At 61.7% G+C, this 168275-nt stretch carries 144 protein-coding genes; 72 read left to right on the top strand and 72 right to left on the bottom strand.

Annotated elements, in window-relative coordinates; translation table 11 throughout:
- Window positions 1–499: 499 nt before the first annotated feature.
- Genes DTP52_RS26940 through DTP52_RS26930 form a run of 3 tightly spaced genes read right to left on the bottom strand, consistent with a single transcriptional unit; the run spans window position 500 to window position 2653 of the window.
- On the bottom strand, window positions 500–1441 hold the full coding sequence (locus DTP52_RS26940) for a FecR domain-containing protein (protein ID WP_109756088.1): 942 nt from the start codon (window positions 1439–1441) through the stop codon (window positions 500–502).
- A 37-nt stretch (window positions 1442–1478) separates the two neighbouring features.
- Window positions 1479–2024 (bottom strand): sigma-70 family RNA polymerase sigma factor, encoded by a 546-nt coding sequence (locus DTP52_RS26935; protein ID WP_041476024.1) that lies wholly within the window; start codon window positions 2022–2024, stop codon window positions 1479–1481.
- Window positions 2021–2653: a secretin and TonB N-terminal domain-containing protein gene (locus DTP52_RS26930; RefSeq protein WP_109756086.1), complete on the bottom strand. Its 633-nt coding sequence runs from the start codon at window positions 2651–2653 to the stop codon at window positions 2021–2023. Before DTP52_RS26930 ends, DTP52_RS26935 begins: the two co-directional genes overlap by 4 nt.
- 205 nt (window positions 2654–2858) lie before the next feature.
- On the opposite strand from DTP52_RS26930, the gene DTP52_RS26925 reads away from it, so the two are divergent.
- Entirely contained in the window at window positions 2859–3209 is a 351-nt protein-coding gene (locus tag DTP52_RS26925; protein WP_109756085.1) for a hypothetical protein, read from the top strand.
- 126 nt (window positions 3210–3335) lie between these two features.
- Here DTP52_RS26925 and DTP52_RS26920 read toward each other — a convergent pair whose 3' ends face one another.
- Window positions 3336–3776 (bottom strand): carboxymuconolactone decarboxylase family protein, encoded by a 441-nt coding sequence (locus DTP52_RS26920; protein ID WP_109756084.1) that lies wholly within the window; start codon window positions 3774–3776, stop codon window positions 3336–3338.
- Between the two features lie 194 nt (window positions 3777–3970).
- Between DTP52_RS26920 and DTP52_RS26915 the strand changes: the two genes are divergently transcribed.
- The 3 genes from DTP52_RS26915 to DTP52_RS26905 all read left to right on the top strand — a co-directional run bounded on the left by DTP52_RS26915 (window position 3971) and on the right by DTP52_RS26905 (window position 6521).
- Window positions 3971–5404, top strand: a complete 1434-nt coding sequence (locus DTP52_RS26915; RefSeq protein ID WP_109756083.1) for a PLP-dependent aminotransferase family protein — start codon at window positions 3971–3973, stop codon at window positions 5402–5404.
- Window positions 5405–5524: 120 nt separating this feature from the next.
- Entirely contained in the window at window positions 5525–5818 is a 294-nt protein-coding gene (locus DTP52_RS26910) for a putative quinol monooxygenase (protein WP_092198295.1), read from the top strand.
- Window positions 5819–6116: 298 nt separating this feature from the next.
- Complete coding sequence (locus DTP52_RS26905) at window positions 6117–6521, top strand: cupin domain-containing protein (RefSeq protein ID WP_109756082.1); 405 nt, start codon at window positions 6117–6119, stop codon at window positions 6519–6521.
- Window positions 6522–6714: 193 nt separating this feature from the next.
- On the opposite strand, the gene DTP52_RS26900 is transcribed toward DTP52_RS26905, so the two are convergent.
- Entirely contained in the window at window positions 6715–11583 is a 4869-nt protein-coding gene (locus DTP52_RS26900; RefSeq protein WP_109756081.1) for an NAD-glutamate dehydrogenase, read from the bottom strand.
- Window positions 11584–12028: 445 nt separating this feature from the next.
- Here DTP52_RS26900 and DTP52_RS26895 point away from each other — a divergent pair, with 445 nt between their 5' ends.
- On the top strand, window positions 12029–12382 hold the full coding sequence (locus DTP52_RS26895) for a hypothetical protein (protein ID WP_109756080.1): 354 nt from the start codon (window positions 12029–12031) through the stop codon (window positions 12380–12382).
- A 170-nt stretch (window positions 12383–12552) separates the two neighbouring features.
- Here DTP52_RS26895 and DTP52_RS26890 read toward each other — a convergent pair whose 3' ends face one another.
- The gene (locus DTP52_RS26890; RefSeq protein WP_109756079.1) at window positions 12553–14706 is read right to left on the bottom strand and encodes a WG repeat-containing protein; all 2154 of its coding nucleotides are present in this window, start codon (window positions 14704–14706) and stop codon (window positions 12553–12555) included.
- A gap of 232 nt (window positions 14707–14938) precedes the next feature.
- On the opposite strand from DTP52_RS26890, the gene DTP52_RS26885 reads away from it, so the two are divergent.
- From DTP52_RS26885 to DTP52_RS26810, 16 genes are all read left to right on the top strand, one after another.
- The gene (locus DTP52_RS26885) at window positions 14939–15964 is read left to right on the top strand and encodes a LacI family DNA-binding transcriptional regulator (RefSeq protein ID WP_109756078.1); all 1026 of its coding nucleotides are present in this window, start codon (window positions 14939–14941) and stop codon (window positions 15962–15964) included.
- A gap of 147 nt (window positions 15965–16111) precedes the next feature.
- Complete coding sequence (locus DTP52_RS26880; RefSeq protein ID WP_109756077.1) at window positions 16112–16894, top strand: sugar phosphate isomerase/epimerase; 783 nt, start codon at window positions 16112–16114, stop codon at window positions 16892–16894.
- Entirely contained in the window at window positions 16887–17861 is a 975-nt protein-coding gene (locus DTP52_RS26875) for a sugar kinase (RefSeq protein WP_109756076.1), read from the top strand. The genes DTP52_RS26880 and DTP52_RS26875 overlap by 8 nt, the downstream gene beginning before the upstream one ends.
- Window positions 17862–17951: 90 nt before the next feature.
- A complete protein-coding gene (locus tag DTP52_RS26870) occupies window positions 17952–19250 on the top strand; it encodes an MFS transporter (RefSeq protein ID WP_109756075.1) in 1299 nt (432 codons plus the stop codon).
- Window positions 19251–19262: 12 nt separating this feature from the next.
- On the top strand, window positions 19263–20240 hold the full coding sequence (locus tag DTP52_RS26865; RefSeq protein WP_109756074.1) for a D-glycerate dehydrogenase: 978 nt from the start codon (window positions 19263–19265) through the stop codon (window positions 20238–20240).
- 575 nt (window positions 20241–20815) lie between these two features.
- Window positions 20816–21988: a YcaO-like family protein gene (locus tag DTP52_RS26860; protein WP_256594286.1), complete on the top strand. Its 1173-nt coding sequence runs from the start codon at window positions 20816–20818 to the stop codon at window positions 21986–21988.
- A gap of 33 nt (window positions 21989–22021) precedes the next feature.
- Window positions 22022–23737 (top strand): ATP-binding cassette domain-containing protein, encoded by a 1716-nt coding sequence (locus DTP52_RS26855; RefSeq protein ID WP_109756073.1) that lies wholly within the window; start codon window positions 22022–22024, stop codon window positions 23735–23737.
- 327 nt (window positions 23738–24064) lie between these two features.
- The gene (locus DTP52_RS26850; protein WP_109756072.1) at window positions 24065–25024 is read left to right on the top strand and encodes a MoxR family ATPase; all 960 of its coding nucleotides are present in this window, start codon (window positions 24065–24067) and stop codon (window positions 25022–25024) included.
- Window positions 25025–25033: 9 nt separating this feature from the next.
- Window positions 25034–25978 carry a DUF58 domain-containing protein gene (locus DTP52_RS26845; RefSeq protein ID WP_109756071.1) on the top strand — a complete coding sequence of 315 codons (945 nt, stop codon included), beginning with the start codon at window positions 25034–25036 and terminating at the stop codon, window positions 25976–25978.
- Window positions 25975–26469 carry a DUF4381 domain-containing protein gene (locus DTP52_RS26840; protein WP_109756070.1) on the top strand — a complete coding sequence of 165 codons (495 nt, stop codon included), beginning with the start codon at window positions 25975–25977 and terminating at the stop codon, window positions 26467–26469. Before DTP52_RS26845 ends, DTP52_RS26840 begins: the two co-directional genes overlap by 4 nt.
- Window positions 26462–27541 (top strand): VWA domain-containing protein, encoded by a 1080-nt coding sequence (locus DTP52_RS26835; protein ID WP_109756069.1) that lies wholly within the window; start codon window positions 26462–26464, stop codon window positions 27539–27541. Before DTP52_RS26840 ends, DTP52_RS26835 begins: the two co-directional genes overlap by 8 nt.
- Window positions 27538–29274, top strand: a complete 1737-nt coding sequence (locus tag DTP52_RS26830) for a tetratricopeptide repeat protein (protein ID WP_109756068.1) — start codon at window positions 27538–27540, stop codon at window positions 29272–29274. The genes DTP52_RS26835 and DTP52_RS26830 overlap by 4 nt, the downstream gene beginning before the upstream one ends.
- Window positions 29271–30908, top strand: a complete 1638-nt coding sequence (locus DTP52_RS26825; RefSeq protein WP_109756067.1) for a BatD family protein — start codon at window positions 29271–29273, stop codon at window positions 30906–30908. Before DTP52_RS26830 ends, DTP52_RS26825 begins: the two co-directional genes overlap by 4 nt.
- Window positions 30909–31184: 276 nt before the next feature.
- Entirely contained in the window at window positions 31185–32429 is a 1245-nt protein-coding gene (locus tag DTP52_RS26820) for an exonuclease SbcCD subunit D C-terminal domain-containing protein (RefSeq protein ID WP_109756066.1), read from the top strand.
- A complete protein-coding gene (locus DTP52_RS26815; protein WP_109756065.1) occupies window positions 32426–36067 on the top strand; it encodes an AAA family ATPase in 3642 nt (1213 codons plus the stop codon). Before DTP52_RS26820 ends, DTP52_RS26815 begins: the two co-directional genes overlap by 4 nt.
- Window positions 36064–36666 carry a glutathione S-transferase gene (locus DTP52_RS26810; protein WP_109756064.1) on the top strand — a complete coding sequence of 201 codons (603 nt, stop codon included), beginning with the start codon at window positions 36064–36066 and terminating at the stop codon, window positions 36664–36666. The genes DTP52_RS26815 and DTP52_RS26810 overlap by 4 nt, the downstream gene beginning before the upstream one ends.
- 186 nt (window positions 36667–36852) lie before the next feature.
- Here DTP52_RS26810 and DTP52_RS31455 read toward each other — a convergent pair whose 3' ends face one another.
- From DTP52_RS31455 to DTP52_RS26780, 7 genes are all read right to left on the bottom strand, one after another.
- Window positions 36853–36978, bottom strand: coding sequence for a hypothetical protein (locus DTP52_RS31455; protein ID WP_256594285.1), 126 nt, complete (start codon window positions 36976–36978; stop codon window positions 36853–36855).
- Window positions 36979–37151: 173 nt separating this feature from the next.
- Window positions 37152–37331 (bottom strand): hypothetical protein, encoded by a 180-nt coding sequence (locus DTP52_RS26805; protein WP_109756063.1) that lies wholly within the window; start codon window positions 37329–37331, stop codon window positions 37152–37154.
- 156 nt (window positions 37332–37487) lie between these two features.
- The gene (locus DTP52_RS26800; RefSeq protein WP_109756062.1) at window positions 37488–38663 is read right to left on the bottom strand and encodes a lactonase family protein; all 1176 of its coding nucleotides are present in this window, start codon (window positions 38661–38663) and stop codon (window positions 37488–37490) included.
- Complete coding sequence (locus tag DTP52_RS26795; RefSeq protein WP_109756061.1) at window positions 38650–38988, bottom strand: DUF5629 family protein; 339 nt, start codon at window positions 38986–38988, stop codon at window positions 38650–38652. Before DTP52_RS26795 ends, DTP52_RS26800 begins: the two co-directional genes overlap by 14 nt.
- A gap of 196 nt (window positions 38989–39184) precedes the next feature.
- The gene (locus tag DTP52_RS26790; RefSeq protein WP_109756060.1) at window positions 39185–40765 is read right to left on the bottom strand and encodes an aldehyde dehydrogenase (NADP(+)); all 1581 of its coding nucleotides are present in this window, start codon (window positions 40763–40765) and stop codon (window positions 39185–39187) included.
- 12 nt (window positions 40766–40777) lie between these two features.
- Window positions 40778–41770, bottom strand: coding sequence for an AraD1 family protein (gene araD1 / locus DTP52_RS26785; protein ID WP_109756059.1), 993 nt, complete (start codon window positions 41768–41770; stop codon window positions 40778–40780).
- Window positions 41771–41928: 158 nt separating this feature from the next.
- On the bottom strand, window positions 41929–43251 hold the full coding sequence (locus DTP52_RS26780; protein WP_109756058.1) for an MFS transporter: 1323 nt from the start codon (window positions 43249–43251) through the stop codon (window positions 41929–41931).
- Between the two features lie 193 nt (window positions 43252–43444).
- On the opposite strand from DTP52_RS26780, the gene DTP52_RS26775 reads away from it, so the two are divergent.
- On the top strand, window positions 43445–45181 hold the full coding sequence (locus tag DTP52_RS26775; RefSeq protein WP_109756057.1) for an IlvD/Edd family dehydratase: 1737 nt from the start codon (window positions 43445–43447) through the stop codon (window positions 45179–45181).
- Between the two features lie 251 nt (window positions 45182–45432).
- Window positions 45433–46152, top strand: a complete 720-nt coding sequence (locus DTP52_RS26770) for a FadR/GntR family transcriptional regulator (RefSeq protein ID WP_109756056.1) — start codon at window positions 45433–45435, stop codon at window positions 46150–46152.
- 208 nt (window positions 46153–46360) lie between these two features.
- Here DTP52_RS26770 and DTP52_RS26760 read toward each other — a convergent pair whose 3' ends face one another.
- The 10 genes from DTP52_RS26760 to DTP52_RS26715 all read right to left on the bottom strand — a co-directional run bounded on the left by DTP52_RS26760 (window position 46361) and on the right by DTP52_RS26715 (window position 58692).
- On the bottom strand, window positions 46361–48736 hold the full coding sequence (locus DTP52_RS26760) for an RND family transporter (RefSeq protein ID WP_109756054.1): 2376 nt from the start codon (window positions 48734–48736) through the stop codon (window positions 46361–46363).
- A gap of 43 nt (window positions 48737–48779) precedes the next feature.
- Complete coding sequence (locus DTP52_RS26755) at window positions 48780–49832, bottom strand: YCF48-related protein (RefSeq protein ID WP_109756053.1); 1053 nt, start codon at window positions 49830–49832, stop codon at window positions 48780–48782.
- A gap of 370 nt (window positions 49833–50202) precedes the next feature.
- A complete protein-coding gene (pepN, locus tag DTP52_RS26750; protein ID WP_109756052.1) occupies window positions 50203–52860 on the bottom strand; it encodes an aminopeptidase N in 2658 nt (885 codons plus the stop codon).
- A 13-nt stretch (window positions 52861–52873) separates the two neighbouring features.
- Window positions 52874–53704, bottom strand: coding sequence for a DUF2797 domain-containing protein (locus DTP52_RS26745; protein ID WP_109756051.1), 831 nt, complete (start codon window positions 53702–53704; stop codon window positions 52874–52876).
- Window positions 53701–53961, bottom strand: a complete 261-nt coding sequence (locus tag DTP52_RS26740; protein WP_109756050.1) for a YeaC family protein — start codon at window positions 53959–53961, stop codon at window positions 53701–53703. Before DTP52_RS26740 ends, DTP52_RS26745 begins: the two co-directional genes overlap by 4 nt.
- A gap of 72 nt (window positions 53962–54033) precedes the next feature.
- Window positions 54034–54957 carry a lipopolysaccharide assembly protein LapB gene (locus DTP52_RS26735; protein WP_109756049.1) on the bottom strand — a complete coding sequence of 308 codons (924 nt, stop codon included), beginning with the start codon at window positions 54955–54957 and terminating at the stop codon, window positions 54034–54036.
- Window positions 54957–55442: a hypothetical protein gene (locus tag DTP52_RS26730; RefSeq protein ID WP_109756048.1), complete on the bottom strand. Its 486-nt coding sequence runs from the start codon at window positions 55440–55442 to the stop codon at window positions 54957–54959. Before DTP52_RS26730 ends, DTP52_RS26735 begins: the two co-directional genes overlap by 1 nt.
- On the bottom strand, window positions 55442–56791 hold the full coding sequence (locus DTP52_RS26725) for an ATP-binding protein (protein ID WP_109756047.1): 1350 nt from the start codon (window positions 56789–56791) through the stop codon (window positions 55442–55444). The genes DTP52_RS26730 and DTP52_RS26725 overlap by 1 nt, the downstream gene beginning before the upstream one ends.
- 39 nt (window positions 56792–56830) lie before the next feature.
- Window positions 56831–57805 (bottom strand): metallophosphoesterase, encoded by a 975-nt coding sequence (locus DTP52_RS26720; protein WP_176689558.1) that lies wholly within the window; start codon window positions 57803–57805, stop codon window positions 56831–56833.
- Window positions 57802–58692 (bottom strand): NAD(+) kinase, encoded by an 891-nt coding sequence (locus tag DTP52_RS26715; protein WP_003202709.1) that lies wholly within the window; start codon window positions 58690–58692, stop codon window positions 57802–57804. The genes DTP52_RS26720 and DTP52_RS26715 overlap by 4 nt, the downstream gene beginning before the upstream one ends.
- On the opposite strand from DTP52_RS26715, the gene DTP52_RS26710 reads away from it, so the two are divergent.
- Window positions 58684–59760, top strand: coding sequence for a DUF1853 family protein (locus DTP52_RS26710; protein WP_371925649.1), 1077 nt, complete (start codon window positions 58684–58686; stop codon window positions 59758–59760). The genes DTP52_RS26715 and DTP52_RS26710 overlap by 9 nt on opposite strands.
- A 130-nt stretch (window positions 59761–59890) precedes the next feature.
- On the opposite strand, the gene DTP52_RS26705 is transcribed toward DTP52_RS26710, so the two are convergent.
- From DTP52_RS26705 to DTP52_RS26695, 3 genes are all read right to left on the bottom strand, one after another.
- A complete protein-coding gene (locus DTP52_RS26705) occupies window positions 59891–61174 on the bottom strand; it encodes an arsenic transporter (protein WP_109756044.1) in 1284 nt (427 codons plus the stop codon).
- Between the two features lie 37 nt (window positions 61175–61211).
- Window positions 61212–61562: a metalloregulator ArsR/SmtB family transcription factor gene (locus DTP52_RS26700; protein ID WP_109756043.1), complete on the bottom strand. Its 351-nt coding sequence runs from the start codon at window positions 61560–61562 to the stop codon at window positions 61212–61214.
- 198 nt (window positions 61563–61760) lie between these two features.
- Window positions 61761–62318, bottom strand: coding sequence for an NADPH-dependent FMN reductase (locus tag DTP52_RS26695; RefSeq protein WP_109756042.1), 558 nt, complete (start codon window positions 62316–62318; stop codon window positions 61761–61763).
- Between the two features lie 185 nt (window positions 62319–62503).
- On the opposite strand from DTP52_RS26695, the gene DTP52_RS26690 reads away from it, so the two are divergent.
- Complete coding sequence (locus tag DTP52_RS26690; RefSeq protein WP_109756041.1) at window positions 62504–62767, top strand: hypothetical protein; 264 nt, start codon at window positions 62504–62506, stop codon at window positions 62765–62767.
- An 86-nt stretch (window positions 62768–62853) separates the two neighbouring features.
- Window positions 62854–63747, top strand: a complete 894-nt coding sequence (locus tag DTP52_RS26685; protein ID WP_109756040.1) for a LysR family transcriptional regulator — start codon at window positions 62854–62856, stop codon at window positions 63745–63747.
- Here the strand turns inward: DTP52_RS26685 and DTP52_RS26680 are convergent.
- The 4 genes from DTP52_RS26680 to DTP52_RS26665 all read right to left on the bottom strand — a co-directional run bounded on the left by DTP52_RS26680 (window position 63713) and on the right by DTP52_RS26665 (window position 66899).
- A complete protein-coding gene (locus DTP52_RS26680; RefSeq protein ID WP_109756039.1) occupies window positions 63713–64327 on the bottom strand; it encodes a GNAT family N-acetyltransferase in 615 nt (204 codons plus the stop codon). The genes DTP52_RS26685 and DTP52_RS26680 overlap by 35 nt on opposite strands.
- A 268-nt stretch (window positions 64328–64595) precedes the next feature.
- Window positions 64596–65357, bottom strand: a complete 762-nt coding sequence (dnaQ, locus tag DTP52_RS26675) for a DNA polymerase III subunit epsilon (protein ID WP_109756038.1) — start codon at window positions 65355–65357, stop codon at window positions 64596–64598.
- 241 nt (window positions 65358–65598) lie between these two features.
- Window positions 65599–66051: a ribonuclease HI gene (gene rnhA, locus DTP52_RS26670; protein ID WP_030142629.1), complete on the bottom strand. Its 453-nt coding sequence runs from the start codon at window positions 66049–66051 to the stop codon at window positions 65599–65601.
- An 89-nt stretch (window positions 66052–66140) separates the two neighbouring features.
- Window positions 66141–66899: a methyltransferase domain-containing protein gene (locus DTP52_RS26665; protein ID WP_109756037.1), complete on the bottom strand. Its 759-nt coding sequence runs from the start codon at window positions 66897–66899 to the stop codon at window positions 66141–66143.
- Between the two features lie 65 nt (window positions 66900–66964).
- Here DTP52_RS26665 and gloB point away from each other — a divergent pair, with 65 nt between their 5' ends.
- The 8 genes from gloB to fabI all read left to right on the top strand — a co-directional run bounded on the left by gloB (window position 66965) and on the right by fabI (window position 77786).
- A complete protein-coding gene (gene gloB, locus DTP52_RS26660) occupies window positions 66965–67732 on the top strand; it encodes a hydroxyacylglutathione hydrolase (RefSeq protein WP_109756036.1) in 768 nt (255 codons plus the stop codon).
- Between the two features lie 99 nt (window positions 67733–67831).
- Window positions 67832–69280 (top strand): transglycosylase SLT domain-containing protein, encoded by a 1449-nt coding sequence (locus tag DTP52_RS26655; RefSeq protein WP_109756035.1) that lies wholly within the window; start codon window positions 67832–67834, stop codon window positions 69278–69280.
- 295 nt (window positions 69281–69575) lie between these two features.
- The gene (locus DTP52_RS26645; protein WP_109756033.1) at window positions 69576–71408 is read left to right on the top strand and encodes an extracellular solute-binding protein; all 1833 of its coding nucleotides are present in this window, start codon (window positions 69576–69578) and stop codon (window positions 71406–71408) included.
- Window positions 71405–73261, top strand: coding sequence for an extracellular solute-binding protein (locus DTP52_RS26640; RefSeq protein WP_109756032.1), 1857 nt, complete (start codon window positions 71405–71407; stop codon window positions 73259–73261). The genes DTP52_RS26645 and DTP52_RS26640 overlap by 4 nt, the downstream gene beginning before the upstream one ends.
- Window positions 73262–73265: 4 nt before the next feature.
- Window positions 73266–74339, top strand: coding sequence for a microcin C ABC transporter permease YejB (locus DTP52_RS26635; RefSeq protein ID WP_092198160.1), 1074 nt, complete (start codon window positions 73266–73268; stop codon window positions 74337–74339).
- Window position 74340: 1 nt separating this feature from the next.
- Window positions 74341–75360: an ABC transporter permease gene (locus DTP52_RS26630; RefSeq protein WP_109756031.1), complete on the top strand. Its 1020-nt coding sequence runs from the start codon at window positions 74341–74343 to the stop codon at window positions 75358–75360.
- A 1-nt stretch (window position 75361) separates the two neighbouring features.
- Window positions 75362–76972 (top strand): ABC transporter ATP-binding protein, encoded by a 1611-nt coding sequence (locus DTP52_RS26625; RefSeq protein WP_109756030.1) that lies wholly within the window; start codon window positions 75362–75364, stop codon window positions 76970–76972.
- A gap of 19 nt (window positions 76973–76991) precedes the next feature.
- Window positions 76992–77786: an enoyl-ACP reductase FabI gene (gene fabI, locus DTP52_RS26620; RefSeq protein WP_053153864.1), complete on the top strand. Its 795-nt coding sequence runs from the start codon at window positions 76992–76994 to the stop codon at window positions 77784–77786.
- A gap of 93 nt (window positions 77787–77879) precedes the next feature.
- Here the strand turns inward: fabI and DTP52_RS26615 are convergent, their stop codons facing one another.
- The 3 genes from DTP52_RS26615 to DTP52_RS26605 form a co-directional block, all read right to left on the bottom strand.
- A complete protein-coding gene (locus tag DTP52_RS26615; RefSeq protein ID WP_146206888.1) occupies window positions 77880–78293 on the bottom strand; it encodes a hypothetical protein in 414 nt (137 codons plus the stop codon).
- A gap of 7 nt (window positions 78294–78300) precedes the next feature.
- Window positions 78301–79122 carry a lipid II-degrading bacteriocin gene (locus tag DTP52_RS26610; RefSeq protein ID WP_109756028.1) on the bottom strand — a complete coding sequence of 274 codons (822 nt, stop codon included), beginning with the start codon at window positions 79120–79122 and terminating at the stop codon, window positions 78301–78303.
- A gap of 204 nt (window positions 79123–79326) precedes the next feature.
- Entirely contained in the window at window positions 79327–80289 is a 963-nt protein-coding gene (locus tag DTP52_RS26605; protein WP_109756027.1) for a diguanylate cyclase, read from the bottom strand.
- A 137-nt stretch (window positions 80290–80426) separates the two neighbouring features.
- Between DTP52_RS26605 and DTP52_RS26600 the strand changes: the two genes are divergently transcribed.
- Window positions 80427–81251, top strand: coding sequence for an AraC family transcriptional regulator (locus DTP52_RS26600; RefSeq protein ID WP_109756026.1), 825 nt, complete (start codon window positions 80427–80429; stop codon window positions 81249–81251).
- A 23-nt stretch (window positions 81252–81274) separates the two neighbouring features.
- Here DTP52_RS26600 and DTP52_RS26595 read toward each other — a convergent pair whose 3' ends face one another.
- Complete coding sequence (locus tag DTP52_RS26595; protein ID WP_109756025.1) at window positions 81275–81862, bottom strand: LysE family translocator; 588 nt, start codon at window positions 81860–81862, stop codon at window positions 81275–81277.
- A 154-nt stretch (window positions 81863–82016) separates the two neighbouring features.
- On the bottom strand, window positions 82017–82529 hold the full coding sequence (locus tag DTP52_RS26590) for a hypothetical protein (RefSeq protein WP_109756024.1): 513 nt from the start codon (window positions 82527–82529) through the stop codon (window positions 82017–82019).
- 145 nt (window positions 82530–82674) lie between these two features.
- On the opposite strand from DTP52_RS26590, the gene DTP52_RS26585 reads away from it, so the two are divergent.
- From DTP52_RS26585 to DTP52_RS26575, 3 genes are all read left to right on the top strand, one after another.
- Window positions 82675–83757: a bifunctional transcriptional activator/DNA repair enzyme AdaA gene (locus tag DTP52_RS26585; protein ID WP_109756023.1), complete on the top strand. Its 1083-nt coding sequence runs from the start codon at window positions 82675–82677 to the stop codon at window positions 83755–83757.
- A gap of 23 nt (window positions 83758–83780) precedes the next feature.
- Window positions 83781–84395: a DNA-3-methyladenine glycosylase gene (locus DTP52_RS26580; protein ID WP_109756022.1), complete on the top strand. Its 615-nt coding sequence runs from the start codon at window positions 83781–83783 to the stop codon at window positions 84393–84395.
- A 201-nt stretch (window positions 84396–84596) separates the two neighbouring features.
- A complete protein-coding gene (locus DTP52_RS26575; RefSeq protein ID WP_109756021.1) occupies window positions 84597–85085 on the top strand; it encodes a GFA family protein in 489 nt (162 codons plus the stop codon).
- Window positions 85086–85225: 140 nt separating this feature from the next.
- Here the strand turns inward: DTP52_RS26575 and DTP52_RS26570 are convergent, their stop codons facing one another.
- A complete protein-coding gene (locus DTP52_RS26570; protein ID WP_109756020.1) occupies window positions 85226–85831 on the bottom strand; it encodes a tRNA-(ms[2]io[6]A)-hydroxylase in 606 nt (201 codons plus the stop codon).
- A gap of 178 nt (window positions 85832–86009) precedes the next feature.
- Between DTP52_RS26570 and DTP52_RS26565 the strand changes: the two genes are divergently transcribed.
- Complete coding sequence (locus DTP52_RS26565; protein ID WP_109756019.1) at window positions 86010–86873, top strand: universal stress protein; 864 nt, start codon at window positions 86010–86012, stop codon at window positions 86871–86873.
- 54 nt (window positions 86874–86927) lie between these two features.
- On the opposite strand, the gene DTP52_RS26560 is transcribed toward DTP52_RS26565, so the two are convergent.
- The gene (locus tag DTP52_RS26560; protein ID WP_109756018.1) at window positions 86928–87398 is read right to left on the bottom strand and encodes a DUF1289 domain-containing protein; all 471 of its coding nucleotides are present in this window, start codon (window positions 87396–87398) and stop codon (window positions 86928–86930) included.
- A gap of 408 nt (window positions 87399–87806) precedes the next feature.
- Here DTP52_RS26560 and acnB point away from each other — a divergent pair, with 408 nt between their 5' ends.
- Complete coding sequence (acnB, locus tag DTP52_RS26555; RefSeq protein ID WP_109756017.1) at window positions 87807–90416, top strand: bifunctional aconitate hydratase 2/2-methylisocitrate dehydratase; 2610 nt, start codon at window positions 87807–87809, stop codon at window positions 90414–90416.
- Window positions 90417–90667: 251 nt separating this feature from the next.
- Here the strand turns inward: acnB and DTP52_RS26550 are convergent, their stop codons facing one another.
- On the bottom strand, window positions 90668–91948 hold the full coding sequence (locus tag DTP52_RS26550) for a serine/threonine transporter (protein WP_109756016.1): 1281 nt from the start codon (window positions 91946–91948) through the stop codon (window positions 90668–90670).
- Window positions 91949–92384: 436 nt separating this feature from the next.
- Here DTP52_RS26550 and DTP52_RS26545 point away from each other — a divergent pair, with 436 nt between their 5' ends.
- Window positions 92385–93338, top strand: coding sequence for a 2-hydroxyacid dehydrogenase (locus DTP52_RS26545; RefSeq protein WP_109756015.1), 954 nt, complete (start codon window positions 92385–92387; stop codon window positions 93336–93338).
- Here the strand turns inward: DTP52_RS26545 and tssA are convergent.
- The 5 genes from tssA to DTP52_RS26520 are packed head-to-tail and all read right to left on the bottom strand — an operon-like array spanning window position 93335 to window position 100869.
- Window positions 93335–94423, bottom strand: coding sequence for a type VI secretion system protein TssA (gene tssA / locus DTP52_RS26540; protein WP_109756014.1), 1089 nt, complete (start codon window positions 94421–94423; stop codon window positions 93335–93337). The two genes, DTP52_RS26545 and tssA, sit on opposite strands and share 4 nt — an antisense overlap.
- Window positions 94420–98244 (bottom strand): type VI secretion protein IcmF/TssM N-terminal domain-containing protein, encoded by a 3825-nt coding sequence (locus DTP52_RS26535; protein ID WP_109756013.1) that lies wholly within the window; start codon window positions 98242–98244, stop codon window positions 94420–94422. Before DTP52_RS26535 ends, tssA begins: the two co-directional genes overlap by 4 nt.
- The gene (locus tag DTP52_RS26530) at window positions 98241–99002 is read right to left on the bottom strand and encodes a DotU family type IV/VI secretion system protein (RefSeq protein WP_109756012.1); all 762 of its coding nucleotides are present in this window, start codon (window positions 99000–99002) and stop codon (window positions 98241–98243) included. Before DTP52_RS26530 ends, DTP52_RS26535 begins: the two co-directional genes overlap by 4 nt.
- An 18-nt stretch (window positions 99003–99020) precedes the next feature.
- Complete coding sequence (gene tssK, locus DTP52_RS26525; RefSeq protein WP_109756011.1) at window positions 99021–100352, bottom strand: type VI secretion system baseplate subunit TssK; 1332 nt, start codon at window positions 100350–100352, stop codon at window positions 99021–99023.
- A 52-nt stretch (window positions 100353–100404) separates the two neighbouring features.
- Entirely contained in the window at window positions 100405–100869 is a 465-nt protein-coding gene (locus DTP52_RS26520; protein ID WP_109756010.1) for a type VI secretion protein, read from the bottom strand.
- A gap of 224 nt (window positions 100870–101093) precedes the next feature.
- On the opposite strand from DTP52_RS26520, the gene tssB reads away from it, so the two are divergent.
- The 11 genes from tssB to DTP52_RS26455 all read left to right on the top strand — a co-directional run bounded on the left by tssB (window position 101094) and on the right by DTP52_RS26455 (window position 113594).
- On the top strand, window positions 101094–101654 hold the full coding sequence (tssB, locus tag DTP52_RS26510) for a type VI secretion system contractile sheath small subunit (protein WP_109756008.1): 561 nt from the start codon (window positions 101094–101096) through the stop codon (window positions 101652–101654).
- A 30-nt stretch (window positions 101655–101684) separates the two neighbouring features.
- The gene (tssC, locus tag DTP52_RS26505; protein WP_109756007.1) at window positions 101685–103166 is read left to right on the top strand and encodes a type VI secretion system contractile sheath large subunit; all 1482 of its coding nucleotides are present in this window, start codon (window positions 101685–101687) and stop codon (window positions 103164–103166) included.
- A 230-nt stretch (window positions 103167–103396) separates the two neighbouring features.
- Complete coding sequence (locus DTP52_RS26495; protein ID WP_109756006.1) at window positions 103397–103894, top strand: Hcp family type VI secretion system effector; 498 nt, start codon at window positions 103397–103399, stop codon at window positions 103892–103894.
- Between the two features lie 13 nt (window positions 103895–103907).
- Entirely contained in the window at window positions 103908–104351 is a 444-nt protein-coding gene (gene tssE, locus DTP52_RS26490; RefSeq protein ID WP_109756005.1) for a type VI secretion system baseplate subunit TssE, read from the top strand.
- Window positions 104335–106125 carry a type VI secretion system baseplate subunit TssF gene (gene tssF, locus DTP52_RS26485; RefSeq protein WP_109756004.1) on the top strand — a complete coding sequence of 597 codons (1791 nt, stop codon included), beginning with the start codon at window positions 104335–104337 and terminating at the stop codon, window positions 106123–106125. The genes tssE and tssF overlap by 17 nt, the downstream gene beginning before the upstream one ends.
- A complete protein-coding gene (gene tssG / locus DTP52_RS26480; protein ID WP_109756003.1) occupies window positions 106089–107114 on the top strand; it encodes a type VI secretion system baseplate subunit TssG in 1026 nt (341 codons plus the stop codon). The genes tssF and tssG overlap by 37 nt, the downstream gene beginning before the upstream one ends.
- Window position 107115: 1 nt before the next feature.
- A complete protein-coding gene (gene tssH, locus DTP52_RS26475; RefSeq protein ID WP_109756002.1) occupies window positions 107116–109659 on the top strand; it encodes a type VI secretion system ATPase TssH in 2544 nt (847 codons plus the stop codon).
- A gap of 41 nt (window positions 109660–109700) precedes the next feature.
- A complete protein-coding gene (locus DTP52_RS31100) occupies window positions 109701–110342 on the top strand; it encodes a hypothetical protein (RefSeq protein ID WP_146206887.1) in 642 nt (213 codons plus the stop codon).
- Between the two features lie 72 nt (window positions 110343–110414).
- Window positions 110415–110996 carry a hypothetical protein gene (locus tag DTP52_RS26465; RefSeq protein ID WP_109756000.1) on the top strand — a complete coding sequence of 194 codons (582 nt, stop codon included), beginning with the start codon at window positions 110415–110417 and terminating at the stop codon, window positions 110994–110996.
- 32 nt (window positions 110997–111028) lie between these two features.
- Entirely contained in the window at window positions 111029–113038 is a 2010-nt protein-coding gene (gene tssI, locus DTP52_RS26460) for a type VI secretion system tip protein VgrG (RefSeq protein WP_109755999.1), read from the top strand.
- Window positions 113039–113051: 13 nt separating this feature from the next.
- Window positions 113052–113594 (top strand): toxin-antitoxin system YwqK family antitoxin, encoded by a 543-nt coding sequence (locus DTP52_RS26455; protein ID WP_109755998.1) that lies wholly within the window; start codon window positions 113052–113054, stop codon window positions 113592–113594.
- Between the two features lie 148 nt (window positions 113595–113742).
- Here DTP52_RS26455 and DTP52_RS26450 read toward each other — a convergent pair whose 3' ends face one another.
- Window positions 113743–114138, bottom strand: a complete 396-nt coding sequence (locus DTP52_RS26450) for a DUF4280 domain-containing protein (protein WP_109755997.1) — start codon at window positions 114136–114138, stop codon at window positions 113743–113745.
- Window positions 114139–114324: 186 nt separating this feature from the next.
- Here DTP52_RS26450 and DTP52_RS26445 point away from each other — a divergent pair, with 186 nt between their 5' ends.
- The 3 genes from DTP52_RS26445 (at window position 114325) to DTP52_RS26430 (ending at window position 117534) form a co-directional block, all read left to right on the top strand.
- Window positions 114325–115392 (top strand): phosphotransferase family protein, encoded by a 1068-nt coding sequence (locus tag DTP52_RS26445; protein WP_109755996.1) that lies wholly within the window; start codon window positions 114325–114327, stop codon window positions 115390–115392.
- 24 nt (window positions 115393–115416) lie between these two features.
- The gene (locus tag DTP52_RS26440; protein WP_003180553.1) at window positions 115417–116184 is read left to right on the top strand and encodes an SDR family oxidoreductase; all 768 of its coding nucleotides are present in this window, start codon (window positions 115417–115419) and stop codon (window positions 116182–116184) included.
- 234 nt (window positions 116185–116418) lie between these two features.
- Window positions 116419–117534 carry a Gfo/Idh/MocA family protein gene (locus tag DTP52_RS26430; protein WP_109755995.1) on the top strand — a complete coding sequence of 372 codons (1116 nt, stop codon included), beginning with the start codon at window positions 116419–116421 and terminating at the stop codon, window positions 117532–117534.
- A 45-nt stretch (window positions 117535–117579) separates the two neighbouring features.
- Here DTP52_RS26430 and DTP52_RS26425 read toward each other — a convergent pair whose 3' ends face one another.
- Together DTP52_RS26425 and DTP52_RS26420 are read right to left on the bottom strand one after the other, a co-directional pair.
- A complete protein-coding gene (locus DTP52_RS26425) occupies window positions 117580–119028 on the bottom strand; it encodes an FAD/NAD(P)-binding protein (RefSeq protein WP_109755994.1) in 1449 nt (482 codons plus the stop codon).
- A gap of 17 nt (window positions 119029–119045) precedes the next feature.
- Entirely contained in the window at window positions 119046–119609 is a 564-nt protein-coding gene (locus DTP52_RS26420) for a helix-turn-helix domain-containing protein (protein WP_109755993.1), read from the bottom strand.
- Here DTP52_RS26420 and DTP52_RS26415 point away from each other — a divergent pair.
- From DTP52_RS26415 to DTP52_RS26385, 7 genes are all read left to right on the top strand, one after another.
- Window positions 119604–120629, top strand: a complete 1026-nt coding sequence (locus tag DTP52_RS26415) for a DMT family transporter (RefSeq protein WP_109755992.1) — start codon at window positions 119604–119606, stop codon at window positions 120627–120629. The two genes, DTP52_RS26420 and DTP52_RS26415, sit on opposite strands and share 6 nt — an antisense overlap.
- A gap of 372 nt (window positions 120630–121001) precedes the next feature.
- Window positions 121002–123926, top strand: coding sequence for a monovalent cation/H+ antiporter subunit A (locus DTP52_RS26410; protein ID WP_109755991.1), 2925 nt, complete (start codon window positions 121002–121004; stop codon window positions 123924–123926).
- The gene (locus DTP52_RS26405) at window positions 123926–124270 is read left to right on the top strand and encodes a Na+/H+ antiporter subunit C (RefSeq protein ID WP_003202835.1); all 345 of its coding nucleotides are present in this window, start codon (window positions 123926–123928) and stop codon (window positions 124268–124270) included. Before DTP52_RS26410 ends, DTP52_RS26405 begins: the two co-directional genes overlap by 1 nt.
- Complete coding sequence (locus DTP52_RS26400) at window positions 124267–125952, top strand: monovalent cation/H+ antiporter subunit D (RefSeq protein ID WP_109755990.1); 1686 nt, start codon at window positions 124267–124269, stop codon at window positions 125950–125952. Before DTP52_RS26405 ends, DTP52_RS26400 begins: the two co-directional genes overlap by 4 nt.
- Complete coding sequence (locus DTP52_RS26395) at window positions 125949–126437, top strand: Na+/H+ antiporter subunit E (RefSeq protein WP_109755989.1); 489 nt, start codon at window positions 125949–125951, stop codon at window positions 126435–126437. Before DTP52_RS26400 ends, DTP52_RS26395 begins: the two co-directional genes overlap by 4 nt.
- The gene (locus tag DTP52_RS26390; protein WP_003202841.1) at window positions 126434–126712 is read left to right on the top strand and encodes a K+/H+ antiporter subunit F; all 279 of its coding nucleotides are present in this window, start codon (window positions 126434–126436) and stop codon (window positions 126710–126712) included. Before DTP52_RS26395 ends, DTP52_RS26390 begins: the two co-directional genes overlap by 4 nt.
- Complete coding sequence (locus tag DTP52_RS26385; protein ID WP_109755988.1) at window positions 126709–127071, top strand: Na+/H+ antiporter subunit G; 363 nt, start codon at window positions 126709–126711, stop codon at window positions 127069–127071. The genes DTP52_RS26390 and DTP52_RS26385 overlap by 4 nt, the downstream gene beginning before the upstream one ends.
- 184 nt (window positions 127072–127255) lie before the next feature.
- Here the strand turns inward: DTP52_RS26385 and DTP52_RS26380 are convergent, their stop codons facing one another.
- The 3 genes from DTP52_RS26380 to DTP52_RS26370 all read right to left on the bottom strand — a co-directional run bounded on the left by DTP52_RS26380 (window position 127256) and on the right by DTP52_RS26370 (window position 129479).
- Window positions 127256–127693 carry a DUF3995 domain-containing protein gene (locus tag DTP52_RS26380; protein WP_109755987.1) on the bottom strand — a complete coding sequence of 146 codons (438 nt, stop codon included), beginning with the start codon at window positions 127691–127693 and terminating at the stop codon, window positions 127256–127258.
- 139 nt (window positions 127694–127832) lie between these two features.
- On the bottom strand, window positions 127833–128843 hold the full coding sequence (locus DTP52_RS26375) for an ABC transporter substrate-binding protein (RefSeq protein WP_109755986.1): 1011 nt from the start codon (window positions 128841–128843) through the stop codon (window positions 127833–127835).
- Window positions 128844–129029: 186 nt separating this feature from the next.
- Window positions 129030–129479 carry a hypothetical protein gene (locus DTP52_RS26370; protein ID WP_109755985.1) on the bottom strand — a complete coding sequence of 150 codons (450 nt, stop codon included), beginning with the start codon at window positions 129477–129479 and terminating at the stop codon, window positions 129030–129032.
- A gap of 796 nt (window positions 129480–130275) precedes the next feature.
- Between DTP52_RS26370 and DTP52_RS26360 the strand changes: the two genes are divergently transcribed.
- Both DTP52_RS26360 and DTP52_RS26355 read left to right on the top strand, forming a co-directional pair.
- Window positions 130276–130506: a hypothetical protein gene (locus DTP52_RS26360; protein WP_109755983.1), complete on the top strand. Its 231-nt coding sequence runs from the start codon at window positions 130276–130278 to the stop codon at window positions 130504–130506.
- An 87-nt stretch (window positions 130507–130593) separates the two neighbouring features.
- Window positions 130594–130830 carry a DUF2789 family protein gene (locus tag DTP52_RS26355; RefSeq protein WP_109755982.1) on the top strand — a complete coding sequence of 79 codons (237 nt, stop codon included), beginning with the start codon at window positions 130594–130596 and terminating at the stop codon, window positions 130828–130830.
- Window positions 130831–131003: 173 nt separating this feature from the next.
- Here the strand turns inward: DTP52_RS26355 and DTP52_RS26350 are convergent, their stop codons facing one another.
- The 14 genes from DTP52_RS26350 to iolC all read right to left on the bottom strand — a co-directional run bounded on the left by DTP52_RS26350 (window position 131004) and on the right by iolC (window position 148088).
- Window positions 131004–132608 carry a methyl-accepting chemotaxis protein gene (locus tag DTP52_RS26350; RefSeq protein ID WP_109755981.1) on the bottom strand — a complete coding sequence of 535 codons (1605 nt, stop codon included), beginning with the start codon at window positions 132606–132608 and terminating at the stop codon, window positions 131004–131006.
- A gap of 179 nt (window positions 132609–132787) precedes the next feature.
- The gene (locus DTP52_RS26345; RefSeq protein WP_003202859.1) at window positions 132788–133192 is read right to left on the bottom strand and encodes a TraR/DksA C4-type zinc finger protein; all 405 of its coding nucleotides are present in this window, start codon (window positions 133190–133192) and stop codon (window positions 132788–132790) included.
- Window positions 133193–133519: 327 nt separating this feature from the next.
- Window positions 133520–134542, bottom strand: coding sequence for an ABC transporter permease (locus tag DTP52_RS26340; protein ID WP_109755980.1), 1023 nt, complete (start codon window positions 134540–134542; stop codon window positions 133520–133522).
- Between the two features lie 34 nt (window positions 134543–134576).
- Window positions 134577–136130: a sugar ABC transporter ATP-binding protein gene (locus DTP52_RS26335; RefSeq protein WP_109755979.1), complete on the bottom strand. Its 1554-nt coding sequence runs from the start codon at window positions 136128–136130 to the stop codon at window positions 134577–134579.
- Window positions 136131–136204: 74 nt separating this feature from the next.
- On the bottom strand, window positions 136205–137131 hold the full coding sequence (locus DTP52_RS26330) for a sugar ABC transporter substrate-binding protein (protein WP_109755978.1): 927 nt from the start codon (window positions 137129–137131) through the stop codon (window positions 136205–136207).
- Window positions 137132–137182: 51 nt separating this feature from the next.
- Window positions 137183–137335 carry a hypothetical protein gene (locus DTP52_RS31245; protein WP_162893821.1) on the bottom strand — a complete coding sequence of 51 codons (153 nt, stop codon included), beginning with the start codon at window positions 137333–137335 and terminating at the stop codon, window positions 137183–137185.
- Window positions 137336–137478: 143 nt separating this feature from the next.
- A complete protein-coding gene (locus DTP52_RS26325; protein WP_109755977.1) occupies window positions 137479–138531 on the bottom strand; it encodes a Gfo/Idh/MocA family oxidoreductase in 1053 nt (350 codons plus the stop codon).
- A gap of 175 nt (window positions 138532–138706) precedes the next feature.
- The gene (locus DTP52_RS26320) at window positions 138707–139717 is read right to left on the bottom strand and encodes a Gfo/Idh/MocA family protein (RefSeq protein ID WP_109755976.1); all 1011 of its coding nucleotides are present in this window, start codon (window positions 139715–139717) and stop codon (window positions 138707–138709) included.
- Between the two features lie 30 nt (window positions 139718–139747).
- Window positions 139748–141679, bottom strand: coding sequence for a 3D-(3,5/4)-trihydroxycyclohexane-1,2-dione acylhydrolase (decyclizing) (gene iolD, locus DTP52_RS26315; RefSeq protein WP_109755975.1), 1932 nt, complete (start codon window positions 141677–141679; stop codon window positions 139748–139750).
- 163 nt (window positions 141680–141842) lie between these two features.
- Entirely contained in the window at window positions 141843–142664 is an 822-nt protein-coding gene (locus tag DTP52_RS26310; protein WP_109755974.1) for a TIM barrel protein, read from the bottom strand.
- Window positions 142665–142700: 36 nt separating this feature from the next.
- Window positions 142701–144203: a CoA-acylating methylmalonate-semialdehyde dehydrogenase gene (locus DTP52_RS26305; RefSeq protein WP_109755973.1), complete on the bottom strand. Its 1503-nt coding sequence runs from the start codon at window positions 144201–144203 to the stop codon at window positions 142701–142703.
- Window positions 144204–144233: 30 nt separating this feature from the next.
- Window positions 144234–145043 carry a 5-deoxy-glucuronate isomerase gene (gene iolB / locus DTP52_RS26300; RefSeq protein ID WP_109755972.1) on the bottom strand — a complete coding sequence of 270 codons (810 nt, stop codon included), beginning with the start codon at window positions 145041–145043 and terminating at the stop codon, window positions 144234–144236.
- On the bottom strand, window positions 145040–145933 hold the full coding sequence (iolE, locus tag DTP52_RS26295; RefSeq protein WP_109755971.1) for a myo-inosose-2 dehydratase: 894 nt from the start codon (window positions 145931–145933) through the stop codon (window positions 145040–145042). Before iolE ends, iolB begins: the two co-directional genes overlap by 4 nt.
- A 217-nt stretch (window positions 145934–146150) precedes the next feature.
- Window positions 146151–148088, bottom strand: coding sequence for a 5-dehydro-2-deoxygluconokinase (iolC, locus tag DTP52_RS26290; RefSeq protein ID WP_109755970.1), 1938 nt, complete (start codon window positions 148086–148088; stop codon window positions 146151–146153).
- A 313-nt stretch (window positions 148089–148401) separates the two neighbouring features.
- On the opposite strand from iolC, the gene DTP52_RS26285 reads away from it, so the two are divergent.
- Together DTP52_RS26285 and DTP52_RS26280 are read left to right on the top strand one after the other, a co-directional pair.
- On the top strand, window positions 148402–149325 hold the full coding sequence (locus DTP52_RS26285) for a MurR/RpiR family transcriptional regulator (protein WP_109755969.1): 924 nt from the start codon (window positions 148402–148404) through the stop codon (window positions 149323–149325).
- A gap of 33 nt (window positions 149326–149358) precedes the next feature.
- A complete protein-coding gene (locus tag DTP52_RS26280; RefSeq protein WP_109755968.1) occupies window positions 149359–149970 on the top strand; it encodes a glutathione S-transferase family protein in 612 nt (203 codons plus the stop codon).
- A 149-nt stretch (window positions 149971–150119) separates the two neighbouring features.
- On the opposite strand, the gene hcnC is transcribed toward DTP52_RS26280, so the two are convergent.
- From hcnC to hcnA, 3 genes are read right to left on the bottom strand one after another with little or no spacing between them, the layout of a single operon-like run.
- On the bottom strand, window positions 150120–151382 hold the full coding sequence (gene hcnC / locus DTP52_RS26270) for a cyanide-forming glycine dehydrogenase subunit HcnC (RefSeq protein ID WP_109755966.1): 1263 nt from the start codon (window positions 151380–151382) through the stop codon (window positions 150120–150122).
- On the bottom strand, window positions 151375–152784 hold the full coding sequence (hcnB, locus tag DTP52_RS26265) for a cyanide-forming glycine dehydrogenase subunit HcnB (protein WP_109755965.1): 1410 nt from the start codon (window positions 152782–152784) through the stop codon (window positions 151375–151377). The genes hcnC and hcnB overlap by 8 nt, the downstream gene beginning before the upstream one ends.
- The gene (gene hcnA / locus DTP52_RS26260) at window positions 152781–153104 is read right to left on the bottom strand and encodes a cyanide-forming glycine dehydrogenase subunit HcnA (RefSeq protein ID WP_162893903.1); all 324 of its coding nucleotides are present in this window, start codon (window positions 153102–153104) and stop codon (window positions 152781–152783) included. The genes hcnB and hcnA overlap by 4 nt, the downstream gene beginning before the upstream one ends.
- 279 nt (window positions 153105–153383) lie before the next feature.
- On the opposite strand from hcnA, the gene DTP52_RS26255 reads away from it, so the two are divergent.
- Both DTP52_RS26255 and DTP52_RS26250 read left to right on the top strand, forming a co-directional pair.
- Window positions 153384–154067, top strand: a complete 684-nt coding sequence (locus tag DTP52_RS26255) for a response regulator transcription factor (protein WP_039592999.1) — start codon at window positions 153384–153386, stop codon at window positions 154065–154067.
- The gene (locus DTP52_RS26250; protein WP_109755963.1) at window positions 154045–155430 is read left to right on the top strand and encodes a HAMP domain-containing sensor histidine kinase; all 1386 of its coding nucleotides are present in this window, start codon (window positions 154045–154047) and stop codon (window positions 155428–155430) included. Before DTP52_RS26255 ends, DTP52_RS26250 begins: the two co-directional genes overlap by 23 nt.
- Before the next feature lie 179 nt (window positions 155431–155609).
- Here DTP52_RS26250 and DTP52_RS26245 read toward each other — a convergent pair whose 3' ends face one another.
- The 4 genes from DTP52_RS26245 to DTP52_RS26230 form a co-directional block, all read right to left on the bottom strand.
- Window positions 155610–155855: a DUF1652 domain-containing protein gene (locus DTP52_RS26245; protein ID WP_109755962.1), complete on the bottom strand. Its 246-nt coding sequence runs from the start codon at window positions 155853–155855 to the stop codon at window positions 155610–155612.
- Between the two features lie 239 nt (window positions 155856–156094).
- On the bottom strand, window positions 156095–157579 hold the full coding sequence (locus DTP52_RS26240) for a PAS domain S-box protein (RefSeq protein WP_109755961.1): 1485 nt from the start codon (window positions 157577–157579) through the stop codon (window positions 156095–156097).
- Window positions 157580–157663: 84 nt separating this feature from the next.
- Window positions 157664–158947, bottom strand: a complete 1284-nt coding sequence (locus DTP52_RS26235) for a Zn-dependent hydrolase (protein ID WP_109755960.1) — start codon at window positions 158945–158947, stop codon at window positions 157664–157666.
- 151 nt (window positions 158948–159098) lie between these two features.
- A complete protein-coding gene (locus DTP52_RS26230; RefSeq protein WP_109755959.1) occupies window positions 159099–160577 on the bottom strand; it encodes an NCS1 family nucleobase:cation symporter-1 in 1479 nt (492 codons plus the stop codon).
- Window positions 160578–161186: 609 nt separating this feature from the next.
- On the opposite strand from DTP52_RS26230, the gene hydA reads away from it, so the two are divergent.
- The 3 genes from hydA (at window position 161187) to preA (ending at window position 165449) form a co-directional block, all read left to right on the top strand.
- Entirely contained in the window at window positions 161187–162626 is a 1440-nt protein-coding gene (gene hydA, locus DTP52_RS26225) for a dihydropyrimidinase (protein ID WP_109755958.1), read from the top strand.
- 180 nt (window positions 162627–162806) lie between these two features.
- On the top strand, window positions 162807–164174 hold the full coding sequence (locus tag DTP52_RS26220; protein ID WP_109755957.1) for an NAD(P)-dependent oxidoreductase: 1368 nt from the start codon (window positions 162807–162809) through the stop codon (window positions 164172–164174).
- Window positions 164175–165449 carry an NAD-dependent dihydropyrimidine dehydrogenase subunit PreA gene (gene preA, locus DTP52_RS26215; protein ID WP_109755956.1) on the top strand — a complete coding sequence of 425 codons (1275 nt, stop codon included), beginning with the start codon at window positions 164175–164177 and terminating at the stop codon, window positions 165447–165449.
- A gap of 142 nt (window positions 165450–165591) precedes the next feature.
- On the opposite strand, the gene DTP52_RS26210 is transcribed toward preA, so the two are convergent.
- Both DTP52_RS26210 and DTP52_RS26200 read right to left on the bottom strand, forming a co-directional pair.
- Window positions 165592–166212 (bottom strand): TetR/AcrR family transcriptional regulator, encoded by a 621-nt coding sequence (locus tag DTP52_RS26210; protein ID WP_109755955.1) that lies wholly within the window; start codon window positions 166210–166212, stop codon window positions 165592–165594.
- A gap of 290 nt (window positions 166213–166502) precedes the next feature.
- Entirely contained in the window at window positions 166503–166847 is a 345-nt protein-coding gene (locus DTP52_RS26200; RefSeq protein WP_109755953.1) for a DUF6124 family protein, read from the bottom strand.
- 880 nt (window positions 166848–167727) lie between these two features.
- Here DTP52_RS26200 and DTP52_RS26195 point away from each other — a divergent pair.
- The coding region (locus tag DTP52_RS26195) for an OprD family outer membrane porin (RefSeq protein WP_256594287.1) at window positions 167728–168275 on the top strand (548 nt) is incomplete at its 3' end.

Genomic DNA, 168275 nt, shown 5'->3' with positions numbered 1-168275 from the left:
CGGCCAAGAGCTTCGCGGTGGTTGGCGATGGCTTGAGTGATTTTCAGGTCTTCGCGGTAAACGACGATTTCGGCCTTCGCTACATCGATACCAATAACCGTTGGTGAGTTAAGGATTGTCATGACGAATCCTCGGAGCTAGGGTTTAGGTGCTTGTCGGGGTCTACCTTTGCGCTGGCTTGCCTCTATCGTCGGTTTTACCGATGAATTCCTTATCGGCGCTTTAGGTAGAAAGGGCGGAACGAGAAGTCTCCCACGGTCCGTACTGGCTAGAGTCGGAATCGAGCTTTTAGTCCCGCCCACCCCTTCAAGTCTAAACATACAAGCGAGCTTGCTCGCGATAGCGGTGGGTCTGTTGCAGTGAGGTCGGATGTGCCGGCCCCATCGCGAGCAGGCTCGCTCCCACAGGGTTATGGAGTGAACTGAAGATTTGAGCACAACACAGGCCCTCTGTGGGAGCGAGCCTGCTCGCGATGAGGCCCGCCCAGGCGCCGCCGGCCTCAGCTCAGCACCACCACCCCACCTGGCAATTCCGTGCATTTGGCGCCGTAGGCATCGCGGATCAACAGCGCCACGCCCGCCAGCTGGTCGAGGCGAAACCGCGCCTGGACCTTGCGCTGGCCCAGTTCGCGATTGAGCAGCAACAACATACCGGGCCGATAGCGATTGATTTCATCGATGACGCTGGCCAGGGTCGCGTCGTTGAACACCAGCACCTGTTCGCGCCAGGCGACGGCCGCCGACACATCGGCACGCTTGGGAGCGCCCACCCGGCCAGGGTCGTAAGTCAGTTGCATGCCCGGCTCCAGGCGAAACCGCTGGCCTTGCACTTCAACCTGCACCACGCCCTCCAGGCAGGTGGCGCAAACACTCTGGTCGGTGTAGCGAATGTTGAAGCGTGCCCGGGCGGCGCTGATCCAACCGGTGCCGGCCTGGACGCTGACCACCTGCGCACTGCGTCCCTGCACTTCAATCTCACCACTGAACAATTGCAACCCTTGTCCGCCATCGGCCAGCGGGCGACGGCTGAGGCGGGTCTGGGTGTTGAGTTCCAGGCTGACGCCCTCGGCCAACTCTACCCGGCGCTGCTCACCCACCTCAGTGATGTAATCGGCCCCCAGCCCGGAAACACCGCCGGGCACCGTGGCGCGGATCAACAGGAAACCGGCCGACGCCGCGATTGCGCCGCCCAGCAACGCCCGCCGCCCGAAATGCCGGGGTGCCTGCAATGCCGCTGCGGCGGGTTGCAGCCCATGCCACAGCGCCTTGGCCTGTTCGAAAGCCTGCGCGTGTTCGGGGCTTTGCCCGCACCACAGGCGCAAGGCCCGGGCATCGGCCACTGTAGCGCGTCCCGAGGTCAGCAGGATCAGCCAGTCTCGGGCCTCGCTGGCCAATCGGGCCTGGGGCGTGGCGTCAGGGGAAGCGATGTTGAAGATGTTCAAGCGCACACACACTCACGAAAGGGTCGGGTCTCTACTCTCAAGACGGTTTTCCCGCGCCGGGACCGAACCGCTGAATGACTTTTCTTTCCAGGCGCAGGGCGCAGTGCCCCAGCGCAGCCTTGATTTCTTTCTCCACCATGCGGGTGGAGATACCAAAGCGCTGGGAGATTTCCAGGTGCGGCGCCTCTTCCAGGCGTGCGGCGATAAAGATCCTGCGACGGCGCGCCGGCAGTTCGTACAAGGCCTTGAGCAGGGTCTGCAACTCCTTCTGCCCACCCACCACCCGGGCCGGGTCCAGCGCTTCATCAGAGACCTGCAGCAGCTCCTCGATTTCATCGCCCGTGAGCAGGCGCGCATCGGCCTGTCGACGGTCGGCGGCGATGTTCAGGGCCATGCGATACAAATAGGCGTTGGGCTGGGCGATCTCCTGCGTATCGACCATGCGATCGACCCGCAGATAGGTTTCATGCAGCACATCGTTGGCCAGCTCTTCGGAGCCCAGACGCCTGCGCAGGCGCACCTTGAAATCCTCATAAGAGGTGAGGAACAACTTCACCAACGGGCTGCGACCGGAGTCTTTCATCGCCCGGACACCCCTTCCCCTGCTATGCATTCCATGCTTCTTCCTGATGAGTCGGGTAACAAAAGCAGGGTCACCGGCTGGCGCAACGAACTGGGCGCCGGGCGGTCGATCCTGAGGTTTTGCAAACTGTTGACCAGGGCCTTGTCCCGCATCAGATCGCCCGTGGAACTGACCAGGCGGCTGTGCTGGACCACACCGTCCCGGCCGATCCACACTTGCAGCACCGCCCGAAAACTGCCCGGGCGGGTCAACGGTGAACGACACAAGTTGCGCTGGATGACCGCCTGGATGGCTGCCGCGTAGTTGCTGTCACTCAAGCCCGGAGTAACACCGGGAGGCAGCGGCACCTCACGGACCCGCACCGGCTGCAACGTGAACGCATCCGCCCGGGCATAGTGCGCCGCCAGCCCAGTGCCGCTGAGCAACACCCGCAACCCTTCCGAGGGTGTGAACTGCCCCTGGACGCCCAGCGTATGACGCTGGCTCGACAACTGGTGGTCCACCAGCACCGCCATGCCCGTCGCACGGCTGAACTGCTCCAGCGCCGTGGTCAGTTCCTGGGGCGCGATGTCCAGGTCCACCAGGCCGACTGCCTGGATCGGCGCGGCCAACAGACACAACAACACCATCAGCCAACGCAAGGGCGCCCTGGTCAATCCACGCCCGCGTCCGCCCCCGGCTCTGCCCTGCTGCACGACTGACGTATCCGTTGAAAACCGTCATCCTGAGGGGTGTTTATGAATGTCGTATGACAACTGATACAAATCCTCAAGGCCACACTAGACTGATGCCCAGACAACGAACCGTCCGCTGCGGCGGGCCAGGAGGTCGGTGATGAAGCAGTGGATGACGATGACGGCAGGCCTCGGCCTGCTCATGGCCCTGCCCTGGGCCCAGGGTGAAGAGGCCCCGGCGTGTATCGAAGTGACCGTCGGTGGCTACAAGACCCCCGACTACAACTGCCTGAGCCGACAGATGGGCAACGACCCCCAGGCCGCGAAGGCGGCGCAACAGGCCCAGGAGGCCATGAACGTGCCGGTCAATGAACGCGCGCCGAACAGCATCGGCCTGGCCACCCCGGCGGCCACGGGGGTGCGCATGGGCAATACCTTTGGTACCTCGGTCAAACCCCAGCGGCCGCCGGTTCCGGCTAACAACTCGCCGTTGCCCAATGGAAATAAATAGAGGCAAACGACAGACCTGCTCTGTGGGAGCAAAGCTTGCTCGCGATCCAGGCGACACGGTCCGCCAGATTCACCTCATCATCGTTCATCGCGGGCAAGCCTTGCTCCCACAGTTGGCTCTCGCGGATCAACCACCCGGACTCTGGCGAAAACTCACCGCCAGTCGATTCCAGCTGTTGATGGTGCTGATCGCCAGGGTCAGGTCCACCAGTTCCTCCTCGCTGAAACAGGCCCGGGCCTGGGCATAGACGTCATCGGGCACCTGGCTTTCAGCCAACAGCGTCACCGCCTCGGTCCAGGCCAGGGCAGCGCGTTCGCGGGCCGTGAAAAAGCCACTGTCACGCCATACCGCCACCGCGTAGAGCCGCCGCTCGGTCTCGCCCTGGCGGCGCGCCTCCACCGAGTGCATGTCGGTGCAGAAGGCGCAGCCATTGAGTTGCGAAGCGCGGATCTTGATCAGGTGCAACAGCCCCGGTTCGATACTCAGGCGACTGGTCAGGGCTTCCAGGCCGATCATGGCTCTCATCGCCCCAGGGGACGCAGTGTAGTAATCCAGACGCGGGCTCATGGCGGGCTCCGTGGCATTCGAGACCTTCACGGTAGGCCCCGGGACCGATCAATGACAGGTCCAATTCGCCGAAAAACCCGGGGACAAGTCCAATGGGCGGGATTTTCTCCACGCAACTTCTACGCAGTCGCACAATGCGGGTAACCTTGCGCCTTTGACGCTGGCCGCCAACAATCGCCCAGGAGCTTGCGGGTATGGAACTTCATGTTGTCATCAACGGCCGCAAGGACCTCTCGGGCCAGTTGTATCAACAATTGCGCAGCGCCATCGAGAGCGGTCGCCTGGCGGCCGGCACACAACTGCCACCCAGCCGCTTGCTCGCCGAGCAACTGGGTGTCTCGCGCAAGACCGTCTCCGACACCTACGCCCAACTGACCTACGAAAACTTCCTCACCGGCATCATCGGCAAAGGCACTTACGTCAATGCGCGACCGGCCAGGATCGTGCGCAAACAGAGCCACCGCGAGCTGGCCGGTGCCGACGTTGTCGAAGCCTGGCGCACCATGCCGGACCTGATGCGCCATCCCACCCTCGAAGGTGCATTGCGCTACGATTTCATCGGTGGCGCCACCGGCAAGGGTCAGTTTCCGCTGGACGACTGGCGGCGCTGCACCGCCCACGCGCTGCGCCAGATTGCCAGTGCCAAAGGCTTCTATAGCCAGCCCGAAGGCCTGCCGTCGCTGCGCAATGCCATTGCCCGGCACATCGCATTTTCTCGCGGGGTCAATTGCCAGGACGACGACGTGGTGGTGTGCAACGGCGCGCAACAGGCCCTGGACCTGATCTCGCGGGTGTTGACCCGTCCCGGCAGCCTGGTAGCCATGGAAGATCCGGGCTATCCGCCGGCACGGTTGCTGTTCGGCTCCCAGGGCGCCACGGTGGTCGGGGTGCCGGTGGACGAGCAAGGCCTGCGCGTGGACCTGATCCCCGATGGCACGCGGCTGATTTATGTAACACCCTCGCACCAGTTTCCCTTGGGCATGCCCATGAGCCAGGCCCGCCGCGAGGCTTTGCTGGCGCGGGCCTATGAGCTGGGGGCGATCATCATCGAAGACGACTACGACAGCGAGTTTCGCTACGAAGGCCGACCCGCCGATTCGTTGCAGAGCATGGATGAACGCGGGATCGTCGCGTACGTCGGCACTTTCTCCAAGACCTTGTTGCCGGAACTGCGGCTCGGCTATGCGATCCTGCCGCCAGCGATCCTTGAAGCGGTGATCCTGGCCAAGCGCCTCACCGACCAGCACACCTCCACCCTGCCCCAGTGGGCACTGGCGAAGTTCATCGCCGAGGGGTGCCTGCTCAAGCACATTCGCCGCTGCCACACCCTGTACGCTGGCCGCCGCGAGCGAATCCTGGCACGCATGGCCGGGGACTTGTCGCCCTGGTTCGACGCCGTGCCCACCACGGCGGGCTTTCACATGGCGGTGTTGTGCAAGGTCCCGGTGGACCTGGCGCTGGTGATCGAGCTGGCGAAAAAAGCCGAAGTCGGGCTCTACAGCCTCGCTGGTTTTTTCAATGAAGCGCCCGTGCGACCGGGCCTGTTCTTCGGCTTCGGCGCTATCGAAACCCTGGACATCGATATCGCCCTGGACCGCTTGCGCGACATTCTGCAGCAGGTGGCCTGAGGATTGGACTGGGCATTTATCCGCCCATTGGCTGTTTGAGCCGTGCGCCACCGGGCCTATCCTGCACGGGTGTGATTGATGTTGAGCAAACCCCTCCGACTTGATTCAGGAGCCTGAACAATGTCTCGCCAAGTGATCAATACCGTACAGGTGCAAGCCGCCGCCGGTCGCTCGGAAGAACTGGGCCGGCAGTTGCAGCAAATCGTCGAAACCCTGCGTGCACAGCCGGGGTGCGATGCGTACATGGTCGACCGTTGCCCGGACGATGGCGACCGCTGGAACGTCAGCGCCCGCTGGCAATCGGAAGCGGCCATGCAGGCCCATTTCAACTGCCCGGAAGTGCAAGGCTTCATCAGCCTGATCGACAATCGCCTGGCCCGAAGCGTGGATTTCAATAGTTTTCCGGTTGTCTGAGACTCACAACTTCATTCCTGCCTAGCCAAGTTGTGGCGAGGGGATTTATCCCCGCTGGGCTGCGCAGCAGCCCCAAAATCTTCCTATCGGCGACGGATCTGGCGAGTGCTGCGCACTCGAACGGGGATAAATCCCCTCGCCACAAAAAGCTCGCCTGCTCACATCCATTTGTAGCCCAGCCAATTGGTCTACCCACCTTCCGAAAGATTGGACGTTTGCTCGCCCCACCTCTGGGCTTAGGGTGAATCCATCGTCGCGACAGCGCGAAATCACTCGAAACCACACAGGTCGTACCTTCATGAAAACACTTTGTCTGATCGCCATCCTCAGCCTGCTGCCCATGACCCAGACCTACGCCCACGAAGCGGCGCCTTCGGAGAAGGTCCAGGTGTTGCAGGAGCAGATGCTGAAAAACGTTCCCGGTAAAAAAGCCATGATGCTGACCGTCGACTATGCCCCCGGCCAGGCGTCCATCGCCCACAAACATGAAGGCACGGCCATGGCCTATGTGCTCGAAGGCGCTATCACCTCCCAGGTCAAGGGCGAGTCGGCGACGACCTACAAGGCCGGGGAGTTCTGGTACGAAGCGGCGGGGTCCGAGCACCTGGTTTCGAAGAATGCCAGCGCGACCGAGCCGGCGAAATTGCTGGTATTCATGGTGATGGGTGAGGATGAGGCGGTGTTGATTCCGCTGAAAAACTAACCAGCCACACCGCTGCGCCTCTGTGGGAGCAAAGCTTGCTCGCGATAGCGGTCGGTCAGTTACATCAATACTGTTGATCCAACGCTATCGCGAGCAAGCTTTGCTCCCACAGAGTATTTTTACCTAAGGAGCAACCGCACCAATAAAAAAACCCCGCATCTCTCAATGCGGGGCTTTTTCATTCAACGCCGGATCAGTTGGCCGTCAAGACCGCCTGACCACTCATCGCAACGTCCAGCAGTTCGCGGTTGGCGACCGCGTACATGGCGTAGTCAGTGGCGCTGGCGGCACGGATGTCCACCAGCATGGCACGCCAGCGCTCGACCATGTCGTGATGCTGCTCGAGCCACAGCGCCAGGCGGGTTTCCACGTCCTGGGCGCCATCCCCCTCTTGCAGGACCGAGATGGTGATCGCCCGTTGCTGCCAGTCGACGTCATCGCGGAACGCTTCGCGGGCCAGTGCCTGCCAGTTGTTTTCCACTGGCAAGGCGCTGATCTGTTGCAGGTACCAGGTAATGTCCAGGGCGCTGCCCACGGCGAAGTAGGCCTTGGCCACATCGGCGGCGTTCTGTCCAGTCACGTCGGACGCCTCGATGATCGGCAGCAAGGTGTACAGGTGCGTGGTGCCGGCGACCATGCGCGCCAGCAACTCTGGCACGCCGGCGGCGACGTAGGCCTGGTAGCGGGTCTGCCAGCCTTCGCGGGTCGGGCCTTCCAGCAATTCGTCGAGCTTGAGGCCCAACGCCGCCAGGTGCGGACCGAAGTGCGCGACGTCACGGGCAGCGTTCTGCTCGTTGCGACGGCTGCGCAGGAACCAGCGCGTCGCACGGCGACCCAGGCGCATCAGCTCGTCCATCAGCTCCAGTTGCACATCAGCGGAAACCTGGTGGTCCAGGGCTTCGATCTGGCGGAACCAGTGCGGGAGATGGAAGATATCGCGCACGATCACATAAGCACCCGCCACGTTCGCCGGGCTCATGCCCGTAGACTCCTTGAGCCGCTGAACGAAGGTGATGCCCATGTGGTTGACCAGGTCGTTGGCGATCTGGGTACTGACGATCTCGCGCTTCAGGCGGTGGCGACGCATGGCTTCGGAGAACTTGCTCACCAGCGTCGGCGGGAACGCGGTCTCCATGTCACGGGTCAGGTAATCGTCGTCCGGTACCAGGGAGTTGAGCAGCGCTTCCTTGAGGTCGATCTTGCTGTAGGAGATCAGCACCGACAGTTCGGCACGGGTCAGGCCATGGCCCGCCGCGACACGTTCGGCCAGCTGTTCTTCGGTCGGCAGGAACTCGATGGCACGGTCCAGCTTGCCGCGGGCTTCCAGGTCGTTCATCAGGCGCTTGTATTCGGCGATCCGCACGAAGGCACGGCGCGCCGCTAGGGACAGGGCCTGGGTCTGCTTGTAGTTATTGCCCAACACCAGGCCACCGACTTCGTCGGTCATGCTCGCCAGCAACTGGTTGCGTTGCTTGTCGGTCATGTCGCCGGCCTGCACCACTTCGTTGAGCAGGATCTTGATGTTCACTTCGTGGTCGGAGCAGTCCACGCCGCCCGCGTTGTCGATGAAGTCGGTGTTGGAACCGCCGCCATTGAGGCCGAATTCGACGCGACCCAGTTGGGTCATGCCCAGGTTGCCGCCCTCGCCCACGACCTTGCAGCGCAGTTCGTTGCCGTTCACCCGCAGTGCATCGTTGGCCTTGTCGCCGACATCGGCGTGGCTTTCAGTGCTGGCCTTGACGTAGGTACCGATACCGCCGTTCCACAACAGGTCCACCGGCGCCTTGAGCAAGGCGTTGAGCAGCTCGGTCGGGGTCAGCTTGTCAGCCTGGATGTCGAAGCGTTCCTTCATCTGTGGCGAGATGGCGATGCTTTTCGCGCTGCGCGAAAAGATACCGCCGCCTTCGGACATGATGCTGGTGTCGTAGTCCGTCCAGGCCGAACGCGGCAGGTCGAACAGACGCTTACGCTCGGCGAAGCTGCTGGCCGGCTCCGGGTTCGGGTCGATGAAGATGTGCAGGTGGTTGAAGGCCGCGACCAGTTGCAGCTTGTCGGACATCAACAAGCCGTTGCCGAACACGTCGCCGGCCATGTCGCCAACGCCCACCACGGTGATGCTGTCTTCCTGGACATTGATGCCACGCTCGCGGAAGTGACGTTGCACGCCCACCCACGCGCCCTTGGCGGTGATGCCCATTTTCTTGTGGTCGTAGCCGGCCGAACCGCCGGAGGCGAACGCATCGCCCAGCCAGAAGCCGTAGTCGATGGCGATGCCGTTGGCGATGTCGGAGAAGGTCGCAGTGCCCTTGTCCGCCGCCACCACCAGGTACGGGTCATCGTCGTCATGCCGCACGACGTTGGCCGGTGGTACCAGCGCGCCGTCCTTGAGGTTGTCGGTGATATCCAACAGGCCCGAGATGAAGATGCGGTAGCAGGCGATGCCCTCGGCCGCGATCTCGTCCCGGCTGCCGCCCAGCGGCAGGCGACGTGGCAGGAAACCACCCTTGGCGCCCACCGGCACGATCACCGAGTTCTTCACTTGCTGGGCTTTTACCAGGCCCAGCACCTCGGTGCGGTAGTCCTCTTCACGGTCGGACCAGCGCAGGCCACCGCGGGCAACGTTGCCAAAGCGCAGGTGCACGCCTTCGACCCGCGGCGAATAGACGAAGATCTCGAACTTGGGCACCGGCTTGGGCAGTTCCGGGATCAGGTGCGGGTTGAACTTGAAGCTGAAGTAGGACTTGTTCTGACCGTTGGCGTCGGTCTGGTAGAAGTTGGTCCGCAGGGTGGCCTTGATCAGGTCCAGGTAACGACGCAGGATGCGGTCTTCGTTGAGCACCTGGACGTCGTCCAGGGCCGAGAGGATCGCTTGTTCCAGGCGCAGTTGCTTGTCTTCCAGGTCGTCGCCGCTGAGTTTGCGCGCCAGGTAGAAGCGGGTCTTGAACAACCGGGTCAATTCGCGAGCGATGTCGGTGTGGTTGTTCAGGGTACTGGCGATGTAACCCAGGTCGAAGCCCAGGCGGATCTGCTTCAGGTAACGGGCGTAGGCACGCAGCAACGCCACGTCGCGCCATGGCAGGCCGGCGGTCAGCACCAGGCGGTTGAACGCATCGTTCTCGGCATCGCCACGCACGATGTGGACGAAGGCGTCCTGCAAGGTGTCGTTGAGTTGCTGGATGTCCAGGTCCAGACCTTCGGCGGCGGTGAACGCGAAATCATGAATCCAGAACTCGCGACCATTAGTGTGGCGCAGGCGGTACGGAAACTCGCCCAGCACACGCAGGCCGAGGTTTTCCAGGATCGGCAGCACGTCGGACAACGCCAGTGGCGTGTCGGCGTGATACAGCTTGCAGTGCAGCTCGCGCTGGCCGGATACCTGGCCCAGCGGCTGGTAGAAGCTCATCACCAGCGGATTTTTTTCGCTCAGGCTCAGCAGGTGCTGCATGTCGACCACGGCCGAGTGCGCGGCAAAACGCTCACGGTAGCCGGCCGGGAAGCCTTTCGGGAAATCCGACAGCACGTTGGTGCCCTGGGCTTCGCCGAAGCTCTCGACGACGAGGCTGGCGTAGTCGTCCTTCCAGCTGCGGCAAGCCTGCACGACTTCTTTTTCCAGCAGCAACGGGTCGATGTCGATGCGGTTCTTCGGGTCCACCCGCAGGATCAACTGCACGCGGGCCAGCACGGACTCGGAGAAGAAGGTCCAGAACTCGCAGTCCGAGGCCTTCAGGCGATCCATCAGCACTTGCTGGATCTTCTGGCGCACTTCGGTGGAATAGATGTCACGTGGCACGTAGGCCAGGCAGTAGCAGAAACGGCCATACGGGTCTTTGCGCAGGAACACGCGGATCTTGTTGCGTTCCTGGATCTGCACGATGGACATGACGGTGCTGAACAGCTCGTCCACCGGGGTCTGGAACAGGTCGTCACGGGGCAGCACTTCGACCACCTGGGCGAGTTCCTTGCCCAGGTGCGCCTTGGCCTGGAAGCCCGAACGACGCTCGATTTCCGCGACCTTGCGGCGGATGTACGGGATGACCCGCACGCTCTCGCCATACACCGAAGAGGTGTACAGGCCCATGAAGCGACATTCCTTGATGACCTTGCCGTCGGCGTCGATCTCACGGATCGACACGTAGTCCGGGTAGGCCGGACGGTGCACGCGGCTCGGGTGCGCGGCCTTGGCGAACGACAGCAGCGTCGGTTCGCGCAGGTAATTGACGGCGTAGTCTTCGATGCGCAGGTCTTCGGCAGTCAGGCCGGCGCGCAGCAATTTGGTCAGGCCCAGGAACGAATCGGGGTTGTACTCGATGTGGCCGCCGTCGGCCTCGTCGCGAACCACGAACTCTTCATAGCCCAGGAAAGTGAAGTGGTTACCCACCAGCCATTCCAGGAAGCTCTTGATCTCGCTCTTTTCCTCAGCGTCGATGGCGTAGGCGCTGCTGTCCAGGCTGTCGAGGATTTCCTGGACCTTGGCTTTCATCGGTTCGAAATCAGCCACGGCCACGCGCACTTCGCCCAGCACTTGCTCAAGTTCCTTGCTCAGGACGTTGAGTTCGGCGGCGTTGGCGCAACGGTCGATCTCCAGGTACATCAACGACTCTTGCAGGATGCCGTCGCCCTGGGTGCCTTTTGGTAGAATTTCCAGCAACTCGCCCTTGCTGCCGCGACGCACGCTCAGCACGGTGGTTTGCAGGGTGTGGATGCTGTAGCCGCGACGGTTCAACTCGGTGCGGACCGAGTCCACCAGGAACGGCAAGTCGTGGTGCAGCACTTCCACGGCCGTGTGGGTCGACTGCCAGCCATGGCGTTCGTAATCGGGGTTGTAGACGCGCACCTGCGGTTGCGTGTGATCGAAGCGCTCAAGCAGGCGCCAGGCAGACAGGGTGCAGCCGGCAAGGTCGGACAACCGGCGCTGGGTAAGTTCATCGAGGGAAATGATGCCGAAGAATTGTTCAGCGAACAGCGCCACTTGTGGCAGTGCCTGTTCACTGATGTGCTGCGCCAGTGCCGCTTGCAGTTGGTGCTGGAAGTCGGCTTTGCTGGCTGCGGTGAAGAACGCCATCTGTGGTACTCCGCTTGGGCTTGTTATTGATTGAAGCGTCGCGTGCAACCCCACCCCTGCGGGGCTGTCGGCCATCCCGTTCCTGATTCTCGGGCAGAGGAAACAGGATGACAGGTGGGTGAAGCTGGACGGGACCTGCAGGTCACATCCTTTTCCATGTAATTTCATGTCATGGACACCTGCAAAACACACCCTGAGGTGGCCTTTGCAGGTGCACATCCGTTGCGCAGCTTAACGAGTGCGACAACCTGCCTGCTTGCAGCGCTGCGACATATTCGGTCATCGGCTAGCGGTACGCCTCGAACAACCCTAGCAGCCCGAGGGACAAACGGCACCTGGCAGCGTGAAATCGTCCGGGATCCAGGTAACCCAGCAGAAATTCTTCCAGGCTGGCAAAATCCCCTTTTTCGTACCCGCAGGGCTCATCGAGCCAGGAGCCATCACCATGCAAATGACCACCACCCTTCTGATCGCCAACCCATGCGACGACGAAGAGGACAACATGGCCATGCTCTGCTGCCATAGCGCCCAGGGCGAAATGTTCCTGATGACGCGCTACCCCGATGAAGACGAACTGGAAATCGCCCTTGACGGCGAGCCTTCGACACTTGACGGCGTGAAGGTGACGCTGAGCCCGACCCTGCTGAAGATCGAAATCGCCGCGGCGGACGCCGATGCGCTGAATGGGGATGACGTGCTGGAGATCACTCACAACACCGATGTGGCGGATTTGGCGGAGGTGGAACTGACGTTGCAGAACATCCTCAAGGGAACGGGGACCTATGTAAGCCAGCTCTGACTCCCAAGGCGACCGCTCCCTGTGGCGAGGGGATTTATCCCCGCTGGGCTGCGCAGCAGCCCTAAAGCAGTGAATTCAATCTTCCTGGCACACCGAGTTGCCCGGTTCGAGGGCCGCTTCGCAGCCCAACGGGGATAAATCCCCTGGCCACAGGATCAGTGCGCCAGCTCTTATTCGTCTTTCTGCACGAGATTGCCATCGGCGTCATAGACCAGATACTCGTCACTGTTACTCGGATCCCTCACGTAGTAACGGGCCTCATTGCCGTTATCCGGCACCTTCATGCTGGTGTAGGATCCCAGTTCCTTGGTCACCTTGTTGTCCTGGCTGATCAAGACCAGCCCGGAACCACCACCGGCCGGGATGGCCGCGGCGTAACGGGTCTGGAACGCGCTGATCTGGTCGTAATCCAGCGGGACCTGCAATCTGCCCGCCAGGTCGATGGCTCCGTAGCTACCCTCGCGTCCCACCACCGCCATGCCATTGGAAAACGGCGTCACCTCGTCATACGGCAACTTGATGGGTAGCCGCTCACCCTGGCGGTCGATAAAAGCGAATTTCCTGCTTTTAGCGTCCTGCACCAACAGCGGTTGTTGCCCGACAAACCGGCCTATCACATTGTCACCCAGCAGGTTGATCCGTTTACCTTGCAGGTCGAAAACGTCCTGACGACTCCGGTCGGCGGAGCTGGCGTAGAGCAAACCCTCGCTGTGCTCGATGCCTGAGAACTGCGCCGGCAGGATTTCCTTGCCGTCCAGGGTATAGGCGCCGTAGAGGCCTTCCATGACATCGGTTCGTTTGCCGAGACGGGCGATGAATACGTTGCCAGTCACGGTGGGGTTGACGAATTTCATCGGCAATACGAAACGATGCCCCCTGGCATCGTAGAGCCCATAAGGTCCGTTGGTTTCCCGCTCCACCAACAGCAGGCCATTGCTCAACGCCTCGGTGATGTATTCGAACGGCAGGTCCACGAGCTTGTTGCTGCCGGCAGGAAAATAGGCGAGCTGGCTGCGCAACGCCTGCCACTCCGAATTCGGGTCGCTGGACTTCTCCGGGGAAAACAGCGTGTAGGTATCGGCCATCTGGCTATCTTGCACCTGCACCCAACGGGGCTTGATCAACCACTGGCCGGCCTGGTCGATGAAGCCGTAGCGCTCGGCGTTCCGGTCCAGGGCGATGTAACGCGTTTGTGCTGCAAGGACGTTGTCGACCAGGGTGAACTCCACGGAGTTGTCTTCCATCGGATCGAGCACATGGATGACGATACGTTGCGGGGTGGCCTCGAATTGATAGTCGACCTCGGTGTTTTTCAACGGCCCCACCTGAGCGGCCAGCGCGTCGGTCAGGCGCTCCAGTTGCTGCTGTACCGCCTGGCCGGTCTTGAGCTGCTCGAGATCGTCCTTGGTCTGGAGCAGCGCGTTGTAATAACCCTGCAACGCCGCGATATCGCCATCGGAGGGAAACGCCCGGGAGTTGTTACCGTGGCTGTAGAGCGCCCTGCCCGCATCATCCAGCCCCTGAACCACGAAGGTCGACAATTTCGGTGTACTCAACCGCACGGACGCGCTGTCATCACCCAGGGCAGTGAGCTGGAAGGACTGACCGTCGTCCAGGGTCACTTTCGGGTGATCCTTGTCCAAGACCACTTTCCTGAACGCCGGATAGCTGCGGTAAGCGACCGTCAGGCCGAGACTCGCCAAGGGTTTGTTGACCGAGAGCGGGAAAGTGTCATGGGACGAGATCACGTCGTCGGACTCGACCTTGGACGGCGCCTTGAGATCGGCGAAGGTTTTTTCGCTGCCATCGCGAAACCGCAGGCGCTGCGGCAGGTACTGCTCGGCCGCCGGCTCATCCGGCGTAGCGGCGCGCTTCCAGAGCGGATCAAGGCTGCTGGTGTCGAGCCTCACTTCGGAACCGTCGGCGAATAACCTCTGGGCAAAACGCAGGCCCTGGATCGTCGCCAGTTCAGCTTTCAGTTGCGCACTGGTGAATGGGACAAACAGCGGCTCGTATTGCAATGGCTGCTCGTCAGCAGGCTCAGTCGTCGACAGGGTCAGACTCAGTTGGGCGTCACTGATCAGTTCCAGGGACCTGAGGGTTTCACCGGTGTCCTGAATCAAGTAATTGAGGCGTTTTTCCACCTCGGGCGGTGCCAGCGTGCCGATGTCTTCCATACCCCCTTCGTTCAGTTGCTCGGCGGCGAAACCTTCATCTGCCGGCGCCCCGCTGTGGCGAAACAGGTAGTAGGACGCACAGCCCACCACCAACAAGGTCACACTCAGTATCGACAGCAATCGCAAACGAGGCTGGGTAAAGTTCATAGTGATTTCGGCAGTCAAGGCGCTGAGGAAGGCAGGCAGCTAACCACACAGCCTGGCCCGCTGCAAATCGCCTGGATGGCCCAGCCCTGATGGATCGTCGCCCCTGTTCGACTGAAGCGAACCACCGCCGGTCGTGCCTCTGACACGTCGCCCTTGACGACCGACCGCATTCTGATGTTTCCTGAAACCGGTTTCAGAGCCACTAATAAATCCAATAAGCAGGTTTCAATCCGTGAATTCTTTCTCCGCCGCCCAGCGCAGCCGCGTAACCATGCTTGACGTCGCCGAACGTGCCGGGGTTTCCAAGGCCAGTGTCTCGCGTTTCATCGGCGAGGACCGCGCCCTGCTCTCCGAGGCTATTGCCCGGCGTATCGAGCAGGCCATCAGCGAGCTGGGCTACCGCCCCAACCAGATGGCCCGCGGCCTCAAGCGTGGGCGCACACGCCTGATCGGCATGTTGGTGGCCGATATCCGCAACCCTTATTCGATTGCCGTGATGCATGGCGTGGAAACCGCCTGCCGGCGCCATGGCTACAGCCTGGTGGTGTGCAACACCGACCGCGATGACGAGCAGGAACGCCAGCACCTGGCGTTGCTGCGCGCCTACAACATCGAAGGGCTGATCGTGAACACCCTGGGGCATCACCGCGACGAACTGTTTGAACTGCGCAGCGAAATGCCTCTGGTGCTGGTGGATCGCAAGGTCGATCGGCTCGACAGCGATCTGGTCGGCCTCGACAACCCGGCCGCCATCGAGATGGCCCTCGATCACCTCGAACAACGGGGCTACCGTGATCTTTTGCTGGTGACCGAGCCGTTCGATGGCACCAGTTCGCGAATCGAGCGGGTCGAGAGTTTCAAGGCCGGTATCGAGCGACGCCCTGCCCTGACCGGCGCCGTGGTGGAAACCTGCAACCAATTGACCGCACGCATCAAGGCCTTCCTGGACCAGCCGAGCCAAGGCCCCAAGGCACTGTTCTGTGCCAATGGCATTGCCGCGCTGACCGCCACGACGATATTGCGCGACCTGGGTTGCCACTTGTTCGACGACGTGGGCCTGATCGCCCTCGATGACCTGGATTGGTACCCACTGGTGGGCAGCGGCATCACCGCCCTGGCCCAACCGACGGCCGAGATCGGCGCCAGCGCGTTCGAGTGTTTGCTCAAGCGTTTGCGCGGCGATAACGGGCCGGTGCGAACCCTGGATTTTGCGGCGCGGCTGATCGAGCGTGGGTCGACGCGGGGAAATGGTCGGTGATGAGCCCCTATCGCGAGCAGGCTCGCTCCCACACTGGATCTGCGCCACTGGAAGTCCCCTATGGGAGCGAGCCTGCTCGCGATAGGGCCCTCAGGCACAACCTTTTTTTTGGACAAAACTGAAACCGGTTTCAGAGGTATAAAAACAATGCACACTCCACCCGTCTCCATCAGCCTTTCCAGCTACGGCGCCGACATGGTACGGCAACACGGCCAAGGCAGCTTCATCGACCTGCTGGCCGCCGCCGGGGCCTCGCGCATTGAATGGCGCGAAGAATTGCTCACCACCGAACAACCCGCCGAGCTGGCCGCTCGCGCCCGTGCCCAGGGACTGCAGAGTATTTTCTCGTCGCCGCTGGAGCTGTGGCTCGGCGGCCAGTCCAGGCCCAACCCCGCCCTGGCCGTTGCCCTGCAACGCTGCGAAGCATTCGGCTCGGCGTGGCTGAAAGTCTCTCTCGGGCACTTCACCGACTCCAATGACCTGTCGGCACTGGCCCACGTACTTGCCACGAGCCCGGTGCAGTTGCTGGTGGAAAACGACCAGACCTTGCAAGGTGGGCGGATCGAACCGTTGCAACGTTTCTTCACCGCCGTAGAGCAGCAGACATTGCCCATCGGCATGACCTTCGACATCGGCAACTGGCAATGGCAGGACCAATCGGCTGCCGTGGCCGCCCGACAGCTCGGGCGGTATGTCGCTTATGTGCATTGCAAGGCCGTGGCCAGGCGCGCCGACGGCAAACTGGTCGCGGTGCCTCCAGCCATGACCGACCTGCACCTGTGGGAACAACTGCTCAAACACATGCCCGCCGGTGTAATGCGCGCCGCCGAATACCCGCTGCAAGGCGATGACTTGCTGCAATTGACCGCTGGCCATGTCGCCACCCTTGCCCACCTCGGGCAATCGCGCCGGGAGCCTGCCCATGCCTGAGTTCGATGTGTTGTCGTTCGGCGAAACCATGGCGATGCTGGTGGCCGACCAGTGCGGTGACCTGGCCAGTGTCGAGCAGTTCCACAAGCGCATCGCCGGGGCCGACGGCAACGTGGCCATCGGTCTGTCGCGACTGGGCTTCAAAGTGGCGTGGCTGAGCCGGGTCGGTGCTGACTCCCTGGGACGCTTCGTGGTGCAGACGCTGGAAAACGAAGGCCTGGATTGTCGCCACGTGACGGTCGATCCAGCCCACCCCACCGGGTTCCAGTTCAAATCCCGTAGCGACGATGGCAGCGACCCGCAAGTCGAGTATTTCCGTCGCGGCTCGGCGGCCAGTCATCTATCGATCGACGCCATCGCGCCCGCGCTGCTTGAAGCCCGCCACTTGCACGCCACCGGCATCGTTCCGGCGTTGTCGGTCACGGCCCGTGAGATGTCCTTTGAATTGATGATGCGGATGCGCGAAGCCGGCCGCAGCCTGTCCTTCGACCCAAACCTGCGGCCGAGCCTGTGGGCCAGCGAGTCGATGATGATTCGTGAAATCAATCGCCTCGCCGCCCTCGCCCACTGGGTCTTGCCGGGGCTCGGTGAAGGCCGCTTGCTGACCGGTTTCGACGACCCAGCCGACATTGCCGCGTTCTATCTTGGCCAAGGGGCCGAAATCGTCGTGATCAAGCTCGGCGCGGATGGTGCCTATTTCCGCACGCAGCTAGACCAGGGCGTTATCGCCGGCGTGCCGGTGGCCCAGGTGGTGGACACCGTGGGCGCTGGCGATGGCTTCGCGGTCGGCCTGATCAGTGCGCTGCTCGAAGGCCGCGCCATCACCCAAGCCGTGCAGCGCGCCAACTGGATTGGCAGCCGCGCGGTGCAGAGCCGTGGGGATATGGAGGGATTGCCTACTCGCATCGAGTTATCGACTGAATTTGAAACCGCCCATCGCGAGCAGGCTCGCTCCCACAGCGGTTGACGTTAACCCTGTGGGAGCAAGCCTGCTCGCGATAAAGCCACCACAAATACACCTGCTGCAACAAAAACAACAAGCTCAGGAGTCAAAGATATGCAAACGCCCAACCTCGCCACCCGCCGCTGGTGGTACATCATGCCCATTGTGTTCATCACTTACAGCCTGGCCTACCTGGACCGGGCCAATTATGGATTTGCCGCTGCCTCGGGCATGGCCAAGGACCTGATGATCACCCCGGGGCTGTCGTCGCTGCTGGGGGCCCTGTTTTTCCTCGGCTACTTTTTCTTTCAGGTACCGGGGGCGATCTACGCGCAGAAACACAGCGTGAAGAAACTGATCTTCGTCAGCCTGATCCTCTGGGGATCGCTGGCGACGCTGACGGGCGTGGTCTCCAACGCCTACTGGCTGATCGTGATCCGCTTCATGCTCGGCGTGGTCGAAGCTGCCGTGATGCCGGCGATGCTGGTGTATCTGTGCCACTGGTTCACCCGGGCCGAACGCTCGCGCGCCAACACCTTCCTGATCCTCGGCAACCCGGTGACCATGCTGTGGATGTCGGTGGTGTCGGGTTATCTGGTGCAGCAATTCGACTGGCGCTGGATGTTCATCATCGAAGGCCTGCCGGCGGTGCTCTGGGCCTTTGTCTGGTGGCGCCTGGCCGATGATCGTCCGGCCCAGGCCAAGTGGCTCAGCAACCAGGAAAAACAAGACCTGGAAAGCGCCCTGGCGGCCGAACAGGTCGGCATCAAGGCCGTGAAGAACTACGCCGAAGCCTTCCGCTCGCCCAAGGTCATCATCCTCGCCTTGCAGTTTTTCTGCTGGAGCATCGGGGTCTACGGGTTTGTGCTGTGGTTGCCGTCGATCCTCAAGGCTGGCCTGCAGATGAACATGGTCGAGGCCGGATGGCTGTCGTCCTTGCCTTACCTGGCGGCGGTGATCGGCATGCTGGTGGTGTCCTGGGCGTCGGACAAGGCGCAAAAGCGCAAGCGTTTTGTCTGGCCGCCGCTGCTGATCGCCTCCATCGCGTTCTACGCCTCCTACCTGCTGGGGGCCGAGCATTTCTGGTGGTCCTACGGCTTGCTGGTGGTCGCCGGCGCTTGCATGTACGCGCCATACGGTCCGTTCTTCGCCATCGTTCCGGAGATCCTCCCGGCCAATGTCGCTGGCGGCGCCATGGCGTTGATCAACAGCATGGGCGCGCTGGGTTCGTTCGGTGGCTCGTACCTGGTGGGCTACCTCAACGGCACCACCGGCTCCCCCGGCATGTCCTTCCTGCTGATGAGCGGCGCGTTGCTGCTGTCGGTGGTGCTGACCCTCGCTCTCAAGCCCGGCGCCAGTGACCGGACCGAATCGAAAACCGCGACGCCGCAATCGGCCCCCGCCCACTCCTGAATCGAGACCCCCATGAAAAAGCACGTGGTGTTGTACAAAGCGCTCTCGGCGCAACTGATGGACCGCCTGCAAGCGCAGGCCCAGGTCACCCTCATCGAGCATCTCGATGGGCAAGGCCTGGCCCAATTGCGTGACGCCTTGCCTGGTGCCCACGGCCTGCTGGGTGCCAGCCTGAAGCTGGATGCGCAACTACTGGACCTGGCGCCGAACCTGCAAGCCATCGCCAGCGTCTCGGTGGGGGTCGACAACTACGACATCGACTACCTGACCGAACGCCGGATCCTGCTCACCAATACCCCGGACGTACTGACTGAAACCACTGCGGACACCGGCTTCGCCCTGATCCTGGCAACAGCTCGACGGGTGGTGGAACTGGCCAACCTGGTTCGCGCCGGGCAGTGGCAGCAGAGTATCGGCCCCCGGCATTTCGGCACCGACGTCCATGGCAAGACCCTGGGCATCATCGGCATGGGCCGTATAGGCGAAGCGTTGGCCCAGCGCGGACATTTCGGTTTCGGCATGCCGGTGATCTACCACAGCCACTCGCCCAAGCCCGCGGTCGAGCAGCGGTTCGGCGCACTTTATTGCAGCCTCGAAACGCTGTTGCAGCAGGCGGACTTCATCTGCCTGACCTTGCCGCTCACGGCCGAAACCCAAGGAATGATAGGAACTCAAGCGTTCGCGCAGATGCGCCCCGAGAGCATCTTCATCAATATCTCCCGGGGAAAAGTGGTGGATGAAGCCGCACTGATCGACGCCCTGTGCAACAAGCAGATTCGAGGCGCGGGGCTGGATGTGTTCGAGCGCGAACCCTTGACTGCGGACTCGCCGCTATTGCAGATGGACAACGTGGTCGCGACGCCGCACATGGGCTCGGCCACCTACGAGACACGGGAGGCGATGGCGCGCTGTGCGGTGGACAACCTGTTGACGGCGTTAGCGGGGGAGCGGCCGGTGAATCTAGTAAACCCGGGGGCGTGGATAGGCTGACCTATTGCCACCTTCGAATATGCCATCGCAAGCAGGGTCGCGATGGCTACGGTGTTCATTTAGATGTGCATGCAACAAAACCTTTCCGAGCACGCCCGCCTTAGAACACCGCTGTAACCTTGCCAGATTACCCTTTTGATCCTTTCCTAAAATAATATAAACATCCCAAACGACGAAAGCAGTAGAGAGAAACCACACTTTCAACAGAGCAGCTACATTCCTACACCCCCCTCCTACTCAACGGCAAGAGCGAACCTACGTCAGCCTCGGACGTCGCGCAATAGCCTTCACCTCACCCCAATGTTATTAATTAATCACTTGCAAACACACGCAAGTTGGGCGTTCGCGTCGCGACGCCCATTAACTACATTGGAGTAAATCGACATGGGTAGGAAACGCTCTGAAATAAATCATACCTTTTTTGGCCTGCCGCAGGCATTAGGCCTTTCTAAAGACCTCCTCGCAACGGAAGCCGATTTTTTTGCGTCGCTGACCAATTAAGCCAGTGACCGATTAAATATCGGCGAACAGATGCCGAAAGGATCTCCTTTCGGCATCCTTTAACGGAGATCCATATGTCAGAACGAGAACTATCACCCACCGAAGCGCTATTCAATATCATGTCTACGCTCCATACACTGGACCTCAGTGCAGTAACACGGTATACGACACCATCCAAGCTAGTAGCGACGGCCGAACTGTTTGATGGCAACGACAATCTCGTTGAATCGGGGGCTGGCAAGGGACCAGACTCACTAATAGGCGCACTGGCAGAAAGCATTGAACACTTCAGCACGTTCCAGCCTCTTGCTGATGCTCCCATACGATACCGCTCCGACAAGATAGCTACTCAAAAAGCAGTTACAGAAGATGGAATTTTTACCAGCCTGCCTTACACCGAAAAACCAATCGAATGTTTCAGGCTTACCTCGCTCAACAATAATGAAGAGCTATTCGCGCCGTGCGTCCTTCTACGCCCTGAAACGACGCAAAACATCCACGAAGATTCGAATTCTGCACTGCGCTTTTTATCTCGCTACTCATCAAACTCAGGAATTGCTTTTGGTTGCACAGAGAACGAAGCACTGTTACATGGTGCCCACGAAACAATCGAGAGGCATATCCTCTCTCTTTTCTACATGGCTGTCTGTGGCCTCGGTCCGGCAATGGAACTATACACACCTTCTGCGGCGTTGCTTCAAACAGCGCTGAGGAACCACCCCGCTGCCTTGGCGTCAGCGAACAGACTGCAAGTGATCATTATCAAGGACGTGCTGTCAGTTTACTTTGCAGTGGCTTTTCCCAAAGCGGGCCCTGGAGCTCACCATCTTTCACCCATTGGCTCCGGATGCTCGCTTGAGATCCATACTGCAATCCAAAGGGCAGTTACTGAACAATTCCAGTCCGAGGACTTATATGATGCCGCTGAAGAATCCATAGATAGAGAAACCTTTGATCTATTATCCAAATCAAGACACTTGAAACACTTGATTGACTTCGCACCCGTCACAACAGCGACACTTCCTACAATTGACGCCCCTGCACACATCAACTCCACGACAGTTTCCGCACAACTGGAAAAACTGCAAAAAAACCTATCAAACACAGGAATGAAAATATTCCGCCGAACCGTAGCCCGCTTTTCAAGCCACAGCATCGTTACTCAAATTTATATTCCAGGACTTGAGCGCTTCAATATCATTAGAAACGGCCGCTTGGTGGTGCCACAGTACGTGTTACGCGGTTGAATTATCAAACACAAAGCAACCAGGAGCGAGTACATGAATAGCATTCGGGCAATGATAAAAAACGCCTATAAAAAACACACCAAACTTCTAGCAGCAACTATAGTCACAATCATCGCACTCAAGCTCATCACACTTGCCCCTCCACTGTTACTCGGAACCATCATCGATACTCTGCAAGGCAACAGAAACCCAGCATCCAGCACCCTGCTCGCACTGACGACAGGCCTGATTGTCGCGGGATGCATTCATGCCATCATCACTCCTCTGCAGCTCCATGCGCTGTCCAAGCTGGTACAGAGCATTATCATGAACGCTTCCATTGAGTGGATCACCGAACTCATAGGCAAAGAGTTTTCGTTATTCAACTCTTGGAGAATCGGCCATTTCATAAAATCGGTCGAGCGCGGAATTACTGCACACGAACAACTACTCACTTTCATTGTGACCATCGCACTTCCCGTACTCTTGGAATTCATAGTTGTTGGGGCTGCTTTTATTTACATAGGGGACAGTGAAATTTTTTTGAGCATGACGGCGTACGGAATTATCTATCTAGCTGTTACCCATCAAATTATCAAATGGCGGAGAAGGCACATTGATGCAGTCAATGAGCAGGAAGATGAGTTAAGTGCCCACCTCTACAACACCCTCAACGCGGGAAAAACCATAAAACTGGAAAGTGCCATACCCACTGCCCTGCACCCGTTGAACGCGGCGTTCGGACGTTATGCCGACGCTGCTGTGACTACAGCATCCTCTGGCGGCCTGCTGAGCGCCGCCAAGATACTGTTCGTAAGCCTTTCCACTGGGGGATTGCTCTATTGGGGCGTCCTGGACCAGCTTTCGGGGCATCCCAGTATCAGTGTCGGGCAGCTGGTTGCCATTTTTTCAATCGCGGGGAGTTATCTGCTCAGTATTTCAACCTTGACTGAAGGGTATCGTGCTCTTGATCAGTTCCTTGCAGACCAGCGTCAGTTTCAGGGTCTGCTATCACTTCCGGATTTCGATCGCAGCAATCGGCTGGCCTGGGTTGATTTCCAGCGGTCCTCAGTTCTGGCACTCGGCCCCTGCGAAGTCGCAGGAACGGGACCGCTTCGCCTGTCGATCAAGCGCTCCCTGGCATTTGCTCAAGGGCAGTCAGTGGCCGTTACGGGGCCTAGCGGCGCAGGCAAAACCACTTTTCTGGAAGTCCTCGCCGGGCTTGATGCATCAAAGCGAGACCAACTGAGTATCGACTCGGTACCGGTCTCACTTTTGTCCGGTCAAGCTCACTTGGACGCCTTGAGATATTGCCCCCAACAACCGCGGTTTCTGGAAGGCTCTTTTGAACAATCGGTTCTGTTCGGAGGCTGCGCATCGCCGATTTTGTCTAGAGCCATACGGCAATTGGAACTGGATGAGATCGTGACAACACGGCAGGTCAGCGAAAATGCATCGAATCTCTCCGGAGGCGAAGCCAAACGCCTATCACTGCTGCGCCTGATCAACAAGCCCGGGAAATTCAATATGTTCGACGAGCCAAGCGCATCCATCGAACCCAGGCTGACCACGCCTCTTTGGGACCTGTTATTCGACGTTTTTGCCGGGCAGGGGTTGATATGTGTCACCCATGATGTTGACCACTTGCATCGGTTTGACCGGGTCATTGTGATGCATGACGGGGCAATCGTGGAGGATGGCCCGTGGCGGGATCTGATCGACAGGCCAGCAATCAGACTGCTGGTGGATGAGATTCGGATGCAAAACTAGCGAAAATATGAAGTGCCGGATCTACTGGGGTAATCGCGAACAGGCTCGCTCCCACAATGGATCGGCGGTGTGCCTTGCCCTGCATCCACCGCCAGTCCTCTGTGGGAGCTGAGCTTGCTCGCGATAGCGGTCTGTCTGAGACGATGCTGCTGGATGTATCGACCTCTTCGCGAGCAAGCCCGCTCCCACATCGACTCCAAACCGATCACAAATCCGCACGCCAGACAAAATCCCGTTAGTCGCCACCCCCCGCCATGCATTAAAGTAACGCCCCCAGCCCCGGCGTTATCCGAACGCCTGGGCCACCCTTTCCAGGAACAGTCATCGATGGAACATCGTGAAGCGCTGCTGGCGCTGCGAACCTTTCTTTCAACGCAGATTCTCGGCCAGGAAAAACTCATTGAGCGCCTGCTCATCGCCCTGCTCGCCGACGGCCACATGCTGGTGGAAGGCGCGCCTGGGCTGGCCAAGACCAAGGCCATCAAAGAGCTGGCCGAGGGCATCGAAGCGCAATTCCATCGCATCCAGTTCACCCCCGACCTGCTGCCCGCCGACATCACCGGCACGGAAATCTATCGCCCGGAGACCGGCAGCTTCGTGTTCCAGCAAGGGCCGATCTTCCACAACCTGGTGCTGGCGGACGAAATCAACCGCGCCCCGGCCAAGGTCCAGTCGGCCTTGCTCGAAGCCATGGCCGAGCGCCAGGTCAGCGTCGGGCGCAGTACCTATGAACTGTCGCCACTGTTCCTGGTGATGGCCACGCAGAACCCGATCGAGCAGGAAGGTACCTACCCGCTGCCCGAAGCCCAGCTCGACCGCTTCCTGATGCACGTCAAGATCGGCTTTCCCGATGCCACGGTGGAACGCCGCATTCTCCAGCAGGCCCGGGGTGAAGCGCTGAACGGCGAGACCAAGCCCGAACGCCGCGTGAGCCAGCAGGCGATTTTCTCGGCGCGCAAGGAAATCCTCGGTTTGTACATGGCCGACGCCGTGGAGGAGTACCTGGTGCAACTGATCATGGCCACCCGCAATCCGGCCAAGTTCGATCCGGAAATGGCCGAGTGGATCGCCTACGGCGCCAGCCCGCGGGGCTCCATTGCCCTGGACCGCTGCGCCCGTGCCCATGCCTGGCTGGCCGGACGCGACTTTGTCAGCCCGGAAGATATCCAGGCCGTGCTGTTCGACGTGCTGCGCCATCGCATCATCCTGTCGTTCGAAGCCGAAGCCGCCGGCATCGACCAGGACCGGGTCGTGCAGCGGATTCTCGACGTCGTCGCTGTCGCTTGAGTATGAGTCATGAATAACCCACTGACGCCCGCACCGGGCATCCGCGTCAGCCTTTCGGAGCTGATCGAGATGCGCCATCGCGTGCGCGAGGTGCAGTTGTTCTCGACACCCGGCCAGCGCAGCCCGTTGATCGGCCTGCATCACTCCAAGCTGCGCGGACGCGGGGTGGACTTCGACCAGGTACGGGTCTACCAGGCCGGCGACGATGTGCGCACCATTGACTGGCGTGTCACCGCCCGGACCCAGGAGCCGCATACCAAACTGTTCCACGAAGAACGCGAGCGACCGATCTTCATCATGATCGAGCAAAGCCACCGGCTGTTCTTCGGCTCGGGGCTGATGTTCAAATCGGTGCTCGCCGCCCAGGCCGCCAGTCTGATCGGCTGGGCCGCGCTGGGACACAATGACCGGGTCGGCGGCCTGGTGTTCGGCAATAACACCCATTACGAGGTCAAACCGCGGCGCAGCAAACAGAGCCTGTTGCAATTGCTCAACCGGCTGGTGCGGGTCAATCAGTCACTGCACACCGAGGGCGAGCCGGACCGCGACTCGTTCGGCATCGCCCTGCGCCGGGCCCGGGAAGTGCTGCGGCCCGGCAGCCTGGTGATCGTGATTTGCGACGAGCGTGCGTTGTCCGACAGCGCCGAGCAGCAACTGAGCCTGCTGTCTCGCCATTGCGACCTGCTGCTGTTGCCGTTGTCGGACCCACTGGACCATGCCCTGCCCGCCGCCGGCCTGTTGCGTTTCGCCCAACGTGGTTCACAGTTGGAGCTCGACACCCTGAATTTCGAACTGCGCCAGGCCTATCGCGCCCAGGCCGAGGCGCGCCAGGAGCGCTGGGAACTGCTGACGCAGAAACTGCGGATCCTGATGATGCCCTTGAGTACCCAGGGCGACATGGTCGAACAACTGCGTGAATACCTGAACCCCAAGCGGGCCGGGAAAAGCCGATGAGCAATCTGGATCAATTGCAGCCGCTGATGGCACCGCCCCCCATTGGTTTCTGGCCGCCCGCGCCAGGCTGGTGGTTGCTGCTGGTGGTATTGCCGTTGCTGGGTCTGGGGCTGTGGCAATTGCGCCGGTTCATTCCGACCCAGCGCACCACCGTCCGTAGCGAACAACCCCTGGACCCGGTGCGCCTGGCCGCCCTGGCCGAACTCGCCCGGCTGCCCAAGCCCTACGACGGCGCACCGGCCGGTGCCTGGCTGCAACAGCTCAACGGACTGCTCAAGCGCCTGTGTCGCAACCATTATCCCTACAGCCAGAGCCACACCCTCAACGGGCGTAAATGGCTGGCCTTCCTGGATAACCGTTGCCCGGCCGCCGGCCTGACGCGCTGGATGGTACTGGTGGAAGGCGCCTACAAGCCCGAATGCAAGCTCGACGACAAAGCCATCGCCGGCCTGACCCAGGCAGTCGAAATCTGGATCCGCAAACATGTTTGAGTTCGCCTGGCCGTGGGTGTTCGCCCTGTTGCCGCTGCCCTGGCTGATGCGCCTGGTGCTGCCGGCGGCCGACAGTGGCGAGCCGGCGCTCAAGGTCAGCTTCCTTGGGGACCTGGAAGGCCTGGTGGGCCGTCGAGCCCGGGCCAATCTGCCGACCTGGCGGCAACAGGCGCCCTTTATCCTGCTTTGGCTGCTGTTGCTGATCGCCGCGGCACGACCGCAGTGGCTGGGGGAGCCGTTGCCCATTGCCGCCAGCGGCCGTGATCTGTTGGTGGCGGTGGATGTCTCGGGCTCCATGGACTTTCCCGACATGCAGTGGAAAGACGAAGAAGTCAGTCGCCTCGCGCTGGTCCAGCATATGCTCGGGGACTTTCTCGAAGGGCGCGAAGGTGACCGGGTCGGCCTGATCCTGTTCGGCAGCCAGGCCTACTTGCAGGCACCGCTGACTTTCGACCGGCGCACCGTGCGCCATTGGCTCGATGAGGCGCGCATCGGCATTGCCGGCAAGAATACCGCCATCGGCGACGCCATTGGCCTGGCCCTCAAGCGCCTGCGCCAGCGGCCGGCCCACAGTCGCGTATTGATCCTGGTCACCGACGGTGCCAACAACGGCGGCGAAATCGACCCGCTGACCGCCGCGCGCCTGGCCGCCGATGAAGGCGTGAAAATCTACCCGATCGGCATCGGTGCCGACCCGGAACAAAGCGGCACGGCAGGCTTTCTCGGTGTCAACCCGAGCCTGGACCTCGACGAAGCGACCCTCAAGGATATCGCCCAGGCCACCGGCGGCCGCTATTTTCGGGCCCAGGACGGTGAGCAATTGCTGGCGATCAAGACCACCCTCGACCAGCTCGAACCGGTGACCCAGCAACCGACCCAGGCCCGCCCTGCCCTGGCGCTGTATCACTGGCCCCTGGCCGTGGCCCTGCTGCTGAGCATGTTGCTGGTGGCCCGGGCGCGCTGGCCGGACAATCCGTTGCAGCGCCTGTTCAACCAGCCGCTGTTCCAGCCGGCCCAACACACCGAGTGGCGCCAGCGGCTCAAGCGCCTGCGCTTGCGGAGGCGTCGATGATCGCCCTCTGGCCACACTGGCTGCGCCCCTGGTTCGTGTTGCTGCTGCCGTTGCTGGGCTGGTTGCTCTGGCAACTGTGGCATCGACAGAAACGGGTGGGCCGCTGGCAGATGATCCTGCCGCCGGCCTTCCATGCCGTGCTGCTCAGTGGTGGCAGCGGCCGTGAAAGCCGGTTGCCATGGATTGCCCTGGGCCTGGGTTGGCTGTTGATCGTGCTGGCGTTGCTCGGGCCAAGTTGGGCGCGGGTCGAACAGACCAGCCAGAAACCCGCCGACCCGCTGGTGGTGGTACTGGAACTGACCCCGGAAATGCTCGCCACCGATGTCCCGCCCACGCGCCTGGAACAAGCCCGGCGCAAGGTCCTGGACCTGCTGCACAACCGCAGCGATGCCCAGACCGCGATCATCGTCTATGCCGGCAGCGCCCACACGCTGGTGCCGCTGTCCGACGACCTGTCCACCAGCGCCAACCTGCTCGAAGCCCTCGCCCCGTCGATCATGCCCCAAGGCGGTAATCGTGCCGACCTGGCGGTCCACAAGGCCATGGCCCTGCTGGATCAGGGTGAGCTCGGCCACGGCCGGATCCTGCTGATCGGTTCGTCGCTGAACGAGCAGGAACGTGCAGGCATTCGCCAGGTACTGGATGGCTCCGCCACCCAATGGCTGATGCTGGGTATCGGTACCCGGGAAGGCGCACCGGTGGCCCAGGAAGATGGCAGTTACCTCAAGGATGCCCAGGGTGCGATCCTGGTGCCACGGTTGGACAGCCCGGGCCTCAAGGCCTTCGCCAACGAGTTGGACGGCCGCTACCGGCCGGCGCGGCTGGACGATAGCGACCTGCGTGGCCTGGGCCTGCTGGACGGTCCTCGCCACCTGCGCAGCGATGGGCAAACGTTGCGCCTGGACACCTGGGCCGACCAGGGCTATTGGCTGCTCCTGCCCCTGTTGCTGCTGGCCGCCTGCGCCGGGCGGCGAGGCTGGCTGTTCTGCCTGCCGTTGCTGTTCGTGTTGCCGCAGACTGGCCACGCCTTCGAATTCCAGGACCTGTGGTTGCGCGCCGACCAACAGGGCCAGCACTTACTCAAGCAAAAACGCCCCGCCGAGGCCGCCGCGCATTTCGAGGACAGCCAGTGGCAAGGTGTTGCCCTGTACGAAGCCGGCCAATACAGCGAAGCCGCCCGGCGCTTCGCCGAAGGCAACGACGCCCGCGCGCACTACAATCGTGGCAACGCCCTGGCCCGCAGCGGTGAACTGGAAGCAGCGCTGGATGCCTATGAGCAAGCCTTGGAGTTGCAGCCCGACCTGCGCCCTGCCCAGACCAACAGGGCCCTGGTGCAGAGCCTGTTGAACGAGCAGGCACCGCCGGCGCCAGAACCCAAGCCCAACGAAAGCAAGGAACCGGGCCCCGCCGAGCAAGCGCCGGATGCCGATTCACCCAGCCAGTCTTCCGAACCGGGGCAGCCCTCCTCCGAGGCAACCGCGACGCCGGACGAATCCCAGCCCCCGCGAACGGCACAACCGCCCACCGCCCAGGATGTACCGGGCAGCGAGCTACCGGACGAGCAGACCACCACCCCGCCGCTGCGCCCCGCCGCCGGCCAGCGCAATGAAGAAGAACAACGCCAGGCCCTGGAACAATGGCTGCGCCAGATCCCGGACAATCCTGGCGAGCTGCTCAGGCGTAAATTCTGGTATGAACAGCAAAGCCATCAGGCCCAGGGAAAAACCCCATGACCCGCTTCACCGCCTACCTACTCATCTTGCTGCTCTGGGCCTCTGGAACCCAGGCTGCACAGCTGACTGCCAGTGTCGATCGCAGCCGCCTGAACTCCGGGGAAACGGTGGAACTGACCCTGGAATCCAACGATGCCACGTTGTTCGGCAAACCCGACCTCGGCCCGCTCCAGGCCCTGTTCGACGTGCGCGGCACCCGCCAGGTCAACCAGTTGACGACCCTCGACGGTGAGAACCGCGCCACCACCCGCTGGATCATTACCCTGCTGCCACGCCAGAGCGGCACCGTGATCATTCCCCCGCTGCAACTGGGCGAGGTGACCAGCCAGCCGATCACCTTGCAAGTGATCGAAAGCGAAACCCGCAACGCATCGGGGACCCTGGCGCCGGTGTTCATCGAGGCCAGTCTCGACCAGACCCACGTGTACGTGCAGGCCCAGGCGATCCTGACCCTGCGCATCTACCATTCGGTGTCGCTGTACGACGACAGCAGCCTGACGCCGTTGCACATCCCCGATGCTCGCACCGAACAACTGGGCGAATCGCGCACTTATGAAAAGGTCATCAACGATGTGCGCCACGGCGTGATCGAACTGCGCTACGGCATCTACCCGCAGCGCAGCGGTGAACTGACGATTCCGGCCCAGACCTTCAGCGCCACCCTGGTCGAGCCGGTGGCCCAGGACGCGGTGCCTTCGGGGCCGAAACCCGGCCAACTGATGCGCGTCAGTTCCGAGCAACTGCGGCTGACCGTCAACCCCAAGCCCGCCAGCTACCCAGCCGATGTGCCCTGGCTGCCAGCACGCAGTCTGTCCTTGAGCGAGAGCTGGAGCCCCGAACCGACTCACAGCCAGGTCGGCGATTCCCTGACCCGCAGCCTGACCCTGGAAGCCGAAGGCCTGGCCAGTGCCCAGTTGCCGCCCCTCCCGGCCACCGAGATCAATGGCTTGCGGCGCTATCCGGACCAGCCGGTACTCAGCAGCCGCAGCAGTGAACGCGGGCTGGTGGGCAGCCGCGAAGACCGCGAGGCGCTGGTGCCCAACCGCAGCGGCACCATCGAATTGCCACCGGTGGAAGTGGTCTGGTGGAACACCCTGGAAGACCACCTGGACCGCACCAGCCTGCCGGCGCGGACCCTGCAAGTGGCGAACAACCCAAGCCTGATGGTGGATACGCCGGCGGGTACGACGCAGATCGTGACGACGGTCGACAGCGAGACCCTGTGGTATTGGCAACTGAGCACTTTCATCCTGGCTTGCACGACACTGCTCGGCTTTGGCTTGTGGTGGCGCGCCCGTTGGCAACCGGCCATCCTGCGCTCGACCCAGGCTGGGCCGAGCCCGCGCACTCTGCTGGACGACCTCAAGCGCGCCTGCCTGGCCAACGATCCACACGCCACCCGCCAGGCCCTGGACGCCTGGGCCCGGCAGCAACCGGAAACCCTGGCCGACATGGCCGCGCGGTTCGTGCCGTTGTCCGACGCCCTCGACGGCCTCAACGGCGCGCTCTACAGCGAAACCGGCCAGCACTGGCAAGGCGAAGACCTGTGGCGCGCCATCCGCACCATCCCGCCCACCGAAGGGGCGCTGGATTCGGCCGGTGATTCGGGATTGCCGCCGCTTTATCCTAAATAAACCGCTCCTTTTTGTAGCTTTCGAGCTTTTGAGCTTTTGAGCTTTTGAGCTTTTGAGCTTTTGTGGCGAGGGAGCTTGCTCCCGCTCGATTGCGCAGCAATCGCAAAACAAGGGCCGCTGCGCAGCCCAGCGGGAGCAAGCTCCCTCGCCACAGGATTGCGCTGCAGCAGATACCTCGAAGTTGAACAAGTCCTCCCCCCAGTTTCCCAGTAAACTCTGCTTCTTTTAGCCGCCCTTCTCTTCACCGCGGCCATCATCTGTTTCCTGGAGTTTACCTTGCGTCTGTTTCACACCTCCGACTGGCACCTGGGGCAAAACCTGCACGGCCAGGAGCGCGATTTCGAACACGCCTGTTTCCTCGACTGGCTGCTGCGTCAGCTGACCCACGAAAAACCCGACGTACTGCTGATCGCCGGGGATATCTTCGACACCGTCAACCCACCGGTCAAAGCCCAGGAGCGGCTGTACGATTTCATCGTCAGCGCCCATGAACAAAACGCCAACCTGACCATCGTGATGATCGCCGGCAACCATGACTCCGGCTCGCGGATCGAGTTGCCGGCGCCGCTGATGCGCCGCTTGCGCACCCACGCCCTGGGCCGGGTCTTGTGGCTGGACGACGGTCAATTGGATGTCGAGCGCCTGCTGCTGCCATTGCCCGACGCCAAGGGCAAGGTCAAGGCGTGGTGCCTGGCCCTGCCGTTCCTGCGGCCCGCCGAAGTCACCGGCGCGCAACTGGGTGACGACTACCTGCGCGGTATCGGCCAGGTCCATGAATGGCTGATCGCCGCCGCCAACAGCAAGCGCAAGAAAGGCCAGGCCCTGATCGCCATCAGTCACGCACACATGGCCGGCGGTTCGGTGTCCGAGGATTCCGAACGCAGCCTGATCATCGGCAACGCCGAGGCCCTGCCCGCCAGCCTGTTCGGCCCCACCATCAGCTACGTCGCCCTCGGCCACTTGCACAAGCCGCAGAAGGTCAACGGTGAAGAACGGATCCGCTACAGTGGCTCGCCGATCCCGCTGTCATTCTCGGAGATCGGCTATCAGCATCAGATCCTCGACATCACCCTGGACGGCGACACCCTGGTCAAGGTCGAGCCACGCCTGATTCCCCGGGCCGTCAACCTGCAACGCCTGGGCCCGGCGCCGCTGGCCGAGATCCTGGTGCAACTCAAGGACCTGCCGGACATCGACCTGTTGGCCGATGTCCAGCGCCAACCCTGGCTAGAAGTGCGGGTGCGCCTCGACGAACCGCAGCCGGACTTGCGTCATCAGGTTGAAACCGCGCTGCAAGGCAAGGCCGTACGCCTGGTACGGATCGCTGCCGAATACGCCGGCAACGGTGGCACCGGCAGTGCTGATGACGGCGGCGCGCTGGTGGAGCTGGATCAACTCAGCCCGCAGGAGCTGTTCAGCCGCGCCTGGCTGGACACCTACGGCAACGAAGTGGACGAACAGACCCTCAAGGATTTTGCTGTGCTGTTGCAAGACGTGCAGATGGAGAGCGAGCAACCATGAAGATTCTCGCGATCCGCCTCAAGAACCTGGCGTCCCTGGCCGGGCCTTTTGAAATCGATTTCACCGCCGAACCCTTGGCCAGCGCCGGCCTGTTCGCCATCACCGGCCCCACCGGCGCCGGCAAGAGCACCCTGCTCGACGCCTTGTGCCTGGCGCTGTTCGGCGCCGTGCCACGTCTCAATAACACCGGACGCGACGCCAAGGTGCCGGACGTCGATGGCGAGATCGCCACGGGCGACCCGCGCACGCTGTTGCGCCGTGGGACCGGCGATGGCTATGCCGAAGTGGATTTTCGCGGCATCGACGGGCGCCGCTATCGCGCCCGCTGGGAAGCCAATCGCGCCCGGGAAAAGGCCGGTGGCAAGTTGCAAGCCAGCCGCCAGAGCCTGCGGAACCTGGACAACGATCAACTGCTGGCGAGCCAGAAAGGCGAATACAAGGCCCAGCTCGAAGCCGCCCTGGGCCTGAACTTCGAACAGTTCACCCGCGCCGTGCTGCTGGCCCAAAGCGAGTTCAGCGCGTTCCTCAAGGCCGATGACAACGACCGCAGCGAACTGCTGGAAAAACTCACCGACACCGCCCTGTACACCCGCCTCGGCCGCCGTGCCTTCGACAAGGCCAAGCAAGCCAAGGAAACCCACAAGCAGTTGCAGGACCAGGCTACCGGCGTGACACCGCTGGCCCCGGAGGCCCGGGCCGAGCTGGACCAGCGCTTCAACGACGCCCAGCAACAGCTCAAGGCCCAACAGGCACAACTCAAGCAGTTGGAGTTGCAACACACCTGGCTCAAGGACCTGCGCCAGTTGCAGGACGAACAGACCAGCGCCGCCGAGCAGCTGCAACAGGCCCAGGTCGATTGGGACGCGCTGGCCGACGAACGCCTGAAACTGACCCGCCTGGAACAACTGGCCCCCCAGCGACATCAGTTCATTCGCCAGACGGAACTGACCCGCCAGCTCGAACCGTTGGCGGTGCAGATCCAGCAACTCACCCAGCAGCAGATCGACTTGCAGGCACAGCAGACCACGCTGGAGAAGGACCTGGCCAATGCGCAACTGGCACTGACCACCGCTCGCCAGCACAGCAGCGACAGCGCGCCGTTGCTGCGTCAGGCCTTCGACGAGCAAAGTACCCTCGCCCGCCTCGCCAGGGACGTCAGCCAGAGCGCCGAGCGCCAGGAACAGGCGCAACAAGCTTGCAGCGAAGGCCAACGCACGATTGACAGCCTGCTCGAACAGCAAAGGCTGGTGGCCGAGCGCTTGCAGCGGATCGCCGGCGAACTTGAACAAAGCACGCACCTGGCACCGCTGAGCGATGCCTGGAACGCCTATCGCGATCGCCTCCAACAACTGATGCTGATCGGCAATCGCTTGAACAAGGGCCAGGCCGAACTCACCGCCCTGGAACAAAGCGCCGCGCGCGCCGTCGAGGCGCTGGCAAACCAGCGACAAAACCTCGAAGTGCTCTATAAAGAAGCCGGCGCTGAACCGGAAGCGGTGGCCGAACAGATCCAGTTGCTCGGCAACCTGCTGCAAGACAACCGCAAGCAACTACGCGCCTTCGAAGACCTGACCCGGTTGTGGGCCAGTCAGCAAGAGTTGGACAAACGCGGGGCCGAGCTTGAGCAGCGCCAGCAACGAGCGCTGCAGGAACGTGACCGGCTGGTGCGTGAAGGCGGCGAAGCCAAGGCCGAACTGACCATTGCCGAACAGACCCTGACCGTCACCCGGGAACTGCTGGAGCGTCAGCGCCTGGCCCGCAGTGAAAGCGTCGAGCAACTGCGCGCGCAGTTGCAGGACGAGCAACCGTGCCCGGTGTGCGGCAGCGTCGAGCATCCTTACCATCAGCCCGAAGCCCTGCTGCAAAGCCTCGGGCGCTTCGATGAAACCGAAGAGGCCAACGCCCGCAAGGCCGTCGACCTGCTCAATGAAAAAGTCATCGACCTGCGGGCCCAATACAGTGGCGTCATCGCCCAGTTCAAGGAGCTCAAGCAGCAGCAGGAACAACTCGCCGCCCAGCAACAAAGCCTGGCGCCCAGCCTTGAAGCCCACCCGCTGTCGACGCAATTGCTGGCCCAGGATTCGAACAAACGCGACGCCTGGCTGGCGCAACAGGACAGCCAGTTGCACCAGCGCATCAACCAGGACGAACAACGACAAACCGCCCTGCTGACCCTGCAACAGGACGCCGCGCGCCTGGCGCAGCAACTGCGCAATGCCGAAACGGCCAGCCAGCAGGCATCACAACAACTGAGCAACCAGCAGCAGGAACTGGCCCGTGATCGCCAGCGCCTGGACGATGAGTTGCATCACTTCAGCGCCTTGTTGCCAGCAGACACGTTGCAGGCCTTGCGCACCGAGCCCGCCGCTACCTTCATGCAGCTCGACCAGCAGATCGCCCAACGCCTGGAGCAATTGGAACAGCAGCGTGACGAACTCGGCGAACAACTCCAGCGTCAGCAAACCCTGGAGAAGGAACAGGACCGCCAGCAGACCCGCGTGCAGCAATTGGAATCGGCGCAGCAGCAATTCAAGGCCCTGACCGAACAACATCACGCTTGCCAGGAAAAACTCACACACCTGCTGGGCTCACACGCCAGCGCCGAACAGTGGCAGCAACAACTCGATCAGGCCCTGGAACAGGCTCGTCTTGGCGAAGCAGCGGCCAATCAACAGCTGCAGCAATTGCGCAACAACCTCGTGCAACTGGCCGCCGAACTCAAGGCCCGGCAGGAACAGGCCCAGTCCCTGGACAGCGAACTGCAGGCGCTGGCAACGGGCATCGCGCAATGGCGCACGACCCATCCCGAACTGGACGACGCCTCTCTCGAGGCCCTGCTCAGCCTCGACGAACAGCACGTCAGCCAGTTGCGCCAACGCTTGCTCAACAGCGAGAAAGCCATCGAACAGGCCCGCGTACTGCTCACCGAACGCGAGCAGCGCCTGCAAAACCACCAGGCCCAGCACAACGGCAACCTGGCGCCCGAACAACTCGCCCAGGCCCTCGCCGACTTGCAGGCCCAATTCGCCGTCAGCGAACAGCGTTGCGCCGAATTGCGCGCCGACCAGGCCGAGGACCAGCGCCGACAGAATGCCAACCAGGCCCTGGCCCAGCAGATCGACCAGGCCTACACCGAGTACCAACGCTGGGCACGCCTGGATGCGCTGATCGGCTCGGCCACCGGCGACCGCTTCCGCAAGCTGGCCCAGGCCTACAACCTCGATTTGCTGGTGCACCACGCCAACGCCCAACTGAGGCAGTTGGTGCGCCGCTACCGGCTCAAGCGTGGCGGCAGCATGCTCGGGCTGCTGGTGATGGACACGGAAATGGGCGATGAACTGCGCTCGGTGCATTCGTTGTCCGGCGGCGAGACTTTCCTGGTCTCCCTCGCCCTGGCGTTGGGCCTGGCCTCGATGGCGTCCAGCACCCTGAAGATCGAATCGCTGTTCATCGACGAAGGTTTTGGCAGCCTCGATCCTGAATCCCTGCAACTGGCGATGGACGCCCTCGACGGACTGCAGGCCCAAGGTCGCAAGGTCGCGGTGATTTCCCACGTGCAGGAAATGCACGAGCGGATCCCGGTACAGATCCAGGTCCGGCGTCAGGGCAACGGCTTAAGCACGGTGGAGGTGACATGAGCCACGCCACGCTCTATTCCTTCCGGCGCTGTCCCTACGCGATGCGGGCGCGCATGGCATTGCGCTATAGCGCGGTCGAGGTGGAGATTGTCGAGGTCAGCCTGAAGGCCAAGCCAGCCGAGATGCTCGCACTTTCCAGCAAAGGCACGGTGCCGGTGCTGCAGGTCGATGGTCGGGTGATCGATGAAAGCCTGGATATCATGCGCTGGGCCTTGGCGCAGCAGGACCCGGATAATTGGAGATTGTTCGGCGACCTCGAAGGCCAGGCGTTGACGGCAGCGTTGATCGAGGAAAACGACCAGGTGTTCAAGCTGCACTTGAATCGCTACAAATACCCCGAACGCCATCCCGAGTATCCGCAGGAACATTACCGCCGCGAGGGTGAAGACTTTCTGCGCCGCCTGGAGGCATTGCTTGCAACCCGGCCGTTTCTGGCGGCGGAACACCAGAGCCTGGCGGATGTGGCGCTGATGCCGTTCGTGCGCCAGTTCGCCCATGTCGACCGTGAATGGTTCGCCCAGGCGCCCTACCCGCGGCTACAGGACTGGTTGCAAAGGTTTCTGGAGTCCGAGCTGTTCATGGCGATAATGGCCAAGTAACTGCCTGCACACAGCCCTGTGGCGAGGGGCACTTCTGTGGGAGCAAGGCTTGCCCGCGATGCAGACGCCTCAGTCCCTGAAAAGAACCGCGTCATCGTTCATCGCGAGCAAGCTTTGCTCCCACAGAGAAAATCAACCTCCACTACGGGCAAGCCTTGCTCTCGCAAAATCTCTAAGCAGACCCACTCAGTCACTCAGCAAACTCAACAATCGCTCACGCGCCACTTCCAACTCAGCGGAATCCGGCTGAGCGGCTGAAACAATTGGAGTCGAGTAGAGAAACAGCAGCATCACTGCCAGACGCATCGCCATGGTGTCGATCCTTATCGGTAAAGGAGTCAATTTGTCAGCGCCAAATTTAAACACATGGCCAAGTGATATTACAGTAGGATTTCACTGGAAACGGCGAAGCCTGCGATCTTTTCTCTCCACCTGAACGTCAGGGAAGATGAAAAGATCGCAGGCTTCTGTCGTTGGGCGATATTTCAGTGTTGGGTCTTGTGGTCCAACGCGGCATAGAAGTTGGCGCTTTGTTGCAGGTATTTCTCGGTGTAGCTCTGGGTGCGGTTTCTTTTGTCGCTGATCTCGATGTTGGCACTGGCTGGCAGCGCCACGGTGGCGGAGATAGCGGAAGCGGCGATTACAGAGAAGAGATTCAGATTCATGGCGGTAGACCTCGGATTCAGTTGGCTGGCTTGCCCGGTTGGGCCGTGAAGCAAACTTACGCGCCGAGGCGTCTCGTCTTGAAATGCTTTGTAGTACTAGCGAATATCAGTCTCGTTGATACAACGGCGCAGGCCACGAAAAACGCGGCCTGCGGTCTATTGACGGACGATGAACTTCAGGTCGCTGGGGGCATCCACCGGCAATTTCTGCACGGTTTTACCCAGCAGGCCGGTCTTGGAATCGCGCTCGAGCACCACGATCTGGTTGCTCTTCTGGTTGGCGATCAGCAGGAACTTGCCACTCGGATCGAGACTGAACTCCCGAGGATGATCGCCTTCGACCGAGCGACGCTGAAGCTCTTTCAGCGTGCCGGCGACCGGGTCGATGGCGAACACCAGTATTTCATTGGTGGTGCCACGATTGCTGACGTAGAGAAACTTCCCGTCCCCGGAAGCATGCAGCGCGGCTGCCGCCCTACCCGGCTGAGGTTTGCCAGCCGCCAGGTCGACCAATTGGCGCTGGGTCAGGTGTCCGTCCTGGTAATCGAACACGGCCACTTGCGCGCTCATTTCCATGGTCAGCCAGGCATGCTTGCCATCGGCGCTGAACAGCAGGTGACGCGGGCCGCTGCCGGGTGGTAACTGCACGAAGGCAGGGTCGGCGGCAGTCAACGGTAGTTCGGGATTGGCCTTGGGGTCATAGCGGTAGATGAACACCTTGTCCGCCCCCAGGTCGTTGGCGAATACGTACTTGCCATCGGGCGAGGACACGGCGGCATGCACATGGGCCGACATCTGCCGCTCGGGATTGACCCGGCTCGGCTGATGGCTGCTCAACTGCACCGGGGGTGACAACTTGCCGTCAGCGGCCACCGGCAACACTGCCAGGGTGCCACCCGGGTCTTCCACCACCGAATAGTTGCTGACCAGCAAATGACGGCCATCGCCGCTGAGGCTGGAATGAGTCGGCTCGTTGCCCAGGGACTGCACCTGGTTGATCAGGCTCAGTTCGTGGGTCTTCGGGTCGATGGTGTAGCTACTGACCTTACCCACCGGGTCTCTCTGGCCCGGACCGTTTTCGTTGACCACGAACAGCCGGGTCATGTCCTTGGAAAGGGTCAGCCACGAAGGGTTGTCCGTCTTGATGACTTGCAAGGGATTGGCATCGAGCAGGCCGGTGCGGCTGTCGAATTGCAAGCGGTAGATGCCCTGGCTCTGGCCGGCGGTGTAGGACCCCACCAGCAGTTGATGACGCTCGTTGGTATCGGCCTGAACGCCCATGGCACCCAAGCTGCCGGCCATCAACAGCGGCCAGAAACTACGCATCTTCATGTTCCTCATCCTCATCGTCGTGGCCGCTGGTCGCTTCCACGCACTCCAAGTGGTGGTCGCCCGAATCGCTGGTGATGATCCAGTGATTCTCGGCTTTGTCGAACGTCGCGGCCTGCATTTGCGTCGGCGTGAAACGCCAGTGCTCGCGGGTGCGGCCGTTCATGCACTCGACGTGCAATTGCTCCTGCTCGTCGAGGTAAAAATCGAACGCGTGCAACCTGTCGATAATCAGCATGTCGCAGGATTCGAGGGCGAGCAGGAGGGGGGCGGTTACGGCAGTCATGGTGATCAGTCGGTCATTGGGAAAGTTGCCATGATAACCCAATGTGGGAGTGGGCCTTGGGCCATAAGGTTCGAAAGCACTTTCGCCTGCCAGATCGCCATCGCGAGCAGGCTCGCTCCCACACTTGGATTTTCAGCGAACACAAAACTTGTATTCACTAGAGATCCCCTGTGGAAGCGAGCCTGCTCGCGATAGCGGCAGCTCATTCAACCTCGATGCAACTGCCTCACCGCGAAGGTCAGAGCGCCTCGCGCCCCGGCACCCCATCCACCAACCGCAGGATCCCCAACGGGTTGGCATTCTTCAGCGGCTCGGGCAACAGGCTGTCGGGATAGTTCTGGAAGCACACCGGACGCAGGAAACGATCGATCGCCAAAGTCCCCACCGAAGTACCACGGGCATCCGACGTCGCCGGGTAAGGCCCGCCGTGAACCATCGAATCACACACTTCCACCCCGGTCGGATAACCGTTGAGCAGGATGCGACCGACCTTCTGTTCCAGCAACGGCGTCAATTCGCTGAAGCGTTCGAAATCCGCCGGTTCGCCGATCATCGTTGCGGTCAGTTGACCGTGCAGGCCGTTCAGCGCGGCGGTCAGTTGCGCCTGGTCGGCGACTTCGACAAACACCGTGGTCGGGCCGAACACTTCTTCTTGCAGCGCTTCGTCACCCTTGATCAACAGACTGGCGTCGGCCTTGAACAGCTGCGGCTGGGCCTGGTTGCCCTGCTGCTCGCGCCCGGCCAGGCGTTCGATGCCCGGGTGAGCCAGCAGTTTTTGCAGGCCCTTGCCGTAGCTTTGCAGCGTGCCGGCGTTGAGCATGGTCTGGGGCGCCTGGTCGCCGATCAGCGCGGCGACCTGCTGGGTGAAGGCCGTGAATTGCGGCGAGCGAATGCCAATCACCAGGCCCGGGTTGGTACAGAACTGACCGCAGCCCTGCACCACCGAAGCGGTCAGGTCGCGAGCGATACTTTCGGCGCGGGTCTCCAGCGCTTGCGGCAGCACGATCACTGGGTTGATGCTCGACATTTCGGCAAACACCGGAATCGGCTGTGGCCGTGCGGCCGCCATGTCGCACAGGGCACGCCCGCCCTTGAGGGAGCCGGTGAAGCCCACGGCCTGGATCGCCGGATGCTTGACCAGCCACTCGCCGACGCCACCGCCGTAGATCATGTTGAACACACCGGCCGGCATCGCGGACTTTTCAGCCGCACGGATAATTGCATCGGCCACGTACTCGGCGGTCGCCATGTGCCCGCTATGGGCCTTGAATACCACCGGGCAACCGGCGGCCAGGGCCGACGCCGTGTCGCCACCGGCCGTGGAGAACGCCAGGGGGAAGTTGCTGGCGCCGAACACCGCCACCGGGCCCAGGCCGATGCGGTACTGACGCAGGTCCGGACGGGGCAACGGCGTGCGCTCCGGCAAGGCCCGGTCGATGCGCGCACCGTAGAAATCGCCACGGCGCAAGACCTTGGCGAACAGACGCATCTGGCCGCTGGTGCGACCGCGCTCGCCCTGGATCCGCGCCGCCGGCAATGCGGTTTCACGGCAGACTACGGCGACGAACTCATCGCCCAGGGCATCCAGTTCATCGGCAATGGCTTCGAGGAACTCGGCGCGACGCACCGCGCTCAGGCTGCGATAGGCCGGATAAGCAGCAGCAGCGGCCTTGGCGGCGGCGTCGACTTCTTCTGCCGTGGCCTGGATGAAATCATGGGGCAAGGCCTCGCCGGTGCTGGCGTCGACGCTCTGCAGGCGAGTCTGGCCGGCCGCGCTGCGCGCCCCGCCGATGTAGTTGTGGCCAAGGATCTGGTTCATCGCAAGTCTCCTTTAAAGTGTGCCGATAGTACCCGGGTTGAACACCGCGTCCACCGGGGCAATGCCGTTGACCAGCGGCGCGCCGAACTCAGCCTGGCTGATTTCGAACACATCCCCCGGCTGCGTGCGGATGCCGTCGGCGAACGACAGGGTCGCGGTGCCGAAGAAGTGAACGTGGACATCCCCCGGGCGCAGGAACTGACTGTACTTGAAATGGTGGAATTCCAGGTTTTCCAGGCTGTGGCACATGTTCGCCTCGCCGCTGAGGAATTCGTTCTGCCACAGCACTTCGCCGTTGCGCAGGATACGACTGGTCCCGGACAGATGTTGAGGCAATTCACCCACGCGAAGTTCCGGGCCAAAACTGCAACTGCGCAATTTCGAATGGGCCAGGTACAGGTAATTCTTGCGCTCCATCACGTGGTCGGAAAACTCGTTGCCCACCGCAAAGCCCAGGCGATACGGCTTGCCGTCATGGCCGATGACATACAGGCCACTGATTTCCGGCTCCTCGCCCGCGTCTTCGGCGAACGGCGGCAGCGGGAACGGATGGCCCGGACGGACCACAATACTGCCGTCGCCCTTATAGAACCATTCCGGTTGCACACCGGCCTGCCCGGCCTCGGGCTTGCCGCCCTCCACACCCCACTTGAAGATGCGCATGGTGTCGGTCATGGTCGCTTCGTCGCCAGCCTGCTGGTGCATCTTGTCCCGGGCCGAGGCACTGCCCAGGTGGGTCAGGCCGGTGCCGCTGACCAGCAGGTGCGCCGGGTCCGGGTGATCCAGTGGAGGCAGGATGCGCAGCTCAGCGAGCAACCGCGCGTAGTCATGGCTGGCACCCAAGCCCAGGCTGTTGACCTGCTGCTCAAGCTTCACACCGGCCTTGATGGCCGCCAGCGCCAGGTCGCGCACGCTCCCGGCGCCCTGCACTTCCCGTACTTGCTGGCCGTCGACCACACCGACGCGGCGCTCGCCGTCAGGCAATTCGAACTGAACTAAACGCATGGATTTTCTCCCTGTAAACAAAACTTGAATTCGGTGCGGTCCCCTGTGGGAGCGGGCCTGCTCGCGATGCGATCTCACAGTCGACATCATGGGTGAATGTAAAACCGCTATCGCGAGCAGGCTCGCTCCCACAGTTTGATCGGGGTCGACCCGCAAATTTATGTACGCGTTGCCCCCCGGGCGCTGGCCGCGAATTGATCCGCCGGCAGCACATGCTTGCGCTCCAGCAACCGATACACCACGCCGGTCAACACCAGGCCAAAGACCATCACACCCGACAGGAAATACAGCCCCGAAGCCAGGTTGCCGGTGTACTCCTTCAACGCGCCGATCACGAACGGCCCGACGTAACCACCCAGGTTGCCCACCGAGTTGATCAGCGCGATACCCGCCGCCGCACTGGCGCCGGCAAAGAATCGCCCGGGCAAGGTCCAGAACACCGCCGTGCAGGAAAACAGCGCGAACGCCACCAGGCACAGCGCCGCCAATTGCAACACCGGCACCGACAACCAGGCGCTGAGGAACAGGCCGATGGCGCCCAGCACGTACAACACGGCCAGGTGACCGTAGCGATCGTTCAGGCGGTCGGAACTGCGGGGAATGATCAGCAGGCCGACGATGCCGAAGATGTACGGCACCGACGACACGAAGCCGGTCACCAAATCACTGCCGCCGAACTGTTTGATCAGCGTTGGCAGCCACAAGCCCAGGCCGTAAATGCTCAAGGTCACCGGCAGATAGAACAGTGCCAGCAGCAAGACACGCTTGTCTTTCAAGGCGTGCAGCGGGTTGCCATGGCGAGTCTGACCATATTCCTGCAAGTCTTTTTTCAGCTCACCGGTCAGCCAGTCCTTCTCGGCCTGGTCCATCCATTTCACTTGTTGCGGGCCATCCGGCAGGTAACGCAGCACCGGCCAGGTCAACAGCACCGCTGGCAGGCCGATGACGATGAACAGCCACTGCCAGCCGTGCAGGCCAAGGATGCCGTCCATGCCCAGCAAGCCACCGGACACCGGGCCGGTGATCATCATCGCGATGGGTTGGGAAAGAATGAACAGGCCCAGGATCTTGCCGCGATGGCGCACCGGAAACCATTGGGTGATGTAGTACAGCACGCCCGGGAAGAACCCGGCTTCGGCCGCGCCCAGCAAAAAGCGCATCACATAGAAGCTATGCGGGCCTTGGACGAACGCCATGCCGATGGTGATGGCGCCCCAGGTGATCATGATCCGGGCGAACCAGCGCCGGGCTCCGAAGCGTTCGAGCATCAGGTTGCTGGGGATCTCCAGCAGGAAATACCCGATGAAAAACAGCCCTGCGCCCAGGCCGTAGGCGGCATCGCCAATACCGATGTCAGCGCCCATGTGCAGCTTGGCAAAGCCCACGGCGGAGCGGTCTACATAGGCGATCAGGTACAGCAGGATCAGGAAGGGAATCAGTTTCAGCGTGATGCGACGAATAAGCCGCAATTCCTGGCTCATGGGACCGGTCTCCGATTGTTGTTGTTATGGAACCTCGGGGGATTTCTCTCGCCAATGACAGCCAGGACAATCCCTCCGTTGAATCGGACTATATAGTAATACTATTTACCCAACAACACTTCCAAACCGCGTAAATTGCGCTTATGTTACGCTTCAGCTCGAACTATATAGTCATACAATAAGAGAATCGATCATGTCTGATAAGAAACCCTCCCTGCGCTCGGCCCAATGGTTTGGCACCGCCGACAAAAACGGCTTCATGTACCGCAGCTGGATGAAAAATCAGGGCATCGCCGACCATCAGTTCCATGGCAAGCCAATCATCGGCATCTGTAACACCTGGTCGGAGCTGACGCCGTGCAACGCGCACTTCCGGCAGATCGCCGAGCACGTCAAGCGCGGCGTGATCGAGGCCGGGGGCTTCCCGGTGGAATTTCCGGTGTTCTCCAACGGCGAATCGAACCTGCGCCCCACTGCCATGCTGACCCGCAACCTGGCGAGCATGGACGTGGAAGAGGCGATTCGCGGCAACCCGATTGACGGTGTGGTGTTGCTCACCGGCTGCGACAAGACCACTCCAGCCCTGCTGATGGGCGCCGCCAGTTGCGACGTACCGGCTATCGTCGTCACCGGCGGGCCAATGCTCAATGGCAAGCACAAGGGCCAGGACATCGGTTCGGGCACGGTGGTCTGGCAATTGAGCGAACAGGTCAAGGCCGGCACCATCACCATCGACGATTTCCTCGCGGCCGAGGGCGGCATGTCCCGCTCGGCCGGCACCTGTAACACCATGGGTACCGCCTCGACCATGGCCTGCATGGCCGAAGCCCTCGGTACGTCCCTGCCCCACAACGCGGCCATTCCAGCCGTGGACGCGCGCCGTTACGTGCTGGCGCACATGTCCGGCATGCGCGCTGTAGAGATGGTCCGTGAAGACCTGAAGCTGTCGAAGATCCTGACCAAGGAAGCCTTCGAGAACGCCATCCGCGTCAACGCCGCCATCGGTGGCTCGACCAACGCGGTGATCCACCTCAAAGCCATTGCCGGGCGCATCGGCGTGCAACTGGAGTTGGATGACTGGACCCGCATCGGTCGTGGCATGCCGACCATCGTCGACCTGCAGCCGTCCGGACGCTTCCTGATGGAAGAGTTCTACTATGCCGGCGGTCTGCCCGCTGTGCTGCGCCGTCTCGGTGAAGCGAACCTGATCCCCCATCCGAACGCTTTGACCGTCAACGGCAAGAGCCTCGGCGAGAACACCAAGGAGGCACCGATCTACGGCCAGGACGAAGTCATTCGCACCCTGGACAACCCGATCCGCGCCGACGGCGGCATCTGCGTGCTGCGCGGCAACCTGGCGCCGCTGGGTGCGGTGCTCAAGCCGTCCGCCGCGACGCCGGAGCTGATGCAACATCGCGGTCGCGCAGTGGTGTTCGAGAACTTCGACGAGTACAAGGCCCGCATCAACGACCCGGAACTGGACGTGGACGCCAACTCGATCCTGGTGATGAAAAACTGTGGGCCGAAGGGTTATCCGGGCATGGCCGAAGTCGGCAACATGGGCCTGCCGGCCAAGCTGCTGGCCCAGGGCGTGACCGACATGGTTCGGATTTCCGACGCACGCATGAGCGGCACTGCCTACGGCACCGTGGTGCTGCACGTGGCACCGGAAGCCGCTGCTGGCGGACCTCTGGCCGCGGTGAAGGAAGGTGACTGGATCGAGCTCGATTGCGCCAGCGGCCGCCTGCACCTGGACATCCCGGACGCCGAACTTGCCGCGCGCCTGGCCGACCTGCCGCCACCGCAGAACCTGTTGGTGGGCGGCTACCGCCAGCTGTACATCGACCATGTGCTGCAAGCGGACCAGGGTTGTGACTTCGACTTCCTGGTGGGCTGCCGTGGCGCCGAGGTGCCTCGCCACTCCCACTGACTCCATCCATCCCCTTGTGGCATCCCCCTGTGGGATGCAAGCTTTTGTGGGAGCTGAGCTTGCTCGCGATTGCGGTGTGCCAGACAACAGAGATATTGACTGGAAGGGCCTCATCGCGAGCAAGCTCAGCTCCCACATAAGCTCCCACAATGGGGTCTGCATCCACCTCAAAAAATCGCACTAGCGACCCGCCCTCACCGCGCCTGCTATCATGCGCAGCATCCCCTTCGCACAGGATCGCGCCATCCCCCATGGATTACCGTAAACCCTCCGACCGCAAAAGCATGCACGCGCGCATCGTCCAGGAACTGGGTATGCAGATCGTCTCCGGGCGTTTCAAACCGGATGACAAACTGCCCGCCGAAGCCTTGTTGTGCGAAGAGTATGCGGTCAGCCGCCCGGTGCTGCGCGAAGCCACACGGGTGCTCGTCGCCAAGGGCCTGGTGTATTCGCGCCCGCGCGTGGGCACGGTGGTCAAGGCCCGCCGGGAATGGCACATGCTCGACCCTGACGTGCTGCACTGGCTGATGCAGAGCAGCCCGCAAAACGAATTCTTCGGTTTGCTGACCAGCGTGCGCAGTATCATCGAGCCGGCCGCTGCCGCCCTCGCTGCGCAATTCGCGACCGACAGCGACATCGCCGCCATCCGCGAAGCCTACCAGCGCATGGAAGCGGCACCGACCCCCGAGGCCGTGCTGCAACCGGACCTGGACTTCCACAGCCGCATCGCCGACGCCACCCACAACGATCTACTCGCTAACCTGTGCAACATGTTGTCGGTGGCCATCGCCGAAGCGCTCAAGCACTCCAACCAGCGGCCCAACCTGCACGAGTTGGCGATGCCGCGGCACAAGGCGATCCTCACCGCCATCGAAAACCGCGATGCCCTCGGCGCCCGCCATGCCACCCTAGTGCAGTTGGACGATGCCCGTAGCGCGCTGAATGTGGTGCTGGGCGCCGATCCTTCCTGATACCCCCCTGGCAACCATCCGACGTGGCACACCTCAGATTGGCTGGAATGATCAGTCTGTGGGTCACTAGAAAACCTGTGGGAGCGAGCTTGCTCGCGATGGCGGACGGACATTCAACACCTTCATTGACTGTCACACCGCTATCGCGAGCACGCTCGCTCCCACATGGGTTCGCCACTAGGGCTGTACTGGACAGGTTCGCCCTCGATCAATGTGCAAACAACGAATTACCCTTCTGCCCCGCCAGCTTCTCCGGCTTGATCAGGAACCGTGCCAGCGCCGGCAGCAGCCACAGCGCACCGAACATGTTCCACAGCAACATGAACGTCAGCATCAAGCCCATGTCGGCCTGGAATTTGATGGCCGAGAAGATCCAGGTGCACACGCCGATGGCCAGGCACAGGCCGGTGAACAATACGGCTTTACCGGTGGACTTCAGGGTCTGGTAGTAGGCCTCCTGCAACGGCAATCCGGCGCGCAGGAAGCTCTCCAGGCGGCTGTAGATGTAGATCCCGTAGTCCACGCCAATCCCCACGCCGAGGGCGACCACCGGCAAGGTCGCGACCTTCACGCCAATGCCCATGAAGGCCATCAGGGCGTTGCCCAGTACAGAGGTCAGTACCAGCGGCAGCACGATGCACAGCGTCGCCGCCCAGGAGCGGAAGGTGATCATGCACATGGTCGCCACGCAGATGTACACCAGGATCAGGATGGTCAGTTCCGATTCCTTGATCACTTCGTTGGTGGCCGCTTCGATGCCGGCGTTACCGGCGGCGAGGATGAACTCCAACCCGTCACGGTTGTTTTCCTTGGCGAAGTCCTGCACGGCCTTCACCGCGCGATCCAGGGTCTCGGCCTTGTGGTCGTTGAGGAACACCAGCACCGGCGCCAACGAACAGCTGTTGTTGTACAGGCCATCGGCCCGGGCGATGGAGTTGTTCAGCACGTCAGGGTTGCGCGACAGGGTTTCCCATTTCAGGTTGCCCTCGTTCATGCCCTTGATCATCTGCTTGGACACGGTCACCAGGGAAATCGCCGACTGCACGCCCTCGGTGTTCTGCATCTTCCACATCAGCTCGTCGATGGGCGCCATGGCTTCATAACGCGAGCAGCCTTCGGCCTTGGTCTTGACCATCACCACCAGCACATCGGAGCTGGTGGAGTAATTGCTGATGATGAAGTTGTTGTCCTGGTTGTAGCGCGAGTCTGGACGCAGTTCCGGCGCGCCCTGGTCGAGGTCACCGATCTTCAGGTTCTGGCTGTACCAGAGGCCACCGCCAAAGGCGATCACCGCCAGGGCAATGGACACCGGCGCGACCTTGGCGCTGGCGAAGTTCGACAGCATGCGCCAGAACGGATGTTCGCGGGTCGCGTCTTTCTTGCTGCGCTCGACCGCGCGCTTGCTGATGCCAGCGTAGGAGATCGCCACCGGCAGCAGGATCAGGTTGGTGAACACAATCACCGCCACACCGATGGAGGCGCCAATGGCCAGTTCGCGGATCACACCGATGTCGATGATCAGCAAGGTGATGAAGCCCACGGCGTCCGCCAGGATCGCAATCATCCCCGGCAGGAACAACTGCCGGAAAGTGCGCCGCGCCGCGGTCAGGGCGTTGTCCGCCTCGCTGGACTGCAAGGCGATGCCGTTGATTTTCTGCACGCCGTGGGAAATGCCGATGGCAAAGATGAGGAACGGCACCAGCATCGAGTACGGATCCAGGCCGAAACCGGCGGCGTGCATCAGCCCCAGTTGCCAGACCACCGCCACCAGGGTGGTGGTCAACACCGCCACGGTGCTGCGCATGCAGTTGGTGAACCAGTACAGCAGGATCAGGGTGATGACGAACGCCACGCCGAAGAACAGCACCACCATGACCAGGCCGTCGATCAGGTCGCCGACTTTCTTGGCGAAGCCGACGATATGGATCTGCACATTCGGGTTCTGGGCCTCGAACTTGTTGCGGATCTTGTCTTCAAGCTCGTGGGAAAATTTCCGGTAGTCGAGGGCGAGCAATTTGCCCTGGTCCTGCGGATCCGGATAGGACTCCAGCAGCGGGATGTCGATGATGCTCGACTTGAAATCGTTGGCCACCAGGCGCCCGACCTGGCCGGACTTGAGCACGTTGTTGCGCAGCAGATCGAGGCTGTCGGCCGAGCCGTTATAGCTCTGGGGGATCACCTCGCCACCGGCGAAGCCCTCCTCCGTCACTTCGGTCCAGCGCACGCTCGGGCTCCACAATGACTTGAGCCCGGAACGGTCGACGCCGGAGATATAGAAGACCTCGTCGTGGATCTGGCGCAGGGTCTCCATGTATTCCTTGGAGAAAATGTCGCCATTGGTGGCTTCCACGGAGATGCGCACCGTATTTCCCAGGTTCGCCAGGTCGTTGCGGTGTTCGAGCATCTTCTGGATGAAGGGGTGCTCGAGGGGGATCATTTTTTCGAAGCTGGTCGATGGCCGGATCAGCGTGGCCTGCCAGAACAGGAAAATGCTGACCAACAGGCAAATGACGATCACTGCCGGGCGGTTGTTGAAAATCAGGCGCTCGAGGAACGTCGCCTTGTCTTGGTGATGACTGCTCATGGGTTCCGCCTTCTTGTTTTTATGCCCTTCTTGCAGGCCTGACTCATTTGCTCAGTTCGGCGCCGGTGGACGTGGTGGCACGCACGCCGCCTTGCCCCGCCAGGATCAGGTTGCCGTTGCCTGCCGCCGTAACGGCTGCCACGGAAATCCGGTCCGGACGGTTGAACACGCTGAAGGTCACGCCGTCGTCGGTGCTGCGCACCACGCTGCCGCCGTTGCCGACAATCACGATGGAACCGTCCGCCAACAGCGTGGCGCCTGACAGACCAAACTCCAGGGCGCCCCGAGCGGCCTTGAGCTCGACCTGTTCCCAGGTACCGCCAAAGTCCGTGGAGCGATAAAGGTTGCCGCGCAAGCCGTAGGCCAGCAGCGTCGAGGGTTGGGCGGTGCCGATGACCCCGAACAGCGAGCCTTCGTAAGGGCCTTCGACCTTTTCCCAGGTCTGCCCCCAGTCGGCGGAGCGGAACATGCTGCCGGCCTCGCCGACAATGAACAGTCCGGCATCTTTCACAGCGGCGATGGCATTGAGGTGGAACTGGTCTTCGTTATCGAGGCGGTCGCTGACACTTTCCCAGTGCTGGCCGCCGTCGGTGGTTTCCAGCAGCGCACCGTAGGCACCCACGGCGAAACCGTTACTGGCATCCTTGAACCAGACATCCAGTAGCGGCGCTTCACGGGTCAGGTCTTCGAATTGCTTGATCCAGGTGCTGCCACCGTCATCGCTGGCGAGGATCTGCGCGTCGTGCCCCACGGCCCAGCCGTGTTTGTCATCGACGAAAACTACCGCGGTAAGCAATTGGCGAGTCGGCACCTTGGCCTGGGTCCAGGACTTGCCCTGATCGTCCGAATAGACAATGTGGCCCCGATCACCGACCGCCACCAGGCGCTGGCCGGCATGGACCACATCGAGCATCAGGGTTTTGCTGGCCTTGGCCGATTCGACGGAATAGATGACATCGGATGTCGACGCCGCAACAGCCATCACCGGTGCCGATAACACGGCAGAGCCCAGCAGCGAGAGCGCCGAAGCCAGCAACGCGACCCTGCGCAGCATCGGCGGCCGGCTGCGGCCCACAGCCATGACAGGCTCATTCATAGACCTTTCCCCCATTATTATTGTTATGGCTTGGTACGTTGCCAGTCTTGGAGCATAGTCCTGAAACCTGCAATCTAGAGCCACTTCGGAAGCTGACCTATCCTATCGGGCTTTCGAAAGGTCTGACAATCGACGCCACGTTATCTTTTGTTAACCGGGAGGGCTGGCGCTGGGGGTGAATGGCAGAGTATTCGGTGGAGTGATGGCTGAGTAACTAGCGGTGAAGCATCTGACGCTATCGCGAGCAGGCTCGCTCCCACAATGGATCTCTGTTGAGCACAAAATATGTGTTCACTGAAGACCTACTGTGGGAGCGAGCCTGCTCGCGATGAAGGCACCGCGGTCCGCCAGGCAGACCGCGGCATCAAGGTCACGCCAGGCTCTTGCTCACCACCTCGAACACATCGGCGGAGAGCGCGCCGGACGCCAGGATACGTTCCAGCTCGGCTTTCATCAGCGCCTGGCGGGCACTGTCGTATTTGCGCCAGCGGGTCAGCGGCGCCAGTTGCCGCGAGGCGATCTGCGGGTTGAAACCGTTGAGCTGGATCACCAGGTCCGCCAGGAAGCGATAGCCCGAACCGTCGGCGGCGTGGAAGTTGATCAGGTTCTGTCCGGCGAATGCACCGATCAGCGCCCGCACCTTGTTCGGGTTCTTGATGTTGAACGCCGAGTGCTCCATCAATGCCTTGACCCGCGCCAGGCCACCCGGCAGCGGGCTGCCGGCCTGGACGCTGAACCATTGGTCCATGACCAGCGGGTTGCCCTTGAAGTTTTCCGCGAACACTTCCAGAGCCTTGGCCTTCTCGGCTTCGAACGGCGAATTGACCAGCACTGCCAGCGCGGTCAGGCGCTCGGTCATGTTATCGGCGGTATCGAACTGCTCCAGGGTCGCGCTCAGCACCTCGGGCTTGTCGGTAAGCATCAGGTACGACAATGCGATGTTCTGCAATGCGCGACGGGCGAAATGCTCGGCCTCGGCCACATATGGCGTGCGTTTCGACAGGTCGCGGTTGGCTTCATAGCGCAGCCACAGGGCTTCGAACAGGTTATCGGCCAATTGCTGGCGGGCGAACTCGCGAGCGGCATGGATCGCCTCGACGTCGGCCACTTCGCTGATTTCCGTCAGATAGGCTTCACTCGGCAGCGAGAGCATTTCCGCGACCATGGCCTGATCCAGGGATTCGTCCGACAGTACCGTGCGCAAGGCGCTGACCAGACGCGGATCCAACGACAGGCTGGTGCCCTGCTGATGCTGGGCGATCAGTTCCTGCAACACCTGCACCGACAATTGCTGGCCGGCATCCCAGCGGTTGAAACCGTCGCTGTCGTGCTGCATCAGGAACATCAGTTGGTCGCGGTTGTACGGGAAGCTCAGTTTCACCGGTGCCGAGAAACCACGCAGCAACGATGGCAAAGGTTGTTCGGCGATGTCGACAAAGGTGAAGGTCTGCTCGGCTTCGGTCACCGAGATCACCCGGGACGTGCCGCTCGCCGCGGCTTCACCGGCCAGGCGCAACGGGATTTCGGCGCCCTTGCTGTCGAGCAGGCCCAGTTCGACGGGAATCACGAACGGCAGCTTTTCCTGCTTGTCCGGGGTCGGCGGGCAGCTCTGGCTGAAGGTCAGGCTGTAAGTCTTGGCCGTAACGTCGTAGGACTCGCTCACCGCCAGCCGTGGCGTACCGGCCTGGCTGTACCAGCGCTTGAACTGAGTCAAGTCGACGCCATTGGCATCTTCCATGGCCTTGATGAAATCATCGCAGGTCACGGCCTGGCCATCATGGCGTTCGAAATACAGATCACTGCCCTTGCGGAAACCCTCAGGCCCTAGCAGGGTGTGGATCATGCCGACCACTTCCGAGCCCTTTTCGTACACGGTCAGGGTGTAGAAGTTGGAGATCTCGATGAAGCTGTCTGGACGCACCGGGTGGGCCATGGGGCCGGCGTCCTCGGCGAACTGGTGGGTGCGCAGGTAGGCCACGTCCTGGATACGCTTGACGGTGGCGGAGTTCATGTCGGCCGAGAACCCGGCATCGCGGAACACCGTGAAACCTTCCTTGAGCGACAGCTGGAACCAGTCGCGGCAGGTCACGCGGTTGCCCGACCAGTTGTGGAAGTATTCGTGGGCGACGATCGCCTCGACCCGCTGGTGCGCGGCATCGGTGGCGGTTTCGGCGCGGGCCAGCACGGCGCTGGAGTTGAAGATATTGAGGCCCTTGTTCTCCATGGCTCCCATGTTGAAATCGTTGACCGCAACGATCATGAAGATGTCCAGGTCGTATTCACGCCCGTACACTTCCTCGTCCCAGCGCATCGACTTCTTCAGGCTGGTCATGGCGTGCTGGCATTTGTCGATGTTTTCCGGCTCGACATAGATGCGCAGGGCCACGGTGCGCTCGCTCATGGTGGTGAAGGTGTCTTCGACGCACCACAAGTCACCGGCCACCAGGGCAAACAGGTAGGCAGGCTTCTTGAACGGGTCTTCCCAGGTCGCCCAATGGCGGCCGTCTTCGCCAGGACCGCTGGCAATCGGGTTGCCGTTGGACAGCAGCACCGGATAGCTGTGCTGCTCGGCCACCACGGTGGTGGTGAACTTGCTCATCACGTCCGGGCGGTCGAGGTAATAGGTGATCTTGCGGAAACCTTCGGCCTCGCACTGGGTGCAAAACATGCTGCCGGATTTGTACAGGCCTTCCAGGGCGGTGTTGGTTTCCGGGTGAATCCTGACGGTAGTATCGACCGTGAAGGCCTGGGCCTTGGGCTGCAGGGTCAGGTGACTGTCGTCCAACTGGTAGTCGCCCTGCCCCAGGTCGGCGTCATCGAGCTTGAGCGAAACCAGTTCCAGGTGCTGGCCATCGAGCACCAGCGGTGGCAGCCCGGCCCCGCGCTCGGGGTTGCGGCGCATCACCAGTTGCGCATGGACCAAGCTGTGGTCCTCGAACAACTCGAAGGTCAGGTGCGTCTCGTCGATCAGGTATTCGGGGGCCTGATAGTCCTTCAGGTAGATCATCTTCGGTTGTTCGGTGCGCATGGGTCGAGTCCTTCTACTGATGCACGGCGAGCTGGTAGGCCGTGTATTTACGAATGTTGATCACGCCGGTGTCGAAAATCAGGTACTGGCCCTTGATCCCCAGCAGCGTGCCTTCAGCAATCGGGTTCTTGTCCAGGTTGAAACTGACGATCTTGGCCGGGTATTGCTCCACCGGATAACGGATCTCGATAGGCTCGACGTCCGCTATGGTCTGGATCGCCTGTAAGCCAAAACGTTCCTGCAAACCCTGCAATCCCTGGGCGCAGCTTTCGAACAGCGAGTCACGGATCGCCGGCAGGTCCACCGCCACGGCGTCGCCCTTGAGCAAGGCGCGCCAGTTGGTCTTGTCCGCCACCTGGCTGCGGAACAGGTCTTCGACAAACCCCGATTGCTGACGCGTGGCGACCCGCAGGATCGGCAGCGCCTGGCTGGCGCCCTGGTCCAGCCAGCGGGTCGGCAATTGCGTGGCACGGGTAATGCCGACCTTCACGCCCGAAGAATTGGCCAGGTAGACCACATGATCGGTCATGCAGAACTGCTCGCCCCAGGCCGGATCGCGACAGGTGCCCGCCTCGAAATGGCAGCGTTCGGGGCTCATGATGCACAGGTCGCACTGGGCCAGCTTGGTCATGCAAGGGTAGCAATAACCCTGGCTGAAGCTGGTTTTGGTCCGGCGTCCACAGTGGGTGCAGTGGATCGCACCGAGGTACTCCAGGCGCACCGAGGTGCCAATCAACGGGTTGACCGGCACCTCGGCATCGCCCAGGCGAAAGGCGTATTGAACAGTCGGCCCGTCAAGGCGCGCCGACATCTTGCTGATTGCACCGCGGCCAATCTCGATCAATGGATGGCGTCCGACTTGAACAGGATATTCGGGACGGTGGTCGACTTCGACTGGCACTCCTGCGGGCCCATGTAGCCGGTGCGCTCGTCTTCGGGCAGGTTCTGGATCTCCCAGGCGATCATCGCTTGCAGCGACAACTCGCGCTGCTCGGCGGTGAGCTTGTTGCCATCGGCCCATTTACCGATTTCCACCGCCAGTTTCAGGCTTTGGTAGATGTCAGGGGTGATGTTCTCGATCATTTCTGCAAAAGACGACATGTTAAGCAATCTCCAATAATGTCGCGGGTTCCAAGGCAAAGCACGACTGACCGCCGTCTGGACACCCGCTATTTAGAATTCCCTGGACAGCTTGACCTGGGCCAGCTCTTTTTCCAGGGAGTGCCTGAATATCTGTGGCGCGGCAAAGGTGTACGCGGCAAACCCCAGCCATAGCCAATCAATCACCTGGGCCACCTGCGGGTAGCCCTGGGCCGTCAGGGTGATGACCACCACCCGATAGACCACGAACATGAGCAACAACACCACGATGGCTCGACTGGCGCTGCGCTCGCTCATCCAACTGTTGAATCGCCACCATGTTCCCAGAAACAGACTGCTGCGAGCCTTGACGGCAGTCAGCAAGTGCAGCGCGGCCCGGTCATTGGCGTTTTCCTGCAAGGCCCAGATCGCGTGCTCGCGCGCGCCCTCGACGTCACCTTCGCGCAATAGCAGGTGCCCGAGTACCACCACGGCCCCGGTATGCCCTGGCTCGGCCTGCAAGGCCTGGCGGGCGAACTGATGCGCTTGCCCCCACTGGCCGCTGGCACGATAAAACTGGGCCATGGCCACCAGGTTGGACGCATCGTCGGGGGCCAGTTCCAGGGCTTTTTCCAATGGTTCGCGGCTTTGTTCCAGGCGGCCGGTCAACTGGTAAAGGTCGGCCAGCGTGCGGTAGTTGACCGGATTGAGCGGTTCCATATCCAGTAACTGGGTCAAGTGTTCCTGGGCCAGCTTGAACTTGCGCAAGGCAATGGCAACCTGGGCGGCAGCGTAATGGGCGAGCGGCAACTGTGCATCGGCCAGCAGCGCCAACTGCACCTCGCGCCTGGCGGCATGCACGCGGCGCAGATTGATCAGGCACACCGCCAGCAACGCATGGGCTTCGGCCGAGTCCGGATCGCTCGCCAGCAATTGGCGCAGCGCGTCGATGGCACCGTCGTAATGGTCGGCCTGCAAGCGTTGATACGCCAGTTGCAGCAGATAATCGGTATTCATCAGCTCACCACCAGATACCAGAGAGTGGCAGGCACCCACTTGATGACCATGCCCTTGAGCACGAACGCGCCAATCAACACCACTGGCAAACCGAAGCGGTTCAGCACGCCACCGTAGTATTGGTAGATCTCGATGGTCGCGTTCTGCTGCATGAACAGCAGATAGCCGATGGCAAGCTTCCACACCACCAAGGTCAACAAGGCGTACTGAATCTGCGCCTGGCTCTGGATGTACCCCGCCTCTACCAATTGCAGCAATCCCAAACCGATGAGCAGGCTGCCCACCAGGCAAAGGCCGGCCAGCAACCATTCACGCACCCGGGTCGGGCTGCCCACCGCGATGGCGTTGAAGACAAACCACGGCAAGCCGAGCCAGGCGCCCCCCAACATCAGCCCCAGCAGCGGCCAGAAAGGCGAGACGGCCCACTTGGCCAGGGCGCCCGGACGTGGCTCGTCCTCAATGCGATAACCACCGTACTGCGCCATCAGCGACCCTTCCCGTGTTTGTCGAGGAAGGCCAGCACTTCGTCGTACTGGTTGCCTTCATTGGCATAGCGCGCGTAGTTGCGCGCCGTGGTCAGCCATTCCAGGGTGGTTGCCCGCACTTCCTTGAGCGCCTGCTTGAAATGCCGGTCGCAGATCGGTTGCTCGCTCGCGCCGCTGATGGACTCTTCGATCGCTTCGTCAGCGGCGGTTTCCACCAACTCACCCAGGTCTGCACCGGAAAAGCCCGAGGTGTTTTTCGCCAGGAAGGCAAAGTCGATGTCCTCGGCCGTCGGACGACCTTCCATCATCAGCTTGAGCATGGCTTCCCTGGCTGGCCGGTCGGGTGGCGGCACGAACAACACCCGGTCAAAACGCCCCGGGCGCCTGAAGGCCGAGTCCACCGACCAAGGCACGTTGGTCGCGGCGAGGATCAGTACGCCGTGGTTGTCCTTGGTAAAACCGTCCATCTCGGACAGGAACTGGCTGACCAGCTTCGAAGAGGTCGAGTCCCGGGTGTTGGAACGCTTGCCGCCCAAGGCCTCGACTTCATCGAAAAACATTACCGCCGGAGCCTGGGCACGGGCCTGTTCGAACAGCGCGTGCAACTTGCGCTCGGATTCGCCGATGTACATGTCCAGGACATCGGAAATGGCCACGTTGAAGAACGTCGCCTTGCACTCCCCGGCCGTGGCCCGGGCCAGCATGGTCTTGCCACATCCCGGAGGCCCATAGAGCAACACGCCCCCGCCGACCCGCTTGCGAAAGCGCTGGAACAGGCCGGGCTTCTGGTAAGGCAGGATGATTTTCTTGTGAATGGTTTTCTTCAGCTCGTCCAGGCCACCGATGTCATCGAAGGACAGGGCTTCCTTTTCCGGCACCAACAGGCGCCGGACCTCGGTCTGGTCGGTGTTGTCATTGGAGATCACGCGCAAGCGCGGACGCCCTTGCGCAGCGGAAAAGTCGGTCACGGATACGTTCAAGCGACGCCATAGCGCCATGTCTTCCAGGGCCGGGTTGGCGTCTACCGCGGCACGGTATTCCACCTGGGCTTCCTTCATCTGCTCAAGGGCTGCGAAGGCGCGCGCCCTGAGCATCCGCGCGGCAGGCTCGTTGCCTTCAATCAGGCCGAGGGCCCGTTGCGCCTGGCTCGCGGCGATACATAACCTGGCCGCGGCCATTTTCAAGGCCTGGGCATCGCTCCATTGCTCAAGATCGGCAGGCAACAACCCAAGCCCGCGCTCGTACTCGCTGCGCTCGACACTGGCGTCGAGCAACAGTGTCAGCAGCGCGACGTTACCGGGGGCAGCCAGGAGCGCGGCCTCCAGTTGGTCGAACGTCGAATCATCCATGGCACTTCCTCAAAAAATGCGTTCGCGTGACAGACAGTCTCACTGCACCACCTCCGGCCGCTCGACATCGACCCAGACAAACTTGTGCGGGTCCAGACGGGTTTCCTGGTCCAGGCGATAAGCAACCAGTTTGCCGTAGAGCACCGCACTGTAATCCAGGCAGGCCAGGTTCGGGCGAATCGGCGCGGGTTTACCGCTGCGCCAATAGTGGCCGACGAACAGCAAGGGTTCATGGGCGCCATAGCGCAACAGGTTGTTTTTTTCATCCGGCGACAGCGGCGTACGGGCCACCGGCTCCGGCAAGGCGTCGGGCTGGAACACGATGTCGCCGTAGGTCTGCGGGTTGTCTTCCCAGAACTTGGTGCGGAAAAACGAACGGGTCAGGCCATCGCCACCGGTCAGCGTCAGGCCATGGGGCAGGCGCATGTCGGTGCCGCGCAGCAAACGATCGAACACCGTGCAGGCAAAACTGCCCGGTTGCGCCGAGGCCTGGAGGAAATGCTCGTCGACACAACCGTCCGGGAACAGCCCACGCAACGGTTCGATCAGGCCCGCATCCCAACAGGCATGCACCACCCGGAACCGACCGGCATCGACAAACAGCGGCAGGTCATAGAACCATTCGAGGAAGTCGTGCCAATCACCGGGATGCTGCTCGAACTGGGTCAGGGTCTCGTGGAGCAAGCGGGCGTGACGCGGCGTGTGTTCACGCACGTAGCGCTGGCCGCTGCCGGGCAAGGCCGGTGTGCTCCAGCCCAGGGCATTGAACTCGTGGTTACCCATGATGCACAGCGCCTGACCGGCCACGACCATGTCATGGACGATGTGCAGCGCTTCACGAATCCGCGGGCCACGGTCGATGATGTCCCCCAGGAACACGGCCATGCGCGACGGATGTCGCCAGACCCCGCCCTGCTTGTGGTAACCGAGTCGGTCCAGCAGGTGTTCCAGGGTCAGGGCGCATCCGTGCACGTCACCGATCAAATCGTAACTGCGCGCAGGATCGAGCATCAGTCGCCTCCACCCCCCAACCGACTGCCCCAGCCAAGCTTGGTCCGGCAGACTTCGTAGTAATTGTGATCCAGCGGATGGATCAGGCGCAGCTTCTGCGCTTTCTTGCTGACGGTGATGGTGTCACCCGGCGCGCAGGTGAAATGGTTCTGGCCGTCACAAGACACTTGCGGGTAGATCTGCATATCCTTGGACACGACGATTTTCAGCTCACTGTTGCCATCGACCACAATCGGTCGCCCAGACAAGGTATGGGGGTACATGGGCACGATCACAATAGCGTCGAGCTTGGGGTGCATGATCGGCCCGCCGGCTGAAAGCGCGTAAGCCGTGGAACCGGTCGGGGTCGCGACGATCAGGCCGTCGGCCTTCTGGCTGCAGACGAACTGACCGTCGATGTACAGTTCGAATTCGATCATGCGCGTGGATTTGCCGGGGTGCAGCACCACGTCATTGAGGGCATCGCCCTGGCCGATGGCCTCGGCGTGACGGCGGACCTCGGCTTGCAGCAGGAAGCGGTTTTCCACCAGGTAATGGCCGTCCAGCACCTCGGCGACCTTGGTCTCCAGCTCGTCAGGGCGGATATCGGTGAGGAACCCCAGGCTGCCGCGGTTGATCCCCAGCACCGGGATATTGTGCCGCGCCAAGGCCCGGGCGGCCCCCAGCAGGCTGCCGTCGCCGCCAACCACGATCACCATGTCGCAGACTTCGCCGAGCATCTTGCGCGACGAGGTCTGCAGGCCATGGCCCGGCAACACTTCGGCGATGGTATCTTCGAGGATCACATGCAGGTGCCGCTCCAGGAGGAAACGTTTGAGACGGCGAACGGTGTCCAACACCTGCGAACTGCCCAGGCGACCGATGATGCCGATATTGCGAAATTGCTCCATGAGGCTCCTGCGAGGGTCTGCGGCGGGCGAAAACCACGATTATGGGCGAAAGCGCTCCATAGACAAAATTCTTTAAGCCTTGCCACAGGCTATGCTCGCAAAATGATCCTGTTCCCTGAATTGCTGGACTTGCCCCGCCGCCTACGCCATCCCGAAGTGCGCGACCTCGCGTGGGCGATCATCGCCCCGCCGATGCTCATCGACACGCCCTGGCCCCAGCGCCATCCCCTGGCCGGCAGTGACTGGGTGCAGGATCCCCATCGACTGGAACACTGGCTGCGGCAATTGGACCGCGACAGCTACCCATTGCTGCACTGCCTGTCCCAAGGGCGGACACGACGCCTGGGCCTGTATTACGAAAGGCTCTGGCAGTTTGCCGTGCAGCATGCCCCGGGCATCGAATTGATCGCCGCGAATCTGCCGATCCGGCGCGAAGGCCATACGCTGGGCGAACTGGACCTGCTGCTGCGCGATCGCGACGGCATCCACCACCTGGAGCTGGCCATCAAGTTGTACCTCGGGCCGCAGGACGGCAATGGCCGGGACGCCGCGCAGTGGCTCGGGCCGGGCTGTCACGACCGGCTCGACCGTAAACTGGCGCATCTGCGCGAACACCAACTGCCGATCTCGGCGCGCCCGGAAAGCCGTGAGGCCTTGGCGACCTTGGGCATTGAACCGGCCGGCCTCGAGTCGTTTCGCTCCGAGCTCTGGCTCGGCGGCTACCTGCTTTATCCCTGGCCGGGCCGGGCCGACCCGCCAACCGGTGCGCACCCTCGGCATTTACGGGGCAGTTGGCTGCATCAGCGTGATTGGCCAGCATTCGTCGACCAACGTCCACCAGGGCGCTGGCAACCCCTGCCCCGCGCCGCCTGGCTGGCCCCGGCCCACTATCCGGCGGAGCAGACCTGGGACACCTCGCAACTGGAAGCCTGGCGAATGGCCCTCGAGCCCATGGCGCCGGCGCAGCTGATGGTGCGCCTGACTGAAAATGCCGAGGGGGAGTGGGAGGAAGCCGAGCGGGTATTCCTGGTGGCCGATCTTTGGCCGAATGTGCCGGGTACCGGATGAGTTTTGTGGCGCCTTTCAGGGCTTCATCGCGAGCAGGCTCGCTCCTACAGGGTTATGTGCAGATCATCGAAGCTGTAAACAACACAATCCACTGTGGGAGCGAGCCTGCTCGCGATGCAGCCAACTCGGTTCAGATGGACAACCGCAAAGCCAACGCCGCCAACGTCACCAGCAACACCGGCACGGTCAGCACGATCCCGACCTTGAAGTAATACCCCCAGCCGATCCGGATATTCTTGCGCTCCAGCACATGCAGCCACAGCAACGTCGCCAGGCTGCCAATCGGTGTGATTTTCGGGCCCAGGTCGCTGCCGATGACGTTGGCGTAGATCATCGCCTCCTTCACCACCCCGGTGGCCTGGCTGGCATCGATGGACAAGGCACCGATCAGCACCGTCGGCAAATTGTTCATCACCGACGAGAGCAACGCCGTCAGCACGCCGGTGCCCATCGCCGCACCCCACACGCCATATTCGGCGAAACCGTCGAGCCAGTGGGCCAGGTAGCCGGTCAGCCCGGCGTTGCGCAGGCCATAGACCACCAGGTACATACCGAGGGAGAAAATCACGATCTGCCAGGGCGCTTCCTTCATCGCCTTGCGGGTGGAAATCTTGTGACCGCGGGCCGCGACTGCCAGCAGCAACGCCGCACAGACCGCGGAGATCGCACTGATGGGAATCCCCAGCGGCTCCAGGGCAAAGCAGCCCAACAACAGGATCACCAACACCACCCAACCGGCATAAAACGTCGCCTTGTCGTGGATCGCCGTCGCCGGATCGTCCAGTTGATGCGGATCGTAGTCACGCGGGATGTCGCGACGAAACAGCCACAGCAGTATCGCCAGGCTCGCCGCGACGCTGACCAGGTTCACCGGCACCATGACCGCCGCGTAGCGGTTGAAACCGATGCCGAAGAAATCCGCCGAGACAATGTTCACCAGGTTCGACACCACCAAGGGCAGGCTCGCGGTGTCGGCAATGAAACCAGCCCCCATCACGAACGCCAGGGTCGCCGCCGGGGAAAAACGCAACGCCAGCAACATCGAAATCACGATGGGTGTCAGAATCAGCGCCGCTCCGTCATTGGCAAACAGCGCCGACACCAGCGCCCCCAGCAGCACCATGAACGCAAACAGCTTGCGCCCACTGCCCTTCCCCCAACGGGCCACATGCAAGGCCGCCCAGGCGAAGAAGCCGGCCTCGTCCAGCAGCAGGCTGATGATGATCAGCGCGACAAAGGTCCCGGTGGCGTTCCAGATAATCTGCCAGACCAGCGCAATGTCACCGACCTGCACCACCCCGCTCAACAGGGCCAGCAACGCGCCGAGCGTCGCGCTCCAGCCAACGCCAAGCCCCCTGGGCTGCCAGATCACCAGCGTAATGGTCAGCAGGAAAATCAACGACGCGATGAGCATGCGCAACAGCCTTGAAAGAAGGTTTGAAAAGAGGAAATCAGCAGCAACGCGCCACCGGACGATCAACCATGGCAACCAAACGCTCGACATCGGCCATCAGCCATGCCGTGTTGGCGGCCAACGCCTGCTCCAGCAAGGTGCTGACCCAGGACGGCAACTGCGGATGCAGACGGTAGTAGACCCATTGCCCTTGGCGCCGATCGCTGAGCAGGCCAGCGCTGCGCAGCTGCGCCAGGTGCCGGGAGATCTTCGGCTGGCTCAGGCCCAGCGCGGCGGTGAGCTCGCAGACACATAACTCGCCTTCGCGGGCCAGCAACAGCGCAATGCGCGTACGAGTGTCATCGGCCAGGGCCTTGAAGACATCGACGGGGTTATGGGAATCGGACATGGCGACGGAAAGCCTGGATGAGCGAAGGGCGAATATATGGAGATTCGAATATTCAGTAAAGCGCGGATTGAAGGGGGGCGCACTTGTGGCGAGGGAGCTTGCTCCCGCTGGACTGCGAAGCAGGCCCTGGAGCGGTTGCTGCGCAACCGAGCGGGAGCAAGCTCCCTCGCCACAGGGTTTACCTGAAATCTCGGGGCATCAAACCTTCTTGTGTTGCTCGACCCACTTGCCATAGGCATTGATGAACGTTTGCAGGAAAGGCCGTACCGACTCCGACAGCTTACCCGCCTCGTCAAACGCCGTCCCGGCACCGCTCAGGTAGGCTTCCGGCTGCTGCATGCAGGGAACGTCGAGGAATACCAGCGACTGGCGCAAATGATGGTTGGCACCGAAACCGCCGATGGCACCCGGCGAAGCACTGATCACCGCACCCGGCTTGCCACTCAGGCAACTCTGGCCGTAGGGACGCGAACCGACGTCGATGGCATTTTTCAACGGTGCCGGCACCGAGCGGTTGTACTCAGGCGTAACGAACAACAAAGCATCAGCCGCGCCCACCTGTTGACGGAATGTGGTGTAGGCTGCCGGCGGCGTTACGTCAATGTCTTCGTTATAAAGCGGCAACTCGCCGATTTCAACGATGTTCAGTTTCAGATTGGCCGGTGCCAGCTCCGCCAGCGCCAGTGCTACCTTGCGGTTGATCGATGCCTTGCGCAGGCTGCCCACTAAAACGGCCACTGTGTAGACATTACTCATGAGAGGCTTCTCGACTGTCGGCTCAAAGGAGCCTGTAGTTATAGATGATCGGCATCACAATTGGACCAGTGGAGAGACGAAAACCCGCCGGCTGGACTATTTTTTTCATGTAGGAAAACTTACCGCGCTTGACCGGGGTCTACAGAACCGCAAATCGAGTGATCTATTTCCAGAGGTTCTAAGCAATGGCAGCAGTACTTGTCGGACAATTTCATGCGCGGGACGCCGAAGGTCGCGTCTATTCGGTGCATGAGTTCCAGGAATCGACCCCGTCGCCCGACGGAAATGGCAAGGAGCCTGTCACTACCTATAAGTTGGCGATCGGTGATCGCGTCAACAAACTCGACGACGGAAAATTCGTGCTGGTGCAGTCGCAAATCGAACTGACGCGCGAGCCGGAAACGCCGCTGCAAGCTCAAACGCCCACTGAAACGCAAATCGCCTTATAAACGGTTGTTATGAGCAGAAGTCATGCCCGGACTTGGGTTAGGATTCAGCCATTCAATGGCTCACCCGCCGAACATGGACTTCTTGCATGCGTTTACGCCACATCGAAGTGATCCAGGCGCTGCTGCAGACCGGTCACCTCGGCACGGCGGCCGAATGGCTGCAACTGCCGGTGACGGAGGTCGAGGCGATCCTGCGCGACGCCGAGGCCCAACTGGGCTTCATGCTGTTTGCCAGCGTGCGCGGGCGCTTGCAGGCCACCCGGGAAACCCTTGAGCTGCGTGACGGCATCACGCGGGTGTACGACACCCTCGAGCCGGTGCTGCGGCTGGCCAGCAGCCTGAAGCACTATCAGGCACCCCCTCTGCGTATCATCTGCACCCCGCCGCTGGCCCAACAATTATTACCCCAGAGCATCGCCGCCCTGCGTCGACGTCATCCGGATGCGCCTTGCACCCTGCTCAGCCAACCGACCCGCGACATCGTCCACAGCTTGCTATTGCGTGAAGCCGACCTTGGACTGAGCCTGCACGACCCTGAACACCCCGACATCCATTGCCAGATGATCGCCCAGGGCAAACTGCAATTGCTGGCGCCCCACGGCTGGCTGCAACCGCGGCAGAAATACGTTTCGCTACAGGATCTGGCAGGCCAGTCGTTGGTGGGGCTCGATGGCCATGACCCGCTAAGCCCGGCGTTCGAGCATAAACTGGCGGCGCTACGCCCGGCACCGGTGATCCAGATTCGCGTACAGACACATCAGATGATGCGCGCCATGGTCGAGGCCGGCGAAGGCCTTGCCATCGTCGACCCTTTCACCGCCTCGGGCGCCAAGGACGGCGGCCTGGACGTCTGCCCGGTGTCGCCCGCTATCCCGATTGGTCTCTATGCCCTGAGCCTGAACGGCACGACGCCCTCGCCCGCCGTTCAATCGCTGCTGGAACGGGTTACGGAACAAGCCGAGGCGTTGCTGGGCCACTGATCGACATGCCCAACGGATCGTCGAACAGCCGATACCAGAACAACGCCACTTCAGCGGTATGTCGGTCAATGCCGCGATAGCGCAAGTGATCGATGCCGCCGAGCACATAACCGCAGCGCTCATAGAGCCGGCAGGCCCCCAGGTTGTTGTTCTGGGTTTCCAGCATGATCCCCGGCAGTTTTTTCTTGCGGCTCCAGAAGTGCGCGACATCGAGCAGCGCCTTGGCCACCCCGTGGCGACGGGCCGGAGCATGCACCGCCAGTTCGTCGATGTGGGCGAAACCGTTCCAGTTGGTACTGACCACCAGATGCCCCACCGGTTGATCGTCGAGATAGGCCATGAAGATCTCGCTGTCCGGGGCATCGCGAAAGCTGCTGAACTCTTCGGGATCGATGCCGTAGCACTTGCGATAGGGAACGATGGGCGTCACCGACCACTGGCTCACGGGCCGACCTATCTGCGCCGTACCGTAGTCGCTGACTTCGAAACTGAAATCACTGCCCCATATATAGGCGGCGAAGCCATCATCGACAACGCGCACCGACAACCCCGGGTGCTTGGGATTCATGACCGGTTGCATACTGGGGAAGGTCCTCATTCCTTGAGGCAACCAACGGCGTATTGCCATCCATTGCCCTTGCCTTTCAAGTCTTCACACATCAAGCGGGATCCATAGCCTGCCCGTTACCTCAGGTTAGAAGGTCGTGGCGATTGTGGCGAGAAATGAACAATTGGTTGGTGGCATCCTTTAGTAGGAGCGGGCTTGCTCACGAAAGCGGTGGGTCAGCTTGCATGTGTGCTGAGCGTACCGACACCTTCGCGAGCAAGCCCGCTCCCACAGGGGTTCATCAGTTCGCCGCGGCCTGCGCCTCGGCCAACTGCGTCCACAATGCCGGAGCACCTGCGGACTTGGCGATGGCTTCCAGACGCGCGGCATGTTCGGCCAGGTCGCTTTCGCTGGCACGGATGATCCGCGCTGGCTGACGGTCAGCGGGCAAACGGCGGATTTCCGTGGCCTGGTTGCCGGAGCCTTCGCCAGTACCATTGCCGTCCGAGGCGTTGCCGGCCAGGGACAGGCTGGTCTGGCCACCGGTCATGGTCAGGTAGACGTCGGCCAGGATCTCGGAGTCGAGCAAGGCGCCGTGCAGTTCACGGCCGGAGTTGTCGACACCGTAGCGCTTGCACAAGGCATCGAGGCTGTTGCGCTGCCCCGGGTGACGCTCCCGGGCCATCATCAGGGTATCGAGGATGGTGCAGTGCTGGGTAATGTCAGCCCGGTCGTGCTGGCCCATCAGGGCAAATTCGTTGTTGATGAACCCAACGTCGAACGCCGCGTTGTGGATGATCAACTGCGCGCCCTGGATGAATTCGAAGAACTCATCGGCCACTTCGGCGAAACGCGGCTTGCCCACCAGGAATTCGTTGGTAATGCCGTGCACGCCAATGGCGCCCTCGTCACTTTCACGATCCGGTTGCAGGTAAACGTGGAAATGGCGACCGGTCAGGCGCCGACCGATCAGCTCGACACAACCGATTTCAATAATCCGGTGACCATCGGTCACCGGCATGCCGGTGGTTTCGGTATCCAGTACTACAGATCTGTTGGCCATCAGTGTTCAGCTCTCAACGGGCAGTCTTGCAAAAGCGCGGATCTTAACACGCTCTTGTCGCAAGGGGATTTACCTGGGAGCCAGGCTCCTGGAAGCAAGTGATGAACGAGAGCAAACACTGTGGGAGCAAAGCTTGCTCGCGATAAAGATCATGCGGTCTTTCAGGAAAACCAGGGCGCCTGTGTCGCGAGCAAGCTTTGCTCCCACACAAGTGCCCGGGCCACAGGGGCGCAACCGAGAATCAAGCCTGCTTGTAACCCCGCACCTCATCCACCCCACGATTGGCCAACTGATCAGCCCGTTCATTGCCGTGGTGGCCGATGTGGCCGCGCACCCATTTCCAGGTGACGTTGTGGCGATTGACCTGCTCATCCAGCAATTTCCACAGGTCGGCGTTTTTCACCGGCTCCTTCGCCGCCGTCTTCCAGCCGCGTTTCTTCCAGTTGGCCATCCACTCGTTGATGCCTTTCATGACGTACTGCGAGTCGGTCACCAGCAGCACATCGCAAGGCCGCTTGAGTTCTTCCAGGCCACGGATCGCGCCCATCAGTTCCATGCGATTGTTGGTGGTATTGGCTTCGCCGCCCCAGAGTTCCTTCTCCACGCCCTTGCACACCAGCAACGCGCCCCAGCCACCCGGACCGGGGTTGCCCTTGCAGGCGCCATCAGTGAAGAGTTCTACGCTATCGCTCATGCCAATCTATCCAGAAAAAAAATGCGAAGACCCGCCGATCGGGCCCGACAACACCCGCAGCCCAATGCCGGCAAGAACCATCGAAAAGGTTACGGCTCGATGTGGCGACGATTGACCTTGGCCATCGGCAAGGGAATCAGCTTGCCCATCGGCTCGCGTCGCGCCTGGCGTACCGGGCGCAGCCCGACCGCAATCTTGCGCGCCACCAATAGATAGAAACCGCCGCCGGACAGTTGCCAGTCACCAGCCTTGCGCTCCCACCCAGCCAGGCGCGCCTGCCACTTGGGCGAGGCAAGCGGCGGACGATAGCACCCGAAGCGGCGTTTCTCCAGCGCGAAGCCCAGCAGGTTGAGCCAATCGCCGACCCTCGAGGCCGAGATGCAGCGGGCCTGGCGCAAGGCGTCGTGGGCGAACACGTGACGCAACCCCCAACTGCTCCAGGGATTGATACCGACGATCAACAGATGGCCACCAGGACGCACGCTGCTGGCGGCTTCACGCAGCAAGCCATGGGGCGACAGGCAGAAGTCCAGGCCGTGCTGCAAGACCACGACGTCGGCGGCATGTTCGCTCAAGGGCCAGGCCTGCTCCTCGCAGACGATCTCCACCCCGGGCAACGGCGCGCCCAGGCGCACGTTACGCTGGACCTGCGGTGCCGACGGCGGGGTCTGGGCCGAAGGCCCGTAATGCACCAGGTAGCCGCCGAAGAACCGACCCAACTCGTCTTCGAGCATGCGCCGTTCTTCTTCCAGCAAAAATTGCCCGACAGGGCCGGACAGCCATTCACGGGCGGCGCTGATCAACGCCAGCCAGTCAGGATCAGCCTGAGCGAACGCTTCATCGGTCATTGCATTCTCCAACGCGTCAGGAAGTTCTAAGATGCGCCTTTGTTTTCCGCTTGGCGAATTCCACGATGATACAGATCAGTGCCCTGCCCGCATTCACCGATAACTACATCTGGTTGTTACAGGATCATGCCACCCAGCGCTGCGCCGTGGTCGACCCGGGTGACGCCGCGCCAGTGCAGGCCTGGCTCGAAGCCCATCCGGGCTGGGTCCTGAGCGACATCCTGGTCACCCACCATCACCATGACCATGTCGGCGGCGTCCAGGCGCTGAAAAATGCGACGAACGCCACCGTCCATGGCCCGGCCAGCGAAAACATCCCGGCGCGGGACCAGGCCCTCAATGACAACGACACGGTCAGCGTGCTCGGCTGGGACTTCGATGTCTACGCCGTGCCCGGCCATACGCTGGGGCACATCGCCTACTACCACCATGGCCTGCTGTTCTGTGGCGACACCCTGTTCGCCGCCGGTTGCGGCCGACTCTTCGAAGGTACGCCGACGCAAATGCACCACTCGCTCAGTCGCCTCGCCGCCCTGCCTGAAGATACGCTGGTCTACTGCACCCATGAATATACCCTCGGCAACCTGAAATTCGCCGCCGCGGTGGAGCCAGGCAACCCGGACATCGCCGCCCGCCTGGAAAAAGTCAGCCGGCAACGCAGCGAAGGCATCATGACGCTGCCCTCGACCCTGGCCCTGGAAAAGCTCACCAATCCGTTCCTGCGCACGACTGAAACATCCGTTAAACAAAAAGCAGACGAACGGAGCGGCCAGCGAAACCAGACGCCGAGTGAGGTTTTTGCTGCCTTGAGGGCTTGGAAAGATACGTTCTAAGGCAGCTATCGATTGATACAAAAATTCTGAAAGGTTGACCTGTTGGGGTGCGCTTCCTAGAATCGGCCGACATTTTTGCCCGGAACTTACTTCCAGCCAATGTCGTCATCTATACGCAGGTCCGTCCAGTCAGACACATTGACCCGCTTGGCTCAAGCCATCGCGGTGGCTGTGTCCGCCACCTTGGCGGGCTGCCAGAGCACGAGCCAGCTGCCGCAGACCGACGCGGCCCACACGCCGAATATCGCCGCCCGCGCCAAACAGAAGCCGGTATGGCTCACTGAAAAACCCAGCCCCCAAGTACCCCAGGACATCTGGGAGCGCATGCGCCAGGGCTTCCAGTTGCAGGAAACCGCCGGGGTCAATCCACGTATCGAGCAACAGCGCCTGTGGTTCGCCAGCAACCCCTCCTTCCTGGAAAACGCCGGTGAGCGCGGCAGCCTGTACATCCATTACATCGTCGAACGCCTCGAAGAGCGCAACATGCCGCTGGAGCTGGCGCTGCTGCCGGTGATCGAGAGTGCCTACAACCCCATGGCCTATTCCCGGGCCAACGCAGTGGGCCTATGGCAATTCATCCCATCCACGGGGCGTTACTTCAACCTGCGCCAGACCCGCTTCTATGACGGGCGTCGCGATATCACCGCTTCCACCACGGCCGCCATGGACTACCTGACGCGCCTGCATGACATGTTCAACGGCGACTGGTTGCTGGCGCTGGCGGCCTACAACGCCGGCGAAGGCACGGTCAGCCGCGCCATCGAGCGCAACGAGAAGCTCGGCCTGCCCACCGACTACTGGAACCTGCCGCTACCCAGCGAGACCCAGGCCTATGTGCCGAAGCTGTTGGCGCTGTCCCAGGTGGTGCTGTCGCCCGATGCCTATGGCGTGAACCTCAACCCGATCGCCAACGAACCGTATTTCCAGGTCGTCGAGATCAACCAGCGCATGGACCTTTCCAAGGTCGCGGCAGTGGCCAATATCGACGAAGACGAGCTGTTCCAGCTCAACCCGGCCTTCAAGCAGCGCACCACCATCGACGGCCCGCAGCACCTGCTGGTGCCAACATCCAAGGCTCAGTTGCTGACCGCCAGCCTCTCGACCATGCGCCCGGAAGAGCTGATCAGCCAGCGCTCGCTCAAACCAGTCTTTGAAAATGTCGACGACAGCGAAGTGGAAGGCGCAAGACGCACCTACCGCGTCAAGCGCGGCGAGAACCTGGCCCAGATTGCCAAGGCCAACAACGTCCAGACCAAAGACCTGCAACGCTGGAACAAACTCAGCGGCAACAAGCTCAAGGTCGGCCAGACCCTGGTGATGCAGGACGCCAAGCCGAACAAGGCCACCGGCAAGCGCATCAGCACCGTGGTAGCCGCCAATACCAAGGACCAGAAGAAGCAGACCCAGTACAAGGTCAAGCAAGGCGACTCGCTGTATGTGGTAGCCAAGCGCTTCAACGTGGAAATGCAGCACCTCAAGCGCTGGAACCCGCGAATGGGCAAGGCACTCAAGCCTGGGCAGATGTTGACGGTCTACTCCCCGCACTAAGGTGACCGGGGAGCTTTGTGTGGTGAGGGGTTCATCCGTGGGAGCAAGACTTGCCCGCGATGGCCACACTGCGGTTTAACAGTTGAACCGCGATATCGTTCATCGCGGGCAAGCCTTGCTCCCACAGGTCAAAGCTCCCACAAAGAGGATAAATCCCCTCTCCAAAGGTTCTGCGCTCGGCCGGTATCCGCTTAGCCGACTGGCACCCCCCTCTAAACCCCGCCTTTTTCCTGCCGATACAAGCTGTTACTGTACAGGTCATAAAAGCCCAAGCCGCCTGGTTCGGATCTCAGATTTGACACGTCCCCTCCTCCTGCTCCTGATCAGCCTGGCCTTGAGCTTCCCCGCCAGCGCAACCATCAGCGAAAGCCATGGCTATGCGCAGTTCGGCACGCTCAAGTATCCGGCCAGGTTCACCCACTTCGACTGGGTCAACCCGCAAGCGCCCAAGGGCGGAGTCTTGCGGGTCATGGCATTCGGCACCTTCGATACGCTCAACCCCTATACATTCAAGGGCAGCAGCCCGGTTTCCACGCCTAATTTCCTGCAATACGGCATCAATGAGCTGAACGAACCGTTGATGGTCGGCACCGGCCAATACGCCCCGTCCGGCGATGAGCCGACGTCCAGCTATGGCCTGATCGCCCAATCGGTGGAATACAGCGAAGACCGCAGTTGGGTGGTGTTCAACCTGCGACCCGAAGCACGGTTTCACGATGGCGTGCCGATCACCGCCTATGACGTGGCGTTCTCCTACAGGACGCTGCTCAAGGAAGGCCATCCGCAATACCGCACCAACCTGCAGGAAGTGCTGCGGGTCGACATTCTCAACCCGCTGAAAATCCGCTTTGTCTTCAAGCGCGCGGGCAATCCGTTGCTGATCCTGCGCCTGGGCGAACTGCCGGTGTTGCCCCAGCACTACTGGAAAGACCGCGACTTCAAGGCGACGACCTTCGACCCGCCCCTGGGCAGCGGACCTTATCGCATCACCAAAGTACAGCCAGGCCGCCAACTGGTGTTCGAACGGGTCAAGGATTACTGGGGGAAGGACCTGCCAGTCAATCGCGGCAAATACAACGTCGACCGCATGGACGTGGAGTTCTATCGCGACAGCGAAGTGGCCTTCGAAGCCTTCAAGGCTGGCGAGTTCGATATCTACATCGAACACCAGGCCAAAAACTGGGCCAACGGCTATGACTTCCCGGCGATCAAGCGTGGCGACGTGATCAAGGCGCAGATTCCCCACCAGATCCCGACCCAGACCCAGGGCCTGTTCATGAACACTCGGCGCGCTACGTTTGCCGAGGTCAAGGTGCGTGAAGCCCTGGGGCTGATGTTCGATTTCGAGTGGACCAACCGCACCCTGTTCAGCGGCGCCTACAAGCGCACCCTCAGTTACTACCCCAACAGCGAATTCTCCGCTACCGGCCTACCGGTGGGCCATGAATGGCTGTTGCTCAAGCCCTACCGGGAACAACTGCCGGCCAAACTGCTCACCGAACCCTTCAGCTTGCCCAGGACCGATGGGCGCGGCATTCCCCGGGAAACCCTGCGCAAAGCCTTGGGGTTATTGAAGGAAGCCGGCTGGACCCTCAACGGCCAACGCCTGCTGAACGCCGACAGCCAGCCCCTGAGCTTCGAAATCCTGCTGGTGAACCCGAACCTGGAGCGCATCCTGCAACCCTACGTCGAGAACCTCGCCAGTATCGGCATCCAGGCCCGGCTGCGCACGGTGGACCGCGCCCAGTACAAGCAGCGCCTGGACCAGTTCGACTTCGACATGATCCTGCTGACCTTGAACCAGACCCTCAGCCCGGGCCTTGAGCAATGGCAGTACTTCCACTCCAGCCAGGTCGGGGTCAAGGGCAGCAAGAACTACGCCGGGATCGCCAACCCGGTGGTCGACCATCTGCTGGAAAAGCTGCTCGCCGCCCAGACCCGCGACGAACAGGTCGCCGCCGGCAAGGCCCTGGATCGCGTGCTGCTGTGGCAGCATTACTGCATCCCCAACTGGTATCTCAATTATCATCGCCTGGCGTACCGCAACCGGTTCGCCTTCGTCACCACGCCGCCCTACACCCTGGGCCTGAGCGCATGGTGGCTGAAATCTTCGGAGAAAGATCAATGAAGCCTTTGCGCGCCCTGCTCCTGCAGGCCAGCAGCCTGTTATTCGCCGGGCTGGCCTGTGCCGCGCCACAGCATGCCGTGACCTTGTACAACGAGCCACCTAAATACCCGGCCGACTTCAAGCATTTCGACTACGTCAACCCGGACGCACCCAAGGGCGGCGTGTTTCGCCAGGGCGGCTTCGGTGGCTTCGACAGCCTCAACCCGTTCATCAGCAAAGGCGTGCCCGCCGATGACATCGGCCTGATCTACGACACCCTGGCCAAGCAGGGCCTGGACGAACCGTTCACCGAATATGGCCTGATCGCCGAAAAAATCGAGAAAGCCCCGGACAATGGCTGGGTGCGCTTCTACCTGCGCCCCGAAGCTCGCTTCAACGACGGCCATCCGGTGCGCGCCGAAGACGTGGTCTTCAGCTTCCAGACCCTGACCAAGGACGGCGCACCGATGTTTCGCGGCTATTACAACGACGTCGCCGAAGTCATCGCCGAAGAACCGCTCAAGGTGCTGTTCAAATTCAAGCACACCAATAACCGCGAACTGCCGCTGATCCTCGGCCAACTGCCGGTATTGCCGAAACACTGGTGGGCCGAGCGCGACTTCAGCAAGGGCAACCTGGAGATCCCCCTGGGCAGCGGTCCCTACAAGGTCACCGAAGTGAAGGCCGGTCGCTCGATCCGCTATGAACGGGTGAAGGACTATTGGGGCAAGGACTTGCCGGTCAATCGCGGCTTCTACAATTTCGACGTGCTGGTCACCGACTACTATCGTGACAACACCGTCGCGGTCGAGGCCTTGAAAGCCGGGCAATTCGATTTCTGGCTGGAAATGACCGCCAAGAACTGGGCCAATGCCTACAACATCCCGGCCGTGACCGAAGGCCGGTTGATCAAGGAACAGATTCCCAACGGCAACCCCACTGGCATGCAGGGCTTCGTCTACAACCTGCGCCGTCCGATCTTCCAGGATGTGCGGGTGCGCAAGGCCTTGAGCCTGTTGCTGGATTTCGAGTGGACCAACAAGCAACTGTTCAACGGCGCCTATGCCCGTACCCGCAGCTACTTCGAGAATTCGGAAATGGCCGCCACCGGCCTGCCCGGCGAAGACGAGTTGAAAATTCTCGAGCCCCTGCGCGGCAAGATTCCCGAGCAGGTCTTCACCGAAGCCTTCCAGCCTTCGGTGTGCGACGGCAGCGGCATGCTCCGCGACCAGCAGCGCAAGGCTTATCAATTGCTGCAAGAAGCCGGCTGGCGCATCGTTAACGACAAAATGGTCGATGCCCAAGGCAAACCGGTGGTGCTGGAATTCCTGCTGGCCCAGACCGAGTTCGAGCGGGTGCTGCTGCCGTTCAAGCGCAACCTGAGCGACCTGGGCATCGAACTGGTCATCCGTCGGGTAGACGTGTCCCAGTACATCAACCGCGTACGCTCCAGGGATTTCGACCTGGTGGTGGGCAGCTTCCCGCAATCCAGCTCGCCGGGGAATGAACAACGCGAATTCTGGATGTCCGCCGCCGCGGACAAACCCGGCAGTCGCAACACCATGGGCCTGAAGGACCCGGCCGTGGACCAACTGGTGGAACAACTGATCAACGCCGATTCGCGCAAGAGCCTGGTGGCCCACGCCCGGGCACTGGACCGGGTTCTGCAATGGGGCTACTACGTGATCCCCAACTGGCACATCAAGACCTGGCGCGTGGCCTACTGGAATCACATCGGTCACCCGAAAATCACGCCGACCTATGACATCGGCACCACGACCTGGTGGGTCAAGCCGGACACCAAGCCTGCCATCGAAGTAGAGAAACAAGTCATGGAACAACAGATCAACGCTGCCCCCGCGAGCGTGGAGTAACCCGATGCTGGCTTATATCTTCCGGCGACTGCTGCTGATCATCCCGACGCTGTTCGGCATCCTGTTGATCAACTTCGTCATCATCCAGGCCGCGCCCGGCGGGCCGGTGGAACAGATGATCGCCAAGCTCGAAGGCTTCGAAGGCGCCACCAGCCGCATTGCCGGCGGCGGCGCCGAAGTTTCGGTGGCGGGTTCCTCCTATCGCGGCGCCCAAGGCCTGGACCCGGGACTGGTCAAGGAAATCGAGCGCATGTACGGCTTTGACAAGTCGGCGCCCGAACGCCTGTGGATCATGATCAAGAACTACGCCCACCTGGACTTCGGCGACAGTTTCTTCCGCGATGCCAAGGTCATCGACCTGATCAAGGAAAAGATGCCAGTGTCCATCTCCCTCGGGTTGTGGAGCACGCTGATCATGTACCTGGTGTCGATCCCGCTGGGGATCGCCAAGGCTACGCGACACGGTAGCCATTTCGACGTGTGGACCAGCTCGGCAATCATCGTTGGCTACGCGATCCCATCGTTCCTGTTTGCCATCCTGCTGATCGTGGTGTTTGCCGGCGGCAGTTATTTCGACTGGTTCCCGTTGCGCGGGCTGACCTCCAACAACTTCGACGAATTGAGCATGGGCGGCAAGATCCTCGACTACTTCTGGCACCTGGCCCTGCCCGTGACCGCCCTGGTGATCGGTAACTTTGCCACCATGACCCTGCTGACCAAGAACAGCTTCCTCGACGAAATCAACAAGCAATACGTAGTCACCGCCAAGGCCAAGGGCCTGACTCGCCATCGGGTGCTCTACGGCCACGTCTTCCGCAACGCCATGCTGCTGGTGATTGCCGGCTTCCCTTCGGCGTTCATCGGGATCTTCTTTACCGGCTCGCTGCTGGTGGAAGTGATCTTCTCCCTCGACGGCCTGGGCCTGATGAGTTTCGAAGCGGCGATCAACCGCGACTACCCGGTGGTATTCGGCACCCTGTTCATCTTCACCCTGCTGGGGCTGGTGGTGAAACTGATCGGCGACTTGACCTACACCTTTGTCGATCCGCGCATCGACTTCGAAAGCCGGGAGCATTGAGATGAACCTGTCTCCTCTCAATCGCCGCCGTTTCGAACTGTTCAAGGCCAACAAGCGAGGCTGGTGGTCGCTGTGGCTGTTTTTGATCCTGTTCGGGCTGAGCCTGGGCGCCGAGTTGATCGCCAACGACAAGCCACTGGTGGTGCATTACGACGACGGCTGGTACTTCCCGGCCCTCAAGCGTTACCCGGAAACCACGTTCGGCGGCGAATTCCCCCTGGAAGCCAACTACAAGAGCCCGTATATCCGTGAACTGCTGGCCGCCAAGGACGCCTGGGTACTGTGGGCGCCGATTCCGTTCAGCTACCAGAGCATCAACTACGACCTGAAGGTCCCGGCCCCGGCACCACCCTCCTCCGTAAACTGGCTGGGCACCGACGACCAGGGGCGCGATGTCCTGGCCCGGGTCATCTATGGCTTCCGCATCTCGGTGCTGTTCGCCCTGACCCTGACACTGCTCAGCTCGATCATCGGCGTGATCGCCGGTGCCTTGCAGGGCTTCTATGGCGGCTGGGTCGACTTGGCCGGCCAGCGCTTCCTGGAGATCTGGTCCGGGCTGCCGGTGCTGTACCTGCTGATCATCCTGGCCAGTTTCGTCCAGCCGAATTTCTGGTGGCTGCTGGGCATCATGCTGTTGTTCTCGTGGATGAGCCTGGTGGACGTGGTCCGCGCCGAGTTCCTGCGCGGGCGCAACCTGGAGTACGTGCGCGCCGCGCGGGCGTTGGGCATGCAGAACGGCGCCATCATGTTCCGTCACATCCTGCCCAATGCCATGGTCTCGACCATGACCTTCATGCCGTTCATCCTCACCGGTGCCATTGGCACCCTCACCGCCCTGGATTTCCTCGGTTTCGGCCTGCCGCCGGGCGCGCCGTCCCTGGGCGAGCTGGTGGCCCAGGGCAAATCCAACCTCCAGGCGCCGTGGCTGGGCATCAGCGCGTTCGCCGTGCTGGCCCTGATGCTGAGCCTGCTGGTGTTCATCGGCGAGTCCGCTCGCGATGCCTTCGATCCGAGGAAGTGATATGAACCAGGACAATCTGATCGAAGTGCGCGACCTGGCGGTGGAGTTTATTGTCGGCGAACGCCGCCAGCGCGTGGTCGAGGGGGTCAGCTTCGATATCAAGCGCGGCGAAACCCTGGCCCTGGTGGGTGAAAGCGGCTCGGGCAAATCGGTCACCGCCCACTCGATCCTGCGTTTGCTGCCCTACCCGCTGGCCCATCACCCGACCGGGACCATCCAGTACGCCGGCCAGGATTTGCTGGGGCTGAAAGAAAAAACCATCCGCCACATCCGTGGCAACCGGATCGCGATGATTTTCCAGGAGCCGATGACCTCCCTCAATCCGCTGCACTCCATTGAAAAACAGATCAATGAAGTGCTCGGCATCCACAAGGGCTTGAGCGGTAAGGTCGCGACCCGCCGGACTCTTGAGCTGCTGGAGCTGGTCGGCATTCCCGAACCGCACAAGCGCCTGAAGGCCCTGCCCCATGAATTGTCCGGTGGCCAGCGCCAGCGGGTGATGATCGCCATGGCCCTGGCCAACGAGCCGGAATTGCTGATCGCCGACGAGCCGACTACCGCCCTGGACGTCACCGTCCAGCTGAAAATCCTCCAATTGCTCAAGGAACTGCAGGCACGACTAGGCATGTCGCTGCTACTGATCAGCCACGATTTGAACCTGGTGCGCAGAATTGCCCATCGCGTATGTGTCATGCAGCGCGGTTGCATCGTCGAACAGGCGTCGTGCGAAGAGTTGTTCCGCGCGCCGCAGCATCCGTACACTCGGGAACTGCTAGGCGCCGAACCCAGCGGCACCCCGGCAACCAATGTGGTCGGCCAGCCGCTGTTGCAGGTCGAGGACTTGAAAGTCTGGTTCCCGATCAAGAAAGGTCTGTTCAAACGCACGGTAGACTACATCAAGGCCGTGGACGGGATCCGTTTCAGCCTGCCCCAGGGCCAGACCCTGGGCATCGTCGGCGAAAGCGGCTCCGGCAAGTCCACCCTGGGCCTGGCGATCTTGCGGTTGATCGGCAGCCAGGGCGGGATCCGCTTTGAAGGCAAACAGCTCGATAGCCTGACGCAGCAACAGGTCCGGCCGCTGCGGCGGGAGATGCAAGTGGTGTTTCAGGACCCGTTCGGTAGCCTGAGCCCACGGATGTGTGTAAGCCAGATCGTCGGCGAAGGCCTGCGGATCCACAAGATCGGCACCGCAGCCGAACAGGAACAAGCGATAATCGCGGCATTGAAGGAGGTAGGCCTGGATCCGGAGACCCGGAACCGCTACCCCCATGAATTTTCCGGAGGGCAGCGCCAGCGTATCGCCATTGCCCGGGCCCTGGTGCTCAAGCCGGCGTTGATTTTGCTGGATGAGCCGACGTCGGCCCTGGACCGTACCGTGCAACGCCAGGTGGTGGAGCTGTTACGGTCGCTGCAAACCAAGTACAACCTGACGTACCTGTTTATCAGCCATGACCTGGCTGTCGTCAAAGCGCTGAGCCACCAACTGATGGTGGTCAAGCATGGCCAAGTGGTCGAACAAGGTGATGCCCGCAGCATATTCGCCGCGCCGCAACATCCCTATACACAGCAGTTGCTGGAGGCCGCCTTCCTGGCCCCAACGACTGCCGAATAACCTGAAAGAGGAGCAACACATGGGTTTTCTCGCCGGTAAGCGCGTACTGATCGTCGGTGTCGCCAGCAAGCTGTCCATCGCATCCGGCATCGCCGCCGCCATGCATCGCGAGGGCGCTGAGCTTGCCTTCACTTATCAGAACGACAAACTGAAAGGTCGTGTCGAAGAGTTCGCGCAAGGCTGGGGTTCGAGCCCTGAGCTGTGCTTCCCGTGCGACGTGGCCAGCGATGAAGAAATCGCCAAGGTCTTCGAAGAACTGAGCAAGAAGTGGGACGGCCTGGACTGCATCGTGCACTCCGTGGGCTTCGCCCCGGGCGACCAACTGGACGGCGACTTCACCGAAGCCACCACCCGCGAAGGTTTCCGCATTGCCCACGACATCAGCGCCTACAGCTTCGTCGCCCTGGCCAAGGCCGGTCGCGAAATGATGAAGGGCCGCAACGGCAGCCTGCTGACCCTGTCGTACCTGGGCGCCGAGCGCACCATGCCGAACTACAACGTCATGGGCATGGCCAAGGCTTCCCTGGAAGCCGGCGTGCGTTACCTGGCCGGTTCCCTGGGCCCGGAAGGCACCCGCGTCAACGCCGTATCGGCCGGTCCGATCCGCACCCTCGCCGCTTCCGGCATCAAGAACTTCCGCAAGATGCTGGCCGCCAACGAAGCGCAAACCCCGCTGCGTCGCAACGTCACCATCGAAGAAGTCGGCAACGCCGGCGCCTTCCTGTGCTCGGACCTGGCATCGGGCATCAGCGGTGAAATCATGTACGTGGACGGCGGTTTCAACACCACCGCCATGGGCAACATCGAAGAGTAATCTTCACGGGGCGTCCCGGCAGCAATGAAATAATGGGTGCCCGGTTTTGACAAAAAGAAGCGCCGCCTGCCTGGTAAAAGGCAAGCGGCGTTTTTATTTCGACCTTTCGGGAGCGCCTAACAGCACCAAAGCAAAGGAAAGCGAAAACAACAGCGCCGCGACTACCCCAGAGACGGTGTCATAAGTGTAAATCACCGAGATTAACGCACCCATGAGTGACGTTAAAGAAAGAGGAGTATTCGTAAGTACATACAACCCCATGCGCAAACTGAAAGGTTGATGGTTCAGAAACGCCTGGATAACACTGCCCAATCCTGTTAGCGCCACTGACGTAGCCGTCAGTATGATTAATATGACAAGGTACATCGCAACAGATGAAATACCTTGGGTATCGTTGAGATCTTCAGGATTCTCCACTGCACCGTCTGTGGCAAAGAAGAATAACATTGCACACGCCACTAATACGCAAACAACAGCGACTCCCAATCCTTGCGCACTGCGTTTCATACCCTGATCACCTTGAAAAATTAATGGGTAGCTCACCCGTAATTCGAATTTCATAATCCTGCGCTCTGGCAACTCTTCCTACTTCACGCAGGGCAGTCGTCGCTCCCTCGTCAAACGCTGCACGATGGCTGCTGGCATTCGCGTCATATCGATCTGAGTAGGCCTTGACGGTACCGGCGAATTTGAGATTACCAGAGGTATACCGAATGACTTCACCCTTAATCTGAAGCGTAATGTTTCCAAGGTAAATTCTTGCGACGTTCGAATCCTGGGCCGTCGAGTAAGGGACCTTCAGATTGATGGTAGTTACCCCCACTCCCGCAGTATTGATAATCGCCATCAAATCGGGAATTTTGTTCGGTGTTGGGCTGATACCTACTCTGTCGAGCCGAACGCTGGCAGGCTTGCCCTTGCCAAGTAACCAATGGCCAAAAGCCCTGAACGGAGTAAAGACGCCGCCGGAGAACTCCTGCTCAATTGCCATGTCTTGTGTGTTGGTGATTTTGGCTCCCTCCTTTATCCCGAGCCTCCAAGCATCCGCAGTGTTGAGGTTTGGATTCTTCAGCATTAATAGATCAGCACCATGTGCAACCTTTAAATCGCCAATAATAAAGCCGTCAAGTCCGTACCGAACAGGTCGATTGTTACGCATTTCTTGTAAATGACGTTGTAGCATTTGAGGCCAGTGACCCCGCTCGTAAGCCACGTTCCGCTCTTGGATCATTTGTCCAACCATTGCCATTGAGAAAGGAGCTGGCGCACCTCCTCTTCCACGCGAAGTGCCATATTCATCGGGATAAACAAATGTCGGGGGCAGTTCAATATTCATATGAGTACCAGTCAAGTCTAGTCATTCATAACGCTGTAGTTATGAGCCTGCATCAAATGATGCAAAGTCTCATTCTGCGTACATTCCGCCCCCTCGTGCGGTACATATATATAGCGTTACGCTGGTCCACCTATGTCATTGTTTACGAAACCTATACCTATACCTCCAAGAATAGAAAAAGCCATGCTTGAGTACCAAGCAGTCCTACTGCCGTAGCGCCTGCTTGTGCACATACATCGCCGCATCGGCGTCAGCCAGCAGGTTGTCGATTGACCGATGGCGCTGGGCGTCGTACTCGATCTGGCCGACGCTGAACCGAATGTCGTATCCACGCTGCAACATCGCATTGCGCTCATCGAGGATTTCCTTGAGCCGCGCCATGATTGCCGTGGTCTCGACATGGGACGAACCGGTGAGCAACGCCACAAACTCATCACCGCCCAGGCGACCGATCACATCACTTTCGCGAAAGGCGATACGCAGCACATCGGCGAAGGTTTTCAGCGCGCTGTCACCCTCGGCATGTCCATAACGGTCGTTGATCGGCTTGAAGTCGTTGAGGTCGAAGTACAGCAGCGTCGCCGGGCGCAACAAGCGATCACACACATTCAACGCATGCTGGGCCAACGTCCTGAAGCCGCGCCGATTGGACAGCAGCGTCAGTTCGTCCATGCTCGCCATCTGCACCGCGACCATTTCCTGCTCGGCCATGCGCGCCAGGTCGCGCAATAGTTCGCGTTCCTCATCATTGAGCTTGCGCGGCCGGGTGTCGAGCAGGCACAACGTGCCGAGCTTGCTGCCATCCTCCAGCTCGAGCGGATGCCCGGCGTAGAAGCGAATGCCAGGCGCGTCCGTGACCAGTGGGTTGTCGTGGAAGCGCTCGTCCTGCTCCGCATCGCAGATTTCCAGGATACGATCCTGCAGAATCGCATGCCCACAGAAGGAAATCTCCCGCGGGGTCTCGCTAATGTCCAAGCCGGCGCTGGATTTGAACCACTGCCGGTTGGCGTCTATCAGTGACACCAGCGCGATAGGCACGTCAAACAGACGGCGGGCAAGGCGGGTCAGGCGGTCAAACCGTTCTTCGGGTGCGGTATCAAGCAGTTTGAGCGAGTGCAGATTCTTGAGGCGAGCGGCTTCGTCGTCCGGTTTGCGTGGCGCAAGCATCGGGAACTCCATTGGCGGGACTTCATGAAGTCTAGTCCAGGACCCCTGCCGTTCAAATCGAACGGCTAAATCCAACGGGCATTTGTCGGCCAGGGCTAATACACTGCCACCCAGGTTCAAGACGAGGACGCCGACCGATGAAGCACGCCCCCCACGACGCCGCCCCTCGCTTCTGGCGCGACGCGGCCCTGCCCTTCATCGAAGCCCGGGCCATCGACGACGGGCGCAAGGTCTGCTATTCGCGCCATTCCCATGACCATTTTTCCATCGGCGCGATCACCGCCGGGCGCAGCACATACATTCACGAACAGTCGAATTTCCAGGTGGAGAGCGGCACGGTGGTGCTGATGAACCCCGGCGACGTCCATGCGTGCAATCCGATCGACGATCAGCCATGGTCCTACCTGATGCTGTACGTCGACATCCAGTGGCTTCGGGACCTGCAGCGTCGTATCGGCTTTGACGAAAACCTGGATTTCCAGGGCTTCGCCACCACCCACAGTCGCGATGTGGAGCTGTTTGCCGCCTTGGGACGGCTGTATGAGCAATTGGTGGACGAGCAGCTCGACGCGACCAGCAAGCACGCCGCCGCCGAGGCGTTTTTCATTGACCTGCAACTACGGCTCAACCCTGCCGGCCGCCCAGACCGGGGCAGCCATCCCGGCCTGATGCGTGCGGCACAGTTTATCCACGACCACTGCAGCGAAGCCTTGAAACTCGAGGACATCTGCATTGCCGCGCAACTGTCGCCGTCTTACCTGAGCCGAGCCTTCAAGCGCCATTACGGGATGACGCCCCACGCCTTCCTGGTCAACCGCCGGATCCAGTTTGCCCGACGCCAGTTGCGTGAAGGCAAGCTGATCGCTGACGTGGCGCTGGACAGCGGGTTTGCCGACCAGGCGCATTTCCAGCGCGCCTTCAAGCAACACCTGGCGGCTACGCCCGGCCAGTATCGCGGCTGAATCACACTTGCGTTCGGCCCCACTCAAGGCAACAACAGATACACCGCACTGGCCACCAACAACACCGCCATCGCCCGGTTGAACAGACGCATGGTCGCCGGGTTACCCAGCCAGGTGCGCAGAAAACTCCCGGCGTAGGCCCAGCAGCCCACCGAGACGTAGCAGATCACCAGGTAGATCGCCGCAAACTGCCACACCAGCCGCGCCTCGCCATCGGCCACGAATGCCCCCATCCCCGCCACGCAGGCCAGCCACGCCTTGGGGTTGAGCCATTGCATCAGCGCGCCATAGAACATCGAAGGCGCCCGTCCATCCTCTTCGTCGCCCAGGTGCCCGTTATCCATCGCCAGTTTCCAGGCCATGAACAATAGAAACCCCACGCCGCCCAGTTGCACCACCCGCGTGAGCCCAGGCCAGCGTTGCAGCACTTCATGCAACCCCAGCCCCATCAGTACCAGCAGCAAGACAAAGCCCAGGGTCGCACCGCCCACATGGCGCAAGGTGGCGCGAAACCCGTACCGCGCCCCGGAGCTGAGGGCCACGATGTTGACCGGTCCCGGCGTGATGGAGGCGACCAGGGCAAACGCCGCCATGGAAAATATCAGACTCATCGCATACCTTCTTTCATGTCTGTGAGGTGGCGATCAGGGTAAGTGGCCCGTTACGGCGGGTATTGAAGAAAACTGCCTAATGAGGAAAAAGCAAAACCCTCGCCCACAAAAAAGCCGCGACACCTCGATCAGGCATCGCGGCTTGTTCAGGCGATCAGCGATCGTTCTTGGTCGAAGAGCTGGTCGCGTTGGTCAGGCCCTTGGTGTTATGGGTACCCGGAGTAGCGGTGGAAATCGCCGAAGCCTTGGTCAGGCCGCGCGTATCACGGTCCTTGGCGATGCTCGAGGTCAGCGAAGCCTTGCTGGTACGGTCAGTTCGGGTGGTGCCGGCGTGCTTGCCGCTCAGGCCATGATCACGGGTACGAGTGCCGGCGTGGTCGCTGGCCAAGCCTTTGCCAAGGCCGCTGGAGTCGCCGGACTTGTCGTGGCCCTGGCCACCGCCGATACCGCCGCCAATGCCACCGCCGTGGCCACCGCCGTGGCCACCGCCATTACCGCCGCCGTTTCCTCCACCATTACCGCCACCATTACCGCCACCACCACCGTTACCACCGCCTGCGGCGTAGCTCGAACCGATAGGCGACAGGTCGGCAGGCAGCAAGGCCGAGGCACCCAGCGCCAAGGCACAGACAGCAACGGCAATGAGGGATTTCTTATGTTTGGACATGATGTCTCCGAAAGACAAAAACAACGGCTGAACCCTTAAGACTCAGAGGTTCAATTTTTGTTCGTGAGCATCCGACCAAGTGCGCGGGGAATTCACTGTCGATTTTTCGGTGGAGTCATGGCGGGCACGGTTCTATGCTCGGCCCATGAACCTACAAGACTCGCTGCTCCCGCCCCATGCCGAGATGATCCGCGCCATGCTCGAACGCGACACCGCCTACGAGGGGGTGTTCTTCACCGCGGTCAAGACCACCGGTATTTTCTGTCGCCCCAGTTGCACGGCGCGCAAGCCGAAACCGGAGAACGTGGAGTTCTTCGCCCATGCCGATGAAGCCCTGTCGGCCGGCTACCGGGCCTGCCTGCGTTGCAAGCCACTGGACGCCGCGGCCATCGCGCCGGACTGGATCCAGGCCCTGCTCAAGGCTGTAGACGCCGAGCCAGACCTGCGCTGGACCGACGCCCTGCTGCTGGAGCAAGGCATTGAACCGCTGAAATTGCGCCGCTGGTTCAAGCAACATTTCGGCATGACCTTCCACGCCTACCTGCGCACCCGCCGCCTGGGCATTGCCCTGGGCGGCATCAAGGAAGGCACCTCCATCGACAATGCCGCGTTCGATTCCGGTTATGAGTCATTGAGCGGTTTTCGTGACGCCTTCGTGAAATCCTTTCATATCACACCGGGTCGCGCGGCCCTCAGCGAACCCTTGCTGTTCACCCGCCTGACCACACCGTTAGGCCCCATGCTGGCCATGGCCGAACGACGGGGCCTGGTGCTGCTGGAATTCCTCGACCGCCCGGCCCTGACCAAGGAGTTGGAAGAGCTGCAACAACGCTACGGCTACACCGTTGCGCCGGGCCACAACGCGCATTTGCAACAGATCGAAACCGAACTGGCCGAGTATTTCGCCGGCAAGCTCACGGCATTCAAGGTCCCGTTGCACATGCCCGGCAGCGCCTTCGCCGTGCGGGTCTGGGCTGAGCTGCAAAAAATCCCCTACGGCGAAACCCGCAGCTATGGCGGTATCGCCACGGCCCTGGGCAGCCCTGGCGCCAGCCGCGCCGTGGGCCTGGCCAATGGGCAGAATCGCCTGGCCATCGTCATTCCCTGTCACCGAGTGATCGGTGCCGATGGCTCGCTGACCGGCTATGGTGGCGGACAACCGCGCAAGGCATTTCTGCTGCGGCTGGAAAAAGCCGCGGTGCAGGTTTCACTGCCCCTGGCATTTTGAGCGCTCCGGAGTACGAACACCTGATGCCTGTGCCCTACCACGACGCCAGTGTCTTCCTGGCAGGCCTGGACAAAGACTGGCGACGCCATGTCGAAGCGATCGGCCCTTGCCTGCTGCTGCCCAAGCCAGCCCGCGAACCCTATGAAGCCCTGGTGCGGGCGATTGCCTACCAGCAGCTGCACGCCAAGGCCGGCGATGCGATTCTGGGGCGGTTGCTGGCGTTGTTCCCGGCGCAGACCTTCCCCAGGCCCGAGCAGATCCTGGCGACAGACACCGCGCAGCTGCGCGCCTGTGGGTTTTCCGCCAGCAAGATCGCGACGATCCAGGGCATCGCCCAAGCGGCGCTGGACGGGGTGGTGCCGGATTACGCCACCGCACGGGCGATGGAAGACGAAGCGTTGATCGAGCGCCTGGTCAGCTTGCGCGGCGTCGGGCGCTGGACCGTGGAAATGCTACTGATCTACAGCCTGGAACGACCCGACATCCTGCCGGCCGATGACTTCGGCGTACGCGAAGGTTATCGCCGACTAAAAGGGTTGGAGCAACAGCCCAGCCGCAAGCAGATGGTTGAGATCGGGCGGGCGTGGAGCCCTTATCGGACGGTGGCGGCGTGGTATTTGTGGCGAGTGCCCAGGTAATGTTGGCTGTACCGACGTCTTCGCGAGCAAGCCCGCTCCCACACTGACCGAGAGCGGGCAGAACATTTGCGACCGACACAAACTCCCTGTGGGAGCGGGCTTGCTCGCGAAGGCGGTCGCATGGTCACTCTCAATTCAACGATCAAGACACCGACCGTCTAGGCTGTCCGGAGTCATTCCAATCCCCAATTGGAGGTTCCCATGCAGCTAGAAGGTTCCTGTCACTGCGGCGCGGTGTCGTTCACCCTCGACAGCGCTCATCCCTACCCCTACCAGCGCTGCTACTGCTCGATCTGTCGCAAGACCCAGGGTGGCGGCGGTTTTGCGATCAATCTGGGGGGCGATGCCCGAAGCCTGAAGGTGCGCGGGCGCAAGCACATCTCGATCTATCATGCGCGGCTCAAGGACGAAGGCGATAAACGCGCCCACCGCAGCAGTGCCGAACGGCATTTCTGTGCCCTGTGCGGTTCGGGGCTCTGGCTATTCAGCCCTGAATGGCCGGAACTGGTTCACCCCTTTGCCTCAGCCATCGACACGCCATTGCCGGTGCCGCCGGAGCACACTCACCTGATGCTCGGCTCCAAGGCGCCATGGGTGGAAGTCGAGGCGCATCCTGGCGATCAGCGGTTCGAGGTCTACCCCAAGGAGTCGATTGCCCACTGGCATGAGCGCCTGGGACTGACCGGTTAAGAGGCAGAGCTGCAAACGGCCCTATCGCGAGCAGGCTCGCTCCCACATTTGATCTTCAGTGCTCACAAATAGTGTGTACACAGAAAATCCCCTGTGGGAGCGAGCCTGCTCGCGATGGCGTCAGCCCAGGTAACCCAGCACTACAAAGTCGGCACACCACTGTGGAACCGAAACTCCACATCCGGCGACTCGATCAGCTCCCGCTCGGCGTCGCGGACCTTGTCGATCACTTGGGCAATGTCCTTGGCGTCGCCATACTGGTAAGCCAGTTTCAGATAACCCTGGAAATGCCGGGCTTCACTTTTCAGCAAGCCGAAATAGAACTTGCCCAGTTCCTCGTCCAGGTGCGGCACCAAGGCCTCGAAACGCTCGCAGCTACGGGCCTCGATGAAAGCGCCAACCACCAGGGTGTCCACCAGCTTGACCGGTTCGTGGCTGCGTACCACCTTGCGCAGCCCCGAGGCGTAACGCCCGGCGGAGAGCTGGCGCAAGCCAATCTTGCGCTTTTTCATCAGGCGCATGACCTGCTCGTGGTGCACCAGCTCTTCCCGGGCCAGGCGCGACATCAGGTTGATCAGGTCGACATGGGAGTGGTACTTGGCGATCAGGCTCAGGGCGGTACTGGCGGCCTTGAACTCGCAGTTCTTGTGGTCGATCAGCAACGTTTCCTGGTCGGCCAGCGCGGCCTGGACCCAGGCATCGGGGGTGCGGCAGCCGAGGAATTCGTGAATTTCGGGAAGATTCATGGGGCTCACGGGAAAAGGTAGTCGAGCGAAGGGCGCCGATTATACCGGCCTGCCCCCAGACCACCAGCCACCGCCGTTGATATGCGTCAAGTCGACGACTCACCCAGAGCAACTAGACTGTTCAACAATAACTACAGTTGAGCAACGCCAGCCTTTTCATTGCAGGAGAACGCCGATCATGCAAGCCATTCGCAGCATCCTGGTGGTCATTGAGCCCGAACATTCGGAAAGCCTGGCGCTCAAGCGCGCCAAACTGATCGCCGGAGTGACCCAGGCCCACCTGCACCTGCTGGTGTGTGACAAAAAGCATGACCATGCCGGCATGCTTAGCGTGCTGAAGGCCGCGCTATTGGCGGACGGCTACAGTGTCACCACCGAACAGGCCTGGAACGAAAGTCTCTACGAAACCATCATCGACGTGCAGCAGGCCGAAGGTTGCGGGCTGGTGATCAAGCAGCACTTCCCCGACAGCCCGCTGAAAAAAGCCCTGCTGACCCCGGCAGACTGGAAGCTGCTGCGCCACTGCCCGACCCCGGTGCTACTGGTGAAAACCGCCGGCTCCTGGAAAGACAAGGTGATACTGGCGGCCGTCGATGTCGGCAATGCCGATGGCGAGCACCGCCATTTGCATAACACCATCATCGATCACGGCTATGACATTGCCCTGCTGGCCAAGGCGCACCTGCATGTGATCAGTGCCCACCCGACGCCGATGCTTTCGTCCGCCGACCCGACGTTCCAACTCAAGGAAACCATCGAGGCCAAGTACCGCGAACAATGCCGCGCGTTCCAGGCTGAGTTCGACATCGACGACCAGCATTTGCACATCGAAGAAGGCCCGGCGGACGTCTTGATTCCCTACATGGCGCGCAAGCTGCAGGCGGCGGTGACGGTGATCGGCACCGTGGCCCGCTCGGGGTTGTCCGGGGTCCTGATTGGCAACACCGCCGAAGCCGTGCTCGATACGCTGGAAAGCGATGTGCTGGTGCTCAAGCCCCAGGAAGTCGAGGATCATCTGGTGGAGTTGGCGACCAAGGATTGAGGTTTTGTATCCTCAAGATCGCCATCGCGAGCAAGCTCGCGATGCCTTTAAAGCTCAGCCGCCGATCGCATCCTTCAGGAACCCCGGTGCGATATAACGCTGGTAATGGGCTTCGGACAGGAGGAAGAATTCCCGATCAATGGCATCGCGCAGGTCCGGCAGTTCCCAGTCGCGGAACTCCGGCATCAGCACCATGCCATAGGCCTCCAGGTTGTTGATCACCCGCGCGCCCCGGGCGATCAACTGATAGGCCCAGCAATACTCCGACTGATGCGGCACGAAGCGGATCTTGCGCGATTCCAGTTGCTGGCGCAGCAATCCTGGGTCGAAAACCTCCAACTTGGCCACCATCACCTGCACCAGCAGTTGCTCCAGGCGCATCCACACCGCGCGTTTCTCCTCCTCGTTGTAGCCGTTCCAGTGAATCACTTCATGGTGGAACCGCTTGCAGCCACGGCACACCAGGTCACCGTAGACAGTGGAGCAAAGGCCGACGCAGGGGGTCTTGATGAGCTGGTTGGGCATAAGGAAAAGCACACGCAAAAGCAGGACAGGCCGGCATGTTAGCCCTTTGTCTAAGATTGATCACCCCTCAAACTTCCAGGCCCAACTTACCTTTAATTTTTTTTTCCCGTAGAATCAGCCAGCCTTTTAAGGCGCCAATGTCCGTTAGAAGCTGTTTTCAAAGCGTCACGAGCACAGTCGTTCCTTCAGAGCGGTGTTGGCGAAGGGTCTTTCCAGCGGGGAAAGCCCAACGCCAACCCTCATCAGCTCCCCGTTCTGCAGGCGTAAAACTTTGAAAGCAGCTTCTGTGAGGAACTTACGGAAACTCTGGCGTGGTGGCTCAAAAAGCCTCCGACGCGCATGAGTACCGTGGGTTTCTGGATGAGCGTCCCGGACACCCATTTGGGACCACTGATGAGGGTAATAACTGTGCTTGAAGCCTACCGCAAACATATCGAAGAGCGTGCAGCCCTGGGTATCGTTCCCCAGCCGCTCAACGCCGAACAAACCGCAGGCCTGATCGAGCTGCTGAAAAATCCTCCGGCTGGCGAAGAAGCTTTCCTCGTTGACCTGATCACCAATCGCGTTCCGCCTGGAGTCGACGAGGCTGCCTACGTCAAGGCCGGCTTCCTGTCCGCCCTGGCCAAGGGCCAGGCCCAATCCCCTCTGCTGGACAAGAAACGTGCCGTTGAACTGCTCGGCACCATGCAGGGCGGCTACAACATCGTGACCCTGGTGGAGCTGCTGGACGACGCCGAGCTGGCGCCGGTAGCCGCCGAAGAACTCAAGCACACCCTGCTGATGTTCGATGCCTTCCACGACGTGGCTGAAAAAGCCAAGAACGGCAACGTTCACGCCAAGGCCGTGCTGCAATCCTGGGCCGAAGGCGAGTGGTTCAAGAAGCGCCCGGTGCTGGCCGACAAGATCAGCCTGCGCGTATTCAAGGTGACCGGCGAAACCAACACCGACGACCTGTCCCCTGCTCCAGACGCCTGGTCGCGTCCTGACATCCCGCTGCACGCCCTGGCCATGCTGAAAATGGCCCGTGACGGCATCGTTCCGGACGAGCAAGGCAAGACCGGCCCGATGAAGCAAATCGAAGAAATGCGCGGCCAAGGCTTCCCGATCGCCTACGTCGGCGACGTGGTTGGTACCGGCTCCTCGCGTAAATCGGCGACCAACTCGGTACTGTGGTTCTTCGGCGACGACATTCCTTATGTGCCGAACAAGCGCGCTGGCGGTTTCTGCTTCGGCAGCAAAATCGCTCCGATCTTCTACAACACCATGGAAGATGCTGGCGCACTGCCTATCGAGTTCGACGTTTCGAACATGAACATGGGCGATGTGATCGACCTGTACCCGCATGCCGGCAAAGTCTGCAAGCACGGTACCGACGAAGTCATCACCACCTTCGAAATGAAGACTCCGGTGCTGCTGGACGAAGTCCGTGCCGGCGGTCGTATTCCGCTGATCATTGGCCGTGGCCTGACCGAGAAGGCTCGCGCCGAGCTGGGCCTGCCACCTTTCGACCTGTTCAAGAAGCCTGAAGCTCCCGCTCAAAGCACCAAGGGTTTCACCCTGGCGCAGAAGATGGTCGGCAAGGCTTGCGGTCTGGCAGAAGGCAAAGGCGTACGTCCTGGCACCTACTGCGAACCGAAAATGACCACCGTGGGGTCCCAGGACACCACCGGTCCAATGACCCGCGACGAACTGAAAGACCTGGCGTGCCTGGGCTTCTCGGCTGACCTGGTGATGCAGTCCTTCTGCCACACCGCGGCTTATCCAAAGCCGATCGACGTGACCACCCACCACACCCTGCCTGACTTCATCATGACCCGCGGCGGTGTTTCCCTGCGTCCGGGCGACGGCATCATCCACTCGTGGCTGAACCGCATGCTGCTGCCAGACACCGTGGGTACCGGTGGTGACTCGCACACCCGTTTCCCGATGGGCATCTCGTTCCCGGCCGGCTCCGGCCTGGTCGCGTTCGCCGCTGCCACCGGCGTCATGCCGCTGGACATGCCGGAATCGATCCTGGTGCGCTTCAAAGGCAAAATGAAACCTGGCATCACCCTGCGTGACCTGGTTCATGCCATTCCGTACTTCGCCATCCAGAAGGGTCTGTTGACCGTCGAGAAGAAAGGCAAGAAAAACGCCTTCTCCGGCCGCATCCTGGAGATCGAAGGCCTGGAAGGCTTGACCCTGGAACAGGCTTTCGAATTGTCCGACGCCTCGGCCGAACGTTCGGCTGCCGGTTGCACCATCAAGCTGTCGAAAGAGTCGATCACCGAGTACCTGCAATCGAACATCACCCTGCTGCGCTGGATGATCGGCGAAGGCTACGGTGACGCACGTACCCTGGAGCGTCGCGCCCAAGCGATGGAAGCCTGGATCGCCAACCCGCAACTGATGGAAGCCGATGCCGACGCGGAATACGCCGAAGTCATCGAAATCGATCTGGCCGACATCAGCGAGCCTGTGCTCTGTGCGCCGAACGACCCGGACGACGCCCGCCTGCTGTCCAGCGTTGCTGGCGAGAAGATCGACGAAGTGTTCATCGGTTCGTGCATGACCAACATCGGTCACTTCCGCGCTGCCGGTAAGCTGCTGGATCAGGTCAAGGGTCAGCTGCCAACCCGTCTGTGGCTGTCGCCGCCGACCAAGATGGACGCTCACCAACTGACCGAAGAAGGCTACTACGGCATCTACGGCAAGGCCGGCGCACGGATGGAAATGCCAGGCTGCTCGCTGTGCATGGGTAACCAGGCACGCGTCGAGCCGAACTCCACCGTGGTGTCGACTTCGACCCGTAACTTCCCGAACCGTCTGGGTGACGGCGCGAACGTCTACCTGGCTTCGGCCGAACTGGCGTCCGTTGCGTCCATCCTGGGTCGCCTGCCGACCGTCGAGGAGTACATGGAATACGCCGGCAAGATCGACAGCATGGCAGCGGACGTATACCGCTACCTGAGCTTCGACCAGATCGCCGAGTTCCGTGAAGCCGCTGCAAACGCCAACATCCCGGTCGTTCAAGCCTAACGCTTCAACGCCCGACTAAAAACGCCGCCCTTCTTGCGAGGGGCGGCGTTTTTTTATGCTTGGGATTTCGATGCTAGCCGGGCTACCGCTATCGCGAGCAGGCTCGCTCCCACAGGGGATATGTGGTGAATATATGAACACCCGCAACCCCATGTGGGAGCGAGCCTGCTCGCGATGACGGCAGCACATCCAACATCAATGCAAGTCGCCCCACCACTTTCGCGAGCAAGCCCGCTCCCACAAGGGTCCGGTCAGGCCAAGAGGGAGTAGACCAGCGCAGTAATCGCCACCAGGCCCACCAGCACCACGAAGACATTCGACGCCTGGCCACGATAGCGGGCCATGGCCGGAACTTTACGGATGGCATACATCGGCATCAGGAACAGGATGGCCGCGATGACCGGGCCGCCCAGGGTTTCGATCATGCCCAGGATGCTCGGGTTGAGCGTGGCGACGATCCAGCACACCACCAGCATGAACGCAGCGGTAAGGCGGTCCAGGGTCTTGGGCGCCGGGCGACGGCCGCTTTTGACGATCAGGCCCTTGAGGCCTTCGCTGGCGCCGATGTAGTGCCCCAGGAACGATTTGGAAATGGCGACAAACGCAATCAACGGCGCGGCAAAAGCGATAGTCGGGTTGCTGAAATGGTTGGCCAGGTACGACAGGATCGACAGATTCTGCGCCTTGGCCTCAGCCAGTTGTGCCGGGGACAAGGTCAACACGCAACTGAACACGAAAAACAGCACCATCACCACCATCAGCACATGGGCGCGCGACAGGATCTGCGAGCTGCGCTCCTCAGCGTTGGCACCATAGCGACGCTTCTGGTCCACCGCAAACGCCGAGATGATGGGTGAGTGGTTGAACGAGAACACCATCACCGGGATCGCCAGCCACAAGGTATGCAGCAACGCCGAAGCTTCAGGCGGCGTGGACGCCGTGGTCAGGATGCCGCCGCTCCAGTGGGGAATCAGGAACACCGCCAGGAACAACAGCGCAACGATGAACGGGTAGACCATCAGGCTCATGGCCTTGACGATCGCCTGCTCGCCGCAGCGCACCACCGCCAGCAGGCCCAGGATCAGCACCAACGACAGCACAGCCCGAGGGGGCGCCTGGATATGCAACTGATGCTCCAGGAAACTGCCCACCGTGTTGGTCAACGCCACGCTGTAGATCAGCAGGATCGGGAAAATGGCAAAGAAGTACAAAAGCGTGATCAACGCACCGGCCTTGAGGCCGAAATGTTCTTCCACCACATCGGTGATGTCCGCACCGTCGCGACCGGACAACACAAAACGGGTCAGGCCCCGGTGGGCATAGAACGTCATGGGGAACGCCAGCAACGCCAGGATCAGCAGCGGCCAAAAGCCGCCCAGGCCCGCATTGATCGGTAAAAAAAGCGTACCTGCACCAATCGCGGTGCCAAACAGACCCAGCATCCACGTGGTGTCCTGACGACTCCATTGGCTGAGGGTGGCTGGGACAGTCGTTTCAAAGCGCTCTTCGACGCTATTGGCCTGATCATTCATCCGGGCGGATCTCCGTATTCCGGTCACATGCACCCGGTCGGGACGAGTCAGAAAAACCCGACAGGCAGCGCCCCGACCGAAACAGGGGCGCGATTGTCCGGGATTAGCGAGCAGAAGCAAAGACTTAGCTGAGGAGCGGTTATGCGGATCAGATTACTGTCATAAAAGATGCCCCCGCATTCCCTGTGAGAGCGAGCGTACTCGCGAAAGCGAAGGATCAATCGACATTCATGTTGGATGTACCGTCGCGCTCCCACAGCTGGATTGCAGTACGACCGCCAGAGCCAGGTCGGCTGTCAGGCCGCCACAGCGAGCAACCCCTCGCAAGAACGACACCAAAACCGAAATGCACATAAAAAGCCGCAACCCCCCTGCCCTCTGCTCCTACAATCAGGTTGAATACTTGCAATCACCCCAGCACCCACAGGAGCCCAGCATGACTGCAACCGTTCTGGTACTGGTTGAAACCGTCAATGAGTACCTGCCGATTCTTGAGCGGCAGGGGTATCACCTGGAATTGGCGCCCACGCCTGCCGAACGCAAGACAGCGATTTTCGAACACGGTGAACGCTTCAGCGCGGTGCTGACCCGCGGCCCCCTGGGTTTGACGGCGGAAGAAATCGCCGCCCTGCCCAATTTGCAGATCATTTGCGTGATCGGCGCCGGTTACGAACAAGTGGACCTGCAGGCCGCGCGCAATCGGGGCATCGTGGTAACCAACGGCGCCGGGGTCAACGCCTCGTCGGTGGCCGACCATGCCATGGCGCTGCTGCTGGCGCTGGTGCGGGACATTCCCCGGGCCGACGCATGCGTGCGCCGTGGCGAATGGCCCAAGGTCATGCGCCCTTCCCTGGCCGGCAAGCGCCTGGGCGTGCTGGGCCTGGGCGCGGTGGGCATGGCGATCGCCAAGCGGGCCGCCCTCGGGTTCGACATGAGCGTCAGCTACCACAATCGCCAGATGCGCAACGACGTACCCTACACCTACTGCGCCACGCCCACGGAACTGGCCCGCGTCTCGGATTTCCTGATCGTCGCCACGCCCGGCGGCCTGGACACCCGGCAGTTGATCAACAAACAGGCCCTCGATGCCTTGGGACCCAATGGTTTCCTGGTGAACATCGCCCGTGCCAGCGTGGTCGCCACCGCCGACCTGATCAGCGCCCTGGAGCAACGGCGAATCGCTGGCGCGGCCCTGGATGTGTTCGATCACGAGCCCGAAGTGCCCGACGCGCTGAAACATCTGCCCAACGTCGTGCTGACGCCCCATGTGGCCGGCCTGTCGCCGGAAGCAACGCGTGGCACGGTGGAGCTGGTGGGCCAGAACCTGAACGCGTTTTTTTCCGGCAAGCCGGTGTTGACGCCAGTACCGTTACCCGACGCGCAGCCTTAAAGCACCCCCAGCAATGTCCATAACCGCCGGGATTCGGCATCGGCACTGATCAGTTCCCCCAGCAACTCGCTCAACGGCTTGTTGCCCCACTCCACGCCGCGCCGGATCAGATAGGGCACCGGGCTGTGGGGTTCTGTACGGGCCAGGTAACCGGCGATGACCAGTAGCTGTCGATAGGCCTCCTCACGATTGGCCGGCTCCTGGAAAACCTGGGCAGGTGCCACGTTCGCCTGCGCCCGGTCAGGTTCAAGCGTAACCGTGGGTGAAGTTTGCACCGGCAAGACAGTGGGTTGCTGTGGATTCATCGCGATGAACTCCTCTACCAGGGCCAGCAAGGCCTGAATCACATCCCGCAGGGATTTGTAGCCTGGGGCCAGGTTGCCCAAGTAAGCGTCGCTCCAGGCTTCGAGCCGTTGCAGGTGTTGCAGGCTCAACATCAGGCTGCCCTGGCGATGCAACCAGAATGACAAGGGTGTGCTGCGAATCAGTTCACTGAGTTTCTTCTGATCATTGCGCGCCGCTTCCGCCGACGCCTTGGCGTTCTTGCTGTCGTTGCCCAACACTTGCTGGCGCTGCAAGCGTTGCCAGTCGTCCAGACAGAAACCGGAGAACTCCTGGTCCCGGCCATCGAGCAATGGCACGCGCGTCAGCAACACCTCACTGTAGCGACGGGCCAGCCATTCCAGCGGGATCACCCGCCACGACTGGTCGCCTTCATCGGCCTGGGGGTGCAACTGCTCCGGGTAGCGCTCACACAGCCCCGCCACCAGCGCCAGGCTACCCGGCAACCCCTCCAGCCCGGCCATATGCAACCAGGCCTCCCCCAGCCAGGCGCTGATCATCAGGTCCTTGCTGCGCTCCAGCAGCAACATGGTTGCCAGTCGTTCCAGGTCTGGCCATAGGGCGCGCTTGATCGAAGACTGCCACACGCCCGTGGGCAGGCTGGTGTCGTCCTCCCGGCGCAATTCGCGCAACTGATCATATTCCGGTTCGTAGCGCAGGTCCTGGCCACAAGGCGATTCAGCGCTGATCGGCTCGAGCAATTGGCTGACCAGCTCAGGTAAAGGCGATATCGGCAAGCTCACAAGCCTTCCTCACGAGTGGCGATGGCGGGACTCGATGAGGTCGCCATGAAAGGTGAACGGGGCGCCCGCGTCGGCAGCGGTGGGATCGACAAGGGCAGCTTGGAGCCCTGGCTCATCAACGACAGGCGCACGAACATCAACGTTTGCTGCGCCGTGCGGGCCTGGGTCTGGGCGGTCACCGGCAATTGCAGGGCCAGGGGAAAATCGGTGTAGTCGACATTCGGCTGGCGCTGGCTCGTCACCAACGAGCGCATCAGGCGCAGCAATGACCATGGCCCCTGGTATTCCCAACCGGCCTCCAGGTCGCGCACCACCAGGTTCGGTTGCAACGGGTCGTTGGCCGGACGCTGGTAACCGTTGCGGGCCCAACGCAAAGTCAGGCGCACGGGCTGGCCGACCATCCAGCGCAGGTTCTGCTGGCCGCCGCCGGGGTAGCTGATCTGCTGGTTGCCGGCGTCCAGGCTCCAGGCGATCACCTGGTCGGCGCCGCGCTCTTCATCGCGATCGGTACGCCAGCGCACGTCCATTTCCACACCCAGGATGCCACTCTTGTCGCGCACGAACAGCGGCCCGAGCCAGGCCCCGGCCTGTTTCAAACGGTTGAGAAAATCCTCGGCCGCCAATCGCTCCGGCACCTGGCTCAACGTCAGCCCGGCCTGGGCCAGGGGCAGGCGTGTATCGATCAGCTCGAGCAAATGCTGGACCCGCGCCGGGTCGGCATCGCTGGCCCGCACATCCTGGGAAAACGGAAAGCGTCCGGCCAGGTATTGATTGAAATAGTTGGCCAGGTCATTCCAGGCAGTCGCGGCCTGGTTCTGTTGCAGGTACAGGCAACGTTGCAGGGCGCCCTGCTGCAACGCGACGGTGCGCAGGGCCAGGTCACCGCGCCCGCCGGGCAAACTGGAGGTCTGCAGGATCTGCGCGCAGGAGGTGGTGTCCATGGCGATAAAGTCCCGGCTCACCAATTGTTCCAGTTGGGCCGCCGAGCTGGCCGGGTTCTGGTTCTTGTACTTGAGCAATTCATCGTTGAGGGCCATGAAGCGAGCCACCTGGTCGTGCTCCAGGGCCGACAGGTTGTCCTGCTGGACGATCAGCCATTCCAGCGCGGGCATTCGCTGCTCGGCGATCTGCAGCATCGCACCGAATTGCTGGTTCAGGTTCAGCTTCAGGTCTTGTGGATCGCTGGCTCCGTAGAGCAGCAAGCCGAAGTTTTTCGAGCCGTCCCAACGCTGGATATCGGCCCGTTGACTGAACAGCGGCTGGGCATCGATCTCGTCCAGGCCACTCTTGATCTGTGCCAATGCCCGGCGATTGAGCAGACGCTGGAAACGTATCGCCAGGTCGCCACGGTGCACGTCCATGAAAGCTTTTTGCAGCGCAACCGCCTGGGCCGTTTGCACATTGAAGCCCATGCCGGGCAACGACTCGTCGCTTTCGTCCAGGCTCAACCACATGGCCCGGGCCGCGGCGCCTTCAGCGGCCTGCATCAGCGCGTCACGGTAATCCGGCGGGATGCGCGGCAGCTCCTCGTTGGCGTAACTCTTGTAGCTGGCGAAGTAGTTCAGGGCAACACTGAAATCATCGCTGCCGTCGCCCTGGCCCATCGAATCGGCATTACTGCCCGAGGGATCCTTCTGCAACGCCAACGCCACGAAATCACGCTTGAACAAGGCTTGTACCGCACCGTCCAGCGCCGTGACATGGTCTTGCAGCACCAGCAGGCCACTGCCCTGTTGCACCAGCAGATTGTCCCGGGAACCGGTCTGGACGATCCACTGGTCACGAAAGCTCTGCTGCAACTTCGCCGCCTGGCTCTCCAGGTCCTGTTCGATATCCGGGCCAAGCAAGGTGCTGTGGCTGACCTTGTCCATCATCTGGGTGTAACCGGGCACCAAATCCTGGCCCTTGCCCCGGCCCCAGGCCGAATTGGTCAGGCTGACCAGCGTCTGCAAGTCATCGATCAGCGCCATCAGGTCTTCGAGCTCATTCAAGGAGTTACCACTCCCCGCCTCCAACCGTTGCAGATGCAGCTTGAGGTAGCCGGCCTGGCGCACGAAGTTATCCGCCAGGAAATAATGATCGAGCCAGCGCTGCATCAGGCCGGTGAAATTATCGGAAATCGCCGGACGCACGGCGTTCAGGTCCAGCCCTTTCAAGTCGGTGTTTTGCGCATCGAACAGCACCCGGTTGTAGAACCGCGCCCGGCTCAAGGTTCCCGTGTTGAGGTTCAATGACAGGGCGTTGTTGCTCAGTTGCACCAGCTCATCCAGCGGCGCCTTGGGGTTGTTTATCGCCTGGCTGAACAGCTGATTGTGTTGCTCCAGGCGCACAGCCCGCTCCACCAGATCCTTGGCCTTCACGTAGCTTTGCCATTGCGCCGGGTCTTCACTTTCCACGTTGCCCCGGCGCTCGGTGTTGCGGATGGACTTGAGTTGTTCCAGGTCCCAGTTCAGCAGGTCACGCAACGGCAATACCCAATGGTGCCGGGCGGTCAGGCGCAAGCCCTGCTCCAATTGCGTGTCCACCGAGGAGAACCACGAAGTGGGAAAGACCACCGAGACGAAGCGCCAGCGCGGGGCTTTTTCCAAGACGTTCCAGTAGTTCTGTACGTTGTGCCGGGTCGGTTCCAGTTGTGGCTCGTCCGAGTCGACCACCAGATGGTTCTTATGGGCACTGAGGATCAACCGCGAGAGCTCCTCGGCCTCCTCCACCGAATCGTGCCAGACCCACAACATGCCCCCCAGCCAGACCAGGCCGACCACCAACGCGACCGCGCCGGCCAGTCGATGCCAGCGCTGGCGCAAACGCAGCAGACGCGGTACGGGTTGGGCCAGGCCACGCTCGGCCACCAAGCGACGTGACCACAGTTGCCGAGCGAAAACCGTCTGCCGCAGAACGTTGTCAGTGGCCGCGAACCCATCTCCTGTAACCGCCGGCGCTTGGCTGGCGGTGAAATAGACACCCCGAAAACGCGGTGCTTCGCCCTGGGTGTTACCTTGGAAAACCGGCTCCAGCAGAATCTGCAGGGTCCGCCGCAAACCTTCGAAACGCTCGGGCAACCCGTAAAGATCGGCGCTCAGTTGTCCCGACAACGCACCGATCTCAATGATCGATTGCGACAGCGCAGCGTTGACCTGATCCAACGCCTGGTCACTCCACTGCGATTGCCAGGCCGCATCCGGCAAGTAGGGCGAAGACCAGCCCAACGTCGATTCCCGGGCCTCGGCAGGCAACGCGCTGACCAGTTCCTGGAATCCGGGCAACTGCTCCATCCCAGTCACCACCACGTACACCGGCAGGCTGAGACCGAAGCGTTGCAGAAGGTCGATAAAACCGCGCCGGGCCTTGAGGCTCAACTCAGTGGCATGTTCGATGTCATCGAGCTTGCCGAACGGGACCGTCCAGATCACCGCGTCCAGAGGCCGTCTGCTGCGCAGTCGCAGGATCAATCCCAGCAAGCGCCACCAATTGCCCCGTTGCCGGTTCATGCCTTCATCGGGCAAGAACAACGCCTGGGGCACCACCAGCACCGCGCCTTCGGTATCCGACCACCAGCGCCCGAACCATGCGACCTTGTCGGTGGGTTGCAAACGCCATTGGGCACACAGCTGCGCGCCGTCCGCTTCGTTGCCCAGCATCATCAGCCAGGGCATCTGATAACGATCCCGGGTGCCCTGCTCCTGCTCCATGTGGCGCACCGCCCCATAGAAACTGCGGATCGCCGCTCCACCTTGGGTACGCAGCCACCAGATCCCGGCCACGACCAACAGCACCAGGACGATGGCGAGCAAGACCAGGGCGAAGACGCTCAGGGGACTCATGAATCCCGCTCCTGGACCGCCGACTCGTTCAGTTGCAGGACCGGTTCGAGGGCCGAACCAATATCGCGCCAGAACACCTGTCCCAGCCCGGTCAGCAGCAGCACCATTGCCAGGATCGCCAGCCCCAGGCGAACCCCGTCCGGCAGTGACTGTTGCCCTGGCATACGCATCGGCGCTGCCGCCGAAGGCAGCGCCAGGCGCTGGCTGACATCGACATAATCGGGGTCGTGCTGCCAGGCAAAGGTGAACAACGCCAGGCGCCATTTTTCATGCTGGACCTGACCGGGCTCACCGCGCAGCCGCCCCTGAAAGCCGAGGATCAGGCATTGCAGATAGACATTCGCCAGGTCCCGGGTACCGGGCATCTGCTCGTCGAGCAGTTTCTTGATCGCCGCAGGCAAGCGCTCGCCAGCCTGGCGACTGGCATACATACGCGATTCGAGCGGGTGCTGCTGCCAAGCCAGTTGTCCCGGCCAGGGGGTGAACAGCAAGGTTTCGTCCACCAGCGCCACGAACGCATAGACCAGCGCCTTGACCTGCTCGGTGGCGGCATCGCCGACGGTGGCGAAGGCCACCCGCCACAGACGCTGGGCGCTGCGTCCGGAAAACTCCACCACCCGATTGACCAATACCGCAGGGTCGCTGTCCTTGGGCAAGTCCTGCCACTCCTGGGACCACTTCAGCCAAGCCTGACGAAAAGCGCTGCTCAGCGGCGCCTCATGCAGACTCCGAACCGCCCCGCCACTTCCGTCAGGCATACGACTCCCCTTTTGCGATCAGGCACCTTCACCGGCTTGCGCCACGAACAACACCACTTGCCACGGGCTGCTGGCCTGGGCCGACGCCGGCGCCACGATGTGCAACGGCAACTGCCCGTCGAACCATTGCCCGCTGGCGGCCACCACGAACAACCGGGTGTCATCGCCCACGCTGTAGGCCACCTGTTCGTTGCGACTCATGGCCTGATGGGGCAAGCCACTCATGCGCTGGCGGCTCAACAACGGCACGTGCGGCGCGGACGCGATGATCGCCCCACGCAGCCACTCGGCTGCGGCCTGCTCACTGGCCCCGTTGGGCATGCGCAAACCGATCACCAGGCGTTGGTTCGGCTGATCGTCGGGCAACTGGATCGAGAACACCTGCTCATTGCGCTCGAAGGCCAGGCTGCGATAGCCGGCGCGAACCAACTCCAGGGTATCTTCCAACCAGTCGAGCAGCGGCTCGTAGCCGCGCTGCAACTCCAGAAAATCCAGGGGTGCGAAGGCCGGCACGCCCGCCAGTGGATCGAGGGCCGACCAAGCACCGGCCAACCCCAGCAGCAAGCCATAGAGCGATTGCGAGGTCGCCACCCGGGTGTTCAGTGCGCCTTCGATTTCCGGCAACCGCGCCCACAACGCGGTCAATTGCCGGCGGATTTCCATGGCATCGTCCTGGTTCCCGGCGGCCTGGGCCTGACGCAGCCGACCGGCGAGAAACAGGCACTTTTCCCGGGCCCGGGCACACAGCCCGGCGACGCGCCGACCGAGTTCCGACTCTGGCAGCAGCACGGGCGTGGGCGGCGTATAGGGCACCCGCAAAAAGCCACCACCCTCCTTGCGAATACGCAACAGCGGCAGGCAGATCGAATCGGCTTTGCTCAGTTGCGTGCACAGCCGTGGGTTCGGACGCCAGACAGTGATCGACTCAGGAAATTCGCCACTGGTGAGATCCGGCAACGCCTCGCCGACCACCGATTGCAACCGGCCCTTGAGCGGCAGCAATTGCCCGGCACGCCAGAGCGGGCTGATGGCCAGGTAGACGGTCACGGTGGCGTCGTCGGTCTTGTTGACCGCCTCGCCGATGTCCAGCTCCAGGGTCGGCCCGACGCCGGCCTGCAGGTTGACCGGCAAGCCATCCGGCAAGGTGCCTTGCAGTTGCAACAGTCGTACCTGGCCGGCGCTGAGAGCCGAAGGGTCGACTTCCAATTGGCTGACACCCCAGAACCAGGGATTGCAGGCTCCGGCGAAATGCGCGGCCAAGGCCTCGGCACGCAGCCCTTGTAATTGAAAATGCTGGGGCAGTAACTGCATGCCCTCATGCCAACACACCGCGTCAGGTAACAGACTCATACGACTCCCTTCGACATCCCAATGTCGCCGCCCGTGGCGGCCCGCGGTTTACTCAAGGCTGACTGTCACCCTGCTGGCCGTCATTCACGAGGGTCATCTCGCGACTGTCGAACTTCAGCCAGGCCTTGTGCTGATCGTCCAGCCGAAGCCGGTGGGCTCCGGGAGTGTTATAGCTGGCGAAGACCAAAAGTCCAGCGGCGCGCCGGCCCTCCAGCGGGAAGGGTTGGCGATCGATGAATTGCCCTGGAACCAGCTCCAGCCCCCATACCGACATGAGTTGACGATAGTCGCGCTGGAACTGTTCGCGCTCGGCGAACCACTGGCTGGCGGTGATACCCGATAGCTGCTTGAGCAGGTCCGGGTCGTTCACGGCGATGAAATCCACCGCGATCGGCGTGTCGTCATTGGCACGGGGCGCGACGTCCAGGGTCAGGCTGTCCAGGTCGACACTGGGGGCAAAAAGCGAGCACCCGGTGAGCGCCAGGCTCAAAAAAAATCCGCAAAAAAAACCACGCAAAATGAATCTTCCTTTTCTCGGCGGTCAAAAATTGTTTTTGCTTGCTTTTTTATAGACCTGTTCTAGCGTCTTGGATAGTTCGACCCACAGGGTTGAATGGACCAGGTTCGTCAAGGGAATGACAGGTTTTCTGCCGCCCATTTGCAACCTGCGGATCAGCAAGGGAATGCGATGAGCGGGCCTCCCGATGCATTGCTCCCCCACATGCATCGGAGTCGGCCGCCATGGCAGAAAGTACCCAGCACAAGCTCGACAGAGTCCGTCCTCCCCGCGTCCAGATCACCTATGACGTGGAAATCGGCAACGCCATTGAGAAAAAAGAATTGCCACTGGTGGTCGGCATTCTGGCCGACCTTTCGGGCAAGCCACTGGAGCCGCTGCCCAAGCTCAACGAGCGGCGCTTCACGGAAATCGATCGGGATAATTTCAACGAGGTACTCGCTTCCATCTCCCCCCGCGCCACGCTCCAGGTGAACAACACCCTCAGCGGCGACGACAGCAAGCTCAACATCGAACTCAACTTCCGTCACATCGATGACTTCGACCCGGTCAAGGTCGTGGAGCAGGTCACGCCGCTGCGCCGGCTGTTCGAAGCTCGTCAACGCCTGCGGGACCTGTTGACCAAGCTCGATGGCAACGACGACCTCGACAAGCTGCTGCGCGACGTGATCGCCAACACCGAAGGCCTGCAAGAGATCAAGTCGGCGCGGCCCCAGGATGCAGCGCAAGAGCTGCCGACGGTGGCCGCCAACGATGACCCGGCCCCGACCGAACCACAGGCCTGATCGTGCTCATCATTCAAGGGAGATAAAGCCATGCCCGCTTCATCCAGCGCTCAAACCAGCGAGAGCACGACCCAGACCCTGTCCCTGCTCGACAAGATCATCGCCGAAGGCCGCATGGCCCACGACGACAGCCAGCAGGACTACGCCCGCGACATGCTCGCTGAATTTGCTACCCAGGTCCTCGACGAAGGCATGGCCATCGACAAGGACACCGTGGCGATGATCAACGACCGCATCAGCCAGATCGATCAGTTGATCAGCGCCCAGCTCAACGAAGTGCTGCACCACCCCGACCTGCAAAAACTCGAGGCCTCCTGGCGCGGCCTGCACCTGCTGGTGCAAAACACCGAAACCAGCACCCGGCTCAAATTGCGCCTGCTCAACGTCACCCAGAAAGAACTGCAGAACGACCTGGAAAAAGCCGTCGAATTCGACCAGAGCGCGCTGTTCAAGAAAATCTACGAGGAAGAATACGGCACCTTCGGCGGACATCCGTTCAGCCTGCTGGTGGGCGACTACACCTTTGGCCGCCACCCCCAGGACATCGGCCTGCTGGAAAAACTGTCGAACGTCGCCGCGGCGGCGCACGCACCGTTCATTGCCGCCGCCAGCCCGCGCTTGTTCGACATGACCAGCTTCACCGAACTGGCGATACCCAGGGATCTGTCGAAGATTTTCGAGAGCCAGGAACTGATCAAATGGCGCGCCTTCCGTGAAAGCGAAGACTCGCGCTACGTATCCCTGGTGCTGCCACATTTCCTGCTGCGCCTGCCCTATGGTCCGGACACCTTGCCGGTGGAGGGCATCAACTACGTCGAAGACGTCAACGGTACCGACCACAGCAAATACCTGTGGGGCAACGCCGCTTGGGCGCTATCGCAACGCATCACCGAAGCCTTCGCCAAATATGGCTGGTGCGCGGCGATTCGCGGGGCCGAGGGCGGCGGCGCGGTCGAAGGCCTGCCCGCCCATACCTTCCGTACCAGTTCCGGGGACCTGTCGCTCAAGTGCCCGACCGAAGTGGCGATCACCGACCGCCGCGAAAAAGAACTCAACGACCTGGGCTTCATCGCCCTGTGCCACAAGAAAAACAGCGATGTGGCGGTGTTCTTCGGCGGCCAGACCACCAACAAGGCCAAGCTCTACAACACCAACGAGGCCAACGCCAACGCGCGGATCTCGGCGATGTTGCCGTATGTCCTCGCGGCCTCGCGTTTCGCCCATTACCTGAAGGTGATCATGCGCGACAAGGTCGGCAGCTTCATGACCCGCGATAACGTGCAGACCTACCTCAACAACTGGATCGCCGACTACGTGCTGATCAACGACAACGCGCCGCAAGAGATCAAGGCGCAATACCCGTTGCGCGAAGCGCGAGTGGACGTGACGGAAGTGGCAGGCAAACCGGGGGCCTACAAGGCCACGGTATTCCTGCGGCCGCACTTCCAGCTTGAGGAACTGACCGCCTCGATCCGCCTGGTGGCGACCCTGCCGCCACCAGTGGCTGCCTGACCACGGTGTGGCTGTGTGGCTGGAGCTTTTTGTGGCGAGGGAGCTTGCTCCCGCTGGACTGCCCGGCAGTCCCAAAAAACAGGGCCGCTTCGCGCCCCAGCGGGAGCAAGCTCCCTCGCCACAAAAGCTCCTTCGCCACAAAAAGCTCTAGCCACAGCAGTTCCCTGGCCACAGGTTAATTCATCGGTATCGGGCACTACCTCATTCGTCTTCTTCAGGAGTTCCACACAATGGATGCAATCATTCTCGACCTCGGCGGCGACATCAAGGGCGACAGCCTGCTGGAGGGTTTCACGGACAAGATCGAGGTCATGTCCTACAGCCACAACGTGGCGATGCAGGTCACCAATGACGTCAGCAACTCGGAGCGCACCTCCGGCCGGCCCCACATCGGCGAGTTCACCCTGACCAAATTCATCGACAGCTCCACCCCTTCCCTCAACGAGTATTGCTGCGCCGGCAAGCCGATCCCACAAGCTGTCATCACCATTGGCCGCAACGCCGCCGAGGGCAGCGGCAAACTCATGCCGTTCATCATCTACACCCTGACCAACGTGGTGCTGTCCAACGTCAGCGTCAGCGGCGGCACCGGCGGTAAACCGGTGGAAACCCTGTCGCTGAACTTCACCAAGATCAAATGGGAGCTCACCGCGCAGAAAGACGACGGCACCAAGGAAGGCACGGCGGGCACGACCTGGGACCTGGCCGCCAACAAAATGACCAAGTAAGGAAGCGCCGCCCATGGCTGGCTTCGGGCTACGCCCGCCCCTGTTCGAACGCCTGGCCAGCCAGGCGGATGATACCCCTCGGGCGTTCGACCGACAGGCGTTGCAAGACTCGGTTCATGCCGAATTGTCGCGCCTGTTCAACACCCGGCGCGGCCCGCGGGCGCTGACCGAACCACCGAGCATCCTCGACTACGGCATCGCCGACTGGACTGCGCTGCAACAGCAGCGCAGCGATGACAGGCGTCAACTGACCCGGGAAATCCGCCAGGCCATCACCCATTTCGAACCTCGCCTGCGCCTGGGCGAGGTCGAGGTCTGCCCGGTGCCGGGCCATCCGCAGCAATTGTGCATACGGCTGTCGGGCGAGCTGCGCGGCGACCTGCACGCCTGGCCCGTGGCATTTGTCATCGAGCACGCCGGCGACGGCCTTGAGGTACGACATGAGCGACTCGATTGACCCGCAACTGCTGGACTATTACCAGCGCGAACTGACCTGGTTGCGGCATGCCGGGAGCCTGTTCGCCGAGCGTTACCCAAAAGTCGCCCGGCGCCTGGAACTGTCTCCTGGCGAATGCCCCGACCCGCACGTCGAGCGCCTGCTGGAAGGTTTTGCGCTACTGGCCGCGCGCTTGCAACGCCGGCTCGATGACGACTACGCCGAATTCAGCGACGCCCTGCTCGAACAACTGTACCCATTGGCCATGCGCCCCTTGCCGTCGTGCGCCATCGTGCAGTTCGAACCCGACCCGAGCAAAGGCAATTTGAACGAGGGCTACCCGCTGCCCCGCGACACACCGTTGTTCGTCACCACGGACAAGGGCCAGAGCATTCATTTTCGCACCACCGCCGCCGTGCATTTGTGGCCGGTGGAAGTCAGCGAGGCGTTGTTGCTGGGCAGCGACGAGGCCCAGGCGCTGACTGGGGTGGTCCAGGCCCGCTCGGCCTTGCGCCTGGAGCTGCGGTGCCTGGGCGAAAGCCAGTGGTCGACGCTGGGAATCGACTCGCTGCGGGTGCACCTGGCGGCATCACCGATCATCAACGCCGTCCTGTACGACCTGCTTGGCGCCCATGCCATCAAAGTCCTGGCCGGCGCTCCGGGTAGCGTGCCGGAACCACTGGCCGGCTTGCCGCAGATCGTCGGCTTCGCCAGCGACCAGGTCTTGCTGCCGGACGAGGATGGCGTACATCCAGGCATGCGCCTGTTGGCCGAGTATTTTGCCTTCCCGGATAAATTCGGTTTCTTCGACCTGCCACTGGCCGGCGCCATCAGCGACAGCCCGTCCCTGTACCTGTACATCGTTTTCGACCGACCTCCCCCCAGCCGCTTGCCAATCCAGGCCAGCGACATCGCCCTGGGCTGCACGCCGGTGATCAATCTGTTTCCCCGGACTTCCGAGCCGCTGCGCCCGGATGGCACCCGCAGCGAGTACCGGCTGGTGGCCGACAGTCATCGGGAAAACAGCGTCGAGATCTACAGCATCCGTGGCATGCGCGCCATGTCCAGCCAGGGCGTGCGCAAGGTACCGGCCTACTATGGTAGCCAGCATGGCAGCGACCAGTCCCTTTACTGGCATGCGCGCCGGGTCAGCGGCATGAGCCCGAACCGACTGGGCAGCGACTTGATGGTGAGCCTGGTGGACACCCACTTCGACCCGCAAGCCGAGACACGCGACTACAGCCTCACCGCCGAACTGCTGTGCACCAACCGTCACCTGGCCCAAAGCCTTCCGGCTGGCACGCCGCTGGGTTTCGAGCGACCGGGGCCGGTGGCCTGGGCCCGCTTGCGCAACCCACCCAGCCCACAGAGCCTGCCACGCCTGGACGGTGAGTCGCGCTGGCGGCTGGTGTCGCAATTGACCCTCAACCATTTGTCACTGGTCGAAGGCCCCCAAGCACTGGATGCACTGCGCGAGATTCTCCAATTGCACAACCTGCGGGATGAAGCCAGCGCCCATCGTCAGATCGAAGGGGTATTGGGTTTGGGCTGCGACCGGGTCATCGCCCATGTCGGCGAAGACGCCTGGCGCGGCTGGCGCAATGGGCTGGAGGTGCGCCTGCAGTTGGATCCGCAACACTTTGTCGGCAGCAGCGCCGTGCTGTTCTCCGGGGTACTGGCGCAGTTCTTTTCCCTTTACGCCACCGCCAATCGCTTTGTGCGCACCGTGCTGGTCCAGTCCGACAAGGAGGTGAAGACATGGCAACCCCAAGCCGGCAAGCCCCTGGTGCTCTGAACCTGAGCCAGCGCCTGCGGCGCGACCCGCAACGCTTCGAATGGCTCCAGGCCTTGCTGTTGCTCGAACGTGAACATCCCCAGGCCGAACCCCTGGGCAGCGGCACCGCGCCCCATGCCGAGGCGTTGCGTCTGCGCGGGCCATTGACGCCGTTGTTCGCCGCCAGTGAAGTACAAAGCCTGGGCCAGGAACCGGGCCTGCCGCCAACCCTGACCACGCCGATCTTCGGCCTCGGTGGCCCGGACGGCCCGCTGCCCTACGCCTACCAGGAATGGCTGCAACAACGGGCACGGGCGAAAGATCATGCCCCGGCGGAATTCCTCGACCTGTTCCAGCATCGACTGCTCAGCCTGCTTTACAAGGTGATGCGCAAGCATCGCATCGCCCTGGGTTTCACGGCCCCCGGCGCATCCGCCGTACACGCGCAACTACGGGCGTTGACCGGCCTGCTGCCCAAGGCCTTGCAGGAGCGCCAGGCCGCACCCGACTCGGCGGTACTGGCCTGCACCGCGCTGTATGCCGATGGCCGGCGCTCACTGGCCGGGTTCGCGGCGATTGTCCGTGAGCAGTTCGCGCTACCGGTGGAACTGAGCGCCTACGAAGGTGGCTGGCGTGAAATCCCCCCGGCCAGTCGCAGCCGCTTGCAGCCAGGCGGTCGCAACCTGTGTCTGGGCCGCAACGCGGTGGCCGGCACCCGCGTCTGGGACGAGCATGCCGGCGTGCGTCTGACCCTTGGCCCGCTGAGCACGACCCAGGCCAGCGGATTGCTGCCCAACGGCGAGACTCATCCGCTACTCGCCAGCCTTTACGCCCTGTATTTCGGCCCCGACCTGGATTGCACCCTGGTGCTGCTGATCCGTGGCGCCGGCCCCCTGCAACTGGAGCGCCAGGCAGCGCCACGGCTGAACTGGAACGGTGGCCTGCAGCGCCAACCGAGCCTGGCCGTGCAACGGATCGAAACCCGCCTTCGTCAGCCGGAGATCGCCTGAAATGGAACTGGCCAGCCTGATCGGACGGCTCAACCCGGACAACCGTCGCGCCCTGGAACGGGCCGCGCAACGTTGCATGCAACGCAGCCATCATTACGTGGAAATCGAACACCTGCTGCTGGAGTTACTCGACATCGAGGGTGGCGACTTCGCCTGTCTGCTGCCGCGCTTCGGCCTGGAGCGTGATGCGGTGGCGGCGGAAACCAACAAGGCCCTGGACCTGTTCAAATCCGGCAGCACCCGTACACCCGCCCTGTCGGCACAAACCATTGGCCTGCTGGAAGACGCCGTGGTCGAGGCCAGCGTACTGGGCCTGGACAGCATCCGCTCCGGGCTGTTGCTGCTGGCGCTGCTGGACCGCGATGAGCGTCGCAGCCTGCTGCTCAACAGCGCCTCGTCGCTACTGCGTATTCCTCGGGACGCCCTGCGCGCCCATCTATTGGAATGGACCGAAAGCTCCCGCGAGCACGTCGGTGGCGTGCGCCCGGCCAAACCCGGCGAGGCACCACAGAAACAGGACCCGGTCCTCGACCAGTACACTCAGGACCTGACCGCCGACGCCCGGGCCGGACGCATCGACCCCATCGTCGGCCGCGACGGCGAGATCCGCCAGTGCATCGATATACTGCTGCGCCGTCGGCAAAACAACCCGATCCTGGTGGGCGCGCCGGGCGTGGGCAAGACCGCCGTGGTGGAAGGCCTGGCCCTGCGCATCGCCGCCGGGGATGTGCCGCCGTCGTTGCAGGAGGTCACCCTGCGCGTACTGGACCTGGGCCTGTTGCAGGCCGGCGCGGGTGTCAAAGGCGAGTTCGAACAACGCCTCAAAGGCGTGATCGACGCAGTCCGCAGCGCCGAAAAACCCATCATCCTGTTCATCGACGAAGCCCACACCCTGATCGGTGCCGGTGGTGCGGAAGGCGGCAGCGACGCGGCCAACCTGCTCAAACCGGCCCTGGCCCGGGGCGAACTGCGCACCCTGGCCGCCACTACGTGGCTGGAGTACAAAAAATACTTCGAGAAAGACCCGGCCCTCGCGCGCCGCTTCCAACTGGTGCAAGTCGAGGAACCGGACGAGCTCACCGCAGTGGAAATGCTCCGTGGCGTGGCGAGCAAACTGGAACAGCACCACGGCGTGCAGGTGCTGGACGCGGCCATCCACGAGGCGGTGAAACTGTCCCACCGCTACATCTCCGGGCGCCAGTTGCCGGACAAAGCCATCAGCGTGCTCGACACCGCCTGCGCCCGGGTCGCCCTCGGCCAGCACGACGTGCCGCCGCCCCTGGAAAGCCTGCGCCACCGGCAGAACAGCCTCAAGGATGAAGTCGAACGCCTGCGCCGGGAACAGGCCACCGGGCTGGATCACCGCGAACGCATCACGCTGCTCGAAGGTGAATCGACCAGCAATGTGCAAGCCATCCGCGAGCTGGAAACCCGTTGGGGCGAAGAGCGTGAAGCGGTGCGCGAACTGCTCGACACTCGGCGCGAATTGCTCGCCCTGAGCGAACGCGCCGACAGCGAAAACCCCGACACCGAGATCGATAATCGCATCGATCATCTGGCCGCCGAGCTGCTGCGCCTGGAAGCCGGCCTCGATGCCATTCGCCAGGACGATCCGTTGGTGCCGGAACAGGTGGACGGCAAGACAGTCGCCGCCGTGATCGCCGGTTGGACCGGCATTCCGGTGGGCAAGATGCTCGCCGACGAAGCCCACGCCGTGCGCACCCTCGGCCAGCGCATGGGCCAGCGGGTCATGGGCCAGGGCACCGCGCTGAACACCATCGCCCAACGCCTGCAAGCCTACCGCGCTGGCCTCACCGACCCGCAGAAACCGGTCGGCGTGTTCCTGCTGGTGGGCCCCACTGGCGTGGGCAAGACCGAAACCGCCTATGCCCTGGCCGACGCTTTGTATGGCGGCGAACGCAACCTGATCAGCATCAACCTCTCGGAATATCAGGAAGCCCACACCGTCAGCCAACTCAAGGGCGCCCCGCCCGGCTACGTCGGCTATGGCAGCGGTGGCGTACTCACCGAAGCGGTGCGGCGCAAACCCTATTCGGTGGTGCTGCTGGATGAAATCGAAAAGGCCCACCCGGACGTGCTCGAAGCGTTCTACAACGTCTTCGACAAAGGCCTGATGGAAGACGGCACTGGCCTGGTGGTGGACTTCAAGAACACCGTGATGCTCGCCACCAGCAACGTCGGCGCCGAACTGCTGCTGGACACACCGGCCGCGCAACTGGGCACCGACGCCTTCAACGAAGCCTTGCACAAAGTGCTGCTGCAAGCGTTTCGCCCGGCGTTCCTGGCGCGCATGACGGTGGTGGCGTATCGACCGCTGGATGAAGCGACGCTGGAGGGGATTGTCCTGGCGAAGCTGGAAAAACTGCGTGGGCGCTACAAGGCTGCGACCGGTAAGCAATTCGAGTTCGATGCCGGAATCGTCAAGGCGGTACTGGCCAAGTGCAGCGCGGCGGGCGCCAGGGATGTCGAAAATGTGCTGATGACGCAGGTAACGGGAAAGTTGGCGGAGTGGGTGTTGGAATGATGCTGCATGCCAAAAATTAACAGAGGCGACGGGAGCAGAGCGTGGGTAAATTCCTTTTTGGTGGTTCATCGGGTCAGACAAAAAAGCTGGAGCCGCGCTGGACAGACAATACCGTTCATAATGAAGTAAAAAAACTGGTTACCAACGGAGAATTTGTCGAGACGGAAGATCTCAGCACGTTTGCTTCCGACGATGGCTGGAGGACAACGGTCATGATTGATCTGGTTTCGCGACTCAATCCAATATCAGGTGGAAAATACTATCCGGGACATGCGGGCTTGATACTTTGGCATACCTCAGGGCCTATTCCACAGTTTTACTCAGTCGGAATTTTGATGGAGGGCGAACTGGATCCTGAGGGCGTATTGACGACAGAGCTAAGCACATCGAAAACGCTGGACTTGTGGTTCTTCACAAAAAAAGTCAGCAAAACAAATATCGATAAAATGATCAACAGGATCACGACTCTTTCTTCAAAGAAACTGAAATATAAAGAGTTTGATGGAAATCGCTATAACAACTCTTACAACTGCCACACCATAGTCGACGACATCTTGAATGCGGGAGGCCTGTCAGGCTGGACCGGACGACCTTGGAGCTGGCTTACGCCTTGGGCGTACAGCTTATCCTTCGGCGTCACCGGTTGGCATTCGAGTGTCATGTTCAACACAAAAAACCTTTGAATCATCAGCCCCCGCGGCTGGGGGTGCGCTTGGCCTCGGATCTCTGAAAGGGCTGTTCGAAAGGAGATTTTCATGACGGAAGTGCATAAAGTGGGTCGTTACTCTGGCGGCAATATTGCAATGACTGGGGCAAACCCTTTATATGCCTCATGGCTGGCGGCCAATCAGGCTACTAACGGCGGCACCATTCCCGACTTGGCCAGTATCTGTCACGAATCCTCCTCCAATCGCCGGGCCCTGGCTGGTTCGGGAGCATCCCATGGAACCTGCTTCGCGCTAATCGAACATTTCGATGCCGCTCGAGGTCTGCTGATCTACAAGTTCGGCGATAGCGCGTTGAAACTGGACTTGCTTGGAAACTACACCACGACAACCAAAAAAGTAGTCACGACACTGCGCGGGCACGCGGAAATCAGCGCGTTGGTCCAGGCGATAAATAGCGTCACGCTTCCCGACGGTGATTACAGTAATTTCGTTACCCGCATTTATATCGAACTGAGTCCCTGTCAGCTCTGTGGTCCGCAATTGGCGCCCTATATCGGAAATTCGGTGTTGATGTACAGCTACACCTATGGAAACGATAGCGAGATGGGCGGATGGGTCAGTGATAACCAGGCAGCGATCCATTCAAAAGGTGGAACATTCAAATGGTAAGCGTGACCTCAACTTTTATCTGAGGATATTCGATGCCCCGCTCTACCGACAGCAACACCACTCTCTCCCTCACCGCCACATCCCTGTCGGCGTTGTACCCGGATTCACTGTCCGGCGAAGAACGCCTCAACGCCCTGGGTTCGCACATCCTCAACGGCATCAACGACGGCACCTCGCTGGACCTCACCACGGCCGTCGCCAGCCACGTGACCACCACGCTGCACAAGGACGCCTTGCTGCGTCCGCTGGATTGGCTGGTGGCTGAAATCCGCCAGCTCCCCGCCGACGCCACCGCCGAGCGCTACCAACTATTGCTCCGTCCGTGGCTCTGGTGGCTGAGCCTTGCCAGCAACAACCGCGTGTTCCAGAACCTCGCCACCTCGGACATCGTCACCACGGTTTTCAAGGCCCATGGTTTCACCGACTTCCAGCTCAAACTCACCGGTAGCTACACCCCGCGCGAATATTGCGTGCAATACGGCGAAACCGATCTGGCCTTCGTCTCGCGCCTGATGGAAGAGGACGGGATCTTCTGGTTCTTCACCCATGAAGACGGCACACACACGCTAGTGCTAGCCGACAGCAACGACGCTTTCGCGCCCATTCCCAATGGACCGACGGTGAATTATCTCGGGCAAAAACTGGGTGAGCGGGAACTGCATGGCATCCGCAGCGGGCAAGTGTGCCTGCAAGCGGTGAGCGGGGTTTACCAGGCCACCGATTACGAATTCACTACGCCGACGACATCGCTATACAGCCAGGCCGAAGCCGTGGCCGGACCAAGCTCGATGTACGAACATCCGGGCGGCTATACCGCCAAGGCCCAGGGCGATGCCCTGACCAAGTTGCGGGTGGACGGTCTGCGCAGCCAGGAGAAGCGTTTTGTCGGCGAAAGCGACTGCCGCTGGCTGGTGCCGGGATATTGGTTCACCCTCGCCGGCCACGAAGACACGACGCTGAATATCGATTGGGTGGTGACCTCGGTCAGCCACGAAGCCAGCCACGACAGCTATCGCAATCGCTTCGAAGCGATCCCCAAGGCCACGGTTTATCGACCGGCCCGCATCACGCCAAAACCACGCATGCACACCCAGACGGCACTGGTGGTGGGCAAGGCCGGCGAAGAGATCTGGACCGATGAATACGGCCGGATCAAGTTGCAGTTCCCCTGGGACCGCACCGGCAAGAACGACGAAACCTCATCCTGCTGGGTACGGGTGGTGTTGCCCTGGAGCGGCAAGGGCTTCGGCATGCAGTTCGTACCGCGGATCGGCCAGGAGGTCATCGTCACGTTCATCGACGGCGATCCCGACCGTCCGCTGGTGACCGGTTGCGTCTACAACGGCGACAACGCCCTGCCCTATGCGTTGCCGGCGAACCAGACCCAGTCCGGGATCAAGACCAATTCGTCCAAGGGCGGCGGTGGTTTCAACGAGTTGCGTTTCGAAGACAAGAAGGACGCCGAGGAGGTGTTTCTCCAGGCCCAGAAAGACTTCAACATCAACGTGCTCAACGACACCACCGCCACGGTCGGCCATGACGAAACCCTCACGGTGCAGAACGCCCGCACCCGCACGGTCAAGGACGGCGACGAAACCGTTACCCTGGAAAAAGGCAAACGTAGCGTGACCATCCAGACCGGCAGCGACAGCCTCGACGTGAAAGACACCCGCACCGTCACCGTCGGCTCGGACCAGAACCACAGCACCGGCGGCAACTACACGCACAAGGTCACCGGCAACTACGACCTGACGGTGGACGGCAACCTGACCATCAAGGTCAGCGGCACCCTGACCCTGCAAAGCGGCGGCAGTTTCGCGATCAAGAGCGGCGCCGACCTGGCAGCCCAGGCCAGCACCTCCATCAGCCAGAAGGCTGGCACGGCCCTGAGCAACCAGGCCGGCACATCGTTGGAAAACAAGGCCGGCACCACCCTGACCAACGACGCTGGTATCAGCCTGGTGAACAAGGCCGCCGCCGAACAGACCGTGGATGGCGGCGGCATGCTGACGATCAAGGGTGGCTTGGTGAAGGTCAACTGACAGGAGCGCTCCAATGGCCTCGAAAAAACTCGACGTGGAGCGTGGCGACAGCCAACTGAGCGGGCAGTTGGTCGACGGCCGGCTCGACGGCTCGCTGCAGATTGAAGAGGCTCAGCGCCCCCAGGCAAAACTCAACTACAGCCAGGGTGAACTGCACGGTACCAGTACCCTGTATCACCCGAATGGAAGGGTCTCGGCGGTATTGCCGTTCGTGAAAGGTAAATTGCAGGGTGTAGCGAGCTTTTACGCCGCCGAAGGCGGGTTGCAGCGCCAGGCCACGTATCGCAATGGGTTACTGCACGGCGAGGCCAACAACTACTTCCCCGACGGGCAACTGGCCGAGGCCGAATTCTATCGCGACGGCGTACGCGACGGCCGCTATCGGCGCCTGCATCCCAACGGCAACCCGGCGGTCGAGGCCCGCTACCTCAACGGCCAACTGCTGGAACCGGCCCACGCCTACGCCGAAGACGGCCGACCGCTGGATGCCGAGGGCAAACCGATCTCCCGGGTGCGCTGGTGGTTCAGGCGCTGGAATGACCCGGCGCAGGCATAACTATTGTCTTCCCCTTTCCCCCCTGTGGGAGCGAGCCTGCTCGCGATGACGGCTTCACAGTCAATATCACCACCAACTGACCCACCGCAATCGCGAGCAGGCTCGCTCCCACAGGGGGATCGTCCATACCTTTTGGGGGGCGCACCCATCAGGGAATAAGCATCTGCACCTGCCCCGGCACGACGATCTTGATCACCCCGGCCCAGGTGCACATCAGGGTACTGTTGGCGTCGATGGCCGGCATGTTACCCAACAACAAGGTCGGTGCGCCGCCGGGGATCCACGGGGTCGCCGTGGCGGGAATGCACGGCATGGGGGTCAGCACACCCAATGCCGCAGCGGTCGCGGCAGCCACGGTCGGGTTGGCCAGGCTCTGGCACATGCCGAACGTGGTGATGTTCACCAGCGGGATGTGATCCATGATGTTCGCCGCTGGCATCCCGCCGGTCAGCAGGCGATTGACCGGCAGTACATTGAGCACCGCCGGGGCGACGCCGAAGCTGCATTGCAAGGTTGCGGTGCCACACACTTGCGGGCATCCCATCGCGATTGCTCCCTGAAAGCGACAGACCCCGTAAACCATAGCTCGCCCATCGCCCGCGTGCATCAGGCCCGCTGATTATCCTGCAACACGCTAACCTATAAGACCCTGGCGTGCTTGTGACGCCTCCCACGCGCCATTAGATTAGCCAATGATCGATGGCCTCCAAAATAAGCAGAAGGGATAAGCATGGCGTTTACTGATCAGTCCACCCGCGTGCGCGACGGTGAAGAACTCGATGCCAACCTGATCGACCCGTACCTCAAGGCCCACATTCCAGGCCTTACCGGCATGCCGCGGATCAGCCAGTTTCCCGGTGGCGCGTCGAACCTGACCTACCTGCTGGAATACCCCGAGCAGGAATTCGTCCTGCGCCGGCCGCCATTCGGCCACAAGGCCAAGTCCGCCCACGACATGGGCCGTGAGTTTCGCATCCTCAATCAGTTGCGCGAAGGCTTCCCGTACTGCCCCAAAGCCTACGTGCACTGCACCGACGAGTCGGTAATGGGCGCCGAGTTCTATGTAATGGAACGGGTCAAGGGCATCATCCTGCGCTCCGACCTGCCGCCGGAACTGGGTTTCGACGCCGCCCGCACCGAAGCGCTGTGCAAGAGCTTCATCGACCGACTCGTCGAACTGCACCGGGTCGACTACAACGCCTGCGGCCTGGCTGACCTGGGCAAGCCCGAAGGTTATGTGGCCCGGCAGATCCGTGGCTGGAGCGACCGCTACGAAAAAGCCCTGACCCCCGATGCGCCAAAGTGGGAAGCGGTCAAGACCTGGCTCAACGACAAGATGCCCGCCGACCATCCGACGTCGAGCATCGTCCACAACGACTATCGCTTCGACAACGTCATCCTCGACCCGGAAAACCCGATGCAGATCATTGGCGTGCTGGACTGGGAACTGACCACCATTGGCGATCCGTTGATGGACTTGGGCAACAGCCTCGCCTACTGGATCGAAGCCGACGACCCGGCGCCGGTGCAGTTGATGCGTCGCCAGCCCAGCCACGCCCCGGGCATGCTGACCCGCCGCGAGTTCGTCGATTACTACGCCGAGCGCGCCGGGATTCGCATCGACAACTTCGACTTCTACTACACCTACGGCCTGTTCCGCCTGGCCGGGATCGTCCAGCAGATCTACTACCGCTTCTTCCACGGCCAGACCCAGGACAAACGTTTCGCGCAGTTCGTTCAGATGAACAAGCTGCTGGAGCAGATGAGCCTGCAGGTCATCGGCAAATCCACGCTTTGAGCGCACCTATAACAAGGAAACAGCATGTCCAAGACTCAGTTGTTCGACCTCGACGGTAAAATCGCTTTCGTTTCCGGCGCCAGCCGTGGCATCGGCGAGGCCATCGCCAAACTGCTGGCCCAGCAAGGCGCCCACGTGATCGTGTCCAGCCGCAAGCTCGACGGTTGCCAGCATGTCGCCGACGCGATCATCGCCGCCGGCGGCAAGGCCACTGCCATCGCCTGCCACATCGGGGAAATGGAGCAGATCAGCCAGGTGTTCGCTGGCATCCGCGAGCAGTTCGGGCGCCTGGACATCCTGGTCAACAACGCCGCCACCAACCCGCAATTCTGCAATGTGCTGGACACCGATCTGGGGGCGTTCCAGAAAACCGTCGACGTGAACATTCGCGGCTATTTCTTCATGTCGGTGGAAGCCGGCAAGCTGATGCGCGAGAACGGTGGCGGCAGCATCATCAACGTGGCCTCGATCAACGGCATCTCGCCAGGGATTTTCCAGGGCATCTATTCAGTGACCAAGGCCGCCGTGATCAACATGACCAAGGTCTTCGCCAAGGAATGCGCGCAGTTCGGCATCCGCTGCAACGCCCTGCTGCCAGGCCTGACCGACACCAAGTTCGCCTCGGCGCTGGTGAAGAACGATGCGATCCTGAAAACCGCCCTGGCTCAAATCCCCCTCAAGCGCGTGGCCGACCCGAGCGAAATGGCCGGCGCGGTGTTGTACCTGGCCAGTGATGCGTCGAGCTACACCACGGGTGTGGCGTTGAATGTGGATGGGGGTTTCCTGTCCTGACGGCGAGCCCCATGGCAGACCTGTGAAATTCTCTGTGGGAGCGGGCTTGCTCGCGAATGCGGTGAGTCAGTCACAGTTGTATTAACTGATCCACCGCATTCGCGAGCAAGCCCGCTCCCACAAGGGAGATCTACAGCGACCACAAAATGAATATTTATTCCAAGATTTGCAATTAGAGAATATTTATTCCATAAATAGCCCTCCTGAAAACAACAATTCAAAGGGCTCTTTCTCATGCGTGAACTCGGCATCGGTCTGATTGGCACCGGCTTCATGGGCCGTGCCCATGCCTTGGCTTTCCACAATGCCAAGGCAGTCTTTAACCTCCCCCTGAACCTGACACTGGCGGCCCTGGCCGACGCCGACCCGCAGCGCGCCCGGCAATGCGCCCAAAGCTGGGGGTTTGCGACGGCCCACAGTGACTGGCAGCAACTGATCGACGACCCGAAGGTCAACCTGATCGCCATCACCACACCCAACCACCTGCACTTCCCCATGGCCATGGCGGCGCTGGCAGCGGGCAAGCCGGTCTATTGTGAGAAGCCCCTGGCAGTGTCCCTGGAGCAGGCCGAGCAGATGCAGCAGGCGGCCAAGGCCGCCGGCGTGGTGACGCGGGTCGGCTACAACTATCAGCACAACCCGATCATCCAACTGGCGCGAGACATGATCCAGCGCGGGGAACTGGGGCAGATCATCAGTTTCCAGGGCGAATTCAGCGAAGACTTCATGGCCGACCCGACCTCGCCATGGTCATGGCGCTGCGAAGCCGCCCACGCCGGTGGCGCACTGGCCGACCTGGGCAGTCATTTGCTGGCCATGGCCCGGTACCTGTTGGGCGATGTCGAAGCGGTGTGCGCCGACAGCCAGACCGTGCACAGCCAGCGTCCCGCCAGCGCCAGCAATGCCGAACAACGCGCCATCGCGGTGGACGACCAGGTCCACGCCCTGCTGCGTTTCACCAACGGCGCCCGAGGCACGGTGAGCAGCAGTTGGCTCAAGCATGGCTACAAGAACCACCTGAGCTTCGAGATCAGCGGCACCCTCGGCACGCTGGCGTTCGATCAGGAACGGCTCAATGAACTGCGCCTGTGCCGCGTCGGTCATGCAGGTTTCCAGCGGCTGCTGGCTGGTCCGGATTTACCGGGGTATGCCGCGTTCAGTCCGGCGGCCGGGCATCAGTTGGGGTACAACGAATTGAAGACGCTGGAGGTGCAGGAACTGGTCATGGCCCTCGCAGACCAGGGTGGCAGCGGCACCGACTTTGCAGAAGCCTGGGAAGTGGAGCGGCTGGCGGCGGCGATTCGTGTGGCGGCGCGGGAGCAGCGGTGGGTGAAAATCAGCGAGCTGTGACCGCTCTTTTGCCGCACCTTGTAACCCTCGCCACAGGAGAGCTGTTCAGTTTCGATGTTGGGTTTGCAATTCAGCCAAGCGCGCGGCCAGCGCCTTGGCCTGGCTCGCCACGTCGGTCACCGCGGTGCTTTCCCACCACATCCCGCGCAACGGCGGCCCCATGGCGAACAGGCGCTCGGCAGGCTCGCCTTGGGCGTCCAGCACCGTCCCGTCAGGCCGGGCGGCGATACCCAGGGCCAATGGGCCCGGCTGGATCAGGCCTCGGGCCAGCAACTGCTGCGGCAACGGTCGCGCCACCCGGCGCCAGTCATATTCGATACCACTGGAATTGATCAGCGCCGCGCCCTGCACCACCGTCAGCCCAACCTCACCCCGCCGACGGATGTGAATAGCCAGCGCCCCCTCGGCAGTGGAAGCCAAGCCCTTGAACGACGCCGCGTGGATCCGCAACCGCCCTTCTTCGTGCAGACGGGCCACCAGCTCGGCGCTCAACGGTGGCGAACGATGGTGATGGCTCTCCCACCAGGGCCGTACATGCCGGACGAACTGCCGGCGCTGCACATCGCTGGCCTGGTTCCACAATCGCCCGATGTGCGCGCGCACCGTATCCAGCGGCGCCTGCCAATCGATGCCTTGGGCCCGGGCTTGACGGCATTGCTCGCGCAGTGCCCGCATCAGTTGGCGTGGCGAACGCAGGCTGTGATCCTCGGCGAGGAAATCCACCCAGGCCGGCGGTTGGCGGCGTACATGGGGCAGCAGGCCATGGCGGGAAAACACTTCGATCGGGCCACGATGGCCGGCCTGTTCCAGCGACACGACGGCATCGACCATGGTCAGCCCCGAGCCGATGATCAGCACTGTGGACTGCGGATCAAGCTGACGCATCGCCGTCACATCCCAAGGGTCCAGGGCCGCGGCGTTCAAGCCGCTGGATTGGGTTTGCGGGGTCCGCGCCGCGGGGAACATGCCGGTGGCCAGCACGGCGAAACGGCCACGCAGGACCTGGCCGTCACCCAGCGTCAGCACCACGGCATCGTCGACAAGCCGCAGGTCAACAGCCTCCCCGCGCACATGTTCAGCCGTCGAACCATTTTGCGCACCCAACGCACGGGCCTCGGCCAGACGTTGCTGCACATAGAGACCAAACATCCCCCGGGGTGGGAACAAGTCGCTGATCGGCACGTGCTGCTGATCCGACTCGGGCCAGCCGCCGGCCTCGATGAACGCGGTGAGCCATTGGGTCAGGTCATCGGCGTTGTCCGGATCGACGCTCATGCGCGCCGCGTTGCCGTTCAGGGTGTGGCCAAGTTCCACCGCGCTGTAGGCCTCGCCCCGGCCCAGTTCGCTGCGCGGTTCGACAATCAGCACCTCGCGCCGGCCCGGCAGGCGCAGCAACTGCGCGGCCAGCATGGCGCCGCTCAAGCCGCCGCCGATGATCAGGATATCGGCTTCGCGGATGAGCCCGCTGCCCTGTCGCTCCAGCGCTGTGTCCATACCGCCCTCCCCAGGCATCAAATCACCACGTTGCGTACGAATCTCGCCGCCACCGGGCCATCGTTGCGATAGGCATGGGGCTGGTTGCTGGCGAACATGAAAAACTCACCGGCGCCAATCCGGCGCTCGTCGCTGCCCAGCAGCAAGGTCAGGCTGCCCTCGAACACATAGAGCTGTTCGCTCCAGCCGTCGGCGTCGGGTTCGGAAGAATAATGCTCGCCGGGCTCCAGGCGCCATTCCCAGAGTTCGACCTCACGGCTGGCGGTGGCCTTGGCGAGCAATACGGCTTTGCTGCCAGCGATGGTACCGGCCCAGGCCAATTCGTTGATGCGACTCGGGTCGCGCGCATCGGGGGCCTGGATCAAGTCGCTGAAGGCCACGTCGAGGGCTTCGGCGACACGGTCAAGGGTGGTCAGGCTGACATTCTTTTCGCCGGCCTCAATGGCCACCAGCATGCGCCGGCTGACCCCGGACAATTCCGCCAGCGCGGTCTGGCTGAGCTGTGCGGCGTGCCGCAGGCGGCGGACGTTCTGGCTGACGTGTTGCAGGACGGATGCCCGCTGAGCGCTTTCTTTGTGCACTATATTGCTCATCTGCTGGGGTTGCGCATTATACTGCCCACCTTCTTCGGGCGCATTGTGCGTCCGCCTCAAGTGGCGCGCAAGGTCATGGCATCGGTGAACTCTCCTCAAGCTTCCTCCCGTTTCTCAAGGTTCAGCAAGGCCGAATGCGTGCTGGTGCTGATCACCATGATCTGGGGCGGGACGTTCCTGTTGGTGCAGCATGCCATGACCGTCAGCGGACCGATGTTTTTCGTCGGCCTGCGCTTTGCCGCCGCAGCCGCATTCGTTGCGCTGTTCTCCTGGCGCCACCTGCGCGACTTGACCCTGTTCGAACTCAAGGCCGGCTGTTTCATCGGCGTGGCGATCATGCTCGGCTACGGTTTGCAGACCGTCGGCCTACAGACCATTCCCAGCAGCCAATCGGCCTTCATCACTGCGCTGTACGTGCCATTCGTGCCTTTGTTGCAATGGCTGGTGCTGGGCCGTCGCCCTGGCCTGATGCCCAGCATCGGCATCATGCTGGCGTTCACCGGGCTGATGCTGGTGTCAGGTCCGGCGGGCGCGTCGCTGAATTTCAGCGCTGGCGAAATCGCCACGCTGATCAGCGCCATCGCGATTGCCGCCGAGATCATCCTGATCAGCGCCTATGCCGGCCAGGTCGATGTGCGCCGGGTGACCGTGGTGCAACTGGCAAGCACGGCGGTGCTGGCATTCCTGATGGTGGTGCCGACCCAGGAAACCATCCCGGATTTCTCCTGGCTGCTGTTGGTCAGTGCCGTGGGCCTGGGGGCCGCCAGCGCAGCGATCCAGGTGGCGATGAACTGGGCGCAGAAAAGTGTCTCGCCCACCCGCGCCACGCTGATCTATGCCGGCGAGCCGGTGTGGGCCGGCATCGCCGGGCGCCTGGCCGGTGAGCGGCTGCCAGCGATCGCGTTGTTCGGCGCGGCGCTGATCGTGGCGGCGGTGATTGTCAGTGAGTTAAAGACTCGGAGCAAAGATGTCGTCGAGGTGGATGAAGCACTCGAACGCGAGCAGTGAGGCCGGTCACCTGCAATGGTGATTGACCCTGTGGCGAGGGAGCTTGCTCCCGCTGGAGCGCGCAGCGGTCCTAAATCAGTTGACTCGATCTTCCTGGCACACCGAGTCGGCTGGTTTGGGGGGCTGCTGCGCAGCCCAGCGGGAGCAAGCTCCCTCGCCACGGGTGATGCGCATGGCGCGCTATTGCGTTACCTCCAACCATCGGCCCAGCGGCCCCAGTACCGTGGTGGATTCTGACGCTGCCTCCCTCCCCCAAACAACGCAAAGTCCGAAAACTCAACCAACCTTGTAGGATTCTGCGACACCCTCGCGGTTGGTGATCCGCAATACGCCACGTATGATCCCTCACAACCTCCCGCCGAATAGAAGCCTATGTCACTGATAGTTCTATTGCTTTTGCCCTTCATCGGCAGCTGTGTCGCGGCACTGCTGCCGCATAACGCCCGTAACGCCGAATCACTGCTGGCCGGCCTCGTGGCCCTGGCCGGCACTGTCCAGGTGGCCTTGCTGTACCCGCAGATCGCCGACGGCGGCGTGATCCGTGAGCAATATTCCTGGTTGCCCAGCCTCGGCCTGGATTTCGTGCTGCGCCTGGACGGTTTTGCCTGGCTGTTTTCCTTGTTGGTGCTGGGCATCGGCACGCTGGTGTCGCTGTACGCCCGCTACTACATGTCGCCGGACGATCCGGTGCCGCGCTTCTTCGCCTTTTTCCTGGCGTTCATGGGTGCCATGCTCGGGTTGGTGATCTCCGGCAACCTGATCCAAATAGTGTTTTTCTGGGAACTGACCAGCCTGTTCTCGTTCCTGCTGATCGGCTACTGGCACCACCGCACCGACGCCAGGCGCGGCGCCTACATGGCATTGATGGTGACCGGGGCCGGCGGTCTGTGCCTGTTGGCCGGGGTGATGTTGCTCGGCCATGTGGTGGGCAGCTATGACCTGGACAAGGTCCTGGCCGCCGGCGACTTGATCCGTGCCCATGCCCTCTACCCCATCCTGCTGCCGCTGATCCTGATCGGCGCCCTGAGCAAAAGCGCGCAATTCCCTTTCCATTTCTGGCTGCCCCATGCCATGGCCGCCCCTACGCCGGTGTCGGCGTATCTGCACTCGGCGACCATGGTCAAGGCCGGGGTGTTCCTGCTGGCGCGGTTATGGCCGTCGCTGTCGGGCAGTGAAGAATGGTTCTACATCGTCGGCGGCGCGGGAGCCTGTACGTTACTGCTGGGCGCCTACTGCGCGATGTTCCAGAACGACCTCAAGGGTCTGCTGGCCTACTCCACCATCAGCCACCTCGGGCTGATCACCTTGCTGCTGGGCCTGAACAGCCCGCTCGCGGCAGTGGCGGCAGTGTTCCACATCCTCAACCACGCAACCTTCAAGGCCTCGCTGTTCATGGCCGCAGGGATCATCGACCACGAAAGCGGCACCCGTGACATTCGCAAGCTCAGCGGCCTGGTGCGGCTGATTCCGTTCACCGCGACCCTGGCCATGGTCGCCAGCGCAGCGATGGCCGGGGTGCCGTTGCTCAATGGTTTCCTGTCCAAGGAAATGTTCTTCGCCGAGACGGTGTTTATCTCCGCCACGGCCTGGGTCGAGCTGGCGCTGCCGATCATCGCCACCATCGCCGGGACCTTCAGCGTCGCCTACTCCCTGCGCTTTACCGTGGATGTGTTCTTCGGCCCCACCGCCACCGACCTGCCCCATACCCCCCACGAACCACCGCGCTGGATGCGCGCCCCGGTGGAGTTGCTGGTGTTTACCTGCCTGTTGGTGGGGATCTTCCCGGCCCAGGTGGTCGGCTCGTTGCTCGCTGCCGCCGCGTTGCCGGTGGTGGGCGGCACGCTGCCTGAATACAGCCTGGCGATCTGGCACGGCCTCAACGCGCCGATGATCATGAGCCTGGTGGCGATGTCCGGCGGCATCGTCCTGTACCTGCTGTTGCGTAATCAATTCAGGCAAGGGCACATCAAGCACCCGCCATTCATTGGCCGACTCAACGGCAAGCGGCTGTTCGAACGCTGCCTGGTGCTGATGATGCGCCACAGCCGGCGCCTGGAACGACGGATCAGCACCCGTCGCCTGCAGGCCCAGTTGTTCTGGCTGGTATTGGCCGCGGTGTTCGCCGGGCTGATCCCGATGCTGCACAGCACGCTGGTCTGGGGCGACCGGCCGAAAATCCCCGGCTCCATCGTGTTCGTCACCCTGTGGCTGCTGGCGATCGCCTGTGCCCTGGGGGCGGCCTGGCAGGCCAAGTATCACCGACTCGCGGCCCTGACCATGGTCAGCGTCTGCGGCCTGATGACCTGTGTGACCTTCGTCTGGTTCTCAGCGCCGGACCTGGCCTTGACGCAACTGGTGGTGGAAGTGGTGACCACAGTGCTGATCCTGTTGGGCCTGCGTTGGTTGCCTCGACGGATCGAGGATGCCTCGCCCCTGCCCAACAGCGAGCGGCGCGCACGCATCCGCCGCCTGCGGGACTTGCTGTTGTCCATCGCCGTGGGTGGCGGCATGGCGCTGCTGTCCTACGCGATGCTGACACGGCAGACGCCCAACGACATTTCGTCGTTCTACTTGAGCCGCGCCCTGCCCGAGGGCGGCGGCAGCAATGTGGTGAACGTGATGCTGGTGGATTTCCGTGGCTTCGACACCCTGGGGGAAATCACCGTGCTGGTGGCGGTGGCCCTGGCGGTGTTCGCCCTGCTGCGACGCTTCCGCCCGCCGAAGGAAAGCATGCAGCTACCGGCGCAACAGCGCCTGCTGGCACCGGATGTGGTCACCGACCTGGTCAACCCGCGCCATGCCAGCGACACCGCCCTGGGTTTCATGATGGTGCCGTCGGTGCTGGTGCGCCTGCTGCTGCCGATCGCCCTGGTGGTGTCGTTCTACCTGTTCATGCGCGGGCACAACCAACCCGGCGGCGGCTTCGTCGCCGGGCTGGTGATGTCGGTGGCGTTCATCCTGCAATACATGGTCGCCGGCACGCAGTGGGTCGAGGCGCAAATGAGCCTGCGGCCGCTGCGCTGGATGGGCACCGGGCTGTTGTTCGCCACGGTCACGGGCCTGGGGGCGATGGCCGTGGGGTATCCGTTCCTGACCACCCACACCTGGCATTTCGACTTACCACTGCTGGGTGATATCCATGTGGCCAGCGCGCTGTTCTTCGACATCGGCGTGTACGCCGTGGTGGTCGGCTCCACCCTGTTGATCCTTACCGCCCTGGCTCACCAGTCGGTACGAGCCCATAAACCGGGCCTGCAAGCCAAACCCATCGCCCCCGTCAAAGGAGCCACCGCCTGATGGAAGAAGTCATCGCAATCGCAATCGGCGTACTGGCCGCCTCCGGTGTCTGGCTGGTGCTGCGGCCACGGACCTTCCAGGTGGTCATGGGCCTGTGCCTGTTGTCCTATGGCGTCAACCTGTTCATCTTCAGCATGGGCAGTTTGTTCATCGGCAAGGAACCGATCATCAAGGACGGCGTGCCCCAGGATCTGCTGCACTACACCGACCCACTGCCCCAGGCCCTGGTGCTGACCGCCATCGTGATCAGCTTCGCCATGACCGCGCTGTTCCTGGTGGTGCTGCTCGCCTCCCGGGGCCTGACCGGGACTGACCATGTGGACGGTCGGGAGCCCAAGGAATGATGTTGACGCCCCACTTGATCGCCGCGCCCATTCTGCTGCCGCTGCTGACCGCCGCGTTGATGCTGATGCTGGGCGAGAAGCACCGTCCGCTCAAGGCCCGGATCAATCTGTTTTCCAGCCTGCTGGGCCTGGGCATCGCCGCACTGTTGCTGTACTGGACCCAGGACCAGGCGCTGCCCGCGTCCATTGGCGTGTACTTGCCCGGCAATTGGCAGGCGCCGTTCGGCATCGTCCTGGTGGTCGATCGCCTGTCGGCGTTGATGCTGGTGCTGACCGGCATCATCGGCGTCAGCGCCCTGCTGTTCGCCACCGCCCGTTGGGACCGTGCCGGCGCCAGTTTCCATGCGCTGTTCCAGATCCAGTTGATGGGCCTCTACGGAGCCTTCCTGACGGCGGACCTGTTCAACCTATTCGTGTTCTTCGAGGTGCTGCTGGCGGCCTCCTACGGCCTGATGTTGCATGGCTCGGGCCGGGCGCGGGTGTCGTCGGGCCTGCATTACATATCCATCAACCTGCTGGCTTCGTCACTGTTCCTGATCGGCGCCGCGCTGATCTATGGCGTCACCGGCACGTTGAACATGGCCGACCTGGCCCTGAAGATCCCGCTGGTGCCGGAAGCCGACCGCGGCCTACTGCACGCCGGGGCAGGTATCCTCGCGGTGGCGTTCCTGGCCAAGGCCGGCATGTGGCCGCTGAACTTCTGGCTGGTGCCGGCCTATAGCGCCGCCAGCGCACCGGTGGCGGCGCTGTTTGCGATCATGACCAAGGTCGGCGTCTACACGATCCTGCGCCTGTGGACGCTGCTGTTCTCCGGCCAGGCCGGCGCCTCGGCTTATTTCGGTGCCGACTGGCTGGTCTACGGCGGCATGGCGACCATCGTCTGCGCCGCCATCGCCATTCTGGCGGCGCAACGCCTGGAGCGCATGGCGAGCTTGAGCATCCTGGTCTCGGCCGGGATCCTGTTGTCGGCCATCGGCTTCGCCCAACCCAACCTGGTGGGTGCGGCGCTGTTTTACCTGGTGAGTTCGACCCTGGCGCTCTGCGCGCTGTTCTTGCTGGCGGAGTTGATCGAACGTTCGCGCTCGGCCAATGAATTGTCCCTGGACGACGACTTCGACACCTTGCCGCGACCGCTGGAATCCCTGCAACCGCCCAAGGGCATCAACCTCGATGACGAGCAGAAAGCCGTGGTCGGGCAAGTGATTCCCTGGACCATGGCCTTCCTTGGCTTGAGCTTTATTTTCTGTGCACTGTTGATCATCGGCATGCCGCCGCTGTCGGGGTTCATCGGCAAGCTGAGCCTGCTGAGCGCCTTGCTCAATCCTCAAGGGCTCGGAGCCAGCGCCGAGGCGTCGGTCTCGAATCAGGCGTGGGGCTTGTTGGCGTTGCTGATCCTCTCGGGGCTGGCTTCGCTGATTGCATTTTCACGCCTGGGCATCCAACGTTTCTGGACGCCCCAGGAACGCCCGTCACCGTTGCTGCGGCCGTTCGAATGCCTGCCGATCATCGTGCTGCTGGGCCTGGGCATCGCCCTGACCTTCAAGGCCGAACCGTTGCTGCGCTATACCCAAACCGCTGCCGATGCGCTGAACAACCCGGAACATTACGTGATGTCGGTACTCGCCACCCGCCCCGTGCCCAACCCCGAAGCCCGTGCGGCGTTGCGGGAGGTGCAGCCATGAAGCGCCTGTTCCCCGCTCCGTGGTTGTCCCTGGCGCTGTGCGTGCTGTGGCTGGTGTTGAACGTGTCCCTCAGCGCCGGCCATCTGCTGCTGGGCGCCACGCTAGGGTTTCTGGCCCCGCTGATGATGCGCCCGCTGCGACCGCGGCCCATCCGTATCCGTCGGCCGTGGGTGGTGTTGCGCTTGTTCCTGCTGGTGGGCCGCGACGTGCTGGTGTCCAACCTGGCGGTGGCCTGGGGTGTGCTGAACGCCGGGCGCCGCCCACCTCGCTCGCGCTTCATCAAAGTGCCGCTGGACCTGCGCGATGCCAACGGCCTGGCCGCGCTGTCGATGATCACCACGGTGATTCCCGGGACCGTCTGGTCGGAACTGGCCCTGGACCGCAGCATCCTGCTGATGCACGTGTTCGATCTGGCAGACGAGGCGTCATTCATCGCCCATTTCAAGGCCACCTATGAACGCCCGCTGATGGAGATCTTCGAATGAGCCCATTGCTGTCCAATGCGATCCTGTTGAGCCTGTTCCTGTTCTCCCTGGCGATGGTGTTGACCCTGTGGCGGCTGTTCAAAGGCCCGTCGGCCCAGGATCGGGTACTGGCCCTGGACTACCTGTACATCGTGGCGATGCTGATGATGCTGGTGCTGGGCATCCGTTATGCCAGCGACACCTATTTCGAGGCGGCCCTGCTGATCGCCCTGTTCGGCTTTGTCGGCTCGTTTGCCTTGGCCAAGTTCCTGTTGCGTGGCGAGGTGATCGAATGACCGGCGAACTGTCGATGTGGGTGGAAATCCCGGTGGCGATCCTGCTGGTGCTCAGCAGCCTGTTCGCCCTGGTCGGGGCCATCGGCCTGGTGCGGCTCAAGGATTATTTCCAGCGTATGCACCCACCAGCCCTGGCGTCTACCCTGGGGGCCTGGTGCGTGGCGCTGGCCTCGATCGTGTATTTTTCGGCGCTCAAGTCCGGGCCAGTACTGCATGCCTGGCTGATCCCGATCCTGCTGTCCATCACTGTCCCGGTGACCACCCTGCTGCTGGCCCGGGCGGCGTTGTTCCGCAAGCGCATGGCCGGGGATGATGTGCCGGCGGAAGTGAGCAGTCGCCGAACCGGGCAGGACGGCTGACCGCTGCCTTGTGGCGAACACCCTTGTGGCGAGGGAGCTTGCTCCCGCAGGGCTGCGCAGCAGCCCTTAGACCTGTCACCTCGGTGTCAGGCCGATTGTGTCCGGTTTTTTGGGAGGGCTACGCCCTCCAGCGGGAGCAAGCTCCCTCGCCACAATGGTGTTCACCTTTAGAAATTGCGTCGCGTCAGGCCCAGGCCACCGCCAGCAACCCAGCCCCGAGCACCACGCACAACGGCGAATAGACCCAGGTGTCGAGCTTGGCGAACGTCGAGCCCTTGACCTCCTTGAAGAAGCCCACCAGCTCCGACTCGCCAATGGCCCGGGCGAACATCAGCAAAGCGATCGCGCTGATCAGCCACTGCAATGCCCGATGGGTGACCGGCTGCGCCAGCAGGCCGACTCGTAGGCACACCAGCAGCGCAATCAGCAGCAGCGCCAGAGCCACCAACAAGGTCAGCCAGCCCGAGGGGTCGAACGCCGGTCGCAACGCCCCCCCTTGCTTCACCGGCACCTGAGGCACCACCGCCAGGGCCGCCCATCGCCCCCCCAGGGCCCAATACAAATGAATCAAGCTGATGGTCGCAAACACTGCGACCAGCGACCGAGCCAATAAAAGCGTCATTCGCCAGCCTCCTGAAAAAGGTTGAACAATCATCCTAGCTCGAATTTGGCATTTCGCTGGACGGGCGCAGGTTGCCAGTTTCCAGTGAATGACTCATTGCCCAGGATCAAGAGTTCAACCCGCTGGCACGCGAGCGGTCCTACAGGGCTGCGGACACCTTGTCTGCCACCTCCTTGGGCAGCCAGGCCTGCCAGACCTGTGGATGGGCCTTGAGGAACGCTTCGGCCGCTTCACGGGGTAGCGTGCGCTTCTCGCTCATGTCGGCCAGGGCCTTGTTCAACGGTTCGATGGGCAAGTCAACCTTGCTGAAGAACTCGGCAATGTCCGGGTATTGCTTCTGGAACGGCGCGGAAACGCCAATCGACAGTTTCGAGGCCAGTGAGCGGGTCGGCTTCGGGTTGGGGTTATCGGCGTCGGTCAGGGTTTTCCAGGCCTCGGCATCGAACGGCGGCTCTTGCAACTGCACCAGCTTGAAGCGCCCGAGCAGTGGCGTGGGCGACCAGTAATAAAACAGGATCGGCTTGCCCCGGCGGATCGTCGAGCTGATTTCCGCATCCAGCGCCGCCCCCGAACCGCTGCGAAAATTCACATAGCTGTCAGACAGGCCATAGGCCTTGAGCTTCTGTTTGTTGACCACCTCGGATGTCCAGCCGATGGGGCTGTTAAGGAAGCGGCCCTTGTCGGGGCTCTCCGGGTCCTTGAACACATGTTTATAGCGCACCAGGTCTTCGACGCTGCGCAAATCCGGCGCCAGGGGCTTGATGCCCTTGGCCGGGTCGCCCTTGATGACGTACTCGGGCACCCACCAGCCTTCCGTCGCGCCCTTGACCGTATCGCCCAGGGCGATCACCTTGCCTTCGGCCTCGGCCTTGACCCACACCGGACTACGCCCAGCCCACTCTTCACCGATCACCTGAATGTCGTTATTGGCCAGGGCGGTTTCCAGGGTAATGGTGGTGCCGGGCAGTGTATCGGTCTGCAATCCATAGCCCTTTTCGACGATGACTCGCAGGATATCGGTGATCAGACTGCCGCTTTCCCAGTTCAGATCGGCGAAGTGGATCGGCGCTGAAGCGGCCGACGCCGGAAGTGGCGAAACCAACACAGCGAAGGTGGCCCAGGCAGCCAGCCACTGTCGAACTCGTTTCATGCTTTGCACCTCATGCAGATACAGCAATAGCTGAACGGCCCTGCGTAACCAAACGCAAGCCCTGAATAGTTCAGTCAATTGACTGTAGCCGAGGTTCCAGCGAGATCTTGCGAAAACTGCCAGCGGTTTGGGCGCAAAGCCCTTGCCAGCCCGATGCCTACACGCTTTTCACCGGCCCTGAAATGGTCACTCGCTGGCCTTGAAAGTCACCAGTTCGCCCTTGCGCCACTTCGCCGCCTTGGCGGTGACCGCTTTCAGGGTCTTGGTCAAGCCTTCCTGCAACTGTTCGTTTGCCGCAAACACGGTCACCACGCTGTGGCCTTCCTTGAACAGGATGGCATGACCAGCGGGGGTCGTGACGAAGGCGTAATCGCCAAGGCCATAGACCGTCAGCTTGATTTCGCGAAAGCGGATTTCAAACTTGCCGCCTTCGCGGCTGGGCAATACCGCTGCGCGAAAATGATCACCGACCTTGAGCTCGAGCCTGGGCTTGTCATCGACCACCAACGCCGACTCGGTGTCGATTTCGGCGACATAAATACCTTCGGCGTTCTGCTCGGTGATGTAGACGAAACGTGACTGGAATTGTTTGACCAGTTTTGCCCGCAGGTCACCAAGTACGAATAACGCATGCATGTCGAGATTACTTACTGCCAAGGAAACATCCCCATTTTTGAAAAAGGCCCGCCCTGCACAAAGGACGGACCACGAGAACCCGTACCGACTGTATTGTCGTAATGGACCTGTAACTGAAATTCGAAGTGAACGGCGCGCCCTGTCCCGGGCCGAGAGCAGACTAAAGGTTGCCGCTCTCGCCGTCTTTCCCGGGGGGTCGCCAGAGGCTGAAGGAAAAAGCCACTCTGAGCATCGGAAAAGATGGGACTACTAACTTTAGGGAAATTTCTCACTTAAAAAAGCATTTTTCTGACATCGAGCCCAAAAAAAATTGCTTTAGATAGGCGCAACCGTCCACACGACACTGCCGATTCTAGAGCAGCCGAAGGCGTGGAGACTACTCGAAGTACTCGACAATTCGTCGGTAAACCATAGAAAAGGAATTCGCATGGCCGCTTTCACACCCCTGCCCCACACCGTATCCCCTTGCATCGTGGACACAGATGACACCTTTGACGCGGCCGACGGCCCGTCCATTTCGTTGATTCAACCGCGTTATCGGGTCGTTCTGGCCGGCAAGTGCTTTTTTCACATAGAAGAAACATCGACTGGACTTGTAAGAGGATTCCGAACTGACCATAACGAGGCCTGCCACCTGGCCAGGCGTCTAGAAGGCAGCGCCTGAGCTCATAATGTGCCCGTCCATGACTTAACTCAGCCACCGACGGGCAACTGCTGCCATACTGCTCGCCCAGCGAAGAGCGTCGTTCATCGGCGATCGCGCATCCATGATATGAGCTTGAGGAGAAGGCGCGACGTGACGGAATTTGATATCGGCGAATTTTTTATCCGGGGCGAAGCCAGAGAAGTCGAAGGCGAGTTCCAGGCCGTCATCCTGATGCGCGCCAAGCCACCCTTGACCACCGTCAGTTGCCACCAGGTGGAGAAGGATCGCTGGTTCAAGACCGCGGAGATCGCTGCCGAGGCGGCCAGGGAAGCGGCCAAGGCGTTGAAGGCCGCAGTGGATGAAGGGGCCTTGAAAGCCTGAACGTGATCGAACTCCTGGCGAGCGCTTGCCTCAGATAAAGGGAAGCAGTCGGGGCGCCATGACGGCGCCCGCCCAAAGGAGCCCCCCATGGAACAACCATCCTACGAACTCAATACCCTATTCGCCCAACTCGGCCTGCCCTCGGACGACAAAGCCATCGACGACTTCATCATGGCGCACCCGCTGGCACCGGAGATCAAGCTGGTGGAAGCCGATTTCTGGTCGGACCAGCAGAAAGACCTGCTTCAGGAATGGCTGCTCGCCGACGGCGAAGAAGCTTTGTTGGTAGACGAACTGAATGTGCGCCTGCACGACGGTAAGTAGCGCCAAGAACCATGAGTCCCCTGTGGCTAGGGGATTGGTGGGAGCAAAGCTTGCTCGCGATGAAGGCGCATCGATCCCTCATGAGACCGCGTCGCCTTCATCGCGGGCAAGCCTTGCTCCCACAGATATTTCCTCGCCACAAAAGCGCAGTTGCCAATCAGTGGCGTTGAGGCCTAGCGCGGTTTCTCGGGTTTGTAGCCCAAGCGCAAGCCACCCCAATGCCGCCCCTTGAGCATGATCGGTACGGAAAGGTCGTGCATCAACTCACCCGTGTCGCGGGTGTAGGTCTGGAGCAGCACCGGCTGTTGGTGGCTACCGCAGCGGATCCCGGTGCGATCGGAAAATTTGCGCTTGGTGCGGTTGTTCAGCGTGTCCACCTGCGGGTCGCCGGTCAGCGGTTGGCTGAAGACCTTGTTATGAGTCGGCACATAACCCTGCTGGGTGCAGGCAATCGCAAACACCAGGCCTTCGTGGCGGGCAAGCAATGGCTCCTGGATCGCCGGCAGCACCTGGTCGGTGTAGCGGTCGAAACGGGTCTGGAATTTGGCGGGTTGGGTATTGGGAATCGGCTGGTAGTTACGGTCGAACAGATCCTCCAGGCTGACACGGCCCTGATCGATGTCGGCCTCGAACTGCGCGGCAATCTGACTCGCGCCTTCCCGTGCCAGGTCGTAGACCCGTTGGTGATAATCGTCGAGGCCCACCTCGGCCAAACGTTCACTGATGGTTTCGGCCTGACCTTCCATTTGCACCGCTGCATCGGCCAGGCGCTGGGTCTGCTGGTCGCTGACGGACAGGTCGCTGCGCATCTGCTCGATAGCGTGGAACAGGCTGTCGAGCTGTTCGCGATTGGTGTCGGTGCCTTGGGCAATGGCACTGACCTGGGTTTCGACGCCTTCTGCAAGCCGGGCGATGTTTTCCAGATGCTGGCCGGTGTGCTCGACCTGCTGCACGCCGCTGTCCAGGTCAGCGGCCAATTGCCGGATCTGCTCCACCACCTGGGCGGTGCGTTGCTGGATGTCCGCCACCATCACCCCGACTTCACCGGTCGCCGCAGCCGTACGCCCGGCCAGACCACGGACCTCATCGGCCACGACCGCGAAACCACGGCCATGCTCACCGGCCCGTGCCGCCTCGATGGCCGCGTTCAGCGCCAGCAGGTTGGTCTGGCTGGCGATCGATTGGATCACCAGGCTGACCCGCTGGATTTCATCGCTGCGTACGCTCAAGGCTTCGATCAACTCACGGCTGTCGTTTGCCCGTTGGCTGAGCTGGTGCATGCGGCTGATGGATTCCACCAGCTCGCCGCGCCCGGCCACGCTACTGCGATGGGCTTCACTGGCGGCGCCCAGGGCCTGCTGGCTGAGTTGCGAGGTGGCTTGTTCGGTGGCGATCATCGATTCGGCGTTGCTGACGATCTGCGCCGCCGCGTCGAGTTGGGACTGAACCCTGCCGGCCAGTTGCTTGACCGAATAGGCGACACCGGCCGCTGATAGCGCGTTATGACTGGTGGTGTAGGACAGGTCGCGGGTCAATTCGGCCAGGCTGTCGGTCGTGGGAGCAGGCGCAGTGGCCAGGCGCGAACGCAGGCGCGGCAACCAGACGATGAGCATGACCAGCGGCAAGCCCAGGTACAGCGACCAGCCGCCCAGGGCCATGCCACACAGCAGCAATGCCAGGGCGAGACTCTGCAAGGTCGGCGTCAGCCAGCGCGCCGTGCTTTTTGTCTCAGGTACCGAGGCCGGCACCGCACCCGCCAGCGTTCCGTCTGTCGCCATGTTCGTCACCCACACTCTCGTTGTTATGACTGCATTAAACGCCACTACAGAGCCATTATCCATGGTCCATTAGTCGTGTTCTTGCAGCAGATCAACGGGAGTAGACGAACGAGCACGGGCGAAAGCAAAAGATCGCGGCCTTCGTCAAAAGGTCGCGATCTTTTTGCGCAAAACGCGAATCAGGCCTGACGCTGGTGCTTGTCGATCTGTTCGTGACGTTCCTGGGCTTCGATGCAGTACTTGGTGGTCGGGCTGATCAGCAGGCGCTTGAGGCCGATCGGCTCGCCGCTGTCGTCGCACCAGCCGAAGCTGTCGTCGTTGATGCGGTCCAGGGCCTGCTCCAGTTGAGGCAGCATGCGCTGGTCGCGATCGATGGCGTTGACCAGCCAGGTACGCTCTTCTTCTACGGAAGCAGCGTCCGCCGGGTCGGCCGGGGTGTCCAGGCTCTCAATGGCGATTCGGTTCTGTTCGATGCGCTCGTGGGTTTCGACCTTCATGTTCTGCAACAGCTTGGTGAAGAAAGCCAGCTGCTCGGCATTCATGTAGTCATCCGCCGGCATGGCCAGCAACTTTTCCTTTGTCATTGATTTCTCTATAAAAAAACGTGCATTAAGGCGAATTATGGAGCGTCCCGCAGCGCAGCTGCCACGCTCATCGGGAAGGCGCCGTCTATTCCAAGCGCCACCCGGCACTCAATTTACGAGGGGCGGCAGTCTAAGGCCGAGTCGAGGCCTCAGCAACTGAAAACATAGGGAAAATGTCCGACAACCCCTTCAAATGTTCTCTGACAGGCTTTTGGCAGTCATCGGAGTGCGTTTATAACAAGAAATTCGGTGCAATAGCTGTATTAAGAAGACAAATGGCAACGCCACGCGGGTCAGGCGTGGCGCTTTGTCGCAACCTTCGAGGAATCAGCGCTTGAGTTTGCGCTTGTTGCGGTACTGGTCGATGACCACCGCCACCACGATGATCAACCCCTTGATGATGTCCTGGATGTAGGCATCGACACCGACAAAGGTAAAGCCGCTGGCCATCACCCCGAGGATCAGCGCCCCAATCACGGTCCCGGTGATGCGCCCCACCCCGCCCGCCAGGCTGGTGCCGCCGATCACCGCCGCGGCAATCGCGTCCAGCTCATAGGACATGCCCATGCCCGCCTGGCCGGTCGCAGCCCGCGCCGAGGCCACCACGCCGGCCAACCCCGCCAACAACCCGGCAATGCTGTAGACGATCACCAGGTGGCGCTTGACGTTGATGCCCGAGGTCCGCGCCGCCTGCATGTTGCCGCCGATGGCGTAGGTGTACTTGCCATACTTGGTGTAGCGCAGGGCGATGTGGAAGATCACCGCCACCACCAGGAAGATGATCACCGGCATCGCCCCATGGCCGATGGCGGTATAGGAATCGGACAACATGCTCACCGGCTGGCCTTCGGTGTAGTAGCGCGCCAGGCCCCGGGCCGAGACCATCATGCCAAGGGTGGCAATGAACGGCGGGATACCGGTAATGGCGATGATGCTGCCGTTGATCGCCCCAGCCAGCAGCCCGACGCCGAGCCCCGCCACCACCGGTATCCACACCGGCAAGTCCGTCAACGAGGGAAACACCGCCCGGGAGAAGTCCGAGGTCTGGGCCAGGCTGGCGGCAATCATGGCCGACAGCGCCAGCACCGAGCCGGACGACAGGTCGATACCGGTGGTGATGATCACCTGGGTCACACCGATGGCCAGCAGGCCGATGATCGACACTTGCAGGATCATCAGCACCAGGCGCTGGGAGTTCATCAGGAAACTCTGGTCGCGCATGATCCAGCCGAACATCTCGAAGACCAGGCCGATGCCGATCAGCACCAGGAAGATACTCAGTTCCGTCGGCAGCCGCCGGCGCGTCCTGGGCGGTGCCGCAGCGGGTTTGTTTTCCAGTATCGCGTTCATAACCATTCACCTTTTTTATCTGGACTGACGGGCATCAGGACAAGCCCGATGCCAGTTGCATCACTCGTTCCTGGGTCGCTTCGCTGCGGTCGAGGGTGCCCATCAGGTCGCCTTCGTGCATCACCATGACCCGGTCGCTCATGCCCAATACTTCCGGCAGTTCCGAGGAAATCATGATCACCGCCATGCCCTCGCTGGCGAGGTAGGCAATCAGCCGGTAGATCTCGGCCTTGGCGCCAACATCGATGCCGCGGGTCGGTTCGTCGAGGATCAGGATGCGCGGATTGGTCATTAGCCAGCGGGCCAGCAGCGCCTTCTGCTGGTTACCGCCGGACAAGGTGTCGATGCACTGTTCCAGCGACGGGGTCTTGACCCGCAGCTTCTTGCACATGTCCTCACACAAGGCGCGCAAGGCTTTCTGCTGGATGAAGCCGTTGCCGACGTAATGGGGCAGCACGGCCATCTCCATGTTTTCCAGTACCGACAGGCACGGGAACAGGCCGCTGAGCTTGCGGTCCTCGGTCAACAGCGCGAAGCCCTTCTCGATGGCCATGTGCGGGTCGCTGATGCGCACCGGTTGGCCGTCCAGCAGGATTTCGCCGCCGGTGCTCGGGGTTACGCCGAAAATCGCCTCGGCCACGTTGGTCCGCCCCGACCCCATCAACCCGGCGATACCGAGGATCTCCCCGGCATGCAGGTCGAAGGACACGCCTTTGAAGATGCCGTCCAGGCTCAGGTCGCGCACCGACAGCACCAGCTCGCCGATGGGTTTTTCCCGAACCGGGAACAACTGGCTCAATTCGCGCCCGACCATCATCGAAATCAGGCTGTCGCCGTCCATGCTGTCGGCCCGTTGCAGGCCGATGTAGGCACCATCGCGAAACACCGCCACTTCATCGGCGATGGCGAACACTTCGTTCATTTTGTGGGTGATGTAAATGATGCCCTTACCCTGGGCCTTGAGGTCACCGATGATCGAGAACAGGTGGGCGACTTCCGTCTCGGTGATGGCCGAGGTTGGTTCGTCCATGATCAGGATGTCGGAGTCGTAGGACACGGCCTTGGCAATCTCCACCATCTGCCGCTCGGCAATGCTCAGGTTGCCCACCTGCTCCTCGGGGTCGAGGTTGATGCGCAGGCGCTCCAGCAGCCGGGCGGTGCAGCGATGCATTTCACCGTGATCGACCATGTGCAGGCCGTTGAGCTGCTCGCGACCGATCCAGATGTTTTCGGCGATGCTCATGTGGGGCATCAGGTTCAGTTCCTGATGGATCATCGCGATCCCGGCCTGCAAGGCTGCCAGGGGTGTGTCGAATTTCACCGGCTTGCCGCGCAGGCGCAGTTCGCCGGCGTCCGGCTGGTAGATGCCGGCGACGATCTTCATCAAGGTGGATTTGCCCGCACCGTTTTCGCCCATCAGGGCCAGCACGGAACCGGGGCGTACCCGCAATTGAACATCGGACAGGGCCACCACGCCGGGAAAGCCCTTGCTGACATTGACGACTTCCAGCAGGTACGGCTCATCAAGTAATACGTCCGGCTGGAAAGTCATCGCCGGGGCGCTCGAAGCAGTCGCTGAAGCGAACATGATCAGGTACTCCCTCGGCAAGGTCGGCGTGGCAACCTTGCCTGCTTATTGTTGTGATGGGACCGGGTTGAACGTCACTTGAACTGATCGACGTTTTCCGGCGTGATCAGGCGGTACGGCACCCAGACGGCCTGCTCGACCGGCTGCTTCTTGACCATTTTCACCGCCGTGTCGATCGAACCATCGGCCTGGCCCTTGGCGTCCTGGAACACCGAGACCGCCATTTCGCCTTTCTTGATGGCATTCAAGCCGTCCGGCGTGCCGTCGACCCCGGCAATCAATACGCTGCCCTTCTTGGTGCCCGCTTGCTTGAGGGCCATGGCGGCACCGATGGCCATCTCGTCGTTGTTGGACACCACGGCCTGGAAGTCGCGGCCTTGGGTCAGCCAGTCGTTGACCAGAGTCATACCCTTGTCGCGAGACCAGGTGCCGGTCTGCTCCTGTTCGATCTTGATGTTCGGGTACTTGGCCAGTACTTCCTTGACCCCCTTGGTGCGGTTGGTGGTGGAGTTGTTGGCCAGGTCGCCCAGCAAAATCACGATGTCGCCCTTGCCGCCCATCTTGTCGGCCAGGTATTGCATCTGCATGCGCCCGGCTTCGAGGTCATCGGAGGCCACGGTGACCACCCCTTCCGGCAACTTCGGATCGTCCGGGCGGCGGTTGACGTAGACCAGGGGGATGCCGGCAGCCACGGCGGCCTTGGTGATGCGCTGGGTCGCGGCGGTGTCCACCGGGTTGACGATGAGCGCATCGACCTTCTGGCTGATGAAGCTTTCCACCTGGCTCAGTTGCTTGACCACATCACTGCGCGCGTCTTCGAACTGCAAGGTGACGCCATCCGGGAAGGACTTGGCTTTCTTGTCCATGGATTCGCGCAGGTAGGTCAGCCAGGTGTCATCGAACTGGGACATGCTGACGCCGATCTTCAGGTCCGCCAGGGCTGCGCCGCTGGTGAGCATCAACGACAGGGCCAGCGAGGCGATACGGGTCTTGGTCTTCATGAACGGTCTTTCTCCACTTTTTTGTTGGTCTTATGGATAAGGCGTAGCGGATCAGGAACGGGGCAAGGGCACGATGGGCGCGCCGGGCATGCAACACACCACGGCGCCCTTGCGCTGGATACACAGGGATTCGAACAGGGGAAGGACTGCGGACAGGCGCAGCAGATGTGGCAGGTGAAACGCAGAGCGGCTGAAGGTTTTCATCGACGGTACCTAGCTGTGTTTCTTGTTTTTGTTTCGTCCTTCATCCATTCAAGGCTGGGCCTGGCAGGAGGTGGACAGGATTGTCGGTAACCTGGAATCGACTTTATTGGAAAATATTTTCCATATCAACTCATTTTAGAATTTTATTCGTTTTTTGTTCCATGACCGATAGGCGTGGACAAACACACCACTTCGCCCTGCTCGGCACTCTGCCTGGCCGCGTCCAGCACGCGCGTGGTCGCCAGTGCATCACGGGCCTCCACCGGCAGCGGGCCAGCGCCCTGCAACGCGGTTTGCAGGCGTTGATAGAACGCCAGCCAACAGCCGCGCTCCGAGGTCACCCGCTCGCGCTCGGTGCCGTGTTCGAACCAGCCCCAACGCCGATGCTCTTCAGCGCCCCAGCGTTCGCCCTCGGTCGCCGGGCTCAATCCCGCCAGCGCCTGGGCTTCTTGGCCATCCAGGCCTTCGACGGTATAGCAGCCCTGGGTGCCATTGACCCGAAAGCGCGGACGCGGGGCGTTTTGCACGCAATTGCCACTCAAGTGGGAAATCACACCGCTGGCATGGGTCAAGGAGATAAAGAAGCCGTTGTCGAACACCTGGCCTGGTTGTCGGTAGTCCAACTCGGCGTAAACCCGCGTCACCGGCCCGAACAGTTGCAACGCCTGGTCCACCAGATGGCTGCCCAGGTCGCGCAGGAATCCGCCGCCACTGCCCTTGCCCACCGAGGTCGGCGAATAGCGTTCGACGCTGGATTCAAAACGAATGACCTGCCCCAGGGCACCGGAGGCCAGCAGCTTGCGCAGGGTGAGGAAATCCGAATCCCAGCGACGGTTCTGGTACACGCTCAAGGGCACGTTGCGTCGTTCGGCGGCCAGCACCATCGCCTCGGCCTGGGCGGCGTCAGGGGCAAATGGCTTGTCGCTGACCACCGCCACACCGAGTTCGATGGCTTGCATCACAATGGCCGGACGACCGTCCAAAGGCGTGGACACCACCACCGCATCGACGCCGGCCGCCACCAGTTGTTCAAGGGTGTCGAAGGCCTGGGCATCCGGGTGATCGCTGGCCAGTTGCTGGCGGCGCTCGGCGGACCGGGTCACTACACCGACGAACGTAGCCCCGGGCAGACTGCTGATCAGCGGCGCATGAAAAAAGCGCCCACCCTTGCCGTAGCCGACTAGTCCGATTCGCATGAAAGCTCCTTATTGATCACTGAATGAATGCAACCCCTGTGGGAGCGAGCCTGCTCGCGATGGCGGTGGGTCCTCCAGCATTAATGTCGACTGACCCAACGCTATCGCGAGCAGGCTCGCTCCCACAGTTGGATCGCATACCTGCGAGAGTACGCGGTCGACATCTGGGATGTATTTAGCCGTAGAAACGCGGCCGCTCAGGCAGTTCGACCCTGACGATCTGCCCGCTCTGCTGCGCTTCAATGCAAGCATCCGCCGCCACCGCCGCAGCGAAGCCATCCCAGGCCGACGGCCCTCCCACCTGCCCGGCGCGCACGCCATCGATGAAGGCCTGCAATTCGACGTCGTAGGCCGCGATGAAGCGGTCCTTCCAGTCCATCAGAATCGCGTTGGACAGCTTGGCGCCACTGCGCAGTTGCACCTGGGACGGTTCCGGGAGCTTGGCGATGCCGGTCTCCCCCACCACTTCGCACTGGATGTCGTAGCCATACTGGCAGTTGACGAACACTTCCACGTCGATGCGCGTGCCTCGGGCGGTTTCCAGCAGGACGATCTGCGGGTCTTTCAAATGGGCGTGGGCCTTGCTGGTCTTGCGCGGAAACACCACCTGCACCGAAACATAGTCATCGGCCAGCAACCAACGCAGCACATCCAGTTCATGGATCAAGGTGTCGGTGATGGCCATGTCGGTCTTGTAGTTTTCGCCGACACTCGGGTTGCGGTGGGCGCAGTGCAGCATCAGTGGTTCACCGATCTGGCCGCTGTCGATCACCGCCTTGAGCGCCCGATAACCTTCATCGTACGGGCGCATGAAACCGACCTGCACCAGGCGCTTGCCGTGGGCAACTTCGGCCTCGACGATCTTGCGGCAGCCTTCGGCCGTGACGGCCAGGGGCTTTTCACAGAACACCGGTTTGCCCGCCGCAATCGCCGCCAGCACGAATTCTTCGTGGCTCGGGCCCCAGGAGGTGACGAGGATCGCCTCCACATCCGGCGCCTTGATCAACGCATGACCGTCGGGGTAGACCTCGGCGGTCAACTTGAGATCGGCAACGACCTTGGCCGCTTGTTGCAGGTTGATGTCGGTGACCGCCACCACCTGGCTGTTGAGCAAGGTCTGGCTGCAACGACGGATATGGTCCTGGCCGATGGCCCCGGTGCCGATGACGCCCAGCTTCAAAGACATGGAAAAACTCCTTTCGTAGGGTTGGGGCAATTAGTACTGACGGGCCTGGGCCAGTCGCTCATTGAGGGTTTTGGCCACCGCATCGGTGCGGGCACTGGTAGAGACTTGCGCCACGCCGACCCGCCACCACGACAGGTATTTGTGGATCATGGTCTTGGGCAGGACCTTGATGTCGATCAGCGTCGAGACGGTCTGCAACCGCGCATCGGCCAGGGCCGCGTGCAACTCGTCGAGGGTCTTGACCTTGTAGGTCTTGCAGCCATAGGCCGCGGCACTCATGGCGAAGTCCACGGGCACGAACCCACCGTCGAGCTTGCCAGTGTCCGGGTTACGGAAGCGGAACTCGGTACCGAAGCTGTCCATGCCGTGTTCCATTTGCAGGTTGTTGATGCAACCGAAGGTCATGTTGTCCAGCAGCACCACATTGATCTTGCGGCGCTCCTGGATCGAGGTCGCCAACTCCGAGTGCAGCATCATGTAGGAGCCATCGCCCACCAACGCGTAGACCTCCTTGTCGGGCTCGGCGAGTTTCACCCCGAGCGCCGCATTCACCTCGTAACCCATGCACGAATAACCGTACTCAAGGTGATAGGTGTTCACGCCCTTGCTGCGCCAACTGCGCTGCAAGTCGCCGGGCAAGCTGCCAGCGGCGGCGACGATGATGGCGTCATCCGCCAGGGTTTCATTGAGCGTACCCAACACGCGGCTCTGGGTCAGGCAGGAACCGGTGAGCTCGATGAATTCCCGAAACACCGCCGGGTCCATGTGGTCGTTGATTTCCGGGACGAAATCCTCGGTCTGGAAGTCGGCCTGATAGATCCGATCCACTTCGGCGTCCAGCTGGGCCTTGGCATCGGCGACCTGCCCGCCCCATTCGGCGCGATAGTCGCCCATCGCCGCCGAGAGTGCCTCCAGGCCCGAACGCGCGTCGGCCAGCAGTTGCACGCCGTCGAGTTTCAGGGCATCGCACGGACTGATGTTGAGATTGAGAAATTGCACGTCCGGATGCTGGAACAGCCATTTCGACGCCGTGGTGAAATCGCTGTAGCGAGTGCCGATACCGATGATCAGGTCGGCCTTCTTGGCCAACAGATTCGCCGCCAGGCAACCGGTTTCACCGACGCCACCGACGTTCAGCGGATGGCTGGACACCACCGCGCTCTTGCCGGCCTGGGTCTCGGCGAAAGGAATATCGAAGCGTTCGGCGAAGGCCTGCAACGCGGCATTCGCTCCGGAATACCGCACGCCGCCACCGCAGATAATCAACGGCTGGCGCTTGCCCTTGAGCAGCGCCAGGGCATCGCCGAGCATCGCCTCGGTGGCCGGGCGACGGTCGATGCGATGGACACGCTTTTGCAGGAAATAGTCCGGGTAATCGTAGGCTTCGGCCTGTACGTCCTGGGGCAGCGCCAGGGTCACCGCACCGGTTTCGGCCGGGTCGGTCAACACGCGCATCGCATGGATCGCGGCGGTCATCAATTGCTCGGGGCGGTTGATGCGGTCCCAGTATTTGCTCACGGCCTTGAAGGCATCGTTGGTGCTGATGCTCAGGTCGTGGAACTGCTCGATCTGTTGCAGCACCGGGTCCGGTTGACGGCTGGCGTAGACATCACCGGGCAACAGCAGCAACGGAATGCGATTGGCCGTCGCCGTGGCGGCGGCGGTCAGCATGTTCGCCGCCCCCGGGCCGACCGACGAGCTGCAGGCGTAGATCTTGCGCCGCAGATGTTGCTTGGCAAAGCCGATGGCGGCATGGGCCATGCCCTGTTCGTTGCGGCCCTGATGGACCACTAGGTCGCCGCTGTCCTGCTCCAGCGCCTGGCCCAGGCCCAGCACGTTGCCGTGGCCGAAAATGGTAAAGACCCCGGCGACGAACTTGCTCTGGACGCCATCGACCTCGATGTACTGGTTATCGAGGAATTTCACCAGGGCCTGGGCCATGGTCAGTCGTGTTGTGGTCATGCTTGCACCTTGTCTGGAATGCAAAATTTGCAGCTGACTTAGCCCTTGTGGGAGCGAGCCTGCTCGCGATAGCGGTGTGTCAGGCGCCTATGTGTTGAATGTGCTACCGCTATCGCGAGTAGGCTCGCTCCCACAGGGGGACTTCATCATTCTGATGACTGTGTCAGGCCTGTTGGTTCTGCAGGTGATTCATGCTCGCCCCCAACGCCTGGCGGATGTCGGCCAGTTCATGGACGCTCTCGGCAAACGGCTCAAAGGACAGGTAGCCCTCGTAACCACCGGCCCGCAACGCCTCGATCTGCGCGGCATTGCCGAGGATGTCGGCCTCGCCCACCAGCACCCGATGACCATCACGGATCGTCGCCAACGGCGCCTGGGCATCCTCGACCCCGGAGATGTGCACCAGCCCGGTCAGTTCGGGGAAGAATTCCTGCTCGCCCGCCAGATGATGGTGGAAGGTGTCATGCACCAGGCGAAACACATCGAGCCCACCGATGCTCTTGATCGCTTCCACCGCCGTGCGCTTGCGCCGCAGCGAGCACTCCTCGAAACCCAGGGGTTCGATGAAACCGTAGATACCGAAGGCGCGCAGGATCGGCGCCAGTTCACTAAGAGCCGTGCGCAGCCCCGCCGCGCGTTCAGCTTCGCTGCGTGGGTCGGCGCGGTCGTTGAGTGGGCACATCACCAGCCCCTCGGCGCCGCATTCACGGGCGTAATCGGCCAACCGCACGGCCTGGGCGCGACGTTCTTCGCTCCACACATCGAAGGGGTACAGAGCGTTGATCGACAGCACCTTGATGCCGCGCTCCTCGCACAACTCACGTACGCGAGCCGGCGGCATGCCATCTTCGATCTCGACCCCCTTGAGGTCGTTGCGGATCTCGATGGCGTCGGTTTTCAACGCCAGGGCCAAGTCGATGAAAGCGGGCAGTGACAGGCGTGGGGCAACCATTCGATTCAGGGCAAAACGCAGGGGCTTGTTCATTGTTGTTCTCCCTCCGGCAGTCATTCAAAAAATGAGTTATTGGGCAGTTGGCATGCTGAATTCAGGACCCTTGGCGATGCTGTCGGGCCAGCGTTGCATCACGCTTTTGTAGCGGCTGTAGAAGCGCAGGCCTTCCTCGCCATAGGCATGGTGGTCGCCGAACAGCGAACGCTTCCAGCCGCCAAAGGAATGCCAGGCCATGGGCACCGGAATCGGTACGTTAATGCCAACCATGCCGACCTTGATGCTGCGGGCGAACGCCCGGGCGATGCCGCCGTCACGGGTGAAGCAGGACACGCCGTTGCCGAATTCATGGGCGTTGATCAGCGCCACCGCCGTGGCGAAATCCGGCACGCGAACGATCCCCAGCACCGGGCCGAAAATCTCTTGCTGGTAGATGCTCATTTCGGTGGTGACCTGGTCGAACAGCGTCGCCCCGACAAAGAACCCCTGCTCGGCCCCGGGCACCTTGAAACCACGACCATCGACGATCAGGCGAGCGCCCTCGGCCACGCCGGCGTCGATGAAACCTTCCACCTTGGCCTTGTGCTCGGCAGTGACCAGCGGCCCCATGTCGGTGCCGGGCTGCTGGCCGTTGCCGATCTTCAACTGATCGATGCGTGGCAGCAGTCTGGCGATCAGTTCATCGCCCACATCCCCCACCGCCACGGCAATGGAAATCGCCATGCAGCGTTCGCCGGCCGAGCCGTAGGCCGCACCGATCAATGCATCAGCCGCCTGGTCGAGGTCGGCGTCGGGCATGACGATCATGTGATTCTTGGCGCCACCCAGGGCCTGCACGCGCTTGCCGTTCGCCGTGCCCTGCTGGTGGATGTATTCGGCAATCGGTGTGGAGCCGACAAAGGAAATCGCTTCGATGTCCGGGTGCTGCAACAGCGCATCCACTGCCACTTTGTCGCCCTGGACCACATTGAACACCCCGTCAGGCAAGCCGGCTTCCGTCAGAAGGCGGGCCATCAGCAAACTGGCGGACGGATCGCGCTCCGAAGGCTTGAGGATGAAGCAGTTGCCAGTGACCAGCGCCAGGGGAATCATCCACAGCGGCACCATCACCGGGAAATTGAACGGCGTGATACCCGCGCACACGCCCAGGGGCTGGCGCAGGTTCCAGTTGTCGATGCCGCCACCGATGTTGTCGCTGAAATCGGTCTTGAGCAGGTTCGGCGCACCACAGGCGTACTCGACGATCTCGATGCCCCGGGTGACTTCGCCGTGGGCATCGGACAGCACCTTGCCGTGCTCGCGACTGATGATCTGCGCCAGTTCGTCGTGATGCCGATCGAGCAGTTCCTTGAACTTGAACATCACCCGCGAACGGCGCAGGGACGATTGCTCGGACCAGGCTGGAAATGCCGCCAGCGCCGAGGCCACTGCCGCATCGACGGTGCCCGGCTCGGCCAGGTCCACCCGGGCCTGCACCGCGCCGGTGGCCGGGTTGAAGACCTGGCTGAACCGCGCGCCGTCGCTGTGTTGCACGTGGCCGTTGATGTAATGGCCTACTACCGGGGCGTCACTCATTGTTCTTGTTCTCCGTGCAAAGGGTGGAATTCAGAGGTCGAGCAGCCAACTGTGCTGCGGGTCGTTATGGAACTGCCAGACCCGCTTCGGGCCGGCCATGACGTTCAGGTAATACGACTCGTACCCATAGGGCACGCTGACCGGGTGGTAGCCTTTGGGAACCACCACCAGGTCGCTGTTCTCCACGGCCATGGCCTGGTCGATGCTGCGATCGTCGGTGTAGACGCGCTGGAACACGAAGCCCTGGGACGGATTGACCTGGTGGTAATAGGTTTCTTCGAGAAAGCTCTGGTGTGGCAGGTCGTCGGTGTCGTGCTTGTGCGGCGGATAGCTCGACGAATGCCCCGACGGCGTGCGCACCTCCACCACCAGCAGCGAATGGGCCGGTTCGCTGTCCGGCAGGATGTCGCAGACATAGCGGGTGTTGGCGCCCTTGCCGCGCACGCTGCGCTTCATGCTGTCCGGGCGGATCAGCCGTGGGCCGTAACCGTTTTGCGCAGAACCCGGCGCGGCACACACAGCTATCTGTACATCGCTCAGGGCGGTGACCTGGGCCTGGCTGCCGGGCGGCAAGTAAGCTGCGTAAGGCGACTTGTCCTCGAACACCGACTGGCGATCACCGAGGTTGTCCCAATCGAAGGCGCCCTGCCCCGGCGCTTCGCCCTTGAGGCCAATGCGACCACTGAGCAGCACCAGGCACAATTCCTTGTCGCCGGCAGCGACCGGCAGGGTTTCGCCGAGGCTCAGGCGATAGGCGGCGAACCCGACGTATTCCAACTCACCCGCTGGCAATTGGACCATGGTCCGGCCGCTGGACTGACTTTTGATCAACAGGCTCATGACGGACTCCTTTCTTGCAGCAAGGCGCGCAGGGTGTCGTAGCCCTTCTTGGCGTAGACATAACTCGGCGCTACGGCGGGGTCCTGCTCGGCTTCCACCACCAGCCAGCCTTGGTAATCAGCGGCCAGCAACACATCGAGCAACGCGGCGAAGTCGATATCACCGTCCCCCGGCACGGTGAAGGTGCCGTTGATGATGCAGTCGGGGAAACTCCAGAGGTTGTTGCGCGCCAGTTGCACCACCGGTTTGCGCACGTCCTTGAAGTGCACGTGGCAAACGCGCTCGATGTGTTTGCGCAACACCTGCAACGGTTCGCCACCGCCCATGTAGCAGTGACCCGAGTCGAACAGCAGACCCACTTCACTGCCGGTCAGGGCCATCAGCTTGTCGATGTCCGCGGGCGATTCGACGTAAGCGCCCATGTGGTGGTGATAGGCCAGGCGCACACCTTGGGACAAGGTGAAGCGCGCCAGTTCGGTGAGTTTGTCGGCGTAGGCCTGCCAGGCTTCATCGGTGTGAAAGCGCGGCCGTTCGACCAGCGAGATCCGCTGGCCCTGGATCGAATCGGCAACTTCGCCATACACCAGCACCGTCGCGCCGTTCTGCGCCAACAGTTCCACGTGGCTGGCGATGGCGTCGATTTCCTCGGCCGCCGAGCGCCGGGCCAGGCGACTGGAATACCAGCCGGAGACCAGCGCCAGGTCATAAGGCCGCAGCACATCGCCAACGCCCTTGGCGTCCTTGGGGAACTTGCCGTTGAGTTCGAAGCCTTCGTAGCCGATGGCCTTGCCTTCGCTCAGCGCAGTGCTCAACGGCGTCTCGCCGCCCAGGGACGGCAAGTCATCGTTGCTCCAGGAAATCGGGTTGATGCCAATTCGAATAGCGGGCATGGCTGCACCTTTTATTGTTTTTCAAACTGAATATCGAAAACCATTTTGGAATACTTATTGTGGCGAGGGGATTTATCCCCGCTGGGTCGCGAAGCGGCCCCCTTAGGGTTGAATGTAATTTGCCTGACTCACCGAGTTGCCGGGTTTGGGGCTGCTTCGCAGCCCAGCGGGGATAAATCCCCTCGCCACAAGAGCACCACAGAAGCCTGCACAGTCATCAGGCACGGGCACTGCGCCACGCCTCGATCAACTCCACAAACCTGCCCTGCACCTGGCGGATCAGTGTTTCATCATCGATTTCCCCGGCCAGCCAGGCCCGGCTCGGTTCCTGGAAGATCGTGCGACCCACGGCAAATCCGCGGCAGGTGCTGCTCTGGCTGGCCTGGCGGAAACCTTCGGCCAGTGCGGCGGCCGGGGCGTTGAGACCCAGCAGCACCACGCCCCGGCAATACGGATCGCGCTGTTGGATCAGCTCATCGAGTTGTTTCCACTCATCCGCGCTCTGGGCTTCGATCTTCCACCATGCCGGGAAAATACCCAGGTTGTAGAGGCGCTTGAGGGCACGATAGAGCACGTCCGGGTGCGGCGATGGATGATCCTTGGGCGGAATGACTTCCAGCAGCAATTCATGACCGCTGACCTGGGAGGCCTTGTACAGCCCCATCAATTGCGCTTCCTGCTCCAGCCGCAGCAGCGGTTCGTCATCGGGGTGAAATTGCACCAGGCACTTGATGATCTGTTCCCGGGGCCAGGCGATCAGGTTGCTGCCGATGGAACGCCCGTGTTCGAACGCCAGCGGCCGCGAGTTCTGCACCTCCACCGGCCGCGCCACCCACCAGCCACGCCCGGTCGCGGCGTTCAGCGAGTCCTGGCCGAAACGCTGATCGGCGAGCAGGCCGACGTCAGCCTCGACGCCCTGACGCCGCAAGTCGGTTTCGACCCGCTCCACCGCCTGGATGAACAGTTGCTTGAGTTGACCAATGCAACTGAGGTCACGACCGCCCTTCTGGGCCAGTTCCACCAGTTGCCAGCGATGGTCGAAAGCAAAGATGAACAGCTGTTTCCAGGCCTTGCGGGGGACGCTGACCTGATGCAGTCGTTGCAGCACGGCGTCCTGGTCCGGCCGGGTAATCGGCACCGGGCTCTTGAATAGATAGTCGAGTTCGGCCCGGGTCGGCATCGCTGGAGCACAGGCATGGCGCGACACCACCAGGCCACCGCAGGCATTGGCCAATTGGCAGCAGCGTTCATCGCTGGCGTCCTCCAGCCAACCCGCGAGAAAGCCCGACATGAACGCATCACCGGCGCCCAATACATTCAGCACCTCGACCCGCACACCCGGGTAAATCGCGCCGTCTTCAAGTCGAGTCGGGATAGCGCCGTGGATCACCGTGCAACCCTGCGGGCCTAGCTTGACCACCAGGGTCGCCGCCGTCAGCGAGCGCACAGTACGCAATGCACTCAGCAGGTCTTCGCTGCCGCCGGCGATCAGGAATTCTTCTTCGGTGCCAACGATCAGGTCGAAACGCGGCAGGATGCTTTGCACGTGCTGGCTGACCTTCTGGTCGGCGACAAAGCGGGTTTCCCCGTCGGCCTTGCCCGCCAGGCCCCAGAGCACAGGACGATAGTCGATGTCCAATACGCGCTTGACGTTGTGTCTCTGGGCGTAATCCAGCGCCTGGGTGCTGGCCTTGTAGACGCTTTCGGTAGAGAAGTGAGTACCGGTGATCAGCAGCGCCTTGCTGGAGGCAATGAAGGTTTCGTCGATGTCTTCGGCGCGCAGCGCCATGTCGGCGCAATTTTCCCGGTAGAACACCAGGGGAAAGGTTTCCCGGTCCTTGATACCCAGCAGGACCAAGGCCGTCAGGCGTTCGGGGTCGACCTTGATGCCACTGACATCGCAGCCTTCGCGCGCCAGGGACTCCACCAGGAAGCGACCCATGTGGTCGTCGCCTACCCGGCTCAGCATCGCTGACTTGAGCCCCAATCGCGCCGTGCCGAAGGCGATGTTGGCCGACGAACCACCCAGATACTTGGCGAAGCTCGAAACATCTTCCAGACGCGCGCCGACTTGCTGCGCGTAAAGGTCGACACCCAGGCGTCCCAGGCAGATCACATCCAATTGACGCCCACTGGCAAAACGAGTCTGGCCCATGCTGGCTCCTGTTATTTTTATCAGCCTGCGCTTGTCGCCCGAACCGGCGACAACGCTGTTGGTGAATGCAGACTAAAACGAGCAGCAGGCAATAATCAATAATTATTCTATAAATTTTTTACGTGGAATATTTTTTCCAATACGCTATGAGCGAAGCCACCCAGGCGCAGTGCATCGTTTCAGCACCTGCTGCAACATTTGTCCGCCCATGATTTTCCCTGCGCCTACGCTGTAGACTGCGACCAGCCAACCTATTGTCGAGGGCCGACCTGTTTTCGGGCCGCCCTATAAGAACAAGCCAGAAGGATTTTCTATGACCCGCCCCGATGATCTGCCGGCGCCGTCCGAGAGCGCGTCCGAACCCGCCCTCTCCAGCCCACCGATCAATGCCGAGCGCCTGCTGCAACTGATCACCGATGAATACGAAAGCCTGCCGCGCCAACTCAAACGCATCGCCAGCTACATGAGCCAGCAGAGCGACCGGATCATGGTCGACCGCATCAGCGACATCGCCCGCGAATGCGAAGTGCACCCCTCGGCCATCGTCAGGTTTTCCCAGCGCTTCGGCTTCAGCGGGTTCAGCGAAATGCAGGCGTTGTTCCGCGAGGCCTACACCCACAAGACCACGCCGGTGCAGAACTACCAGCAGCGCATCCGCAGCATGATCGCCAACAAGTCGCAGAAAGCCAGCGGCGGCGACCTGGCTCGCGAGTGCATCAATGCCACCCTGTCAGGCATCGAGCGCCTGGGGTTGGAGCTGGACGACCAGGCGTTCGAAAAAGCCGTGGACCTGGTAGTCAATGCCGACAATATTTATGTGGTGGGCGTGCGCCGTTCGTTCGCGGTGGCCGATTACCTGGTCTACAACCTGCAACACACCAATAAACGCATTCACCTGGTATCCGGCCTGGGTGGCAGCTACCGCGAGCAGATGCGTAGCGTGCGGGCCAACGACCTGGTGATCGCCATCAGCTTCACGCCGTACGGCAAGGAAACCCAGCACTGCCTGCGCATCGCCCAGCACCACCAGGCCAAGACCCTGATCATCACCGACAGCAACCTCTCGCCCCTGGCTAAACGAGCCAACGCGGTGTTGCTGGTCAACGAAGGCAGTTCGTTCGCCTTCCGCTCGTTGAGTGCCACATTGTGCCTGTGCCAGGCGTTGTTCATCGCCGTGGCTTACCGACTGGAACTCAAGGTCGATGAAATCCATGAACAGGTCGGGTTCGAGGATTAACGCCCCGGCCCATGAATCGCTGAAGGAGAAGCCATGAAACTGATCGGTATGCTGGACTCACCCTACGTACGCCGCGTCGCCATTTCCGCCAAATGCCTGGGCATTGCCCTGGAGCACAAGTCGGTTTCGGTGTTCAGGCATTTCGAACAATTCCAACGCATCAACCCGACGGTCAAAGCCCCTTCCCTGGTGCTGGACGACGGCACCGTGCTGATGGACTCCACGTTGATCATTGACTACCTGGAGGCCTTGGCCGCGCCTGGGAAAAGCTTGATGCCGGCCGACATTGGGCAACGAGTGCACTCACTGCGCCTGCTCGGCCTGGCCTTGGCGGCGTGCGAGAAATCGGTGCAGATTTACTATGAGCGCAACCTGCGGCCGGCGGAAATTCAGCACGCACCTTGGGTTGAACGCGTGGAAGGCCAACTGGCGGCGGCCTATGGAATGCTGGAGCAGGAACTGGAGAAACAGCCGTTGAGCACCGATGGCTCGATTGATCAGGCTGGCATCACGGTGGCAGTGGCGTGGAGTTTCACCAACCTCGTGGTGCCGGATCAGGTGCAGGGCAAGGCTTTCCCGTTGATCAGTGCCTTCACGGCTTATGCCGAAGGGCTGGAGGCGTTTGTCAGCACGCCGATGGAATAGCGGACGAGCGCGACTTGTGTGGGAGCTGAGCTTGCTCGCGATAGCGGTGGGTCAGCTTGCATGGATGCTGAATGTGCCGCCGTCATCGCGAGCAAGCTCGGCTCCCACAGGGTTCATTACAAATCTCTGTAGGTAGAGAAGGCTTATTCTCAGGCCAGTTCCACTTCTTTTGTTTCAACGGCCTTCGGCGCCACCTCGAAGCGTTCTTCCAGAAATGGCGTGATGTCCAGCGGCAACGGCTCGTTGTTCACCAGCTTGTCCAGCAGTACCCCGGTGATGGCCGAGGTGAGGATGCCGGTGCGGAAATGCCCGCAGGCATTGAGATAGCCCTCCACGCCGCGCATCGGCCCCAGGATCGGCAATTCATCAGGCGAACCCGGGCGCAGGCCGGCCCAGGTTCGTTTCAGGTTGATGTCGGCCAACTGCGGGATGCACCGTACCGCGCCTTGCACCAGCCCTTCGATCTCCGGATAGGTCGTGGTCACATCGAAGCCTTTGTCTTCGGTGGTGCTGCCAATGAGGATTTCACCGTTGTCTTTCTGCGCCACATAGCAGTCGCTGGTGGTCAGGCAGCCGTTGAGGATTTTCGGCATGCGCTCGGTCAGCAGGATCTGCCCCTTGACCGGCTTGACCGGAATCCGTACGCCAGTGGCCTGTTCGCTCAGGTCCGCCGCCCAGGCACCGGCCGCGTTGATCAGGGTCCGGCAGATGAAGGTCCCGGCCTCGGCGGTTTTCACCCCGGTGACCCGCGAACCACTGCGCAGGACTTCAGTCACGCTGGTGTTGAAGAACATATCGACGCCATTCTGCCGGGCGCCTTCGGTGTAGGCGTCGGCCAGACGGAAAGGGCTGACCTGGTGATCGCAGAGAAACTCCAGCGCCCCCAGGGCTTCATGGCTGACATTCGGCTCCGCCTCTCGCAAGGCCGCCTGGTCAAGCCAGCGCACCTGGTCGGCCAGGTGCGGAATGCAGGCGACGATGTGCTCGGCGTACAAACGGTCTTCGTCGTCGTAGATCACGAACTTGAGCCCGGTCTCCTCGAACTTGAAATCCATGCCGTGGTTGTCGATCAACTCGCGGTGCAACTGCGGATACATCGCATTGGACTGCAAGGCGAAATCGAAGAACGACTGGGGCAGGATATGCGGCGTGCTGGCATCCACCGCCACGGCGGCGCCCTGGGTCTGGCGCTTGCGGTTGGCCGACATCATGCGAAAGAAGATCACCCCGCACCCCAGGCCCACCGACTCACCGATGGCCCACAGCCCACCCGCCGACGCGCGGGTCGCATTGCCGGGGCGCTTGCTGTCGATCAGGGCGATCTTCAGGTGTTTGCGCTTGGACAATTGATAGGCACAAGAGGCGCCGATCACACCGCCACCGGCGATGACCACGTCATAGTCCTTAATCATGGGAAACGGCCTCCGTGCCGACGTTCTGGAACGCTGAAAAGGGAATCGGATCGATGGGGAAACGCGGCCGCAGCCAGCCCACATCGGCCCGCCCGGTGGCTTCGCGCAGGCGATCGCTGCAATAGCCGACGCACATCCGCCCCTGGCAATCGCCCATGCTCACGCGGGTGCGCATCTTCAGGCTGGCCATGTCTTGGACGCCTTGTTCCAGCGCCCGGTCGATGTCGGCGCGGGTGGCGTGCTCGCAGCGGCAGATCACCGTATCGGCCGCCGGCAATGTGGTTTGCCCGGCGCCACGCTGGGTATAGCGATCCACGGCGGCGCGAAAGCGGATGATCCGCTCCAGTTGCCCCTGGTAGCGTTCGCGCTGTGCCAGGGCCGTGGACGGGTCCAGCACATTGCGCTGCATCAGGATCGACAGCGCCGCGATGCGTCCGCTCAGCATCGCGGCTTCACCACCGCGAATCCCGCCCATGTCGCCGGCCAGGTGAATGTGCGCTTCGCTGCTTTGTTGCCAGGCATCGGACACCGCCCGCAAATAGCCGTCCTCACTGAAACCGTGCTCCAGGCCCATCTGCTGGCTCAATTGAGTGCGCGGGATGAACCCGTAGCCGACCGCCAGCGTCTGGGCCGGTATCTGTTCGGAGCGTTTCAGGTCCGGCTCCCAGGTACTGGAATACGGCGCGACGGTGACATGGCTCAACTCACCCTCGCCGTCCGCCTGGACCACGCCCCAGCCGTAGCGCACGGGAATGCGATTGAGCTTGAGATAGGCGAGCATGCTCAGGCCATCGAGAAACAGCTGTGGCTTGTTCAGCAGGGCCAGGCTTTCCTTGGCGATCCGGCCGAACGCACAGGCTTCATAGACACCCGCCACCGCCACGCCCGAAGCGTGCAGCTGGCAGGCCACCAGCGGCAGCAACGGCCCCGTGCCGGCGATCACCACTGGGCTCGGCGGCCTGACCACGCCGCTCTTGATCTGCAATTGCAGGCCACCGAGCATCATCACCCCCGGCAGGGTCCAGCCAGGAAATGGCACGCTGCGTTCGTGACAGCCGGCCGCCAGGATCAGGTGCGAATAGGCCACCTCGCGCAAGCGTTCGTCAGCGTCCAGCAGCATCAGCGCCCGGAAGCCTTCGGCGCCAATGACCCGGCTGCTCAATCGCACGTCGATCAGCCCGGCGTGTTGCTGGAATTCACCATGGAGTTTCTCCAGGGCTTCGCTGTAGCGCGGGCCGAGGTAATCCAGGCGCACGCCATCGCGCAACGGTCCGCGATACACCACGCCACCCAGGCGCGGCGCTTCTTCGAGCAAGGTGCAGCGCACCCCGTGCGAGGCCAATTCAATGGCCGCCGCCATACCTGCCGGCCCACCGCCGACAATCACCGGATCGAGGCTCATGGTGCCTCCGTTTCGGTGATGCGATTGGCCCGGGTTTCGATCTGCATGCCAGGGCGTACCAGGGTCTGGCAGGCGCGGCGCTTGTGGCGACCGTCGATCTTGACCAGGCAGCACTGGCACACGCCCATGCCGCAGTAGGCACCGCTGATCTGGTCGTGATCGTTGCGGGCCACCTGACGTTGGCCCAGGGATTGAATGACAGTGAGGACGGTTTCACCCTGGGCGGCACTGACAGCCTGCCCGTCCAGGCGCACGGTCATGTCGGCCCGGGCCAACGGCTGGATATCGAATTTTCGGCGTAGAGAGTCTTGAGGTTGCATCATACTGCTCTTCCTTGAAGGTTCTTTGAGGTCTAGGCTCCTGGCGGCACACCCTCACCGTTTACGTCGATACCCTATAGCAACGGTGCGCCAAAGCGGGGCATGAAGATGCAACAGGATAGTGCGCGCGAAATTTATGTTAGGGATTATTTGTGACCAAGTGTTGATCCAGGCCAGCGAATCGGCTCGCCGGCTCATGAACTTTTTTTCAGAAAGCCGACAGGTATTCTTTGGCAAAATGCTGCGCAATCGCTCCAATTTCCCCACACGGTACCGCCCATGAACCGCATCCTGACCATCGAAGACGACGCCGTGACCGCCCGTGAAATCGTTGCCGAGCTGACCCGCAACGGCCTGGACGTCGACTGGGTCGACAACGGCCGCGAAGGCCTGGAACGAGCGGTCAGCGGCGACTACGACCTGATCACCCTCGACCGCATGCTGCCCGAGCTCGACGGCCTGGTGATCGTCACCACCCTGCGTACCATGGGCGTGGCCACGCCGATCCTGATGATCAGCGCCCTCTCGGACGTGGATGAGCGGGTTCGCGGCCTGCGAGCCGGCGGCGACGATTACCTGACCAAGCCGTTCGCCACCGACGAAATGGCTGCCCGGGTCGAAGTGCTGCTGCGGCGCAACAACGGCGCCCGCGAGCCGGAGACCGTGCTGCGGGTGGCCGACCTGGAGCTGAACCTGATCAGCCGCGAAGCCAGCCGTAACGGCCAATTGCTCAGCCTGCTGCCCACCGAATACAAGCTGCTGGAATTCCTGATGCGCAATAGCGGGCAGATCCTCTCGCGCATGATGATTTTCGAAGAAGTCTGGGGCTATCACTTCGACCCCGGCACCAACCTGATCGACGTCCACATCGGCCGCCTGCGCAAGAAAATCGACCCGCCGGGCCTGGAACCGCTGATTCGCACGGTACGGGGTTCCGGCTATGTCATTGCTGAACCCCGCTAAGGGCTGGCGCTCCTCCAGCAGCCGCCTGCTGGCGCTGTACAGTTCGCTGTTCGTGATCTGGAGCGCGATCCTGATGGGGGTGATGTACTACGAAGTATTCGGCTACCTCGACAGCCTGGCCAAGCACTCCCTGATGCAGCGCCAGCATCTGTTCGCCCGGATCCATGGCGATCAACTGGAAGACGCGCTCATGGCCAGCCTGACGCTGGACGAGCGCGGCGTCGATGCCTACGGCCTGTTCGATCCGCAACTGCGGCATTTGGGCGGGCCGATCCAACGAATCCCCACCGACCTGCCGCTGGATGGCAAGATCCACATGCTCGGCGGCTGCGTCGATTCCGACGACCCGAGCGTACCTTCCGACAGTTGTGACGCGGTGGCGACCCGCACCCAGGACGGCCGCTGGCTGGTCCTGGCCCGGGACAACGGCTCACTGTTCGCTGTGACCCGCATCATCTTGCATGCGCTGTTCTGGGGGGTATCGCTGACGATCCTGCCGGGCATCGCTGGCTGGCATCTGTTGCGCCGCCGACCGTTACGGCGGATTCGCAAACTGCAGGCCAGCGCCGAAGCCATCGTCGCCGGCGACCTGACCCATCGCCTGCCGCTGTCGAGCCGGCGTGATGAACTGGACATGCTGGCGGCGATCGTCAATGCCATGCTCGACCGCATCGAACGCTTGATGAACGAGGTCAAGGGCGTGTGCGACAACATCGCCCATGACCTGCGCACCCCGCTGACCCGCTTGCGCGCCCAGTTGTATCGCATCCAGCAAGAGGCCCCGGACGGCTCGCCCGAGGCCTTGCAGATGGACCAGGTGATCGCCGAGACAGACACCCTGATGGCTCGGTTTCGAGGGCTGTTGCGGATTTCCGAACTGGAAGACCAGCAGCGCCGCTCGGGGTTCGTGCGCCTCGATCCGTTGCAGTTATTGCAGGAACTGCACGACTTTTACCTGCCGCTGGCCGAAGAAGGCGAACTGACGTTCACCCTGGAAGTGCCCGACGCCCTGCCCCTGCTCAACGGCGACCGGGCGTTGCTGTTCGAGGCAGTGTCGAACCTGCTGAGCAATTCCATCAAGTTCACCCCGCCGGGGGGCAAGGTGACCCTGCGTGGGGTCGATCAGGGCGACAGCACCCGCATCGAAGTGCTCGACTCCGGCCCCGGCATCCCCGAAGCGGAGCGCAAGGCCGTGTTTCGCCGATTCTACCGCGCCGAGGGCAGCAGCCAGCAAAGTGGGTTTGGCCTGGGTCTGTCGATCGTCGCGGCGATCGTCAATCTGCATGGGTTCACGTTGGAGGTGGGTAGTAGCGAACATGGGGGCGCGCGGCTGGTGCTCGATTGCCGGGGGACGTTGTTGTAGTCATAGGGCTGGAGCAGCATCTGTGGCGAGGGAGCTTGCTCCCGCTCGGCTGCGAAGCAGTCGCAAAACCGGTGGACATGGTTTGGTTGGCATGCGCGTCCGGCAGGTTTTGGGGTCGCTACGCGACCCAGCGGGAGCAAGCTCCCTCGCCACGGTGTGGTGTGCTTGATCTTTATCTATCAGGCATCACTGCGATGCAGCGGCGTGTTATGCAACTCATAGCGCAGCTCATCGATCAACTTGGCGATGCTTTCTTCCGAGCGGACGCTGTCGACGCTCATACCGCTCACCACCAGGTCCACCTCTCCACTTTCGCGGTGATACAGGCGCACGGTGAGGGTGCCGTCACCATTGAGGCTGCATTCGCAGGCCAGCGGCGTAAAACTTTCTTCGAGGCGGGCGCGCAAGGGGGCCAGATGGGTCATGTGATGCACCTCAGCCCCGGGGGCGCAAATGAACGGTGGACTGCTCCGACCTCCTGGTCCGCGTAGACGTCCTGTCGCTCTGATACTGGGTTCGTTCGCTGTACATTGTGGCGTATTCCTTACGTGTTTCGTGGGGACGCGACATCATGGACGATGTCGCACCCTGACAGCCTAAGGAACCGCCCCTTCCTGCAAAACCCGAATTTGCACCAGCACGCCAGGTGCATTTGCACTGGCTATCATGGTGCCTTCATCCGCCATTCGTTAGCGAACAACCCCCGCTCCCGGGCCCAGACAATTGCCTCGCTACGGCTATGGACATCCAGTTTCGAATACAGGGTCGCCACGTGATTGCGCACGGTGTTGGGCGCGAGCTTGAGGCGCGCGGCGATTTCCTTGTCGGCCAGGCCTTCGCAAATCAGCCCCAGCACATCTCGCTCCCGGGCTGTCAGCTCGGTGAATGACACGCTGGGCACCTGGGCGTTGATACTCTTCACGTTAGCCAGTTTTTCAATCAGGGTCCGACTGAACCAGGAAGCGTCTTTCATCACCTCCTCGATAGCCGCCACCAACTCCAGCTCCGAGCGTTTGCGCTCGGTGATGTTCATCAGCACCAGCAGATAGCAAGGCTTGTCCTGGATGAGCACGGTATCGGCGGCGACCTCACAGTCGATGAGTTCACCGCCCTTCTTGTGCACCTTGACGTCGATACGTGAGACCGCGGCGGCCTTTTCCAGCCGGGCGAACAGCGCGGCACTGGCGTCCTTGTCGAGAAAGCCGATCTCTTCCACGGTTTTACCCAGCAACTCTTCGCTGGCGTAACCGGTGGTCTGGAGGAACGCTTCGTTGATTTCCAACAACTGTTGCTCGGCGCTGCACACCAGGGTGGGCACGGGTGACAGGCGGAACGACTTGGCAAAGCGCTCCTCGCTCTGGCGCAGCGCCGTTTCGGCCTTGCGGCGCGGCTCCATGTCCATGAAGGAAAACAGCATGCAGTCTTCGTCGTGCAGATCCAGCGGCTGGCCGGCGACGATCACTTGCTTGCTGGTGCCGTCGGGCAACTTCAACTCGGCCTGCATTTGTGGAATGGTCGCGCCCTGCCCCAGGCGCTCGATGGCCAGGTCGCGTTTCTCGGCGGCTTCGAGCACATCCAGTTCATACACCGAACGCCCGATCACCTGCTCCCGGGTGTAGCCGGTCATCTCCAGGAACCCAGGGTTGACCTTGATGTAACGCAGGTCGCTGAGGCGGCAGATCACCGCCGGCGCCGGATTGGCGCCGAAGGTTTTCTCGAAGCGCTGCTCGGCGCTGGCCCATTCGGTGGCATCGCTGAGGATCAACACGAGCAGTTCCGGCTCGCCGTTGCGGTCAGCCAGCACCATGCTGCGGATCCGATGCACCCAGGTGCGATCGGGATCGGCCTGAGGCGTGACTTCCACCAGCACATCGCTGAACTCATCGCCACGGGCAACCCGGGCGATGGGGTAGTTGTCTTCGGTCAGTGGATGATTGTTGCGGTAACGCAGATTGAAGCGCCGGGCATATTGCCGGGCCGTGGTGCCCAGCTCACTGAGGTCCTTGACCCCGTGCATCGTCAAGGCCGCTGCGTTGGCCCAGGCGATGGTCTGGTCGACCTCGATCAACATCACCCCGTCGGACAGTCCGGCAATGATCTGCAGCAATTGGCGACGGTTGGTATCGGTGGTCGGGACTTGCTGATTCATTGGGTCTCCATGTGGTCAGTAGGGTTCAAGCATGGATGCGTTGAAAGTTACGACCACATGGGTTTGCAATAGTGCATCGGCCCTTCACGCCGCCATGCGCCCCTCGGCAATCGCCTGTGAAGCGGCCAGCATCGCCCGCAGCAGCACCGCACAGCCGGCGGCGAGGTCATCCGGGGCGGCGTTTTCGATTTCGTTGTGGCTGATGCCGCCTTCGCAGGGCACGAAGATCATCCCGGCCGGGCCCAGTTCGGCGAGGAAGATCGCGTCATGGCCTGCTCCGCTGACGATGTCCAGGTGGGACAGGCCCAACCCTTGGGCCGCGCCGCGGACGGCGTCGACGCAGCCCTGGTCGAAATACAGCGGCGGGAAATCGGCGGTGGGTTTCAAGTCGAAGGTCAGGCCGTGCTGGCGGCAGGTGTCTTCGATCACTTGCTTGACCTCGGCGATCATCGAATCCAGGCGTGCCGGTTCCAGGTGACGGAAATCCAGGGTCATGCGCACTTCACCGGGGATGACATTGCGCGAGCCCGGATAGGCTTGCAGGCAACCGACCGTGCCGCAGGCATGGGGTTGATGGCCGAGGGCGGCGCGGTTGACGGCGCCGACAATGATCGAGGCGCCCACCAGGGCGTCCTTGCGCAGGTGCATCGGGGTCGGGCCGGCGTGAGCTTCCACACCGCGCAGTGTCAAGTCGAACCATTTCTGCCCCAGGGCGCCCATGACCACGCCGATGGTCTTGCCCTCGTCTTCCAGGATTGGCCCCTGTTCGATGTGCGCCTCGAAATATGCGCCCACCGGGTGCCCGCTGACCTGGCGCGTGCCGGCATAGCCGATGGCATTCAACGCCTGGCCGACGGTGATGCCTTCGGCGTCGACCTTGGCCAGGGTTTCTTCGAGGGTGAATTTTTCCGCGAACACCCCGGAGCCCATCATGCACGGGGCGAAGCGCGAGCCTTCTTCGTTGGTCCACACCACTACTTCCAGGGGGGCCTCGGTTTCGATGTTCAGATCATTGAGGGTACGTAGCACTTCCAGCCCGGACAGTACGCCAAAGCAGCCATCGAACTTGCCTCCGGTGGGCTGGGTATCGATGTGGCTGCCGGTCATCACCGGTGGCAGGTTCGGATTGCGCCCTGGGCGCCGGGCGAAGATATTGCCCACCGCATCGATGCTGACGGTGCAGCCCGCCGCCTGGGTCCATTGCACGAACAGGTCGCGAGCCTGGCGGTCCAGATCCGTCAAGGCCAGCCGACACACACCGCCCTTGACCGTGGCACCGAGCTGGGCCAGGTCCATGAGCGATTGCCACAGGCGGTCGCGGTTGATGTGCTGGTGGGTGGATTGCAGGACGTCGATGGCGGCGTTCATGGGGATCTCCATTTTTTCAGGCATTTTGTTGGTGTCTTGAGGCTGCTATCGCGAGCGGGCTCGCTCCCACACTGGATTGGGGTGGATGCAAAATCTGTGTGCACAGCAAATCCCCCTGTGGGAGCGAGCCTGCTCGCGATGAGGCCCGCCTTCACACCGCAGTTTTAGCGACGGACGGGCTCGCTCGCATACCGCACAACCCGTAATAAATCACCCCGCCCAACGCCGAGCCGGTGAACCAGCCATAGCTGTAGAACCAACTGAACGCATCGCTGCCCAGGGACAGCAATGTCAGCACCACCGGCACGCCAAAGGCGATGAAACCGTTCCAGTTCCACGCCGGGTAAACGTCGTCGCGGTACAGGCCGGCGAGGTCCAGTTGCTGTTTCTTGATCAGGAAATAATCCACCACCATGATCCCGGCAATCGGCCCCAGCAGACTCGAATAGCCCAGCAGCCAGTTGGAATAGACCGATTCCAGACTGACCTCGGAAACGATCAGGCCAAGCTTTTTCAGCAGTTCATGGGCCATCAGCGCCAACCCCACCAGGCCGGTGAGCATCACGGCCTTGGTCCGGCCGATCAGTTTCGGCGCCAGGTTCTGGAAGTCGTTGGTGGGCGAGACGATGTTGGCGGCGGTGTTGGTCGAGAGCGTGGCGACGATGATCAGCACCATGGCCAGCGCCACCCACACCGGGCTCTGGATGTGCCCGATCAAGGTCACCGGGTCGGAGACGGTCACCCCCACCAGTTTTTCCGAAGCGGCGGTCATGACCACGCCGAGGGAGGCGAACAGGAACATGGTCAATGGCAGGCCGATGATCTGGCCCACGACCTGGTCTTTCTGGCTCTTGGCATAACGGCTGAAGTCCGGAATGTTCAACGACAGCGTGGCCCAGAAACCGACCATGGCTGTCAGCCCGGCAAGAAAGTAACCGATCACGCTGGCACCCTCTGGGCGTTTGGCCGGGACCGCCATCAATTCAGTCAACGAGACATTCGGCAACGCCCACACCAACAGGCCGGCACCTACCAGCACCAGCAGCGGCGCGGACAGGGTTTCCAACCATTTGATCGACTCGGCACCGCGCAACACCACCCACAGGTTCATGACCCAGAACACCATGAAGCCGATCACCTCGCCGGTTCCGCCGAGGCTCTTCCAGCCGTCGAACACCGAGCCGAGAAACAGGTGGATCGCCAGGCCGCCGAACATCGTCTGGATGCCGAACCAGCCACACGCTACCAGGGCGCGAATCAGACACGGGACGTTGGAGCCGATGACACCGAAGGACGAGCGCAGCAGCACTGGAAACGGAATGCCGTACTTGGTTCCGGCGAAGGCGTTCAGGGTCAAGGGAATCAGCACAATGATGTTGGCAAACAGGATCGCCAGCAACGCCTCGCCCACCGTCAGGCCAAAGTAGGCGGTGAGCACGCCACCGAGGGTGTAGGTCGGCACGCAGATCGCCATGCCGACCCACAGGGCGGTGATGTGCCATTTGTTCCAGGTTCGCTCGTGCACCTTGGTCGGCGCGATGTCGTGGTTGTAACGGGGGCTGTCGAGGACGTCGCTGCCGGCTTCAAGCTCGAACAATCCGTCGCGCTCGGTCACTGTTGATCTGGTCATGTCCGCTCCACTGTTTTCATTATTTTTGCTCATCGACTGGCGATGGCCGGAGTACTTGCACGCGTGCTACCGACCACCCCCGCCAGACCCACGACGGCACTCAATAACCGTGCCGGATAATGCGTCGAGCTGACCGGATGATCGATATAACCCTTTCAACCTTTTGATGTTTAACGTTTTAAAGCCACGTTATTGCCTTGTTTCAATCCCTGCTTGCCGACCTTGAGGCTAGATGACCTTCACGTCCTGTCGAGTGAGAGATTCAAAGTGGTGCACCCCGGATCAACGCGAGGTGTCTAGACCGCACTTCCAGCACTTTCAAGCCGCTGATTTACCATGACAAATCTCGCTCAAATAACGATCCTGTCAAGTGCGTCAAAATGGTGAGCAGGCTCACCATTTTGGTGAATTAATAAATTATTTCTTTAATTTCAATAAGTTAATTAACGAATAAGCTTATAAAAAATAATCTTGCTCATTTCAATAACTCCAGCTAGCTTCTAATCCTGACAGTAGTGACAAGAATATAAACCGGCACGACTTTACCTACCGTGATCGATAAAACATAAAGAACCGACAACAGTCGGTCATGCCTGCGAGGAACTCGGAATGTCTCTGTTGATCCGTGGCGCCACCGTTATTACCCATGATGAAAGTTATCGCGCCGATGTGTTTTGCGCCGACGGCGTGATCAAGGCCATTGGTGACAACCTGGATGTTCCCGCCGACGTCGAAGTGCTCGATGGCAGTGGTCAATACCTGATGCCCGGCGGCATCGACCCCCATACGCACATGCAGTTGCCGTTCATGGGCACGGTCGCCAGTGAAGACTTCTTCAGCGGCACGGCAGCGGGCTTGGCCGGGGGCACTACATCGATCATCGACTTCGTGATTCCCAACCCCCAACAGTCGCTGATGGAAGCCTTTCATCAATGGCGCGGCTGGGCCGAGAAAAGCGCCAGCGACTACGGTTTCCACGTGGCGATCACCTGGTGGAGCGAACAGGTCCGCGAAGAAATGGCTGAGCTGGTCAGCCACCACGGGGTGAACAGCTTCAAGCATTTCATGGCCTACAAGAATGCGATCATGGCCGCCGACGACACCTTGGTCGCGAGCTTCGAGCGCTGCCTGGAATTGGGCGCGGTGCCCACCGTGCACGCCGAGAACGGCGAGCTGGTCTACCACCTGCAACGCAAGCTGCTGGCCCAGGGCATCACCGGGCCGGAAGCCCATCCGCTGTCGCGGCCCTCGCAAGTGGAAGGCGAAGCCGCGAGCCGCGCCATCCGCATTGCCGAGACCCTGGGCACGCCGTTGTACCTGGTGCACGTGTCCACCAAGGAAGCCCTGGACGAAATCACCTACGCCCGCAGCAAGGGCCAGCCGGTCTACGGTGAAGTGCTGGCCGGGCATCTGCTGCTGGACGACAGCGTCTATCGCCACCCGGACTGGCAGACTGCCGCCGGTTACGTGATGAGCCCACCGTTTCGCCCACGCGGGCATCAGGACGCACTCTGGCACGGCTTGCAGTCCGGCAACCTGCACACCACCGCCACCGACCACTGCTGCTTCTGCGCCGAGCAAAAAGCCGCCGGCCGCGACGACTTCAGCAAGATCCCCAACGGCACCGCCGGGATCGAAGACCGCATGGCGGTGCTCTGGGACGAAGGGGTCAACAGCGGCAAATTGTCGATGCAGGACTTCGTCGCCCTCACCTCCACCAACACCGCGAAGATCTTCAACCTCTACCCACGCAAGGGCGCGATCCGCGTCGGCGCCGATGCCGACCTGGTGCTCTGGGATCCCCAGGGCAGCCGCACGATTTCCGCCAAGACCCACCATCAGCAGGTGGACTTCAACATCTTCGAAGGCAAGACCGTACGCGGCGTACCCAGCCACACCATCAGCCAGGGTCGGCTGGTCTGGGCCGATGGCGACCTGCGTGCCGAACGCGGTGCCGGGCGCTACATCGAACGGCCGGCGTATCCGGCGGTGTTCGATTTGCTGAGTAAGCGGGCGGAGTTGCACAGGCCGGTTGCCGTGGAACGCTGAGAGCGGCCTCCGGCCTATCGCGAGCAGGCTCGCTCCCACAGGGTCTGCTGTGCACACAGATTTCGCGCTCACCCGAAATCCAGTGTGGGAGCGAGCCTGCTCGCGATGAGGCCAGTCCAGACACCGAAAAAAACCACTGCCCACCAGAGGCAGCACCTCAAACACCGTGAGGCCCATTCCATGATCCAGCCCTTGAGTCACCTCCCCCATTCCCAGGAAGACCCGGCCACCCTCGCCGCCCGCTTCAGCGACCTGGCGCCGCCGCTCAATGCGCGCCAGGCCCACCTGGAGGCCTCTCGCTGCCTGTACTGCTACGACGCGCCGTGCGTGAATGCCTGTCCGAGCGAAATCGATATCCCTTCGTTCATTCGCAACATCCACCAGGACAACGTCCAAGGCGCGGCGCAGAAAATCCTCTCGGCCAATATCCTCGGCGGCAGCTGCGCCCGGGTCTGCCCCACGGAGGTGCTGTGCCAGCAAGCCTGCGTGCGCAACAACGCCCACGAGTGCGCACCGGTGCTGATCGGCCTGTTGCAACGCTACGCGGTGGACAACGCCCACTTCAGTGAACACCCGTTCCACCGGGCCGCCGCCACCGGCAAGCGCATCGCCGTGGTCGGCGCCGGCCCGGCGGGGTTGTCGTGCGCGCATCGCAGCGCCATGCACGGCCATGACGTGGTGATTTTCGAAGCCCGTGACAAGGCCGGTGGCCTCAACGAATACGGCATCGCCAAGTACAAACTGGTGGACGATTACGCCCAGCGCGAACTGGACTTTCTGCTGGACATCGGCGGCATCGAAATCCGCCATGGCCAGAAACTTGGCGAGAACCTGAGCCTGAGCGACCTGCATCAGCAATTCGACGCGGTGTTCCTCGGCCTCGGCCTGGCCGCCAGCAAACAACTGGGCCTGAGTGACGAACAGGCACCGGGGCTGCTACCCGCCACCGAGTACATCCGCGAACTGCGCCAGGCCGACGACCTCAGCCAGTTGCCGCTGGCCGACCGTTGCATCGTCCTCGGCGCCGGCAACACCGCCATCGACATGGCCGTGCAAATGGCCCGCCTCGGCGCCCGGGACGTCAACCTGGTCTACCGTCGCGGCCTCGAGGACATGGGCGCGACCTTGCACGAGCAAGACATCGCCAAGGCCAATCAGGTGCGCTTGCTGACCTGGGCTCAACCGCAGCAGGTGTTGCTCGATGACGCCGGCCGTGTGCGCGGCATGCGCTTTTCCCGTACCCATCTGGAAAACGGGCGGCTGGTCACCAGCGCCGAAACCTTCGACCTGCCTGCCGACGCCATCTTCAAAGCCATCGGCCAGGCCTTCGACGACAACGCGCTGGTGGACCCTCTGGCCCGGGAACTCAAGCGCCAGGACGGGCGGATCCTGGTGGACGAACACCTGCGCACCAGCGTTCCCGGCGTCTACGCCGGCGGCGATTGCACCAGCCTGGACCAGGACCTCACCGTGCAGGCCGTGCAGCACGGCAAACTCGCCGCCGAGGCGATCAACGCTCAACTGATGCTCAACGTGGAGGCTGCGTAAATGGCCGATCTGTCGATTGTCTTCGCTGGCATCAAAGCCCCTAATCCGTTCTGGCTGGCCTCCGCCCCACCCACCGACAAGGCCTACAACGTGGTCCGCGCCTTCGAGGCCGGCTGGGGTGGCGTGGTCTGGAAAACCCTCGGGGAAGACCCGGCGGCGGTGAACGTGTCGTCGCGCTACTCGGCCCACTACGGCGCCAATCGCGAGGTGCTGGGCATCAATAACATCGAGCTGATCACCGACCGTTCCCTGGAGATCAACCTGCGGGAAATCACCCAGGTAAAAAAGGACTGGCCGGACCGGGCGCTGATCGTGTCGCTGATGGTGCCCTGCGTCGAAGAGTCCTGGAAATCTATCCTGCCCCTGGTGGAAGCCACCGGTGCCGACGGCATCGAGCTGAACTTCGGTTGCCCCCACGGCATGCCGGAACGGGGCATGGGCGCGGCGGTCGGCCAGGTGCCGGAGTACGTCGAGCAAGTGACCCGCTGGTGCAAGACCTATTGCTCGCTGCCGGTGATCGTCAAGCTCACGCCGAACATCACCGACATCCGCGTCGCCGCCCGCGCGGCGTATCGGGGTGGTGCGGATGCGGTGTCGTTGATCAACACCATCAACTCCATCACCAGCATCGACCTGGACCGCATGGTCGCCCTGCCCAGCGTCGGCAGCCAGAGCACCCACGGCGGCTACTGCGGTTCGGCAGTCAAACCCATCGCCCTGAACATGGTCGCCGAAATCGCCCGCGATCCGCAGACCCAAGGCCTGCCCATCTGCGGCATCGGCGGCATTGGCAGTTGGCGCGACGCCGCCGAATTCATCGCCCTGGGCAGCGGCGCGGTGCAAGTGTGCACGGCGGCGATGCTGCATGGGTTTCGCATCGTCGAAGAGATGAAGGACGGGTTGTCGCGTTGGATGGACAGCCAGGGCCATGCCAATCTGCAAGCGTTCTCCGGTCGCGCGGTGGGCAACACCACCGACTGGAAGTACCTGGACATCAACTACCAGGTCATCGCCAAGATCGACCAGGACGCCTGCATCGGCTGCGGGCGCTGCCACATCGCCTGTGAAGACACCTCGCACCAGGCCATCGCCAGCCTCAAGCAGGCGGACGGCACGCGTAAATATGAAGTGATCGATGAAGAATGCGTGGGCTGCAACCTGTGCCAGATCACCTGCCCGGTGCAGGACTGCATCGAGATGGTGACGGTGGACACCGGTAAGCCGTTTCTGGATTGGAACCATGATCCGCGTAATCCCTACCATGTAGCGGTTTGAAATTTGCGGTGTCTGGGCTGCCGTCATCGCGAGCAGGCTCGCTCCCACATTGGATTTGTGGTGAACACAGATCATCTGTTCACAACCGGTCCTCTGCGGGAGCGAGCCTGCTCGCGATAGGGCCATCAGTTGCGTCAAATTTTCAAGGCTCCAACCCAATCCCCCGCAATATCACACTGGTCACGGTCTGCACCGCCTTTTCGAACTGCATGTCCGACAGCGGCTGATGATCATTGAGAATGTTGATCTGATGGTCGAAGTCGGCGTAATGCTGGGTCGAGGCCCAGATCATGTAGAGTAGGCTTGAAGGTTCCACGGGGAGGATGCGTTTGTCCTCCACCCATTGGCGGATTTTCGCTTCCTTCATCTTGGCCCAGTCATACAGGCTGGCATCCAGCGCCTGGCCCAGGGTCGGGGCGCCGTGGATGATTTCGTTGGCCCAGACCTTCGAGCCGTAGGGCCGGCTGCGGGAGTGGTTCATCTTGGCGCGGATGTAACTGCTGAGCACCACCCTTGGGTCGTCGAACATCTCGAAGCACAAGGCGTCCTGTTTCCAGACTTCCAGCAGGTCGAACAGCACGGCGCTGTACAGCTCGCTCTTGGTGCTGAAGTAGTAATGCAGGTTGGAACGCGGCAATTGCACTTCGGCGGCGATGTCAGCCATGGCGGTGCTGCCGAAGCCTTTCTCGGCAAAGACCTTCTCGGCGGCCAACAGGATTTTCTCGACGTTACTGCGACGAATCTCGATCTTGTGATTGCCCATGAGGGCTCCCTGGCAACAGCGTTGATCAAGACTAGCATTCACCCACTTCTGAAAACACTGGGGATCCCTGTGGGAGCGAGCAAGCTCGCTCCCACAATGTGACGGTGGTTCTGTTCAGATAAATGTGTACGCAGGGGACTCTCGTGGCGAGGGAGCTTGCTCCCGCTCGGCTGCGCAGCAGTCGTAAAACTGGCTGATGCGATCTGCCTGAAAGACCGCGTCAGCCCATTTGGGGCTGCTGCGCAGCCCAGCGGGAGCAAGCTCCCTCGCCACAGGTGTTGCCCCCTGCGTTATCTCGACTGGCGTGCTTCGACGTTATCCAGCGCACGGTTCGCCAGCAACCCGCTCAGTTCGATCAGTTGCAGGATGCCCAGGGCAATGTGGCGCCTGGGACCTTCCAGGTCGAAGGCCAGGTCATTGACCATGGCATTGGCCGAGGCCAGGTTTTCGCTGAGGTTGGCGAGCAGGGTTTCGGTGTCGACGCCATGGGCGACGGTGAAGAGTTGGCCGGGTTCGGCCTCGGGTTTGCTGGGTTTGGGCTTGAGGTAGTGGTCGAGGATGCGGTCGGCGGCTTTGTCGAAGGCTTTTGAGTTGGCTGGATCGGTGTCCGGCGGGTTGGGTGTGGGTTTGAACATAGATGAATCTCCAAATCGAAAAAAGGAGACCATCACCCTCGCTACCAAACGAAGGGTGGCGGCCATACGCGGGTTGGTAGACCGGTGACTTGGAGAACCGGCGCGTCCGAAGACGCCCTGCGCATGACCGCCATAAAAACAGATACCAAAGGCCTCTGCTACAAGGGCTATGCGACAAGTCAAAAGCCGGGCTACCAAACCCGATCGCTGATTCGTCAGCGACCCGGAAACGATAGAGCCCCGGCCCCCAGGCGCACAAGCCGGCGGATTCTGGCGCAGTTGTAGGGAATGGCGCAAGACAACGTAGCCCGAACCCGAACGATCCTACATCTGGATAAACACCAAGCTGTTTAAACTGGAAACAGGGCTAACAACACACCTTGTGGCGAGGGGATTTATCCCCGCTGGGCTGCGAAGCAGTCCTAAAGAAGCTGGATGCAATCAACCTGACACACCGCAGCGACAGTCATTGGGGCTGCTTCGCAGCCCAGCGGGGATAAATCCCCTCGCCACGAGAGCCCGCTTAAGCCTTCCGATCGCCGACATGCGACTAATGTCTTAGACCAGTCATCGCACAACCAGACACCCCACCGCTATTCTCAAACCTCGCATCTGCCCGGCGCCACGGCCTGCGGTCTTGACCTCGGCCAGCGACATCCATTGAAACGCCTCACTTTGAGGCACACCCGAGTTGGATAATTCCAATAATGGCCAGTTGACAATGAGCAGTCGCTTCCAAATAATCCCCTCCATGTTGTACGACGACGTATAACAAACAAAAACAACAATAAAAGTAGGGAGCGTCATAGTGAGCACACGTGTCCGTTTTTCGCCCGTCCACCGTCCAAACCGCCGTACTCTTCTCAACGCCAGCCCCACGCTGCTTCTGCTCGGTTGCAGCAGCCTCGCCACCTTTCTACCAACGACCGCCAGCGCCGAAGGTTTCGTCGATGATGCCAAGGCCACGCTGACCCTGCGTAACGCCTACTTCAACCGCAACTTCACCAACCCGAACAACGCCCAGGGCAAAGCCGAGGAGTGGACCCAGAACTTCATCCTCGACGCCAAGTCCGGTTTCACCCAGGGCGTGGTCGGTTTTGGCGTGGATGTGCTGGGCACGTACTCGCTCAAGCTCGACGGCGGCCGTGGCACGGCGGGCACCCAGTTGCTGCCGGTGCACGATGACGGCCGTCCTGCCGACGACTTCGGTCGCCTGGGCGTGGCTCTCAAGGCCAAGGTGTCGAAGACCGAACTGAAGGTCGGCGAATGGATGCCAGTGCTGCCAATCCTGCGCTCCGACGATGGTCGCTCCCTGCCGCAAACCTTCCGTGGCGGCCAGGTGACCTCCACCGAAATCAGCGGTTTGACCCTCTACGGCGGCCAGTTCCGCGCCAACAGCCCGCGCAACGACGCGAGCATGGAAGACAT

It is taken from the genome of Pseudomonas sp. 43mfcvi1.1, from assembly GCF_900115935.1.
GTDB classification, from domain to species: domain Bacteria; phylum Pseudomonadota; class Gammaproteobacteria; order Pseudomonadales; family Pseudomonadaceae; genus Aquipseudomonas; species Aquipseudomonas bijieensis.
The sequence above is the reverse complement of the archived record's forward strand: the minus strand, read 5'-3'. Positions and strand labels throughout refer to the sequence as shown.

What these genes read in the sequence shown, in the direction of transcription:
- DTP52_RS26450 (WP_109755997.1), bottom strand. Translation starts at nt 114,138, where the DNA reads ATGGGATGCCCGCAAGTGTGTGGCACCGCAACCTTGCAATGCAGCTTC.
- DTP52_RS26395 (WP_109755989.1), top strand. Translation starts at nt 125,949, where the DNA reads ATGAAGCGCCTGTTCCCCGCTCCGTGGTTGTCCCTGGCGCTGTGCGTG.
- iolC (WP_109755970.1), bottom strand. Translation starts at nt 148,088, where the DNA reads ATGGGCCAGACTCGTTTTGCCAGTGGGCGTCAATTGGATGTGATCTGC.
- tssB (WP_109756008.1), top strand. Translation starts at nt 101,094, where the DNA reads ATGGCAGAAAGTACCCAGCACAAGCTCGACAGAGTCCGTCCTCCCCGC.
- DTP52_RS26740 (WP_109756050.1), bottom strand. Translation starts at nt 53,961, where the DNA reads ATGTCGTCTTTTGCAGAAATGATCGAGAACATCACCCCTGACATCTAC.
- DTP52_RS26585 (WP_109756023.1), top strand. Translation starts at nt 82,675, where the DNA reads ATGAACCTACAAGACTCGCTGCTCCCGCCCCATGCCGAGATGATCCGC.
- DTP52_RS26255 (WP_039592999.1), top strand. Translation starts at nt 153,384, where the DNA reads ATGAACCGCATCCTGACCATCGAAGACGACGCCGTGACCGCCCGTGAA.
- DTP52_RS26580 (WP_109756022.1), top strand. Translation starts at nt 83,781, where the DNA reads ATGCCTGTGCCCTACCACGACGCCAGTGTCTTCCTGGCAGGCCTGGAC.
- DTP52_RS31455 (WP_256594285.1), bottom strand. Translation starts at nt 36,978, where the DNA reads ATGGCGATGCGTCTGGCAGTGATGCTGCTGTTTCTCTACTCGACTCCA.
- DTP52_RS26690 (WP_109756041.1), top strand. Translation starts at nt 62,504, where the DNA reads ATGGCAGCAGTACTTGTCGGACAATTTCATGCGCGGGACGCCGAAGGT.
- DTP52_RS26810 (WP_109756064.1), top strand. Translation starts at nt 36,064, where the DNA reads ATGAGCCACGCCACGCTCTATTCCTTCCGGCGCTGTCCCTACGCGATG.
- DTP52_RS26355 (WP_109755982.1), top strand. Translation starts at nt 130,594, where the DNA reads ATGGAACAACCATCCTACGAACTCAATACCCTATTCGCCCAACTCGGC.
- DTP52_RS26735 (WP_109756049.1), bottom strand. Translation starts at nt 54,957, where the DNA reads ATGAATACCGATTATCTGCTGCAACTGGCGTATCAACGCTTGCAGGCC.
- DTP52_RS26465 (WP_109756000.1), top strand. Translation starts at nt 110,415, where the DNA reads ATGACGGAAGTGCATAAAGTGGGTCGTTACTCTGGCGGCAATATTGCA.
- tssC (WP_109756007.1), top strand. Translation starts at nt 101,685, where the DNA reads ATGCCCGCTTCATCCAGCGCTCAAACCAGCGAGAGCACGACCCAGACC.
- hcnB (WP_109755965.1), bottom strand. Translation starts at nt 152,784, where the DNA reads ATGAGCCTCGATCCGGTGATTGTCGGCGGTGGGCCGGCAGGTATGGCG.
- DTP52_RS26335 (WP_109755979.1), bottom strand. Translation starts at nt 136,130, where the DNA reads ATGTTCGCTTCAGCGACTGCTTCGAGCGCCCCGGCGATGACTTTCCAG.
- DTP52_RS26280 (WP_109755968.1), top strand. Translation starts at nt 149,359, where the DNA reads ATGAAACTGATCGGTATGCTGGACTCACCCTACGTACGCCGCGTCGCC.
- DTP52_RS26920 (WP_109756084.1), bottom strand. Translation starts at nt 3,776, where the DNA reads ATGAGCCCGCGTCTGGATTACTACACTGCGTCCCCTGGGGCGATGAGA.
- DTP52_RS26375 (WP_109755986.1), bottom strand. Translation starts at nt 128,843, where the DNA reads ATGAAACGAGTTCGACAGTGGCTGGCTGCCTGGGCCACCTTCGCTGTG.
- DTP52_RS26425 (WP_109755994.1), bottom strand. Translation starts at nt 119,028, where the DNA reads ATGGACACAGCGCTGGAGCGACAGGGCAGCGGGCTCATCCGCGAAGCC.
- DTP52_RS26760 (WP_109756054.1), bottom strand. Translation starts at nt 48,736, where the DNA reads ATGAGCAGTCATCACCAAGACAAGGCGACGTTCCTCGAGCGCCTGATT.
- araD1 (WP_109756059.1), bottom strand. Translation starts at nt 41,770, where the DNA reads ATGCGTTTAGTTCAGTTCGAATTGCCTGACGGCGAGCGCCGCGTCGGT.
- DTP52_RS26850 (WP_109756072.1), top strand. Translation starts at nt 24,065, where the DNA reads ATGGAACATCGTGAAGCGCTGCTGGCGCTGCGAACCTTTCTTTCAACG.
- DTP52_RS26925 (WP_109756085.1), top strand. Translation starts at nt 2,859, where the DNA reads ATGAAGCAGTGGATGACGATGACGGCAGGCCTCGGCCTGCTCATGGCC.
- DTP52_RS26320 (WP_109755976.1), bottom strand. Translation starts at nt 139,717, where the DNA reads ATGTCTTTGAAGCTGGGCGTCATCGGCACCGGGGCCATCGGCCAGGAC.
- DTP52_RS26370 (WP_109755985.1), bottom strand. Translation starts at nt 129,479, where the DNA reads ATGCATGCGTTATTCGTACTTGGTGACCTGCGGGCAAAACTGGTCAAA.
- DTP52_RS26895 (WP_109756080.1), top strand. Translation starts at nt 12,029, where the DNA reads ATGCAAATGACCACCACCCTTCTGATCGCCAACCCATGCGACGACGAA.
- tssI (WP_109755999.1), top strand. Translation starts at nt 111,029, where the DNA reads ATGCCCCGCTCTACCGACAGCAACACCACTCTCTCCCTCACCGCCACA.
- DTP52_RS26835 (WP_109756069.1), top strand. Translation starts at nt 26,462, where the DNA reads ATGTTTGAGTTCGCCTGGCCGTGGGTGTTCGCCCTGTTGCCGCTGCCC.
- DTP52_RS26930 (WP_109756086.1), bottom strand. Translation starts at nt 2,653, where the DNA reads ATGGTGTTGTTGTGTCTGTTGGCCGCGCCGATCCAGGCAGTCGGCCTG.
- DTP52_RS26715 (WP_003202709.1), bottom strand. Translation starts at nt 58,692, where the DNA reads ATGGAGCAATTTCGCAATATCGGCATCATCGGTCGCCTGGGCAGTTCG.
- iolD (WP_109755975.1), bottom strand. Translation starts at nt 141,679, where the DNA reads ATGACCACAACACGACTGACCATGGCCCAGGCCCTGGTGAAATTCCTC.
- DTP52_RS26590 (WP_109756024.1), bottom strand. Translation starts at nt 82,529, where the DNA reads ATGTCCAAACATAAGAAATCCCTCATTGCCGTTGCTGTCTGTGCCTTG.
- DTP52_RS26770 (WP_109756056.1), top strand. Translation starts at nt 45,433, where the DNA reads ATGGATTACCGTAAACCCTCCGACCGCAAAAGCATGCACGCGCGCATC.
- DTP52_RS26880 (WP_109756077.1), top strand. Translation starts at nt 16,112, where the DNA reads ATGCACACTCCACCCGTCTCCATCAGCCTTTCCAGCTACGGCGCCGAC.
- iolB (WP_109755972.1), bottom strand. Translation starts at nt 145,043, where the DNA reads ATGAGCCTGTTGATCAAAAGTCAGTCCAGCGGCCGGACCATGGTCCAA.
- DTP52_RS26545 (WP_109756015.1), top strand. Translation starts at nt 92,385, where the DNA reads ATGACTGCAACCGTTCTGGTACTGGTTGAAACCGTCAATGAGTACCTG.
- DTP52_RS26305 (WP_109755973.1), bottom strand. Translation starts at nt 144,203, where the DNA reads ATGAGTGACGCCCCGGTAGTAGGCCATTACATCAACGGCCACGTGCAA.
- DTP52_RS26845 (WP_109756071.1), top strand. Translation starts at nt 25,034, where the DNA reads ATGAATAACCCACTGACGCCCGCACCGGGCATCCGCGTCAGCCTTTCG.
- DTP52_RS26560 (WP_109756018.1), bottom strand. Translation starts at nt 87,398, where the DNA reads ATGCCCAACCAGCTCATCAAGACCCCCTGCGTCGGCCTTTGCTCCACT.
- DTP52_RS26340 (WP_109755980.1), bottom strand. Translation starts at nt 134,542, where the DNA reads ATGAACGCGATACTGGAAAACAAACCCGCTGCGGCACCGCCCAGGACG.
- DTP52_RS26640 (WP_109756032.1), top strand. Translation starts at nt 71,405, where the DNA reads ATGAAGCCTTTGCGCGCCCTGCTCCTGCAGGCCAGCAGCCTGTTATTC.
- DTP52_RS26615 (WP_146206888.1), bottom strand. Translation starts at nt 78,293, where the DNA reads ATGAAACGCAGTGCGCAAGGATTGGGAGTCGCTGTTGTTTGCGTATTA.
- DTP52_RS31245 (WP_162893821.1), bottom strand. Translation starts at nt 137,335, where the DNA reads ATGAAAACCTTCAGCCGCTCTGCGTTTCACCTGCCACATCTGCTGCGC.
- DTP52_RS26935 (WP_041476024.1), bottom strand. Translation starts at nt 2,024, where the DNA reads ATGAAAGACTCCGGTCGCAGCCCGTTGGTGAAGTTGTTCCTCACCTCT.
- DTP52_RS26605 (WP_109756027.1), bottom strand. Translation starts at nt 80,289, where the DNA reads ATGCTTGCGCCACGCAAACCGGACGACGAAGCCGCTCGCCTCAAGAAT.
- rnhA (WP_030142629.1), bottom strand. Translation starts at nt 66,051, where the DNA reads ATGAGCGATAGCGTAGAACTCTTCACTGATGGCGCCTGCAAGGGCAAC.
- DTP52_RS26595 (WP_109756025.1), bottom strand. Translation starts at nt 81,862, where the DNA reads ATGAGTCTGATATTTTCCATGGCGGCGTTTGCCCTGGTCGCCTCCATC.
- DTP52_RS26780 (WP_109756058.1), bottom strand. Translation starts at nt 43,251, where the DNA reads ATGAGCCAGGAATTGCGGCTTATTCGTCGCATCACGCTGAAACTGATT.
- DTP52_RS26285 (WP_109755969.1), top strand. Translation starts at nt 148,402, where the DNA reads ATGACCCGCCCCGATGATCTGCCGGCGCCGTCCGAGAGCGCGTCCGAA.
- DTP52_RS26535 (WP_109756013.1), bottom strand. Translation starts at nt 98,244, where the DNA reads ATGAGTCCCCTGAGCGTCTTCGCCCTGGTCTTGCTCGCCATCGTCCTG.
- DTP52_RS26730 (WP_109756048.1), bottom strand. Translation starts at nt 55,442, where the DNA reads ATGGCGCAGTACGGTGGTTATCGCATTGAGGACGAGCCACGTCCGGGC.
- DTP52_RS26345 (WP_003202859.1), bottom strand. Translation starts at nt 133,192, where the DNA reads ATGACAAAGGAAAAGTTGCTGGCCATGCCGGCGGATGACTACATGAAT.
- DTP52_RS26565 (WP_109756019.1), top strand. Translation starts at nt 86,010, where the DNA reads ATGCAAGCCATTCGCAGCATCCTGGTGGTCATTGAGCCCGAACATTCG.
- DTP52_RS26310 (WP_109755974.1), bottom strand. Translation starts at nt 142,664, where the DNA reads ATGAACAAGCCCCTGCGTTTTGCCCTGAATCGAATGGTTGCCCCACGC.
- DTP52_RS26775 (WP_109756057.1), top strand. Translation starts at nt 43,445, where the DNA reads ATGTCTGATAAGAAACCCTCCCTGCGCTCGGCCCAATGGTTTGGCACC.
- DTP52_RS26905 (WP_109756082.1), top strand. Translation starts at nt 6,117, where the DNA reads ATGAAAACACTTTGTCTGATCGCCATCCTCAGCCTGCTGCCCATGACC.
- DTP52_RS26890 (WP_109756079.1), bottom strand. Translation starts at nt 14,706, where the DNA reads ATGAACTTTACCCAGCCTCGTTTGCGATTGCTGTCGATACTGAGTGTG.
- dnaQ (WP_109756038.1), bottom strand. Translation starts at nt 65,357, where the DNA reads ATGGCCAACAGATCTGTAGTACTGGATACCGAAACCACCGGCATGCCG.
- DTP52_RS26655 (WP_109756035.1), top strand. Translation starts at nt 67,832, where the DNA reads ATGTCGTCATCTATACGCAGGTCCGTCCAGTCAGACACATTGACCCGC.
- DTP52_RS26800 (WP_109756062.1), bottom strand. Translation starts at nt 38,663, where the DNA reads ATGAAGATGCGTAGTTTCTGGCCGCTGTTGATGGCCGGCAGCTTGGGT.
- DTP52_RS26755 (WP_109756053.1), bottom strand. Translation starts at nt 49,832, where the DNA reads ATGAATGAGCCTGTCATGGCTGTGGGCCGCAGCCGGCCGCCGATGCTG.
- DTP52_RS26325 (WP_109755977.1), bottom strand. Translation starts at nt 138,531, where the DNA reads ATGCGAATCGGACTAGTCGGCTACGGCAAGGGTGGGCGCTTTTTTCAT.
- iolE (WP_109755971.1), bottom strand. Translation starts at nt 145,933, where the DNA reads ATGCCCGCTATTCGAATTGGCATCAACCCGATTTCCTGGAGCAACGAT.
- DTP52_RS26220 (WP_109755957.1), top strand. Translation starts at nt 162,807, where the DNA reads ATGATCCAGCCCTTGAGTCACCTCCCCCATTCCCAGGAAGACCCGGCC.
- DTP52_RS26900 (WP_109756081.1), bottom strand. Translation starts at nt 11,583, where the DNA reads ATGGCGTTCTTCACCGCAGCCAGCAAAGCCGACTTCCAGCACCAACTG.
- DTP52_RS26440 (WP_003180553.1), top strand. Translation starts at nt 115,417, where the DNA reads ATGTCCAAGACTCAGTTGTTCGACCTCGACGGTAAAATCGCTTTCGTT.
- DTP52_RS26680 (WP_109756039.1), bottom strand. Translation starts at nt 64,327, where the DNA reads ATGCAACCGGTCATGAATCCCAAGCACCCGGGGTTGTCGGTGCGCGTT.
- DTP52_RS26725 (WP_109756047.1), bottom strand. Translation starts at nt 56,791, where the DNA reads ATGGATGATTCGACGTTCGACCAACTGGAGGCCGCGCTCCTGGCTGCC.
- DTP52_RS26855 (WP_109756073.1), top strand. Translation starts at nt 22,022, where the DNA reads ATGAATAGCATTCGGGCAATGATAAAAAACGCCTATAAAAAACACACC.
- DTP52_RS26910 (WP_092198295.1), top strand. Translation starts at nt 5,525, where the DNA reads ATGTCTCGCCAAGTGATCAATACCGTACAGGTGCAAGCCGCCGCCGGT.
- DTP52_RS26240 (WP_109755961.1), bottom strand. Translation starts at nt 157,579, where the DNA reads ATGAATCAGCAAGTCCCGACCACCGATACCAACCGTCGCCAATTGCTG.
- fabI (WP_053153864.1), top strand. Translation starts at nt 76,992, where the DNA reads ATGGGTTTTCTCGCCGGTAAGCGCGTACTGATCGTCGGTGTCGCCAGC.
- DTP52_RS26410 (WP_109755991.1), top strand. Translation starts at nt 121,002, where the DNA reads ATGTCACTGATAGTTCTATTGCTTTTGCCCTTCATCGGCAGCTGTGTC.
- DTP52_RS26200 (WP_109755953.1), bottom strand. Translation starts at nt 166,847, where the DNA reads ATGTTCAAACCCACACCCAACCCGCCGGACACCGATCCAGCCAACTCA.
- DTP52_RS26210 (WP_109755955.1), bottom strand. Translation starts at nt 166,212, where the DNA reads ATGGGCAATCACAAGATCGAGATTCGTCGCAGTAACGTCGAGAAAATC.
- DTP52_RS26550 (WP_109756016.1), bottom strand. Translation starts at nt 91,948, where the DNA reads ATGAATGATCAGGCCAATAGCGTCGAAGAGCGCTTTGAAACGACTGTC.
- DTP52_RS26570 (WP_109756020.1), bottom strand. Translation starts at nt 85,831, where the DNA reads ATGAATCTTCCCGAAATTCACGAATTCCTCGGCTGCCGCACCCCCGAT.
- DTP52_RS26665 (WP_109756037.1), bottom strand. Translation starts at nt 66,899, where the DNA reads ATGACCGATGAAGCGTTCGCTCAGGCTGATCCTGACTGGCTGGCGTTG.
- DTP52_RS26380 (WP_109755987.1), bottom strand. Translation starts at nt 127,693, where the DNA reads ATGACGCTTTTATTGGCTCGGTCGCTGGTCGCAGTGTTTGCGACCATC.
- DTP52_RS26575 (WP_109756021.1), top strand. Translation starts at nt 84,597, where the DNA reads ATGCAGCTAGAAGGTTCCTGTCACTGCGGCGCGGTGTCGTTCACCCTC.
- DTP52_RS26600 (WP_109756026.1), top strand. Translation starts at nt 80,427, where the DNA reads ATGAAGCACGCCCCCCACGACGCCGCCCCTCGCTTCTGGCGCGACGCG.
- DTP52_RS26875 (WP_109756076.1), top strand. Translation starts at nt 16,887, where the DNA reads ATGCCTGAGTTCGATGTGTTGTCGTTCGGCGAAACCATGGCGATGCTG.
- DTP52_RS26230 (WP_109755959.1), bottom strand. Translation starts at nt 160,577, where the DNA reads ATGACCAGATCAACAGTGACCGAGCGCGACGGATTGTTCGAGCTTGAA.
- tssH (WP_109756002.1), top strand. Translation starts at nt 107,116, where the DNA reads ATGGAACTGGCCAGCCTGATCGGACGGCTCAACCCGGACAACCGTCGC.
- hcnA (WP_162893903.1), bottom strand. Translation starts at nt 153,104, where the DNA reads ATGCAACCTCAAGACTCTCTACGCCGAAAATTCGATATCCAGCCGTTG.
- DTP52_RS26330 (WP_109755978.1), bottom strand. Translation starts at nt 137,131, where the DNA reads ATGAAGACCAAGACCCGTATCGCCTCGCTGGCCCTGTCGTTGATGCTC.
- hydA (WP_109755958.1), top strand. Translation starts at nt 161,187, where the DNA reads ATGTCTCTGTTGATCCGTGGCGCCACCGTTATTACCCATGATGAAAGT.
- DTP52_RS26400 (WP_109755990.1), top strand. Translation starts at nt 124,267, where the DNA reads ATGATGTTGACGCCCCACTTGATCGCCGCGCCCATTCTGCTGCCGCTG.
- DTP52_RS26700 (WP_109756043.1), bottom strand. Translation starts at nt 61,562, where the DNA reads ATGTCCGATTCCCATAACCCCGTCGATGTCTTCAAGGCCCTGGCCGAT.
- preA (WP_109755956.1), top strand. Translation starts at nt 164,175, where the DNA reads ATGGCCGATCTGTCGATTGTCTTCGCTGGCATCAAAGCCCCTAATCCG.
- DTP52_RS26455 (WP_109755998.1), top strand. Translation starts at nt 113,052, where the DNA reads ATGGCCTCGAAAAAACTCGACGTGGAGCGTGGCGACAGCCAACTGAGC.
- DTP52_RS26915 (WP_109756083.1), top strand. Translation starts at nt 3,971, where the DNA reads ATGGAACTTCATGTTGTCATCAACGGCCGCAAGGACCTCTCGGGCCAG.
- DTP52_RS26630 (WP_109756031.1), top strand. Translation starts at nt 74,341, where the DNA reads ATGAACCTGTCTCCTCTCAATCGCCGCCGTTTCGAACTGTTCAAGGCC.
- DTP52_RS26635 (WP_092198160.1), top strand. Translation starts at nt 73,266, where the DNA reads ATGCTGGCTTATATCTTCCGGCGACTGCTGCTGATCATCCCGACGCTG.
- tssE (WP_109756005.1), top strand. Translation starts at nt 103,908, where the DNA reads ATGGCTGGCTTCGGGCTACGCCCGCCCCTGTTCGAACGCCTGGCCAGC.
- DTP52_RS26840 (WP_109756070.1), top strand. Translation starts at nt 25,975, where the DNA reads ATGAGCAATCTGGATCAATTGCAGCCGCTGATGGCACCGCCCCCCATT.
- tssK (WP_109756011.1), bottom strand. Translation starts at nt 100,352, where the DNA reads ATGAGTCTGTTACCTGACGCGGTGTGTTGGCATGAGGGCATGCAGTTA.
- DTP52_RS26250 (WP_109755963.1), top strand. Translation starts at nt 154,045, where the DNA reads ATGTCATTGCTGAACCCCGCTAAGGGCTGGCGCTCCTCCAGCAGCCGC.
- DTP52_RS26530 (WP_109756012.1), bottom strand. Translation starts at nt 99,002, where the DNA reads ATGCCTGACGGAAGTGGCGGGGCGGTTCGGAGTCTGCATGAGGCGCCG.
- DTP52_RS26685 (WP_109756040.1), top strand. Translation starts at nt 62,854, where the DNA reads ATGCGTTTACGCCACATCGAAGTGATCCAGGCGCTGCTGCAGACCGGT.
- pepN (WP_109756052.1), bottom strand. Translation starts at nt 52,860, where the DNA reads ATGCGCACCGAACAACCGAAGATGATCTACCTGAAGGACTATCAGGCC.
- DTP52_RS26815 (WP_109756065.1), top strand. Translation starts at nt 32,426, where the DNA reads ATGAAGATTCTCGCGATCCGCCTCAAGAACCTGGCGTCCCTGGCCGGG.
- tssG (WP_109756003.1), top strand. Translation starts at nt 106,089, where the DNA reads ATGGCAACCCCAAGCCGGCAAGCCCCTGGTGCTCTGAACCTGAGCCAG.
- DTP52_RS26860 (WP_256594286.1), top strand. Translation starts at nt 20,816, where the DNA reads ATGTCAGAACGAGAACTATCACCCACCGAAGCGCTATTCAATATCATG.
- DTP52_RS26870 (WP_109756075.1), top strand. Translation starts at nt 17,952, where the DNA reads ATGCAAACGCCCAACCTCGCCACCCGCCGCTGGTGGTACATCATGCCC.
- DTP52_RS26825 (WP_109756067.1), top strand. Translation starts at nt 29,271, where the DNA reads ATGACCCGCTTCACCGCCTACCTACTCATCTTGCTGCTCTGGGCCTCT.
- DTP52_RS26805 (WP_109756063.1), bottom strand. Translation starts at nt 37,331, where the DNA reads ATGAATCTGAATCTCTTCTCTGTAATCGCCGCTTCCGCTATCTCCGCC.
- DTP52_RS26790 (WP_109756060.1), bottom strand. Translation starts at nt 40,765, where the DNA reads ATGAACCAGATCCTTGGCCACAACTACATCGGCGGGGCGCGCAGCGCG.
- tssF (WP_109756004.1), top strand. Translation starts at nt 104,335, where the DNA reads ATGAGCGACTCGATTGACCCGCAACTGCTGGACTATTACCAGCGCGAA.
- DTP52_RS26390 (WP_003202841.1), top strand. Translation starts at nt 126,434, where the DNA reads ATGAGCCCATTGCTGTCCAATGCGATCCTGTTGAGCCTGTTCCTGTTC.
- DTP52_RS26695 (WP_109756042.1), bottom strand. Translation starts at nt 62,318, where the DNA reads ATGAGTAATGTCTACACAGTGGCCGTTTTAGTGGGCAGCCTGCGCAAG.
- DTP52_RS26350 (WP_109755981.1), bottom strand. Translation starts at nt 132,608, where the DNA reads ATGGCGACAGACGGAACGCTGGCGGGTGCGGTGCCGGCCTCGGTACCT.
- DTP52_RS26235 (WP_109755960.1), bottom strand. Translation starts at nt 158,947, where the DNA reads ATGAACGCCGCCATCGACGTCCTGCAATCCACCCACCAGCACATCAAC.
- DTP52_RS26610 (WP_109756028.1), bottom strand. Translation starts at nt 79,122, where the DNA reads ATGAATATTGAACTGCCCCCGACATTTGTTTATCCCGATGAATATGGC.
- DTP52_RS26445 (WP_109755996.1), top strand. Translation starts at nt 114,325, where the DNA reads ATGGCGTTTACTGATCAGTCCACCCGCGTGCGCGACGGTGAAGAACTC.
- DTP52_RS26495 (WP_109756006.1), top strand. Translation starts at nt 103,397, where the DNA reads ATGGATGCAATCATTCTCGACCTCGGCGGCGACATCAAGGGCGACAGC.
- DTP52_RS26405 (WP_003202835.1), top strand. Translation starts at nt 123,926, where the DNA reads ATGGAAGAAGTCATCGCAATCGCAATCGGCGTACTGGCCGCCTCCGGT.
- DTP52_RS26865 (WP_109756074.1), top strand. Translation starts at nt 19,263, where the DNA reads ATGAAAAAGCACGTGGTGTTGTACAAAGCGCTCTCGGCGCAACTGATG.
- hcnC (WP_109755966.1), bottom strand. Translation starts at nt 151,382, where the DNA reads ATGATTAAGGACTATGACGTGGTCATCGCCGGTGGCGGTGTGATCGGC.
- DTP52_RS26430 (WP_109755995.1), top strand. Translation starts at nt 116,419, where the DNA reads ATGCGTGAACTCGGCATCGGTCTGATTGGCACCGGCTTCATGGGCCGT.
- DTP52_RS26830 (WP_109756068.1), top strand. Translation starts at nt 27,538, where the DNA reads ATGATCGCCCTCTGGCCACACTGGCTGCGCCCCTGGTTCGTGTTGCTG.
- DTP52_RS26625 (WP_109756030.1), top strand. Translation starts at nt 75,362, where the DNA reads ATGAACCAGGACAATCTGATCGAAGTGCGCGACCTGGCGGTGGAGTTT.
- DTP52_RS26385 (WP_109755988.1), top strand. Translation starts at nt 126,709, where the DNA reads ATGACCGGCGAACTGTCGATGTGGGTGGAAATCCCGGTGGCGATCCTG.
- DTP52_RS26245 (WP_109755962.1), bottom strand. Translation starts at nt 155,855, where the DNA reads ATGACCCATCTGGCCCCCTTGCGCGCCCGCCTCGAAGAAAGTTTTACG.
- DTP52_RS26705 (WP_109756044.1), bottom strand. Translation starts at nt 61,174, where the DNA reads ATGCTCATCGCGTCGTTGATTTTCCTGCTGACCATTACGCTGGTGATC.
- gloB (WP_109756036.1), top strand. Translation starts at nt 66,965, where the DNA reads ATGATACAGATCAGTGCCCTGCCCGCATTCACCGATAACTACATCTGG.